Origin of the sequence: Priestia sp. HNGD-A6 (assembly GCF_045784335.1) — a bacterium.
Lineage (GTDB): Bacteria > Bacillota > Bacilli > Bacillales > Bacillaceae_H > Priestia > Priestia zanthoxyli.
Genome location: NZ_CP138621.1, coordinates 2757501 through 2988186, shown reverse-complemented (window position 1 = coordinate 2988186; position 230686 = coordinate 2757501). Strand labels below are relative to the sequence as shown.

Below are 230686 nucleotides of genomic sequence, written 5' to 3'. Positions count from 1 at the left end.
TCCACAAGTTAACACCCTTTCTTATAAATCTTCACGGTCTCCTTCTTCAATTACATCTGTTAGACGTGCAGAAAATTGTTCTGCTGCGTTAATACCCATACGCTTTAAGCGGAAGTTCATTGCTGCCACTTCAATGATAACAGCTAAGTTTCGTCCCGGACGTACTGGCAATGTAATTTTTGTAACGTCTGTATCAATAATTTTCATTTTATCTTCTTCTAAACCAAGGCGATCATAATGTTTCTGCTGATCCCATGTCTCTAACTGAATAACAAGTGAAATTCGCTTATAGCTTCGTACAGCTCCTGCGCCGAATAGCGTCATCACATTGATGATCCCTAGTCCTCGAATTTCAAGCAAATGCTCGATTAAACCAGGCGCATTTCCTACAAGCGTGTCTTGATCTTCTTGACGGATTTCCACACAGTCATCGGCTACTAGACGATGCCCCCTCTTAACAAGCTCTAGAGCTGTTTCACTTTTACCAACGCCGCTTTTTCCCATGATTAATACACCAATTCCGTATATATCAACTAATACGCCGTGCAGGGCAGTCGTAGGTGCTAGCCTGCTTTCAAGAAAATTCGTTAAATGGCTGGAAAGTCGCGTTGTTTTAAAGCTTGAACGCAGCACGGGAACTGATTCACGCTCTGAAGCTTCGATAAGTTCTTTCGGTACATCCATTTCGCGGGAAACAATGATAGCCGGCGTGATATCTGTACACATTTTTTCCATTCGAACTTTTTTTTGTTCCTCATCTAACTGTTTAAAAAATGATAGTTCTGTTTTACCTAACAGCTGGATACGTTCTGCTGGGTAGTATGTAAAATAACCTGCCATTTCAATACCTGGACGTGAAATATCACTCGTTGAAATAGGGCGGTCGATTCCTTCTTCTCCGCTAATAAGCTCTAATTTAAATTTCTCAATGATGTCTTTTGTACGTACTTTAACCACCGTGCATCCTCCTTTTATAAACAGTCATATACCTGTTCATGTCTACAGTATATCCAACTCTCGCTTTTATGTCGCGTTTGGTTCTACTAGCCACTTTATTTTATCATTAATACAGAAAGAAAAGAAAAAAAAGATGGCATAGGCTGCATCGCCTTACCATCTTTTTTAGAAAATTAAATATTGCAAGAAAGTTATCTTCTATTTTGAAGCGGTTCAACAATCACTCGTTGAATAAGCGCATTTAGAAGCGACATAATTACCGAGGCTAAAAGCGCTGTACCAAACCCGTCAATATTAAAAGAATCTCCCATAACACTTTGTGTAATCATCAGCGTAATGGCATTAATGACGAATAAGAATAGGCCAAGCGTAAGAAATGTCACCGGCAGGGTAAGTAAAATTAAAATCGGCTTAACAAACACATTCAAAATCGATAGAATTAAGCTCGCGATAATAGCTGCACTGACCGATTCCAAGTGAAAGGTGTCAATATAACCTGCGATTACGATTAATACGAGGGCATTGATTAAAATACTAATGATTCCACGCAATAACATTTTTAGAAATCTCCTTCTTCATTTGGAACTAAAAACACAAAAATCATATATAAAATGACCGGAGTACCTACTGTAAAAAATAAACTGATGATAAACAATACGCGGAGTAGTGAAGCATCTATTCCGATATACTGAGAAATACCGCCGATAACACCCGCAAGCTTGCGATTTGTTCGCGAACGATACAACTTTCGCACGTTAATCATCTCCTTTGTTTTTTTACTAAAACAAGCATTTTCTATTTTATAACAATTGAGCCTGTTTTGGATTCAGCTAACAATTTATAGCCTTTCGGCGAAGCGACATTTGCTTTGAAACGAAGTTGTTTCATCACCGTTTCTTTTTTCTCATCTACTATTTCCATCTCAGGAAGTGTACACGTAAAATTCCCAAAGTTAGATTTCAAATCTCCATCAACGGAGAGGTGGGACGGCGTATAGAGCGTAATGCTTCCTGTAGTCGTTTTGAAAAATGCTTTTTCAATGCGCTCTCCTTTTAAATACGTATCAATATCCCCGTTAAATGTCTGAACATCAATCTTTTTTGTATCTCCATCAAATTTAACCGTTCCATTGATTGTCTCAAGCTCACATTTCGAAGCGAGTATTCGAGAAAGTTCCATATGCCCGTTTGATGTCTCCATTTCAAGAGAATGGCTATTCACATCGTAAAAGCGGATGGTGCCATTAGCTGTTTTGGCTTTCAGGTCTCGTACGCTTAGTCTTTCCCCATCGATTGAACCATTAAACATACGGAGCTTGACGCGTTCATATTCCATTTCTGGAATATAAATAATCGCTTTCACCTTCATTTGCTTTTGCTGAATTGCAAAGCGCAGTTTGCCATTTTCGATGGAAAATGCGGTATGCTGCAAGAAAGTGCGGCGCGCTTCATCCGAATTCTCTACTTTGTAGATAGCAGCTTCACACTCTATTCGTACTTCTGTACTTCCCCAAGGTCGGAGTTGAACGCTTCCATTTGCTAAATCTACGTCAATCTCTTGAATATATGCTTCTGATTGCTGAAAGATGTGCTGAACGTCAATCGAAGGACCAAAGTTAAAATCTAAATCTCCTTCTTTTACTTTTTTTACCGTTTGATCTACAAATGTAAACAATTTTTCCTTTAAAGAGCTTTGAGATGACTTAGAAGCGTACGTTTTTTTCTGTTTTCCTCCTACATAAGGGGATAGCTCAGCTTTATCAGGCGTAGCATAGTAAGAGTCATTAGCTGAGTCTTTTTCCAGTGAATTCAGCAAGGTTAAAGCCTCATCTACGCTAAGTTTCCCTTCTTCTACCATCTGTAAAATTTGTTTGCGCTTTTCACTCATACCTTCCATCTCCTCTTTAAGTTTTAGTCATTTAACTTTTATCTGCTTAATATTTGTATCCCTTTTACAATATTCCATACAAACACAACAACATTAACTAAAGAAACAACAACTAAAGCTACAATTAAAAGAATAAATACCGTTCCACTAGAGCCAGTAAGAGCAGGAAGCAAGAAAAATAAGAACAAGATCGCTGTAGCGATAGGTAATAAATGTGACAAAAATGCAGTTTTTGCATGTTTCTTTACTTCTATGTTATGAACAACAAAATAAATAATAATAGGTAATAAAAATGGTGCAAAGAAAACGCTAAAATAATTTAAGGAAGATAGTATGCGATTTCCTTCCATAATAATCAGCTCCTTATATCATGTACTACGTTTTAATGAGTTAAAAAGTTTCATTCTTTATAAAAAAGACACCAATGCTGGTGTCTTTTAACGAGTTAATGCCTCTGCTTTTTCAACTTTTTTCTCCATACGCTTACGGTCACGTTCTAAAATTGGCTTCAAATAATGGCCCGTATAGGATTCTTTTACTTTCGCCACTTCTTCTGGCGTACCCGTAGCCACAATTTGTCCGCCTTTATCTCCACCTTCAGGCCCTAAATCAAGTAGATAATCAGCTGCTTTGATCACGTCTAAATTATGTTCGATCACTAGAACTGTATCTCCATTTTCAACTAAACGCTGAAGCACTTTTAATAAACGTGCGATATCATCGACATGAAGACCGGTAGTCGGTTCGTCTAAAATGTACAGCGTTCTTCCTGTTGAGCGACGGTGAAGCTCTGAAGCTAACTTTACACGCTGGGCCTCTCCACCCGATAAAGTAGTGGCCGGCTGTCCAAGCGTGATATAGCCAAGTCCTACATCGTAAATGGTCTGCAGCTTCCGCTTAATCTTTGGAATGTTTTCAAAGAAGTGAAGCGCGTCTTCAACTGTCATATCCAACACATCTGAAATGTTTTGATCTTTGTATTTTACTTCTAAAGTTTCCCGGTTATATCGTTTGCCGTGGCAGACTTCGCAAGGAACGTATACATCTGGAAGGAAATGCATTTCGATTTTAATAATACCGTCTCCTCGACAAGCTTCACAGCGGCCGCCTTTCACGTTAAAGCTAAAGCGGCCTTTTTTATATCCGCGCACTTTTGCTTCGTTTGTTTGGGCAAATACATCTCGAATGTCATCAAATACACCTGTATAGGTTGCAGGGTTTGAACGAGGCGTACGGCCTATGGGAGACTGATCAATATCAATGACTTTATCTAAATGTTCAATGCCTTTGATTTCTTTATGTTCTCCTGCTTTGCTTTTTGCTTTATGCAGCTTTTGCGCCAATGATTTGTGAAGGATATCATTTACAAGCGTACTCTTACCTGATCCAGATACACCTGTAACAGCTGTGAATACACCTAACGGAAGCTTTGCTTTTACATTTTTTAAATTGTTTTCTTTTGCTCCTATAATTTCAATCATCCGATCTTTATCTATTGAACGTCTTTCGGCTGGAAGTGGAATAAACTTCTCTCCTGATAGATATTGACCCGTTAAGGAATTTTCATCATCCATCACTTCCTGAGGCGTGCCTTGAGAAACAACGGCACCCCCGTGTACGCCGGCTCCTGGTCCGATATCAATTAAATAATCAGCTGCCATCATCGTATCTTCATCATGCTCTACAACAATCAACGTATTTCCAATATCGCGCATGTCTTGCATTGTGCGAATTAAGCGATCGTTGTCACGTTGATGAAGACCGATAGAAGGTTCATCTAAAATATAAAGAACCCCCGTCAAACGAGAACCGATTTGAGTAGCCAAGCGAATGCGCTGCGCTTCCCCTCCTGAAAGAGTTCCAGCAGAGCGGTTCAATGTTAAGTAATCAAGTCCCACGTTAATGAGAAAGCTTAGACGCTCACGAATTTCACGCAGTATCATATCCGCAATCTTCATGTCTTTTTCAGATAAACTGAGACTTTCAAAAAAGTCATATGCTTCTTTTACTGAAAAGCGTGTTGTATCTCCTATATGCTTTTCGTCAATAAGCACCGCTAAGCTTTCGCGTTTTAAACGATTTCCTTTACATTTTGGACAAGCTTGCTGAGCCATGTATTTTTCCATTTGCTCACGGATATAATCAGAACTTGTTTCATGATAACGGCGTTCTACGTTCCGAAGCACACCTTCAAATTCGATATGATTTTCTCTTACTTGGCCAAAATCATTTTCATAGCGAAAGTAAATTTTTTCTTTACCGCTGCCATATAATACTTTATCAAATAAATGTTCCGGGATATCTCGAACCGGCACATCCATGTCGATGCCGTAATGTGTACATACGGCTTCAAGCAGCTGCGGATAGTATTGAGAACTTGTTGGCTCCCAAGGTGCAATTGCGTGCTGATGAAGTGTTAAGTCATAGTTAGGAATCACTAAATCTTTATCCACTTCCAATTTCGTTCCTAACCCGTCACACGTTGGACACGCCCCGTACGGACTATTAAATGAAAACATGCGGGGCTCAAGTTCTCCAATGGAGAAGCCACATTTTGGACAAGCATGATGCTCGCTAAAAAGTAATTCTTCCTCACCTATTACATCAATAATTACTTTCCCATCTCCAAGGCGAAGAGCTGATTCCAAAGAGTCCGACAAACGAGCGGCTACACCTTCTTTGACAACAACGCGATCAATCACTACTTCAATGGAGTGCTTTTTGTTTTTTTCCAGTTCAATTTCTTCTGTTATTTCACGCATTTCTCCGTCTACTCGAATGCGAACGTACCCTTCCTTTTTAATATCTTCTAATACTTTTACATGGGTGCCTTTTCGGCCAGATACCACAGGGGCCAGTACTTGAAGTTTTGTACGTTCAGGGTACTCTAAAATTCTATCTACCATTTGCTCAATCGTTTGAGACGTAATTTCAATTCCATGATTAGGACAAATCGGCTTTCCTACACGAGCAAACAAAAGGCGCAAATAGTCATAGATTTCGGTCACAGTTCCGACGGTTGAACGAGGGTTTCGGCTCGTTGTTTTTTGATCGATTGAAATAGCAGGCGACAATCCTTCGATCGAATCTACATCTGGCTTATCCATTTGACCTAAAAACTGTCTTGCATACGCCGAAAGTGACTCGACATAACGTCTTTGTCCTTCAGCATAGATTGTATCGAAAGCTAAAGAAGATTTACCAGAACCTGACAACCCTGTTAATACCACTAATTTGTCTCGCGGGATTTCAATATCGATATTTTTCAAATTGTGGGCTCGTGCACCTTTTACCACGATTTTTTCCATCGCCATGTTTTATCACCCTTCCGCTTTTAATTCTAGAATCAAGTCACGAAGCTCAGCTGCGCGTTCAAAGTTAAGCGCTTTGGCTGCTTCTTTCATTTCTTGTTCCATTTCTTCTACGAGCTTTGCTTTTTCTTTTTTATTGAGTTTATCAAATGCCGGTGCTTCTTCATACGTTTCTGTATCTTCTGCTACTACTGTTGCACGAATTGAGCCTCGAACTTCTTTTTGAATCGTTGTCGGTGTAATACCATGCTCTTCGTTGTAAGCTTCTTGAATACTTCTACGACGCTTGGTCTCATTGATAGCAATGTCCATAGAGTTTGTGATGCGATCTGCATACATAATGACATGTCCATTAGCATTTCGCGCAGCACGTCCAATGGTTTGAATAAGCGATCGTTCTGAACGCAAGAATCCTTCTTTGTCCGCATCTAATATGGTTACTAACGAAACTTCTGGAATATCTAAACCTTCACGAAGTAAGTTAATCCCTATGAGCACATCATATTTTCCAAGCCGCAGCTCTCGGATAATTTCAATACGCTCGAGCGTCTTCACCTCAGAGTGAAGATATTGAACTTTAATGCCAATTTCTTTTAAGTAGTTCGTTAAATCCTCAGACATTTTCTTTGTTAACGTCGTGACGAGCACTCGTTCATTTCGCTTAATCCGGTCGTGAATTTCTCCAATTAAATCATCAATCTGCCCTTCAATTGGTCGAACTTCAATATTTGGATCTAATAATCCCGTTGGACGGATAATTTGTTCAATCACCTCAGGCGCCTTCTCAAGTTCGTAAGGACCTGGTGTTGCTGAAACATGGACGATTTGTTTAATATGCTGTTCAAATTCATCAAATTTAAGCGGACGGTTATCTAATGCAGACGGCAAGCGGAAACCATGGTCCACCAACACTTGTTTACGCGCTTGGTCTCCATTATACATTCCTCTAACTTGAGGAATGGTAACGTGGGATTCATCCACCACAAGAAGGAAATCTTCCGGGAAGAAATCCAGCAGTGTATAAGGTGTAGAACCAGCCGGACGAAGCGTTAAATGACGAGAGTAATTCTCGATTCCTGAACAAAATCCCATTTCTCTCATCATTTCTAGGTCGTAGCGAGTGCGCTGCTCCAAGCGCTGCGCTTCTAAAAGCTTTCCTGCTTCTTTTAACTTCTCTAGCTGTTCTTCTAGTTCTTTTTCAATGTTTTGAATGGCCACACGCATTTTTTCTTCCCTCGTGACGAAGTGAGATGCCGGGAAGATAGCCACGTGTTCACGATCTCCAATAATTTCTCCTGTTAAGGCGTCGACTTCGCGAATGCGGTCAATTTCATCCCCGAAAAATTCCACGCGAATACAGTGTTCATCTCGAGACACAGGAAAAATCTCAACAACATCACCGCGAACGCGGAACGTTCCGCGCTTGAAGTCAATATCGTTTCTTTCGTACTGTACATCCACTAGCGTACGAAGCAGCTGATTGCGTTCTTTTTCCATTCCTACTCGAAGAGATACGACCATTTCTTTGTATTCTTCCGGAGACCCTAATCCATAAATACAGGATACGCTGGCAATAATAATGACATCTTTTCGTTCAAAAAGAGCAGAAGTTGCTGAGTGACGAAGTTTATCAATCTCGTCATTAATGCTTGCATCTTTTTCAATAAATGTATCTGTTTGAGGTACATAAGCTTCAGGCTGATAGTAATCATAGTAACTGACAAAGTATTCGACTGCATTATTAGGAAAAAACTCTTTAAACTCACTGTACAATTGACCAGCAAGCGTTTTGTTATGAGCCATAATTAATGTCGGCTTATTTATTTCCTTAATAACATTAGACATAGTGAAGGTTTTTCCCGTTCCTGTAGCACCTAATAATACTTGATGCTGCTTACCTTCTTTAATTCCTTTCACAATCTTTTCAATTGCCTTTGGCTGATCACCTTGCGGTTGATATGGGGATACTAATTCAAACTGATCTTTCAAATGAAGGCCTCCGTTTCTATTTTCTTGTTTTATCTATTTTTATTACGATATGTAAAAACCGAAAACACGAACTGATATTCGTATTTTATCACTTTATACTCATAAATGAAACTAATGAGTATTAATCTTATATAGTGTTTGTTTGTTTTGATTTTTTACCCTGTTACTTTATTACCCACTAAATTCTTATACTACCCTTTTCGAGGGGAATACAACTCTTTAGATGAAAGCAATAAAAGAAAGTAAGCTGCCTAATTGTTTGAAAAAGATAGGCTTTTGCGCCAATTTCTAAATTATGATACAGTATAAAAAATATGTACTGAGAGGGGTTTAGTATGGCAAGCGTTGATCAAGTTCTTATAAATAACTCCTTTATAACAGTTGAAGAATCAACTTCTTTAGCTAAAGTGAAATCTGAACTTTCCAACTATGATTTCGTTGTAGTCACAGCAAGTACCTTTTATGTAATACAAAAAGATGAACGATACCTTTTAACAGGTCATGACGAGGCATCGTCCATTAAAAAAGTAATAGCGGACACAAATTGGCCTTCATCTTCTACTTCTACGTTAGCCAATTTACAAGCCAACACAAACTGGAATAGACCAGTCCTCATTCAAGCAGAAAACCAAGAAACCACAATAGGACTTGTAACACCTTCACAGTGGATTACACATTTGCATAGCCAAAATGAGATATTAGCTTCCTATTTTGATACATTGGCAGAAACCATTAATGATGCAGTGACAGCGGTCGATCATGAAGGAAATGTAATCTTGTGGAATACTGCTGCGGAACATACGTATAAGATTCAGAGAGATGATATTATTGGTAGAAAAATCGGAGAGCATTTTAAAGATGAATCCATCATTCTACATACGATTCTAAATGAAGGGCGTCCTGTGCGCGGAACGTATCATCGTCCTAATGAACAAACTCACGTGCTCATCAATGCATCTCCTATTATAAGAAACAACCGAGTCATAGGTGGAGTCGCAACCGAACATGACATTACCAATATTGTAAGACTAAATGAAGAAATTGATGTATCTCTTCTCATTCCGAAAGATAATCCATTTTCTTCTTTTGCGGGTATCAGTCCTGAAATTAAGCAAGCCGTTGACATTGCCAAAAAAGTGGCATCTACAGATATGCCTATTTTATTAACAGGAGAACCTGGTTCTGGGAAAGAAATGCTGGCTCAGGCCATCCACTACGGGGGATCCAAACATAAAGAACCTTTTTTATCTTTAAATTGCGCCACTATTCCATCTGGACTTCTGGAAATTGAACTCTTTGGTCATCAAAAAGACGTCTTTTCAGAAGATCCAACGACCATTGCAGGAAAACTGGAGCAGGCTCATAACGGGACGTTATTTATTGAAGAAATTGATAAAATGCCTCTTGAAATTCAAGTTAAGTTTCTCCGTTACTTGGAAGAACGAGCCTTTTATCACGTTGGAGGCACGGAAGAAATTCAAGTCCAAACCCGAATTGTAGCCTCTACTACGACGCCTTTGGAAGAGTTGCTAAAAGCCGGTGAATTCCATGAAAATCTTTACTATTTGCTGACCGTCATTAATATTATCATTCCGCCGCTTCGAGACCATAAAGAAGACATTGAAGCATTAACGCAGCAATTTGTACAGGAATTTAGTAAAAAGTATAAAAAGAAGGCTCCTTTCATCAGCTCTGAAGTTCTCGAAGCCTTTATGCAATACGATTGGCCAGGAAATATTCGCGAGCTGAGAAATACGATTGAACGAATGATTTTTCTTAGTGATCAGTCGTTGATTACCCTTACGCACCTTCCTGACAATCTGAAGGATGCCAGTTCTTTCACAGAAGTTCAAAAAGAAGAAGATTCTCTCCAAGAAGCTAGGCTAATAGAAGAGACTCTTCAAAAAACCTATGGAAACAAAAGTGCAGCAGCAGATCTGCTTGGCATTTCGCGCGGCACCCTTTATAACAAAATCAAAGAATACGGATTAAACTAATTAAAAAATTCGACACGAAGCTCAGGATACTTGTGTCGAATTTTTTATGTTTCTTGGACTGAACTTATTTGGAGAAATTTTTTAATACGAACCATACGTTGGCGGGGCGTTCGGCTAGGCGTCTCATGAAATACCCAAACCAATCAATTCCGTAAGGAACATAAACCCTGACTTTATATCCTTCTTTGACCAGACGATCCTGTAGCTCTACGCAAATTCCATAAAGCATTTGGAACTCAAACTGATCATTTGAAATGCCGTTTTCTCTTACTAATCGTTTTGTATACTGAATCATTTCCTCATCATGACTTGCTACAGCTGTATAGTGTCCATTTAATAAATGCATTTTAATGATTTTTTTATAGTTTTCATCTACGTCTTTCTTTTCCGGAAACGATACTTCTGGCGATTCTTTGTAAGCTCCTTTTACCAGACGTAAATTAGCTTGATATTGATGTAAGTCATTCATATCTTGTTCTGTACGATAAAGATACGCTTGAATCACAATTCCAATATTATCAAATTCTTTGCGTAATTCTTTATACATATCAAGGGAGATTTGGCAGTGCAAGTAGTCTTCCATATCAATTCGAACAAAAATATCATTCACTCTGGCTGTGTGTAGAATTCTGCGCATATTTTCCATACAAAGCTCTTTGCTAATATCCAATCCTAAAGAAGTCATCTTTAATGATAAATTTGATTGAACGCCCGATGCTGCAATGGCTTCTAGTGTCTGAATGCACATGGCCGTAGATAACCTAGCTTCCTCTTCTGTAAAAACAAATTCGCCTAAATGATCGAGTGTCACAACTTTCCCACCATTGTTAAGCTCCTTGGATGTTCGAATTGCTGATTCAATTGAGTCTCCAGCAACAAAACGAGCTGCCCCCATCCGCAATCCATACTTTTTAGCTAATTTATTCATTGAATGATTTTTGCCAAGCGACTGAAACATTGTTCTCATTAACACTTCCATCGATACTAAACCTCCTTCTATTTTTAAAAATCAAAATAAATATAATTTTCAGATTAATTTCTTTATTTTTCTATACCCCAACTACATATTTGTACACACATTTAAAATAATTTACACAAAATTGTTTAAGTTATTTTATTTACAAACATATTTGTATAATTAATTTAATTATACTCATTTATCGATGGAACCGTAACAACAGTGTTATGAGTTCTAACTCGTTTTTCGACATAAAAAAGCTCTCCACATTTCGTAGAGAGCTTTTGCGTACGTTTTGATAATAGGATGATTCACTTATCATCAAAGCAACAATCTTTATTTTCCAGCTGCTAGCATGCCTTTTGCATATATAAAACCAATGGCTGCTGAAAGTAAATCTATTAAAATAATAAGCGGATAATCTGCGTACCCTTTATATACAGAAACAGCTATCAACAAAAGCGTCAGCGCTGTGGCAACATATAGGTTATATGTTACTCTAGCAAACAGAACAAGCAATATGGCGGGTAGAAAAACTGCGGCAATCGTTTTGACTTCCACAAACATTTCTCCTTTTTATCCGTCTTTTAACCAGCTTGTGAATTACGTTTTGTATAATTGTGTACAAACAAAATACCTAGTTCATGATGTTCGTTGTCATACAATGCTCGCTGAGTAAAGCGAACTTCTCCATTTTCGTCAATAACTTCTAGCTTACAAAAAGCACGGTTATTCACTTGTAATGCTTCATAAAATTTATGGACTTCAGATATAGCGATTCCATTTACTTTAATAATCACTTCTCCTACTTTCAAACCCATTTTCTCTGCCGGAGAATGAGGGATGATTCCTAACACAACCAAACCTTGTGTACGCTTAGTAAATAGTGCGGGCGCTTTTTCATCGCTTCGACGCTGCTGCAAACGAATCCACTCTCTTCCTATGATCGCTAGAATAACAACAGCGACAGCGGCAGGAGGATAAAAAATAGCAGCAATTGTAATAATCGTTAATCCCACGCCTAATGCTAATACACGCTTACCGGTAAATTCAATAGATTTAAACGGAACCATACTTTGAATTCGCTGATAAAAACCGATAGCAAAAGGAACAAAAAACAGGCTAAATGATGTTCCGTCAATAGATAACACAGGCCACCATGGAAACACAGACGTAATGGCGCTGCCTGGAATTAAGACAAAAAGCGGAACAACCCATAATTTTTGAGAATAATGAGCCCCAATTTCCTGCCCTCTTTTACTTTTCACAATGGCTGGAGACGTACCTTTTGCTCCAAACTTCCAAATTAAATATCCTTCTGCTAATACAAGCAGCGACATTAAAATAGTAAGAGAAGGTAAATCTGCGTTATGAGCTTGCACAGACCACGTTTGAATAAATCCTTCACCGAAACCAGCTGCAGGAATAAGCAAGGTCGCAAGCACAGCCAGTCCTACGGTATAAGAAGGAGAAAGCCATTTAAACGTCCACGGGCCGCTTATGATAAAAGTTAAAACAGCTACAAGTACAATCGTTCCTATAGATACATAGACACCTAGCAACACGGTAACAACGGATAAAATCAAACCAATAATGATACCTGGAAAAAATAAATATTTTGCTTCTAAAATAAAATCAAACACGCGAACATGAAAATTCTGACGCTCTCTCTTGACGCGAGAAAGACCTACAAAAAACGAGACGAGCAGAAATAAATAAGTTAACGGGTGCAAAAATAAACGCCCGATACCTTTTAAAAGCTCTAATGCAAAATCCATTTTTTCACCACCTGTATTTTTCACATTTTTATTACAACATTTACGATTGATTGTTATGTATCATAGGCTTCTTTATTTTATCAAAATGCATCACTAACCGACAATGTTGTTTTTACTAAAAAAGTTCCGTGCTTTGGAAAAGCACGGAACTTTTTCTACTTCTTATTGACTAGCTAGCTTTAAAGCCGTTTGAAGCTGACGATCTTCATCTTTGGATTTAATTTTTTCTAATAGTTTTGTTTGTAAAAGCGCTGCTGTATCTTCATCAATTTCACCTGTAGCTTTTTGCTTATTGGCTTTTTGGAATGCAGTTACAGCTGTTTCTGTCTCTTTACTAAAATATCCGTCTGTACGTCCAGGTTCAAAGCCAAGGCCTTTTAGCATCACTTGAGCATTCTTCACTTGGTCACCTGTCATATCACGTGTTAATGGCTTTTTATCAACTTGAATTGGATTTGCATAATAGTAATCCGGCTGCTTGACTTCTACCGTTGGTTTTATACCTTTTTCGTTAATCCAGTTTCCATCAGGCGTTAGCCATTTATAGAACGTTAATTTTAAATTACTGCCGTCTTCCATTGGAACAGCTTGTTGAACCGTTCCTTTTCCATAGGATTTTTCACCGACTAGCTTGTATCCGCCTGCTTCTTTTAATGCCCCGGCAAGAATTTCAGAAGCAGATGCACTTCCTCCATCAATCAAGGCCACAATTGGATAATCCTTTTGCTTTTTCATTGAAGAAACCACTTTTTGACGTTCACCGTTACGATCTTCAATTTGAATGTATGGCTTTTTATTCGTTACTAATTTATCGAGCATTTTTTCAACACTCGTTAAATAGCCACCAGGATTTCCACGAACATCTAGAACTAAACCATCAATATGTTTATTTTCAAGTTTTTTCAACTGTTTCGTAAATTCGTCTCCCGTTGATTCAGAGAATGACGTAATTTCCATGTAACCAATTTTTTTATTGTTTACATTTTTAACAGAAGAATAGACGGTTTCAATTGGAATCTCATCTCTTACAACTTTTACTTTCATCGTTTCTTTCACGCCTGGTCTTTGAACATCTAATGTCACGGTAGAGCCTTTTTTACCGCGAATTTTTAATACCGCTTCATTCAATTCAAGACCCGCGATACTTTTACCATCGATCTTTAAAATCTGATCATTTGGTTTTAATCCTGCTTTTTCCGCAGGAGATTGTTTAAACGGAGCTACGATTGTTACTTTTCCATCTACCATGCTTACTTCAGCACCAATCCCCTCAAACGATGAATCAAGAGACTGCGTGAATTGCTGTGCCGTTTTCTTATCCATGTAAGATGAGTGAGGGTCTCCTAAGGTTTGTACCATTCCTTGGATTGCGCCATCTAATAATTTTTTGTCATCTACATCTTTGTAATATTTTGAAGATATCAGTTCGTAAGCCTGCTTGATTTTGTCTAGCTCTTCCTTTTCCACTTTACTATCATTTGAAGAAGTTGTAAGGGGGGTACTGACCGTTCCAGCATTTGCATACTGAATGCCAAAATATGTACCTGCTGCTCCAACAACTAAGGAGAGTGCCATTAATAGTGCAACGATTTTCCGATTCAAGTTCTTTCATCCTCCTCAACCTTAAGCCATCTCTTCTTATTATAATAGATACAACCAAAACTATGTAATAAAAAGGATGCATGTGTTATTTGTAGCAAAAGGCACCACACAAATCAAGTGCGATGCCTTTTTGTTAAACTATATGTTGAGCTTGTACCACGTATGCTAGGAACTTAAAATTTAATATAACGTTCAGGGTTTACAGCAGAGCTTTTGCCTTTCCAATCGCCCTTATGCAATTCAAAATGCAGGTGAGCACCAAACGAACGTCCTGTGTTCCCTATATAACCTAATTGTTGACCTTTATTGATAGATTGACCACTTGAGACGCTGTAGCTCTCTAAGTGAGCATAAACTGTAACCCACGTCTGACCTTCGACATTGTGACGAATAAATACGGCATTACCAAAAGAAGAAGAATGATATGCTCTAATTACTTTTCCGCTTGCTGCGGCTACAACTGGCACACTTTCTCCTCGCTTTCCAATATCAATACCGTAATGTCCTCTTCCAAACGTTTCTCGATATCCAAAATGAGATGTTACCGGGCCCTTTGCCGGCCTCATAAACGACCCGCTTGTAACAGGTGGTGCCTCCTCTGTTGCCCCGGCTTTTTCAATTTCTTGCTGTTGAGCTTGTGCTGCATTTTTTTGATCGGCTAAAATAGAAGCTTGCTCTTCTAATCCAACGGCTTCTTCATTAAATTCTTTTTCCTGATCTTTGAGCGTTTGCATGAGGTGATTCTTTTCATCCACTTGTTTTTGCAGCTGCGCACGAAGATTTTTAAGTTCTTCAAGCGCTTGATTTACTTCCGTTAGCTTGTTTTGAACTTTTGTTTCTTTCTCTTCTTTTGCCTTTTTATCAGCTTCATGCTGCATTAACAAATCGCGGTCAGCCCCTACAATTGTCGAAACCGCACTCACTCTGCTAATAAAGTCTCCGAAGCTTTCAGAGCCTAGCAGTACATCTATGTAATCCACAGACCCGCCGTTTTCTTGTAAAGCACGAGCACGCTTTTTTAATAGCTCATTTCGTTTTTCAATTCTTTTTTTTACAACGTCAATTTCATTTTTCAGCTTTTCGATGTCTTGCTTTGCTTTTTCTACTTCAGCTTCACGGCTGCGGATGTCTGCATTTGTCTGTCCGACTTCTGAATCCAAACGCGCAATCTCAGCTTCTTCGTTTTTTTGCTGTTCTTGAACTTCTTTTAATTTCTCTTTATTTTGATTAATATTTTGGTTCACATCGTTACTTTTTTTCTCTAAATCACTGAGTTTAGTAGTGCTGGCACTTTCTGCATAAGCAACTTTTTCATTACCTATCCAAGCTGTACCTAGTCCAACTAAAACTGCTGCTGTCATTACTAATGTCTTACGTGTCATTTGTTTCTCCCCATTTGCACATATTTCCCCGTATAAACGGGCATTAGCAAGACCCCCATTAGCACTTTTTTCTATTTTTATCTGTAATTACACAACAACCTCACATCTGATAAACATCAAATGTGAGGTTGTTATAATCTATTATGTTAAAAATCTATCTTTATTTTCGTAAGAATTTACGGATGGATAATGTACTTCCCCACATCCCAATTAGACCACCGATTACAAGTAGTAATAGCGATACTTGAAGCACGAATGGAAAAGCAGGTAAAAGTTCAAAGAATCCATCGAACTTAGGCTGAACTTCATTATATAAAACGCTGTACACACCGATAATAACAGCAATTGGCACAATAGAACCAAGCACTCCTAAAAACAGACCTTCAATAAAGAACGGCCAGCGAATAAAGGAGTTTGTGGCTCCAACTAAGCGCATAATTTCAATCTCTTCACGGCGAGCTACAATCGTAATTTTAATTGTATTTGAAATGAGGAACATCGCTGTAAATAGAAGCCCTAAAATCAGTACTACTCCGATATTACGAGCTACTTTCAGCACTTTAAATAACTTTTCAACTTGATCTTGTCCGTATTGAACTTTTGCTGCATACGGATATTTCTCAATTTGTTTAGCTACTTTTGCGACATCAGTCGGCTCTTTTGTTTTAACAACAAACACATCATTTAATGGGTTTTGCTGCTCAAACGGTTCAAAAGCTTGTCCTTCATCACCCATACTATTAATTAAATCTTTTAACTCTTTATCTTTAGAAGAAAACGTCACCGTATCAACTTGCTTAATTGCATCTAGCTTTTCTTTCATTGCTTTTCGATCATCCGCTGTCGCTGCAGCATCAACGTGAACGCGAATTTCCACATCATTTTCAATCAATTTAGCAATGTGGTTTAAATTCATCATCAACATAAAAAATACGCCTACAAGCAAGAGCGTCACGGTAACCGCGCTTGCAGATGCGAATGTCATCCAGCCGTTTCTTCCTAAACTTTTAGATCCTTCACGTAAGTGGCGACCGAATGTCCTAGCCTTCATATCCGTATTCACCTCTTACTTCATCACGCACAACATTTCCATTTTCAATCGCAATTACGCGCTTTCGAATTGTATTTACAATTTCACGGTTATGCGTTGCCATTAAAATAGTCGTACCGCGTTTATTAATCTCCTCAAAAATATCCATGATTTCCCACGAAGTCTCCGGATCAAGGTTCCCTGTCGGTTCGTCGGCGATGACAACCTTAGGACTATTCACAATTGAACGCGCAATAGACACACGCTGCTGCTCTCCTCCAGATAATTCATCAGGGAAAGAATCCATTTTACCCTTTAACTTAACAAGCTCTAGCACCTCTAGCACTCGCTTTTTAATTTCTTCGGGACTTTGCTCAATTACTTCTAGTGCAAAAGCAATGTTTTCATAGACCGTTAATTTTGGAAGCAGCTTGAAATCTTGAAAGACTACACCAATATGACGTCTAAAGATAGGAACTCTGCTATCTTTTATTTTTGCTACATTTGCACCGTTTACAATGATATTTCCTGAAGAAGGCTTTTCTTCACGATACATCATTTTAATAAAAGTGGATTTTCCTGCTCCACTTGGTCCTACGATATAAGCAAACTCACCTTGATTAATCTTGATGCTAATGCCATTGATTGCTTTTACACCGTTCGGATACGTTTTATATACATTTTGCATTTCAATCATAAGTAATCACCTAATCAAGTGTGTTATTTTAATACTATGTAAAACTTGTCAAAATACGACAAAACTCTACAATTCAAACCAAAAATTCGACTCTTCTCACGCGCTTTCTCATTATAACATCACTCTTCGTGAAAATAAGCCCCAAAAATATTACATTTTTATTTCAAATATGACATAAGTAGGATATTTTTAGCAGGGTATGAGAATTTATCCTTATTTTTAATTCTGTTGTTTTTTGCTGTTCATTTTTTTACGAATATCGTTAGACAAAGCACATTCATGTCTACTTTTTTACAAACAAGGTATGATAAATAAGAAAAACGATGAGGAGAGATAACATGATCACTATTTATGGAAGTTCACGGGAAAACGGAAATACGGAAGAATTGGCTAAAGCAGTCTTAAAAGATATCAATACTGAAGAAGTTTACTTACGTAGGCATACCATTAACCCCATTACTGATATGCGTCACGATGAACATGGATTTACCAATCAACAAGATGATTATTATGATATAGCGAAAAAGATGGCAGCGCACGATACTATTTTATTTGTTACGCCTCTTTACTGGTACGGTATGAGCGGATTGATGAAGAACTTTGTGGATCGTTGGTCTGAAAGCCTTAGAGATTCGACAATCAACTTTAAAGAACAAATGAAAAATAAGCGCGTCTATGTATTAGTAGTCGGGGGCACAGGCGCATCTGTAAAGGCCCTTCCTCTTATTATGCAATTTCAATACATTGTCGATTTTATTGGTTCTTCCTTTAGCGGATACATCATTGGAGAAGCCAATGCACCTGGAGACATAGCAAAAGATGTCAAAGCTCAACAGCAAGCTATTGTCTTAAATGAACAATTAAAGCAGCTTTAACACAAAAATAAGACGGATACCCGTCTTATTTTTTCTTTGCCAGCCAAGCCGCAACTTTTTTGGCATCTTCTTCATTAATCAGTCCTTTTGGCATACCGCCTTGACCATTGTTAATAATGTTTTCAATTTCAGCTTCTGAGTGCTTGCTGCCTACATGCTGCAAGCTTGGCCCATTTGCTCCTCCTAAATCTACACCGTGACAGCCTGTACAGTTTTTCTTCACAATATCTTCTGCACTCGCTGAAGATTCACCGGCAGATTCATTTTTGGAACTGCCTCCGCCGCACGCGGACAAAACAAGCGCTAGGCCAATTGTTAACGTTAATAATACTTTTTTCAAGCCTTCTCCCCCTTGCTGTAGAGTTTTCACTCTATTATAACCTACTCAAGAATGTTTAAAACACTCTGTTTACAAGGACTTTGTTTCAATTTCATGAATTCTCTCATCGTATTTATGTATGAGGTCAAGCAATTGATTCGTTTCCTAAACGTTTTTTGTATACTACGCGTGAAATTGTCACACTGAGCTCATATAAGAGCAGAAGCGGGACAATGACTAAAATATCCGAAATAAAATCAGGAGGAGTAATAAGCACAGATATCACAATTAAAGCAAAATAAGATAACTTCCTTGCTTTAGCTAACCTCACTGGATTTAGAACCCCTAAACGCGTTAAAAATAAGACAACTAAAGGCATTTCAAATAAAAAACCAAATGGTAAACACAGATTAAGCATAAAACGGAAATAATGCTCCGCCGTAAACATGAGTGAAAACTGATCATTCGACAAACCTGTTAAAAATGCTAAAACCATTGGAAATAAAACAAAATAACCAAACCCCAAGCCACTTACAAATAAGAGAAAAAAGAATGGAATGAAGGTAATCATAATCTTATACTCTTCCTTTTTTAATCCCGGTGAAACAAACCGAAATACTTGATAAGCAGCTACTGGAAGTGTAAAAGCAAGCGCAAAAACAAATGCAATCACCATATAAATCCATACAATTTCACTTGGTCCAAGTACAGCAAGCTTACCGTCCAAATCTTTCACTAGCCACTGATAAATATCTTGTACAAATACAAAACTGACAATAAGTAAAACTACAAATGCACAAAGTGTTTTAATAATACGAACACGCAATTCTTCAAGGTGCTCCATCAAGCTCATTTCTCCCATTGTCTATTTCTCCTTTCTGACAAGTAGAAATAGACGAGTTTCCTCGTCTATTTCCTTACTTACAATGTCGATTCATTCCTTTTTTGTTCAGAAACGGTTGCTGCCTGCTTTTCTTTAACACTTTCATCATCTGATACGAGCCCTTTTGCTGCTCCTTTAAATTCAGTTAATGTTCGCCCAAACGCCCGTCCAACTTCCGGCAGCTTAGACGGCCCAAAAATAATTAACGCAATGACCAAAATAATAACTAAACCAGGAATTCCAATATTAGAAAGCATACTTGACCTCCTTTCCCTTACTCAATTTACTGCTGTACTTTTTCTTTCTTTTTCAACTCTTGTTTTTCATGTGCTTTCCCGTGTGCCCGCATACGATCTTCCTCTACTTCCTTAGAAATCTTTAGCCCACGCGGCACGTTATTTACTTCAACTTCTGTCATACCTTTTCCATCTTTTTTATATTGAAAGGAAGCTCGAGTTGAAATTTCCGCACCAGGTTCTGTTACAAAAGGCACAACGCGATAATCAGCTTGCCATATATCAGGAGTGACCGTACACCTTACATATCCTCTGTAATCATTAAAGAATGTAAGATGTGGATTTTGACTTAAAATTTTATCCGTATCAGCTCGTTTATCTGCTCCGTTCCCTCCGGAAGTGATGGAGGTGCCAACGAACTCTGCACCAATAATTCTTGAATTAAGATTGGCAAAATCCGTGTGTAAATTAGAAGCCCAGTTAGCGTGCACATCTCCAGTTAGTACAATGACGTTGTCCAACTTTTTCTTTTCAATAAAATCAATAACACGCTGACGATTCGCCGTATACCCATCCCATGCATCCATGCTGTATGTAGGCTTAGCCGCCGTTCCAAATTTTCTGGGAGCAAAGAAAATTTGTTGAGCCAGTACGTTCCAATGACACGCTGATTTTTCAAGATTAGTAAAAAGCCATTTTTCTTGTTCAATCCCTAATAGTGTACGTTTAGGATCAAGAGATTCTGGCGTTTGCGGCTTTGTTCCGTCTCCGTTTGCTTGATCGTCTCTGTATTGACGCGTATCCAACACTTGAAAGGAAGCTAGTTTCCCATATGAAAAGTCACGATACAATCTCATATCCGTTCCGTGAGGCAAGGATGTTTGACGCAAAGGCATATGTTCGTAATAAGCTTGATAAGCTGCCGCGCGGCGTTGAATAAATGCTTCTACTGATTGTCCTTTTTCAGGAATTACATTTGCATAATTGTTTTCTACTTCATGATCATCCCACGTCACAATCCAAGGAAAAGCAGCATGAGCAGACTTCAAATTGGCATCTGACCTGTACTGAGCATGCCTGTTTCGATAGTCTTGAAGCGTTTGAATTTCTGCGCTGCTGTGAGTACGAACATTTCCGCTTGCAGCCACATACTCGTTTGGTCCATATTCATAGATGTAATCGCCCAAATGAACCACAAAATCCAATTGTTCTTTAACCATATGTTCATAAGCTGTAAAGTAACCATGTTCATACTGTTGACACGAAGCGAATGCAAACGTCATGCTGGCTACTTCTGCATTTGCTGAAGGAAGTGTTTTTGTTTTTCCAACCGGGCTTAACTCATGACCGCTTTTAAATCGATAATAATAAATACGGCCTGGCTTTAATCCTTTTACATCAACGTGAACAGAGTGAGCAAGTTCAGGTCTAGCTATTTCTGTTCCTCGTTTGACAATTCGATGAAAGTCTTCATCTTCGGCAAGCTCCCATTTTACTGGAACGGGTTGATTAGGCATTCCCCCGCCATTCAATGGGTCTGGTGCTAATCTTGTCCAAAGAACAATACTATCTGCTAAAGGATCTCCCGATGCGACGCCTAAAGTGAACGGATAACTTGAAAATTTAGGCGCTGCCGCTGAAACTTCTACTGCATTTAAACCGATAGACTGAGCAATTGTTAAGCCAAGTGATACTCCTGCTACTTTTCCAGCTCCTTGTAAAAAACGCCTTCTATCAAACCCTTTACTCGAAGAAAAACTGTTCTGTTTTACTTGCTCTATTAATTCGTGTAACGATTTATTTGCCACTGCACATGCCCCTTCCTCTTGATTTAACTCAAATTATAAAAGCTGTTTGTAAAAGAGGTATAAAGGATTGTAAAGAAGCATTTACCATAAAATAGGTATTTTAAACCATTTTATTTCATTGACAAAATAAGCGAACGGACGACAGTAACCTTTAAATTTCTGCATTTTCTTAATTTTCTATCTACAAATAGTTCTTTACGCTCGTTTTTCTTCATTCAAATTTTACAAAGTCCTAACAACTAAAAAAAGGCAGCATACCGAGGTATACTGCCTTTTGATTAAATATGAGAACGTAAATACGCATCAATAAACGGATCTAGATCTCCATCCATTACACTTTGCGTGTTTCCGACTTCCGTATTTGTGCGGTGATCTTTTACTAAAGAATACGGATGGAATACGTAAGAACGAATTTGACTTCCCCATCCAATATCTTTTTGTTCTCCGCGGATTTCAGCTAGCTGTTCTTGCTGCTTCTCAATTTCTAACTGATACAACTTAGATTTTAACATCTTCATTGCTTGCTCACGGTTTTTAATTTGTGAACGTTCCGTCTGACAAGATACGACTACATTAGTTGGGAGGTGAGTAATACGAACAGCTGAATCTGTTGTATTGATATGCTGACCTCCGGCACCGCTTGCACGGTACGTATCAACCTTCAAATCTTCCGTACGAATATCAATTGAAATTTCATCGTTAAATTCCGGCATTATGTCGCACGATACGAATGACGTATGGCGACGGCCTGATGAATCAAACGGAGAAATACGAACGAGACGATGAACGCCTTTTTCAGCTTTTAAATACCCGTACGCATTATGGCCTTTAATTAAAAGCGTTACACTTTTAATACCAGCTTCATCCCCAGGTAAGTAATCAAGTGTTTCTACTTTGAAACCTTTTTTCTCCGCCCAGCGCGTATACATACGTAGTAACATTGAACCCCAATCCTGTGATTCTGTTCCACCAGCACCTGGGTGCAATTCTAAAATGGCGTTATTTTTATCATACGGCTCGCTTAAAAGCAGCTGTAATTCAAAGTCGTTCATGCCTGAAATAAGCTCTTTTAGTTCACTAACTAGTTCTTCTGCTAAATCTTCATCGTATTCTTCTTTTACAAGTTCATGAGATATCTGTAAATTTTCGTATGTTTCATCTAAGTGGTTAAATTGATTTACTGCATCTTTTAAACCATTGGCTTCATTAATAACAGTCTGAGCTGCCTGCTGGTCATTCCAAAAATTTGGATCAGCCATAGTCTCATCTAATTCATCGATACGAGCTTGTTTTGTATCGAGGTCAAAGAGACCCCCTAAAGTCCGCTAATCGCTTAGCTGTTTTGTCAAGTTCTTGCTTAATTTCTACTAAATCCATGAGTTAAACACCTCTATTTTATTTTTGACGCACAGGAAGGAAATGAGAAGACTCATTTCCTTCCTGTACTAGTTCATTCTATACTAATTGACTCTTATTTTATGATTCTTTACCGCAGCAGTTTTTATACTTTTTGCCACTTCCACAGATACAAGGATCATTTCGGCCAACTTCTATCGCATTTACTTTTGGCTTCTTCTTAGCCGGCGCGTCTCCTTCTTTTGGATGAACAGCCGCCTGACCTTGCGCTACTTCTTGACGCTCAAGGTTGTTGTTAATTTCTGCTTTCATGATATACTTCGTCACTTCTTCTTCAATGGTTGCAATCATATTTTCAAACATCGCAAAACCTTCCATTTGGTATTCGCGAAGAGGATCTGTTTGGCCGTACGCACGAAGGTGGATACCTTGGCGAAGCTGATCCATCGTATCGATATGATCCATCCATTTAGAATCAACTGCTCTAAGAACAACTACTTTTTCGAATTCACGCATTTGTTCTTCAGGGAGCTGCTCTTCTTTTTCATTATAACGAGCTTTTGCATGATCTACCAGCAGTTCTACCATTTCTTCAGGCTCTTTACGGCGAAGATCTTCTTCTGTGACTTCGCCTTCCTCAAGAACATTAGCATTTACGTAATCAATAATCGCTTGTAAATTCCATTCTTCTTCTAATTCTTCACGCGGTGTATTTACCTCAACCACACGCTGTAGCGTTGATTCAATCATACGTTCTACAATCGCACGTAAGTTGTCTGAATCAAGCACTTCAAAGCGTTGTTTGTAAATAACTTCACGCTGCTGACGAAGAACATCATCATATTGAAGCAATTGTTTACGCGCATCAAAGTTATTACCTTCAACGCGTTTTTGAGCGGATTCAACAGCTCTTGTTACAATTTTACTTTGAATTGGCTGTGAATCATCCATACCAAGACGATCCATCATCGCCATCATATTATCAGAACCAAATCGGCGCATTAATTCATCTTCCATGGATAGATAGAATTGAGACACCCCTGGGTCCCCTTGACGTCCAGCACGTCCGCGGAGCTGATTATCAATACGGCGTGATTCATGACGCTCTGTACCAATTACAGCAAGACCTCCAGCTTCAACGACACCTTCACCTAGTTTAATATCCGTACCACGACCGGCCATATTCGTTGCGATTGTTACCGCACCTTTGTGACCCGCATTCTCGATAATATCCGCTTCACGCTCATGCTGTTTTGCATTTAAAACGTGATGGCGAATGCCTTTTTTCTTTAATAATGCTGATAAAACTTCAGATGTTTCAATCGCAACTGTACCAACAAGAACAGGCTGTCCTTTTGCGTGGCGCTCAGCAATATCTTCCACTACCGCATTAAACTTGCCTTCCATTGACTTGTAAATTAAATCCGCTTTATCATCACGTGAAATTGGCTTGTTTGTCGGAATAACGACAACGTGCATGTTGTAGATATTACGGAATTCTTCTTCTTCCGTTTTAGCTGTACCCGTCATACCTGATAATTTTTCATACATACGGAAGTAGTTTTGGAATGTAATTGTAGCTAACGTCATGCTTTCATTTTGAATCTCAACGTTCTCTTTAGCTTCGATAGCTTGATGCAAGCCGTCACTAAAACGTCTTCCTTTCATCAAACGACCAGTAAATTGGTCAACGATTACGACTTGATCTTCATCAATTACATAATCCACATCGTTTTGCATCGTTACATGTGCTTTAAGCGCTTGGTTGATGTGATGGTTTAGCGCTACGTGTGAAATATCAAATAAGTTTTCAATGCCAAATGCGCGCTCGGCTTTTGACATACCTTCTTCGGTTAGCTGAACGCTTTTTGTTTTGATATCAAAAGTAAAATCGGTTTCTTTATCAAGCGTGCGAACGAATGCATTAGCTTGAATATAAAGCGCAGTCGATTTCTGTGCGCTGCCGGATATAATAAGCGGCGTACGTGCTTCATCAATTAAGATAGAGTCAACTTCATCGATTACAGCAAAATGAAGCGGACGTTGAACCATTTGTTCTTTATAAAGCACCATGTTATCACGTAAATAGTCAAATCCTAGTTCATTATTTGTACTATACGTAATATCCGCTGCATATGCTTCTTGTTTTTCTTCACGCGTTAAATGGTTTAAGTTTAACCCTACTTTCAAGCCTAGGAATTCATATAAACGACCCATTTCACTAGCATCACGGCTCGCTAAGTATTCATTGACTGTTACTACATGTACACCTTTGCCTGTAATGGCGTTTAAGTATACAGGCATAGTAGCTGTCAGCGTTTTACCTTCACCCGTTTTCATTTCCGAGATATTCCCTTCATGCAGAGAAATACCCCCCATTAGCTGAACTTTGTACGGATACATGCCTAACACACGTTTCGCTGCTTCACGTACAACCGCAAAAGCTTCATCTAATAGGTTATCGAGCGATTCACCATTTTGGTAGCGTTGTTGAAATTCAGCTGTTTTTTCACGAAGCTGATCGTCCGTTAAAGACGCTATTTCAGGACCTAACGCATCAATTTGGTCCGCCATTTTTTCTAAACGGCCGATTTGGCGCTGATTGCCGTCAAACACTTTTTTAAATAATCCAAGCATATTAAAACGCTCCTCTATTTATAATCAGTACATTTTATACTATTTTCATTCATATCTGTATCTTTCATTATAAAACATTCTGAGTAAAATTGTAACATTGCAGCTAAACAAGTAGCAACTTGTACCCTTTTTCGTCTGTCTCTTTACTAGTACTACTCTATTAAGGAGTTATTTTCTATTGTGATTTTCCCTGCTTCACTCTTACAATAAAAAAGGGGAATGTAGAATGAACGTTCAAACGATTACGAAAGAACAAGCTTGGGAAGTCCGACATATCGTCATGTGGCCTCATAAAGATTTCAGTTATGTTCAGCTGAAAGAGGATCCATCAGGCATGCACTATGGACTGTTTGAAAAAGGAGAGTTAAAATCAGTTGTTTCCTTATTTATAACAGGTGATGAAGCTCAATTCCGGAAATTTGCTACGCTCAAAGAAGAACAAGGAAAAGGGTACGGCAGTCATTTGCTAAAAGAAGTTTTGTTCAAACTCAAGAATCTTGGGCTACGAAGGGTCTGGTGTAACGCACGAGAAAATAAAGTATCTTTTTATCAGGCATTCAAAATGAAAGAAACCACGCGTGTATTCACCAAATCTTCTACACGCTATGTAGTTATGGAGCTATTTTTTTAAACAGCTAAAAAAGCAGCGTGCGGAAGCACGCTGCTTTTATTTTACTGCTCTTATTTAAGAAAGACTGTAACCTTTAGTTTGGTTCAATCAATCCATATCGGCCATCTTTTCTTCGGTACACAACGTTTGTAATGTTTGTCTCAGCATTTGTAAATACAAAGAAACTATGTCCTAACATATTCATTTGTAAAATAGCCTCTTCGCTATCCATTGGTTTTAAATTAAATCGTTTTGTACGAACTAGCTCTAATTCATCCTCTTCAGTTGCAACAGCTACGTTCGCTTCACTTTCTAATGCTGCAAATAGATACTTCTCAGCACCTTTTTCACGCATTTTTCGATTCACTTTTGTTTTATGTTTACGAATTTGACGCTCTAATTTATCTAGGACAAGATCGACAGCTGCGTATAAATCACTGTGGGTCTCTTCAGCTCTCAATACGAGATCATTCATTGGGATTGTGACTTCTATTTTTTGATCGTTATTGTAGACTTTTAAGTTTACATTTACGTCAGCAGTTGGTGTCTCGTCGAAATAACGCTCTAACTTACCAAGCTTTTTCTCTACGTATTCCCTAATTGCTGGAGTCACCTCAATGTTTTCACCGCGAATGTTATACATCATGTTCGAACTCCTCCTTTAATCCATTGCTATACCTCTACAATTCTACAATACCCGACACAATCCCTTCCTAAACTATTAAAATTTTTAGAAAATTAAGTGAAAATTTTTGGAACCTGAGAAAAGTTTATGAAAAAACCAAAAAAATAGACCTTCTTCATAAGAAGAAGGGTTGTATTTTTTACGCAAAATTAATTTTTTTTATCGTAAAACATCCCATCAAACGATTTCATTTCGTAAGGGTTTACATAGCTGTTATTATGCTTTTTTTTCACTTTTAGCAAACGGAGATCTTCCATGATTCGATGCCGGATGAAGATCAGATTTTGATCAATCGTCTTATTCATTTCGACAATTTTCTTACCTATCCATTCATGATCTCTACTTTTTGGCGGCAGCTTCTCCATGAGGTCACGTCTTTTTAATAGAAGATACTCTAATTTCTGAATGTCCTCTTCTCGATTTTTGTCAGAAAATATTTGAGTAAGTCGGTAAATCTCGTCAGTTATCTGATACAGTTCGTTTATCATATTTATGCTTGGCCGCCGCTTCCATGGACTTGCTGGCGGTGAAGCTGCACAACTTGCTTCCACGTATCGCGGAACTCTGTTACATATTGTTCGGCTTCATCCAAGCTCTCTATGTCATTTTTTGTGTTCGCTTCAATTAGACACTGGTTGATATAGTCATACATAGTCATCATAGACTTAGCAACTTGCACGTTTGTATCAAGGGTAATCATTAATTCTTGAATAATATTTTGTGCTTTTAACAAATTCGTATTTTTTAGCTCAATATTTTTTTCCTGTATGCCTGTTCGTGCAAGTTTGATAAATTTCAAACACCCGTTATACAGCATAAGCGTTAACTCTCCTGGAGAGGCAGTCTGAACAGCTCCCTGCTGATACGCTTGATATGGATTATTTGCTGCCATAAAAACATTCACTCCTTCTTAACTAAAATATTGCGATAACTGCGCGCTTTGAGCATTTGCATTTTGAATGGCTTTCTCCATTGCTGTAAACTGACGATAATACCGGTCCTCTACTTGTGTGAGCCTGCTTTCAAAACTAGTAATTTGGCTGTTTACGCTTTTTAAATTCCGCCCAAGCAAAAATTGTTCACTTGTCCATGTTGAACGGCCAGCGCGCTGCTCAACTTTGGATACGGTTTGAGTAATCGTATCTCGTAAACGTCGTACAATCCCTTTTTCACTTGTTGTACTTCCACTTTTCATAAATAAATCCATAACAGACTGCGGGTCTTTTTCAATTGCTTCTTTTAATTTAGTCCCGTCACCTTCAATCACTAGCTTGCCTCGATCGCTATAGTTTGCGCTAGTTGAAATACCGATGTCCGTTAGCTGTGAAAATGCTCCGCTCACTCCTGATACAGAGGCATACCAGTTAGAACGCATTTGATTCAGCCCGCTTGATAAAATTGTGTCTCCTTTTAACAAACCGCTTTTTGCTTTATCATCCCACTGCTCAGCTTGTTTGTCCGTTAGCTTTTCTCTTTCTTGATCCGTCAAAGGCTGATAGTTTCGGTCTCTTTCTTCGGTAACCTTTCCATTAATTTTCTCAATCAGCTCATTATATTTAGTCACAAAATCTTTGATTGTATCAAATACTTTTTGCGTATCATTGCTTACGTTAACGCGCACATCTCCTGTGAAATTATTTTGAAGGGTATAGGTAACGCCTCCCGTTGTAAATGTATTAGACTTACGAGTTGTTTCTAGACCGTTTAGCGTAAATTTTGCGTCTGTTCCTTTCGCATTACCGGCAAGCTGTAGAAACCCCGTTGTCAAAAATGCTCCTGAAAAAACCATATTGGATCCATCTGGACTGTCAACAGAAGATAAATTCCCCGTATCTTTACGAGTCATGACAACTTTATTCGTTCCTTCATCAAAAAAAGCTGAAATGCCTACTTTTGAATTACTGATTTGTGTGAGAAGGGTGTTTAATGAGGTGGAACCATCAAATTCAAATGGCGTACTTCCCCCATCTTGAATATTTCCTGTTGCTTTGCCTGTACTATCATAAGTTGTCATAGAAAAGTTCAGCACATTTTGCTGATACGAGAACGCTTCAATTGTACTGCCGCTTGTTAATGTGGTACCAAACGTCATTTCACCTGTGTCTTCGTTAATAAATACTTCATTAGAATTTATAGTTCCCGCCGCTGTTCCTATTCTTACGGTATACGCTTTACTTGTACCATCCGTAGTAACGGATATAGAGTTTAAAGTGCCTGTGTTCTGATTTACAGCAGAAACAGCACCTTTAGCTAATTTCACTGTACTAGTATCCGCACTTAATGTTATGGCGGCTTGTTCCACTGTTTTCTCAGTCCAAACACTTGAATCCATCGACCCGCGTTGAGACCACAAGCTTTTCGTCGGATCCATACTAGAATCAATACTAGTGCTAATAGTCTGAGCAGCAGTCGCCATTGTCACGTTTGAAAGGGTATAAGACGCATTTCCTGCTGAGGAAGTAGCTGCTGCTTTTACTTTTGTTTCATCTGCTGAAGATACCGTTTTGGACGAATAAGAAGACTGCAAGGTCATATTAAAAGCAAGATTATTAAAGTCTGATAACAGCAAATTCATAGAGCGATAATCGTCGCGCTGCCACTCTAACGTTTGCTTTTGTTTTTTCATCTTATCAATAGGCATTCGTTCAGCCTTCATTAAATCACTGACGATTTGATCAATATCCATCCCACTTGCTAATCCACTTACTCTTACCACTTACCATCACCACCGTTTTTTTATTCATCTATCCATCAACTGCTAGCCATAAAATATAAGTATATTTTTTCGAATCTCCCTATTCGTTCATAGGTTCACCACTTCTCTATTTTGTATCGGTAAAACGAACATTTTTTTCATAGGTCAAAGGGTGCAAGATAGAAAAAGCTCACTTATTTTTTTACAATAAGTGAGCTTTTTATTATTGGCCAAACAAGTTCAGTTTCTGGGATAAATTCCTTTGAATATCCTTAGGAATAAGGTATGGTGCTAGATTTATAATATCTCGTAACGAATCAATGGTTACAGAGGCAGATAAATTTATATACTCATCCGTTGTATCCGCTTGTTCAAACGAAATGGAATCTGGCAAGTTATTGAGTAAAGTAATTTCATTCATTTCTTTATCGACCGTGACATCAGAAGACTCGTTAATATTTAAGCGATCCCATACAAGAGACCTCGGAATCGGCATTCTTCCTAAATGCACACTATTCACCTTCAAAACAAGCTTTCCATTCTCGGCATTTGGTGTTACATCAACTACAAACTGTGATTCCATAAAAGATACTACATGTTTATTAATATAAAATTTTATATGTTCCGGAAGCAACTCCGCTTCTGCTCCCTCAACCGTTTCATCATTTTCATAAAGGTAGCTGCGCAAATAATCGTTAACATCGCTCTCGCTCAATCGGTAGCCTAAAATAGGGGAGCCTCCGTTCAGTTCTAGCGACGTCGCACGAGCGGACTTTTCTTGTGCTAGTGAAGATAATGAAGCAGTCTGATCAAGCTTTTCAACATTTCTAACTGGACTAACGAAAAAATACAACCCAAATAAAAGGATAATAAATAGAAAAATAACAGCTATAAATTTTCTCAAACACACGCACCCTTTCAAACATTCTTCTTGGAACATAATACCGATTTATCTTTTATCATACAAGATAAATAAGATGTATGTCGAAAACTTGTATAAAATGTACGTATATACTCGACATCCCAAATGGCGAATAAGTCTATAGTGAATAAAACGAGTCTTTACCGACTTAAAATGCGTCGATTTTAGTAACTTAAAGTCGATTTTTATAGGAATTTGATAATTGGCACACTTCTTGCTTATTATAAAGGTAAGGGGAGGAATTTCTATTTATATTTTCAGAATTTACTTTATTTTCTAATAGTCTTTCGATAATTTTAAAGGAGTGAATACGATGGGAAACAAAACAGAATCACACGGAAAGTTAAAGCAACGTCACGTTTCCATGATTTCCATTGCAGGTATTATCGGGGCCGGCTTGTTTGTAGGAAGCGGATCCGTTATTAACGCAACAGGCCCAGCAGCAGTAGTTTCATATGCAGCAGCCGGACTGTTAGTCGTTCTATTAATGCGTATGCTCGGTGAAATGGCTATGGTAAATCCAGATAAAGGTTCATTCGCGACATATGCTCAGCAAGGAATTGGCCCGTGGGCAGGTTATGCTGTTGGATGGCTTTACTGGTTTTTCTGGCTAATTGTAATTGCAATCGAAGCCACTGCAGGAGGAGCAATTGTTCATGAATGGCTCCCTTCCGTACCAATTTGGCTTTTAAGCTTAATCTTAACCTTTGCATTAACCTTAACAAACTTATTCTCTGTCAAATCATTTGGAGAATTTGAATATTGGTTTGCAATGATTAAAATTGTGGCAATCGTTGCTTTTATGGGAATCGGTTTAGCTATTATTTTCGGATTAATCCCAGGTACATCTTCACCTGGTTTAGCTAATTTAACGGGGCACGGAGGCTTTATGCCAAAAGGTACGAACTCTATCTTTTTAGGAGTTATTACCGTTATTTTCTCTTATTTTGGAGCTGAAATTGCGGCTATTGCAGCTAGTGAATCAGAAAATCCAGCAAAAGCTATTACAACTGCTATTCGCAGTGTCGTATGGCGAATTTTAATTTTCTATATTGGTTCAGTTGCTATTTTAGTAACTCTTTTACCTTGGAACTCAGCTGATTTACTAAAAAGTCCGTACGTAACAATGTTAGAAATGGTCAACATTCCAGCAGCTGCACAAATTATGAATTTAGTCGTATTAGTATCCGTTTTGTCTTGCTTAAACTCTGCTTTATATACGAACTCGCGAATGATTTTATCATTAGCTCAAAAAGGACAAGCTCCTCGTGCTTTAGCAAAGGTAAGCAAATCAGGCGTGCCGGCAAGAGCCGTATGGATTAGCACAGCTGCCGCATATGTATGTGCTATCTTTAGCTTCGTTTCGCCGGATAAACTCTTTTTATTCTTAGTTAACGCATCAGGAGCCATTGCTCTTATTGTGTACTTAGCTATCGCTATTTCGCATTTACGCCTGCGTAAGAAAATGATTCAAGCCAACCAGCCAATTAAAGGAATGAAAATGTGGTTGTTCCCGTATTTAACATACGTAACAATTGCTGTTATTACCGTAATCTTCTTATCAATGGCATTTATTGATTCGATGCGCTCACAGTTTTTCTTAACTCTTGGATTAACCGCTGTTGTTCTTCTTTCATACTCGTTCATCAAAAAAACAAATAACAAGCGACCTGACGATCAATTTTCCAAGTCAGAAAATATTGCAAAATAAAAAAAGCCGCAGATGCGGCTTTTTTTATTTTGTTTTTGATTATTTCTCAACCGATATGTCACGATGAAGGTTTCGAAGCGGCTGAGGAGGGCAAATACGTCGCGTTGCGTAAGAAACAATAAAAATAGTTAACAACCCGCCTACCATCGCAAATGTACGAAATGGAAACATGACCACCCCGTCTTCTATCATCGGATACAGAAGCAGCGCTTTTAAATGAAGCAGCGGTTCCCCTCCACCGATTCGAAGAACAAGAGACACAATGAATCCAGCCAAAGATCCGTACCAGTTTGCTCCTTTAAAGAACAAAGCGCAAACCAATTGTGGAAAAAGAATACAATACACTAGGTCCCCTGATAAATACCATAAGGAGTAGACACTCTCAGAGTTTAAAGCAATTAAAGTTGCTCCAGTTCCAATGATAATGATAGAACGTTTAATAACTTTATCTAACTGCGCCTGTGTCGCATTTGGTTTTACAATCGGACGATACACGTTCCAAGCTGCCATTCCCGAAGCTGAAAGTAACGAAGCCGCTACTGCAGCCATGACGGCAGCAGCTAGTCCTCCAAGCGCAATCGCTCCTACTAAATCAGGCGTTAGATATTTAAATACGTATGTTAAAATCATAGACGCGCTCTCAGGGCTTGACGCTCCAAATGAAGACCAGTCCGCACTGTAACCAATCATTCCTATTAAAGTTGGAGGCAAGGCCGCTAGAGCGCAAAAAATGCCGGCTGTAATAGATAGCCACATTGCTGCTTTTTCATTTTTAGCAGATAACACGCGCTGAAAATAAATCTGCCATGGAATACCACCAAAAATAAGTAAAAATGTGCTATCCCACCATTGCCAATATGTATTTCCCCATTTTGGATCTTCCCAGCCTTTTAATGGAGGAAATAAATGAAGAGAACCAGTCATACCTTCTGAATAAGTAGAAAAAACGGCTCCCACCCCTCCCGTATTCGAAAATGCAAAAGGAAGCACCAGAAATAATCCTAAAAACATAATAGAAAGCTGTAAGATATCGGTATGTGCTACTGCCCACAAGCCGCCAATCACGGTGTATGCAATGGCAATAAGTGCGGAAAGAATGATGGAAATTGAAAAACTGAGGCCTAAAATCACACCGAATGTTGTTCCTAAAGCAGTTAAGATAGCTGCGCTCCAAAACAGCTCTCCTAATATAGCTGGAAAATAAAGAACCGTAGCCATTTTCTTACCGAAACGAGATTCTAGAGGATCGAGCATTGTCATAAACTCAAACCTTCTCATCTTTCTAGCAAAAAAGATACCGCCTAAAATTAAGCTGATTGAATAACACCATGGCGCTTGCGTCCAAGTCAGTCCTGAGGAATAAACAGTTTCGGCCGTTCCAGCAATATACCCTCCACCTACCCAAGTAGCGGTCATTGTGAACATTGAAATCCATAGCGGCATAGATCTTCCCGCAACAAGCATATCATCTGATTTTCCTTTTTTACTTGCAGCAGCTCGAGCACCAATAAAGTAAATAACACCATACATAATGAACATTAAAATGAGGCCTGGCCAATAGAGATCTGGATTATAGAGAGAATAGATAAATGCGACAACCATAAAGATGAAAAATCCTATAATAGTTGTCCATAAGGGGGTTAGTAGACGGTTGTTTCTGTTTGATTTCCCTGAAAAGTCAGAAGTCTCATTCGACTTTTCAGGCCTGGCTTGTTGTGTGTCTGAACGAAATGGCTTTTTAGCATTTTGCATCGTCTCACATCCTTTAAATTGATAAAGAAATCTAAAGACATAACTGTCCTCTATTCCTTTTTCCTACCAGCATACAATTAAACCTAAAAATAGATTTTTTTAGAATAAACTATAAATAGTTGGATTATAAATACCAATACGAAGGGGAGAAATTACGTTTATATAATTATATTAAAATAATTTAAATTGACTTATTTTATTATTCAGCTAAAAATTCATAATTATTTTCATCTTCTCTCTAAACTCCTTTCTTAATTTTCACATTCAAAATCCTTTGTTTCTCAAGGTTTGTATGCAAGCAGATATCGTACTATGGTTAATATATCTGAATGTTTAGGATATTGTCAAAAAAGTTTAAGGGTTTTCATATAAAAAAAGAATAATATTCTCATAGCTCATACATAAAAAAACCTTTTGTATCAAGGGACATAGCAATCAGTATTTTTTAATTACTTTTTGTTAAATTTTTTCTTAATATCCGAATAATCAGCTCTTAATAGAGAAGAAAATTAATTTAAATTCAGAACATTTAAAGTTTTTAGATTTGACTAAATTAAATGGCCGATGCTATAATTCAAATTGTTAAGAACGTTAAATATAAATTTAACAAATTCTATTATTTGGAGGTCGATGCTATTGGAACAAACACTTATGCTTGAGAAAATGCACATAAACGGCCAATGGGTTGAAGCACGCAGCGGCGAGAAAAGAGAAATTGTAAACCCCTTTAATCAAGAGGTTATCGCTGTCGTTACAGAAGGAAATCGTGCTGATGCCATAGAAGCCATTGAATCAGCTAGAAAAGCTTTTGATGCAGGTGAATGGTCTAAATTTACAGCGGCCGAAAGAGGTTCTTTGTTATTTAAAGTAGCGGAAGAAATTCGCAATGATCGCGAGGAACTAGCAAAGCTTGAAACCTTAAATACCGGAAAAACCCTCGTTGAAAGCCTAGCAGACATGGATGGAATTGCTGATGTCTTTCAATACTATGCTGGATTAGCAGATAAAGATGGCGGACAGATGATTGAGTCACCTAATCCCGATTCTGTTAGCCGCGTTGTCCGTGAGCCTGTAGGCGTGTGCAGCCAAATTACTCCTTGGAATTACCCGTTATTGCAAGCCTCTTGGAAATTGGCTCCCGCACTTGCTGCTGGGAACACAATTGTTATTAAACCAAGCGAAATCACCCCTTTAACAACTATTCATATGATGAAAATTTTTGAAAGAGTTGGCTTTCCAGCAGGCGTCATTAACATTGTGCTCGGTCCAGGTGCGACCGTTGGACAAGAAATGGCAGAGAGTCACTTAGTAGATTTAGTTTCCTTTACAGGTGGCGGAGTATCTGGACGTAAAGTCATGCAGGCTGCCGCAGGCAACTTTAAAAAAATTGCTCTTGAACTCGGAGGGAAAAATCCGAATATCGTCTTTGCTGACGCTGACTTTGACACTGCGGTTGACTATGCATTAAATGCGGTCTTCTTTCATGCTGGTCAAGTTTGTTCAGCTGGTGCGAGATTACTCGTTCAAGATGATATTCACGATAAATTTGTTTCAGCAGTTATTGAACAAGCCAAAAAAATTAAGCTAGGGGACGGCATGGACGAAGCCACTCAAATGGGACCCGTTATCTCAAAAGAACATCTAGCTAAAGTGGAACATTATATTGAGCTAGGGAAACAAGAAGGTGCTTCTCTTGTTTTAGGAGGCAAGCGTCCGACTCAGGATTCTTTACAAAAAGGCTTATTTATCGAACCAACTATTTTTACAAACTGTCATGGAGACATGAAAGTTGTCCAAGAAGAGTCATTTGGTCCGATTATGACAATTGAGCGCTTCAGTACTGAAGAAGAAGCAGTCGCACTTGCTAACGATACGATCTATGGATTAGCTGGAGCTGTTTGGACAAGTGATATGAACCGAGCTGAACGTGTAGTAAAAGCACTCCGTATGGGAACAACTTGGATTAACGATTATCATCCCTACTTCCCGCAGGCTCCTTGGGGAGGTTATAAGCAATCTGGGATTGGAAGAGAGCTTAGCCATATTGGTCTAGAAGAGTATACGGAAATTAAACATATTTATACCAATACAAATCCACAGCCAATGCGCTGGTTTCAATAAAAATTAAGGGGGAATTTAAAGATGTTTATGCGATTTGAAAGAATGGAACGTTTAAAAAGTTTTGAGATGCCAACGGTTGTAAAACATGGAATTGGTGCTGTAAAACATACTGGAGAGGAAGTAAAAAACCTAGGTGTGTCTAAAGTTTTATTAGTAACAGATCCTGGTGTAAAAAAAGTAGGTTTAGCAGATCCCGTAATCGCTAGTTTAAAAGAAGCGGACGTAGACGTTATTCTATTTGACCAAGTAGAAGCCAACCCTTCTATTCACGTAGTAGCAGACGGCACAAAAATGTACAAGGAAAATGGATGCAACGGACTAGTAGCTGTTGGAGGCGGAAGTTCAATGGATACAGCAAAAGCTATTGGTGTAGAAGTAGCTCATAATGCTCCCGTCTTAGATTATGAAGCAGCTGAAGGAAAAAAACCTTTAACAAAACGTATCCCTCCTTTAACAACAATCCCTACAACTGCGGGTACAGGAAGCGAAGTCACACAATGGGCCGTCATTACGGATCCTGTTCGTGAGTTTAAGTTTAATACAGGTGGACCTTTAATTGCTGCTCACTTAACAATTATTGATCCAGAACTGCACGTATCTATGCCTTCACATATTACGGCCGGTACAGGAATTGACGCATTAGCTCATGCAATTGAGTGTTATACATGCCACTTTGCGCAACCAATGACAGACTCTGTTGCTTTATTGGCTATTGAGTACGTTGGAAAATACTTACGACGTGCAGTTGCAAATGGACAGGATATCGAAGCACGCTATGGAATGGCGCATGCAGCTATGCTTGCTGGCCTTTCATATGGAAGTGAATCTGCAGGAGCAGCTCACGCGATGGCTCAAACATTAGGAGGCATTTATCCAATTGCCCATGGCCCTTGCGTAGCAGCAATGCTAGGTCCTGTAATGGAGTATAACTGGATGGGTGAGCCTGAGAAATTTGCGCGCATAGCTCAAGCTCTAGGGGTCAATACACATGAACTAACACTTGAAGAAGCAGCTCAAGCAGCTGTTCGTGAAGTATATCAATTAGTTAAAGATGTACAAATCCCTTCTTTAGAAGAACAAGGTGTTCCAAAAGAAGCGGTTTCTCGCTTAGCGCAAGAAGCATTTAATGATCCTCAAACAGTTGGGAATCCTCGTGATTTAACTGTAAAAAGTTACGAATGGATTTATAACCGCTGTTTTGAAGCTACACCATTAACCGTATAAAAATGATAAAAGGCTGTTGATTTTTCAACAGCCTTTTTTATGTTACTCTTTCGCTAATTCTTCATTTAAAATATCGATGATTCTTCGGTCGTCAAAAACTTTCACTACTTTTTTCAAGAAATGATAATAATGTTTGGACTCTATAATCTGCGCTAAATTACGCTTTGCTTTTACTGCGATTTCCTCAGGTACATCTTCATCATTTAAAAGAATCTGCAGCTTGTTTTCCGCTTCTTCGATTGCCTCTAAATTAACTGAAATTTCTCTTTGCCACTTCTTACAGAAAAATGAAAAAAAGGACTTAGAAAAATCTTTTTCTGCTTCATATAAGTCTTTTCGAACACCTTTTTTCCACACTTTGTGGACCATGTCAATATTTTGCAGTGAACGAATAGATGTACTCATCGTTGGTTTACTCATACCCAATTCTTCACTCATTTGATCTAATGTAACAGGTTCATCCATAAAATAAAGCATGCCATACAGCCTTCCTACTGAAGGTGTAACACCATATAAATCCATCGTATCAGCTAAAGCACTGACAACCACATCTTCGGCTTCTTTTAATAAATCATGATACTCTTGAACATCACTCATTTACTCTTCTCCTCTTTTGTTAAATTTATTTGAATTATACTTAATAAATTTAATGATACACGATAAAAAGGAAAAAAACAGAAATTCAGTTCAATTTTTTGATAAAAAAGAAGCCTTCTCTTAAAGAGAAAGGCTTAAGACATAGTGGGGAATACTATATGTTTATCTTTCCCGATTTAGATATTATTTATACGGTATATTTTTAATTATTTTCAACCTGATTGTTTTATTTCTTTTTCGGTAATTGTTTCAGCATATCAATAGCATGTAATGTAATTTGAGAAGCACTTTTATTTTCGTTACGTATTTCTTCATAAATCTCTTGTCTATGAATATCTACAGACTTTGGAGCTTGAATTCCTAACTTTACTTGATCACCATTAACTGCAAGGACGGTCACTTCAATTTCATCACCTATTTTGATTGTTTCATGTAACTTTCGTGTTAAAACAAGCATGGACTCACTCCTTATCTATTCCTCTTACTCAAATAACCTGTGCTTCGTTTCGTAAGCTGTATTCATTAAAATCACTTGCTTAGCAAGCTGTTGCTTTGTATTAATAATAACAGGAGCCTGCAAATTAGCCGTTATCTTTTCCACAGAATCTGACATCGTAAGCAATACGTAAACAGCTGCATCTTCCGCTTGTTGTAATTGAAGCTTTTCGATTTCCTGAGGTTCTAGTTGAAAATCATAATCTAAAAAAAACTGAAATGGATCCGTGACAATAAAAGCTAATTCTTTGGTTTGAATAGACTGCAGAACTTGGAAAGCTTCGGCTTCCGGAAGTGGTAAAATAACAAATTCAGTTTCTTCCAAAAATCCTGGAATCCCTTGATTAAATGTCAGTGTTTGCTGATTATCTATTTCTATATCTCCATGATAGCTTGTGGAAATTTTCATCTCATCACACCTTTGCTAATTAATTTTTTCTTGTTATCTTTTTTCATTATAAAAAAGCTCCTTCTGTGTAGAAGGAGCTTTTTAACGCAAGAAATCTAGCAGCGTAGGCTGAATAATTTGAGCCCCTACTCCCAAAGCAGCACGATGCACGCTTTCTTGTACGGTTAAATCCGTAATGACTTTTTCAATATCTGCATCTTCATTATTTGAAAGCATCTTAGTAGCCGTAATTTCCTGTGAATCAAGGCGGTTTTCGATCAGCTCAAGCCGATTGCTCCTTGCTCCCAATTCAGATCGCTCCGCTAATAGCGTGGACAGCTGCGTGTCTATCTGTGTAGAAAGATCTTTTAGTGAGTTTACATCGTTTTGTTCAAAAGCTGTTTGAACATTGTTCATTAAGTCGAATGCACCTTGTCCAAAGATGTTTTCAGGATGAATATTGACTCTCAGCTGGATACCTTTTGATACCTCAACTGAAAAAGGATCTAGGTTAATAGTTGACTTGATTGTACCACTTGCGTCCTCACTAACAGGTGGCGCTCCTACATTTACACCGTTAAAGATATAGTTTCCTGCCACCTGCGTATTGCCGACTTGCATATAATCCAGCTTTAACTGTTCAATTTCACGTGCAATCGCTTGTCGGTCATCACTTTCATTCGTACCGTTTAACCCTTGCACGACCAGCTCTTTAGTGCGCTGAAGAATGGAATTGACTTGTTCAAGTCCTGATTCTGAACTATCAAACCAAGACTGAGCTTCTGTTAAATTACGTTTATATTGATTTACTTCAGAAAGATTAGACCGATACGCCATTCCTTTCGTAGCGACTACCGGGTCATTGGAAGGACGAGTAATTTTCTTTCCCGTTGATAATTGGTTTTGAAGGGTTTCCAGCTTATTATAGCTATTGCTAATCTGTTTTAACGAATTAGCCGCTAACATTCCTTGTGTGACACGCATCTTTACCTTCCTCCAGTTCCAAGACCGTTTACAATTTTATCAAGCATTTCATCAATCATAGTCACCATACGGGCACTAGCGTTATATGCATGCTGAAACTGAATCATATTGGTCATCTCTTCATCCAATGAAACTGCACTGGTAGACTGGCGCCTTTGCTCCACAGCTCCTTGGAGAGTTTCTGAATTACTTTTTAAGCGGTTGGCTTGTTGGGCATCTACTGACATTTGGCCAATGACAGATTGATAAAATCCATCTAATGAAACAGCTCCGTTTCCGGAATTAATAAGCACCTTTTGACGAAATTGAGACAACAGCTGAGCATTTTGTCCATCTCCTTTGCGGCCAGTTCCATCATCTTCAGAAGAGGCCGAAGAAGCAGCAGCGATATTGTTTGTGTTTTGTTTGATTTTATCAGCAATAACAATTCCAGTTGCAGCTCCTTCTTTTTGAGAAATCTCATTAAAAAAGGACACACCATTCTCACCATCTAGCGTGACACCTTGTTCGTGCTTATCATTAAACCAGTTCACAAATTCATATGCCATTTCATCTAAATCATCAATCATTGAAGCGTAAACACCAGTTCTATTACCACTATTATCTATATATCCAGAAGCCTCAATTAACCCTTTAAGTTTTCCTTGAGGAAATGACTCAGGGTTCCGTATCTCATCCCCTATATGAATGCCCGTCACATAGGAATCTTGATTTGTTGTCAAACTGATGGCATTTATTTGATGAGTTTTCCCATCTAAAAGAGTAATAGGTCCTTGAGACGTTTGAAGCTGAACCGTTACCACTCCTTCTGACGTTGCAGAAGCGTTCCCGCTGCTTTTTGTATACTCTAAAGAAACCGGCATAAATTTAGAAATCTCATCTAGCAGCCGATCTCTTTCATCATACAAATCATTAGGTAAATAGCCATTTGGTTCTACGTTTTGTATTTGTTGGTTCACATTATTTATTTGCTCTAGCAACGAATTTACTTGTGTTACGGCTACGTCACGCTCGTTTTGTAAATCACCTTGAATCGTTTTTAAAGAAGTAGATAAATAAGAGAAAGTATCGCCTACTGCTTCAGCTCGTTCAATCATAACAGACCTGGCTCCTGCTTCTGAAGGGTGTGAAGCTACATCTTGAATGGCCTCAAAGAATTGATTAAAAACAGCTGAAAGTCCATCTTCAGTAGGTTCATTCATAATTTCCTCCATTTTTTCAAGAGCACCAGCGCGTGCATCCCAATACCCCACTTTAATGGTTTCATCTCGATACTGGGTATCTAAAAATGTATCACGTATTCGCTCTACCGTGCTGGCTTCTACTCCCATTCCTATTTGACCCGCAGTCCCAGTCTGATTCATCCCTGGGGCCGGATAAGCTGGGAACGTTTCTAAACTTACTCGCTGACGCGTATAGCCCGGCGTATTTGCATTAGATACGTTATGGCCAATCGTGTAAAGAGCCGCTTGTTGGGCATCCATTCCTCGTTTAGCCACCTGCAAACCATGAAATGTTGAACTCATTCTGCTTTCCTCCGTTCTTTATGCCTTCGAATTAAAAATAGAGTTGGACTGAAACGATCTATTATTTGTTTTTGTGTAATTGAACGAATCCTCTCGCTTCGATGGAACAAGAAGGTCTAGTTCGGTATGAATCAGCTGTAAAGACTGTGTGAGCAGCTGATTGTTTAAGTCATTTGCATACTTTATATCTTGAATGATATCTATTAGCTGTTTTTGAAAGGGTATCAAGATGGAGTATTCAGAGAATGAGCCTGCTATTTCTTCAATGGAGCGAGCAGTATGTCCGCTTTTTTCCATTGCTTCTATACGTTTTGTTTCCAGTGCAGAAATAGCAGCTATATGAGATTGCTCTTTTTGCAAAGAAGCCGTCAAGGCCTTTACATCTTGTTTAATAATAAAATTCGTTTTCTCTTTAACAATGACATACAAACTTTTATGAAGCGTTACTTGTTTTTCTAGTATCGTTTGAATTTCTTGCACGTTCAATCAATGTCAGTCCTTTTATTTTTTATAGAAATCTACAATACTTTTAGCAATTTCTTTTCCGTTAATTTCGTATGTTCCGCTGTTAATTTGCTGTTTGAGCTTCTCCAATTTTTCAAGTCTTTCTGGAGATGGTTCATTTCCCTGAAGTTTCTTCGCCTCAGATGAAATATGAATCTGATCTTGTGGATTTTTTTTAGAGACCTGTTCTGTTTTTTCTGATTGTTTTTTGTACGGATTTATTCCAAATAAGTTCGATGGGTTAATCTTCATCTCTCTCACCTCTTTTTATATTTGTATCCGTTATCTCTATTCATTATATCGGAATTTCCACCTAAACCTTTAGCATCCGCAAGGAAGTTGAGACCATTTTCACAGTCCACCTTAAACATAGGTCTATAGATAGAGAGTCTGCAAACATTCAGCACACTTTTACTCTTTTTTCCTTTCGTTAGAACGATAGGTGGGACGCGTGGGCTCTTCATTTGAACGAATCATCTCACGATTATGCTTTTCTAACCCATGTTTAATTTCTTGAGAGCATGAATGGCAAAGTTTCCCTTCCCGAATTTGAGCGTTGCATTGCATGCATGGATAGCTTATATTTGGAAAGTTAGCTAACACTAAGCGACCTTGTCGAATAAATTGATGAATTAACAAATCTGAAACGCCCGTTTCTTTCATCACTTCGTAAGTCGTTGCTGTACGATTTGCTCTTTTCTTCAAGAATGAAGAAACACGTTGAAACAGAGCTTCTTCTTTGTCAAAACATGATTTACATATACTTATTGATCCAATTTTCACAAATAAATGACCGCATTCCCTGCAATTGTCTAACGTTCCCATATTCGAAACTCCTCATTTGTTTTTTATTTTACTATCGGTCAAAGTTTTAAATTATACATCTTCATGCACGAATTAAAGTGAGCGAACGAACTGAACGTGCCCCAGCTTCCTGCAAACACTTTGCCGCTTGGCGCACGGTTGCTCCTGTTGTATAAATGTCATCAATCAAGAGAAATTCTTGATTCGTAACCATTGAGGAGTCGACTACTTTAAATTCCAGCCTTTCTGTCAGCCGACTTCGCCTATTTTTCTTTGATTGCTTTGTTCCTGAACAACGAACAAGAGGCATTTCTATGTTGTCACTGATCAGTTCAGCTAGTGCTAAAGATTGGTTAAACCCTCTTTCGTATAATCTCTCCTCCGTTAAAGGTACAGGAACTAGTATAGCTTTTGGATTACATTCTTTCTTATAGAACTTATACCACTGCTCCTTGAATGCTTGGATAATTTCATAGTCTCCTTGAAATTTAAAACGCTCTATTATGCTTTGCATAAAATCACTGTACGTATAAAGAGAACGGTTAAAAAAAGAAGCATCATTCCATTTCTGACAGTCCTTACATGTGTCTAGCTCATAATGAGAAGGAGCCAGGTCTGCAAGAGAGCGGCCGCATCCCCTGCAAACGCTACTGGTGATGATGGGACATCTCTGCAAGCAAACAGTGCAAATCCTATCCGTTGAAGAAGATTTTAACAATGACCTCCAATCGAAAGAAGAGACAAGAGGTTCAAAACAAATCAGACATATTGTCATCGATCAATCAGCCCTTCCTTATAAGCTAGAGCATTCATATGTTCAATATGTCCTTTTGCTTTTCGCATAGACAGAGATTGTCCATAATGAAAAAAGACCACGTCTCCCGTTGGAAATTGAGCACTCCTCCCCACCCTTCCTGAAATCTGCACAAGAGCACTTTCAGTAAAAATCGTTTCTTCTGCTCCCAATACTGCAACATCTATGTTGGGAACCGTTACGCCTCGCTCCAATATGGTTGTCGTTACTAAAATAACGAGCTGCCCTTCTCTAAATTTCATTACTTTTTCTTTTCGCTGGGAATCTTCAGCATGGACACCGTCTACCTTTTCGGTCAGCTTTCGAATCATGTCTGTGATCGGAGCAATCCACTTAATTTGCGGGACGAAGACAAAGCATTGTTTCCCTTCATCTATTCTTTTTTTTACCCATTTCTCAACATTAGCAGGCAAGGTATCTGTTTTTATTTTTTTCTTCCAATTGCCACACCATTCAAACCGAGGAACAGGAATAAGCATTCGGTGATAGCGGGCTGGAATTTTAACTACTTGTTTTTTTCCTTGCTCAACGTCTTTTTTTAATGATTCACTTGGAGTCGCTGTTAAATAAATCTTTGACGCAACGTGTTTAGCTGCTTTTGCAGCAGCATAGTGCAGCATAGGCTCTGTTGAATACGGGAATGCATCTACTTCGTCAATAATCAGCACATCGAATGCTTGATAATAATGCAAAAGTTGATGAGTGGTGGAAATAATAAGAGAGGATTCATGAAAACGGTCTTCGCTGCCTCCATACATAGCCAGCACAGATATATCCGGAAATGCCGATTGAATTCTTGGCTTTAACTCAATAACCACGTCTGTTCTTGGAGTAGCAATACAGACTTTCTTTCCGCTGTTCAACGCGGATTCAATACCTTTAAATAAAATTTCCGTTTTTCCTGCTCCGCAAACAGCCCAAATTAACAGCTCTCCATCCTTTTTTATAGCTTGAATGAGTTCATTTGAAGCACGTTCTTGATCTTTAGACAGCGTGCCTTTCCAATTCATCACGCTGCTTTTTGGCAGGACATTACTTGCTGGCCCTTCCCAGTTTATAAAGGGTGTGCATTCACTTACTTTGCCCATTACAATACATGCTCGGCAATAGTAGCAGTTCTGGTGACATCTACTGCATGGAAATGAAGCGAAATAAAAAGGGCTATCACTTCCACACCGGTTGCATCTATATCGATTTTCTTTTTGGGTTATTGCTTTTTGATAGGAAATATATCCGTTTAGGTAATGTTCATGAATGAGGGGTAAAGGATAGGGAGTCTGATTGAGTAGCAGCTGCTTTCCGCTTAAAGAGCGCTGAAGATCTAAAGAGTAAGGGTATGAAGGATTTAAAGGTGGAGTTCTCCACGTATCGATTTGAGAGAGAGGAAAAGCATCAGGACTAGGCACTTGAACGGGATCTAGCAGTTCTTGTTTAACAGTAAAAAGCATCTCTTCATTCCTTTCCATTTTTATCGTACACATCTATATACGCAAAAAAAGGTGTTTTTTCCTGCAAAAAAACCAAATCAAATGATTTGGTTTTCGATTACTTTTTATACCAGCCTATACCGATGGCACCTTCACCTAAATGCGTGCCAATGACAGCCCCAAAATAAGAAAGGCTCCATTCAATATGAGGATATTCTTGTTCTAAGTCTCGTTGAATTTCTTTTGCTTCATTTTCACGATTAGAATGAATAACTACAGCTTTCATAGGTACGTTTTCTTTTGCATCTTCATCAAGAAGCTCGATAATTCGTTTTAATGCTCGCTTACGCGTACGAATTTTTTCAAACGGAACGATTTTTTTAGATTCAAAATGGAGCACGGGCTTCACTTGAAGAAGACTGCCAATAATAGCCTGAGCAGCATTTAGGCGACCTCCGCGCTGTAAGTGAGATAAATCATCTACCATAAAATACGCACGCATTGATAGTTTCATCTCTTCGAAACGCGCAATGATTTCGTCAGGATGTTTATTTAATCGGACCATCTCGGCTCCTTCAATCGCATAAAAGCCCTGAACCATACAGCTGATTTCTGAATCAAATACGTGCACATCAAAGTCTTCTACCATGCTACCTGCCGTCAAAGCACCCTGATACGTTCCGCTAATTCCACTAGATAACGTAATAACGATAGCAGCATCGAACTGATCTCGTTTTAACTGTTCAAACAACTCTACAAATTCTCCAATAGCAGGCTGAGAAGTGGTTGGAAGATTTTTTGCTTCTTTAATTTTTTCAAAATATTGATTTGCAGTCATATCTACTTCTTCACGATATGTTTCTTCACCAAAAATAACGCTTAGCGGTACCATATGTATATGATAGTTTGATCGAATTTCCTCTGATATATAGGCGGTACTATCTGTAATAATTGCTGTTTTCATAAGATAGGGATCCATCCTTTGTTATATAAAATAATTTCACTCTATTCTACAACATTTAGGATTAAAATGCATGTAACGAGAGGCTTACCTATTAGTAAAAGCTCCTTCACGTATACATATTAATTAACAAACCTTGAATTTCCCCTACCTGCTTGAGTAAATTTAAACTGTCTTTTTCTTTTTGAAGGATATCATTTGTCAAGTCAACTAGTTTCGTATCCACTTCTTTCACTAGCTTATATACTTTAGTCGTTCCTCTGTGGTTAAATCCTCTTTCTTCATGCAGTTCAAAACCATTTTTAACGACTTCGTTCATAAACTGCTTCACAAGCGTCTTGTATTTCCGCAAAGAATCAATAGTTTGACTTTTTACTAACTGCTTTCCCTGTTCTTCAATTTTATTTATCACTTGAGTTAAATGTTCATAGGTCAGTTCTTTTTGTTTCTTTACCATTACTCCTGTAAATGAAGCCGAACTACTTACTTCTTTTTCTCTAATGAGATTCACGGAAGAAGAAAGACCGTTAATTCGCTGTAACTCCACTATGTATCTCTCCTTTCTCTGTTAGTATACACTTCATTCAGTTTAGACTTTTAGATGTGCTTGCTTGATTAGCTGAAAAGTTTCGAGAGGCATCTGATGCGTGGATATGATGATTATCCTTTAGCTAAGAGTAATACGTATGTGCTGTTCATAAGAAGACAGCTTGTTTTTGCGGGGCGAAGAGGTAACTTTAGGCGTCTCTTTTAACACTTCATTCCAAGCGTTATAAAGCATCTTCATCATTTGTTGAACTTCACATAAAATAAACGTATCTTTTTTTAAATTAGCCATAATTAATCTCTCAGACATATAGTTGTAAAGGGTATCTAACTGCTCTGCAATAATACCTGCTTGATATGTTAAGCCAATTCCTAGACGATATAAAATATCGTTGCACTGTTTAATTTTTTCATTCGCTGTAAAATAATCGCTGTGTTGAATTGCTCTAACAGCTTCATCACCTTCTTGCCTTCTTTAAATCCATTTTCTATGTGTTGCGCTATAACTCTTAAATTTTTAAAGTATACCAGTTGAGGTTTGAATAAATTCTTTTACGACCTCATATGTATCTGAATGTATTGAAGACCTTCCTTTACAAGAGCTTGCATCAAATGGATGGACATTGTTTTGAGGTATGGATGCTTTTGTCGAAAGTTGAAGGACGAGTAAATGCACAGAGGTATCACCCTTCGCCTTCCTAGAAGATATCTTCTTCCCTTAACTTATCGGTTGGTTTCCTCTCTCATTACACATGACTTTTTACCCACAATTTCAAAAAAAGTTATAAAAAGAAAAAAAAAGTCCGATATACCTAGTGGTATATCGGACTTTTGAACTTATCTTACTTCTACCCAACCGTTTTTGATTGCCACAACAACAGCTTGCGTGCGATCATTTACATTCATTTTTTGCAAAATATTACTCACATGGTTTTTAACGGTTTTTTCACTAATATATAATGCTTCTCCGATTCCTCGGTTACTTTTACCATCAGCCAACAATTGTAGCACTTCACACTCACGACGTGTTAACAAATGCAGTGGACGGCGAATCTCAATTGGTTCGTGCGGATAAGAAGACGACTGTCCTTGAGCTGCTAGTCGACGGTACTCTTTTACTAAACTATGTGTTACTTTAGGGTGTAAATATGAACCACCTTCTGCAACTACTTTCACCGCTTCAATTAACGCATCCGCATCCATTTCTTTTAGCAGATAGCCTCGTGCCCCTGTTTGCAAGGCATGAGTTACATATGTCTCATCATCATGAATAGATAAGATAATAACTTTAGCATCCGGATTTACTTCTACAAGCTTTTTCGTAGCTTCTACACCATTCACAGCCGGCATGTTAATATCCATGATTACAACATCAGGTTGATGTTCTTCTACAAGGTCAATAACTTCGCTACCGTCGTCACCTTCTGCAACTACTTCAAAATCTTTTTCGAAATCTAAAATTCTTTTTACTCCTTCACGGAATAATTGGTGATCGTCGATTATGATAATTCTTGTCTGCATGTTTGATTCCTCCCCAAATCGAACAACAAATGTTTTACTCTATATTGACCCCTATTTATATACATATCTCTGCCTTTTTAAGCGGCTATAATCGGTACTTTAATCATAACAAGCGTGCCTTGGTTAATTTTCGAATGAACAGAAATAGTCCCATCTAACAAATCAACACGCTCTTTCATTCCTATTAAGCCGAACGAATTCTCTTTTTTCTCTTCTTGATTAAAACCACAGCCGTCATCTTTGACCAGCAAAATAGCGTGCTCATTGTTGAACTCTATCTTCACCTGGATTTCCGTCGCGTCTGCGTGTTTTAATGCGTTCGTTACAGCTTCTTGCACTAGACGAAACAGTGCTACTTCTAATTTTGAAGCAGTTCGCTTCTCTTGTCCAATGGAAATAAACGTAATCCGAGGCTTGCCTTCGTTATAATCTTCGATTGTATCAAGATATTTACGCAGCGTCGGAATTAGACCTAAGTCGTCAAGTGCCATCGGTCTTAAATCATATATAATTCGACGTACTTCGTATAGGGCAGAACGAACCATTTTTCGTAAATCTCGAATTTCCTCCATTGCTTCTTTTGCACTACGTTCCCGGTAAATTCGGTCAATTAATTCTGATCTCATCATAACATTTGCAAGCATTTGAGCTGGGCCGTCATGAATCTCTCTTGACAAACGTTTCCGTTCCTCTTCCTGAGCTTCAATAATCCGAAAGCCAAAATACTCTTTTTGAATAGCATCTTCTACTATTTCCCCTACTTGTTTTAAGTCACTTGTTAAATAATTTAACACAACGGAAATTTGACCTACTAAGTGATCTGCACGTTTAATCGTTTCTTCCAATGTAAGCAAGCGTCTTTCTAGTTCATCTCGACGATTACGCAGCTGATATTCGCTTTGCTGATTCATCAGCAGCTTGGTTTGTAATTCGTGTGCTTTTTCATAAGCGTCTTTTACTTCAGGCTCTGAATAAATTTGAAAATGTCGGCTCACATCAGACAAACGCTTTCGAGCCAACCTTGCCTGAGTTTCCAATTTATCACCTTGCTCTATCGTCTCAAGAACTTTTCCTTTTAACACTTCTAACTCTTCTTTAATTTGCTGATATTCTTGTCTGGCATCTTCAGAAAGGCGATAGACTTCATTTTTACTATCTCCCACTGTGCCAATAATCTTCTCAAAAATTTCATCAAGTGCCTTGCTTGTTAATTTATGTTTCGACATTTACTCACCCCAAACTATACTCACATTCGGAGAAATGTCTATACGTTCATGCTATATATAGTATTCGTATGACCTATCTGAATTGTGAGGATAAGATCCATATTTTCTCCCTATCTGACTTTTTATATCCAAAAAGTAACGGTTGTTTTAGTACCCTCAAACTCGACATCAATCGACGCTTGACTCGCGTTATTTGAATAGATTACCATTTACGCTCACTCTTCAACAGTGACTAACTGCCTGTTTAAATCATTTCATTATTTAGCTATACAAGCCTGCACACTATTTTATTATAACGTATATTCTGTATGGCTTGTTTAAGTGATGTTGAATTTGATTAATTGATGTCTTTTCATAAACATTTTATACTAATAGCAAGTAAACAGTACGTAAATACCCGTTTTTCTTCTATTTATAACGCTAAGGAGGATTTTTTGATTGTTATCACAATATTATACCGTAAAACAAGAAGGTTCACATGAAATCACTATTCAAAAATCTAGATTCATTTGTCATATGAAACGTGTAACAACTGAGGAAGAAGCTCAGCAATTTATTCAAGACATTAAAAAACAGCACTGGAATGCTACTCATAACTGTTCAGCTTACCTAATTGGAGAACGAAATCAATTTCAAAAAGCAAACGATGATGGAGAACCAAGTGGAACAGCAGGCGTACCAATGTTAGAAGTGCTTAAAAAGAGAGGCTTAAAAGATACGGTAGTCGTCGTTACGCGCTATTTCGGAGGTATTAAATTGGGCGCAGGTGGATTGGTGCGCGCGTATGGAAAATCCGTTTCCGAAGCGTTAAATGAATTAGGTACAGTCAAACGAACTCTCATGGCGGTTATGCATACAACCGTCGACTATACATGGCTTGGAAAATTAGAAAATGAGCTTCGCAGTTCCGTTTATCTATTAAAAGAAATCCACTACGCAGACATGGTGGAGATTGAAACATTTGTAGAGGAAGCTCAAACAGAAGCATTTACTGAATGGATGACCGAGCTAACAAACGGCCAAGCAGATATTCGAACAGGTGAGACGACTTATTTAGAAGAAGATGTAGAATGAATTATTTACTCTTATTAAAAAACATTGTACAATTGATAAATAGCGCAACTATTCTGATGGTTGCGCTACTTGTCAATGATTAAAAACCTCGTAAAGACGCATAGCTTTGACGAGTTTGATTCATACATTCCAATTTATAACACATACTAAGTGTCACAATAAGTGTTCGAATATACGAATAAAAGGAGAAACCGTATGGCTCAATATAGACGTTTTCAAAAAAGAGTAAACAAACGGAAAAGAAAACGAAGGCTTTTTACATTTTTTCTGTTACCTATCCTTATTTTAGGGCTTTCTGCAACCGCTTATGGCTCTTATTTATTTGTTAAGGCTAAAACAGTAGCTTCTGATTCTTATGAAGGACTTGGAGATCGCGATAACTCTCCTATGCGTGATCGTAAAATCGATCCCAAAAAAGATGATATATCCATTTTATTTATGGGCGTAGATGACAGTGAAACCAGGAAGTTCGGAAAATCAGCCCGTACAGATGCTTTGATTTTGGCGACCTTTAACGAAACAAATAAAACCGTAAAGCTTGTAAGCATACCTCGAGATTCGCGGGTTTATATACCTGAAGTGAACAAAAAAGATAAAATTACGCATGCGCATGCGTACGGAGGTCCAAAAGCAACTGTAGAAACGGTAGAACAGCTGTTTAATGTCCCTGTTGATTACTATGTTAAAGTGAATTTTAAAGCTTTCACAGACATTGTAGACTCACTTGGGGGAATCGATTTTGATGTACCTTATGCGATGAGTGAAAAGGACTCAAAAGATCGTCATAATGCTATTGTCTTAAAACCAGGAAACCAACATTTAAATGGTGAAGAAGCGTTAGCTGTTGCTCGAACACGAAAACAAGACAACGATATTGAGCGAGGAAAAAGACAGCAGCAGTTGATCGAAGCCATGATTAAAAAAACTGCTTCCATTGGATCACTTAATAAATATGGCAATCTTATCGAAGCTGTTGGCGATAATATGAAAACGAATTTAATGTTCGGTGAAATGCTTTCGTTTTATGATTACGCTTCAAAAAAAGTAGACATCGAAACCATTAACTTAGACGGTAGCGATGAAAAAATTAACGGCGTTTACTACTTCAAACTAGACAATGATTCAGTGGAAAAAGTAAGTGAAAAGCTCCGCAAGCATTTAGGCATTGAATCAACTTCAGATACAACAGAATAATTAAAAAGACCTCTTGGATATCCAAGAGGTCTTTTTAATTAATTTTTTAAACGAAGCCCACGAACCATGTTAAGAATTGGCCTATATGTCTTATCAACTAATCCTATTTTTTCAACGATAATTTCAATCGCCACAAGGAGGATAGCTAGTACAAGAAAAGACCCCCACATTGTTTGTACCTTTGAAAAGATAACTGCCGCTAAGCCAAATATCGCACTCATTCCATAAATAATTAAAACCGTTTGTCTATGGCTGTACCCTAAGCGCAACAAGCAATGATGCAAATGAGATTTATCAGGAGCCGATAGCGGTTGATTTTTTACGATTCGGCGAATAATAGCAAAGAACGTATCTGAAATTGGTACCCCTAAAATAATAACTGGAACAATGAAGGAAATAACCGCTACATTTTTAAATCCTAACAGAGACAATACAGAAATCATATAGCCTAAAAATAGTGCTCCTGTATCGCCCATGAAAATCTTAGCGGGGTGAAAGTTGTAAAACAAAAATCCAAGCGTACTTCCCAATACGATGAAACCCATGCTTGTCACAAACACATTACCCATCATAATAGCCATACCAGAGATGGTAATCAATACAATAGAGGAAACGCCGGCAGCTAATCCATCCAATCCATCAATTAAATTAATAGCATTGGTAATTCCTACAATCCATAATACCGTAATTGGAATACTTAACATTCCGAATTCTAATTTTCCGCCAAACGGCAAGTTAATGAAGTCAATTTGGACTCCACCGTATACAACAACAATTAATGTCGCTACTAGCTGACCGCCTAATTTGATTTTAGCGGATAGCTCAATCATATCATCTAAGACACCGGTAATGATGATAATGATGCTTCCGATTAAAATCGGCAGCGCATATTTACTGTCAGGCTGTAAAACGAGGTATCCAATAAGAAAACTAAAAAATATCGCCAAACCTCCAAGGCGAGGCATAATTTTTTGATGAACTTTTCGTTGATTTGGTTTATCCGTTGCACCTATTTTAAACGCCAGCTTCTTAACCAGCGGAGTGATCAGAATAGATGTAATAAAACAAATAAACAAGGTCAAATATAGCATGGAGACCCTCCTCAGGTTTATGTTAACCAAAACCATAAAAAATGTATCCAACTTTATATAATTGGATAGTATTTCAAATTGCGTATAACAATAATTACTTACTTATTCCCAAAATGGATTATATCACAATGATTCTACTACTTAAATAGAAATTTATTCTCAAAAATTAGCACATTTACAAACTATTAATAGAAAAGAACTGTATTTTTTGGTGTATAAACAGCTGATTTACTTTATTCTTATGTGGTTATTTTATGTAGAACATTTTCTTTACTATATTTTATTAAAATATAAGCGAACTCCCCCCTTTTCGTCTAATTTATTCGTCATCTTTAACTCTTTTTCCTTTTTATTAAGCATATTTAAACCTTTATTTTTATTTCACATGGCCCCACTCATTATATGAACAAACTTTTGACCTATGCATGTCCACTACTTCAAACCACATTCGCTGAATCGTTGTCCTTATCTTATATCATTTAAAAGTTAAAATATAGTGAAATGGACAGAGATAAAATTAAACAAAAAAAGGAATTTTATCAAAAAAAATGAAACTTTTTTTGATACGGTTCGTAATACATAGTAGAAACAGTATCATTCATCTTACATAAAGGGGGTGTTGAATGAACTATGTTTGGTCTATCTGTTCAAACAGTGTATTTGTATGGATTAATTATCTGCGGAAGTCTCACCTTCTTATACATTTTATTTAGCGATTTGTTAGATGGATTATCTGAAGCGATACCTTTTTTTAACCCCACTCTTCTTTTTTCTTTTTTAACATTCTTTAGTGCCAGTGGATATTTGTTCACCTATACGTCATTGCAAAATTATTGGATTATTTCGATTTCCGCTCTTATTGCCCTTCTACTCGTTATTTTGCTCAACGTTTTCGTATTGATTCCTTTATCATCGGCTGAAGAGTCTCTTGCTTTTACTGAAGATTCGTTAAAAGGAAGACTTGGTACCATTATTACTTCTGTTCCTGCAGATGGTTATGGAGAAGTATTTATCGAAGGGGTTAGCGGCACGATCTCCAAACCCGCTGCCAGCTTTAAAAACACTGCTATACCTTTAGGCAGCAAAGTGCTTGTGGTAGATATACAAAGGGGCAACGCACTCGTTGTGATTTACGAAGAAGTTATGACCAATCACTCATTATAAATAGTATTAGGGGGAGTTTTATGTTTTCAACACCTATATTAGTTGTCGTTGGAATTGTTGTTTTTTTATTAATTGCGCTGATTGCCGTATTTATTACAAAATACCGTACAGCAGGTCCAGATGAAGCGTTAATTGTAACAGGGAGCTATCTCGGAAATAAAAACGTGCACGTCGATGAATCCGGAAACCGCATTAAAATTGTTCGCGGCGGCGGTACGTTTGTGCTGCCAGTTTTTCAGCAGGCTGAGCCTCTGAGCTTGCTGTCAAGCAAACTGGAAGTATCTACACCTGAAGTATATACAGAACAAGGTGTTCCTGTTATGGCTGATGGGGTATCAATCATCAAAATTGGAGGTTCTATTTCAGAAATCGCAACGGCCGCTGAGCAGTTTTTGGGCAAAGCAAAAGAAGATCGTGAAACCGAAGCTAGAGAAGTCTTAGAAGGTCACCTTCGTTCGATTCTTGGTTCTATGACGGTCGAAGAAATTTATAAAAACCGTGAAAAATTCTCTCAAGAAGTACAGCGCGTAGCTTCACAAGATCTAGCTAAAATGGGATTAATTATTGTATCGTTTACAATTAAAGACGTTCGGGATAAGAACGGCTATCTAGAATCGCTAGGGAAGCCTCGTATTGCTCAAGTTAAGCGAGATGCTGACATTGCAACAGCGGAAGCTGAAAAAGAAACAAGAATCAAGCGTGCCGAGGCTCATAAAGATGCCCAAAAAGCGGAGCTTGAGCGAAATACAGAAATCGCAGAAGCTGAAAAAATGAATCAATTAAAAACCGCTGAATATCGTCGCGAACAAGATATTGCCAAAGCTCGTGCTGACCAAGCGTATGATCTAGAAACAGCTCGCGCGAAACAAGATGTAACAGAACAAGAAATGCAAATCCGCATTATTGAACGTCAGAAACAAATTGAATTAGAAGAAAAAGAAATTCTTCGTCGTGAGCGTCAATACGATTCTGAAGTAAAAAAGAAAGCAGATGCAGATCGTTACTCTGTTGAGCAATCCGCAGAAGCTGAAAAAGCAAAACAGCTTGCGGAAGCTGACGCCAACAAATATCGAATTGAAGCAATGGCTAAAGCTGAAGCTGAACGCGTTCGAATTGATGGTTTAGCAAAAGCTGACGCTCAGCGTGCCCAAGGTGAATCTGAAGCTGAGATTATCCGCTTAAAAGGTTTAGCAGAAGCAGAGGCTAAACAAAAAGTTGCGGAAGCATTCGAGCAGTTTGGTCAAGCGGCTATTTTAGATATGATTATCAAAATGCTTCCTGAATATGCAAAACAAGTTGCAAGTCCTTTAGCAAATATCGATAAAATTACGGTTGTGGATACAGGAAGCAACGGTGAAAACAGCGGAGCTAATAAAGTGACTGGTTATGCAACAAACTTAATGTCTTCTCTTCAAGAATCGCTGAAAGCATCCTCAGGTATAGATGTAAAGGAATTGATTGAGAACTTTTCTGGAAAAGGAAATGTGCGCCAGAGCTTGCACGAACTAACGGATGAAATCAAGCAACAAAACAAAAAAGAAGATATCTAAAAATAAAAAGCATGCGGATATAATCCGCATGCTTTTTTAACCTCTTAACACTCGAAGAAGAAACCTAGGCAATTCTAACTGACGCTTCCATCTCCATGGTTCTTTTAATAGTCGATAAAGCCACTCTAAACCAAATTTTTGAAAAACAGCCGGTGCCCGGTTCAATCGTCCTGAAATAACATCAAACGAGCCGCCTACGCCTTGATAAACAGAAGGATTGAGTTTTTCTTTATGAGCAATAATCCAATTTTCTTGCGCTGGACTGCCTAAAGCGACAAACACAATTTCTGCTCCTGAATCATTAATCGTACGTTCAATGACTTCTTCATTTTTTTCATAGCCATTTAATGTTCCAACAATTAAAATCCCTGGAAACATCTCTTCCAATTTAGCTTTGGCTTCATCTGCAATGCCGGGCTTGGCTCCGTATAAAAAAATTCTTTTACCGTTATTAGTTGCTTCTTTGCACAGCTTCAGCATCATATCAATACCCGTTACACGCTCACGAATACGTCCCTTTTTGAGCTTTGAAGCTAAAATCACACCGATTCCATCTGGAATTTGATAAGTCGCTTGATTTAACAGTGACTTTAATTCCTGATCTTCTTGTGCTTTCATAATTTTTTCAGGATTGATTGCTACAATAAATGATTTTCGGCCTTTATCTATATCCTGAAGTAACTTTGCCGCTAGCTCATCGTACGTGTCGCTACAAACGTCTATTCCTAAGATGTTTTCCTTCATTAAATCACCCGTATGTTGATTTTTTAGTTTTTTACAAACGAAAGACAGGCTGTTCAGCCCGTCTTTTTATAAAGTAGAAACTTTTGAATCACCAAGTAACACTACGTCAAAGCCTGCTGCTTTCCATTGATCACGCTGAATGCAGTTTTTCGTATCAAAAATAATCTTTGTACGCATATGATTTTCAACAGCTGATGGAAGAAGCTCTTTGAACTCATTATGATCTGTTAAAATAAGAATCACATCTGCATGTGCAACAGCTTCATCCAAACTTTGCGTCTGACGTTCGATTTTATTCTCTTTGATATGAGGATCAAATGCTGTGTAATCAACACCTAGCTTTTCTAAGTGATGAAGCACATCCGTTGATGGACTTTCACGCATATCATCAATATTTCCTTTAAAAGCTAAACCTAAAACAGCTACACGTCCATGTTGAATGCCCTTTTCATCTAGTAGGCTTTTCGTTTTTAATGCTGTATATTCAGGCATTGAATCATTTGTCTGACGAGAAAGAGAAATAATTTTCGCAAGTTCTGGCTGAAGCTCCGTTAAGAACCAAGGGTCAACAGCAATACAGTGGCCGCCTACACCAGGACCTGGTAAATGGATGTTTACACGTGGATGATAGTTCGCTAACTTAATCGCTTCCCACGCATTCACACCAATTTTTTCACTGATTTTTGCCAGCTCATTTGCAAAGGCAATGTTCACATCACGATATGTGTTTTCAATTACTTTCACCATTTCAGCTGTTGTAGCATCCGTTACGTGAATATTTCCTTTTACAAATGTTTTATAAAGCTCAACAGTCAAGCGACTGGACTCTTCGTTAATACCACCGACAATACGGTCATTATTTACTAGTTCCTCAAATACTTTTCCTGGAATAACACGTTCAGGTGAGTGAGAAACAAATAACTCACTGCCTAATTCTAAACCAGTTTCTTTTAGCACAGGTAGCATAACGTCTTCTACTGTACGCGGAGGAACTGTGGATTCTAAAATAACTAAATTTCCTTTACGAACGTAAGGAACAATTGATTTTGTCGCTTCTCGAACATAGTTCAAGTTTGCCGTTTTATCTTCATTAATTGGTGATGGTACAGCAATAATAAAAATATCCGCCTCTTCAGCTGTTGTGCCTACCGTAAAGTGGCCGTTGTCAACTGCTGATTCTAAACGTTCTTGTAAGCCATTTTCTTCTATATGAAGTTGCTTATTTTTAATTAATTCTACTGCTTTTTCATTTACGTCAACACCATGTACATATAAGCCGTGATTGGCAAACATAACAGCTGTCGGTAAACCTATATATCCTAAACCAACTACACACAATTTCTTTGTCATTGCAGAAAATCTCCTTTATATGACATGCTTAATAAATAAAACCTATCTGATATTATATCGAAAAATGTCATTTCATGATAGCATTTATATAAAAACATGAAATAATTTCTTTTACTTATTATTATGTAACATTTTATGAGAATTCATCAATAAACGATATAACCATCTTTTGTACAACGGGCTCTAACCCAAAAGAACTATTGAAAATCTCCATGATTCCCAATAGTTCTCCTAGTAAATCTATTTTTACATATGCCCTTCTTTTTCGACAATTTCTCTAAAATAGCTCACTAACTCTTCTCGCAGCGGTTCTCTTTGTAAGGCTAAATCAATTGTTGCTTTAATGAATCCAAATTTATCTCCAACATCATAACGTTTTCCTTCGAAATAATAAGCAAGAACACGTTGAAATTCATTCAGACGTAAAATAGCATCTGTTAATTGAATTTCTCCTCCTGCACCAATCTCTTCTCTGCTTAAGATATCAAAAATTTCCGGTGTTAAAATATAGCGCCCCATAATTGCATAGCCTGAAGGGGCATCTTCTGGATTCGGTTTTTCAACGAGCGTTTCTACGTCTAATAATCCTTTTTCAAGAGGCTCTCCTTTAGGACCTACAATTCCGTACTTTGAGGTTTCTTTCCTAGGCACCTCCTGTACACCAACTACAGCGCATTCATATTTTTCGTATACGTCCATTAACTGTTTCAAACAAGGTGTTTCTGATTGAACTACATCATCCCCTAGCATAACAGCAAACGGTTCATCTCCGATAAAACTTCTTGCACAGTGAATGGCATGACCTAATCCTTTAGGTTCCTTTTGACGAATGTAGTGAACATTAGCCAAATTCGAAATCCCCTGCACTTCTTCAAGCATGTCCCACTTTTCCTTTGCCGCTAATGTTTCTTCTAGCTCATATGATTTATCAAAATGATCCTCGATTGCTCGTTTTCCGCGACCGCTTACAATTAAAATATCTTCAATACCTGATGCTACTGCTTCTTCCACAATGTATTGAATCGTTGGTTTATCTACAATTGGCAGCATTTCTTTAGGCTGTGCTTTTGTAGCCGGCAAAAAGCGTGTCCCTAATCCAGCTGCTGGAATAATAGCTTTACGAATTTTCACTTACTTTTCCTCCTGTCAATGTCAATCGTGCTTATTGGTTATAGTATAGTAAGTCTTCGATTGAGTATGTACACAAAGTCATGTTGAATCCATTTCTTTTTATAAAGAGTCATGTTGGATTCTGCTTTATCATAACAAAAGATTTTGTATAATTCTATTTTTATCATTTATAATGAAAAGAAAATTAATCACTTATAAATATAATTTTATGTTCCACTTATGTATAGAAAGGAATGGGATTATGAGTTCGTTTTCAGATCACTTACAGCACCAATTTATACATCATTTCCCGTACAGTGATGCACGCTATCGTACAAATGCCCAAGCAGGACTAGACCTTTACCGTACCCATTCATTCTTCATTTTGCACAATGATGAACAGATATTAAACGTTAAAATCGATTCGTTTTATGTTGAACTAAACAAACAGCTGCTCCCTGAAAGTACCTGTTCTTGTCAGCATAACGGATTTTGTGAACACTGCTTTGCAGCGTTTTTTTATATGTATTCATTAATAGAACCGCTTTCTCCCCTATTCAAAGAATGGCGAAACCATGAGAAAGAAGCTTTGACTATGCTATCTGCCAAACAAGTGTTAAAAAAACCCAAGGCAACTTTTCAAGAGTGGAGACAAACTTTTGAGGAGCAGTATACGCTTTTTATGCAGGGGCGGAACGAAAATGACCGGTCCATTTATCATGAATATTATCAGTACTATTACCGTTCTTTAGTGAAAAAAGCTCCTGAGCATCCATTGCTTTATGCTTTATTTTGTATCTATGGAGCGGTTCATACATTTTATAAACTATCAGCTCAATTACAGGCACATCAGCTTTCTACTAACATCGAGGAATCATTCGTATATAGTCACGTCTACAAAATAACAAATGAAATTTATGCTACCGCTGATTCATTAAAGCAAACGAAATACGATCGGGATGCATTATCTATTATAGAGGACAGCATCCCATACATCCGAGAATTATTGCATAATGATATACCTTTACAATATGAGCGTATTGAAATTTATCGCGTTATTTGGCAAAAAGTCTTCACGTTAGAAAGATGGCGAAAAAATGAGGAACGCGAATTAAAAGCCAAGCATGGTTCTTTTATAAATAATACAGCTCTTTCCTATCTTTTATTTCTTCAAGAAAAAGATAGAGAAGCAAAAGAACGTTTGAGCGATGGAACATTACAAATGATTCCCTATCTTATCCCTTGGTTAAATGATTTATTGCACGAAAAAGAAACTGACCGCTTTGCTCAGTGGGGCTCTTATATAATGACCTATATAGGAGATTACGTACGCACCGTTCCAACTACTTATCAAGGAAGCCGAAATATGGTCTCCATGATTGTAAATTTATTTCAGCACTATAAAGACTTAACGAACGAGCAAACTTTGTATACTGAAGCATTGCAAACATTACTTCCCTATAGTTTTATTGAATACAGTGATTTTCTATATGCTTCTAACCAATTAAAAAAATGGGTTGAATTACAGGTGCTTCTTCAATATGACAGCATCAAATATGACGAACAAACGATAGAGGCCTTAAAACAAAAAGATGAAAAGCTGGTTATTCCTCTTTATCATCAAATGATTTCAAAGCTGATTTATGAAAAAAAGAAAAGCAGTTATCAAGAAGCCTATATCTACTTACAAGAATTAAAAAGACTTTATCTACAAATGAATCGCTCTCTACTATGGGAACATTATATAGAAGAATTAGCGATAAAAACGAAGAAACAGCGCGCATTTCAACAACTATTAGAAAAAGGAGATTTACTGAATGTTTGATTTGTTTCATTTAACACTTGAAGTCGAACCTGTACACGATGACTTTTTTCTCTACTGTGTATCACCTAGCGGCCAAATTTTGCTCCCTGATACATGGAAAGATGCGCTGTTTCTGTGGCATGAACAGACCTATTACGGAAGTGAAGCTACACAGGTTGAGATTAATGGAAAAAAAGGAATTCTTCTTTCTGCATGGCAAATGTTCACTTTCATACAATCACCTATTCAACAGCATGTGTTGAAACCGGCTTTGTCCGCTTCAGCGGAAGATTATCAGCAAATTGCAGTCGATATGACAAAGAAGATTATCCAAGGGAAATTTCATTCTCTTCCTTTAAAAAAACAAATGACTGGATCGCTTTCACAAGCTGATGAGCAAGAGTGGCGAGCACAAATTAAAGAGAGCCTATTAAAAAAAGAAGGAAAAGACTTTTTAATAAACATAGGAGGCGAGAGCTATAATCCTCCCTTTGACCTTTCATTGCGTGTTGTAGAGCCGACGACCGATGGAGATGTATGGACGGCTGAAACATTTGTGATTCCCCACGATGAAGCCAAAGAACCTTTTATACTGGGAAGAACACTTCCTAAAGAGTGGAATCACTACGAATCATATATCGCTTACGAACACGAACGATGGAAAGCATTGGCTCCTACTTTATACCAAAAAGGAGCGTTTATTCAGTCTGTCCTAACAGATGAGGAAGTATGGGAATTTCTAACTCAAGATAGTGCAGCATTAATTGAACAAGGTGTCTCTATCCATTTGCCAAGCTGGTGGGAATCATTAAAAAAAGCCACCATAAAAGTATCTGGCGCTATAGAAAATACTTCATCTGCATTGTTTGGTAAACAAGCTATCAGCAGCTTCCGCTGGTCATTTTCTATTGGCGATCAAACTTTTTCAGAAGAAGAGTTTCGGAAATTAGTCGAACAAAAACGCCGATTATTATCTATTAACGGACAGTGGATTCAACTGGATTCTAGATTAATTAAACAAGCGCAGAAAATTGTTAAAGAAGCTAGTAAAAAAGGCGTCTCAATTCATGAAATTTTAAAAACGAAGCTAACCTACATGGCAGACAGTAAAACTGATGAAGAAGAGGTAAAAGTTGAATTCCAACTCCCCGCTTCCTTTCAATCATTTATTACATCCTTAACGGATTTAGAACGGCTGCCGGAAGTGCTGCCTCCCTCTGAATTTAAAGGGATATTAAGACCTTATCAGCAGCAAGGCTTGAATTGGCTCATGTTTTTGAGAAAGTTTAACTTAGGAGGATGTCTAGCAGATGACATGGGGCTAGGTAAAACCATTCAATTAATTAGTTATTTAACAAACATTCATCAGTTACATAGCTTTCCTTCTCTTATCGTTTGCCCAACTTCTTTAATTGGAAACTGGGAAAAAGAATTACAGAAATTTGCCCCTTCTCTTCGTGTTCATGTTCATTACGGGCCGAAAAGAACCGGCGGAGATGCATTTGAGAAGATATGTGAAAGTACTGACGTGGTGATTACGACTTATCAAGTTGCCCTTTTGGATGTCGAATTGTTGAAAGGGTTTATATGGAACAGCATTTCCTTAGACGAAGCGCAACATGTTAAAAACCCGCAGACTAAACAGGCGAGAGCCATTCGTCAGCTGCAAGGAAGACACAAAATTGCGCTTACTGGAACTCCAATTGAAAACCGTCTGCTGGAACTATGGTCATTATTTGAATTCATCAATCCCGGTTACTTAGGAACAATCAATTCATTTAAAAACCGATTTGTAGCCGGCATTGAAAAAGGCGAGAAACCTGAACGAACTGTTGAGCTTAAAGCACTCATTCAACCTTTCTTATTGAGAAGAACAAAACAAGATAAAAGCATCGCCCGCTCACTGCCTGATAAACAAGAACAAAAAGAATATATCCCGCTGACAGCGGAACAAGCTTCACTTTACCAGGAGCTAGTTCAAGAAATGCTTCAAGAAACAGAGGAAAAAACAGGATTTGAACGAAAAGGCATGATTTTGCAAACACTAAATAAGCTAAAATTATTATGCAATCATCCAGCTTTGTACTTAAAGGAAAGTGCAGCTAAACAAACGGTACGGCGATCTCATAAAAGTGAAAAAATTATTGAACTCGTAGAGAGCATTCGCACACAGCAAGAAAGCTGTTTAATCTTTACTCAGTATATTGAAACAGGACTCATGCTACAACGAACCTTAGAAAAAGAAATCAACGAGCCGGTTTTATTCCTTCACGGAAGTTTGTCAAAAGAGCAAAGAGATGAAATGGTTGCTCAATTTCAAGCAAGGAAAAAAGCCATCTTTATCCTTTCTCTTCGCGCAGGTGGAACTGGATTGAATTTAACAGCTGCAAATCACGTTATTCATTTTGACCGATGGTGGAACCCAGCCGTTGAAAACCAGGCAACCGATCGGGCCCATCGCATTGGTCAGAATAAATTTGTTCATGTTCATAAATTCATTACAAGAGGAACGATTGAAGAAAAAATTGATGAAGTGATCAATCAAAAACAACATCTCAACAATGAACTCATCCAAGGAGATCAATGGGTAACAGAACTTTCGAATAAAGAGCTACAAGAGCTTCTTGCTTACAGAAATGAATAAGAAAAATTATAAAATGTGTTACACCGTTACCAAAAAGAGGACTTTTTTACTTGTCCTCTTTTTTTATTAGATCATTCGACACAAAAAAATAAGTGTAAATCGTTCTTCAACTACTGATAAAGATACAAAAAACGCGATAAATATCGTTTTTTGAATAAAAAGGTATTTTTATAGCGAAAAAGACCCTTTACTTTCTCTTTAAATTCCAGCATATTTATACATATAATATTTTTGTAATTTAATAGACATATTGGAAAAATAAACACGAAACATTTACATAATTAGGGGGATTTATTAATGAAAAAAAGGCAGCTCGCTTTATCTCTAGGCGCCATTGTTGGCGGGACATTCTTATATCAAGCTTCAGCTGAAGCATCTGCTTCAACTGTTCAAGTGAAAGCTGGAGATACACTTTGGTCGTTATCTACTAAATATCATACAACGGTAGAAGCTTTAAAAAGCGTAAATAAGTTATCTTCAAATACAATTCACATAGGACAAACGTTATCGATTCCTTCTGCTTCAACCTCTCAACCATCTAATAAGGAAGAAAAGCCTTCAGCTCCTGCTACTGGTTCAACCTATAAAGTTCAAAGCGGCGATACCCTTTGGAAAGTGGCTACTCGTTTTAATATGAGCGTAGAAGAATTAAAACGTTTGAACACTCTTTCTTCCAACATCATTTATATTAACCAAACGTTAAAAGTAAATGGAAGCAACAGCGCATCGACTCCAACTACGAGTAAACCAGCAGAAACTCCTTCTAAGGATGCAAACGGAACTTACAAAGTTCAGCGTGGAGATAGCCTGTCTAAAATAGCTTCGGCATTTCACATGAGCGTCAGCGAATTAAAACAAATAAATGGATTAACGTCTAATACGATTTATGTAAATCAACAATTAAAGGTATCAAAAAGCGCCCAAACAACTACGCCAACAACAAAACCAAGTACATCAACACCTTCAACTTCTAGCGGAACATTAAATGTATCGCAAATGATTTCAGATGCAAAACGTTATATGGGTGTTCCTTACAAATGGGGTGGCACAACTCCTTCTGGTTTCGACTGCAGCGGATTCATTTATTACGTAATGAAACAACAAATTTCTACAACGCGCTATACGACGGCTGGTTATTGGAGTGTATCAACACCCGTAAGTAATCCACAGCCTGGTGACCTAGTGTTTTTTAATACATATTCTAGCGGCCCTACACATATGGGCATTTACCTTGGTAATCGTCAATTTATTCATGCTGGATCTTCTACCGGCGTAACCATTGCAAGCTTAGATAACAGCTACTGGAGCAAGCGCTACTTAGGTGCAAAAAGGTTTGCTAAATAACTGATAGAAGCTGAGACAAGAGTATGTTAGCTGAAGGAAGATCCGAATGAGTTTGATTCTTGATGGAGAATCAAACTCGTTCGGATCTTTTCATTAAAAAAACCGTTAAATAATTTAACGGCTGAAATAGAGGAATAATTCGGGGATAGCGAATACTTTAATTTTCTCTCTTGAGAATATAGAAAGAGCCTTGCTCTTAAGGAGGATCTATCTTCTATTATGATAGATAAGGGGAATTAAAACCTTAGCTGAACTAATCACCCCCTTTCATACTAGATCACTTTATTCTTCTTGTTGATTTGAACCAAATGAAGAAGAATCAGATGGCTTTCCACTTAAAAATTTAACCGCATCAGCCACAACGTCGGTCATATATACTCGTTGCTGAAGATTATTTTCAAATGTGCGCGTTTGTACACGCCCTACCACGCCTACAACCGCTCCTTTATCACAGTAAGCAGCTGTATTTTCTGCATTTTTTCTCCACAGAGTAATGTTGACAAAATCAGCATCATATTCACCTTCAACATTTCGAAACGTTCGATTAATTGCTAACGTAATAGTAGATACGGCAATCCCTTCATGGGTATATCGAAGCTCCGGCTTTTTTGTCAGTCTTCCTACAAGAACAATATGGTTAATCATAGTCTACCACTCCAACTGATTGAATAATGGGAATCTTTAAGCTCATTCATGTTATAATATGGATAACCTACTATTTACGTAAAGGAGGAAACATCAATGAAAACATTTAAACTTGTGTCATTTCAATTGGTTGATAATCAAGAAAAGCGTCAGTCTGTCTCACTAACTAATGGCCTTATTATTAATAAAGAAGACGGCGAAAATAACTGGATTTTAGAAGCAGTTATCGATAAGAAATGGTACGATGAATTTCATGTTTTGTTGAAAGATAAACAAAAAGTGACGGTAGAAGCTAAAATTACGAAAGAAACAAATGATCCAGCTACCTTTATAGCTACCGTGGCTTCCATTACTTCAATTGGTGAAAATCGTATTAGTTTGTTGATGAAAGGTGTTTTAAAAGAACGGAGACTTCATTATGCTGAAATGCTCTTAGAGGATTTAATTAACCAAGGGTTATCAGGTCAAGATTTACTTCAACAGTTCAAACTGCAGCTTCGAAACAGACCGGTAAAAAGTACATCTAAAAAATAAGTCAAGTCATCTCAAGGTGTCTGGATTTAAAAGAGAGGATTATTGTTTGAGGTCTTTTTCGTTGGTCCATGAGAAGGGTAAAGAAAAGAGAACTCACTGGAGAGGTACCTTTCTTTTTTTCCTAAAAATAAATGTGCATGACTAGAACGTTTGAAGCGATTATCTCTTATGCGAGCACCTTGCCTTTTCAAATAAAAATTTGTCATTTTTTCACTCCTTTTTCTTTGTAATTCGTATATTAATGCATTTTCCCCCGTTATTCAACCATTTTTTTCAATATACCGAACAAAAAATAGGATTTTTTTACTATAAAAACCTCTATTTTTGTTCTTTTTTTTATATCCATGCAGAAAAATGAATCTTTTTAGAGAAAAAAAAAAGAAATAAAAACAGGTTTTATTCCCTCTATTGCAGAAAGTAAAGTGTATATGTTTCATATTGTGCAAATTAAGCATGTTACAAAGAACATGAACTACATTCGAACAATAAGACATATACTTATCTTTACGAAATCAGGTGATGCATATGAAAGATTTTGGAGAAAGAATTAAACATTTCAGGCTAAAAGGAGGATTTTCACAAGAAGAATTAGCAAATCAGTTGAATGTTTCTCGTACAACTATTTCAAAATGGGAATGTTCGAAACAAACGCCTTCCATTTTTGATTTTCTATCTCTATGTAATTGTTTTCAAATTACGCTCGACCAACTTATTGAGCCTTCCTCTTATAAACAAGATTATTTACATGACTTCCAACTTCTTTACTTAACAAGAAAACGTGAATCGGATTCACAGGAAAATACCATTTTAACCCTCATAGATAAACAGCCCTTATTAAAACATGTGCTCTTACAATTTTCATCTCTGTCACCAACTCTTCAAAAAGAGTTGCTAACGGATATTATACCTTTATTAAAGAAACTTTTTTCTGCTTTGCAGCGCCAATAAAAAAAGCTGCATCAGCAGCTCTTATGTACTATTCTTTTTTATCGCCTAAAGCAAACATAATATCTGTTTCGCAGACTAACTCTCCATCTACAGTTGCGATACCTTTTCCTTTACCAATAGATCCACGCGCACGTACAATTTCAACCTCTAAACGCAGTTGATCACCAGGTCTTACTTGCTTTTTAAAACGGCAGTTGTCAATGCCTGCAAAAAATGCTAAACGTCCTTGATTTTCCTCTTTTTTTAGCATAGCTACTGCTCCTACCTGAGCCAAAGCTTCTACAATTAAAACCCCTGGCATCACAGGATAGTCAGGGAAATGCCCGTTAAAAAATTCTTCATTGGCAGATACGTTTTTTAAACCAACTGCTTTCTTTCCCTCTTCCACTTCTAAAATACGATCGACCAATAAAAATGGATATCGGTGTGGAATAATTTCTTTAATTTGTTCAATATCAAGCATAAATAAGTCTCCTTTCAAACCGCATGTAACATACGATACTATTATCAATATACAGAATGCTCAATTGAGAAGCAACTACTTGCTTAAGCTCTGATTCCATTCACCAAGCCCATCATTTGGTCTGCAATTGAAATAGAGCGGGAATTAAACTGATACGCACGTTGGGCAATGGACATATCAGTGAGTTCTTTGCTCAAATCTACATTTGACTGTTCCAATTTCCCTTGATCTACGCCTGCTGTTTCTCGAGCTTTTCCAGTCAGATCTGTAAACATATTCGGTTGGTTCATCCCACCTGGAAAGGCAAATAGATTTTCTCCTTTAGCTTCTAGCTCCTGCGGCTTTTGGACATTTGTTAATCCAAGGGTAAACTGGTCAACGCCCGTATTCGTAGTAACCGTTATCGTTCCACTTCCATCAATCTGTATATCTTTAAATGCGTTACTGAAAATAATAGCTTGACCATTTTCCCCCAGCACATCCTGGCCAGAACCGTTTACTAATTTAACATTGTTGGGGCCTTCAGGGCTAAGGTGAAATGAACCATCTCGCGTATATTGTACAGGCTGTTCGGAATCGTTTACGGCAACTTGAAAATAAACGTTTGGATTTGATGCAGCTACATCTAATGGTTTGTCTGTATTTTCAAAAGCACCTTGCGTCATATTTAAGCGTGTTTGGTCTAGATAAGCTCCTGAACCTTGTCGAATTCCAGACGGTGTAAGCCGCTTTTCTGTTCCATGGTCTACTTGATTATTTACTTGTTGATACAGCATATCGTTAAATGAAGCGTCTCTCGATTTATATCCTGTCGTATTTGTATTAGATAAATTGTGACTGATGACATCAAGCTGCTGCTGTAGCTGCCCCATTGTATTAGCCGCTGTTATCATTGTACGGTTCATTCTCCTCATCTCCCCTGTTGCTTTTAGCGCACACGTCCAATTTCATTTGCCGCTTTATCCATGCTTCTATCGTAAGCTTGCATTATTTTTTGATTTGCTTCAAAAGCTCTGTAAGCTGTTAGTAAATCCGTCATACTTTGAGCAGCATCTACATTGGAACGTTCAACAAATCCTTGCTTTAACTGATAAGAAATGCCTGGATTATTTCTTGCTGAAGGCAAGGGCTGATTGTTCAACGTTTCATATAATCCATTCCCTGCCTTTTTAATCGTTTGTAAATCACTAGAATAAGCAATACCGATTTGTGCAATCTGCTGATTATTTTCCGTTACGTTACCCTGTGAATCAACTGTAAAGTTTTCACTTTTCAGTTGAATTGGCTGATTATTTGTATTTAATACATAAGCTCCGGTAGACGTAGTTAAAAACCCTTCTTGATCTAATGTAAAATTATTGTTTCTTGTATATTGAGGCGTATTATTAGGGCTTTGTACCACAAAAAATAGGCCGCCCTCTTTTGTAGGCATATTTTGCTCCATCAATGCAATATCAGTTGATTGAGACGTTTGCTGAAGATCGCCTTGTGTAAAATTTGGAACTGTTTCTTGCATATACACACCCGTATTAATTGTACCTATGTCTTTTTTGTTCTGAACAGAGATGCTACGGTCAGTGGGTAATTCTTCAGATTCCATTCGCTGCAGTAACATATCAGGAAATGCCTTTAACGTACCTTGATCTGCTTTAAATCCTGGCGTATTAGCATTTGCTATGTTATTCGTTAATAAGTCAGTTTGACGCTGCTGAGACAGCATACCCGCTGCTGCCGTGTAAAACCCTTTAAACATACTTCATCCTCCTTACAAGTAAACGTTGTTCGTTATAGCCGGCTGACAGAGTATAATAAATAAAAGAAGAGACTCCTCTGTATGAAACGAGCCAATAGAGGAGTCTTCATTTATTTAAACAATATTGCGACGAGATAGTTTATCAATATTATCAAGCATAATACCTGTTCCAACAGCTACACAACCCATTGGATTTTCTGCAATTAGCACAGGCACCTTTAATTCTTCCGCTAACAGCTGATCCATACCGTGAAGCAATGCTCCACCGCCAGTTAAAATAACGCCTCTGTCTATAATATCGGCAGAAAGTTCGGGAGGTGTACGCTCTAATACACTTTTCGAAGCTTGTACAATGACGCTGACAGACTCTCTAAGTGCCTCCTCTACTTCCTCAGAATAAACAGTAACCGTACGAGGTAAGCCTGAAACCATGTCTCGCCCTCGAATGTCCAGCTCTTCGTTACGAGCTTTAGGAAACACTGTGCCAATTTTCACTTTAATTTCTTCTGCTGTACGCTCTCCAATTAAGAGCTTATATTTTTGCTTAATGTACTGCAAAATTTCGGCATCAAAACGATCACCAGCCATCTTAATAGAAGCTGCTGTTACAATATCGCCCATTGAAAGGACAGCCACATCGGTTGTACCTCCACCAATATCTACGACCATGTTTCCGCTCGGCTGAAAGATATCCATTCCAGCGCCAATAGCCGCGACTTTTGGTTCTTCTTCCAAATAAATGGTTTTTCCACCGCTTTTTTCAGCAGCTTCGCGAATTGCTTTTTGTTCAACAGAGGTAATATTTGTTGGACAACAAATTAAAATACGAGGCTTGGATAAAAAACCTTTTACATTTAATTTATTAATAAAGTGTTTGAGCATAGACTCGGTAATTTCGAAGTCAGCGATAACGCCATCTTTTAATGGACGAATGGCAATAATATTACTGGGCGTTCTTCCTACCATACGTCTCGCTTCTTCCCCTACTGCTAGCACTCTATTTGTATTTTTATCAATCGCCACAACAGACGGTTCATTTAACACAATTCCTTTGCCTTTAACGTGAATTAAGACGTTAGCTGTACCTAAATCGATACCAATGTCTTTTGCTAACATACCTTAAATCCTCCTTCTATTTACATATCTTTGCATGATAACCATTCTTTTTTCCTAATTTACTATTTTATCACAATTTGTATATGTATGTTGTTATTAGCAAAAATATTTATTATATACCTATTTTATCCAAAAATTAAAATGCCCTATACTACCTCTATAAAAAAGGCAATATCGGGCATTCTTTTACTTTACAGTTTCTTCTTCTTTTTTGTACTTTAATTTTGTTGCTTCTCCTCCACGCAAATGCCGAATAGATTTATGGTAATCAAGAATTTCTTTTACTTCATTTGCTAACTCAGGATTTATTTCTGGTAGACGCTCTGTTAAATCTTTATGGACAGTACTTTTCGAAACGCCAAATTCTTTCGCAATTACACGAACTGTTTTCTTTGTTTCTACAATATACTTTCCAATCTTGATAGTTCTCTCTTTGATGTAATCGTGCACACTACTCGCCCTCCCCAAATTGGATATGAGAAGTATCCAAGGGAATGTATATATTATCCCTTTTCTAACATTCTCTTTATAGGTTTGTAACAGTTTATTAGCTTGTGTGCAGATATATGCTAGAAAAGTCAGTAAGGACAAGTGATTTCTTATATTTTTTTGAAAATTTAGTGTTTTTTATTTACTTTTTTAACATAATGCATCTCATTTTAGAAAAATTCATAAAAAAAGAAGCTCGGTTTTATCCAGCTTCTTTTCGTATTTATGGTCTTGCTTTATGCATTTGGTTTAGACGTATCTGTTGAAGGTTGTTTTGAATCTTTATCTTCTTTACTCTTTTCATCAGATGATTTTTCGCTGTCCTTTGATTCTTCAGAAGAAGAGTCGTCTTTTGGTTCTGTCACTTCAGCTGCTTTGACTTCTTTGATAGAACTAACCGATTTTCCAAAATAACTGCTTGGATTAATTGCTACACCATCTTTACGAACTTCAAAGTGCACATGTGTTTTTGCTTCTTGATTATATAAGCTTTTTCCAGCTTTTGCGATCGTTTGGCCTTGTTTAACAATATCTCCTACTTCTACATCAGCTTTCTCAAGAGATTGATACTGTGTTACTAAACCATCTTTGTGATCAATTTCTACTACATAACCTAGTAAAGGATCTTTTGTTGCTTTTGTTACTGTACCGCTAGCTGCTGCTACAACATCAAATGATTTATCTCCCTTAACAGCTAAGTCAACACCTGTGTTTGGATGATACGTATTGTTGTAGAAAACTAGTGCTTCTTCTTGTTGTTTTTCAGATGCTTGATCGTCGTAGAAAGGCTTTTTCACGATAGCTGATGCTTCACTAGCAACTGGCATTTTTAAATTTTCAAGCGAAGCATTTACCTCTACAGCGTCGTCTCGATAAGCCGTACCGTCTTGGCTATAGCCGCTTTTGTCTTCTTTGCTAATATCATTTCCATTAGCTTGAAACCAAAGGACTGCTGTAAGAATAATTGCTGCACTCGCTAAATAGATAGCCGGGAACACCCAACGCTTTCTAACTAATTTTTGAACTTTCGATTTTGGAGAAGTACGTTTCTTTTCTTCCTCTCTCATATATCATCACCTCAGCAATCAGTCTGAACACAATTGAATGAATATATACACAGCGATAAAAAATTTTTTTCGATTATTTTTCAACAGATGAATCTAAAATATACATTTTATTTAAAAAAAGTGAAAAACATAAAAAAGACCCTGCTATAAGGGTCGTTGAATTAGCGTTTAGCTGTCAATTGTGCAACAAACTGATCGTTAGGAGTAATTGCAACACCTGTATAATAATGAGTAACAATATCTTTATACGTTTTTCCTTCCAGTGCCATACCATTTGCTCCGTACTGACTCATCCCAATACCATGTCCATATCCTTTTGTATTGATGATAATTTCATTCCCTTTTTTTGTCCAATGAAAGTCGGCTGACGATAAATCCAGTTTTTCCCGAACATCTTTTCCCGACAGTTCTTTACCGTTTATCTTTACGTAATCTACGCGCTGCCCCGGCGTTCTAGAGACGATTTCACCTACTGATCCACTGTTTGTTAATTTCACTCCAAGCCTCTGTTCAAAGCTAGCAACAGACATTACTTTCTGATTTGTAAATTCAGGAGACTTTTTATCCCATGGACTAGCTACACTTTTTAGATAAGGAATGGAATTCTTCCAATACGCTTCTGAATTTTCAGTGTAACCATTGCTGGTAGAAAAGAACGTAGCATTAATTGGCTTATTTTTATACGTAAGAATTTGACCTTGGGTGTCCTTCACTGCTTCTTGAATTTTTTTGATTTTCCAATCATAGTCTTTGTTCCATCGGCTTCTTAGCTCATCTTTATTTAAATATACTTGGTACTCTACGGTATCAGTCACATCCGCTCCTTGGGGAAGATGACTATTTCCATTCATCATAGTTTGCACAATATAGGTTCTGGCTGCCAAACTTTGAGCCTTAAGTGCTTCAAGTTCAAAAGTAGCAGGCATTTCAGCTGCTACTACCCCTACAAGATAGTCTTCGAGCGGCAGTTTTTCTACTTTTTTCGTTTCCGTACGATAAACACTGACATCAAGAGGAGACGCTGTCACTTTTTGTAGTTTTTCGGTTTTTGGGGTCTGTTTGACATTTTCATGTAGCTTTCCATCTGTCTTTTCAGTAAAAGGAACAACGAGAAGTGTTGGGATGAGTAACACAACGAAAAAAAAGATGACTCCTAGTACGACGATTGGCTTTGCTTGTTTCATGAACGCCTAGCCTCCATATCTATTATTTTGACAAGGAACACCTATATCCCTATATTCCATATGTATGGAGGTGGACAACCTTTTATGACAGCAAACCGGCCATAAGGGTCGTCCAACGACAAAAAAAGCATCTCGCTATGAGATGCTTTTTTATGACATATTTACTTGACGTCTGAAGCCTGTTGAGTTTGTTCTACCTGCTTTGTTTCGTCATTTACACGTTCAATATCAGCGCCTAAAGCGGCTAATTTATTGTGGAAATTTACATAACCACGATCAAGGTGTTTTAATTCCGTTACACGCGTATAACCGTCTGCTACAAGTCCTGCTAATGTTAACGCTGCTGCTGCACGAAGATCTGTTGCTGCTACTTCAGCGCCTTGTAGTTGAGAAGGTCCGTTAATAATAACAGAGCGTCCTTCAATTTTAATATCAGCGTTCATGCGGCGAAACTCTTCTACGTGCATAAAGCGGTTTTCAAAAACTGTTTCTGTAATCATACTTGTGCCTTCTGCTGCTAATAATAATGCCATCATTTGAGATTGCATATCCGTAGGGAACCCTGGATGAGGCATTGTTTTAATATCTACTGATTTTAGCTTTTCAGGTCCTACAACACGTAAGCCGTCGCCTTCTTCAGTAATTTCAACACCCATTTCTTCCATTTTAGCAACAAGTGAACTGATGTGCTCTGCTACTGCACCGCGTACAAGTACGTTTCCACCTGTAATAGCTGCTGCTACCATGAATGTTCCAGCTTCGATACGATCTGGAATAATTGCATGTTCTGCACCATATAATTTATTAACACCTTCAATACGGATCGTACCAGTTCCTGCACCGCGAACTTTAGCGCCCATTGCGTTTAAGAAGTTTGCTAAGTCGACAATTTCAGGTTCTTTTGCTACGTTTTCCATAATTGTAGTGCCTTCCGCTAATGCTGCTGCCATCATAATATTTTCTGTGGCACCTACACTTGGGAAGTCTAAATAAATTTTAGCACCTTTTAGTCTTCCTTCAACTTTTGCATCAATAAAACCATTTCCTACTTGAACTTTAGCACCCATTGCTTCAAAGCCTTTAAGGTGCTGATCAATCGGTCTTGATCCAATCGCACATCCACCAGGTAAAGCTACACGAGCCTCACCCATACGCGCCAATAAAGGACCCATTACAAGTACTGAAGCGCGCATTTTTCTTACATATTCAAAAGGTGCATCTGTTTTTAACTCTCTTGATGCATCTACAACTACACGATTTGTTTCAAAATCTACTTCTGCATTCAGATGTCTTAAAACTTCGCCAATCGTAAATACATCGGAGAGAGCTGGTACATCATTTAGAATTGTTTTTCCTTCACTAGCTAATAAGGTTGCAGTGATAATAGGTAAAACGGCGTTTTTTGCTCCTTCAACTTTAACTGTACCGCTTAATCTATTTCCACCGCGGACGATGATTTTTTCCAAGGTATTCCCCTCCGCGTCCATTTTCTCTATATTAATATTCAGACGTAATGATAGGTGTGCCAACAACTATGGTTGTTTGACCGCCCATTCTTGTCTTGCGTAATGCAATTTGTAAGTTCATTTCCTGCTTTTTCGTTTGAAGAGCTTCTTTCCACAGTCCAGTATATGCTGAAACAGAGGTAAATGACTCTTCCACTAGAGATTCCACTGGTTTAGCATTGAAAGCTCGTAATAGGTCTTGAATTTCAACAGACAAAACACTTTCCATCTTATCATTGATTTCCCCTGTTGCACAAGAGAAAATTATGGGTTCTGACAGGAAAATTTTTTCATAATTTGTCTGAAATACATTTTGAAAATGGGTCATATTTTTTTCTTTTAAACCTTGTCCCGTTACATGATACGATATGTACGCATTGCTGTGTTCATCGATCGCATAAGTTAACAGAATGACTTCGTTCACATCTTCACTTTTGCGTGTACCTATTGCTTTCCATAGGTCTCTTTCCCTCTTCACTTCCCATTTAAAACCTCTAAAATTACTTTTAATACTTTCAGCTTGCGAATAAAAGGTTTTTTGGTCAGTAACAGCTTTTACTTCTTCTCTTGCATACAACGATACTTCAGTTAACGAAACATGCTGCTTATTTAAGGTGTGAACAATCTTCTCAATAGTAGTTTCATTGTTTTGGGCATTGCTCACATAACTTCCATGATATACGAATAAGCCAGTAATGAAAATAGCCAAAAAGACACTAATTTTTTTAAACATTTTGCCACTCCCTCTCCGTACTCATCAGTCTTTCCAGAAGGCGATGATACATACATGAAAAGGGTCGTCATATTTAGACATAGCGACATACATTAGCGTATAAATTCGTATATCTTCAACGAATGAACGTCTATTTTATCATAGACTCATAGCCTGCCAATCATTGAAAAAATGAGGGAATGCGCTGTGACCAAAATAAATAATCCAAAAAGAAATTACTTACTGTTGATGAAATCGTAATGGTCAATAAAATAAGCATTAATTTTGCTTGAAACACATGATTAGGTTTCATCAGCTTTTCAATTTGAAAGCCTTGCAAAGCATACCAAGTAATCACAATAAAAATCAAATGTGAAATCATGGTTAGTAACGTTTGCTGCTCAATTCCTCCAAACAATAAAAGCACTCCTTTTAAACACCATATGAAAAGAAGAGACGATCATCGTCTCTTCTTTTCATATTAAAGCACACTTATGCAAATTCGTAAACGGTAACATGAAAAACATTTATTTTATTCCCTATTTTAAGATCCTTTTCCATTATTAAGAAAAATAAAGAAGACGGATACGCTTAGTTAAATAGAATATATAATCATAGACGAATGCTATTTGCTCTTCCTCTTTTATATAATAGAGCAAAAAAGCCCTCTCATTCGTTTGAGAGGGCTTTTTTTAGAACTTACGTTGACTAATATCTAAACGATTGACTGCCCGTTTTAAGGCAATTTCAGCACGCTTAACATCAACGTCGTCTTGTTTGCTATCAAGGCGCATTTCAGCGCGCTTTTTCGCTTCTTCTGCACGAGCTACGTCAATCGCTTCAGCTGTTTCAGCAGCCTGTGCAAGAATTGTTACTTTGTCAGGTCTTACTTCAAGAAATCCTCCGCTAACAGCCACAAGTTCTGTACTGCTTGCTTTCTTCAAGCGGACGGCTCCAATTTGTAAAGGAGCAACCATCGGAATATGGCCATGTAAAATACCAAGCTCACCGCTCTGTGCTCGGGTACTTACCATTTCCACTTCTGATTCGTAAACTGGGCCATCAGGAGTCACTACACTGACATGGATTGTCTTCATTTAAAAAACCTCCTATGTCCCTTAAATTAAACTTCTACTCCCATACGTTTCGCATTTTCAATAACTTCTTCAATGCGACCAACTAAACGGAACGCATCTTCAGGTAAATGATCGTATTTACCTTCCAAGATCTCTTTAAATCCTTTAACAGTTTCTTTTACAGGAACATAAGAACCTTTTTGACCTGTAAATTGTTCTGCTACGTGGAAGTTTTGAGACAAGAAGAATTGAACGCGACGAGCACGTTGTACAACGAGTTTATCTTCATCAGATAACTCATCCATACCTAGGATTGCAATGATATCTTGTAACTCTTTATAACGCTGTAACGTTTGTTGAACTTGACGCGCAATTGCATAGTGCTCTTCTCCAACAATTTCAGGAGATAAAGCGCGAGATGTAGATGCTAATGGATCTACCGCAGGGTAAATACCCATCTCTGATAATTTACGCTCTAAGTTTGTTGTTGCATCTAAGTGAGCAAATGTTGTCGCTGGAGCTGGATCCGTATAGTCATCGGCTGGTACGTAAATCGCTTGAATCGATGTTACAGAACCTACGCTTGTTGACGTGATACGCTCTTGAAGCTGACCCATTTCTGTCGCTAATGTTGGCTGATAACCTACTGCTGATGGCATACGGCCAAGTAATGCTGATACTTCTGAACCCGCTTGTGTGAAACGGAAGATATTATCGATAAAGAATAATACGTCTTGACCTTGTTCGTCACGGAAGTATTCTGCCATTGTTAATCCTGTTAATGCAACACGCTGACGTGCACCAGGCGGCTCATTCATTTGTCCAAATACCATAGCCGTCTTCTTAATAACACCAGAGTCTGTCATTTCATGGTATAAGTCATTACCTTCACGCGTACGCTCACCTACACCAGCGAATACCGAAATACCGCCGTGCTCTTGAGCAATGTTATTGATTAACTCTTGAATTAATACTGTTTTACCTACACCGGCACCACCGAATAGACCGATTTTTCCACCTTTAATGTAAGGAGCTAATAAGTCTACTACTTTAATACCTGTTTCAAGAATTTCAGCTTGTGTAGATAGATTTTCGAACTTTGGTGCTTGACGGTGGATCGGATCACGACGTGCACCTGCATCGATTGGGGCGTCTAAGTCGATTTTTTCACCTAATACGTTAAATACACGACCTAACGTAACGTCACCAACTGGTACTGAGATTGCTGCACCTGTATCTTCTACTTCTAATCCACGAACTAAGCCGTCAGTGGATGACATTGCTACTGTACGAACTGTGTTATCACCTAAGTGAATCGCAACTTCTAATGTTAATTCGATTGCAACTTCACTTGCACTGCTCGGTTTATGTGAAATTTTAAGGGCGTTATAAATTGCCGGAAGGTGTCCGTTGTCAAACTTTACGTCTACAACTGGACCCATGATTTGAGTAACGCGTCCTTTTGTCATCGTGTTCCCTCCTAACTTGCTTTTCCATTAAACTTTCTATTCTAACGCTGCCGCTCCGCCAACAATTTCCGTAATTTCCTGGGTAATTGCCGCTTGACGTGCACGGTTATATGACAATGTAAGATTATTGATAAGATCTTTTGCATTGTCTGTTGCACTTTTCATCGCTGTCATACGAGCAGCATGCTCACTTGCTTTTCCATCAAGCAGGCCGCCGTAAATTAAACTCTCTGCATACTGAGGAAGTAATACTTCTAAAATCTCTTCTTGTGATGGTTCAAATTCATAACCAACAAGTTTACCAGAAGGTTGAAGATCTGTTAGAGGCAATAGCTTCTTCTCCGTCACTTCTTGTGAAATCGTATTGATAAAGTGATTGTAGTATAAGTAAAGTTCATCAAACGTACCGTCCGCAAACATTTGAACTGTTTGTGAAGCAATTCCTTGAATGTCAGCAAAAGCTGGCTGATCTGCTAAGCCTGTGATTTCAAGCAAAACCGGAATACCGCGTTTTACGAAGAAATCTCTCCCTACTCGTCCAATTGCAATCACACCGTATTCATCAGGTGATTGATGGCGTTCTTCAATAGCTTGAGATACTTTTCGCAAAATATTACTGTTATATGCTCCTGCTAGACCGCGATCTGAAGTGATTACGATATAACCAGTCTTCTTCACGCTGCGCGCAGTTAACATTGGATGTGAAGCGCCTCTGCTGCCTAGGGCTACACTTGAGACTACCTCTTGAATTTTTTCCATATATGGAACAAACGATTTTGCATTTTGTTCCGCTCTATTCAGCTTTGCAGCTGAAACCATTTCCATTGCTTTCGTAATCTGGCTCGTTTTTTTCGTCGATGTGATTCGAGTTTGTATATCACGTAATGATGCCAAAGGTTTCACCACCTTGTTTTAGAAGATCACGTGGTATGAAAGGTGAACATTTGTTCACCTTCACCTTATTGAAAGATTGTCTTAACATACCATGCTGACAATATATTATTCAGATGCAATAAATGTTTTCTTGAATTCTTCAAGTGCTGATTCGAATACGCCAGCTTCAGGAAGGCCACCAGTTGTACGGATTGATTCAAGTACTTCTTTACGGTTTGATTCTAACCATGTTAAGTACTCGTCTTCAAAGCGTGTAATATCTGATACTGGAACATCATCTAAGAAGCCTTTTGTTAATGCGTAAAGCACAGCTACTTGTTTTTCTACGCGAAGCGGTTTGTGTAAACCTTGTTTTAAGATTTCAACTGTACGCGCTCCTCGATTTAATTTTGCTTGAGTTGCTTGGTCAAGATCAGAACCGAACTGAGCAAACGATTCAAGCTCACGATAAGATGCAAGGTCTAGACGCAGTGTACCTGCTACCTTTTTCATCGCTTTAATTTGTGCAGATCCCCCTACACGTGATACAGAAAGACCAGCATTAATCGCAGGACGTACGCCTGAGAAGAATAGATCTGACTGTAAGAAAATTTGTCCGTCTGTAATCGAAATTACGTTCGTTGGGATATAAGCAGATACGTCTCCTGCTTGCGTTTCAATAAATGGAAGAGCTGTTAATGAACCTCCACCTTTTGCGTCCGATAACTTTGCCGCACGCTCTAATAAACGAGAGTGCAGATAGAATACATCCCCTGGGTACGCTTCACGACCTGGAGGACGGCGTAATAGTAATGAAAGTTCACGATAAGCTGATGCTTGTTTTGTTAAGTCATCGTAAATAACAAGTACGTGCTTACCGTTATACATAAACTCTTCACCCATTGTTACTCCAGCGTATGGTGCTAAGAATAATAGTGGAGCTGGTTGTGAAGCTGATGCTGTTACAACGATTGTGTAATCTAGAGCACCGTGTTTACGTAATGTCTCTACTACGTTACGAACTGTTGATTCTTTTTGGCCAATCGCTACATAGATACATACCATATCTTGATCTTTTTGGTTTAAGATTGTATCGATTGCTACCGATGTTTTACCCGTTTGACGGTCACCGATAATTAACTCACGCTGTCCACGGCCGATCGGCACAAGTGCGTCAATCGCCTTGATACCTGTTTGAAGCGGCTCATGTACTGATTTACGATCCATAACGCCAGGTGCAGCACCTTCAATTGGACGTGTTTTTGTTGTTTCTACCGGGCCTAAGCCGTCTACTGGCTGACCTAATGAGTTAACAACACGACCGATTAACTGCTCTCCTACTGGAACTTCCATGATGCGTCCTGTACGGCGAACTTCGTCACCTTCACGAATTTCTGTATATGGTCCTAAAATAATGATACCTACATTGTTTTCTTCTAAGTTTTGTGCCATTCCCATGACACCATTTGAAAATTCAACCAGTTCTCCAGCCATGACATTGTCGAGGCCATGAGCACGTGCGATACCATCCCCAACTTGGATAACAGTACCTACATCACTCACTTTAATCTCAGACTGATAGTTTTCAATTTGCTGCTTGATCAGCGCACTAATTTCTTCAGCTTTGATGCTCATGAATTTCACCCCTATCTACGATCTGTGTGCAAGAAGTCCTCGGTGGATCGTTTCTAATTTGCTGCTAATGCTGCCATCATAGATACGATTACCAATGCGAAGCTTCACGCCGCCGATTAGGCTTTTATCTACTACATTTGAAATATTTAACGTATGTTTTCCAACTTTTGAAGCAAATGATTGCGAGATTGCTCGTTTCTCATCTGCGCTTAAAGGTTTGACAGAATAAACAGTTGCGTCTGCCACGCCACGTACTTCGTTCGCTAGGAAACGATACTCTTGCACCATTTGGCTAACAATTTGAATGCGGTGACGCTCTAATAATAGAAGAACCGTATGTTGAACAGTTGGTGAAAGTTCAGCAAATGCCTCACTTACAAACTGTTTTTTTCGCTCAATTGTAATTTTTGGATGAGTTAATACATCCATTAATTCAGGTGTTTTAGCAAACACCTCTTCAACGATTTGTAGCTGGTCTTGCATTTCATCGATCATCTGTTTTTCTGTTGCTAATTGAAAAAGAGCTAGTGCATAGCGCTTGGCTACAGCTGGTTGACTCATCGTACATCCCCTACTTCTTGGATATATTCATGAATTAACTTCTCTTGATCTTGTTCAGAAAGTTCTTTTTCAATAACTTTCGACGCAATTAAAACAGATAATGAAGCAACTTGCTCACGTAACGCAGCAACTGCTTGATCTTTTTGCTGTTCGATTTCTTGTTTTGCTGCAGCTTTTAGACGCTCAGACTCTTCGCGTGCTGCTGCAATGATTTCTTCTTTTTTATCTTCTGCAGACTTTCTAGCGTTTTCCATCATTACTTGCACTTCTTGACGAGATTGCTTTAAGATTTCACGCTGCTCTTCAACAAGCTTCTTCGCTTCCTCATTTTGCTTTTCTGCTTCATCAATCTCACCGGCAATATGCTCTTCACGTTTTTTCATGATTCCCATTACAGGACCAAACGCGAATTTTTGAAGTAACGCAAGTAGGATAAGGAACATCACTAATTGGAAAAGAATATCTCCACCATTAATGCCTGCTGCTCCTAACACAAACATGTTCGACACGGCCATGTTCACTCCCTTCAGAGACTCCACATATATAATTTACTTCTTAAAGACATAAAGTAATGGCGAAGGTTCTTTTGAATGATCTTCGCCACATGTAACACATTATTATTTACCTTGTACCATGAATGCAATAACTACGGCGATAATTGGAAGCGCCTCAACTAAGGCAACCCCAACGAACATCATTGAAGTTAATGTACCACGTGCTTCTGGTTGGCGAGCTGTGCCTTCAATCGTCTTAGAAACGATAAGACCGTTACCAATACCAGCACCTAGTGCCGCTAAACCAATCGCAATTGCAGATGCTATTAAACCCATTTTATAAAGTCCTCCCTTAATATATATGATTTTGTTTAACTAAGTTTTGTTTTGTCCAAATTGGGTATTACTTGAACAAAGCTTTATAAATTAATGGTCGCTACTCACTTTGTGAGATAAATAAACCATCGTTAACATTGTGAAAATGAAGGCCTGAATTGCGCCTACAAAAATACTGAATCCTTGCCATAAAAGCATTGGGATAGCAGCTCCAATTGTACCTAGGAAGCCTGTTGTTGCTAAACCAGCTAGCAAGCTTAACAAAATTTCCCCAGCATAAATATTACCGTAAAGACGAAGGCCAAGCGTTAACGTATTGGCAAACTCCTCGATAATCTTAAGCGGGAATAAAAATGCCATTGGCTTGAAGTAATCTTTCGTGTATGCAGAGAAACCTCGCATTTTAATACCATAATAATGTGATAGTACAACTACCATAACGGCTAACGTCAGCGTAATTGCTGGATCAGCGGTTGGCGATTTCCACCATAAGTTATGGTCAATCACGATGGCGAATGGAAGACCCAACATATTTGACACAAAAATGTACATAAGTAAAGTTACACCTAGCGTCAAAAAGCGGCCACCTGTTTTCCAATCCATATTGCTATTAACGAGTCCTTTGACAAAATCTAAGACCCATTCAATAAAGTTTTGTGCACCGCTTGGCTTCATAGCAAGAGTACGAGTACATAAAACTGCAATTAAGAATACAATAACAGAAGCTACGGTAACCATAAGCAAGTTACTTTGACTAAAAGTAAGGCCTAGAAACTCTATAGTTGGTGATTCATGACCCAACTGTGTTCACCTCTCTTTCTATCTTCTACGCATATTTTGAACAACTAAATCTATGATAATGACAACATAATACGTCATTAATCCCACAACTACACTAATAATATGAAAGGTTTTTGGATAAGAGATGGTAATCACAACTGCGAGAGCAGCTGTTGCAAATCTTACAACAGTCCCAATTGAACGGGGCTTTTTCCCCTCATCCAACGCCTGTCCAAACTGCTCAAACTTTCTTACTAAGTTCCACAAATTATACAAACTCAGGGCGGTTCCTAAAATTAAACCTGCAAAAACAGCCTTATAACTTGTAAATCCCCAGCCGAGAACGTATAATGCTAACAAATACAATATGTATGAACGAAGTCTTGGAAAAACGTGCTGCAAATCCTGCATGAATTATTAATCTCCTGAAAAAAAATGGTGGACTGTCCGCAGCATCATAAAAACACCTGCTGCTAGCCCTGAAAGAAGGCCTAAAATCAAAAATAGTGGTTCGGTGTCAAGCCATTGATCAGCCCATCTTCCAGAGAATAAGCCAATTAAGACTGAACCTGCTAACTGTGATAGAATGATTGACACTAATGCCATCGCTTGCAAAGGATGACGGTTGCGATCTTTCATAAGCTCATACCCCTTTTGCAAAATTTTCTTTTTTCCGAATTCTCTATCGTTTTCATAGCTCAATATATGATAGAAAGGCAAAAAAAATTGCTAAAAAAGGTAAAAACAGCTAATAAAATACGCAGAAATATCAACGGTTTTCACAGGTTGAAAACCTTATCATTTATATTCCCTGTAAGCATACAATAGCGTATATTTAATGTCAATGTGTTTAAGCTAAAAACTTCACAATCTCTTCTTATTGTTCACATTTCTGCCACACATAAAACCTCTTCAAATGAAAACATTTAAAGAGGTTCATTCAATCGTTATTGTACTGTGTACAACCTGCTCTTGTCTATGCTTTTTCACAAATGCAAATATTTGGTACACTCCTGGTACAAGCGATTCATCAATCGTTATTTTTCGTTTTCTCATGCCTCTTTCTACATCCACGTCAACATCTAAATACGATACAAACTGTAAAGACTGCTTATCAAAAAGAGCGACGCCTAACTGATCTGCTCCTTCAGGCAAAAACAGTTCATAGCTATACGTATTTTTCTCTTTTTCCGCTGCTACTTGCAATCCCATGACACGAGGATAATCTGGAATGCTAATCATGTACATATAGGGAAGCGAAAATGTTTCACGTGAATCATTTATTTCCAAATATCCGTCATATATACCTTTATTTTTAAAACGGGGCTGCACCGATAAAGTGACAGCTATCTCTTTTGTCTGACGGGGTGGCACCGTGACGGGTAATGGAACATCCCAGTTCACTCCTTCATCCCTTTTTGGAACGTTTAAGCGATACGTTTTTGCTTTATCAGACTGGTTATCAATTTTAAAAGATAAAACTTTCTTTGATGGACGCGTAAAAATACCAAAAGATAAAGAAGATGGATAAAACAAAGATTCTGCTGTGACGGCTTTTGCTATTTGAATTCTTCCCGCTCCTTGTTCATATACGCGATACGTTTGACCGTTTAGCTGCTGCATTACTTTACTGGTGTTCATCAATGAAGCTTTGACTTGTTCAGGAGACCAGTTCGGGTGAGCTTGTAAAATCAGCGCACACGCTCCAGCTACATGGGGCGCAGCCATACTTGTGCCATGCATGCGTTCATATCCTCCAGGAACTGTACTATTAATGAAGTAACCTGGTGCGACGACGTCTGGTTTGATTCCCCAAGTAGTCGTTACAGGCCCTCTTGAACTGAAAGATGTGAGCAAGTCTTGCACCACTTGCTGGCCAGTGCGTAAGTACGGTTGTTGAGACTGAATGTGTTGGGTAATGGTGTCACCGCTTTTTTTACTTACCCATATCACGGGAATATTTACTGACTCTTTTAGTTTACTGACTATGCTTTTTTCTGTCGGGCTATATAAAATAACCGCTTTTGCTCCCGCCTGTTCAGCTTGTTTAATCTTTTTTTGAACCGCATTTCCTTCTGCTTTTAGCAAAATGACGTTACCCGACGCATGCTTTTGCTCTTTGGAATCTTCTTCATTTATTACACGCAGCGTTTGATTAAACGTCCATGGACGAGACCCTTCTACTGGCGCCATCATAATTTTTTCTTTGTTAAATCCAATTGTTAGAAATTGAACTGTTGTCGGAGAAACAGAAGCGCCAACGGAAATAGCTTTTCCCGCTGTACCCGGAGAGCCCACCGTCCATAAACCTGGACCTGAATTGCCGCTAGATGTAACCGTTACAATTCCTTTTTCAACAGCTCGATCTAACGCTAAGCTTGTTGGTAAATCAGGGCCATTCACATCATTTCCTAATGATAAATTAATAATATCTACATCATCTTGAATTGCTTTTTCAATAGCTAGAATAACACTTTCAGACGTTCCAGCTCCTCCAGGTCCAAGAGCTCGGTATGCATAGATTTCCGCTTGGGGTGCTACGCCTGTAATATTCCCATTCGCTGCAATAATACCAGCTACATGAGTACCGTGCAGAGTCGGTTCTCCTTGCTCACGAGTGGTTTCCATCGGCTCATAATCTTCATCTATTACATCGTAACCCCCTCTGTAGGTTTGTTTTAAATCAGGATGAGAATAATCAACCCCCGTATCGATAACGCCTACTTTGATCCCTTTTCCTGTTAAGCGCTGATTGTGAGTATCAAACAAGCCTCTTACCTGTTCTGAGCCAATGAACGTTACGCTATTTTCTTCTGTAACCTGATAGTTTTTAATAGAATGTGAACTAATAATAGATGGATTCTGAGATAGTTTTTCCAAATCAGAGATGGAGCCGTTTAATGAAAGTCCTGTAAACACCGTGTGAAATTCGCTCTTAATCTTTATATTAGGATAATTTTTTTGTAGCTGACTTTTAAATTTCGTGAATTTTTCTTTTTTAATCATCACAATGATTGATTTTTCCTGATGATTCATTTCTTGTTTTATAGAAGGAAATGTCGGATTGAGCGACATTTGCCCTCCCCCACTCCCCAATATAAAGCTAATCATTAACCATTTAATCCACATAAAAAAACACCTCTCACACTATCGTGTCTCAAAGAGACGCTTTTCATGTGAAAGGTGTTTAGAAATCTTACGAAAGCGGATTAAAAGCTTCCGGTCTGTTTTCACGGCGGTTGAAATAGTAGCTAATAGCATCACAAATGCGTTTAGAAGCTAAGCCGTCTCCGTAAGGATTCGATGCTTGTGACATTTGCTTATATACGCCTTCATCTATTAACAGCTCTTTTGCTAGCGTATAAATCGTTTCTTCTTCCGTGCCTGCTAGTTTGAGCGTTCCTGCTTCAATTCCTTCCGGGCGCTCTGTTGTATCGCGAAGTACCAATACAGGTACGCCTAATGAAGGAGCTTCTTCTTGAACACCGCCCGAATCTGTCAAAATAATATGAGCGCGCTCAGCGAAGTTATGGAAGTCAATTACATCTAACGGTTCAATTAAATGAATGCGCGGGTCATTTCCTAAGATATCGTTTGCTGTTTCTCTAACTACTGGATTCAAATGAACAGGATACACAACTTGCACATCTTCATGTTCATCTACAATACGCTTAACAGCACGGAACATATTTTTCATTGGTTCGCCTAAATTTTCGCGGCGATGTGCCGTTAACAAAATAAGACGATCATCTCCCAATTTCGTTAACACTTCATGCTCATATGTCTCTTTTACTGTTGTTTTTAACGCATCGATAGCTGTATTTCCAGTCACAAAGATTCGCTCTTCTTTTTTGTTCTCTGCTTGCAAATTAGCTGCAGACTTATCTGTTGGAGCAAAGTGCAAATCAGCGAGAACACCTGTAAGCTGACGGTTCATTTCTTCCGGGTATGGAGAATATTTATTCCATGTGCGCAAACCTGCTTCAACATGCCCGACCTGAATCTGATTATAAAAAGCTGCTAGCCCAGCAATAAACGTCGTAGTTGTATCACCGTGTACAAGTACCATGTCCGGCTTTACTTTTTTCATTACGTCGTCCAAGCCTTGTAATCCTCTGGTCGTTACGTCCATAAGGGTTTGGCGATCCTTCATAATGTTCAGGTCATAGTCAGGCTGAATGTCAAAGATGCTCAATACTTGGTCTAACATTTCACGGTGCTGAGCCGTTACTGTAACAATTGCTTCGAACTCTTCTGGTCGCTTTTTAAGCTCTAATACTAGAGGAGCCATTTTAATTGCTTCTGGTCTTGTCCCGAATATCGTCATTACTTTAATTGGCTGCTTCATGTTCATCACCCAAATCTACAAATTATTTTGTACCGAATAAACGATCCCCTGCATCACCTAAACCTGGAACAATATATCCATGGTCATTTAATTTTTCATCTAATGCTGCAATGTAAATATCTACGTCAGGGTGTGCTTCTTTTACAATTTCCACGCCTTCAGGAGCAGCAATTAAACACATAAATTTAATGTTTTTAGCGCCTCTTTTTTTCAGAGAGTTGATTGCTTCTACAGCTGACCCTCCTGTTGCAAGCATAGGATCTACTACAATAAAGTCACGCTCTTCTACATCATTAGGTAGCTTTACATAATATTCAACAGGCTGTAATGTTTCTGGATCACGATATAAGCCAACGTGTCCAACTTTAGCAGCTGGCATTAGTTTTAAAAATCCATCTACCATGCCGATACCAGCACGAAGAATTGGAACGATACCAAGCTTTTTCCCTGCAATAACTTTTGACTTTGTTTTGCAAACCGGTGTTTCAATTTCAACATCTTCTAGCGGTAAATCACGTGTTGCTTCAAAAGCCATTAAGCTTGCCACTTCATCAACTAATTCACGAAACTCTTTCGTTCCCGTTTTTACATCGCGTATGTAAGTTAATTTGTGTTGAATAAGCGGGTGATCAAATACGTATACTTTGCCCATTGATATCTCTCCTTATATATAAAGATGTACACATTAAAATACCATTCAACGAATTGAATGGTACGTACTAGTAAAAACATATCTCTTGCTAATTAAATTTATACATTGCATTCATTTTACAGAAAAAAGTTTTTGAGTTCAAGCATTATTCAAAAAATGATTGGATTGCTACCACTTTCTCCATAAAAAAACAGGCACAAAGGCCTGTCTCTCTTAAAGTGATTTATACATTTCAAACTTGCTTGTTAAAGCTTCAACGCGTGTTTTAGCTTCAGCTAACTTTTCTTCATCTTCAATATTTTTAAGCGTTAATCCGATGATAGAAGCAATTTCATCCATCTCTTCTAAGCCAAATCCGCGAGTTGTAACCGCAGCTGTACCAATACGGATACCGCTTGTTACAAATGGGCTTTGCTCATCATAAGGAATTGTATTTTTGTTTGTTGTAATACCTACATCATCAAGCGCTTTTTCAGCTACTTTACCTGTCAAATTCATTGAGCTTACGTCGATTAACACAAGGTGATTGTCTGTTCCTTCAGATACAAGAGCAAATCCTTCTTTCTTTAATCCTTCTGCTAAACGATTAGCATTGTCGATGATATTTTGAGCATAGTGCTTAAACTCATCTTGTAATGCTTCACCAAATGCTACTGCTTTTGCAGCGATAACGTGCATCAATGGACCACCTTGAATACCAGGGAAGATCGACTTATCAATCTTTTTCGCAAATTCTTCTTTACATAAAATCATACCGCCGCGTGGCCCGCGTAGTGTTTTATGTGTTGTAGTTGTAACGAAATGAGCATGTGGCACAGGATTTTGATGAAGTCCTGCAGCTACTAGACCAGCAATATGAGCCATGTCTACCATTAAATAAGCGCCTACTTCATCAGCGATTTCACGGAAACGCTTGAAGTCGATTGCGCGTGGATATGCGCTTGCACCAGCCACAATTAATTTTGGTTTGTGTGTACGAGCTTTTTCTAATACGTCATCGTAGTTAATGCGATGTGTTTCGCGATCTACACCATATTCGATGAAATTGTACTGAACACCACTAAAGTTAACAGGACTTCCGTGCGTTAAGTGACCGCCGTGCGATAAATTCATACCAAGTACTGTGTCTCCAGCCTCTAAAACAGTGAAGTATACAGCCATGTTTGCTTGTGCACCTGAGTGAGGTTGAACGTTCACGTGCTCTGCTCCGAAAATTTCTTTTGCACGATCACGAGCTAAGTCTTCTACTACATCCACGTGTTCACAACCACCGTAGTAACGTTTAGCTGGATAGCCTTCAGCATATTTATTTGTTAAAACTGAACCTTGTGCTTCCATTACCGCTGTTGTTACAAAGTTTTCTGAAGCAATTAGCTCAATCTTAGTACGTTGTCTTTGTAATTCATCCTTGATCGCATTATAAACTGCTGGATCTTGTTGCATTAGTTGTTTCTCCATCAAAATCCTCTCCTCGTTTCGTATTCGCAATGTTCGTTATTTGTTAATTCAACTACATTGTAACATGATTTATTTAGAATAAAAAAGAAAAAATGTGTATTATTTTAATATATTTAATTACGAAAGTTCGTAAAACGCTCTCATTCCACCGATTAGTTTTGGACGCGTCTTTGCTAAAGTAACATGAGCGTGTCCAACTGCGTTCAACGTACAACGAACGGGTACTGCGACATGCTTTAAATGCATACCAATGAATGTATCTCCAATATCAATCCCAGCATCAGCTTTAATAAACTCTACTAAAACAGGATCTTTAAGCTGGCCATAGGCCTGTGTAGCCATCGCTCCACCTGCTTTATGAATAGGAACAACACTAACGATTTCTAAGCGTTCTTTACGAGCTAATTCTCTTTCTACTACCAGTGCTCGATTAAGATGTTCACAGCATTGAAATGCTAAGTGGACACCCGTTTTTTTTCGAAAATCTGCTAGTGTATCAAAGATCATTTCTGCAACTTCCATTGCGCCTGCGGTTCCTATTTTTTCACCAATTACCTCGCTTGTACTGCATCCAATGACAAGTGTATGTTCTGAAGATAACTGCACTTGTGCTGAAAAATCAGATAAAACTGTTTCCAACTGCTCTTTCCATTTCGTAAGTTCAGACACGTTTTTCTTCCTTTCTTCCATTGAATACGTTCACATTATGCCGTTACTGTTGCATCACTTTGCTGCTCATACTGTTTAATTTTATTCACGCGATTTTCATGTCGCCCGCCTTCAAATTCTGTCGTTAACCAAATTTTCGCAATTTCACGTGCAAGTCCCGGCCCAATGACGCGTTCACCCATTGCTAAAATGTTGCTATCATTATGTTCTCTTGTGGCTTTTGCACTAAACGTATCATGCACTAGAGCGCAGCGAACTCCCTTTACTTTATTAGCTGCTATGCTCATACCGATGCCTGTTCCGCAAATAAGAATGCCTCGACTTACTTCTTGGCTCGCCACTTTTTGAGCAACGGGAAGTGCATAATCCGGATAATCGACAGATGCTGAGCATTCACACCCTAAATCCACATATTCAATATTTAATTCTTCCATTAAAGAGATAATTTCCTGTCGTAAATTTATACCGCCGTGGTCAGATGCAATAGCTACTTTCATCTTTGTTTCCTCCTCATACATACCTTCATCTTCTATTAATTTTTGTTCAGTTTAAGTCTGCAAAAATTTATGGGACCTTTTATAATTTGTCGACTATTTTGTTAATCATACGCTCTAACTCTTCTAAAGTCTGTTCGTACGTCTGTAATGATCCGCCAAACGGATCAGATACTTCACCTTGCTCGCCGGCAAATTCTTTTAGCGTAAATAATTTATCACTTACGTATGGAGCTTGGTTCAAAATTAGCATTTTATGCTGCTCCGTCATCGTAAAAATATAAGTAGCCCACATCAATTGTTCTTCCGTTAATGCTGCCGAAGCATGAGAACAAGCTATGCCTTTCTGTTGAAGGGCAACTTGTGCATGAACAGAAGCTTCACTTCCATTTGAAGCGAATACACCTGCAGACTTCACGTTTATTCCATCTATTTTTTTAGCTTTCAGCAACGCTTCTGCCATAGGGCTGCGGCACGTGTTTCCTGTACATACAAATAAGATGTTTTTCAAGATACATCCTCCCTTGCTTTCACTATGTGCGACTATGTTGATATTCCACCCTATTGTATCTCTATTGCTTGCATAAATCCAGTTAGCTTTTTTGGGTGTTTTTTATCCATGATCTCTTTATTTATCTTGAAAAAAACACCTTCGCTTTCCTTTTTTTATTGCTGTAATTTAAAAGAAGCAAAAAAAGACCATAACCTGCATGGTCATGATCCTTTACCTATTTATATATAGTTAAAAAGGTAATAGCAATTTGATGCCAAAAGCTAATAAAATGCTCCCGCCCAGTGCCTCACTATATGAACCAAGCCAGCCTTGTACTCTTCTGCCAAGCAACAGTCCTAACCAAGTTAATAGCATACTCACTACGCCAAAAACAATAATGGTCAAAAACGTTCTTGCCCCAAAAATACCTAAGCTAAGTCCAACAGAAAAACTATCTAGACTCACGCTGAGCGCAAAAAATAATAGTCCAAAGCCAACTGGTTTGATAAACGGCGTATCGTCATGCTTAAAGGAGGAATAAATCATCTGCGCCCCAAGAATCAGCAATAAAATTCCACCGCCATAGGTAGCAAACATTCCAAGTTTATCAGACAAAAGTCGTCCAATAAACATGCCCAATAGCGGCATCCAAATATGAAATATACCGATAACAACACCAATGTAGAAAATTTGGCGAAAGCGTAAACGAATTAACCCCATTCCCAAACCAACTGAGAAAGCATCCATTCCTAAGGCAAACGCCATAATGACTAACGTGATCATTTCACTAATTAACTGAGATACATTCATCTTTACCCTCCTCGGACGTGCTCCTATTTCAAAATATGCACATTCGAAAAGGTTTAGAAGATGAATTTTATTGCTTAATCACGTGATGTCCTGCAGCTTTCATTAATCGATTCATAACGGCATGACCGACTCCTTCTTCAGAAAAACTTTCACTAACGATAATATCTACATCGCACTCATTAAATGAACGAAGAGACTCATATAAGTGGCTAGCAACCGTCTCTAAATTTGAGCGAGATCCACATGTAATGACGGCATCGGCTTTATACACATTTTCATGTTCAGATGTCGTTAATACCCCTACTCGCTTACCCTGATCTTGATAGTGATCAATAATAGATTGGAAAAAATCTGAACTGCCGTCAACAATGACAAGCGGTGCATCAGGTGCGTAATGCGTATATTTCATACCTGGAGATTTTGGCGCTTCTTTATCACTTATTAACGCTCGATCTACTTTTACGGGACCAATTACACTTTCTAACTCTTTCTGAGTAATGCCGCCTGGACGTAAAATAATAGGAATCTCTTCAGTACAATCAAGGACAGTCGACTCTACTCCTACCCCTGTCGCTCCTCCATCTACAACTCCGCTAATACGCCCTTCTAAATCATTCATCACGTGGTGAGCTAAAGTGGGGCTTGGCTTGCCGGAGAGGTTTGCACTAGGAGCTGCGATAGGCAAAGCCACTTTTTTCAATAATGCAAGAGCTACCGGATGTGATGGCATTCTCACTGCAATGCTGTTTAAACCAGCCGTAACCTTATCTGAAACTTGATCTTTTTTAGGTAATATCACGGTAAGAGGACCTGGCCAAAAAGCATCAATCACTTTCTCTGCTTTTGAAGGAATTGACTCTACAAATGTATGCAGCTGCTCTTTATCTCCAATATGAACAATAAGAGGGTTATCACTAGGACGTCCTTTCGCTGCAAAAATTTTATCCACAGCTTTATCCGATGTTGCATCTCCTCCTAATCCATACACCGTCTCTGTAGGAAAAGCAACCACTTCGTGGTTGCGCAGCAAATCTGCTGCTTCTTCTATCTGTGGATAAATATCTTTTTCGTTCATAAAATTATCCACAACCCATAACTTAGTTTCCATCTTCTTCAACTCCTTTTTCTTTCTATATCTAGGTTTTTTTTACTTTAAAAGTACAATATGTATCAAAAACAGTAAAATACATGTATTCATTATATCAGCAAACAAGCTTTATCCACAAAATGTGGATAAAGCTTAGGTTTTTGTGAATAACATTGTGGATACCCCATTAAAATGATTTATCCACATTTCCTTTTAACTAGCTGCATAAAACATCACGTAGACATCCTTAGGATTTGGTAACTGTTTTAAATACGAATGTTCTTTTAACAAATCAGGTAGAGCACTATAAGATGTTTGCTGAAAATTCATCATTTGAAAAAAATGCAGAGAGGATGCCTTATTTGTTAGTAAATATAGTTGCTTCACACCATGCTTTTGAGCCAGCTGAACGATACTTTTAAATAGCAGCAGAATATCAGATTGCATCAAAGAAGGTGACACGACAAGGGAGCGAAGAATTCCGTCCATGCCTTCTTTTTCAAACCCAACTGTTGCTAGCAGCTCGCCTTCTTCACTTTCCATGATGACAAATTGATGAATATGTTCTTCTACACCCGCTGTGCTAATACCCGCTTTTTGTAAAAACTTCTGAATTCGAATATAATCATTTTCACTGGCAATTTTTAATTGTTCTCTCATTTTAATCACCTCAACTTGTTTTCTAGTAACAAATCTATGAGATGGTTAAAAAAAGTAGAACTGAATTTTATTTTTAATGATTCTATTAATTAAATACGGACGATACCCATTCTACTACAAAAAACTTAACTTCTACAGAATCTTCTTTCGATTTAGCATCAGCTTTTTTCTTAGATGAAACAGACTTTTCAGCTTCCTTACTTTCCTTTTTCTCAGCCTTAGCGCTTGTTTCTTCTTTCGCTGTGTTGCTTGTATCCTTTGCAGCTGCTTCTTTAGAAGATGCCGTTGGTTGAGAAGGTTCCTCAGCTTTCTGCTTAATAGAATCCGATGTAATAGTTGCAGATTGAATTTCTGTCTTCACTGCGGGTTCTTTACTTTCAGCCGACGTATCATCTGTTTTGTCTGCAGATTTTAATTCAGAAGCTGCTGGTTTTTCTTTTTCTACCTTTGGTTCTTCTTCAGATGGCTCTGGCGCTTTTACCGCTTCACCGTTTGAAAAATCTAAGAAGCATAAAGGAGGAAATAGTACACACCACCAGTTTGCTCCTTCTCCTTTACCAAGAGTAATAAGCACGGCTTCATACTCACCTGCTGGATATAAAAACTGACCGTACAACTTAGTAGGAAACTCTACTTTTCCGAATTTAACGTGAACAGATTCATTTACGCCTTCTTCTTTTAGCACTTCTTTCGCAATTGTCTCAAGCGCTGGCAAATTTTCTTTAATTGTTTTTCGAGCTACAGTTACAGATGTTAAATCTTTTACCCATTCTGTAATTTGTTCGTTCACACGGTCACGAATCAGACGTTTTACGTACTGATCTTTTTCACCGTCGCTGTTTGCTAAAATACGCAGTCGAATTGCCTCGTCTGGAATGACTGCAGGCTGATCTGCCTGCACTTGGTTATGTGTATATATAAGTTGAGCATTTGCTCCAATAATTAATAAAATAAAATAAATGATAGCATATTTCTTCATTTCGGCCACCGCCCTTTCATAGGAACAGTATGGCCGAAAGCAAGATATCTTAAACTAGTAATTTAGTAAAAAAATGCATGATTTTCAAAAACCAAAGGGAAAATCATTCCCTCTGATTTTTTTAGTTATCACGAAGTTGTGCAAAAACCATTCGATCTTTTCCATTAATATCATATACACATTCTACAAAAGCTGTCGGAAACGTTTTTTGCAGCATCTCAGCTACATCTTTTGTCTGTCCGGCCCCGACCTCAAATCCAATAATACTGTTTGACTTCGTCACATATGGCAACTCTTCCATAAAACGTCGATAAAAATCCAGACCATCTTTTCCACCAAAAAGAGCTCGATTTGGCTCATGATCTTTTACCACTGTGGACAATTCATCATCTGCTGGAATATAAGGCGGATTAGACACAATTACATCAAATTTCTGATTTGATGATAGGAATGGTTGTAATAAATCTCCCTGTATAAACGTGACAGCAGCGTCCAGATTTTGAGCATTCTTCTTGGCTACATTTAAAGATTCTATAGCTATATCTGTTGCTGTAACATTGACGCTGTCAAGCTCCAACGCTAAAGTGATAGCAATCGCCCCACTTCCCGTTCCAATATCGACAAGCTCAATAGACTGGTGTTGAAATTCTTTTTTCATTCGAGAAATCATTCCATATACGAGCTCTTCTGTTTCCGGTCTTGGAATTAATACATGTTCGTTTACAATAAATGAACGTCCGTAAAATTCTTCTGTCCCGATGAGATATTGTACAGGCATCCCTGCTTTATGAGCATGGACATCTTGTTCAAATCTTTTTAGCGTTTCTTCTTCTAGTTCTTCCTGCAGAGCACCTAGCAAATGAGTTCTCGTCATCTGTAAGTGATGGCGAAGCAAGAGTTCTCCCGCGTTTTCATCTCGCTTTGCCTCTTTCAAAAAAGAAGAAGCCCACTTAAGGGCTTCAAATACTTTCATTAGTTCGAATCTTCCATTCGGCGCGCTTGGTCTTCCATTACTAATGCATCGATGATTTCATCAAGCTTGCCTTCTAAGATTTGATCTAGCTTTTGAATCGTCAGACCAATACGGTGGTCCGTTACGCGATTTTGCGGGAAATTATACGTACGGATACGCTCAGAGCGATCTCCTGATCCAACTGCTTGTTTGCGCGTTGCATCGTACTCTGCTTGTGCTTCTCGCTGGAATTTGTCGTACACGCGAGCACGCAATACTTTCATTGCTTTTTCTTTATTTTTAATTTGAGACTTTTCATCTTGACATGATACCACTGTATTTGTTGGTAAATGTGTTAAACGAACTGCCGACATCGTCGTATTAACACTTTGGCCACCAGGTCCACTTGAAGCAAATGTATCTACACGGATGTCTTTTTCATGAATATCCACTTCAACTTCTTCCGCTTCAGGAAGACATGCTACTGTTGCTGTAGATGTATGAATACGACCGCCTGATTCTGTTTCAGGAACTCGCTGAACACGGTGTGCACCGTTTTCAAATTTCATCTTTGAGTACGCACCTTTACCGTTAATCATAAAGATAATTTCTTTATAACCCCCTACTCCAGTAGTCGTTGCTTCCATTACTTCTGTTTTCCAGCCTTGTGATTCAGCAAAACGAGAATACATGCGGTACAAATTAGCTGCAAATAACGCTGCTTCATCTCCACCAGCCGCTCCACGAACCTCCATGATTACGTTTTTATCATCGTTTGGATCTTTTGGAATTAATAAAATACGTAGCTTTTCAACTAGCTCTTCTTGCTGCGTTTCTAACTCGGCAATTTCTTCTTTGACCATGTCGCGCATATCTGCATCAAGCTTATCTTCAAGCATCGTTTTCGCTTCTGATAACTGCTCTTTTACATCTTTGTATTCCTGATAAGCGGCTACCGTTTGTTGTATATCTGATTGTTCCTTCGAATATTCTCTCAACTTAGAGGGGTTGTTTACGATCTCAGGGTCACTCAGAAGTTCGTTTAACTTCTCATAGCGCGCCTCTACCGCTTCTAAACGATCAAACACGTCATTCACCTCATTCTTTATCCATAACATTGTAATTATAGTATAGCTTTAAAATAGAGTCAAAACCTTGTTAATACACGTATATGAACAAAAAAACAGAACTGCGCGTTCTGTTTTTATCATCATAAAATTCTTGCTTTATTTTTCGACCATTTCGCTTGAGTCCACAGACACAGCCTGTCCTTTGGACTTTTGCACAACGTGGCAATGACGACATCTTGGTTCGTACGATTCAGACGCACCGACTAAAATAATAGGGTCGTCATAAGAAGCAGGCTCACCGTTAATCAAACGCTGCGTACGGCTCGCAGGAGAGCCACATGAAGCGCATACGGCCTGTAGCTTTGTTACCGATTCTGCAATAGCCATTAACTGGGGCATTTGTCCAAAAGGTTCACCTTTGAAGTCTTGGTCTAACCCTGCTACAATCACACGAAAGCCTTGATCTGCTAAAGATTGAACAATTTCTAAAATATCTGTGTCAAAAAACTGTACTTCATCTATCGCTACTACGTCTGTCTCTTCATTTACTCGCTTTAAAATATCGCGCGATGCTGAGATTGAATAAGCCATAACAGATGTACCATTATGTGAAACGACAGCTTCTTCACTATATCGATTATCAATTGCAGGCTTGAACACTTGTGCTTTTTGTTTAGCAAACTGCGTACGGCGCACACGTCGAATCAACTCTTCTGATTTCCCTGAAAACATACTGCCACAAATTACTTCTATCCAACCGCTTTGTTTCATTACGTACACCACTGCGGGACTCTCCCTTCTTCTCGTTCCGTTTCTGAGCGAACCGCTACTAACTTAATCTACGTCTTCTATGTAGATCTTATTCCTATGATAAAGTACCCACTTTTTTATCAAGCAGACACTGTTTTTCTACTTTTTTAAGCAAAAAAACAGGCAAGAAGTTAAGCTACTTGCCTGTTTGTTTCGACAATGTGATTATTTAAGACCGTATTTTTTGTTGAAGCGATCAACACGGCCACCAGCTTCAGCGAATTTTTGACGACCAGTGTAGAATGGGTGACATTCAGAACAAGTCTCAACGCGGATCTCTTCTTTTACAGAACCACTTTCAAATTCGTTTCCGCAAGTACATTTAACCATAACTGTTTTATAGTTTGGATGAATTCCTGTTTTCATTCGTTTCATCTCCTTCCGCCCTGAATCATTCTGAAACAGAGTTTATTGATAAAGATAGTGATGAAATAATACCTATTTCACTGTGTACTTTATCAACACACATGATGAAATTATAACAAGGGTTGTATGCTTTTGCAACCACATGTTTTATAACTTATCGTTTATTTGCTAGAAGCGTTTTTTTCTCTTCCGTTAACATCGAAAAGAACTCTTCATTTGTCTTTGTTTGACGTAAACGTTTTAAGAATTTTTCTGCAAAATCAGGAGCATCTGCCATTGATTTGCGAATTGCCCATAAGTGGTCTAAATGCTCTTTTGGAATTAACAGCTCTTCTTTACGTGTGCCTGAACGACGAATGTCAATCGCAGGGAAGATACGTTTTTCAGCTAGTGAACGATCTAGATGCAGTTCCATGTTACCTGTACCTTTAAATTCTTCATAAATAACATCATCCATACGAGAGCCTGTATCAATTAAGGCTGTTGCTAGAATGGTTAAGCTGCCTCCATCTTCAATGTTACGCGCAGCTCCAAAGAATCGTTTTGGACGATGAAAAGCAGCTGGATCAATACCCCCTGATAGTGTACGACCGCTCGGTGGAATAACTAAGTTATAAGCACGAGCAAGTCTTGTAATGCTATCCATCAAAATGACAACATCTTTTTTGTGTTCGACAAGTCTCATCGCACGTTCAAGGACAAGTTCCGCTACTTTAATGTGATTTTCTGGCACTTCGTCAAATGTAGAACTGACAACATCACCGTCAACCGAACGCTCAATGTCCGTTACTTCTTCAGGACGCTCATCAATAAGAAGAACAATCAATTCCGCATCAGGATGATTGGTTGTAATGCTATTGGCAATTTCTTTTAACAGCATCGTTTTACCTGCCTTTGGCGGCGCAACAATTAGTCCCCTTTGCCCAAATCCAATTGGTGAAATCAAGTCAATAATACGCGTAGAGAAACTTCTTGGCTGAGTTTCCAGCAGCATTTGCTCATTTGGATAAATCGGGGTTAGTGCTGGAAAATGTACGCGTTCTTTTGACGTTTCTGGGTCTTCTCCGTTTACTGCTTCTACATGCAGTAACCCGTAGTAGCGCTCATTTTCTTTCGGAGGACGAACTTTCCCCGATACCTTGTCTCCATTACGCAGATCGAAGCGACGAATTTGTGAAGCTGAGATATAAATATCTTCTGAACTCGGTGAATAGTTAATTGGTCGTAAGAAACCGAATCCTTCTGACTGAATAATTTCAAGAACGCCTTCCATAAATAAAAGCCCATCTTGTTCAGCTTGAGCCTTTAAAATAGCAAAGACAAGTTCTTTTTTCGTTAATTTACTATAGTACGAAACTTTATACTCACGAGCATGTTCATATAGCTCTTTTAATTTCATATTTTCTAAACTGGATAATGTTAAGTTCATTAGGACACCACGCTTTATAATGAATAATTTTTAACCGTTCCTCCCATATTAAATTCAAATATAAAATTGAGAGATGATATGGATGGAATAAATCTGTGAAAATGGAGAATATAACCTTTGAAGTATAATAAGTAGAATCAATTGATTAACCATACACTTTTAGAAGAATAATTCCGACATAAAACCATTTATATTATCTTGATAAATTTAACGTAGCAATTTATATTCTAACCTTTTTCTATCTTTTTAATCAATCTTTTTTTACTTTAGAAGATGAATAAAAAAAAGGAAATTTAATAGCTTAAGAGAAGCAAGGAAAACCTTTTCATAATTTCACATTAAAGGAAATAAACTGGACGTTAAAATAAGAAGTGAAATTTATCTTTTAGCTTCCCCTTTTTATCTATTTACCCTATTCATAAATATATAAGCTACACAGACATAGAAGAACGTTCCTACACCTGTGTAGCTTATTTAACGGCTCATTTCTAGAATTTGCTTTCCTGACTGTTGTGCAATTTGCCTCTATGAATTTTGAAATTGTTCAATTTCTTCTTGAGTCATCTCTTCACGCCAAATCATTGCCCCTAAATCCGATAGCTTGTCTACTAAATGGCTGTAACCTCGGTCAATGTGCTCTAAACCCGTTACTTCTGTAATCCCTTTGGCCATTAAGCCTGCGGTTACAAGGGCTGCTCCTGCTCGTAAGTCCGACGCTTTCACACGTGCACCTTGTAAGTGAATGGGACCATTAATAATAGCTGAACGTCCTTCTACCTTAACAGATGCATTCATTCGTCTCAGCTCGTCAATATGCTTAAACCTTGCACCGTAAATTGTATCTGTCACAACGCTTGTACCTGATGCTCTTGTTAGAAGCGTCGTGAATGGCTGCTGTAAATCAGTTGGAAAACCTGGATATACTAACGTTTTAATATCTACGGGCTTCAACAGCTGACGAGTCGCTACGAGAATCTGATCTGAGCTTGTTTCGATATGAATACCCATTTCCCGCATTTTAGCCGTTAATGACTCTAGGTGCTGAGGGATAACGTTGTCAACAACAACTTCTTTTCCCATACTCGCTCCCATAATCATATACGTGCCTGCTTCAATTCGGTCTGGAATGATGGAATGACGGCATCCTTTTAATTGATCTACGCCATCAATTCGAATAACGTCCGTCCCTGCACCTTTAATACGGGCACCCATACTTGTCAGTAACGTAGCTACATCGATAATTTCAGGCTCTTTAGCAGCATTCTCGATAACGGTACGCCCTTTTGCTCTCACAGCAGCTAGCATGATATTGATTGTTGCTCCTACGCTCACAACGTCTAAATAAATTCGAGCACCAATCAGTTCATCAGCTCGAATGTAAATAGCTCCTTGCTCATTTGTTACTTTCGCACCAAGAGCTTCAAAGCCTTTAATGTGCTGATCGATTGGTCTTGGACCAAGGTAACAGCCTCCTGGAAGACCAACTACCGCTTTTTTAAAGCGTCCCAACATCGCCCCCATTAAATAATAAGAAGCGCGTAATTTTTTTACTTTTCCGTTCGGTAAAGGCATTGCAACCATTCCGGATGGATCTACTGTTAATTCGTCGTTATCAATGGTTACTTTCCCACCAATTTCTTCAACTAAATCCCCTAATAACTGCACGTCTGAAATATCAGGCAGACCTTCAATTGTAACAGGTGACTCGGCTAAAATTGTTGCTGGAATAAGCGCAACGGCACTATTTTTAGCACCACTGACGCGGACGGATCCACTTAAGGTAAAGCCACCTTGTATTTTTAACTTTTCCATTTATAGCTCCCTTCTAGTGAAAGAAAGTTTCTCACCTAGTAATTGAGGAAAATTTTGGTACAAAGAATACCTAAAAGAATGGTTATTTTTCCTATTACCTACTAGTGTACACGAAAATGAAAAAATCATGTATAGTTTCGACAAGATAAAAGAAAAATATGGCATTCACCTGTCAGGATGGTAAATGCCACACAAATTTATACATGTTTAGACATTTCGTTTTTCCCAATCTGCTAAAAATTGGTCAATTCCTGCATTTGTTAACGGATGTTTGAACAATTGCATTAAAACTTTGTAAGGAATTGTCGCAATATGTGCTCCATTTTTTGCAGCTTCTGTTACGTGCATCGGATGACGAATAGATGCTGCAATAATTTCGGATGGAATGTCATGAATTGCAAAAATATCTGCAATATCTGAGATTAAATCGAGGCCATTAAAACCAATATCGTCTAACCTTCCCAAGAAAGGCGATACGTAAGTAGCACCTGCTCTTGCTGCCATTAACGCTTGGTTAGCTGAGAAAATAAGCGTAACGTTTGTCTTAATACCTAAACTATTAAATTCTTTTACTGCTTTTAAGCCATCTGGAGTCATCGGTACCTTGATTGTAATATTCGGCGCAATCGCAGCAAGCTCTTTTCCTTCGCGAATCATGCCTTCTGCATCAAGCGCAATCACTTCTGCACTTACAGATCCTTCAACGAACTCTGTAATTTCACGAAGACGATCTTCAAACGTGATGTTCTCTTTAGCTACTAAACTAGGATTTGTTGTAACCCCCGCTAACAAACCTAATGAATGCGCTTCCTTAATCTCGTCTAAATTAGCCGTATCAATAAAAAACTTCATGAATGCCATCCCCCTGTGTTATGTATTCAGAATGATAAGAAAATTATAGTAAAAATAAAACCGCCTTACAATAAAAATAAGACGGTTTTATTTTTCAGACTCAACTAACTGCAAACAGGCCATCCGAAGATTTCAAATTATGCTTTGTTAGAAGAACCGAATTCACGCATTTTACCTTGAACCGTTTCTTTGATTGCTTCGCGAGCAGGTCCTAAGTATTTACGTGGATCATATTGTTCAGGTTGCGCAGCTAATACTTCACGAACAGCTTTAGCTGAAGCAATTTGGTTTTCAGTGTTTACGTTGATTTTAGCAGTACCTAAAGAAACTGATTTTTGGATATCTTTTGTTGGAATACCAGTTCCACCGTGTAGAACTAATGGTAAGCCTGTACGATCTCCGATTTCTTTCATTTCAGCAAAACCTAGGTTTGGTTCACCTTTGTATGGTCCGTGAACTGATCCTAATGCTGGAGCTAAGCAATCGATACCTGTACGGTTAACAAGTTCTTCACACTCGTTAGCATCTGCATAGATAACACCCTCAGCAATAACGTCGTCTTCTTGTCCACCAACAGTTCCTAGTTCTGCTTCTACAGATACTCCGTGGAAGTGAGCTAGTTCAACTACTTTAGAAGTAATTGCAATGTTTTCTTCAAATGGGTGGTGAGAAGCATCGATCATTACAGAAGTGAATCCAGCATGGATTGCTTTTGCACATGATTCAAAGCTTGAACCGTGGTCTAAGTGAATTGCAACTGGTACTTGAACGTCGTAATCTTCGATTAGAGCTTCAACCATTGCTACAACAGTTTTGAAACCGCCCATGTAGCGTGCTGCACCTTCAGATACACCAAGAATAACTGGAGAGTTTTCTTCTTTTGCTGCTTGAAGAATAGCTTGAGTAAACTCTAAGTTATTTAAGTTAAATTGACCTACTGCATAGCCTTGTTCTTTTGCTGTAATAAGCATTTCTTTCATTGATACTAAAGGCATATTGAAATCCTCCTTAAAATCAACCTTAGATTAGATGCTAACCAAAAGGCACACTCAAATAGTATGCTCTTGAATTGAGTGTTTCATGTAGAAACAACGCGCATCTTTACATAATAGATTGTCGAATTATGAATACAGTAATTAGGATACCAACTAACAATGAAAACAGCAACATTTTTAGGCTGATATTCAAAATTTGTTAGGATGAAAACCCTACCAAAACCTTAATTCGACTTTACTGGTATATATTCCCTAACAACTTTGCGGATTTCATCAATATCAAAAGGTTTTGCAAAGTGAGTTAACGCTCCTAGATCTTTTGCTTCTTGAATCATATCCAATTCACCATAAGCGGTCATAATGATGACTTTAATCGTTTCATCGTGCTGCTTTAACCTTTTTAAAATTTCGATTCCATCCATTCCTGGAATTTTCATATCTAATAAGACAAGATCCGGTGCTTGCTCTTTTGTAATATCAATCGCCTGGAAGCCGTTCGCCGCTTGAAATGTCGTATAGCCTTCTTTTTGCAGCACTTCCGTTAATAAAATACGTATACCATACTGATCATCAACAATTAAAATTTTCTCTGCCAATATAATCCCACCTTTTATATTCCTCTTCTACAGACAAAACTAACATATGTATTTCGCCTTTAAAACAAAAATCCCTGCTAATTAGAGAAATTGTTACAAAACATAGCTTTTTTTGTCATCCATCTAACTTCATTGCACTTTACTTTCATTGTAGCTCATTTCAAGATAGAATACAGATAGCTTTTTTCGTTATAATGTGTAGATAGACGGCTTTAGCCGCTTAAATCGAAGGGAGATTCTATGCTTAAAATTTTCACAACTCAACTTTCAGGTTTTTTTAAACGAATTGAAGAACAAGAAGAATTCCAATTTGAAGATGCCGCGCGTATTTTAGCACAGGCCTCTGTCGGAGAAGGATTTATCTATATTTATGGTGTAGAAGAAATGCATGCCGTTACACTAGAAGCACTAAGCAGTGCAGAACCTTTAAGTCAGGCAAAACCTTTGCCTTTACATGAATTGGATCAGCTGACTAGCGTCGATCGCGTACTGCTTGTCTCTCGATTTTCAACAGATCACAAAGCTGTGGAAATAGCTGAACGTTTAAAGAAACGCGATATTCCATTTGTCAGCATTGCTGCTGTCCCTAAAGAAATAACCGAACCTTCTTTAACAGCACTCGCAGATGCTCATATTGATACAAAATTGTTAAAGCCCCTTATTCCTGGAGAAGACGGCTCAAGATTTGGTTTTCCAGCAATGATGGTCGCTTTATACGCGTACTACGGTTTAATTTTTACATTAAAAGAAATCGTAGAAGAATATGAATAAAAAACACGCTGTCTAAAGACAGCGTGTTTTTATTTCACTTATTTGTTTTGGCCTGACTCCATTGATGCGCGAATAAATTCTTTGAACAATGGTTGCGGTCTTGTTGGACGAGACGTGAATTCTGGGTGGAATTGTGAAGCCAAGAACCATGGGTGGTCTTTAAGCTCTACAATTTCAACTAAACGGCCATCCGGGCTTGTACCAGAGAAGATAAAGCCTTTCTCTTCCATTTGCTGGCGATATTCGTTGTTAAATTCATAGCGGTGACGATGACGCTCATACACCACTTCATCTTGATATGCTTCATATGCAAGCGTATCTTCAGACAATTTACAAGGATATAATCCTAAGCGTAATGTACCGCCTAAGTCTTCTACGTCTTTTTGTTCCGGTAATAAGTCGATAATTGGATAATTTGTTTCAGGTGCAATTTCTGCTGAATGTGCGCCTTCTAATCCTAATACATTGCGTGCAAACTCAACTGATGCTAGCTGCATACCTAAACAAATACCTAAGAATGGAACTTTTTGCTCACGTGCATATTGTGTTGCCACAATTTTACCTTCGATTCCACGATCCCCAAATCCACCTGGAACTAAGATACCGTCTACATCACCAAGTAAATCTTGAACATTTTCTTTTGTTACAAATTCAGAATTTACCCACTTGATATTTACATCTGCATCGAATGCATATCCAGCATGTTTCATTGCTTCTACAACAGAAATATAAGCATCTTGAAGCTCTACATACTTACCAACTAATGCAATTTTTGTTGTGTTTGAAAGTCCTTTTACTTTCTCAACAAGTGCTTTCCACTCAGTCATTTCTGCCTCTTTGCAATCTAATTTCAAGTGATCGCATGTGATTTGATCTAAGTGCTGCTCTTGTAGAGATAGTGGAATTTCATATAATGTTTCAGCGTCTGCACACTCAATAACTGCTTTTGGATCAATGTCGCAGAATAAAGCTAGCTTATCTTTCATATCTTCAGAAATTGGCATTTCTGTACGAACAACAATCACGTTTGGCTGAATACCTAAGCTACGTAATTCTTTTACACTATGCTGTGTTGGTTTTGTTTTCATTTCACCAGCCGCTTTTAAATATGGCACAAGTGTACAGTGAATATACATAACGTTGTCACGGCCAATATCGCTTTTGATTTGACGAATAGCCTCTAGGAAAGGAAGTGATTCAATATCTCCTACCGTTCCGCCGATTTCAGTAATAACAACATCTGCGTTTGTTTCTTTGCCTGCACGGAAAACGCGTTCTTTAATTTCATTTGTGATGTGCGGAATAACCTGAACTGTTCCGCCTAAATAATCACCGCGACGCTCTTTTTTCAATACTGTTGAATATACTTTACCTGTTGTTACATTGCTGTAGCGATTTAAGTTGATATCGATAAAACGCTCATAGTGACCTAAGTCTAAGTCTGTTTCCGCGCCGTCATCTGTTACGAATACCTCACCGTGTTGGTATGGACTCATTGTTCCTGGGTCTACGTTAATGTATGGATCAAACTTTTGAATCGTTACGTTCAACCCACGGTTTTTTAATAAACGGCCTAAAGAAGCTGCTGTAATCCCTTTTCCTAGAGATGATACAACACCGCCTGTTACGAAAATATACTTTGTCATCTATACTTCCCCCTCTAAATAATTTGAACTGTACAATATTAAAAGTTTTCACATAAACAATCACAATTCATTCATTGTGCATGCGAAATTATAAGAAACCTTATGAATGTGAAACGTTCAAGAACCAAAAGAAAGTTTCTATCAAGGATTTATAAGAACATATCGGGGTGTAAAACATTGATAAATAAAATAAAAAAATTGCTCCCAATACCAAAACTGGATTGGGAGCAATAGTCTATTTTAAATAAAAACTTTTTAAATGCTTGTTTAAAGAGCCCAAAAAAGATTCTACCTACTTCGCTTGAAAAAGTCAAGAAGGATTATTTTTCTTTTTCGTCCTCATAATCGTCTTCTTCATCTTCCTCATCATCGTCTAGATCATCTTCTAAATCGTCAAAATCGTCTTCTGCAAGATCATCTTCATCTTCTTCTAGCTCGTCGATGTCTTCAAAATCTTCTTCTTCGTCTAGATCGTCAACATCTTCATAATCTAAATCTTCTTCTAGATCATCAAAGTCTTCAACTTCTTCAACAACAGCTTTTTTCGCTTTTTTCTTTTTAGGTTTTGCAACCGGAATAACTTCTTCTTCAGCCTGGTCAAAAGGATACCATCCACGAAGACCCCAATGGTTGTCCCCTACTGTTAAAAAGCGACCATCAATATTAATATCTGTATAAAACTGAGCTAATCTCGTTTTTAATTCTTGATCTGACATTTCCGCTGCTGCTTTAATTTCAGCAATAATTTCTTGGAATGACATTGCTTGACGATCTGTTTTTTCTTCTAGAAGCGCGTAAGCAATCTCAATCATCGACATTTCTTTTAAATCCGTTTTTGAGTACTGTGCTAAACTCAAATCTGGCACATCCTTTCTATGGCTATGTATATCGAAAATCTATTAAATCAATTCATCATATGTGTAAATGATGGAAACGAATAAATACATACCATTCATTATAAACAAATTCAATACATTTATGCTAGCCTCGTTTCTAAAATTCTCGAGAATTTCGCATAAAACAACGAAAAAATAGACATTTTATTACTATAATACATTCTACTTGATACACCAACAGTATCCTTTGACCAAAAGGAATTCACCATCAGTTATTCTGAGTCCGTTAGGGTTAAGTCTATAAAAGCCGCGATGACCAAAAATAGTCATCGCGGCTTTTAATATATCACTATATACTAACGATACATTATTACATATTTCGACGATATTGCCCACCGCATTCATATAAAGCTCGCGTAATTTCTCCTAAGCTGGCTACTTTAACAGTCTCCATTAACTCTTTGAAAATGTTCTCTCCTTCTGTTGCAGCTTTCTTTAACCTTTTCAGCGCGTCTTCTCTTTTTTCTTCATGCTGCTGTTGAAACTTCTGAAGCTGATTAATTTGATGATTTTTTTCTTCTTTTGATGCGCGGGCTAACTGCATGTCATCAACTGAGGAACTTTCCTCTTCATTTGGATTAATATACGTATTTACTCCTATAATAGGTAAAGCTCCCGTATGTTTTTGCATCTCGTATTCCATCGATTCATCTTGAATCTTACCTCGCTGATACTGCATTTCCATCGCACCTAAAACGCCGCCTCGATCATTTAAGCGTTGAAATTCAGCCAATACCGCTTCTTCTACCAAGTCTGTTAGTTCATCAATAATAAAAGAGCCCTGTAATGGATTTTCATTCTTAGTGAGTCCATGCTCTTTTGTAATGATTAGTTGAATGGCCATCGCTCTACGTACAGATTCCTCTGTCGGTGTTGTAATTGCTTCATCATACGCATTGGTATGAAGAGAGTTGCAGTTGTCATGAAGAGCCATTAAGGCTTGCAGCGTCGTACGTATATCATTAAAATTAATTTCCTGTGCATGAAGCGATCGGCCGGATGTTTGAATATGATACTTAAGCTTTTGACTGCGTTCATTTGCGCCGTATTTATCACGCATCACAATTGCCCATATTCTTCTTGCCACACGTCCAATAACCGTGTATTCAGGGTCAAGTCCATTACTAAAGAAAAACGATAAATTAGGAGCAAAATCATCAATATGCATCCCTCGGCTTAAGTAATATTCCACGTACGTAAAACCGTTGGCTAATGTAAACGCGAGCTGAGAAATTGGATTCGCCCCTGCTTCAGCAATATGATAGCCTGAAATAGACACAGAATAATAGTTGCGCACTTTCTCGTCAATAAAGTACTGCTGAATATCTCCCATCATTTTTAACGCAAATTCTGTGGAAAAAATACACGTATTTTGGCCTTGATCTTCTTTTAAAATATCCGCTTGAACGGTTCCTCTTACTTGTTTCAACGTACCCGATTTTACTTCCTCGTATTCCTGTTCCGTTAAAGGACGCTTTAATTCTTCTTCTTTCTTTTCTACCTGCTGGCTGATAGCTGTATTCATAAACATAGCTAATAATATCGGAGCCGGCCCATTAATCGTCATCGAAACGGAAGTCGAAGGATGGCAAAGATCAAATCCCTTATACAAAAGTTTCATATCATCAAGCGTACAGACATTTACGCCGCTTTCGCCAATTTTCCCGAAAATATCCGGCCTTGGATCCGGATTTTCTCCATAAAGCGTTACAGAATCAAACGCTGTACTTAAACGCTTGGCCTCATCATCTTTTGACAAATAGTGAAAGCGGCGATTGGTTCGTTCTGGTGTTCCTTCACCTGCGAATTGACGCTTAGGATCTTCACCTTTTCGTTTGAACGGAAAAACACCTGCTGTGTATGGAAATGCACCTGGCACGTTTTCTTTATAAAGAAAACGAAGAACTTCCCCGTATTCATCAACCTTTGGAAGGGCCACGCGCGGAATACGCAGTCCTGATAGCGTATCAACTTGCAAAGACGTTTTAATTTCTTTATTTCTTACCTTTGTAATAAGTTCTTCTTGCCGATACTGACTTTTTAATTTAGGCCAGTTTTCCAGCTTTTCAATCGATTCGGCCGTTAGCTGTTTTTGATATTTCTCCTTTAGCTGAGTGAGCTCTTGCTTGGCTGTTTCTGTTTCCACTTCTTCGAGAGCACCCTCTAGCTGATAAAATTTACGCGCTGTTTGCGCTTGAACGTCCGTATTGCGGTGATAAGAGCGAACGCTGTTTACAATCTCCTGTAAATATTGCTGTTGATCATTAGGAATGATGGTATATTTCTTTTCACTTACGCGCTCTGATGATTTTTCTACGTGCCAAGACGTACGGTATGTTTGATGCAGATGATTTACAAGATCTTCAAATAAAATATTTGTTCCCCCGTCGTTGAACTGACTCGCGATTGTTCCGTAAATTGGCATCGTAGAGAGACTATTTTCAAACAGCTGATGATTGCGCTGATATTGACGCTGCACTTGTTTTTTTGCGTCTTCGGAACCTTTTTTTTCAAATTTATTGATGACAATAAAGTCTGCGTAATCAATCATTTCAATCTTTTCTAACTGCGACGGCGCGCCAAATTCGCTTGTCATGACATAAAGAGAGACGTTTGCAATATCTTTAACTTGAGCATCAGCTTGCCCGATGCCGCTTGTTTCGACAATGATAATGTCGAAGCCCGCTTTTTTCACGACGGCAATTCCATCTCGAATGGCCGCCGATAGCTCATGTCCAGATGAACGCGTGGCCAAACTTCTCATATACACACGAGGAGACGCTGCGATGTTCATGCGAATTCGATCCCCAAGAAGCGCTCCTCCGGTCTTTTGTTTAGTTGGATCAACGGATAAAACAGCTACATGAATATCTGGAATATGTTCAATAAACCTTCTTACTAATTCATCCGTAAGCGAACTTTTCCCCGCTCCTCCTGTTCCTGTGATTCCAATAACCGGTATTTTTTGATCTGTCTCGCTGTCGATTACACTTTCTCGTATTTCTTCAAGAGCGGCTGCATGCTCTTTTGTGTATTCATAGGCTTCATTTTCAGCACATGTAATAAGCTGGGCAATTAAACGGTCATTAGCCGGCGTTAAGGTTCGATCATTCGGCAGTGCAGGGGGATTTGTGTAATAACAATCATCGATCATGAATTGAATCATGCCTTCTAACCCCATTTTTCGTCCATCTTCCGGAGAAAAGATTTTAGAGATGCCGTAATCATGAAGCTCTTGAATCTCACTCGGAATAATTACCCCGCCGCCGCCGCCATAAATTTTAATATGAGAAGCCTGTTGTTCTTGGAGTAAATCGTACATATACTTAAAATATTCTACATGGCCGCCTTGGTAAGAAGAAATGGCGATCCCCTGAACATCCTCTTGTATGGAAGCGTTAACAACTTCTTCGACAGATCGGTTATGCCCCAGATGAATGACTTCTACCCCCTTGGCTTGAAGAATCCGTCTCATAATATTAATAGACGCGTCGTGGCCGTCAAACAGGCTAGAAGCGGTTAAAAAACGAAGCGGTCTTTTGCTTGTATTCAAACTGTCTCCCCCTCACACAGTTGTTGAAATGAAAAATTTTTAAGTAAAAAATCCAACTGCATATTTGTATATTCTTCTAGTGAATAATGCTTTTGCAGCCACCATCTGCGAAATGCCCACATCTGACCTTGAACAAATAAATGATGAGCAAACAGCGAAATTTCTTTATCCGTAAGTGCAAATTGATTGTTTTCTACGCAGCCTTCGATAATAACCTTAAACATTTCAACCATATCCAGCTCTTTTTTTAATACATATGGAAGCGCATCTTTAGACAGCGATTTCGCTTCTTGGTACATGACTAATACTTCATCTTGAAGCTCATCTACAACTTTAAAATAGTGTTGAATCGCTTGTTGAAGCTCAGCGATTGTATAACGATCCACTACCATCTCTTCTAATCGCTCTCTCACTTCGTCGTAAATGTTGTCACATACAAGATATAAAACATCTTCTTTAGATTGAATATATTCGTAAAGTGTACCGATACTGAACCCAGCGGCTTTGGCAATTTCCCTTGTTGTTGTTCGGTGAAAACCTTTTTCCTTAAATAGCGTGACGGCCCCTTTAATCATTTGATTACGACGCTCTACAATCAGCTTTTCATCTTTAATGGATGTGAGAACTTCTCTCTTTTTCATTTTTTCACCTCTCCTACAACAAGTGTTTTATTTAGCAAGATACCTAGAAATGACGAGACGCTGAATTTCTTGTGTACCCTCATAAATTTGCGTGATTTTTGCATCTCTCATAAAACGTTCTACTGGATAATCTTTTGTATAACCGTACCCTCCAAATACTTGAACAGCTTCTGTCGTTACTTTCATTGCTGTATCCCCAGCATATAATTTTGACATGGCTGATTCTTTGCCGTATGGCAGCCCTTGAGACTCGAGCCAAGCAGCTTGATAGGTTAACAGTCTGGCAGCTTCTATACTCGTGGCCATGTCGGCTAACTTAAACGCAATTCCTTGCTGAGAAATAATGGGCTTTCCAAATTGCTGACGTTCCTTTGCATAAGCCACCGCCGCATCTAACGCTCCTTGAGCAATTCCTACCGCCTGCGCTGCAATACCATTTCGGCCGCCATCTAGCGTCATCATGGCAACTTTAAATCCTTCTCCTTCATTTCCTAGCAAATTTTCTTTTGGAACACGGCAATCCTCGAAAATAATTTCTGTGGTAGGTGAAGAGCGAATGCCCAGTTTCTTTTCTTTTTTACCAACTGAAAATCCCGGCATATCTTTTTCAATAATAAAAGCGCTCGTGCGTTTTTCATTAGGATCGATGCGAGCAAATACGACGTAAATATCCGCTTCGCCGCCGTTTGTAATAAAGATTTTAGAACCATTTAAAATATAATCTTCTCCGTCCTTTACAGCGAGCGTTCTCATTCCTCCTGCGTCTGATCCAGCACTCGGTTCCGTTAACCCATAAGCACCTATTTTCTCACCCGTTGCCATAGGTTTCAGGTATTTTTGTTTTTGTTCTTCTGTTCCGAATGTATAGATTGGCCAGCCGGCAAGAGAAGTATGAGCCGACAACGTAACGCCTGTTGATGCACATACTCTAGATAGTTCTTCAACGGCAATGCAATAAGCTAGATAGTCACTGCCGATTCCTCCGTATTGCTCTGGCCATGGAATACCTGTTAATCCTAGATCAGCCATTTGTGTAAAGATTCCTCTGTCAAAACGCTCTTCTTCATCTCGTTGTGCAGCTGTCGGAGCCACTTCGTTTTTGGCAAAGTCTCGCACCATTTTTCGAATCATTTCGTGCTCTTCTGAAAGTTTAAAAAACATGATTATTCCCCCTATAGTTGACTGCTAATGACAATGCGCTGAATTTCGCTTGTACCTTCGTAGATTTCGCACACTTTGGCGTCACGAAAATACCTCTCTACTGGATAATCTTTCATATAACCATAGCCTCCCAAAACTTGAATCGCATCGATTGCTACATTCATAGCCGTCTGGGAAGCAAACAATTTCGCCATTGAGGCTTCTTTTTTGCAAGGAAGTTTTTGATCATATAAAAAAGCGGCTCTGTACATTAAAAGCTTCGCTGATTCAACAGCCGTTTCCATATCAGCCAGCTTAAAGGCAATTCCCTGCTGAGATAAAATCGGCTTTCCAAATTGATATCGTTCATTTGCATAGTTTTTGGCTGCTGTTAACGCACCTTCAGCAATTCCTACCGCCTGAGCAGCAATACCAATTCTTCCAGCATTTAAATTAGCCATAGCAATTCGAAATCCTTCACCTTCTTCTCCGAGACGATTTTCTACAGGCACCTGCATATTTTCAAAGTGCAGTTGAACCGTTCGAGAACCGTGAAGACCCATCTTATGTTCATCTTTTCCTACTGAAAATCCCTCCATCGTCTTTTCAACGATAAAGGCGCTCATCCCTCTCGACCCGCGTTCGGGATTCGTTTTAGCAAATACAATATATGTATCCGCTTCTCCCCCGTTTGTAATGAAAAGCTTTGACCCATTTAAAAGATAGTGGTCTCCTTTTCGTTCTGCTTTTGTTTTTAGGCTTGCGGCATCAGACCCTGCACTAGGTTCTGTTAGGCAAAAAGCACCTAAATATTCACCTGTCGCAAGTTTTTTTACATACTTTTGTTTTTGATCTTCCGTCCCAAATACGACAATAGGATTCGTACCTACAGAAGTATGAACAGACAAAATGACGCCGAGGGCTGGACTTACTTTTGATATTTCGTGGATGGCAATCATGTATGACACAAAGTCCAGTCCACCTCCTCCGTATGTTTGAGGAACGGGAATGCCCATCAGGCCAAGATCAGCCATCTGCTTTAATAAACCTCGAGGAAATTCACCCTTTTCCATGTTTGGCACAGCCGCAGCGACTTCTTTTTCACTAAAATCAGCTACCATCTTTTTAATCATGTGTTGTTCAGACGTAAAAAAGATCATTTTGCCACTCCTTTATGTTTCGTACGTAAAAAATCCTTTTCCTGTTTTTCGACCAAGCCATCCTGCCTTTACATATTTCCTAAGCAATGGACAAGGACGATATTTGTCATCACCAAACCCTTTATGGAGCGTTTCCATAATAAACAAACATGTATCGAGGCCGATGAAATCTGCTAATGTCAAAGGTCCCATTGGATGGTTCATTCCTAGTTTCATCACTTGATCAATATCCTCTTCGTTTGCTACACCTTCATAGAGCGTAAACACAGCTTCGTTAATCATTGGCATTAAAATTCGATTTGAAACAAACCCTGGAAAATCATGAACTTCCACCGGGGTTTTATTTAATTTTTTTGTTGTTTCATAGACTGCTTGATACACTTCATCAGCAGTAGCCAGCCCTCTAATAATTTCAACGAGCTTCATCACGGGAACAGGATTCATAAAGTGCATGCCAATTACTTTTTCAGGTCGAGTGGTCACAGCTGCAATTTCAGTAATAGGAAGCGAAGACGTGTTGGTTGCTAAAATAGTATGACTCGGGGCTAACGAATCCAACTCCGCAAAAATGGCTTGCTTGACTTCCATCTTTTCCACAACCGCTTCGACGATTAAATCTGCTTTTTGTGCTGCTGTTATTTCATTTGCCAAGTGAAGGCGCTCCATAATCCCTTCATATTCCTTAGCTGAGAGAGAACCTTTTTCCACCTGTTTTTTCAGACGTTTATCAATACCTTCTATTCCTTTTTGTGTATTTTTTTGATCAACGTCATACAAAGAAACTTGATATCCGCTCGCAGCAAATACTTGCGCAATGCCTGCTCCCATCTGACCTGCTCCAATAACCATAACTGTTTCAATATTCAAGTTGATCTCCCCCTTTTACACTTCTACCATGATGGCATCACCTTGGCCGCCGCCGCTGCAAATAGACGCAATGCCTAGTCCGCCGCCTCGTCGTCTTAATTCATGAATGAGCGTTACAACAATACGGGCGCCGCTTGCTCCAATCGGATGTCCAAGTGCCACTGCCCCGCCGTTCACATTTACTCTTTCAGCAGGAAGCCCTGCAATCTCCATACTCATTAATGCTACTGCTGAAAAAGCTTCATTGATTTCAAACAGCGCAATATCATCTACTGTCTTCTTTGTTTTTTGCAGTAGCTTGTTAATAGCAAACCCAGGCGTTTTTGGAAATTCCCTTGGCTCCATCGCAAGAGAAGTATGGTTTATAATCGTAGCCAACGGCTCATAGCCATTTGCTTTCGCCACATCTTCATCCATTAGCATGAGCGCAGCTGCTCCGTCATTCACGCTAGGTGCATTTCCTGCTGTAATGGTTCCACTGTGGCCAAATACAGGCCGAAGAGACGAGAGTTTTTCTAACGACGTATCTTTTCTTGGTCCTTCATCTTTTTGAACCGTTATCGTTCCTTTTTTAGACGGAATATCAACTGAAATTCTTTCTGCATCCCATCTCCCTTTTTCTTCTGACTCTACCGCTAATTGATGACTGCGAAGCGCCCATTCATCCTGCTTTTCTCGGGAAATATTCATTTCAGAAGCTATTTGATTTCCATACGTACCCATTTGCACCCCTGTAAAGCTGCATGTCAAACCGTCATGAACCATCAAATCCGTCACCACGCTATCTCCCATCCGGAATCCCCATCTTGCTTTTGGAAGAAGATACGGCGCGTTACTCATCGATTCCATTCCACCTGCAATGATTGTTTTTGCTTCTCCTAATCGAATCAGCTGATCAGCAGTTGTAATACTGCGCATACCCGATGCACAAACTTTATTAATGGTTTCCGTCTCTACTTGCCACGGTAAACCTGCATAATGCATGGCTTGCCTAGAAGGTAGCTGTCCTTGGCCCCCTTGCAGCACGCACCCCATAATAACGGAATCAATTTCTGTACGTCCCTTTGATGCTGCTTGAATCGCTCTCCCCCCTAGTTCTGCCGCTTTTAGTCCGCTTACGCTGCCACCTAATTTTCCAAAAGGTGTTCGAACTGCACTCACAATAACTGTTTTCCCCACTATTGTTTCCTCCCCTTTTTCCTACTCTTTGTCCTTGCCGATTGAACGCTTGCTCAATTTCCTTTCTTTAAAAAGTAGAGATGAATACCATCTCTACTTCTCCTTTATGAAACCTGTTCTTGCACGTCACCATAAATTGACTTTTCAAGCAGTTCTGCTACGTCATACGTATGAACCTTTTCTTCTACTTCTTTTGCTTTTGTTCCGTCACTTAGCATCGTTAAGCAGTACGGACAACCTGAACTGATAATGCTTGGATTAACGGCTAAGGCTTGTTCCGTGCGCGCTACGTTAATTCGCTGGCCGGTCGTTTCTTCCGTCCACATTAACCCTCCTCCTGCTCCACAGCACATACCATTTTCACGGTTGCGATCCATTTCAATCAAACTAACACCTGGAATCGCTTTCAAAATTTCTCTTGGTGGACTGTATACTTCGTTATATCTTCCTAAATAACAAGAATCATGGAAGGTAATTTTTTCATTAACCGCATGTTTTGGTGTCAGCTTACCTTCTTTCACCAACATAGCTAATAATTCTGTGTGATGATACACTTCTCCTTCAAAACCGAAATCTGGATATTCATTTTTGAAGATATTGTAAGCATGTGGATCAATCGTAACAATTTTTTTGATTTCATTTTTTTCAAATTCAGCGATATTTTTAGAAGCTAACTCTTGGAATAAAAATTCATTGCCCAACCTGCGGGGCGTATCACCAGAATTTTTTTCTTTATTTCCTAAAATCGCAAATGAAACACCAGCTTCATTGAGAAGCTTAGCAAACGATAGAGCGATTTTTTGACTGCGGTTATCATAAGATCCCATCGAACCTACCCAGAACAAATACTCAAACGTTTCACCCGCTTTACTTACTTCTTTAACAGTCGGAATGTGAACATCTTCTCTTACATGTCGCCATTCTTCACGCTCTTTTCGGTTTAATCCCCAAGGGTTTCCTTGACGCTCAATATTCGTCATGGCACGCTGAGCATCCGTGTCCATCTTTCCTTCGGTTAATACTAAAAAACGTCGTAAATCTATGATCTTATCTACATGCTCGTTCATTACGGGACATTGATCTTCACAGTTTCGGCACGTTGTACATGCCCAAATTTCTTCTTCCGTAATGACATCTCCAATTAGGGCGGGATTATATTCCGCTGTTGCTGCGGCTTCTGCTCCGCCTTGGCTGGCCGCCATCATCGCCAGCTGATTTCCTTTTGTTTTAGAGAATGCATACGTAGGAACCCAAGGAGCCTTAGATGTCACAACCGCTCCTTTTTCTGTTAAGTGATCGCGCATCTTCAAAATTAAATCCATTGGAGACAAAATTTTCCCCGTACCCGTTGCCGGACACATATTCGTACATCGACCGCATTCTACACAGGCATATAAATCAATGAGCTGATGCTGCGTGAATTCTTCAATCTTACCAACCCCAAACGTCTCCTGCGTCTCATCTTCAAAATCAATCTTTTCAAGCTTACCTGGCTTAGAAACACGGTTAAAAAATACGTTAGCCGGTCCAGCCAGTAAATGAGCATGTTTTGATTGAGGAACATATACTAAAAACGTCAATAACACGGCTAAGTGAATCCACCATGAAACATAAAAAATGGAGATAGCGGCAGTATCATTGATTCCCTTAAACAAGATGGTAATAGATGACGCAATCGGTTCTGTCCATGCTGGTTCATGATTATGCCAGATGATTGACATGCCGTTTCCAACAAGCACTGACAGCATAAGTGCTCCAATAAAAATCAGTACTAAACCAGATTTAAATCCTCTTTTTAAACGCACAAGCTTTTCTACATAGCGACGGTGAAAAGCCCAGACAACTGCTACTAAAATCAAAAACGTCACAATTTCTTGGAAAAATGTAAAGCCGGGATATAAAGGTCCAAGCGGCAAATGTTTACCTGGAAGCAAACCTTTTATAATGAAGTCTAACGCGCCGAACTGAACTAAAATAAACCCATAAAAAAACATGACGTGCATAATTCCACTTTTTTTATCTTTTAACAGTTTCTTTTGTCCAAACACATTCACCCAAATTTTTTGCAGCCTTTCTTTTAACCGCTGATCAAATTCAACTTTTTTTCCTAATTGAATGTACTCAATGCGTGTGCGAATTAAATATACAAACAAAGAGATAGCGTAAGCGGTTACAATAATAAAAAAGAGAAAATTCACCCACAGCAACCCTGTCATCTCGTCCCCTCCTTGAATAATTTGTTACCTTTCTTTCCTCCTGACGACTAAATTTTCTGATAATATATCTGTTTTCATTGTATATAATGAATGAGCATTCAGTCAATATCTTTTCGTTCTTTTGTTCATATTCTATTTAAACAAGGTGACACTAAGAACAACATAAAATGTATTTACATCGGGAAAAGAGGTGACATGATGAGCGGCATGATTGTGATTTTACTTTTTATTATTTTTATTGCTTGGCTTGCAATTGACCTTGGTGTTGGAAAGAAAGTATTTTCCCAGGCTGAAAATACTTTTCCAAAACGCCGTGCTTCTCTCTTTTTGTTCGCAGACGGGAATGTCTTGTATAAAGATTTATTTCACGAAATAGAAAATGCCTCTTCATTTATCCATTTATCGTTTTACATTGTACAAAATGATGAAATTAGCCAAGAATTTTTAGATTTACTAGTCCAAAAAGCACAGCAAAATGTTGAAGTCAGATTATTGGTAGACCGTGTAGGAAGCTATAAAATCAAGAAAAACAAAATTGCATTCTTAAAGAAACAAGGTGTTCATTTTGCTTACAGTCGAACGCTACGGTGGCCTTATTTGTTTTATACACTCAACGCACGCAATCACCGTAAAATGGCCGTTATTGATGGGAAAGTTGGCTACATTGGCGGTTTTAATATTGGAAGAGAATATTTAGGACTCGACGCCAAGCTTGGGGTGTGGAAAGATTACCACCTGCGTATGGAAGGGGAAGGTATACAAGACCTTCAAATGCAACTATTGAGCGACTGGTATGCTGCTACCGGCTTAGACCTACGTAAAGTGGAAAGATACTTTCCACCAACCTCTGAAGGAGACTATGTTATTCAGCTAAAGTCGACTGAAGGTTTTTCACTTGAAGAAAGCTTTTTATCGATTATCAACCAAGCCAATAGGGAATTGTACATAGGTACTCCTTATTTTATTCCAAGTGAACCTTTGATGAATGCTTTACTCCAAGCTCGTGCACGGGGAGTAAAAGTTCATATTTTAATTCCAATGCGTGCAGATCAACCGCTTGTTCATCATGCTGCGTTTGCTTATCTTCCCACATTACTTCAAGCAGGTTGTATGATTTATCAATATTATTACGGTTTTTACCATGCCAAAGTATTAATTGCAGACAATGTTATCTGCGATGTAGGAACGGCTAATTTTGATAAAAGAAGCTTGTTCTTAAATGCTGAAATCAACTGTTTAATCTATGATGCAACGTATATTGAAGAAGTAAAGAACAGCTTTAAAGCTTGTATGGGGGAATGCCCAATTTTGTCTTTAGAAGATGTCAAAAACCGAAAATGGAGTGAAAAACTAAAGCAAGGATTTGCAACCTTTATTTCTCCATTACTTTAATGAACGAAAAGAGGAAGATTTATCATGAAAATTAGATTTGGCTATGTATCACATGCCCTGTCGCTTTGGGACTGCTCACCTGCTAAAACCCTCACGTTTACTAGATGGGGAAAAATGAAAAAAGATGAGAGGCTGGATAAGCTTCATCACGTCACAAAACAAAATTTGAATCATACTAAGCGCGCTTTGCATTTTAATATTGCCCACGAAATTATGCTGTATCGATTGTCATCTTCTCTTGTCCCTTTAGCTACTCATCCTGAAGTAGCTTGGAATTACATTGATGCGTTCCAAGAAGACTGGTCAGAGATAGGAGAATTGATTCGGAATCATCAGCTGCGCGTGAGTTTTCACCCCAATCAGTTCACATTATTTACAAGCGACAAAAAACACATTACAGAAAATGCGGTAAAAGATATGGATTATCACTATAGAATGCTTGAAGCGATGGGAGTAGCTGATCAAGCTCTTATTAATATTCATGTAGGAGGAGCTTATGGCAATAAAGAAAAAGCGATTGGTCGATTTCATGAAAACATTCAAACGCTGCCGCCTGCCATTAAAAAGCGCATGACTCTTGAAAACGATGATAAAACATACACAACTGAAGAAACATTAGCCGTATGCGAAAAAGAGAAAGTCCCTCTCCTCTTTGATTATCACCACCATAAAGCAAATGAAGGAGAAGAACCTCTTGACCTATTGCTCCCTCGTATCTTTGACACGTGGAAACATATCGGATTAAAACCAAAAGTACATATCTCTTCTCCTAAATCTGAAAAAGAATTTAGAAGTCACTCTGATTATGTCTCAACTGATTTCATCGCACCTTTTTTGCAAATAGCTAAAGATATGGGACAAGATTTTGACGTAATGATTGAAGCAAAGTTAAAAGATAAAGCGCTGCTAAAATTAGTGGAAGATTTAGCATCAATGAGAGGAGTAAAGCGTACGGGAGGCGCCACGCTTGTTTTTTAAATAAAAAAAGAGCCAAGAGGCTCTTTTTTTATTTACATTTTTTCAGGTGCTGAAACACCAATTAGTTTTAAGGAGTTTTGAAGCGTTACTTGAACAGCTTTCACTAGTTCAATACGCGCTTTACTTGTTTCTATATTATCGCTGTCTAATACTTTTTCTGCATTATAGAAGCTATGGAACGTAGAAGCAAGATCAAATACATAGTTCGTAATGCGGTGCGGAATACGTTTTGTTGCTGCTTCCGCTACGGCCTGAGGGAACTCTCCGATTTTCTTCAGCAGTTCCATTTCTTTTTCTGCACTAATTAATGAAAGGTCGGCGCCAGATGTTGATTGAATCCCCATCTCTTCACCTTGACGAAGAATACTGCAAATACGGGCATGAGCATATTGCGCGTAGTATACAGGATTTTCATTAGATTGAGAAACAGCTAAATCTAAATCAAAGTCTAAATGTGTATCCGCACTTCTCATCGCAAAGAAGTAGCGAGTTGCATCAAGGCCTACCTCTTCTACTAGGTCACGCATTGTTACTGCTTTACCTGTACGTTTGCTCATCTTCATTTTTTCGCCATTTTGATACAGTTGAACCATTTGAATAATTTCTACTTCCAGCGTATCTTTTTCATAACCAAGCGCTTGAATCGCCGCTTTCATACGAGGAATATATCCATGGTGGTCGGCTCCCCAAATATTAATTAGCTTATCAAATCCGCGTTGAATTTTGTCTTGGTGATACGCAATATCTGGCGTTAAGTACGTAAATGAACCGTCATTTTTAATTAACACACGGTCTTTATCATCACCAAATGTTGTAGAGCGGAACCACGTAGCACCTTCTTCTTCATATACGTGGCCTTGTTTTTTTAACGTTTCAAGTGCAACTGAAATTTTATCATTTTTATAAAGAGACGTTTCAGAATACCATACGTCAAATTTCACACGGAACTGTTCAAGATCACGCTTTAATTTAGCTAACTCATAATCTAATCCGTATTGACGGAAGAATTCAAAACGCTCTTCTTCAGAGGCGTTTACATACTTGTCTCCGTGCTCTTTTGCTAACTCTTTTCCGATGTTTATAATATCAGCACCATGATAGCCGTCTGCAGGCATTTCTTTCTCTAAACCAAGAGCCTGCATGTAGCGTGCTTCTACTGAATAAGCCAGGTTATTAATTTGGTTACCAGCATCATTGATATAGTATTCACGTGACACATCGTAACCTGCTTTTTCAAGAACATTACATAATGAGTCTCCAACTGCAGCACCGCGGGCATGTCCTAAATGTAAATCTCCTGTCGGATTAGCTGAAACAAACTCAACCTGTACTTTTTGTCCGTTCCCTACGTTTGTCTCACCGTATGCTTCGCCAGCTTTTATAATCGTTGGAATAAGCTCTGTTAAATAAGAGTTATTCATATAAAAGTTGATGAATCCAGGGCCTGCAATGTCAATTTTTTCGATAGATGCTTTTGATTTATCGAAGTTTGCTACAAGCTCTTCAGCGATAACACGCGGTGCTTTTTTGGCAATACGAGCTAGCTGCATAGCCATATTGGTAGAATAATCACCATGTGTTTTATCTTTTGGGGTTTCTAATAGAACTTCTGGAAGTTCTGCTTTTTCAGCAAGTCCTGCTTTGACCACAGCATCTTGAATTTCAGCTTTTAATTTTTGCTGCACTTGTTCGACGATGTTCATTTTTTCTCCTCCTTGAATGTAATGGTTAACGCATATTTCCCGGTAGGCTGACCCTGTACTTCTAGATCATACGTTAAAAATAACCGACCCTTTTGAGTCATTTGTTTATATTCAATGTTATGAGCGAATGTTAGTAAATCCATACGTCCATAAGGGCTTATATAAGTTCCTTCGATCTGTACCTTTTTACGAAACGATTGCTTCATTTGAACAGCACCAGTTCGGTTAATTGATACTTCGTCTTCGCTAATTTTTACCATTGTTCTAATATCTCCGATTTCCTCTTGGCGCTCTGTGTATGTAAGATAAATTTTCGATCCTTTTTCATAATACATACCTTTTGCATTTACCGATGTTGTCTCTTTTCGGTGACCATCACGGATATCCGTCACAATTTTAACTTCAATGGGTTTTTTGACTTCTGAAGCGTTACTCACAAAAGACACTTCCTTATTAAAATGAATACGTTATAACTTAAATAGTATAAACATTCTAAAGAAAGAATTCAATAATACTTCAAAGGAAATATGATAGATAAGCCGAGAATTCCTTTTTTCACTGTGTTTGACGTACTCACATATTTCAAACAAAAAAGGCGGCCGTAGGCGGCCGCCTTTTTACTTTATTTATTTCTTTTGAACCCAGCCTAAGATCATTTCGCGAATAAGCTTGCTTGCTGTATTAGCTGTTTGTTCAGACGGATCATAAATTGGAGCTACTTCGACTAAATCTCCTCCGACAATACGAAGATCTGATTTAGCAATTGCGTGAATAGAAGCTAAAAGCTCTTTTGATGTGATACCGCCTGCATCTACTGTTCCTGTACCAGGAGCGTGCGCTGGATCTAATACATCGATATCAATTGTTACATAAACAGGACGACCTGCAAGTGTTGGTAGAATCTCTTTTAACGGCTCTAGAACTTCAAATTTTGAAATATGCATACCGTTTTCTTTTGCCCATTGAAATTCTTCTTTCATTCCTGAACGAATACCAAATGAATAAACATTCTCCGGTCCGATTAGTTCAGCAACTTTACGAATTGGAGTGGAATGAGAAAGTGGTTCTCCTTCATACTCTTCACGAAGGTCTGTGTGAGCATCCATATGGATAATGGCTAAATCCGGGTATTTTTTATACATAGCTTTCATAACAGGCCAAGAAACCAAATGCTCTCCGCCCATGCCTAATGGGAACTTGTCCGCTGCTAAAAGCTGGTCGATATACTCTTCAATTATGTTCAAGCTGCGCTGAGGATTCCCAAATGGAAGTGGAATATCTCCTGCATCAAAATATTTCACTTCTTCTAGCTCCCGATCTAAATACGGGCTGTATTCTTCTAATCCAATTGATACTTCACGAATACGAGTTGGGCCAAATCGTGAACCTGGACGATAGCTAACTGTCCAGTCCATTGGCATTCCGTAAAGAACCGCTTCACTTTCTTCAAAAACAGGGTGACTGCCAATAAATACATTACCTGAATAAGCTTCATCAAAACGCATATTTTGTTCCTCCTTCATTACTCATAGAAAAGATGCCAGCCTTAAACCTCTGGCATCTCACTTGTATGTGATAACTTATTTAATAAGATCTTGCACAAATTTAGGTAAGGCAAATGCCGCTTTGTGCAATTCTTTTGTGTAATATTTTGTATCAATATCAAAGAAACGATCTTCGCTTACTTCCAATGGATCATGTTTCTTTGAGCCCATTGTAAATGTCCATAAACCGCTTGGGTATGTTGGAATATTTGCTACGTATAGACGTGTAATCGGGAAGATTTCTCTTACATCACGCTGAACATTTGAGATAAGCTCTGGTGTGAACCAAGGGTTGTCCGATTGAGCAACAAAGATACCATCTTCTTTAAGTGCTTTTGAGATACCTGCATAGAATCCTTTTGTAAATAAATTCACAGCTGGACCCACTGGCTCTGTTGAATCCACTAAAATGACATCGTATTCGTTCTCGCTTTTAGCGATGTGCATAAATCCGTCATCTACTTGTACATCAACACGAGGATCTTCTAATTTGCCCGCAATTGAAGGTAAGAATTTTTTTGAGTACTCAATAACTTTTCCATCGATATCAACTAACGTCGCTTTTTTTACGCTTGGGTGTTTTAAGATTTCACGGATTACGCCTCCGTCTCCTCCACCTACAACTAGTACATTTTCTGGATTTGGGTGCGTAAATAACGGTACATGCGCAACCATTTCATGATAAACGAACTCATCTTTTTCTGTTGTCATAACCATACCGTCAAGTAGGAGCATGTTACCAAACTCTTCTGTTTCAACCATGTCTAATTTTTGAAACTCCGTTTGCTCTGTATGTAAAGTGCGATTAATTTTAGCTGTAATACCAAAGTTCTTTGTTTGCTTTTCTGTGAACCATAATTCCATTCCAAACTCTTCCCTTCTATTTTGAGAATTAACCTATGCATAGATTACCCTAACATAATTTATACAAACATGAAAAAAGTATAGATGAATTCAGCAAAAAAGCAAGTAAAATTTTTAGCAATGGAGGTTTAAAACCACCTTTTCTATTTCATACTGATGATAGATACAAGCTTTAGAATCTACTTGCGCCGCTCTTTTAATAGAATTTTGTTGCGTTGAAAGCAACATGTACGGTGCATAGTGACACATATTGGTGGTGAATGGAAATGGAAACGGTATTAACCGAACATTTAAAAAAGGCAAGACGCATCTTCCGAATTCTTCTCGTCCTTGGTATATTAGCGGGGGCTTTATTGTTGTTTGCCTACATAAGCATCTTTCTCTACGCCAAAATCGCTGGCCCCCCTCCGCTAAACGTTTCTCAAACAGCTGTTTTCTACTCAGCAAACGGTAAAGTTCTTGATGAAGTTCACAATGGACAAAAGCGCTACTGGGTTTCACTTAATCAAATTTCACCTTACGTAAAAGATGCGACTTTAGCCGTTGAAGATAAGCGCTTCTATGAGCATCACGGCTTTGATATGCATCGAATCGCCGGAGCAATTGTAGCTGATATAAAAGCTATGGGAAAAGTACAAGGTGCGAGTACTATTACTCAGCAGTATGCACGAAACTTGTTTTTAGAGCACGACAAAACGTGGACTCGAAAGCTTCAAGAAGCTCTGTATACGATTCGGTTAGAAATGAATTATAGCAAAGACCAAATTCTAGAAGGCTACATGAATACGATTTACTACGGCCATGGAGCTTATGGAATTGAAGCGGCAGCTAGGCTGTACTTTGATAAGCACGCCAAAAATTTGACGTTAAGTGAAGCGAGTATGTTAGCCGGTATTCCAAAAGGCCCTAGCTACTACTCTCCTCTTATTCATCAGGAAAATGCAAAAAAACGACAAAATATCATTTTATCTCTCATGAAAGAGGATGGAATTATTACGTCGAAGCAAGCAACAAAAGCGCTGGTAACTCCCCTAGCATTTTCAAAGCCTGCTGAAAAAGATCCTAACAAAGAAGACGCTTCTTACTTTATGGATGCAGCGCTAGCAGAATTAAAGCAAGATTTAGGCATTGATGAAACCATGATTTATACAAATGGACTTCGCGTTTATACAACGCTGGATGAAAAGATGCAGCGAACGGCAGAAGAAAAAATGAAAGATGTTATCAGCAGCTCTTCAGACGTACAAAGTGCATTTGTTGCGATGAATCCTCAAAATGGACAAGTGAAAGCTCTTATTGGTGGAAGAGATTATGAAAAGAGCCCGTTTAACCGCGCTACTCAAGCAGTAAGACAGCCTGGCTCAACGATGAAGCCATTTTTATACTATGCGGCATTAAAAGATGGTTTTACTGAATCCACTCCAATGAAAAGTGAAGAAACGACGTTCAAATTAGAAGATGGTGTTTCGACATACACGCCTAGTAACTATCACAATTATTATGCAGATGCGCCTATTACAATGGCTCAAGCCATCGCACTTTCAGACAATATTTATGCGGTAAAAACGCATTTGTTCATTGGGGAAAATCGCTTGATCGAAACCGCTAAAACACTTGGTATATCATCACCTTTAAAGAAAGTTCCATCTTTAGCTCTTGGAACTTCACCTGTCAAAGTCATTGATATGGTTAATGCGTACGGCATCTTTGCTAATGGCGGAAAAGAAATTCGTCCAACATTTATTAAACGAATTGAAACCCATGACGGAGAAGTTGTTTATCAAGCTCCTTCTGAACGGAAACAAGTCATTGATAGACGCTATGCTTTTCTTACTACCCATTTAATGACAGGCATGTTTAATCAAAAGCTAAATGGCTATACAACCGTCACAGGAAAGCCTATTTCTAAATATGTATCTCGTCCTTACGCGGGAAAATCCGGCACAACCTCTACGGATAGCTGGATGATTGGCTACTCTCCTCAGCTCGTTTCAGGCGTTTGGGTTGGATATGATCAAGGAAGGACAATGGATGATGTAGCTGAAAAAGGATACGCAAAAAAAATGTGGGCGCTATTTATGGAAGATGCTTTAAAAGGGAAGAAAAAAGAAAAGTTTAAAGCACCAAACGGATTAATGAGCGTCAACATTAATCCTCAAAATGGAAAGTTAGCATCGAAATCATGTCCTGTTCAATATAAAGCTTATTATTTAACTGGAACACAGCCTAAAACATATTGTACTGATCACATCGATCATGCAGCAAAAACGAAGAAAAAAGAGCGTGAAACAGAAGGTAAAAAATTTCACTGGTTCCCAAAATGGTTTGATTAAAAAAAGCTTAAGGCCTTGGCCTTAAGCTTTTTTTAGCATTACGATGTTTGAAGCGCTTCTTTTAAGTCATCATTAGATAACGTCCAGATTTCTTCATTATGAGACTTCAAAAACTCACGAAGCAAAGCCTTAGACTTGTTATCCATTTCTTCTACCATAATGCGTCGTTTTAAGGATTTATCCATTTTGTTTACATGTTCAGGAAGTGACTTATAGCCGCGACGAATTTCACGATCAACGGTCATTTCACATGCTGTCATACCTGCGTAGTAAGGTCCTTCTTGCTTGCGATCAATCGTTACCCATACAAGCCAATATAACTTGCCGTTTGGCACCTCGTCTTTATTCGGTAAGAACTTAATTCCTTTTTCTACTACACTTCTGGCATGCATCGCACCAATATCGACAAATACTTCTTCATCGCTTGGGCAAACAAAAACCGGTGAAATGTTTTCTAAACTTAACGCTCCAACCCCGTAGCCGCCGTGGCCGTCGGTTGAATCGTCTTTTATGATATTAAATCCTATACTTTTCTTTTTTGGCTGAGTCATAGTAAGCCTCCTCTATTTAGTAAATCAGTGGTGCTAATATCTGCTGAAAGATATTCATCACAAACGTTGCTGCTCCGTTTAGAAGCGGCCAGATTACAATTCGATCCAGAGGTGTAATCACAAGAATCAAAAATACAAAAATACCCCAAGACTCATACTGCGTCATTTTGGCTCGCGTAGACGGCGGAACGAGATCTTCAATCACGCGGTAGCCGTCTAAAGGCGGAAAAGGCAACAAGTTAAATACACCTAGTGTTAGGTTTATTTGAATAAATAATGTAAAAAAACGATAAAGCGCATCGTTGTCCACTGCGGCATTGTTCATCAAATAGTAAATAAGCAAGCCGATAAATGCCAACAACAAGTTGCTAAACGGTCCCGCTATCGATACTAGAATACCAGCTAAACGAGGCTTTTTAAAGAAATAGCGATTAACAGGAACCGGCTTCGCCCACCCAAAACCTGCGATAATTAACAAAAGCGTTCCAAATGGATCTAAATGTGCCAGCGGAGAAAGCGTTAGCCTTCCTTGCTTTTTAGCCGTGTGGTCTCCAAATAAATAAGCTACATACGCATGTGCAAACTCATGCAGTGTGAATGCAACAATAAGGGTCATCACCACGTAAGGAAGGTCTTGCAATGAAAAAGCTAAAAAATGTTCCACTCTTTATCTCCTTTATTTTAAAATAATTTCTACACATCATATCTACTAAATAAACCGTTTGCTTACGAAGAAGGATACAAGACTTCTTGAATATGGCCTCAAAGGTCTCAAAAACCAGACATGGGCTCCCTATGGCCCCACCTGGTTTTTAGCATCGATGTTATGATAAAAAGTATACTACAGATTATGACCTGCATCACTACCTCATACTGTCATTTTATTCAGAAAACGGGTACACTAATCATATACTGACCAAAAAGGAGTGTACACATTATGCCAGTTGTAACTGTTAAGATGCTTGAGGGCCGTACAGATGATCAAAAAAGAGCTCTTGTTGAAAAAGTGACGGATGCTGTTGTAGAAACAACAGGTGCATCACCTGAAAAAGTATCCATTATCATCGAAGAAATGTCTAAAAACCATTACGCTGTAGCGGGCAAGCGCATGAGCGATCAATAACGCCTACATAAAAAAAATGCCATAGGAGTTGACCTATGGCATCTTTTTAATGTACAGACAGAGTTGCCTGAAGTTTTTCAATATATTCGTATGCTTCTGCAATGTCTTCTTCTGTATAGTTTTGCTTACGCTTTAACGTAAACACTTTTTCTTTTACTTCTTCTTTAGATAAGTTATCAAAATATAAAATCGTAGAGACGAGCTCCAAAAATTTAGAGCTTTGCTCGTTCATATCCTTCATACATTCCTGCAAGTGAGGAAGCTCTAAATCATAGTGACTTAAAAATCCTTCTCCCGCTTCTGTTAATACGTAACGATACTGCATATACCCGCCTTTTTTCTCTTTAATTTCACTTAAAAAGCCCAAGTTACACAGCTCCTCAATTCGAAGCGTTAATTCCTCAGAATAAGGTCCAAAAAAGTGAAAATTATACTTTTCATAAAAAGGAAACTTCAGTTTTTTTCCGATAAATATCATCTTTTGTAACTTTTTTCTGCCAACAACTTCTCCCGCCGCGGAAAATACTTTCACAATCTTTGCGTGATCGTTTAACACAGCCCCTTCAACTCCTATACTATTTAACTCTGATCTCCTTTTAGTAAGTTTATAATCTGATCTTTAACTTTTCGCTTAGACGACAATTGATCAATGAGATCTTGTGGAAAATATAATTTATGATCGGTTCTCTTTTTCCCTGAAATTGCTTCAACAATCTCCGACTGACGTGATAATTCACGCACTTCATTATTTGGCATCAACAGATGAATCGGCAAACGTTCTTCCTCTTCACCCGGTCGATAAAAATCGTATGGTAGGTCGCTTGAAGAATCGACGACTAAATAATAATCTGGGTTAATGCCCGCTTTTTTAAAAAGTGTTGTAAGCTCCATCCACATTTTCATTTGTGAATTTGGATTAAACTCAATGTACTTAAAAAGCTGACGATTCATAAATCTTCGGCATAGATCAGATAAAATTTCATCCTCTTCTTCTTCCCATGCTTGAAAATAAAATAAAATAACAGATTCATCTAATTTCAAATACTCTTTTAGCGATATTTCTTCTTCAAAAATCGAATAAAAATGAGTGGGCTCCTGCTTGAACTCATAGTAATGATGATGGAGCTCTTTCGCGCGATGTAAAATTTTTGTCAAAATAACTTCAGCACTTCTCGTAACAGGATGAAAATACACTTGCCAGTACATTTGGTAGCGGCTCATAATATAATCTTCAACCGCATGCATACCGCTGTGTTTAATCACGGCTTGGTCTTCCCGAGGACGCATAACACGAAGAATTCGTTCCATATCAAAGTGACCGTAGCTTACTCCTGTGTAATACGCATCACGCTGCAAATAATCCATGCGATCTGCATCAATTTGACTGGAAATTAAACTAACGACAAGCTTATTTTCATATGTTTTCGCGATTACTTCGGCCACTTTTTTAGGAAAATCCTTTCCCACTTTCGTCAACACTTGATTTACCTCCGTGTCACCTACGATAATGGCTTGTGTAAATTCTTCATGATCTAAGTGGAAAACCTTCTCAAATGAATGTGAAAACGGACCGTGACCTAAATCGTGCAGTAAAGCAGCACAAAGACAAAGAAGACGCTCATCTTCATTCCATTCAGGGCGTCCTTGAAAACCGTCGTCAATAATACGGCGCACAATTTCATAAACACCTAAGGAATGACTAAAACGGCTGTGTTCAGCCCCATGAAACGTTAAGTATGTCGTTCCTAGCTGTCTAATACGACGCAGCCTTTGAAATTCGGCTGTCCCAATTAGCTCCCAAATAACACGATCTCTTACATGGATATAGCGGTGAACAGGATCTTTAAATACTTTTTCTTCACTGAGTTTTTCATTAGGATATGTCATTTACATACCTCTCTATCTTCACTTTGTTGTTGCTATATTTTTTCGACACTCACTTCCTATTTTCCTATTCAGAATAAAAAATCACCTTGTCAAGCAACCAAGGTGATTTACCTAACAAACAAGGCGATTCTGTTTGTAAGAAGCTCGTTCGACAAATAAGTAGCAGAAAAGCAGCTATTTATTGTTTCACTATCTATTTTTTTACTTTTTTTTCAATCTTCTCGATTAATTCGTCCTCTGTTGGCGCTGCTACAGGACGGTTATTTACAAATGCAAATGACTTTTTACGTCCGGGTCCACAGTAAGACTGGCAACCGATTTGTACTTCAGCTTGTTCATCTATTTTTTTAAGTCGAGGTAACAACGTTTTGACGTTTGTTGCCTGACAATCATCACAAATTCTAAATTCATTTGCCATGTTGACACAATCCTTTCAAAATTGGTTCATCATTTTGTCTAAGGGGTATTTTACCCCTATTTGAAGTCCGATGCAAGTTAAAGAAGGAAGCAAAATCTATCATACTCCTAGAAGAAATGGTATAAAGTATGGATTTTTTGTACATGATGATACTACAAAACATGATTACTATGAGTCATGGAAAATAGAGGAGTGAACAAAGTGAAAGATAGACAAGATGCTTGGACAGAAGAAAACGACTTATTATTAGCTGAAACAGTATTGCGCCATGTCCGCGAAGGAAGTACGCAGTTGAATGCGTTTGAAGAAGTTGGAGATGAATTAAATCGAACTTCAGCAGCATGTGGATTCAGATGGAATGCTGTTGTACGCCATCAGTATGAAAAAGCACTGCAGCTAGCTAAAAAACAGCGAAAACAGCGTATGCGTGCACTTGGACAAGAGCAAGGCAAAAAGAAATTATTATATACGCCACCAGCATCTGTAGAGCATGTGGAACAAATGATGTCTGCGCCTACAGCAACATATAACTTACCTGAAACACACGTAGAAAGAAGCAGCAGTGAGGAGCTTTCAATGGCTGATGTTATTCGCTTCTTGCAAACAATGCCAAATCAAGCGAGCAATTTACAAGCATTGCAAAGCGAAAACAAACGCTTGATGCAAGAAAATGCAGAGTTAGCTAAGAAAAACACAGAGTTGGAAAAACAAATTAAACATCTCGAAGCTAATGCTACTACTATTCAAGAAGACTATGAAACATTAATGCAAATCATGAACCGTGCGCGAAAGTTAGCTCTATTTGATGAAGAAGAGCGTTCTTCTACTACGTTTAAAATGGATCGTAACGGAAATCTTGAGAAAATGGCTGAATAAGCTACACGAACGAAGAAAGAGGGATGTCCAACTTGGCTCTGCTTTCTTCTTTTTCTATTTTACAGACAATGACCTGACGCCTTTATGCTATAATATGTTCGTTTACTGTTTATAAAGGGGTTTGAGATATGCAGCAGAATAGTTTGAAACTTTTAGCACAGCCCGCTTGGCGTATTATTGATCAATCCAGTCTAGGTCCTCATTTTGATGCCCGTCATTCTTTTGCCATCGATGACACGCTTTGTACAACCGTTGGAAGAGGTGAATCTCCAGCTGTCATGCGCTCATGGGTGCATCACGATACGATTGTATTAGGCATTCAAGATACAAAGCTCCCTCACCTGGCTGAAGGTGCAGCTTATTTACATGAACAAGGGTATAAAACAATCGTCCGCAATTCAGGCGGCCTCGCTGTCGTACTTGATCAAGATGTTCTAAACATTTCTTTAATTTTTCCAGATGCAGAAAAAGGAATTGATATTGATCGTGGCTATGAAGCCATGTTTGATTTGATTAAGGCCATGTTTGCATCTTACGGTACCGCAATTGAAGCGAAGGAAATCGTAGGATCCTATTGTCCCGGCAGCTTTGATTTGAGCATTCGCAATCAAAAATTTGCAGGCATTTCACAGCGACGCGTTCGCGGCGGTGTGGCCGTACAAATTTACTTATGCGTTAACGGAAGCGGCTCTAAACGCGCTTCTCTCATTCAAGAGTTTTACAAAAAAGGGCTCCAAAACACAGAAACTAAATTTTCATACCCAAATATCGAGCCTCATACAATGGCTTCTCTATCTGAACTATTACAGATTGATTTAACCGTTTCTGATGTCATGCTGCTTTTATTGCAAACACTGAATAGCATGAGCTCTTCTCTTGTAAATATGCCTTTAAATGCTACCGAACAAATGCTGTTTGAGACGCAGCTGCAGCGCATGTATGACCGCAATGAAAAAGCGTTGGGTTCATTAGCCGAATAAAAAAACTCCGCCCTAGGACGGAGTTTTTTTATTAAAGTGCTTGAGCAGCTGTGATTAAAGCAAGCTTGTACACATCTTCTTCGTTACAACCGCGAGATAGATCGTTTACCGGTTTGTTTAGACCTTGTAAGATTGGACCTACTGCTTCGAAGTTTCCTAAGCGCTGTGCAATTTTGTAACCAATGTTACCTGCTTCAAGGCTTGGGAATACAAATACGTTTGCATCTCCTTTGATCACTGAACCTGGTGCTTTCTTTTCAGCTACAGAAGGAACAAATGCTGCGTCGAATTGGAATTCGCCGTCTAATGTTACGCTTGGTGCTAATTCTTTTGCAATTTCTACTGCGTTTGCTACCTTTTCTGTTTCCGGAGATTTTGCTGATCCTTTTGTTGAGAAGCTTAGCATAGCAACACGAGGATCGATATCGAACATTTCAGCTGTACGAGCACTTTCGATAGCAATTTCAGCTAAATCTTGGCTGTCAGGTGAAATATTGATTGCACAGTCAGCAAATACGTATTTTTGATCGCCGCGAACCATGATAAATACGCCAGATGTTTTCTTAACACCTTGTCTTGTTTTGATAATTTGTAGAGCAGGTCGCACTGTGTCTGCTGTAGAATGAGCAGCTCCGCTTACAAGACCGTCAGCTTTGTTCATATGAACAAGCATTGTGCCAAAATAATTTTCATCTAATAAAATTTTGCGAGCATCTTCTTCTGTTGCTTTGCCTTTACGACGCTCAACAAATGCTGCCACCATTTCATCAAATTCAGAGTAGCTTTGAGGATCTAAAACCTCAACACCGTCTAATTTTACGTTTAATTCTGCTGCTTTTGATGCTACCGCGTCTTTATTTCCAACAACGATAGGCTTTAAGATATTGTCGGCAGCTAAACGAGAAACAGCACCTAATACGCGCTCATCTAATCCCTCTGGGAATACGATTGATACATCGCTAGCTGATACTTTTTGTTTTAAACCTGTAAATAAATCACTCAAAGTAAATCCTCCTCGATATGTAAAAAACTTTTCTCATAATAGGATACTCCACTTTTTTTAAAAATCAAAGGCATGTCCTTCAAGAATCCATGATTACGAAAAAGTCTTTTAATTCTTAATTTTCCGCTAACACTCAAAATAAAACCTGTTTTTACTTTGCAACAATTGTTTAAAGTTTAGTCACAAAATCACAGGTTTTTCATTCCAGTTCTTCGGACAAACTATGATATAGTAGAATTGGAATTTATCATAATCGGACAATAGGAGTGAAACGAAATGGCAGAAGCAGCACAAACATTAGACGGTTGGTATGCACTTCATGATTTCCGTTCAATCGATTGGGGCGCTTGGAAGCAGTTATCAAGCGACGATCGCCAAGCGGCCATCCATGAATTTTTAGGTTTGATTGAGAAATGGAAAGGAACTGAAGCTGAAAAGCAAGGCAGTCATGCTTTATATACCATTGTCGGCCAAAAAGCAGATTTTATGCTAATGCTTGTTCGTCCTACTATGGAAGAACTAAATGAAATTGAAACAGAATTTAACAAAACCAAGCTTGCTGAGTTTACCATTCCTACTTATTCATATGTATCAGTAGTTGAATTAAGCAACTACTTACCTGCTGGGGAGGATCCTTATGAAAATCCTCAAATCCAAGCTAGACTATATCCAACTTTACCAAAAGCTAGTCATGTTTGCTTTTATCCAATGGATAAACGTCGTCAAGGAAATGACAATTGGTACATGCTTCCTATGGAAGAACGACGCAGCTTAATGCGCAGTCATGGAATGATTGGACGTCAATACGCTGGAAAAGTAAAGCAAATCATCACGGGTTCTGTTGGTTTTGATGATTACGAGTGGGGCGTTACTCTTTTTGCAGATGACGTACTTCAATTTAAAAAATTAGTATACGAAATGCGTTTTGACGAAGTAAGTGCTCGCTACGGGGAATTTGGCAGCTTCTTTGTCGGAAATTTATTAAAAGAAGAAGCTATTGCACGCTTTTTACACGTGTAAACTAAGCCGCAAAAGCGTTCATCTCTTTTGTAACGCCTAGAGCAATGAACATCAATGAGCTTCACCTGTAAAAAACCTGTTTCCAAGTGGAAACAGGTTTTTTATTTTCTAGCCATGGCATATTCGCACTTGCAGGACCATATATATACAACAGTGTCACAAGTAAGCGAGGTGGGATAATGGCAGTCGTTGCACACAACGAAGAAGATGTTAAGCTCCTAGCCAGACTCATTCGAGCTGAAGCTGAAAGTGAAGGAAAACAAGGGATGTTACTGGTAGGAAATGTAGGCGTGAACCGTGCTAAAGCTCCCTGTTTGGATTTTAGAAATATAAGAACCATTCGTCAGATGGTGTTTCAAAACCCAGGCGGATTTGAAGCAACTCAAAAAGGCTACTTTTACCAGCGTGCCCGCCAGTCTGAAATTACACTTGCACGACGTGTATTAAGAGGGGAACGTTTTAACCCCGCGGAAAACTCACTGTGGTTTTTCAAGCCCAGCGGCGACTGTCCTGCTCAATGGTATAACCAAAATAACACAGGACGATTTAAATCTCACTGTTTCTTTGCACCAACTCAAGCTGATTGTCCAGGAGTTTACTAATTTCTTTTTGTTTGAAGGAGGTTCCTATGAAAAAACCAAAGTCTAATCAACCGCAACAGCAATATATGCAAAATCCGTATATGAGTCCAAACTACCCTTATTATATGCCTCAGCCGCAGCAGCCAGGCGGACAGCAGGTTCAAGGGCAAAGCCAAGGAGGTCCGCCCCCTACCTCTTCTGGAGGCAGTGGTGCCCCGCAAGACCCAAATCAACTGCCCATTGAAGAATCATATATTGAAAATATTTTACGTTTAAATCGAGGAAAAATAGCGACTGTATATATGACGTTTGAAAATAATACGCAGTGGAACGCGAAGGTCTTTAGAGGAGAAATTGAAGCAGCCGGACGCGATCATATCATTTTAAGTGATCCGCAAACTGGCACCCGCTATTTACTGCTTATGGTTTATCTCGATTACATTACTTTTGAGGGTCCAATCAAATATAATTATCCGTTTAGCGGTGGAGGACAGCAGTTGAGCAATTATTCTCCGCGTTAAAAAAACCCCTTTTCAGGGGTTTTTTTATAGCCATTTTACAGCTGCAACAACAATTAAAATCCAAGCCACAATAAATGCAACTCCACCTAGCGGAGTAATCGCGCCAAGAACTTTAATGCCGGACGTACTTAATACATAGAGACTGCCTGAAAACAGCACAATCCCTGCAAACATAATCCAGCCCGAAGCTGTTAACAAAGAAGACTGAGGAAATTTGCTTAATAGAAACGCAATGACAAACAGTCCTATTGCATGGAACATCTGGTACTGCACTCCTGTTTTCCATACCTCTAAATACTTCTCTGAGATTTTCCCTTCTAACCCGTGTGCTCCAAAAGCACCAAGAGCAACCGCTAACATCGCATTGATTGCACCGATTATTAAAAATAGTTTCATTTTTTTCTCCTCACTTTAGAAATCAAACAAACTATCGCCGTTTGCATCATCTGATTTCAATTTCGTTCCTTCAAAATTAGGTTTGGATGACTGAATAATCTGTTGCTGCATAATCTCAGGCGATTGCATAATTTCCGGTGAAGACATGACAACAGGTTTTGAAACCGAGACAGGTTTCGATGCTGAAACCTCTTCATTTTGATCTAATGCAAGCTCACACAGTGCTTTGATAGCAACCAATTGATCTCGAACGTTCCCACTATTCGAATGGTGCTTCGCTTTTTGTACTTCTGCACTAATTTTATCAAGGAGCTGCGCCATTTTTATATCCATGTAGACACCTCATCTTACATTCAATATGACTTTATACAGCTATTTTATCAAAAGATGAAATAGGAGGCTATGTCTGAAGCTAATCTTCATGAAATGCTCACTTTTACACATCATCAATTTGCCAATCGATGGATTGACGTCCGTGTTGGAGCAAAAACTCATTTGCTCGTTGAAAATGATTATTGCCAAAAAAGCCTCGATTAGCTGAAAATGGGCTAGGATGCGGGCTTTCCAAAATTAAATGGTGTGAATGATGAATGAGCTCTTTTTTAGCTTGTGCATGTTTGCCCCACAGCAAAAACACGACCGGCTCCTCTTTTTGTGCCACTAATTCAATAATGCGGTCCGTCAGCTGTTCCCATCCTTTTCCTTTGTGAGAATTCGCTTCCCCTCTTCTAACCGTCAAAACAGTGTTAAGCAAAAGAACACCTTGTTCTGCCCATTTGACTAAATAACCGTTATTCGGAATGTGATAGTCCATTTCATTTTTCAGCTCTTTGTAAATATTCACTAAAGAAGGCGGTGTTTTGACTCCTGGTTGAACAGAGAAGCTCAGTCCATGCGCTTGATTTGGTCCATGATAAGGATCTTGTCCCAATATGACAACTTTTACATTTTTATAATCCGTATAGTGTAAAGCGTTAAAAATATCATATTTATCAGGATAAATGGTGTGGTGATTATATTCATCCACTAAAAATTCTCGAAGCTGTATGTAATAGTCTTTTTGAAATTCTTCTTCTAATAAAGGAGCCCAGTCATTTTTTAAAATACTCATTGCTTATCACCTCATAATAATCTTTTTTGTTATTTTATCGTAAACTCTGCCGCCTGCTCAAACGTTGCCTGCTTTAAATACGCTGAGAGCCTGGGCATATTTTAATATTGTCATGTTCAATGAAACTTTGTATACACTTATAAAGAGTGTATTTTTATATTAAAGGAGGGATTCCATATGATCATCAGCAATCCCCACCAAATAGACGTAACCTACAGCCTGGGTGTTACACCCGTTGAACCAATGATACCAAGAAAATACACCGTTTTCCCAGGTCAACACACTTCTGTTCCTTCCATTCAAATCGGCATTGAATTTGCCTACGATCATATGCAAAAAGAGCGGAACGAATATTTAGCATCCTTCGTCTTCGATAAAGGTTTTTATTCCCTTACTGTGTATTATTACATCGGTGCGCATACATCAACAGATGAAACCATTACACGCTACCTTCACTTTTTAGAACAACTCCCTGTTATTCTATCGTCTATCTATCACGCTGATGCTTCCTTTTTCGAAAAACATCCACTTTTAATGCACTGTCCTATTTTTATCATTGCCGATAGCCCTGAGCTGCCATTTTCAACAAAAAAATCTATCGGTTCCCTGTATCAATATAAATAAATGAGAAAAGCTACTGTTAAAATAACGGTAGCTTTTTCTCCGTATTCGAAACAAAATACTTTTAAACTTGTTAAAAACATGGAATAATAACTACAAATTGTTTTAATCTATTTGCGTTAACCCTTTAAAATCGTTACAATTTATTAGTAGTTCTATACATAAAGGAAAAGGTAAACAAGCAATCATTCGTTTGTTTATAAAGGCCGAGTTTAACGGGCAATGAATCCCCAGATTTCATTTAAGTGTTGTCTGTTAAAGCGGAAAAAAATTGAACGTAACTACGACAAAGTGAGGTCCTAGAAGTAATGACAAATGTACAACCAAAATCCATTATCGTAATTTTTGGCGCTACAGGTGATTTAGCAAAACGTAAGTTATTCCCCTCTATTTTCCGCTTATATAAAGCGAACAAACTATCGGAAGATTTCGCTGTTGTTGGTGTCGCAAGAAGACCTTGGACTAATGACGAATTACGCGAAAATGTAAAAAAATCAGTGAGCAGTTTCAAAAACAGTGACGCTGACATTGAAAAGTTTGCTTCACATTTTTATTACCAACCGTTTGACGTAACAGATGTCGCTTCTTATCAAGAATTAAAAAGCCTAACAGAAAGCCTTGATGAGCAATACAACGTGCCTGGAAATCGTATTTTCTATCTAGCAATGGCACCTGAATTTTTCGGAACGATTGCTTCGAATTTAAAAAATGAAGGTTTAACACAAACAGAAGGCTGGAGCCGCCTAGTCATTGAAAAGCCGTTTGGCCATGATTATCCTTCTGCTAAAGAATTAAATGAACAAATTCGCCATGCATTTAAGGAAGATCAAATTTATCGTATCGACCACTATCTCGGTAAAGAAATGGTGCAAAATATCGAAGTTATCCGTTTTGCAAATGCTCTATTTGAACCGATGTGGAACAACCAATACATTTCAAACATCCAAATTACGTCTAGTGAGACGCTTGGTGTAGAAGACCGTGGCCGTTACTATGAATCTTCAGGTGCCCTTCGAGATATGGTACAAAACCATATGCTTCAAATGGTGGCCCTACTTGCAATGGAACCGCCGATTAAATTAACACCGGAAGAAATTCGCAGTGAAAAAGTAAAAGTATTGCGTGCTCTTCGCTCTTTATCAGTGGATGAAGTAGATGATTATTTTGTACGAGGTCAATACGGCAAAGGTGTACTTGAAGGAGAAGAAGTTATCGGCTATCGCGAAGGAAACTCGGTTGATCCTGAGTCTAATACCGCTACATTTGTATCTGGTAAGCTTATGATTGATAACTTCAGATGGGCTGGCGTACCGATTTATATCCGTACAGGTAAACGCATGAAAGAAAAAGCAACGACAATTGTTGTACAGTTCAAAGACTTACCAATGAACCTGTACTTCAATAAAGATAAAGAAATTCATCCAAACTTGCTTGTCATTCATATCCAACCGGAAGAAGGCATTACGCTTCACTTGAACGCGCGTAAAACGCCAGGTGCCACATCATCCACACCGATTAACTTGAACTATTGCAATAACTGTGGAGATAAAATGAATACACCGGAAGCTTATGAACGCCTTATTTATGATTGCATGCTTGGAGATGCAACGAACTTTACTCACTGGGATGAAGTAGCCCTTTCTTGGAAATTTGTTGATACTATCTCAGAAGCATGGGAAAGCACAAAAGCACAAAACTTCCCGAACTACGAATCAGGTTCAATGGGACCAAAAGAATCAGACGCATTGCTTGCTGAAGACGGTTTCCACTGGTGGCCAGTCGGAGAAGACAACTTCTCACCTAAAGAGTAAACAAAAAAAGCAGCTGTAGTATACAGCTGCTTTTCTTGTTTTTTATTTTAACCACTCAGTATGGAATACGCCCTCTTTATCAACACGTTGATATGTGTGAGCTCCGAAGTAGTCACGTTGCGCTTGTAAAAGGTTCGCTGGTAGCGTTTCTGTACGGTAGCTGTCATAGTAAGCTAATGCACTTGAGAAACTTGGTACAGGAATACCTTGTTTAACCGCAATTGAAATAACTTCACGAAGAGCCGACTGATAGCCTTCTACGATATCCTTGAAGTATGGGTCTAACAATAAGTTTGTTAGATCTGCATCGCGATCGTAAGCTTCTTTAATTTTTTGTAAGAATTGTGCACGGATGATACAACCACCGCGGAAGATCATTGCAATATCACCGTACTGTAAATTCCAGTCATATTCTTCAGAAGCTGCTTTCATTTGAGCAAACCCTTGCGCATATGAACAAATTTTACTCATGTACAATGCTTTACGAATTGCTTCTACTAATTCGGTTTTATCGCCTTCAAATGCAGCTGCATTTGGACCGCTCAATACTTTGCTTGCTTTTACACGTTCTTCTTTCATAGCTGAAATAAAGCGTGCAAATACAGATTCCGTAATGATTGGTAGTGGTACACCTAAATCAAGCGCACTTTGGCTTGTCCATTTACCTGTACCTTTTTGACCTGCAGTATCTAAAATAACGTCTACAAGTGCTTTACCTGTTTCTTCATCTTTTTTCGTAAAGATATCAGCTGTGATTTCAATTAAGTAGCTATCTAGCTCGCCTTTATTCCATTCAGCAAATACTTTATGTAATTCATCTGTTTCTAAGCCTAATACGTTTTTCATGATGAAGTATGCTTCACAAATTAACTGCATATCGCCATACTCGATGCCGTTATGAACCATTTTTACGTAGTGACCTGCACCATTTGGTCCAATGTATGTGCAGCAATCATCGCCTTCAACTTTCGCTGAAATAGCTGTTAAGATTGGTTTTACAAGTTCATATGCTTCTTTTTGTCCGCCAGGCATGATTGAAGGTCCTTTTAATGCGCCTTCTTCTCCGCCGGATACGCCTGTACCGATGAAATGGATACCTAATTCTTCTAGCTCTTTGTTACGACGAATTGTATCCTGGAAGAATGTATTTCCGCCATCGATTAAAATGTCGCCTTTTTCTAAGTATGGTTTTAACGAATCAATTGTTGCATCTGTAGCAGCACCAGCTTTAACCATTAATAAAATTTTACGCGGTTTTTCAAGAGAATTAATAAACTCTTCCACACTGTATGTACCTGCAAAATTTTTACCTTCTGCTTCTGTTTTTAGGAACTCTTCTGTCTTTTCAGGAGAGCGGTTATAAACTGAAACAGAATAGCCTCTGCTCTCAATGTTTAGCGCCAAGTTTTTCCCCATAACCGCTAAACCGATAACACCGATTTGTTGTTTTGCCATGTTAAATTCTTCCCTTCATGTGTAATATGAATTGGTCAACCTAATCGTAACTGAACATATCATAAAGAAAGTTACAGATTCAAGTTTGATATAACCATAATCATACGTTTTATTATACACATTTGAAAAGAATCATGCTCACCGAACATTGATTATTTTGAAGAAAATTTCGATAAAATAAGTGAAATGAACGCAGTTACTAATCATCCGTACATTCTTAACTACCTTTAGACGCATTTTAACATTTTCTTAAACAATTACTTTTGTTAAAATATTAAGCAGTTAATCATTTCAATGAATTGATGATCAACACGGTTGTTACCGTTTTACTATATTTACTGCAGCTAAAAAAGCTGCACTAGTACTTATTTTGTTTTACGAAGAGGGATTTTATATATGACAAAACCAATCAAAGATCCGTTCAAAGAAAATTTTGATACGCTTGAAGAATTTGCTGATCGCATTAGCGAGGTATTGAACTGTCCTATTACGATTGAAGATGCTAATCATCGCTTACTAGCTTACAGCACCCATGATGAAAGAACGGACCAAGCGCGTATTGCTACGATTATTGGAAGAAGAGTTCCGGAAAAAGTCATTAACAACTTATGGAAAGAAGGCATTATTCCGAAACTGCTTGAGACAAATGAACCTGTGCGTGTGAAAAATATAAATGAAATCGGGCTTGGAGATCGTATAGCCATTTCTATCTGGAAAAATGAAGAAGTTCTAGGATTCATTTGGGCTGTGGAAATTGAGAAAGCCTTAGGCGATGAAGAGGTGGAGCTATTAAAAAAAGCTGCGAATGTATTAAAAAACAAATTGCTGCAGCTTCAAATTCGAAAATACAAACGAGAAGAGCGCTCACAGGAATTTTTCTGGAAATTATTAACTGGCCACATTAAGTCTCGTCAAGAAATTTCAGAAGCGTTTTATGAAGCTCAAATTACGGCTCCATCAGCGTTTTCCATTGCTATCTTCCGCTTCCAAGAAGATATTACGCCTGAAGCTGAACGCCAAATTTCGTATATGTTGAAAACAATGCACCGCTTAAAAATCGTTCTTTATACGATTGATTGCAATGATTTAATCTTACTGCTTTCTTTGGATGCGGTTGAAAATCCTCTTGATGAACAGCGAGATTTTGTAGACTATTTTAGAGGAAACATGCATGAACGCTTTGATGTTACTCAAATTAAAGCCAGCTGCAGCAGTATTTATTCATCGCACGATCATATCGAAAAAAGCTATAAAGAAGCTTTGAACGTATTAGATATGAAAAGTAAGTTTCCAGAAGAAACAAAAGAGATTATTAACTATCAAGAATTAGGTATTTATCAATTTCTAGATGTTATTTTAGACAAGCGCGTTCAAGATCAATTTGAAAACCATTCTTTAAAGAAGCTAACTGATTATGACCTTCGTCATAACAGTAACTTGGTGGAGACTCTTGAAGTATTTTTAAATAATGATAACAATATTAATGAAGCAGCCAAAGAATTAAATGTGCATATGAATACACTTAGCTATCGATTAAAGCGAATTTCAGAGATTGGTGATATCAACTTAAAGGATGTTAATCAAAAAATGACTCTTTATATTGATATTAAGTTAATGAAATATAAAAAATAACAGATAATGTTATATTTTTTAACAGAAAGCTATTTATTTATTTTACGATAAATAAATAGCTCTTTTTTTATGTTTTCTTCCCTTAACAATGTTAGATAACCTGACATAAAAATTAAAAATTCTGATAAGTAAGCGGTTACATTTGTGTGTTTAAACAAAAACCGCTTCTTCAATTCTTCTTTCTAGACAAAGAAATTTCACAAAACTTTCTTTATACTAAAGATATACAAACGACCAAGGGGGAAATTAATCATGATTATTGGCGTACCAAAAGAAATCAAAAACAACGAAAACCGAGTAGCGATTACACCAGCAGGCGTAGCATCATTTGTTGGTACAGGTCATCGTGTATTAATTGAAAATGAAGCGGGTATTGGAAGTAACTTCACAAACGAAGATTATGTAAAAGCCGGAGCTGAAATTGTTGAGACAGCAGCTGACGTGTGGGCACAAGCTGAAATGGTCATGAAAGTAAAAGAACCATTAGCAAGTGAATACGGCTATTTTAGACCAGGTCTTATCTTATTCACTTACCTTCACTTAGCAGCTGAACCAGCACTGGCAAAAGCATTAAAAGATAGCGGTGTAACGGCTATTGCTTATGAAACAGTGGCAGTCAATCGTACATTGCCTCTATTAACACCTATGAGCGAAGTAGCAGGACGTATGGCTGCTCAAATTGGTGCACAATTCCTTCAAAAATCAAACGGCGGAAAAGGAATTTTATTAGCGGGTGTTCCTGGAGTTAGCCGCGGAAAAGTAACGATTATTGGAGGCGGCGGTGTTGGTACAAATGCTGCAAAAATCGCAATCGGCCTCGGTGCTGATGTAACGATTATTGATTTAAGTCCTGAACGCCTACGTCAATTAGACGATATCTTTGGCAACCAAATCAATACGCTAGTGTCAAATCCTTATAACATTGCGGATGCAGTAGCAGAGTCAGATTTAGTGATTGGTGCAGTATTAATCCCAGGTGCAAAAGCTCCAAAACTCGTAACAGAAGAAATGGTGAAAACCATGAAGCCAGGTTCTGTTATTGTTGACGTAGCAATCGACCAAGGTGGTATCGTTGAAACAATTGACCACATTACAACACACGATCAGCCTACTTATGAAAAGCACGGTGTTGTACACTATGCAGTTGCGAACATGCCAGGAGCAGTTCCACGCACATCAACGATTGCTTTAACAAATGTAACGGTACCTTACGCACTTCAAATTGCTTCTAAAGGTGTTCACAAAGCAATCGCTCAAAACGAAGCGTTAAAATTAGGAGTGAACGTTGCAAACGGAGCTATTACGTATGAAGCAGTTGCACATGATTTAGGTTACGATTATGTATCAGTAGACGTAGCTCTTGAAAAAGAATTAGCTTCTATCTAATAAATAATAAAAAACGTCCTTAACCTTCTGTTAAGGGCGTTTTTATTTTGAATGAACAGCAATTAACTGTAAAAACCACGACTATTTAAAGTTTTGTGTATCTTTACTTTTCATTTGACGCATGCTTTACAGGCAGTCGTCATAATTCTAAATTCCACGTAGGATTCATACAGTTTTTAGAAATTGAATATCTACATTAAAAGCGATAAAATAGAAGGAAAAGTGAATGGAAGAAAGTTATCTAAAACACATTGGGCAGCTAAAGACCGACCGGTGGAAGTTTTACTCTATTTTCTCTATGAACTTAAAATACGGGAGGATTTTTTATGACAATGAATAAAGCATTAACCATTGCTGGTTCTGATAGCAGCGGCGGAGCTGGCATTCAAGCGGATTTAAAAACATTCCAAGAACTTGGTGTTTACGGAATGACAGCTTTAACAACAATTGTAACAATGGATCCCGATAACAGCTGGTCTCATAACGTATTTCCACAACAAGCTTCCACTGTTGAACAGCAGCTGAAAACAATTGTAAAAGGCGTAGGCGTACAAGCTCTAAAAACGGGTATGCTTGGCTCAGTGGAAATTATTGAACTAGCGGCAAAAACAATTGAAGAATACGATTTAAAAAATGTTGTAGTAGATCCTGTGATGGTATGTAAAGGAGAAGACGAAGCGCTTCATCCGGAAACAACTGTCAGCTTGCGTGATGTACTAGTTCCAAAAGCAACAGTCGTAACGCCTAACTTATTTGAAGCTAGTCAATTAAGCGGACTTGGCCCTATCAAAACGGTTGATCAAATGAAAGAAGCAGCCGTGAAAATTTCTGAACTTGGTGCCAAATATGTATTGATTAAAGGTGGAAGTAAATTAGCACACGAAAAAGCAATCGATTTGCTTTATGATGGAAAGACATTTGAGATCTTAGAGTCTGAACGTATTGAAACGACATTTACACATGGTGCTGGATGCACATACTCAGCTGCGATTGCTGCTGAATTGGCAAAAGGCAGTGACGTCAAACAAGCTATTTATACAGCAAAAGAGTTTATTACAGAAGCAATTCGCCATTCATTTGCTTTAAATCAATATGTCGGACCAACAAATCACGGTGCATACCGTCGTAACAAAGAAAAAGTAACAAACTAAAAGCATGCCTAAAGGCATGCTTTTCTATTTTGCTTATTGTTTGACTGTTTCAAGCGCATTTAAGATAGCTTGAGCTACGCCGTGCTCGTCATTTGTTCCTGTTACGATATGGGCAAACTCTTTAATTTCTTGAGGGGCATTTCCCATCGCTACGGCACGTCCAACTCGCTGAAACATCGATACGTCGTTATAATTGTCTCCAATAGCCATCGTTTCTTCTAAAGAAATATGGCGTTCTTGAACAAATGATGTAACCGCAATTCCTTTTTGAGCATTTTCATCATTTATTTCAATATTTTCTTTACCAGATGCACTGACTGCAATAGAATCTAACTTCACAAGTTCTACTTTTGCCTGTTCTAACTTTTCTTCATCAAAAGAGAAAGCAAGCAGCTTATAAATGTCCTTGTTTGGATCTTGAAACAGCGCTTCATACTCTTCAATAAGCTTTACTCTGCCGCTATTGAAACGCTCTTTTGCCGCTTCTAACGATTTTTCATAATTATCTTTTAAGCTAGCACTTAAATAAATATCCATTAATACGGACAAAGCTTTTTCATAGTCATTTGAATACGTACCTTCACTTGTATAGACTTCAAAGTACAGCTGAAACTTCTTAAAAATATCTTCTACTTCACGAATAGCTTCCATCGTCATGCCTACTGAATATTGTTTTTCCCCTTGTGGATTGCGAAGCTCTGCTCCGTTTGCACAAATTAAATATGTATGAAGTCCTACTTCTTCTAAAACATAACGCGCTTCTTCATAAGAACGTCCCGTAGCAACAACAACTTCCACCCCTGCCTTTTGAGCTGTCTTAATCGCTTGGGCATTTTCTTTACTTACAACTTGTTCACTATTTACTAGCGTTCCATCCATATCGATCGCAATACATTTAATCATGATGTACCCCTTCCTATGTATCTTTGCTCTCTTATTTTATTCTAGCATATGTTTTTTAGCGCTTTGCTACTTGCATGTAAAAGATTTACTAATTTTTTGTATACGCGCTGTTATAATCTGTTCCTTTTCTTGCTTTTTCGAAAACCTCTTTGATCGTCTTTACATGCAAATCAGCTGTTGAATATACGCGAAAATTCACATCCTCTTCCCTCAGATGCTTACCAACGCCGATAGAAACCATATCTGTTTGATTAATAGCTTTTATACCTGCCTCTCCATCTTCTATTGCCACACATGCATCGGGTTTTACTTTTAATTGATCGGCAGCTGTCAAAAATATTTCTGGATCTGGTTTTCCCTTCTTGATTTTCCTCACATCCACAATACAATCAAAAAAAGAGCGTATTCCTAGCGCATCTATTACAGTATTTGCATTCGAACTAGAAGAAGCAATTCCCATTTTAATGCCTTGTTTTTTACAATCTTCTAACAACATTTTAATGCCTGGAAGTAAATGATCTTCTGTCATTTCTCTTATTAAAGCCTGATAATGCTTATTCTTTTCATAAGCAAGCTCTTCTTTTTGTTCCACTGTCAGGTGTACATTGCCTTGCGCAGCAATGAGCTCTACAGTTCTCATCCGGCTGATTCCCTGCAGCTGTTGATTTAGTTCTTCAGAAAACGAAACGTTAAGTTGATCTGCTACTTTTTTATTTGCTCTATAATATAAATGTATTGTATCTGCAATAACACCGTCTAAATCAAAAATAATCGCTTGTAGCTCTTCTTTTTTCATATTATCCTCCTCTGTACCTATCTTTATGCCATTACTTAAATGCTTTTATTACATCCCACCATGTTAAAATACCGTTGATATTGTTCACTTTATCATAAAAATTTTTTCATCATTTATAATTTATGAATAAATTTTTCAAAAAAAGAGAAATTACAGTATTGCATTATGAAAGCCCTTTTATTACAATAGGTTTATGCAAACGGTTGCACTGTCTTAAAAATATAGTTTATCAAAAAATAAAATGAAAACCCATACATAGGGGAAGGGGAAAAACTATGAAGAAGTTCTTTTCATTTGATTTTTGGCAGAAGTTTGGTAAGGCTTTATTAGTAGTAGTAGCGGTTATGCCCGCAGCTGGTATTATGATTTCACTTGGAAAACTAGTTGCAATGACTGGGGGAGACATCACTGCTGTACAAACAATTGCACGAGTGATGGAAGATATAGGATGGGGTATCATTACAAATCTTCACATCTTGTTCGCTGTTGCCATCGGGGGATCTTGGGCAAAGGAACGTGCTGGCGGTGCATTTGCTGCACTCATTGCATTCATTCTTATTAATCGAATTACAGGAGCCATTTTTGGAGTTAAAGCAGAAATGCTCTCAGATTCAAAAGCAACGGTTCAATCACTGTTTGGACAAGAATTAGTTGTAAAAGACTACTTCACATCTATTTTAGGATCTCCCGCTCTTAACATGGGAGTATTCGTAGGAATTATCGCTGGTTTCTTAGGCGCAAATTTATTCAACAAATATTACAATTATGATAAATTGCCTGAAGCCCTTTCGTTTTTTAACGGCAAGCGCTTCGTACCGTTTGTAGTCATCGGTGGTTCAGTTGTAACGGCACTGCTTTTATCCATTGTGTGGCCGTTCATCCAAGGTTCGCTAAACAGCTTCGGACAGTGGATTGCAACATCTAGAGATACAGCTCCTATTCTGGCACCATTTATTTTCGGAGCATTAGAGCGTCTCCTTCTTCCGTTTGGTCTTCATCATATGCTGACAGTTCCTATGAACTATACGGAGCTAGGCGGTACGTACAAAATTTTAACGGGTTCTGGAGCAGGTTCCACTGTTGCCGGTCAAGATCCTTTGTGGCTTGCTTGGATTGCAGACTTAAATAACTTCCGTGCTGCAGGAGATATGGACAGCTACAAGCAGCTCTTACATGACGTTACACCTGCACGATTTAAAGTAGGACAGATGATTTTATCTTGTGCGTCATTAATTGGAATTGCTTTAGCAATGTATCGCAACGTAGATCCTGACAAACGTTCGAAATATCGTTCAATGTTCTTTTCAGCTGGACTAGCTGTTTTCTTAACAGGCGTAACAGAGCCGATTGAATTTATGTTCATGTTCGCGGCGCCTCTTCTATACGTCGTATACGCCATTATGACAGGACTGGCTTTTGCCATTGTTGATATTGTTCATGTTCGCGTACACTCATTTGGCGTAATTGAACTATTAACACGTACACCAATGATTATCAAAGCCGGACTATGGGCTGACTTAATGAACTTTGTCATCGCCTGCCTTGTATTTTTCGGCTTAAATTTTGGAGTGGCAAACTTCTTAATTAAACGTTTTAACTTCCCAACACCGGGACGTAACGGAAACTATATCGATGAAGAAACAACTGCAACAAGCAGCAAGCAGGTGAAAAATGATTCGCTTGCCCCAGTCATTATTGGACTGCTTGGCGGAGAAAACAATATTGAAGACGTGGATGCTTGTATGACTCGCTTACGTGTAACGGTAAAAGATATACATGCCGTTGCAGGAGAAAGTGAATGGAAACAAAACGGAGCCCTTGGTTTAATCTTGAAAGATAAAGGGGTACAAGCTATTTATGGACCTAAAGCGGATGTTTTGAAATCCGACATTCAAGATTTGTTAGGAGCTTAACATAATGAAGCTATTAACGTTAAATTGCCACTCTTGGCAAGAGGAAAATCAGCTAGACAAGTTATCTTGTCTAGCTGAAGTAATTAAAAAAGAAAAATATGATGTCATTGCTTTACAGGAAGTAAGCCAAAAAATAGACGCGCCTTATGTATATGACTACATTCGCAGCGATAATTACGCTTGGCTTTTAGCAAAAGAACTGGGTAAGCAAGGTGAAGACTATCAATTGGTATGGGATTTATCTCATATAGGCTATGAAGTGTATGAAGAAGGAATTGCCATTTTAACGAAACACCCGATTATTGAAGAGCATTCATTTTTTGTTTCACAAACGTCAAATATTGACTATTGGAAAACGAGAAGAATTGTTGGAGCAACAATCGAATATGAAAAAGAACTCCTTACTTTTTATTCTTGTCATCTTGGCTGGTGGGATGACGAGGAAGAGCCATTCAAGCAGCAAGTTGATACGCTGCTAGCTCATGTACACAAAGATAACCCATTTTTCTTACTTGGAGACTTTAATAATGACGCTCATAGACGACATGAAGGTTACGACTACCTGTTGAGCCAAGGCCTCTATGATACGTATACTCTATCGAACAAAAAAGATAGCGGTATTACAGTTCAAGGGAACATTGCTGGATGGGATGATAATGAACGGGCGCTGCGCCTTGATCTCATTCTATCGAGTCATGCGCAGGATATTCAATCATCGACTGTAGTTTTTAACGGCATACATTATCCCGTTGTTTCTGACCATTTTGGGGTAAGCGTTGAAGTGAAATAAGTGACATAAAGCGAACGAATAGCGTTCGCTTTTTTCTTGTGATTATGATTATGTAAAAATCATCTTCTTTACTGCTTTATCTATCGTTTTAGAAGTGTCCGATAAACTTTCGCATTTTAAAAAGTAGGTGTGCTATAATATTGTGATGTTGACGATATGCAACCCATTTTTGCATGTTTATCAATGAAATCGCTCAACTTAATAGTAAGATGATACATGTAAGCTCTATTTAAATGAACACCCGTTGTCATTATCATAAACTAATAAAGAAAAATAGGTGTGAAACAATCATGAAAATTTTGTTGATTTCAAATATGTATCCTTCTGAACAATTCCCGAGCTATGGTGTATTTGTTCAAAACACTGAAAAAATTTTAGTTCAACATGGTATTCAAGTTGATAAAATTGTCATGCAAAAAAAGACAAGCAAATTAAGCAAGCTTTTTAGCTATGCTTCTCATTATGCTAATGTCATTGTGACGGGCTTAACAAAAAATTACGACTATCTTTACGTACATTATGCATCTCATAATGCTCTTCCGCTGCTGATTCTCAAAAAGCTAAAGAAGAATGTGAAGATTGTGACAAACGTGCATGGTTCAGATGTTGTACCTGAAGTAGCTTCACAGGAAAAATATCAGCCTAGAGTAAATGACTTATTGCACCATTCCACTAAAATTATTACTCCTTCTCCCTACTATAAAGGGCTCGTTGAAGAGAAATATAAGGTTCATAATCCAATCTATATTTTTCCAAGCGGAGGAGTGAATAAAGATCTGTTTCATCCTTATGCAGATAAAAGCAAAGCTTATCAAGAACTAAACTTGGACCCTACTATCCGTTATATTGGATGTGTAAGCCGCATTGATGTGGGTAAAGGATGGGAATACTACCTTCAAGCAATTGCAAAAGCTGAACAACAAACGCCCACTTCTTACAAATACTTATACGTTGGAAGCGGAAAAGACGAAGCTGCATTTAAGGAAATGATCAAGACTCTGGGCCTAGAGGGAAAAGTCATCCATTTTCCTCTGCTTCCTCAGTCGTCTCTTGCTTACGTATATAATGCGATTGAAGCATTCGTGTTTCCGACCGTAAGAAAAGGAGAAAGTTTGGGCTTAGTCGGCCTCGAAGCTATGGCTTGCGGAGCACCCGTGATTGGGAGTCAGATTGGTGGTCTAAAAGATTACATTATAGACGGAAAGAATGGTCTATTCTTTGAGCCTAAAAATGTAGATGAACTAGCTTCACAGCTACAGGCTTTTATTAATCTTCCTGAAGATGTGAAACAGCAAATGTCTCAACAGGCGTTACAAACAGCAAACCGCTACACAGTAGATGTAATTGCTGAACAACTCCCAACAATTTTTTTTGATGAGGTGGAAAAATGAAAGTCGCAGTTTTAATTCCTTGTTATAACGAGGAAGTAACAATTGGAAAAGTAATTGACGATTTCAAACGCGAACTGCCTAGTGCAGATATTTATGTATACGACAACAATTCAAAAGATCGTACAAGTAAAATTGCACTTGAACACGGCGCAATCGTCAAAAAAGAATTTAAGCAAGGAAAAGGAAACGTTGTACGTTCAATGTTTCAAGAAATTGATGCAGATTGTTATGTCATGGTAGATGGGGATGATACGTATCCTGCAGAATTTGTTCATCAATTAATTGAGCCTATTAGAAATCGAGAAGCTAACATGGTCATTGGAGATCGTTTATCAAACGGAACGTATCTCGAAGAAAACAAACGTGCTTTCCATAATTTTGGTAACAACTTAGTACGTTCTTTAATTAACGGCCTGTACAAAAGTAACATTAAAGATATCATGACAGGTTATCGTGCGTACGATAAATTATTTGTAAAATCAATTCCTGTGATGAGCCCAGGATTTGAGATTGAAACAGAAATGAGTCTTCACGCGTTAGATAAACGATTCCGCCTAAAAGAAATCGCGATCGATTATCGCGATCGACCTGAAGGCAGCGAATCGAAACTTAATACGTTCTCTGATGGATTTAAAGTGTTACGAATGATTTTTACGTTATTTAAAGAGTACAAGCCGCTTCAGTTCTTCTCCATTTGGACAGTGTTGTTTATTGTCGCAGGATTAGCTGTTGGTGCTCCGGTACTTTATGAATTTTTTGATACAGGCTTTATTACCAAAGTACCTTCATCTATCTTAGCAACTGGATTGATGGTGTTAGGTGTTTTATCTTTCGTCTGTGGATTAATTCTAGATACAATCGCTTCATTGAATCGCAAGCAATATGAATTAGAACTAAATAAAAAAATTGAACAGATTGAACAAGTAGGAGAATAACAATGATGAAGAATAAAAAAAGTATTTTACTGCTTACAGTAACAGCTTTAATTATTCTTATCGGTTTAAGTATTGGTAATCCAGACGGTGTTCACTATCTTTCCCTTTTTGCTGCACTTGTATTTACCATCATAAGCTCTATTTTTATTTATAAAAATAGAGCTTATGCTTCATTTAAACCGCTAGAATGGCTATTGCTGATTGTTTTTTCGTTTATCGTACAGTTTTCACTTTTAGATAACTTACATATGACGAGCTCAACTATTTTTTCACTCGTTTTGTATGCCATCAGCCGTACTTTATTGGCAATGCTGCTGACGGCCGCTGTACTCAGCGCTATCAAACAGATAAACGATTTTCACTATACATTTGCACACCCAAAGCGTTATCTAGGAATTGTTACGATTCTTATTTTAGCTGTTAGTCTATATTACTGGTTCGCCTTTTTCCCAGCGGCCATGACTCCTGATTCATTAGCACAGTGGAGACAGGCACATAACGGAGAATTTAACGATTGGCACCCTATTATGATTACGTGGCTCATTATGCTGCTGACAAAAATATGGGATAACCCAGGAATTGTAGCGTTCACGCAAATTGTTGTTGTAGTGAGCATATACGCCTATACATTTGACTTTTTCATTAAACGCAAAGCACATCCTGTTATGATTGGACTTTTAACAGCTATTATTGTCATTATTCCAAGCTTCTTAATCTTTTCAATTATTATTTGGAAAGACATTTTATACAGTGCTTTTCTGCTGTTTTTTACGGTTAACATTGCAAAAATTTATCTGTCAAAAGGTGCTTGGGTTAAAAGTAAAGCGAGCTTTTTCTTACTTTTACTTTCCGCATTTGGAGTAGCTTTCTTTAGACATAATGGTTTTCCTGTATTTGTTTTGACTTTCCTTTTAATGATTGTTTTATTCAGAAAAAATTGGAAACCTCTTGTCACGATTTTCTTAGTCGTCTTTATTTTACAAAAGATTGTTACAGGCCCTGTGTTCACGTGGCTTGATGTAAAACCTTCAGATCCAAATGAAGCTTTGTCTATTCCAACTCAACAAATTGCAAACATCATTTCAAATGATGGAGAGATGTCAAAAGAAGAGCGCGAATATTTTAATAAAGTGCTCCCTATTGAATTGTGGAAAGAAAAGTATAATCCATACAAAAGCGATCCAATTAAATTCACGTGGAAATACTACGACCGCGAGTTTATTTTTAATGATTTAGGCCTTTACTTTAAGAACTATGCTAGCATTGTCATCAAAAATCCTTATCTAGCAACGGAAGGCTTTCTCAAACAAACAGCTTTAGTATGGCAAATCAATCCTTTTAAAGATGGCTACACGGATACGTACGTAACCAACATTTATTACGGCAATGATTTAGGTCTTAAAAATAAAGTAATCGAGCCGTTTATTACACATACTGCCAATGCTTACTTAGCTATTTTTAAGCACCCTGTTTTTACATTCTTATGGAAACCAGCTTTTTATCACTGTGTCATTTTATTATTTTCATTAATGCTAGTGATTCGAAGAGGAATTACGTCCCTTATTATTGTCATTCCTTGGGCACTTAACACGCTTTCTGTTCTTGCGGCACTGCCGGCTCAAGATTTTCGATATTTATTAGCAAGCGTATTTGTGTCTTTCTTCTTTATTGGTCTTCCTTTTATCCGATTTGATCAGAAAGAAAAGGATGTGACCTCCTGATGGAGAGCAATTATAACAAAAAGCTAGGAATCACACTCATTATCGTGGCTTCCCTGTTTACAGCTGTTGGACAACTTTTTTGGAAGTTGTCCGAAGCTTCATTTAACTTAAATTTAATTATTGGTTTTTTCCTTTATGGATTAGGAGCGGTGTTTATGATTGCCGCTTTTAAATTTGAAAGAGTTTCCTTGCTTCATCCATTTTTAAGCCTAGGATATGTCATCAGCATCGCTCTTGGTTTCTTTCTATTAAATGAAACCATTAGCCCTATGAAGCTGGTCGGTACTCTTATTATTATCGTAGGTGTAATTTTAGTAGGTGGCCAAGATGAATAGTATCCCACTTTTAATTATTATGACTCTTTTAGGTTCAGTTGGCGCTGTATTTTTCAAGTATATTTCTACGTATTTAAATGAAAAAAAGATAAAGCTAGCGCTTATTTGTTTTGTGGGTGGCGGCCTTTTTTACGGGGCGGCAGCTCTGCTTAATGTGTATGTTTTAACGCTGTTACCTTATTCTATTGTATTTCCGCTCACGTCTATTACGTATATTTGGACATTAACATTCGGTTACTTTTTAATTAAAGAAAAAGTTACAACAAAACAAGTTATCGGCTGTATTCTTCTAATTGTCGGATGCTTCTTTATTGCTAATAGTTGATGAGATAACTTGAAAAGGTAGGAGTTTCGCATGAAAAACTTAAAATTCGCGAGCATTTTACTGCTCATATCAACATTATTTTTGAAATTTTCTAGTATGATTCGTGATTTAGTTATTGCTAACTATTTCGGTACAAGTTATATTGTCGATTCATACAACGCAGCAATGATTATTCCAAATGCTTTTATTTTATTTATGTTAACGGGGATGAAGGATGCGTTTATTCCTAGTTATTTACGTTATGAAAAAGAAAATAAAGGAAAGGTTCATTTGACTAATATTGTTAAATCAACCTTTCTTATTTGTTTCATTATTTCGGTTCTCGGATCAATTGCGGCTTTCTTTTACTTTCCCGCTTCGTATTCTAATTTTTCTAAAGCAGCAATTGAACTAGGAATTTATACGGGCGTTATGTACTTCTTATCTCTTTCACTAGTTGGAGTGAATGCCGTATACGAAGGTGTATTTGATGCACGAAGTCAATATTCTTTCTCTGTGTTTTCTCAAACAGTTGTTGTATTATTTACAATTTTAAGTACAATCCTATTACATTCAATTATGGGCGGCTATGCAATTGCTCTTGGCTATTTTATAGGAACTATTGCTTCTTTCTTAATTAAAGTTGTCTATTTTAAACCGCAGCATCTGCTGTTATGGAAGCAAAAAATTGACCGTGATGAAGTGGTGGCTTTTTATAAAGTATTCATCCCTGTTGGTGTAACCATTATGGTCGGTCAAATTAATTTAACTGTCAACTTCTTCTTTGCCGGTTCCTTTGGTGAAGGCGTTATTTCATACTTGAATTATGCTTTCAGACTTGTAAGTATTCCCCAGGCAATATTCGGGGTTACGGTCGCAACCATTATTTATCCGCTGATTGCAAGAGCCATTTCTGAAAAAGATGAAGAGCGCTTTAAATCAGGAATTGAAAAAGGGATTACGTTTATGCTGATGCTGCTGATTCCGACGATTGTTATCATGATCTTTTATATGAAAGACATTGTAATGATTGCTTACCAGCGCGGTGCATTTGACGCACATTCGACGTTAAAAACAACAGATGTATCTTATTATTACCTAGGTTCGGTGTTTTTCTATTCCCTGCAAGCTGTTCTTGCAAAAGGATTTTATTCTCTTCAAAAAGGTTATCTTATTATGAGAGCAGGCTTATTATCCATTGTGTTAAATATCATCTTTAACATGATTTTCACTAAATTTATGGGATACCAAGGATTAGCACTTTCCATGTCAGTAGTTGCCTTTTTCTATACGGCTATCGTATTCGTTATGCTGGCAAAACAAATCAATCACTTCCATTACGGATATCTAGTGAAAGAAACAGGAAAAATTCTTTTAGCTTCCGTACCTGTTGCGATTGTCATGTTCTTCTTAAAGGACATCGCATTTTTGAATTCATTACATGTTATCTTACGATTTGGTATTGTCTGTATTGCAGGTGGTTTAGTATACTTAATGTCGACGCTATTATGCAGAGTAGAAGGTGTTATGCTTTTAGTTAAAAGAAAACGTTAATTCACGTAAAACAGGAGAGTACTATATGAAGAACACATACTGGTTATTTTTTCTGTTCGTTGGTTTTATTTCAATTCAGCCGATTATTGATATGCTAACGACGTACATGGTTTTGAACATGGATAGTGGTCTCTCAATTGGGGTTGTTATTCGCTTTCTATATATGATTTTTGCAGGTGTCCTACTTTTAGTGTTTGCCAAACAATCAAAATGGGCTAGATATTCGATTATCTACCTTATTGTTTTTGCACTCTTTCTTGGACTCAACATCTACTTAAATCATCAATGGAAAGATCCTTATTATATTGGGCAAGAAATTAAATTTTTCAATAAAGTTGTTTATATGAACGTTACGCTGCTTGGAATGATTGTGATGTTTTCACATTATCGATCATCTGTGGATGTAAAAAGAATACTGAGCAAAAACTTATTAACTGCTTCACTCATCATCAGTATTGTTTTTATCGGTACAATGCTAACGGGTACAGCACTAGAGAGTTATCAGTATAATAAAATTGGGTTTAAAGGCTGGTTTTATGCAGCGAATGAGCTAGGCGCAACCATTGCTATTTTGCTTCCTCTCACACTGCTTTTAGCTTTAGATAAAGTACGTTCGTTTTCAAAAGCTTATTACTGGATTCCTTTTATCTTGTTAGCCGTTTCGTCCATCATGCTTGGAACGAAAGTAGGCTTAGGTGCCGTTATTCTTTCTTTAGTTGTAGCAACAGTTGTCTTATTTGCTAAATTATTTACGAATAAACGCAGCTTAATTAAAGCCAACTTAGTAATCTCAATTCTGCTTTTAATTGTAACCGGAGCAACTACTCCGATTTCTCCAGCTTATAAAAACACATATACGCACATCGATATGTTAGAGGCTAAAAAAGAGAAAACAAAGCAAGAAAAGCCGGAAAAGAAAGAAAAAGAAAAGCCGGCTAAAAAGAAAAAACAAAAGGAATCAAATTTAGATGATAAAGATATTCAAAATCTGATTCTAAGCAGCCGTGAGCAATTCTTAGCTCATCATAAGGAAGAGTATGCAAAAGCACCTCTTGCACGAAAAATGATAGGTATGGGCTTTTCTGGTGACTATACAAAACAGCTTCCGCCAAAGATGATTGAAATGGATTTTTATGATTTGTTTTTCTCTTTAGGTATCATCGGATTTTTACTATGGGTTCTTCCACTTCTAGTAGTTGGTTTAACCGTATTGGTTCGATTATTTAAAGAGCCATCACAGCTTCTTGATGAAAGCTTTATGATGTATAGTACAGCAATTGTATTAGCTCTTGGAATTGCTTTTGTAGCTGGGCATGTCTTTACAGCACCAGCCGTTACCATCTATTTTGCAGCAGCTGCTGCTTATCTGTTCGTCATTCATTTTAAACAAAGACAAGCATAAAAAAACAGGCCATGAAAGGCCTGTTTTTTTATCTTTTTAATGGCTGAAGGCTTAACACCGTATCGCCCGCATTGACGTTTATTTCTTGATCATGAGCAAAAAAACTCAATGCCTTTCCTTGCGTACTCACTGCTAGTAAAAGAGAATCATCGCTTTTCTCCTCAAGATATGTTTCATACGTATATTCATCCGTAATTTTTGTATTGTAAATCGTATATCCGTGCTCCATTTTATGATGCAGAAACTCCCACGTAATTCCTTTCTTAAAGAGCATACGTCCTCTTACTGTGTGCATAATTTCATCGACATCTTCTCTTGAATCTTCTTGGTCACGAATGCTCAATTGAAAAACATTGTTCCGCCCCATATCTTGAAGAAAAGCAGTACAAACAAGCGCATTATATGCATCTAACTCAGTTGCAGCAATCACATATTCATAAGGAGTTAAGTCTAGATGATATTCCGTTTGCTCAGCTAGTACTTCTCCGTGATAAACATTTACCTCCGCTCTGCGCGCAACTCTTAACCGCTCCCACGAAGAATCAGCAACTAATACTGGATAGCCTAGCTGTTTTAACTTCGTTGCAAAGGCAACCGTAAAATCATTGCTTCCTACAAGCAAAATACCAGGTTCTTCTCCAATTGATAAATCAAGCTTCTTAGCTAGCCATGAAAGAGAAAAACCGTGTGCACAAACCGTAGCAAACACTAAAGCAAATGTCAGCGTTGTTAGGATGGAAGCATCTTTAAATCCTTCATCAATTAGTACTTTCGCAAAGTAGCTCGAGACCGTTAACGCCACAATTCCGCGCGGGGCAATCCAGCCAATCAGTATTTTTTCTTTTATAGATAAATCTGTGCCTACCGTTGATAAAAAGATGGAGACAGGTCTGACAATAAACAGCATAAGTAAAACAAACAAAATAATATTCCAATGAAAAATTTCAGTAATGGTCTTCATCGTCAGTCCAGCCGTTAACATGATAAAAATAGTAGAAGTTAATAGAACCGAAATATTCTCTTTAAAGTGTCGCATATCACTAATAGACGAAATATGCATATTAGCAAGGGTAATCCCCATCGCTGTTACTGCTAGAAGACCTGTTTCATGCTTAATTTCATCAGCTACTGTAAAGCAGGCAATAACGACAATAAATACGACCGGAGATTTTAAATACTCTGGAATATGCCCCTTTTGAAACATCCATCCTATTCCGCGGCCAAGAATCCATCCTATTAAAACGGCAATAATAGAGGCTACGAAGAAAAAGAGAATTGTTTTTCCACTCACTTCTCTCAGCACTAAAAATTGAACAATTTCAAACGAAAAAACGGCCAACAGTGCACCAAATGGATCGACAATAATACCTTCCCATTTTAAAATCGCTGCTGGTTTTGGTTTTAATTTAGCTTGTCGTAAAAGAGGTAAAATTACGGTTGGACCCGTCACAATAAAAAGCCCTCCGATAACAATTGCCACCGCCCAGGATAAATCCGCTATATAATGAGCAGCTAAAGAGCCTAACATCCAAGCTAGCATGGCTCCCAGTGTCACAATGCGAAACACGGGCTTTTCGATTCCTCTTACCTCTCTCATGTCTAAGTTCAAGCTGCCTTCAAATAAAATAACAGCTACAGCAATCGATACAAAAGGATCAAAAAGCTGAGCAAACTGTGCTTTAGGATCAATTAAACCTAAAATAGGGCCTGTTAGCAGTCCGATAATCGACATCACGACAATTGCTGGTAGCTTAAATCTCCAAGCCAGCCACTGAGATAGAACTCCTAGTCCCACTACAAGTGTGATATGTACAAGCATAGGTTCCATTGTATCTTCCTTCTCTCGTTCGCATAATGTGTATATATTTTCCCTAAAATAAACCGATGTTATACAGGAAGAAACAAACACTACCTTGTTTTACCACTTTTTCAAAAATGCTAAACGCCTCTCCCCTCTTTGAATCCAAGCTACTTTCCTTCGTTCGACACATATCTTACTCATGTTTGTCGAATTTCATTTTAGTATAAAATAGTAAAAAGCCTTTAGCTGCTGCTAAAGGCTTTTTGCCGGATGATCCAATTCATATAGCTTTTGATAGTGACTGTTCGTAGCAAGTAATTCCTCATGCGTTCCGCGAATGGCTATCTTTCCATCTTGTAGGAATAAGATTTCATCCATCTTTTCCATCCCAACTAAATTATGTGTAACCCAAATTAAAGTTTTGTCGTGAAGAGTTTCAAAGATAGTGGATAACAAACGCTTTTCAGTCACGGTATCCAACCCTGCAGTTGGCTCATCCAGCATAACAATTGGCGTACGCTGAAGTAGAACACGTGCTAACGCAATCCGCTGACGTTCTCCTCCTGAAAAGCGCTGACCTGTTTCGAGCATGGACGTTTGATATCCTTGATGCAAACCTTCCACAAGGGAGTGCATATTGACTTGCTTCATTGCCTCAATTACCTCTTCTTTTGTAGCCTCTTCATTAGCTAGTAATAAATTGTTTGCTACGCTTGTATTAAATAAATAAGGATTTTGATTTAATACAGAGATGAGTTTTGGTACATCTTCACGAACTTCAGCAACAGACTGACCGTTTAGTTGAACTGTACCTTCTGTAGGCAATAAGGAGCCTTGCAGCAGCTTTAACAGAGTCGACTTTCCAGCTCCGCTCTTGCCAAGAATCGCAATTTTTTTCCCTTGCTCGACTTGAAATGAAAGATCATGAATGACTGACTCTTCCTCATTGCTATAGCGAAAGCTTACATGCTCGACTTTTAAGCTAACCGAGTCCCATGAACCTTTGTAAAGTAGGGAAAGAGTATGTTTTTTCTTTTCATTCACAGATTCCCAGTTCTTTTCCATTTCCTGCACTCTATTTAATGACTCTTCAAATTGAGGAATTTTTTCTACTGCATTAGATACCGGCAGCAGTGCTTCAGATAAAGGAAATACTACTAAAATAAAAGCAGCAATAAAAACACCTGCAAGCTCTTTGTCTGAAAAAAGAGAAGCCCCAAACCAAATCATTGTGACAATTAAACCTGCTACAATAACTTGGCCAATCAATTCTCGGTAATACGTCCATAGTTTAAGCTTACGATCCATGCGGTCTAGCTCATCTTCTGTTTTGTTATACGAATGAAAAAATGACTGCTGCTGACCGCTTAACACCCAATCAGCAACTCCTAAAAACCCGTCTGTGACCTTAGCATATAACTGTGCTTTGCTTGATTTATATCGCTGATTGGCCGCTTTCATATGCCAAAGGGAAAAAAGCGGCATCACTACTACTAATAAAAATAAATAGATGGCAATCAAACATGCAAACTTTAGGCTAAAGAATCCTAAAGCTACAATCGAAATAACGTATAAAATAACAGCTGAGATTGTTGGAAGAATGGTACGCAAGAACAAGTCTTGTAAACTTTCAATATCTTCAGCGAGAACCGCTAAAACATCTCCCGTTCGATAGCGGGATGTAGCAACTAACGGTTCAATCAAATGATAAAGACGTGTACGCATTTTAGCTAAAATGCGAAGAATAAAATCGTGACTAACAAGACGCTCCGCATAACGAAAGGCTGCTCGACTTAAACCAAATGTACGCACAAGCACAATGGGAACGTACACCAGTAAGATTGTTTCTGGCCGTAAGGAAGAAGCTGAAATCAAGTAACCTGATGTGAACATTAGCGCACAAGCAGAACCAATCGTTAACAAGCTTAGTAATAAGATAGAAAAGATACGATATTTATACGTTTTAAAGTAGGGCCATATCCAACTTTTATATTTCATCATATCTCCTCCTCTTCATGTAAAAATTGATAGTAAGCTCCTTTTTTTCGAATCAGTTCTTGATGATTGCCGACTTCTGCAACCTTTCCGTTCTCTATTACAACAATGAGGTCCATATCTTTCATCCAATGCAGACGGTGCGTAGCTAAAATAAATAACTTGTCTTGAAACATCGTTAAGATATCTTGCTTTAATTCATATTCCGTTTCAATATCTACTTGCGCCGTTGGTTCATCAAGCATAATAATAGGGCGATCGCTCAGAAACGCCCTAGCTAGGGCAATCCTTTGAGCTTGGCCGCCGCTAAGCTGCCGTCCTCCATCTCCTATCACTTCATTTTCCTTCTTAGGCATCTGTTGAATCGTAGATAAAAGTCCTGCTTTCGTTAAAGCATCTTCATAATCATAAGAACCGCCTCTATCCTGATAAAATTCAATATTTTCTTTCACTGTTCCATTAAAAATAAATGGGTGCTGAGGGATATACGTAATCTGCTTTTGCCAAGCATCTGAGCGTAAATCAACCGGCACGCCGTTTACTTCAGCAGACCCTTCTGTAAATTGTACAAAGCCGCTCAGTATATCAATAAGCGTCGATTTTCCAGCTCCGCTTTTTCCTATAATCCCAATTTTTTTACTTCCTTTAACATGAAGTGACACATCTTCAAGAGAAGGCGGCTGCTCTTCGTCATATTTTACGGTGATATGACGCAATTGAATTTCACTGTTTTCCGTCCAATCAGGGACATCTTCTTCTTTAGCCGACGGTTTTTCAGCCTGCTTTACAATCTTAATTAATGCATCTCCGGATTCTTTTCCGTCTAATGTTGCATGATAATCGTTTCCGACTTCCCGTATCGGCAGGAAGTATTCAGGCGCCAGCAATAAAATCATAAGTGCAGGCTCTAACGTCATCGAACCGTTCACTAGCCGCAAACCGAGCATAACAGCCACGATGGCTACAGATAACATCGTAAAGAAATCTAAAGCAAACGTAGATAAAAAAGCAATTCGGAGCGTTCCCATTGTCGCTTTTCGATAGCGGTCACTGACTCTTACAATCGTTTCAGCATGCTCCTTACTTTTCCCGAGAAATGTTAACGTTTCTAATCCTCGAAGCGAATCTACAAAGTGATTGGACAGCACATGATACGTCTCCCATTGGCTATCTATTTTTTTCTGGGCAGCCAGTCCAAGTAAAATCATAAATAAAATTAAAATGGGCATAGTTACAAGCAAAATAATGCCTGAAAGCTGATCTTGATACCAAACGAAAGCGAGCACTAGCCAAGGTGTAACGCTGATGGCGGCCAGTTTAGGCAAAAACAGCTCAAGATAAGCGCGAAGCTTCTGTAGGCCTGTGGTGATGAGCGTCACCAAGTTTCCTGTCCCTTCATTTTTGGTAAAGCGCGGTCCGAGTGCAAAAATGCTTTTCATGACCGTCAAACGAAGTTCCTGAGTCGTTTTGACTCCAAATTGATATGCTGTTTTTTTCACTATAAAACTTACGATCTGACGAACCATAAAGGCAGACAAAAACAATCCGATTGCTTTTGTCTGCGAAGTTAAACTTTCACCATGAAAAAGAGCAGTAATTACTTCGGCAAGCCACTTAGCTTGAAAAATAATGGCTACACTTTGAATAGTAATAAGCCCTATTAACACGGCAAGAACCATTTTTATTCCGTTGTAAACCATTAAATTTCTACCCATTAGTACTCCATATGCTCCTTATGATCTACACGTTTTCTAAAAACGTAGTAGCTCCAAATTTGATAACCTAACACAAAAGGCAGTAACGCAATAGCAGCGTAAGACATAATTTTCAAGGAATAATTCCCTGATGCTGCATTATGAATCGTTAAACTATAGCTTTCATTGACTGAACTAACCAAAACGGTTGGAAACAATCCTGCAAATATAGAGGAAATTGATAAAATTAAAATTAAGCCAGACATAGCAAAGGCCCATCCGTCTTTTTTCCGTGTAAGGAAAAATCCTGCTAGTAAATACACGAAAATACCGATAAAAAATGTGTATAGCATCAAGCGGCTATGATTGCTGAATAAATTTGTTTCAAAAAACGTCATGCCTGAAAAAATAAGAAGCAGCAAGGCATTAACAGGCAAAAGCTTCATGGCAACTTTTCGTGAACGATCTCTAATGTCATCCATCGTACGGATCGTCGCAAAAATAAGTCCGTGCCATAAGCAAAGCATCGTTAGCGTCACGCCGCCCGTTATGGTATATAGATTCACAATATCCGAAAAGCCGGCATTCATTTGCATGTTGCGCTCAACAGGCAATCCTTTCATTAGTGCTGAAAATAAGATGCCGAAAATGAGCGGTGGAAAAAGACTTCCAAAGAAGATAACCCAATCCCACGCATTTTTCCACGCTTGTTTTTCAACTTTTCCTCGAAATTCAAATGCTACACCGCGTCCGATAAGCGAAAGCAACAGAAGAACAAAAAGAACATATGACCCGCTTAATAGCGTTGCATACCAGTTTGGAAAAGCGGCAAACATAGCACCGATTGCTGAAATTAACCAAACTTCATTTGCATCCCAAAAAGGACCGATTGTATTAATAAAAGCTCGTCGCTCTAAGTCGTTTCTTCCTAAAAAGCGAGACACCATTCCAATCCCAAAATCAAAGCCTTCTAAAAAGATAAAACCAACAAACAGAATGGATACTAGCAAATACCAGAATTCATTAAGAGAAAACATTGTATCCCTCCTTTGTAAACGGATCAGTTGATGTTACTTTTGTATGTGCTTCTTGATCGTGATCTGGACCTTTTTTAATTTCTTTAACGAACAAGAACACCATAATCACAGCTAAAATTAAGTAAAAGAACGAAAACGAGATAATAGAAAATAGCAATTCGCCTGCTGTTACACCAGGAGACACGGCATCTTCGGTTTTCATATAACCAAATACAACCCAAGGCTGACGGCCAATCTCTGTCATAATCCAACCTGCTGAGCTTCCAAGGAACGGAAAGGCGATGGCAATCGACATAATACGTAAAAATAGTTTGCTTTCTTGAAGTTTTTTACGAGAAAGCAAGTACGTACCCCAAATGCCTAATGCACATAATACGCCACCTAGACCAGCCATAATGCGGAAACTCCAAAACGTTGTTCGAACGGGTGGAATATAATTTCCTTCTCCATATTTCGCCGTATACTGCTGCTGCAGCTCATTCATTCCAGGAACGGAGCCTGAAAACTTACCGTATGATAAGAAGCTTAATAAGTAAGGTATTTTGATTTCACTCGTATTTTTCTTTTCATCAGGGTGAATATTTGCTGTTACTGTCCAAGCACCTGGACTTCCGCTGTTTTCCCATAATCCTTCACTTGCGGCCATTTTCATCGGCTGTGTTTTAACTAAATATCCGGCCTGTTCATGCCCAGATAGTGCAATTCCTACACCTGAAACTAGCCCTACAAGGATAGCAACTTGAAATGATTTTTTAGCAAAAGCCACATGTTTTTTCTTCAAGAGCATAACAGCGCTGACACCCGTGATAAAAAAGGCGCCTGTTGCAAACGAACCTAAAATTGTATGAGGGAATTCGACCCACAGCTGACCGTTCGTTAATAATTTAAAGAAGTCATTCATTTCCAAACGGCCATTATTTAGCTCCATTCCGACCGGATGCTGCATAAAAGAATTAGCCGTTAAAATAAAGAACGCTGAAAAGATAGTACCTAGACTAACAAGCCAAATACATAGACAGTGCAGCCATTTAGGCAAACGATCCCACCCGAAAATCCACAGCCCGAGGAACGTGGACTCCATAAAAAACGCTAGCAGTGCTTCAATAGCAAGCGGCGCACCAAATACATCTCCTACAAATCTTGAGTACTCTGACCAGTTCATGCCAAACTGAAATTCTTGTAAAATACCTGTTACGACTCCGACAGCAAAGTTAATCAGGAATAAGTGCCCCCAAAACTTTGCCATCTTTTTATACTGTTCATCTTTTTTTACTACGTACATCGTTTCCATGATCGCTACTAAAAAGACAAGGCCGATAGACAGCGGTACAAAGATAAAATGAAACAGCGTCGTTGATGCAAATTGAATACGTGATAGTATGACTGTATCCATCTTCTTTCTCCTTTCATATATAAGAACATTCATCATTTCCATAGATACTTTGCTCATTCCTGAGCATCTTTTACTTATATTGTGAAACATTGAGCATAACAATTCGAGAAATATGCTCAACATTTCACAAACATATGTAATGTCTCTCTTTCTATTTACATAGTATAGTCTATTTTTTTAGCTGTGCACGTACATTTTTTGAACGTTTTTAGACTAAAACGTGACTTTCTTGTGACAAAAAAGGGCAGGATCTCTTTATTTTTTCATAAAAAAAGCACGCTCTGATTTGAGCTTGCTTCTCTACGGTCGATATTTTGCTTTCGCATTTAATTTAGATTGACGAATGATTTGGTTAATGACTTCAGAAAATACAATACCAATGGCAATTGAACCTGAAATCATAAAGGCTTTTGCTGCAAGACTAATCGCTTCATTATAATTATTTTCTACAAAGTTACGCATGGCATCGTATGCTGTTCCCCCTGGAACGAGCGGAATAATACCTGCTACCGTGAAAATAATGATCGGCGTACGATAAATTTTTGCGTAAATTTGACTAATAATAGCAATAAAAAAGGCCGATGCTACAGTGCTTGGAATTTCATCTACACCATAGAACGTTAGCAAATAGTAAATGAGCCAGCCAATCATTCCGACAAAGCCACTTTTTAATAATGATTCACGTGGAACATTAAAAATAATCCCAAACGCTGCTGAAGCAATAAAACTTGTAATTATCTGCTCTACGATATGCATATGATGCCTCCCTTCTATAGAAGCGTAAATACAATGGCAATACCTGCACCAATAGCAAATGCCGTCAGAAACGCTTCTGCTCCTTTTGATAATCCAGACAGTAAATGTCCCGCCATTAAATCTCGCACTGCATTGGTAATCGATAACCCAGGAACGAGAGGCATAACGGATCCAATAATAATTTTATCAATTTGCGTTCCTAGTCCTGAAGCGACTAAAAGAGCTGATAAAAGTCCAATAACTAACGAAGCGGTAAACTCAGCAAAAAAGCGAATCGGAATAAGACGGTGGAAATACACCACGGTTAAAAATCCGAGACCTCCTGAAAACATCGCTGGAATAAAGTCCGTCCATAAACCTTGAAACATGATTAAAAAGCATCCGCTAGAAATGGATGCAGCTGCAAGTTGAACCCATAGTGGAAAAGCTACGTTCGTTGCTTCAATTTCTTGTAGCATTTCATACGCTTCCTCCAAGGAGATGTTTCCTTGACTGATGGTTCTTGAGACGCTATTTACCATAGTTACTTTTTTTAAATCGGTCGTTCGTTCGGAAATACGAATTAACTTCGTTTTCGTCGGTTCTTTCGTTTCAAGTGAAAACATAATCCCTGTTGGCGTCACATAGCTGTGGGATTTTTTTATACCGTAAGACGCTGCAATCCGCATCATTGTGTCTTCTACTCGATACGTTTCTGCTCCGCTTTCTAACATAATTTTACCTGCTAGTAAGCTAACGTCCATAATTTCATATTTATCTAATTTTTGTTGTGTCATCAAATCGCTCCAAACATATTAAAGCTTGGTTTTTTCCCCTACAGCATACAGTGTATAAGAAAGAGGGAAGTGGACGCAATGGTTAATGCAAAAAAGTGTGGACTTTTTGTCTCACACTTTCAGGAATAGTATATACATTCCTTATCAATTCATACGTTTTGTGGTCTCACGCTCTACTAATACAGGTGCCATTTTATACTGTACCTGATCTATTTCTTGCTGATCCTGAATTTGCTGAAGTAAGAGGTTTACTGCTTTTTCAGCCATTTTTTCCATCGGTTGACGGATGGTTGTTAGCGGAGGTTGCGCTTCACTAGCTTCTGTAATATCATCAAACCCTATAACAGACAAATCCGCTGGAACGTGAAGTCCGTTTTGCCACGCACAGTGTATCACTTTCAGAGCAATGTAATCCGTAGCACAAATAAGCGCAGTTGGGGGCTCTGGATGATGAGCTAGCTCATTTATAAACTGATATAGTTCATCTGAGTTATTCATATCTTCTTTCACAAACTTTGCGTTTGCTGACGGTACATATTGATAAAAAAGAGACAGACGGTGCTCCACTCCGCTTACAGCTTTTCCAACGAACCCGATATTATTATGGCCAAGGTCCGTTAAGTGAGCAACAGCTAATTGCATTCCCACCGCATCATCTACATGTACAATTGGCCAAAGTGCAGAAGAGCCGTCTCCTGTAAGAGAAACGTAAGGCGTTTGATATTGTTTTAATACGTCTACAAACGGATGCGGAGCGGCTACATAATCTAATAAAATGACTCCATCAAACCAATGATTCATCATCACATTTAATTGACGCTCAGCCGTTGTTTCTTGGTAATCCGTATGGCCAATAAGAACGTCCATCCCTCGACTTTGAACTTGCTGCTGTACCTTTTTTAACAGCTCGATTAAAAATGGGTCTTTTAAATCTCTAATTAATATCCCGATAATCCCTGTTTTTTGGGCCCGCAGAGCTGCCGCAAATGGATTTGTCTGATACCCTAAATGAGCTGCTGCTTTTAGTACTTTTTGTTTTGTTTTTTCACTGATTTTAATTTTACCGTCTTTATTATTGAAGATTCTTGATACCGTAGCTAATGAAACACCCGCTTCTTTTGCTACTTCTGTAATCGTGACTTTTTTTCTCCCCATTCGTACCGACTCCTATTTCCTTTTAGTCTATCGACCAAGTAAACATTTTTCTTTATTATACTACTAGAAGTCGGAACCACCCAAAACTACCTTCCCTACTTTTCACTAAACAGCCACTTTAACACATCTTGAATTTTTTGATCCCAATATGCCCAGTCGTGACTTCCTTTTCCTTCTTCATATGTAAAACAAATAGGCTCTTGCTTACATCGCTCGGAAAAACGTTTATTTTCCTGATATAAAAAATCTTCCGTTCCACAGCATTGATAAATACGCGGAGTCACTTCTCCATAGCGCCGGCGATTTTCAAGCAGCCAGAAAAGATCATCCTCAGGTCTAATAACAGGCGGCATGCCAAAAATCAAAGGATAATCTAGGAACTGAACTTCCCCTCGCTCTCCCAGCCCTTCAATGTCCATCACTCCTGATAAACTGGCAGCTGCAGAAAATTGATGTGGTTTGCGAAACGCCCATTTTAAAGCGCCGTACCCTCCCATAGAAAGACCAGCCACAAAATTATCTTCTCTTTTTTCCGATAACGGAAAGAATGACCTAGCCAATTGAGGAAGTTCTTCTGTTACAAACGTCCAATACTTCTTTCCATAAGCCATATCTCTATAAAAGCTACGATCTACATTTGGCATTACAACTGCAAGTCCTAATTCTGATGCGTAGCGTTCAATCGAAGTTCTTCTCATCCATATCGTATGATCATCAGAAAGACCGTGTAATAAATAGAGCGTAGGGTGTTTCTCACTTCTTGTATTAGTTTGTAAACCAATCTGAGATTTTGTTTGCTGCGGTATCAAAACGTTCATTGAAGTACTTATTTGCAATACTTCTGAAAAAAAATCACATTGAATAAACGCCATATTTCTCTTCCCCCTTACTTTTTCTTCCCTATTGATTGATAACAAAACGTACATAATTCATATAAAAGTTAAAAAATAGTTTGATTATTTACAATTTTTAGTTTAACATAAAAACATCTTTTATGAAAACGTTTTACGTATAACGTTTTTTTAAATTAAAATAGTGAACGCGATTCAAAGGAGGAATTTATATGGGGATAGTAAAAGTAACTTCTGACGAGTATAAAGAGCAAAAAGGAAATCTATTTTTTGTTATTTTCATTTCATGTGCAGCTGCTTTTGGAGGGTTACTTTACGGCTATGACACAGCCGTCATTTCAGGGGCTATTGGATTGATGGAAGTGCATTTTAATCTCAGTCCAACGATGGTAGGTTTTGTTGTATCCAGTTTGCTGCTCGGGGGTGCCGTTGGGGTACTTTCTTCAGGAAAACTGAGTGATCGATTCGGTAGAAAAGGTATCTTGCTTTTAGCAGCTTCTTTATTTATCGTATCCGCAATTATGCAAGCGCTATCTTCAACCATCTCTTTTGTGATTATTTCTCGAATTATTGGAGGGCTAGGCATTGGTATGGCCTCCGTTCTTTCTATTACCTATATTTCTGAAATAGCCCCTCCGCACATGCGCGGCCGCTTAGGCTCTCTTTATCAATTTGCTGTTGCCGTTGGGATTGTTTCTGTCTATTTTGTAAATGACTACATTTTATCTATTGGGGAAGACGCATGGCAGAATTCCACAGGATGGCGCTACATTATCGGTGCTTCTGGGATTCCAGCTCTTTTATTTCTTCTTATCCTTTCTCCTGTTCCTGAAAGTCCGAGGTGGCTAGTAAAAGCAAACCGCACTGTAGAAGCTATGGACATTTTAATTAAAATCAATGGTACACACATTGCACGCCAAGAGCTGTATCATATTGAGCAATCGTTAAAAGAAAATCAACCGGCTTCTCTTTCGCTTTTTAAAGAGGCAGGCCTTCGAAAAGCGTTGCTTATTGGTATTCTACTTGCAGCCTTTCAACAGCTTGTCGGAATCAATGCCATTATTTATTACGCCCCGCAAGTTTTTGAAGCAGCTGGAGCTAGAGGAGATTTATCGCTCCTTGTTACGTCTATGATTGGTGTAGCTGCCTTTTTAGGCGTTCTTTGTTCCATGTGGCTTATCGACCGGATTGGCCGCAAAGCTTTATTACTTATTGGCACAGCCGGTATGGCCGTTACGCAGCTTCTCGTTTCTTTTGGATTTCATTCACAGGGTACTGAAGGCTTGACTACTAGTTTACTTATTGTTTTTTATTTATTTCTTTTTAATATTTCTATGGGGCCTGTTGTATGGGTTGTGATTTCTGAAATTTTTCCTAATCATGCGAGAGGCTATGCAATGTCTATTTCTACCTTTTTCTTGTGGATAGCTAATTGGTTTGTGTCTCAGTTTTTTCCTATTCTTTGGAACAAAGCTGGAGGATCTTTTACCTTTTTATCTTTTATGATTATGTGTATCGCTTCATTTTTGTTTATATGGAAGTGGGTTCCAGAAACAAAAGGAAAGTCACTTGAAGAAATTGAACATATATGGAAGTAAGGGAAGAGGTTGGGGTATATCTAAATGAATCCAATCTAAAGAAAAACAAATGGGATACATGAGCTAAACGGCTTATGACACCGTAGTTGATTTCCGTGCAAGACTTCGCTTTCCGCGGGAGTCTTCATCTCGCCCTCCAATCAACTACTAGAAGAATTTAAACAGATGAAAACTATGTTCACCCTAACAAAAAAACCGAACCACTAATCAAAAATTTTGATCAATGGTTCGGTTTTACTTTGTCTAAAATACTTTCGTCCCAGCCTCTTCTTTTTATCGAATTTGTCCATCTCCGTAAATAATATATTTTAATGTTGTTAATTCCTTTAATCCCATTGGTCCACGCGCATGAAGCTTTTGTGTACTAATTCCGATTTCTGCCCCGAAACCAAACTCTTCTCCGTCCGTAAACCTCGTCGAAGCATTCACATAAACAGCAGCTGAATTAACGCGCTGTAAAAAACGCTGAGCATGAGCATAATTTGTTGTTACAATCGCTTCAGAATGATGTGAACTATGAACATTAATATGGGAAATCGCTTCATCGATATCATCTACGATTTTAACTGCCATGATGAAATCCAAATATTCTTTCTTCCAATCCTCATCCCCTGCTGGAACAAGATCTGGAACGATTGTGAGCGCACGTTCATCACCGCGTACTTCTACATCTTTCTCTCGTAGCGCTTGAACAATAATCGGCAAAAATTCATGAGCCGCCCGTTCATGAATAATCAGCTTTTCGGCTGAGTTGCACACCGCTGGACGAGATGTTTTTGCATTAATGACAATACTGGCTGCCATGTCACGGTCATATTCTTCATCAACATAAATGTGGCAGTTCCCGGTTCCTGTCTCAATAACAGGAACCGTTGCATTTTTTACCACCGCTTCAATTAAACCAGCACCGCCTCGAGGAATTAATACATCGATATATTCATTTAGCTTCATTAACTCCAGTGCTGTTTCTCTCGACGTATCTTCAATAAGCTGTACGCTATGCTCAGGAAATCCTGCACTTGCCGCAGCTTGGGATAATACAGAAACAATCGCTTGATTCGAATGAAATGCCTCACTGCCTCCGCGCAAAATAACCGCATTTCCTGCTTTTAAGCATAAGCCTGCTGCATCACATGTAACGTTTGGACGCGCTTCATAAATAATTCCTATGACACCAATAGGTACACGCTGCTGCCCAATTTGTAAGCCATTTGGTCGTTTAGCCATAGACAGCACTTCTCCTACCGGATCTGCAAGCGCAGCTACTTGGCGCAGGCCGTCTGCCATTCCATGAATCCGCCCTTCATTTAAAGATAGGCGATCCAACATCGCTTTTGACGTGCCTTTTTGAACGGCTTTTTCTACGTCTAATTCATTTGCTTTTAAAATTGTCTCTTGTTGATCCAATAGAGCAGCCGCCATTTTATAAAGTGCCTGCTGTTTTTGTTCGCTCGTTACATTTCCTAAGAAATAAGAGGCTTCTTTTGCCTGCTTTCCTTTAAGCTGCAATTCACTCATTTCATTACTCCTTCAGCTTGTTTTAAGAATAACGTTCCAATTTCTTGGCCTTCAATAATATCTCGCAAAATACTTGGTTCTTTCCCATTTGCTAGGATTAAGCTCACGCCTGCACTTGTAGCTGTTTTAGCAGCGGTCAGTTTTGTGACCATTCCGCCTGTTCCAACGTCAGTTCCACTATCTCCAGCAAAATTCTCAAGCTCCGGCGTGATGCCATCTATTACTTTCATTAATTTAGAGTTAGGGTTTTTTGTGGGATCTGAATCAAAGAAACCGTCAATATCAGATAAAATAACAAGTAAATCTGCGTGAATCAAAACTGAAACAATGGCGGATAAATTATCGTTATCTCCAAAACGCACGATGTTTTCAATCTCATCGATGGCAACTGTATCGTTTTCATTCACAATAGGAATCACTTTGTCTTCAATTAATTTTTCAAACGTGTTCACAACGTTATTGCGCACATGTTCATCTTCGATTACATCTTTTGTTAACAGTACTTGACCAACAATGTGACTATACTCACCAAAGAATTTACTATAGATATGCATAAGCTCACACTGCCCGACAGAGGCTGCTGCTTGTTTTTCTCGAATAGAAGTTGGTTTTTCTTTTAACTTTAGTTTTTTTACTCCCACTTGAACGGCACCTGATGTAACAAGCACAACTTCTTTTCCTGCATTCATTAAATCAGATAAAACACGCGCTAGTTTTTCAATGCGTGCTAAGTTAATATCTCCGTTATCATAGGTCAACGTAGATGTCCCTACTTTGACTACGATACGCTTGCTATTTTGTAACTCTTGACGATGCTTCACTCATTTCATCTCCCTAACTAAAAACACCTAAATGCGTACTAATTTTTTTAAAAATTATAGCAGAGATTATGTGAAAAGTCTTATAGTTTTTCAAAGGGAATTTGAACTTTCTAATTTTTTAAATAATTAAGGGAAAAACTGGTGATAAAAGCGCTTTCTTCTTTTATAATGAAAGTTGTAAGGGGAACACACAATTACATAACGTTGTGTAGTAGTACAAACATCAGACAACTAAGGGATAGGGGGATTTGTAATGAATGCGGTTACGATTGTTATTGGATCTATCTGTATTTTAATGATTGCGTATCGGCTTTATGGAACATTCATGGCTGTTAAGGTCTTGAAACTAAACGATGCGCAAAAAACGCCGGCACATGAGCTTGAAGATGGAAAAGATTACGTGCCAACCAATCGATGGGTAACATTTGGTCATCACTTTGCAGCTATTGCAGCTGCGGGTCCGCTTGTTGGACCTATTTTAGCAGCTCAGTTTGGCTATTTGCCCGGACTGCTCTGGCTTTTAATCGGAGCTGTAATCGGAGGAGCCGTTCACGATGCAGTTGTGTTATTTGCATCTATGCGCCAAAAAGGCCAGTCGCTTTCAGAAGTGGCTAAAAAAGAGCTAGGACCCGTCGCTGGTTTTTGTACAGGTTTAGCTATGCTTTTTATCATTACCATTACAATGGCCGGTTTATCTATGGTCGTGTTACACGCCCTTGAGAAAAATCCTTGGGGTACATTCGCTGTTGGAATTACCATTCCGATCGCAATGGGGGTAGGTATTTACCACAAAAAAACAGGTAATTTAAAAGCGGCTTCTACCGTCGGCTTCATTTTAATTTTAATTGCCGTATTTAGCGGTCCTTATATTCAAGGAACAGCTTTAGGAGATTTTTTAACGCTAGATATTAAAACACTTTCAATTATTCTTCCCGTTTATGCATTTTTTGCAGCGGCCTTGCCCGTTTGGCTGCTTTTAGCACCTCGAGATTACTTAAGCAGCTTTATGAAAATTGGTGTCTTTATCGCGCTGATTGTAGGCGTGTTTTTCGTAAATCCATCAATTCCATTTCCTGCAGTTACTGAATTTATTCACGGAGGCGGCCCTATTTTAGCAGGACCTGTGTGGCCGTTTATTTCCATTACGATCGCCTGCGGTGCTATTTCTGGCTTCCATGCATTTGTTGGTTCAGGAACAACCCCTAAGATGCTCGATCGTTGGAGTGACATTAAAGTTGTAGGCTTCGGCGCGATGTTAGTCGAATGCTTAGTAGGAATTATGGCATTAATTGCCGCAACTGCTTTACATCCTGGAGACTATTTTGCAATCAACTCTACACCTGAAGTATTCAAAACGCTTGGCATGAACGTAACGGCTCTTCCTCAGCTTAGCCAAGAAATTGGCCTAAACTTAGAAGGCCGTACAGGCGGCGCTGTTACACTGGCTGTAGGAATGACGTATATTTTCACGGAAATTCCTTGGTTCAGCCACCTGTCTTCTTACTTTTTTCAATTCGTTATTATGTTTGAAGCAGTGTTTATTTTGACTGCTATCGACGCGGGTACACGCGTTTCCCGCTATTTAATTCAAGACTTTTTCGGTGAATTTTATAAGCCATTGAAGCGAGTAGACTGGCTTCCTGGGTCCATTTTTGCAAGTGCCCTAGCCTGTTTTATGTGGGGATACTTATTGTTCTCAGGAGATATTGGCTCAGTTTGGGCGCTGTTCGGCGTATCGAATCAGTTAATGGCATCCATTGGTTTAATTATTGGTGCAACCGTTATTCTTAGAATTGCAGATAAGCGCTCCTATATGCTTACTTGTCTTATTCCACTAGCCTACCTTTACGTAACGGTTAACTACGCGGGTTATTGGATGGTTAAGAATGTGTATTTAAATGAAGCTGCGGCAGGTTACAGCATATTAAATGCGACTCTTTCAATCATCATGCTTATACTCGGTCTCATTATTATGATTGCCGCGATTCAAAAATGGACGCAGCTTTGGCGCACGCCTCAGGCTGAACTAGCGGCGAAAGCAAACTTATCACAAAATATATAAAACGAACACGCTTGCTTATATAAGCAAGCGTGTTTTTGATATGGTAATAGCCTGTCAAAATAATTGCACACCAGGCATTTTTATTATTAAACTAAATATACTATACAGAAAATTTTTAAAATAGTTCGTACACTTCACATGCTTATAACCCCCACTGACTACATCTCAAAATTAACACTTTAAATTATAATAATTATAATTTAGTATTGATTTTTTATTTAAAAATGTTATTATTATTTCTAACATAATAAAATTCAAATAAGAGGTGGTTCTAAGATGACAACAAACAAGAATAACTTAACGACTAGTTGGGGATCTCCGGTTGGAGATAATCAAAATTCGATGACCGCTGGTTCACGCGGACCTACTTTAATTCAAGATGTTCACCTTTTAGAGAAATTAGCCCATTTTAACCGAGAGCGTGTTCCTGAACGCGTCGTACACGCAAAAGGCGCCGGTGCCCACGGTTATTTTGAAGTGACAAACAATGTTTCAGCCTATACAAAAGCAGCTTTCCTTTCTGAAGTAGGAAAACGAACACCTCTATTTGTTCGCTTTTCAACAGTAGCTGGTGAAAACGGCTCAGCAGATACCGTTCGCGACCCTCGCGGATTTGCTGTTAAATTTTATACAGAAGAAGGCAACTACGACTTAGTCGGAAATAATACACCTGTATTTTTCATCCGAGATGCGATTAAATTTCCCGATTTTATTCATACACAAAAACGCGATCCACGCACGCATTTGAAAAACCCGACGGCCGTGTGGGATTTCTGGTCTTTATCTCCTGAATCTTTGCATCAAGTTTCTATTTTAATGTCTGATCGCGGTATCCCGGCAACGTTACGCCATATGCATGGATTTGGCAGCCATACATTTAAATGGGTTAATGCCGAAGGAGATGGCGTTTGGGTAAAATATCACTTTAAAACAGAGCAAGGCGTGAAAAATCTGTCTCCAGACGTAGCCGCAAAGCTAGCTGGTGAAAATCCAGATTATCATACTGAAGATCTATTTAATGCCATTGAAAAAGGCGATTTCCCTTCATGGAAGCTGTACGTTCAAATTATGCCATTAGAAGACGCTGATACGTATCGCTTTGATCCGTTTGACGTAACAAAGGTTTGGTCACAAAAAGACTATCCGTTAATTGAAGTAGGTCGCATGGTCTTGGACCGAAATCCAGAAAATTATTTTGCCGAAGTGGAGCAAGCTACATTCTCACCTGGAACGCTTGTACCGGGAATTGACGTATCACCTGATAAAATGCTGCAAGGTCGACTATTCGCATACAGCGATGCACATCGCTACCGCGTGGGTGCTAACCATCAAGCGCTACCTATTAACCGTCCGCGCAATGAAGTAAATAACTATCAGCGTGATGGTCAAATGCGCTTTGACGATAACGGCGGCCGTTCTGTTTACTATGAGCCAAACAGCTTTGGCGGTCCGACAGAATCTCATGAAAACAAACAAGCGGCATACCCTGTTTCAGGCGTTGCCGATAGTGTTTCATATGATCATAACGACCATTACACGCAAGCAGGTGACTTATACCGCCTTCTAAGCGAAGACGAGCGTACACGACTAGTTGCAAACATCGTTGAAGCTATGAAGCCTGTAGAAAAAGAAGAGATTAAACTGCGTCAAATTCAGCACTTCTACAAAGCGGATCCAGAGTATGGAACACGCGTTGCAGACGGTTTAGGATTGTCTGTTCCGCAGCAAGTAAAATAAAGATATCAGTTTTCCTAATGAGAAAATAAAGGTGTTTTTCTCATTTTAGATTTTCGTTTATTCTCAATTAGTTTAACATTTTATCACTAAATAAGTATCCATATTTTATGGATACTTATTTAAATTCTTGTAAAAAGAGGAAGGGATGAAGAAATGATTGGACAAGAAATAAGATGTAATCAGTGTCATAGAGAAATAAAAGTACTAAAGCACAGTACACTTTGCGGTTGCGGAATAAAATTACGAACGCTAAAAAAAGAGAAGCAACCAGCATAATGAGGTTGCTTCTCTTTTTTACTAGATATGCTGTTTATATTCACTCACATTAAAGAGTAATCGTTACTTTAAATAAATCTCCGTCAATTTCAATATTCAATTCTCCTCCGTGCAAATCAATAATTGACTTAGCAATAGCTAAACCAAGTCCAGAGCCATCGGTTTGTCTTGAGGCGTCCCCTCTTTTAAATCGTTCAAACAGCTCGTCTGCCTGCTCATTTAACTCATATTTACTTACATTTTTAAACGTTAGTTTCACTTGTTCGTTTATTTCTTGAACAGAAATATAGACACGCGTTTGTTCAAGTGAATATTTCAATATGTTCTCTATCAAATTGTCAAATACTCTCCATAATTTTTGACCATCTACAGTAGCAAATATCGGCTTTTGGATAGATTGAATACGAAATTGCAGAGTTGAATCTTTAATTGCTTCATCATATTCAGCTAAAGCCTGATGAAGAAGCTGATTAATATCAATTGTGTCTTTATGCAATTCTACATTTCCACTTGCCATTTTTGATACTTCAAACAAATCATCAATAAGTGTCTGTAAACGTTTTGATTTACGGTCAATAATTTCAACGTAAGCATGTTGTTCGTCCCAAGTAAGATCTTGGGACTTTAGCAACGCTGTATATGTCATAATAGAAGTCAATGGTGTTCTTAAATCGTGACTGACGTTGGTAATTAACTCTGTTTTCAAGCGTTCACTTTTAACTTGAACATGCTGAGATTTTTGAATTTGCTGCTGAATATGATTTATATCTATCGCTGCTTGAGTTAAAGCTGATTTTCCTTTGATAGGTAACGGCCTTTTCCACTCAGCTGTGGCGATTTGATTAATGGAAATAATAATTTTATTTAAATAATTAATTCGTAGCATAAGCAGTATCAAAGTAACCACTCCTATAACACTGCCGACAGCTAAGTATAGTATAGACACTTGTTCTACAAACATAGATCCACTGGTCAATAAAGCTGCAACAGCAAATACCGCAAAAACTAAAAGCAGTACTACAACCATTATATACATGCCAATATGTCTGATAATAAAAATAGATTGAAGAAAATAAATGACTTGATAAACACACGTTCTGTGATATTCTTCTTTTATATCATCTAGTGTGCGCATACGCTGAAACAGTAAAAATACTTGAAGTACCCACAGGCAAATAGCTATGGATATAACTATCATATAAAAGAAAAATATAGCAACATGCTTATATGATTCTAATAAAGAAGTTGGATAGCCGTTCAGAACTAGACTTGATGTGAAAAATGAGTACAAAAGAAAAACAATTATACACATATCTAAAGGTACTTTTTTATAAATCCTCTGTACGGCATTTTGTCTTGTTATTTCTTTTAAACGTCCGGTTATTGTTCTTTTATAAATAAAGTAAACTATTAACAGAGCTATTATTCCTGACAATGCATACACGAGAAATACTACATTTTGGTGATGGTAATAGTTATATTCATCAAATAAAGAACTACTGAAAGCTTCTTTTTCAGGAACAGCAATTATACCCGTAAACTTCTGCTTTAAATACCGGTTTGGAATCTCTGAGTCTGTCTCACTGCTTAACAATGAATTTTTATATTCATCTAGTTGAAACACAAGGGGTGATTGAGCTGAATAGGTATGTTTATACAACATATTTTTTTGTTTTACTAATTGATTAACGTTTTCCTTGCTTGCATTTTGGATGTTCGTATATATTTTTTGTGTGTTTCTATCTTTCAAATAATACATGATGTCTTTTTTATATTGAGATAATGGTTTTTGCCGATCAAAAGCTTCATCATAAATTCTCGTTATTTCGAATTCTTTATTTTTTGCTATTTTTTCTCGAACAAATTGATCATCTTGAAACTTTTTTTGAATGTTTTTAACTTCTAGATCCCGCTGCTTTACATAGGCATCTTCAACTTTTTTACTCTTTGCTTGCTTAGCGTCTTCTATTTTTTCTTCATATTTATCGTGTACGTTTTGTATTTGTTCCGTTAAGTTTCCTTCTGCATATCGATACGACTCAATTTCTTCTTCTGTTATCGTATTTGCGTTAACGGTATTTTTATTCTTGGATGTCAATTCTAAGAGGTAAAGATCATTTGTAAAACGATCTATTTCTTTTTGGAAGTCTTCTGATTTTACATAGGTACTTTTTTGTAAGTAGTTTGCTTTTACTAGGTTATGCATGCTGCCAATAGAAGAAATGGTTGCTCCTAAACCAAATAAAAACAAGATAATACCTATAGCTGAAATAACGCTATTTTTCCATTTTATATCCAAGTCCCCACACAACCTTTACATATCTCGGATTTTTTGGTTCAATCTCAATTTTTTCTCTTATTTTTCTAATGTGCACTGCTACCGTATTTTCTGCGTTGTAGCCGGGTTCATTCCATACGCGCTCATAAATATCATGTATGGAAAAAACTCTTCCTGCATTTTTCATTAATAATTCTACAATTTTATACTCAATGGGAGTGAGCTTAATGAATTCCCCATCAAGAGTGACGGACTTAGCCTCAATATCAAGTACAAGACCTCGGATATTAATCGTCTTTGTTTCTTCATAGGTACCTAATGTCACATATCTTCTTAACTGTGATTTAACTCTTGCTATCAGTTCTAATGGATTAAAAGGTTTTGTCACATAATCGTCTGCTCCTACCTGCAGACCAAGCACTTTATCGGCATCTTCGCTTTTAGCACTCAGCATAATAATCGGGATATTTTTTTGTTCTCGAATTTTAAACGTTGTTGAAATGCCGTCTTGCCTTGGCATCATAATATCCAGAATAATCAAGTGAACTTTTTCTTTATTTAGTATCTCTATGGCTTCGATTCCATCTTTGGCCGTAAAGACTTTAATACCTTCATTTTTTAAATAAATAGCAATACCATTGCGGATTTCTTGCTCATCATCTACAACTAAAACCACATATTCGTTCATTGATTTCTCACACTCCTTTCAAAAGTATATCATGGGTCATTTCGTCTATGGGTTTTATTGTAAACTGCATTTCTTAAGAAAAAAGAAGGGGGAATCTTAAGATTTTCTTAAGCATCATATATTGAAAAAGGTTTAAGGAATAGGGATAACAGGAACGTTAAAAGAAAAAATATAATCAATTCCTCATTTGATTCTAAAGAACTATCCGTGAGCGATTATATCTTTTTATTTAAAAGGAGGATGATTTAACTTGGAACGGAATCATACAATTATGCAATTTTTCGAATGGCATGTGCCAGCTGATGGCGAGCATTGGAAACGCCTCAAAGAGCTCGCTCCTCAACTAAAAGAACAAGGAATTGATTCCGTGTGGATTCCCCCGGTTACAAAAGGTGTTTCATCAGAGGATAATGGCTACGGCGTTTACGACTTATATGATCTTGGCGAGTTTGATCAAAAAGGAACCGTTCGTACAAAGTATGGAACCAAGCAAGAGCTGCATGAAGCAATTGATGCCTGTCATAATCACGGAATTAATGTCTATGTTGATATTGTGATGAATCATAAAGCTGCAGCGGATGAAAAAGAAACCTTCCACGTCATTGAAGTAGACCCCATGAACCGAACAGAAGAGATTTCTGAACCCTTTGAAATTGAAGGGTGGACAAAGTTTACATTTGAAGGGCGCGGCGATCAATATTCTTCTTTCAAATGGAACTTTAATCATTTTAATGGCACTGATTACGATGATAAAAATGGAAAAGAAGGTGTGTTTCGTATTGCCGGGGAAAACAAAAGCTGGAACGAAAATGTTGATCAAGAGTTTGGCAACTACGATTATTTAATGTTTGCGAATATTGATTACGACCACCCTGAAGTTCGAGAAGAAATGATCAAATGGGGAAAATGGTTAGCAGACACCCTGCAGTGCGACGGTTACCGATTAGACGCCATTAAACATATTAACCATGATTTTATTAAAGAGTTTGCTCACGAATTGTCCTCTTCTCAAGAAAAGCCATTTTATTTTGTGGGAGAGTTTTGGAATCCAGAATTAACAACCTGTCAGGAATTTTTAGACGTTATTGATTATCAAATTGATTTGTTTGACGTATCGCTGCATTACAAACTGCATGAAGCCTCTCAGCAAGGAAGAGATTTTGATTTAACCACAATTTTTGATGATACATTGGTTAAGACTCATCCGTTGAATGTTGTCACATTTGTAGATAACCATGACTCTCAGCCAAATGAATCTTTAGAATCTTGGGTAGAAGATTGGTTCAAACAAAGTGCTTACGCTCTAATTTTACTTCGTGAAGACGGCTATCCTTGTGTATTTTACGGAGACTATTTTGGGATAGGTGGAGAGCATCCAATTGAGGGAAAAGAAAAAGATATTTCTGCTCTCTTGCACGTACGCTATGACAAAGCATACGGACAGCAAGACGATTATTTTGATCACCCGAATACCATTGGATGGGTAAGGCATGGTGTAGAGGAATTTGAGAAGTCTGGATGCGCTGTGGTGATGTCAAACGGCGAAGACGGAGAAAAGAGAATGTTCGTCGGCGAACACCGAAGCGGACAAACGTGGATCGACTTCACAAAGAACCGAGAAGACCAAGTTGTGATTGAAGAAGACGGCTACGGACACTTCCCTGTAAATGGCGGCTCTGTATCCGTTTGGGCTGAAGCATAAAAAAACAGTGGCCTGCGCCACTGTTTTTTTACCATAGACCTAGCAGTTTCCACCACAAGCCGCCAATTCCAATCCAAATGATAATATGAATAATTGAAATTAAAAAGCCGAGCGACCACCATTTTTGCTGCGTTACATATCCACTACCGAAGAACACCGGTGCCGGTCCACTGCCGTAGTGAGTTAAACAGCCAAATAAATTGCTAAAGAACGCTAAAATTAATGCTGACAGTAACGGAGGCGCACCAGCGGCCACGATGACAGATAAAAATGCTGCGTACATAGCGCTGACGTGAGCCGTGTTACTCGCAAAAAAGTAGTGAGAATAAAAATATGCAATAGCTAGTACAATCAACGCCGTCATCCAAGACATATGACTAACAGTGCCTTTCATCAGATCACTGAACCAAGGAATCATGCCTAGATCATTTAAGAAAGTTGCCATCATAACCAAAACAGCAAACCAGACTAATGTATCCCATGCTCCCTGTTCTTTTTTGATGTCCGACCAGCTTAACACTTGCGTTAAAAGCAGCGCACATAGACCAATAAAAGCAGTTGTTGTTGCATTAATATTTAAATTAGCGCCAAAAATCCACAGCACAAGAAGAAGTAAAAATACGCCAATCATGTACCATTCTTCTTTCTTTAGCGGACCCATTTCATTTAGTTTTTTTGCTGCAATTTCAGATGCTTCCGGCGTTTCTTTTAATTCTGGCGGATACAGCTTATAAATAACGAGCGGAATAACAATTAAACTAATAATTCCAGGCACGATTGCAGCCGCTGCCCATCCAACCCATGAAATAGTCTTTCCTGTAATTTGTTCTGTCATTTTAACAGCAAGAGGATTGGCCGCCATTGCCGTTACGAACATAGCCGATGTAATCATATCTCCTTGAAACGATACTTTTGTTAAAAAAGCACCGACTCTGCGCTCCGTACCGTCTCCAGTTCTCGATCCGTATGTTTCAGATAAAGAACGAATGATTGGAAGAATAATTCCTCCAGCTCGTGCTGTATTAGACGGCATTGCAGGTGATAAAATTAAATCACTTACGATAAGAGAATACGATAGTCCCAACGTCTTTTTACCGAACAAACGGACAAAGATATAGGCAACCCTTGTTCCTAGACCAGTCTTAATAAAACCTCTAGAAATAAAGAATGCAATAACGATCAACCAAATCGTTGTATTTTGAAAACCGCTGAGCGATTGTTCAAGTGTTAATGTATTAGTTAATACAATAATGGTTAAAGATAAAATAGCTACACTGCCTAATGGCAATGGTTTAATGATAAGACCTACGATAGTAGCCACAAAAATAGCGAATAAGTGCCAAGCCTTCACATCAAGTCCGGACGGAGGTGTAATAAACCATAAAATAAGTCCGATTGCCAGACAAATTAATAAAGGAATAAACTTCACTTCGCCGGCAGGCTTTTTAGTTGTTTCAGCCATAATCTTTCTCCTTTCATGTTTTTAAATAATAATAGTAGTATGCTCTTTCCCCTTCGTACCCAATACTTGTCCCATTTAAAATAAAATAATTGTAAAAATACGTTTCATAAGGATGATATTGTAAATTTGTGAAGTGTTGAGCATAATTCCTTTATTATTTTATCATACATATTGACAATTTTTATCTTTCACCTTCCTTTTATTCCCTTCAAAATAGCTTGTAAGCGTTATTTCATCAAAATAAATAAGCTGCATGAGTTCATCATGCAGCCTTGCATTTAACGATTTACTTTTTGAATAAACACGACTTTGAGATAATCACCTGACTTAAATTCTTTTATTGTTTTAAAATCAGCTGGAAGAGAGAACTGCTCCATCATTTTGTAGCGTTCCCCTTTTTCATTAAAAGCTTTTTCAATAAACGAATGAAATCTTTTCATATCAAAATTACTTGCATTCGTCGAAGCTACAATGACACCATTTGGCTTTGTAAGAGCAATGGCTTCTTTTAATAAATCTTTGTAGTCTTTTGCCGCGCTGAACGTATGCTTTTTCGATTTAGCAAAGCTCGGCGGATCTAGCACCACAAGATCGAACGTCATATTCTTCTTAACTGCATATTTAAAATACTTAAAAACATCTTCCACAATAATGTCCTGTGCTTCGTGATCAATTCCATTTACACTAAATTGCTCAATTGTTTTTGCCAGGCTGCGATTGGCCAAGTCGACACTTGTTGTTTTCGCAGCTCCTCCAAGAGCGGCCGCCACTGAAAATGCGCCTGTATACGAAAACATGTTTAGAACGGTCTTTCCTTTTGCATATTTATCTCGAATCGTTTTACGGACGTCTCGCTGATCTAAAAAGACCCCAACCATCGCTCCGTCATTTAAATAAACGGCAAAACGAATACCATTTTCTCTTACAATTAAAGGGAATTCACCTTTATTTCCTGTGACAAAATCATCTTCTTCAATATACTGCCCTTTTACGTTGAAACGTTTTTTCTGGTACAGCCCTTTAAAGTTAGGCGCAGATTTTAAAGCTTCAATAACGTATTCTTTAAATTGATAAATTCCTTCACTATACCAACTCGTGACGTAATATCCGTCATAATAATCAATGATTAAGCCGCCAATTCCGTCACCTTCACTATTAAATACACGAAAAGCAGTTGTATCTTCAGACGCATAAAAATCGTGACGAGAGGTAATAGCTCGCTGAATTTTTCGTACAAAAAACGCCGCGTCAATTTGTTCACTTTTCTTCTTCGTCAGAATCCATCCGTAGCCTTTGTTTTGTTTTCCATAATAGCCTTTGGCTAAGAATTGATTCTTTGGAGTGACTAAGTTAATAATAACGCCTTCTTCTTGCAGTTTATGACCATCAACAAGCGCATCTTTTTCAATGAGTGGATAACCTTTATTCACTTTTTTAATAAAAGCTTCTTTGGCTATAACTTGTACTTCTTTTCTCATGTGTACACCCTATCTATTTAATTTAGTTCATTCTAGTTTTATCCATTTTACGAGAATAATCTACATTTATCTTAACATAGATAACCGGTAATGTTTCCAGTTACAAAATAGAAAAGCAGAGGATGCCTTGAAGCACCCCCTGCTTGATATGAATGAAAAATGAAATGTATGTTTTATGTTTTAAGATAAAAAATTATGAGCACTCTTGTCCAGTATATGCATCGAACTTAAGCGTCTGCTGCTTGCTTCCGCTCACTAAAGTCACCACGTATACAGTTATTGAGTTTTCTGTTATAAGCTCAATATGATCTACTTTTCCTTCTTGATGTTTTAAAGCAAGAACTTTCACAGCGGTCTCCGTTAACGGCTGAAGCTTATCATGTCTTACATGTGTGATTTCACCCGAAACCGCATCGATTGTAACGGTGTATTCCGTATTATCTTTGATTATTTTTACTGTGAAAATCGCTGCGTTTTGATCATATTCTACCATTTTCACCTTACCTGCATATGTAGCCAATGCAAGATCTTTTGCATCTTGTCTCGTTAATAGCTTCACTGCTTGCTGAGAAGTATTAACTACTTTTCCTGTGAAAGCATCTAACGTTACCGTATATTGAGTGCTATCTTTAAGAATCACTGCGACATACTGACTAGCGGATTCTTTAAACTCTAGACTATATACGTAACCACTATATTGTTTAACAATTGTTTCTTTTATTTTTTGCTCTGATATTAGCTGCAGCTCTTTTTTATTCTCATGAATGACTTTCCCCGTTAGACCATCCACGGTTAGCGTATATTCTACTTTGCCATCTACTACAGTTAACGTATATTCATGCGTTTCTTTGTTAAATGTAATAGATTGAATCGCTCCTGTATACTGCTTAGAAATGGATTCTTTCACTTGATTTTGTGTCCATAACTTCACTTCTTGCTTCTTCACTACTTTTCCAGTGCTTGCGCTTACTTCTACGATTCTTTGCTCAAGGTTATTCGTTACAATTGTAATCACATACACACTTGATTCTTGCTTAAATTCCGTAGATGTGACCGTCCCTTTGCAATCTTGCAGAGCAATACCATTTGCTTGAGCTTGCGAGATACTCACATGTTCAGTTGTCTCTGCTTTCGCTGTCTTCATTTCTGCAGCGTGACTCGTTGTAATAGAGCTAAATGCAACTGCAGCTCCTAAAGCAGATGTAGACAATACTTTTACCCATTTAATCATCTTTACATTTCCTCCTCTTTCACCATTAGACTTTCCGTCTATGGCGTTTTATCTAGTACGCCGTTCATTATGCAAAAGATTTCTGAGAATAAGACGAATAGAAGCTTAAAGTTAGCTGAAGATATAAGAATAGCTACTATTTTTCAGCTTGCTTTCAGCTATTATTCAGGGCTGTTTCAGATAAAAAAGCATAATAGAAAGTAGAGGAGCAAAGGAGTTTTCACCATGATGGATCAACTAAAAGGAATTAAAGTCTTACTTATAGATGACGAACCAACTATTTTACAGTTTTTATCTTTAGGGTTAACGAATGAAGGATTTGATATCAAAGCTGCCCAAGACGGAATGGAAGGCATTAATATAGCCAAAGAATTCAAGCCTCATATCGCTATTGTAGATGTTATGCTTCCGGGAATGGATGGATTTGAAGTATGCCGTTTGTTAAAGAAAATGGGGAATATAGCTGTCATCATGCTAACAGCAAAAGATCAAGTGGACGATCGAGTAAAGGGGCTGACTATTGGAGCAGATGATTATATGGTCAAACCCTTCAGTTTTGAAGAACTTCTTGCGCGCATTCAAGCTAGAATCCGCAATCAATTTCCCAACTTATTAGACGAAGTATCCATCGGTCCATTTAAAATTGATGACCGCCGCAAAGAAATTAAATACCTTAATCACATACTTGATTTATCCCCTACTGAATATGCACTCTTAAAATTCTTAGTTATTAATCACGGTCTCGTACTAAGTAAATCCACCATTTTAGATCGAGTGTGGGGATATGATTTTGGAGGAGAAGAAAACATTGTTGAAGTATACATTCGATCACTGAGAGAAAAATTACAGGACCATAGCCGAACCGTTATTCGAACGCTTCGCGGTGTAGGGTACCGGATTGATATTTCATGAAGCACAAACGTTTCTTTCATTTGAACTCTCTTCGCCTTCAGCTTTTATCTAGAAGTTTACTCGTTATTTTGAGTTTACTGATGCTGATAGGCGTTTTTCAATACGTATTTATGAAGCAATTTATTTACACAAATAAAATTAGAAGCATCGAAGACCAAATTCACTTGATTCCCGATGATGTCTGGAAGCACGATATTGAAACGAGCCAGAATGTAAAACAATCATCAAGACCAATGGTTTATTTCCCGGGCGTTAATATTACCTTTATCAATCAAAAAAGCACCTTTTTACGGCTGGCTAAGGATCCACATCATTCTTACTTCCCTAAGCTTTCTGCATCTGCATACAAACAAGTAATGAAAAACAGCAACCAGCCGGACAACACGACGAGCCTTATAAAAAAAATGGATGGTCATCAAGAGCAAGTCATTGTTTTAAAACCCATTATCTTTGATGGAGAAATACAGGGAGTTATTCAAATTAATACTCCCACAGAATCATTAAGAGACCTCTTAATCAGACAAATGCTCATCTTTTTAATGCTTTCACTTACCGCAATGACCATTGCTTTTTTTGTTTTTTCTTCTGTTTTAAAACAGACGTTAGTCCCTTTGTTTACTACTACTAAAAAAGTGGAGCATATTAATGCCGGAAGCTTACATGACCGCTTGCCTGTTAATCAAGGACAAATCGAAATGGATCGCCTTTCTCTTTCTATTAATGAAATGCTTGAACGTCTTGAAAAAGCATTTAAAGCAGAAACAGAAGCCAAAGAACAAATGCGGCGTTTTGTTGCGGATGCTTCGCATGAACTGCGAACGCCGCTTACATCTATTCACGGCTTTTTAGAAGTTTTATTAAGAGGGGCTAGCAGTAATCCAGAACAATTAAACGACGCATTAAAAAGCATGTATGGAGAGTCCAAAAGGCTACACAAACTTATTCAGGATCTTCTGCTTCTTGCTCAGCTTGATCAACTTCCACCGTTTCAAAAAGAATACTGTTTTGTAGATGAGTTGATTTTAGATATGAAACCTCAACTCATACTATTGGCGGGGAACAGAAAGGTTTTATTCGACTTTCCAAGCCGTTTACCATCAGACATTAACAAAGATCAATTTAAACAAGTTGTTTTAAACTTATTTTCCAACGCCGTACAGCATACAAATCCAACTACAGGAGTTATTCAAGTGATAGGAAAAATAAATGAGAAAGAACTTTCGTTAATAATACAAGATAACGGTCATGGTATTCCTCAAGAACACCTTCCTCATTTATTTGAGCGATTTTACAAAGCTGATGCTTCACGCTCTCGGGCATATGGAGGAGCGGGCTTAGGCTTGGCCATTAGCGCATCTATTATAGAGCTGCACGGGGGAAAAATACATGTAGAAAGCAAATTGAATGCAGGAACTGCTTTTGAAATCCTATTGCCCTTGACATAAAAAAGACGATTGCCTTGAAGCAATCGTCTTTTTTATCAAATCAGCATACTTTTCCTGTTTGAGGGCTGATTTTTACAGTATGTTTTATATTGTCTGTTCCTTTGATCACAAACGTGTACGCTTGTTCACTGAATGAAACAGATTGAACCGTTCCTTTGTGCTGTTGAAGAGCAGCTTGTTTAGCTTGTTCTTGCGTAAACTTTACCGCTTCGACTTTGATTACTTTTCCTGTTTCAGCGTTTATTTTCACATGGTGATCTTTGTTATCTTTTCCGTGAATTAAAAATGTGTATACATCATTTACATATGAACTCGATTGAATCGTTCCACTGCAATTTTTTAATGCAATTGATTGAACCTGTGCTTTTGTAAATGCAGGGCTTTGAATTTGAATCACTTTTCCACTTTGTGCATTGACTCTTACGTGGTGGTCACGGCTATCGTTTCCATGAATTAAGAACGTATACACTCCATCGTTGAAGCCTGCCGACTTAACCGTTCCTCCACAGTTTTTCACCGCTACTGCTTGTGCCTCACTTTGAGAAAAAGATAGTTTTTCAACCTTTACCACTTTTCCGCTGTGTGCATTTACTTTCACATGATGGTCTTGATTATCTTTTCCGTGAATTAAAAACGTATAGGCGTTATTTTCAAAAGAAACCGATTGAACCGTTCCTCCGCAGTTCTTTAAGGCAATTGTTTTTGCTTGAGCTTGTGTATATGTGGCCGCTTCGGTATGAGCCGACGCTTTTGTTGAAGTAATGTGCTGGCCGTCTGAAGCGAATGCACTTGTCATTGAACCAAGAGCGATAGCTGTTCCAATTGTGGCACCTCCCACGGCTTTTGCTACTACTGCTTTTCCTGCTAATACTTTTCCAATCATGATTATACCTCCGCGTAATTTCCAATGTATTTACAGCACAAGCTAAAGGTTTTAGCAGCGGTCATTTATCAAAATAGCGCCATTGGAGTAACGTTTTTTTCTGCTAAAATACCTTTCACTTTTGCTGTACGAGCCAAAGCGCTTCTTGTCCTCTTTAGCTATGTGTTTATTTTAAGAGCGGAACATGAATTCACTATGAAGCCCAGCTGAATGCTATCTGAACAAATTCTGAAAGATAGCTGAATAACTTCTAGTTAAACTTGTCATCTAAATGTTCAACGTTCTTAACAACAGCTCAACAAATCCAATGCTTCTCTTCATATTTCCTCAACAATCAAATGATTTAATAAATGTATGAATACGATTTGGAGGTTATCAACCATGAAAAAACGAGTATCTCTTGGACTATCTCTCACTCTCTTAGCTTCTAGCGCCGCTTCTGCTTTTGCAGCAGAGCATCATCCAGTTCAACATCCAAAACAAATCAAAAGCGTCGAGTTTCAGCCAATGAAAGCACCTACTACGATTGAGAATATGATTAAAACGTATACAGAGGCCTCTGTAAAAGTAACGTATAAAGATGGAAGTGTGGAAAAAACGCCGCTTAACTATAACCAACTCTTTCTTTCAAAAGATAAAATTGTCGATAATAAAGGAGAATTAATCGCCGCAGGTACACCAATCGATGCAAACGGGGATCCAATTATTGACCGAAGCGTTCCTGATCAGCCATCACCGTACGTATCAGACGCGCCGGATTCAAACAGCTTTATTACCATTAACGGTAAGTCTTATATTATTTCACATTATGAATACGAATCTGTTAATAATGCTGGAAAAGAGATTTCCGGTCTTCCTGCTTCCATGACGCTTACACAAGTTGATCGAGATGATAAAACAGGAAAACTAACCGTCAACCATGCTAAAAAAATTGATTTTTCTAATGTAAATGGTTTGTGGACGCCGTGTAATGGCTCTACAACGGATTGGGGTACTCACCTCGGTTCAGAAGAATACGAGCCTGATGCACGCGCTTTTGAAGACCCTGCATCTAGCTCTTATAAAGACGTTACGAACTTCGCTAAGCTTTATTTCGGTGACACGTCAAAAGCAAACCCTTACTACTACGGCTGGATTCCAGAAATTTCAGTGGATGAAAGCGGCGATGCGTCTGTCGTAAAACATTACAGCACAGGCCGTTTTTCACATGAAATGATGCAGGTACTTCCAGATAATAAAACCGCTCTTTTTGGAGACGATGGTTCTAATACCATGATGTTTATGTATGTAGCAGATAAGGAAAAAGACTTCTCAGCAGGAACTCTTTATGCCGCAAAGTTTAAACAAACGAGCACAAAAAATGGAGGGAAAGGCGACCTTCAGTGGATTAAGCTTGGCCATGCAACAGACAATGAAGTGAAAACAATAATCGACAAAGGCACAAAATTTAGTGATATTTTTGAAACAGCCGACCAGCCTACAAAAGGATTTAAAGCAGTCAAAACCGCCGCAAGTAAAAAAGTTGAATATTTAAAAGTAAAGCCTGGCATGGAAAAAGCAGCTGCCTTTTTAGAATCACGCAGATACGGTGCGATTCTAGGTGCCACGTCTGAATTCAACAAGATGGAAGGACTAACGGTTAATAAAAAAGACAAAAAAGCGTATATGGCTATTTCTTACCAAAATAGTGCCATGCTAAAAGAGCCTGGTGCTGTACAAGATGATATTCAGCTTCCAAAATTAGAGTCTGGTGTGACCTACCAGCTGAACTTAGGCTCGCATCAAAAAGACCAAGCAAAAGGCAAGATTAACAGCCGCTACGTTCCTGCAAGTATGGAAGGGCTATTGATTGGACAAGACCTAGAAAAAGCAGATGCATACGGCAATACAGCGGATCCAAATAAAATTGCCAACCCTGATAACCTTACGTATTCAAATGACTTAAATACACTGTTTATCGGAGAAGACAGCTCACTGCACACAAACAACTTTGTATGGGCCTATAATGTAAAAACCAAAAAACTATCACGCATCCTTTCGGTTCCAGTGGGAGCAGAAGCAACGGGACTTCGTGCAGTAGAAAACATTAAAAACTCTCGCTACGTACTAAGCAACTATCAGCACCCGGGCGAGGACATCAGCGACAAAAATATTACCGCTGTTGATAAAGAAGAGTTAGCTAATGCAATGAAAGAAAGCATTGGCATTCAAGAAACTGGTGGTGTCGGATACATTTCTGGACTGCCTTCTAAGGACGGCGCTCCTTACAAAAAGCATTAATACGTAATGAAACCACGTCTGTTGTGAGTGACAGACGTGGTTTTTATATAGTAGAAGTTATTTATAAAACCGCTTATCGCAACCACAATTATGGTGAATACTTTATAATATCCTTAAAGAAAGTGCCTAGCCCCAAACGCGTTAGCATATTTATTGGTAAGTATCCGGTATATCCCTTCAGGCTCCCTTATGCCCCACTAATGCTAGATATAAAATTCGTTTCAATAAGTATTTCCAGCTAAACAAAATGTCTCGTTCCCTTGCACTTTTCGTTCCATACCATTAAAGTATATATTGGTTGAAGTTTATACTAGCATTCAACCTTATAAAAGAAATTACACTTTTTAATTTTGGGAAGATGTTTTCCCTAAAAGAAAGGGTTTAGATATAAGATGAAAGATAATTTTTGGCATGAGTTGCCGCGTCCGTTTTTTATTTTGGCACCGATGGAAGCTGTGACGGATGTCGTTTTTCGCCATGTTGTGACTGAAGCAGCACGACCTGACGTATTTTTTACAGAGTTTACGAATACGGAAAGCTATTGCCATCCGAAAGGAAAAGATAGCGTAAAAGGACGTTTGACGTTTACAGATGATGAACAGCCAATCGTTGCGCACATTTGGGGAGACAAGCCTGAATACTTCCGTCAAATGAGTATCGGCATGGCCGAAATGGGCTTTCGCGGCATTGATATTAATATGGGCTGTCCTGTGCAGAACGTTGCAGGAAACGGAAAAGGTTCTGGTTTGATTCGTCGTCCAGATACTGCGGCTGAGATTATCCAGGCAGCCAAAGCTGGAGGGCTTCCAGTAAGCGTAAAGACTCGTCTTGGCTATACGCAAGTTGATGAGTGGTACGACTGGCTGAAGCACATTCTAGAACAAGATATCGTGAACCTTTCTATTCACCTTCGTACGAAAAAAGAAATGAGCGATGTTGACGCGCACTGGGAGTTAATTCCGGAGATTAAGAAGCTTCGTGACGAAATCGCGCCTCATACGCTACTAACAATTAACGGTGATATTCCTGACCGCCAGAAAGGTCTTGAACTTGCGGAGAAGTACGGCGTTGATGGAATTATGATTGGACGCGGAATTTTCCATAATCCGTTTGCGTTTGAAAAAGAAAAGAAAGAGCACACAAGCGAAGAGCTATTAGAACTTCTTCGCCTGCAGCTAGACCTTCATGACAAATATTCTGAAGAGCTAGAGCCGCGCCCTTTCAAACCGCTTCGACGCTTTTTCAAAATTTACGTTCGTGGATTCCGCGGTGCAAGTGAATTAAGAAATCTACTCATGAGCACGGAAACGACTGATGAAGTGCGTGCATTGCTTGATGAGTTTAAAGACAGAGCTGGAGTGAAAGAAGACGAAGGTTTTTCTGTTTCTTAAATAAGAGCTCGTTTGCTTAAACTCAATTGTTCTATTTTATAGACGTTTGCTATTTATCCACATATGATAAAAGCTGAGGCAGAAGGTTCTACATTTCCTTCTGCCTCAGCTTTTGATGAAAAAATATCCACACATTCTATTTATGATAAGGTTCATTTCGAATAATACGAAAAGCTCGGTAAATCTGTTCTACTAATACTAGGCGCATAAGCTGATGAGGAAAGGTCATTTTTGAAAAAGAAAGAGCTGCGTTTGAACGTTTCATTACTTCGCTGCTTAAGCCAAGCGATCCGCCAATGACAAACGCTACTTTACTTTTTCCGTAAGTAGCTAATGAATCGATTTCTTTTGCCAGTTCCTCGGAAGATTTTTGTTTTCCGTTGATAGCTAATGCGATCACGTGAGTATCATCTGAGATTTTCGCTAAGATACGCTCTCCTTCTTTTTGTTTCACCTGTTCCATTTCAGATTCACTTAAGTTTTCGGGCGCTTTTTCATCTGCAAGCTCAATAATTTCTACTTTTGCATAGCTTGATAAACGCTTTAAATATTCTTCAATGCCTTGTTTTAAGTATTTTTCTTTTAACTTCCCAATGGTTATAATAGAGATATTCACAGGCTATTCTCCTCTCCTTTATCCCTTATCCACAGATATTATCCACATATCCACATGTCATATCCACATTTTGTATAAGAATATTAGTTCCCTACTACATATACAGCTTCATTGTCACAATATTCGCAGCTTTTTTTGTCAGTTGAATTTTCTATTTTTTCAAAAACAGGTGCTAGCTCAATCTCATCTACCATTACATCCAGCGCTAGTTCCGTGTGTTCTAAACAGCAATATATCTTCATGTATTTATCTTCCTTTCTCTATTCTTTTCATTAAAAAACCACAGGAGTTTATCCCCTGTGGATAACTTTTCTTTTACTTCATTTGACGCGTTAATTTTACTTCTGTGGATTTCTTTTTGCCATCACGATAGAACGTTACATTCATTTTATCGCCAATTTCTTTTTCAATGTAGAGGTGTTTGCGAAGTGTCGCAATATCTCTTACTTTGCTGTGATCTAGCTCGACAATCACATCATATTCCTTCAACCCAGCTTTAGCGGCTGGCGAACCTGGCTCGACTTTTAGAACAGCGACTCCGTTTACTACATCATGCGGTAACTTAAGGGTTTCTTTTAAATGATACCCTGATACCTCACTTAATGATAGTGTACTAACTCCAAGATACGGACGTCTAACTTCACCATATCGTTCTAAGTCATTAATAATGGGCCTAGCCATGTTAATTGGTATTGCAAGACCAATGCCTTCTACTGCTTCTTGGGCAATTTTCATGGAATTAATGCCTATTAATTCACCATCAATATTAACAAGAGCACCCCCGCTATTGCCAGGGTTAATTGCGGCATCTGTTTGAATGACTTCTGATTGCCAATCAGGATTTCCATCGCCATTCAAATCTTGAGGAATGACACGGTTAACTCCTGAGACAACTCCTTGTGTAACGGATCCAGAAAATTGAAGGCCTAGCGGGTTTCCGATAGCAATCACTGGTTCACCAGCTTTAAGCTTATCAGAATTTCCGAAGGTAGCCACTTTTGTCACGTGACCTGCATCAATTTCAAGAACTGCTAAGTCCATTAAATCATCGCTGCCAAGAATTTTAGCTGATACCCTTGTACCGTTACTGAAGCTCACTTCAATTTCGTTAGCACCTTTAATGACATGATAGTTTGTCACAATATAAGCTTTATTGCTTTGCTTTTTGTAAATAACACCTGAGCCCGTCCCGGCATCAGTTCGTTCATCATTCCAAAAGCTTTCAGAGTTCTGAATGTTTACAACTCCTACAACTGCTGCATTGACTTCGGAAACAGCTTTTGTGACGGCCGTAGTGACGTCAAGAGATACTGACTTTTGTATCGTAGACCCTGTTTGTTCATCTCCGTTTTCATCATTCATCCATCCGTATGGCAAAATCCCGTTCCTCACCAAGGCTGGCATAAGAAGCAGTACAATAAGTGCACCTATAATAGCTCCAATCAGAGCAGAAGCGAAATATCCTCTGCGGCGTTTAGGCGGCCGACTATTCGGCTCTTGGCCTTCATCATAATGTTCCACACTATCACCGAACCCTTCATTTATCATCGTGAATGTCTGCATTCACGTACTAAATGAAGTTATTTTTCGCTTCCTTTCTAGAGACTATACATAAACAATATCAGTTGGTCTTTTTGGATCAGTATCACATAGAAGAATATTGTCCTCTACATTGATGTCTTTTTGTTGTAACACTTGTGCAACCGACATGCGGGCAATTTCCTTCATGTTATTGTCTTGACTCAAATGCGCCAAATAAATGCGTTTGGTTTGATCTCCAATCACATCTGCCATTGCAAGCGCCGCGTCTTCATTCGATACATGTCCCACGTCGCTTAGAATTCGTCTTTTAATGCTCCAAGGGTAGCGCCCCATTCTCAGCATTTCAACATCATGATTGCTTTCAAATACGTACATATCGCTATTTTTAATCGTACCTTTCATGCGGTCACTTACATAGCCGGTATCCGTAATAAGGGTTAATTTTTTAGACCCTTGATGAAAGACATAAAACATAGGCTCTGCGGCATCATGCGAAACGCCAAAAGACTCCACTTCCAATTGACCAAACGATTTCGTTTGGCCAATTTCAAAGTGAAACTTCTGTTCCGTATCAATATTGCCGATCAAGCCATCCATTGCGTTCCACGTTTTTTCATTTGCGAAAATAGGGAGCTTATATTTACGTGCCAGAACACCTAGTCCTTTAATATGGTCACTGTGTTCGTGAGTCACTAAAATTCCTGATAAATCCGGGATATTGCGATTTACTTGTTGAAAGAGAGCTTCCATTTGCTTTCCGCTCAGCCCTGCATCAACTAGTAAGGAATGTTCTCCATCACTTACTAAAATCGCATTTCCTGTGCTCCCACTCGCTAGCACGCTGAAATGCAGGCTCATTTATCTCACTCCAAATACTTATTTATTTCCTTTTTTAATGATCTGTCCTTCAAAGGCATTTACAAAATAACTTGTATCTCCATTTACAACAATGTGCCAAGTTGGCGCTAAAACTTGAGAATTTAATAACGGCAGATCAAACGTATAGTATCCAAACTCTACGTTTGTTACAGAATCTTTCTTTTTCAATTCATCCTTCAAAAACAAATTTTCCAATGCTTTTAAAGGAGACAAAACATCCTGCTCATCATCCAACGTTTTCACGGAACCTAGCATCGTTTGTTCATATGAAACAATTTCACCTTTATCATTTAAATGAGCAATGATCATGCCATTTTCATTGTCATAGATTTTGTGCTTCTTATATTGTTGAAAGAATGTAACTGTTTTTTTCTCTTTATTAACGTTCCATAGCTCATAATCTTCACCGGAGAGCACATATCGTTTCAAAAATTGACTTAGCTTTGCTTTTGTATTTTTTTCAGGCACTGAAAAAGGTTTGTCCAATACGCTTCGAATTGTTTTTTCCTCAAGCAGCGCTGCTTTTTGCTCTTTCAGCTTTTTTAAGTCTTCTTCTTTAAACAGCTTACTTTTAGCATTTAACGAAGAAGCTTCTTTCACATCTACAGGTAAATGTTTATATTCAATGCCTTCACTCGTTAATTGTTCTTCCACGCTCGACTCCACAAATAGAGAGTACTGATCTTCTTGATGAGTTTTAAAAATCTGATAGCCTAAGTAAATATTAAGAATCAAGAAAGTGAAAATAAAGATGGTTTTTGTTCTATTCCAATCCATCGTTATCGCCTCCTTCGGTCGGCGGTGCAATTCGATACCATTTGCTATTATAATAATAGAACCAAGAAGGAACGAGTTTGACAGAATTAGAATTAAACTCAACCGTCTTTTCGCCGGTTTTCGGCTGCTGTGACACTTCTTCTAGCTGATAGCCTATTGAAATATCTTTTAACAGATTCGGGTCAAAGTTTTGATGTTTTTCAATTAATTGAATCACCTTTTGAGATGACTGCAGCTTTTCTACACTCGAGTCCTGTACTCTTACAAAACGATAAAGAGGACGACGGTAATTTAAAATCTCCGCATTTCCCCATCTCTGATATATTTCAGTCATTCCCTGATTGCTGTACACTGGATAGTTATCTTTATAATAACGATAGCTAATTTCTTTTGTAATGCGATTCCAGCTGTTGAACCTGTAATTAGATTCTGTCCAGCCGCCGTGGTCATTAACGAAGCTAAAGCTGCGATTTATTAAATTATAATCTTCCATTACCTCGGTCGTGGAATTTACAAGATTCACATATTCCATCACATCTGTCTTCGTATTGACATTGATTACTTTTGTACCTTCAGTGTAGACATCTCGGTTTGTAGACGTTTCTTTCCGTGCATAGTCTGGGTTGTTAAAAAGCGCTTCTTTATATTTTTCAATATCTAAATGCCTCATGCTCGTATAGTAGACTTCACTATTCATCGTAATATTATTTTCCGGAAGGAAAATATACCGATTTTTGTTTTCTTTATATACAAGGCTCGGGGCATACGTACGCTTCATTTTATCTTCTAATTCTTTGATATCATCTTTGGCCAAATTCTTGACTGTAACCGAATAAATCTTTTTTTGCTCATAATTCACAAGATACACGCTCACGAAAAAGGAAGGTGTACGCTTAATTTTAATGAGTACACGGTCAAATGTTTGATTAGGCAAAGACGTTTGAGAAAATGAAAAAAGCTGTTGAAATGTTTTCAAAGGTAGTGCGTCTGGATACAGCACTTCAATAGAATTACTTCCATGTACATAATTTAAAAATCCATCAGGAGAAATAGCATCCGAAACGTCCGTCACATTCGAAAATTTCCACTTTTTCATTTCATTTACCCATTTGTTTACATCATCTTCATCGTGAGACATGTAGTGATTATCGTTTCGATGATATAGAACTTCTGTTGGAAGAATATGATCTTCTATTTTACTTTTTGAACTAACTTCAACTTCTTGCAAATGTTGATTTTTTGAAATGACCTTATAAGAAGGCTGATACGTCCATATATGATACGTCATAATTAAACTGGAAGCGACGAGAACAACTAAGATGGCCGTTTTGATATGTTCATATCTCATTCCCATTCGTCATCATTCTCACTTTCAATCGGAAGAGTAAAGTAAATCGTTGTTCCTTTTCCTTCCTGACTATCTGCCCAAATGCGTCCATCATGTGCTTCAATAATTTCCTTGGCAATAGCAAGCCCTAATCCTGTTCCGCCTAATTTACGAGTTCGTGCTTTATCTACACGATAGAAGCGTTCGAAAATTTTAGCTAAATTTGATTTTGGAATTCCCATACCTTGGTCTTTAATGCTCACAACAATTTCATGCGTATGCTGAGCAATTGAAAATGTAATGGTTCCGCCTTCAGGTGAATATTTTATTGCATTGGAAATAATGTTATCTAATACTTGTGTAATTTTATCTTGATCGATAGCGACATAGATTGCTTCATTTGGCAAGTCGCGCACGAACGAAATACCTTGTTCAATTGTCATTTCAAAGCGATCAATGATGTAATGATAAAACTTTACAAAATTGATTGGGTCACGACTAAATCGGTAGTCTTGGCTATCTAGCTTAGATAATTGAAGCAAGTCGTTAACGAGACGAATCATTCGCTCTGTCTCCGTTTGCGTTACATTTAAAAATGTTGGAGCTAAGTCCTTATCTTGCCAAGCACCATCTGCAAGCGCATCTAAATAACTGCGCATCGTTGTTAACGGCGTACGCAATTCATGTGAAACATTCGCTACAAATTCTCGGCGATCTTGATCAATTTTTTCCTGCTCTGTAATGTCATGCAAGACAATGATAATCCCATTGATAAAACCGGTCTCTTTTTGAATAGCGGAAATGGTAGCTCGTAAAATAAAGGGATCCGATTTTGTACTAAAGTCCAAAATTAATGACTCTTGATTGGCAAGCAAGCTTTCAAACGTATGCGTTTCTTCAAGATCTAATAGGGAAACAACTGGATCAGACAAAACCGTTTCACGTGAAACATTTAGCATAGCTGCGGCTGGATCATTAATTAAAATTACTCTTCCCTTTCGATCCGTCGCAATAACGCCGTCCGTCATATGAGCTAATACCGAACTAAGCTTACGGCGCTCCCCTTCTGTCGTTGCCTGTGCTTCTTGAAGCTTTCTTGTTAAGTTGTTGAATGTGAGAGCTAGCTGACCAATTTCATCATACCCGTAAACCTTAGCTTTTCTCGTAAAATTACCTTTGGCCATCTCAAGTGCTTGTTTTCTCATTTCAGACATTGGACGAGTAATGGTCTGAGCTAAAAACACGCCTAAAATAGCTGTGATAAAAAGAGCAATCACCGTACCTGCCTTAAAGATCTGATTGATATTACTCATTTGATCGTAAACAGGCTCCATGGAAGCTGTTAAGTAAATAGCGCCTAAGATTTCTTCGCTAGACTGAACTTTTCCATTTTTATTAGTTGAACTTGATTGACTGGCACCTACTTTATCCTGTAAACGGATAGGCTGTATCATAACTCTGATTCGCTGCCCGCTTTGATCAACAAATACATTATCAGAGTTCGTTCCTGCTAACAACGCATTTGTAATCGCTAAATCATTAGTCTTTTTACCTATGATCTGTTGAGGATTTGAGTTCGATGTAGCAATGATTCTTCTATTTTGGTCAATGACTCTTACTTCAGAGATGTCATTCATATCATTTGAAGCTAAATTGGGTCTTGAAGCAAAATCTCGTAAAATAGTCTTTAAGTCTTCCTCAAGAGTCGGTGAATCATCATCACGATTTTTCACCATTTCTTGTCCAATGTTATACGTCAGCAAGTCTGTCCGCTCTTGAAGAGACGTTCGAAAGTTGTTAACTAATTCTTTTTCTAATTGTCGAGCAAAATAGACCCCAATAATTTGCATCGCAATTAAAATAAGCAGCACATAAATCAATACAAACTTTAAATGAATAGATTGCAGGAGCCTTACTTTCTTCATCTAAAATTACTCCTGCTCTGGGCTGCGTAAATAATAGCCTACTCCACGTCTTGTTACAATCCACATTGGATGGCTTGGATTATCTTCAATTTTTTCACGTAATCTTCGAACTGTTACATCTACCGTACGCACATCACCAAAATAGTCATAACCCCATACAGTTTGAAGCAAGTGTTCACGCGTCATGACTTGTCCAATGTGCTTCGCTAAATAATGCAGCAGCTCAAATTCACGATGAGTCAGTTCAATCGTTTCTCCGCGCTTAGACACAATATAAGCATCTGGATGAATAACAAGTGCTCCAATCGTAATTTCATTCGTTTCACTTTCTTCTGTTGGAACAGCTACCTGCTGATGTCTACGTAAATTAGCTTTTACACGTGCTAATAATTCACGCGTACTGAACGGCTTAGTTACATAATCATCTGCACCTAATTCTAGACCTAAAACCTTGTCAATTTCAGAGTCTTTTGCTGTTAACATGATAATGGGCATATCATATTTTTTGCGCACTTCTCGGCAAACTTCCATTCCATCTTTCTGAGGAAGCATAATATCTAATAAAATCATTTCAGGCTGTACTTCTTCCACTTTTTCAAGTGCTTCTACGCCATCATAAGCACAAAATACTTCGTAACCTTCTTTTTGCAAATTAAACTTTAAAATATCTGCAATCGGCTTTTCGTCATCTACGACTAAAATACGTTTATCCATGATCATCGTTCTCCTTTATTAGTTGAAGCAAAATATAAAAGATAGTATTCATACTGTTTGAATACCGTAGTTTTATTATACTTGATAACCCTTGAAACGTCACAAGTTCATCCTCTACTATACATGAAGATATATGATTTTCAACCATCTCTAAATACAAAAGTAATATATTACCATAAAAGAGATGCAAAGCAAATAACGTTTTCTTTTAAATGTAAATAAAAGAAAAAAGCATGACTTTAAATAAAGTCATGCTTTTTGATGGCTCGGGACGGAATCGAACCGCCGACACAAGGATTTTCAGTCCTTTGCTCTACCAACTGAGCTACCGAGCCAAAATGGCGGTCCCGACGGGAATCGAACCCGCGATCTCCTGCGTGACAGGCAGGCATGTTAACCGCTACACCACGGGACCTCAGTCTATATGCTATGTATTAAAAATATTAAAAATGACCCGTACGGGATTCGAACCCGTGTTACCGCCGTGAAAGGGCGGTGTCTTAACCGCTTGACCAACGGGCCACGTTGTAACAAAAGTGAGCCATGAAGGACTCGAACCTTCGACCCTCTGATTAAAAGTCAGATGCTCTACCAACTGAGCTAATGGCTCATGTTATATCTCTTAGCGACGCTTATTATAATAACATGATATTTCATATAAATGCAATAGTTTTTTTAAAACTTTCTTTTTATTATTGAGCTTTTTTTAAAAGTCTTGTTAAAAAGCACCAATTATAAATAAAAAAGGTTAGCTCACGAAGAGCTAACTCTTTTTATTTAGCTATATACACCACGTAATACATTTGTTTGTGTACGATCTGGACCTACAGAGAAAATAGATAAAGGAATACCTGTTAATTGAGACACGCGCTCTAAGTAGTGGCGAGCGTTATCAGGTAACTCATCTAATGTTTTCACACCCGTGATATCTTCTGTCCAACCTGGAAGCTCTTCATATACAGGTTCGCATTCTGCAAGTGTTTTTAAGCTAGCAGGGAATTCTTCCATAACTTCCCCTTTATAACGGTAAGCTACACAAATCTTTAATGTCTCAATTCCCGTTAATACATCAATTGAGTTTAAAGATAAGTCTGTGATTCCGCTAACGCGGCGAGCATGACGTACAACTACACTGTCAAACCAACCTACACGGCGAGGACGACCAGTTGTTGTACCATATTCACGTCCTACTTCACGGATTTGATCACCGATTTCGTTTGTTAATTCAGTTGGGAAAGGACCGTCACCAACACGAGTTGTATAGGCTTTTGATACACCTACAACGTGTTTGATTTTAGATGGACCTACACCAGAACCAATTGTTACTCCACCCGCTACTGGGTTTGAAGATGTAACAAATGGATATGTTCCTTGGTCGATATCTAACATAACACCTTGTGCGCCTTCAAATAGTACACGACGTCCTTCGTCTAACGCATCATTTAATACTACTGATGTATCAACAACATATTTTGCAACTTGTTGACCATACTCATAGTACTCATCTAAAATTTCTTCTAATGTAAAGCCTTCTACTTCATACATTTTTTCAAGAAGGCGATTCTTTTCAGCTAAGTTTTGTGTTAATTTTGCTTCAAATACTTCACGGTCTAGTAAATCGGCAATTCGAATACCAACACGTGCTGCTTTATCCATATAAGCTGGTCCAATACCTTTTTTCGTTGTACCAATCTTATTTTCACCTTTACGTTCTTCTTCAACTTCATCTAATTTTAAATGATATGGAAGAATCACATGAGCTCGGTTACTAATACGTAAGTTTTCTGTTGTTACACCGCGATCATGTAAGTATTTTAATTCTTGAACAAGTGCTTTTGGATCAACAACCATACCGTTTCCAATTACACACGTTTTGTCATTATAAAAAATACCTGAAGGAATTAAATGTAACTTATAAGTTTCACCATTAAACTTAATTGTGTGACCTGCATTGTTCCCACCTTGGTAACGTGCAATCACTTCTGCATTTTCTGATAGGAAGTCTGTAATCTTCCCTTTTCCTTCATCTCCCCATTGTGTTCCTACTACAACGACTGAAGACATATCTTAAGCACCTCCGCTTAGTAAGCAACAGCTCACTACGACATAATTTAACCATGGATAAGTGTATCAATTTATCACACTAAAGTCAATTAAATCCGAACGATTTAACAAAAGTTATTACAAATATATCGTATTTTGCGGAACGAATGCGATAACAATAAAATAAAACCTCTCATATTGAGAGGTTTTATGCACCAGGCGGCACTCCTGCGTCATCAAAGCGCCGCTCGAGATTAACGAATTTATTGTATTCTTTTACAAAGGCAAGCTGTACGGTTCCAACTGGACCGTTACGCTGCTTGGCTATAATAATCTCGATAATATTTTGATTTTCTGTGTCTTTTTCATAATAGTCTTCACGATATAAGAAAGCTACGATATCGGCATCCTGCTCAATACTTCCGGATTCACGGATATCAGACATCATCGGTCGCTTATCTTGTCTCTGCTCTACGCCACGGGAAAGCTGTGATAAGGCGATAACAGGAACTTCTAATTCACGGGCTAAAGCTTTTAACGCACGCGAAATTTCAGATACTTCCTGTTGTCGGTTTTCTCCGCTTCGTCCATTACCTTGAATAAGCTGTAAGTAGTCAATTAAAATCATCCCAAGTCCGCCTTCTTGTTTCAAGCGACGACACTTAGAACGAATTTCACCTACTCGAATACCCGGTGTATCATCAATATAAATCCCTGCATTGGACAAAGATCCCATTGCCATCGTGAGCTTTCCCCAGTCATCGGCTGTAAGCGAGCCTGTACGCAGCCTTTGTGCATCAATATTTCCTTCGGCACACAGCATCCTCATAACAAGCTGCTGAGCACCCATCTCTAAACTGAATATTGCTACGTTCTCATCCGTTTTCGTTGCAACGTTTTGCGCAATATTTAAGGCAAAAGCCGTTTTACCTACCGATGGACGCGCCGCTACAATGATTAAATCATTTCGCTGGAACCCTGCTGTCATTCTATCTAAATCACTAAACCCAGTTGGGATACCTGTAATGTCACCTTTTCGATTGTGAAGAACTTCGATATCATCGTACGTTTGTACAAGTACATCTTTGATATTTTGAAACACACCGCTGTTTTTACGCTGTGCTACTTCTAAAATGTTTTTTTCCGCTTCATTTAATAAAACTTCCACTTCGTCTTCCCTTGCATATCCTTCTGAAGCAATATGCGTTGCAGTACGAATTAGACGGCGTAAAATCGACTTTTCTTCTACGATTTTACCGTAATACTCTACGTTTGCAGCCGTTGGAACAGAGTTAGCTAAATCACTTAAATACGATACGCCGCCAACTTCTTCTAGGATTTTTTGGTCAGCTAATTCAGACGTTACCGTTACCAAATCAACCGGTTCACCTTGGTCAGAAAGTTTCAGCATACATGTAAAGATTTTCTGGTGCGATGCCCGATAAAAATCTTCAGGTATCAGCAGTTCAGATGCTAAGGTTAAAGAAGAAGGCTCTAAGAAAATGGCCCCTAATAGCGCTTGCTCTGCTTCAATATTCTGAGGCGGAAGACGATCAGCAAAAAGATCACTCATATTTCTATGCCCCTCTTATATTCTTTCAGTATTTTCTTTCATCATAAATGTTGGCGCGAACAAATACAAGTCCGCGCCAACCCTTTATATTATTTACTTATTTCTCAATCGTACGTTTATTTTTGTTCAGTCACGTGTACCTTTACAGTAGCCGTTACTTCCGGATGTAATTTAACCGGTACATTTGTGTAGCCTAATGCGCGAATGGCATCATTTAATTCAATTTTACGCTTATCTACTTTAATTTTGTGTTTTTTCTTTAATTCTTCAGCAATTTGTTTGCTTGTGATAGAACCGAATAAACGGCCACCTTCACCAGATTTTGCTGTTAATTCAACTGTTAGTTCTTCAAGAGTTGCTTTTAACTCTTTGTTTGCTTGAAGTTCTGCAGCTGCATCTTTTTGCTCTCTATTTTTTTGTGCTTCTAATACCTTCACATTACCGCCTGTAGCTTCAACAGCATAACCATTCTTTAATAAGAAGTTATGTGCATAACCGTCTGAAACATTTTTCACTTCACCTTTTTTGCCTTTTCCTTTTACATCTTTTAAGAAAATTACTTTCATGATTTTTTACCTCCATCTAAGTACTCATCAATTGCTTGTTTAAGCCTTTCTTCAGCTTCATCCAAACTAATGTCTTGAAGCTGAGTAGCAGCATTCGTTAAGTGGCCTCCGCCTTGGAGACTTTCCATAATAACTTGTACATTGATATCTCCAAGCGATCTAGCACTAATGCCAATTAGATTATCCCGTCGCTTAGAAATAACAAACGAAGCAACCACTCCGCTGATTGAAAGCAGCGTATCTGCAGCTTGCGCGATTAACACTTGATCATACATTTTGTTCGGTTCAGCGCGTGAAATGGCAATACCTGCTGTATAAATCTCTGCATGTTCAATAAAGCGTGCTCGCTGTACATATTGCGTAATATCTTCTTTTAAAAACTTTTGAACAAGAACCGTATCTGCGCCTTGAGAACGTAAAAAGGACGCTGCATCAAACGTACGAGATCCCGTGCGTAATGTAAAGCTTTTTGTATCGACAATAATACCGGCTAAAAGTGCTGTTGCTTCTAGCATATCAATTTTAAATCGTTTTGGCTGGTATTCAAGAAGCTCAGTAACGAGTTCTGCTGTCGAGGAAGCATATGGCTCCATATAGACAAGAAGAGGGTCTTCGATAAAGTCTTCTCCTCGTCTATGATGATCAATGACCACGACATTTTCAATACGATTTAATAACCTTTCTTCAATAACGAGCGACGGCTTATGCGTATCTACTACTACTAAAAGAGTATCATCACTCACAAGATTTAAGGCTTCTTCAGGCGTAATAAATCGTTCCCACAGGCCTTCTTTCTTTTTAATCTCTTCTAGCATTCGCTGAACACCTGTATCAATATGATCAGGATCTAATACGATAAAACCGTCTTTCTGATTTACTTGCGCTACTTTTAATATCCCAATAGCAGCTCCTACAGCATCCATATCCGGATACTTATGACCCATGATAATCACTTTTCCACTCTCTGTAATGAGCTCTTTTAACGCGTGAGAAATAACTCTGGCACGCACGCGCGTCCGTTTTTCCATTGGATTAGTCTTGCCGCCAAAGAATTTCACTTTTCCATTCGGCTGTTTAATCGCTACTTGATCTCCACCTCGGCCTAAGGCCAAATCCAAGCTAGATTGAGCTAAAGCACCCAGCTCAGGTAAATCAGCAGCACCAGCTCCGATACCAATGCTCAATGTAAGCGGTATATTTTGTTTAGACGTCTCTTCTCGAACTTGGTCTAAGATAGAAAATTTGCTTCGCTCTAAATGAATTAAGATTTGTTCATTCATAATCGCAATAAATTTCTCAGAAGACGTACGTTTAATAAAAATACCGTATTCTTGAGCCCAACTATTTAACATAGAAGTTACTTGGCTATTCAAGTTACTTTTAACTTGATCATCCATTCCTTGCGTTAGTTCATCATAATTATCTAAAAAGATAATGCCTAAACTTGTTCGTTCTTCCTCATACAATTTTTCGATTTCTATTTGCTCTGTAATATCAAAGAAGTACAGTAAGCGCTCGTCTCGTTTAATCACCACTTTGAATTTCCGATCATGCAACGTGACAACTTCTGTTTCCACTTCTTGTTTGATCAGTGGAATAATACTCTCTGCCACATCGTATAATGATCTTCCCACCAGTGTGTCTTCACCCAGACAAGATGCTAGAAAAGGATTGGTCCATTCAATTTGATATTCATCATTAAATAGCATAATCCCAATCGGCATTTCCATTAATGCCTCTTCGCCTACTTTTTTCAACCGATGAGACAGCATTGAAATATAGGTTTCAAACTCATCGGACAGCATTCGCTCCATTCTCATGTATAGAAAAAGACAGGCTAATAGTAATATAAAGCCTATCATTCCTATGATCCAATTATGATAGGTCACGATACCTACTAAAATCAGGGCTATACTATACAATGAGTAAAATGGATAGCGAATGACGTTCTTTTTTGTAAAGACAGGCATCCATTTCAGCTCCTACTTTTTTAAGTTCCACAATATCTACTTTTTTGTGTCTAATTGTTTTCTTAAATTAAATCCTAAATCAATTATACCTAAGATGCGCACAATTTGAAGGATAATTGGAATAATTAATGCTAAAATTGTTACAACAATTGGAATTGCTTTGGCATACCCTTTTTGATGTGAGAAATAGAAAATAAAAGAGATCCCTTGTAACACGACTAGCATTTGCAGTCCCATCACGATGTTGATAATAGCTACGTACATAAATGTACCTTGTTCAATATTAAAAGATGGGAAGGATAAGATTAATGCAATCAAATAATACCATAGAATACTTTTAGGAAGTTTAAATTCACGAAAAGGCGGGAATGCTTGCACCTCATAACCTGTTCTTTTAAGAATAGGCGTAGCAATAAGCTGAGAGAAAAAGGCTAGAATAACTCCACCCATAACAATTAATAGAGGCAGCAGATTTTTAAACATATCAAATGCATCTCTCATTTGGTCAATTTGAGATTCCTTAACGTCTTGTCCTAAACTTTTCATCATTTCAATACTTTGATTAATCGATTGATCTAAAGCATTATTTATTTGCTCCATTAAATTAACATTAAAAATGACATTTGCTCCTACGAACAATAAAAGTAAACCTAAACTAAATGCAACCGTGCCGCCTAGTAAAATGGTATACCTTTTTTGTTTTTGTCGGTAAAGCATTCCTATTGCTAATCCACCAATACCAAATACAAGTGTAAAAGGAAGAGTCAATACATTTCCAAATAACAAAGTCAATAACAACCCTACTACTAAAAATAATATTGCCTTTTTCCACCCATGACGAACGGTATACACAATAAATGGAACAGCTAGCGCTAGTTGAAAAATGGTTCCCACAACAGGTATGTATAGTGAAAAAAGCAACAGCGCCACAAACAGCGCTAAAAGAGCTGCTCCTTCTGTAATATATCGAATTCCTTTCACAACTTCACCTCGTTGATATAGACTATTATTTATTTTATCGATTCAGTTCATAAGAAGCAACTATTTGACAAAAGAGCACCTATGTAATGTAAAAAGAGGCAGTAAGGGAATCCTTACTGCCTCTTTTTATACCGTTCATTATTCACCAGAAACATATGGTAATAATGCCATTTGACGAGCGCGTTTGATAGCGATCGTTAATTTACGTTGGTATTTAGCGCTTGTTCCAGTTACACGACGAGGTAAAATTTTACCACGCTCTGAAACGAATTTTTTAAGCATATCTACATCTTTGTAATCGATATGAGTGATGCCGTTTGCTGTGAAGAAACAAACTTTACGACGTCTGTTGCGTCCACCTTTACGTCCACCTGCCATTTTGATACGCCTCCTTCCGCTTAAAAGTTTCTATAAAATTTTATACTCCGGATAATCTACTGCGAATTAAAACGGTAAATCGTCATCAGAAATGTCAATTGTTTCGCCATTATTTGCAAATGGATCATCATCAACGCGAGTATAACCTTGATTACCTGAGTTACGGTTCTGATTATCTCCAAATGGAGAGCCTTGTCCAGATCCTCCAGTGTTAGCAAAGTTACTGCGTTGCGTATCCCCACCGCCACTTTTCGGCTCTAAAAATTGCACACTTTCCGCTACAACTTCCGTTACGTATACACGACGACCGTCTTGTCCTTCGTAACTGCGAGATTGTAGTCGACCATCAACACCAGCTAAACTTCCTTTTTTAAGGAAATTGGCTGCATTTTCAGCCTGACGACGCCATACAACACAGTTGATGAAGTCAGCTTCACGTTCACCTTGCTGATTTGTAAATGTGCGGTTTACCGCTAAAGTGAATGTTGCAACCGCTGCTCCACTCGGGGTATAACGTAATTCAGGATCTTTGGTTAAGCGTCCTACGAGAATTACGCGATTCATCATCAGAACCACTCCTTAAGGAAATAAAACCCATTTATTTAAACGTTTAATTATGCTTCTTGTTTAACAACGATATGACGGATAATGTCTTCGTTGATTTTCGCAAGACGATCAAATTCAGAAACTGCTTCTGAAGTAGCCGCCACGTCAAGAATCATGTAGTAACCGTCACGGAAATCATTGATTTCGTATGCTAAACGACGTTTACCCCATTCTTTAACATTTGCGATTTCAGCACCATTATCAGTTAATACGCCGTTGAAGCGCTCAACTAATGCTTTCTTTGCTTCGTCATCAATGCTTGGACGGATGATGTACATTACTTCATACTTTCTCATCACTGTCACCTCCTTTTGGTCTAACGGCCCGAAACGGGCAAGGAGCAATAAAATATTACTCACGAATTAAAATTATAGCACACTACCCTAGGCAAAGCAATATGCATTGCGGGCTGTTTCGTAAATATACGCTAATATTTTCGCCAATGATAAAAGCCGAAAGAAGATATCTTCTTTCGGCTTTTAATCTTATACGTTAAAGCGGAAATGCATAACGTCTCCGTCTTTTACGATGTATTCTTTTCCTTCTAAACGTACTTTTCCAGCTTCACGAGCTGCTCCCATTGTTTTGGCAGCTAATAAATCCTCGTATGACACCGTTTCTGCACGAATAAATCCACGTTCAAAATCTGTATGAATAATACCTGCACACTCAGGAGCTTTCATACCTTGTGTAAACGTCCACGCGCGTACTTCTTGCTCACCAGCTGTAAAGTACGTAGCTAATCCAAGTAAATCGTACGCTGCACGTACAAGCTGATCTAGACCTGACTGTTCAATGCCTAGTTCTTCAAGGAACATTGCTTTTTCTTCTCCTTCAAGTTCAGCAATTTCAGATTCAATGCGTGCGCAAACAACAATTACTTCTGCACCTTCGCTTGCCGCATACTCACGCACTTTTGCTACATATTCGTTAGCAGATGCATCGGCTACTTCATCTTCAGCAACGTTTGCTACATAAAGAATAGGCTTAATCGTTAGCAAGTGAAATTGTTTTACTAATTTCATTTGTTCTTCTGTAAATGATACAGCACGAGCTGGCTGATCACTTTCAAATGCATTCTTTAGTTTCTCTAGAATTTCGTATTCATACATTGCTTCTTTGTCTTTTTGTTTAGCCATTTTTTGAACACGGCCAATACGTTTCTCTACCGTTTCTAAATCTGCTAAAATCAACTCTAAATTAATTGTTTCAATATCTGAGATAGGATCTACTTTTCCTGAAACGTGCGTGATATTTTCATCTTCAAAACAACGCACAACGTGACAAATCGCATCTACTTCTCGAATATGAGATAAGAATTTATTTCCCAATCCTTCACCTTTACTAGCACCCTTTACGATTCCAGCGATATCTGTGAATTCAAATGCTGTTGGGATTGTTTTTTTAGGTTTTACAAGCTCTGTAAGTTTTTGAAGACGATGATCAGGTACTTCTACGATACCTACGTTAGGATCAATCGTACAGAAAGGATAGTTCGCAGATTCTGCGCCCGCTTGTGTAATTGCATTAAATAATGTTGATTTTCCGACGTTAGGAAGACCAACAATTCCAGCTGTTAAAGCCATATATTTATTCACTCCTCTTTATATATCCGAAACAAGTTAACCTGTCACAATTATAGTGAGTCAACTTTTGAAATACAAGTTTGATAAAGAACCTTTAACCGCATGGGGTTAAGGTGCCTCATTTTGTCCCACCTTACAGTATAAGGCATAAACATAGAAAATGCATGAGGTTATTCCTCATGCTTTACAAGAATTTTTTTCATTTTACGTGCAAAATCACGTCTTGGAATCATTACGCTATGGCCGCAGCCTTCACATTTAATACGGATATCCATTCCCATTCGAATGATTTTCCATTCATTTGTACCGCAAGGATGAGGTTTTTTCATTTCCACAACGTCATTTAAACCAAATTCTTTTTCCGTCATCAGCTCTCTCCTCCTTATGTCCCTTTCAACGTCGACGAATGCCGTGCTTCTTCTGTACGATTATACATAACCATACGTGGAAATGGAACTTCAATTCCATGTTCATTTAGCCTTGTACGCACTTCTTTACGAATCATACGAGAAATATGGAAATGTCTCATTGGTTTTACTTCGCTTGTAATCCTCATTGTGACTTCAGTTGCATGGATATTTTGAACCCCCAGCAGTTCAGGCGTTTTCACCATATCTTCATAGCGACTTGGCAATTCTTCTAACAGGTCTAAAATCACTTGTTCTGCTTTTTGTATGTTTTCTTCATAAGAAATGCTTACATCAACGAAAGCTACGCTGTTATGTAACGAAAAATTAGTGACCTCTACAATACTGCCATTGGGTAAAATATTAATTTCGCCTGTCCAACTCTTAATCTTCGTTGTGCGCAACCCAATTTCTTCCACAGTCCCCTCAAATGTTCCTACTCGAACATAATCGCCAACGGAGAACTGATCTTCAAAGATAATAAAAAACCCCGTGATGATGTCTTTCACTAAGTTTTGAGCACCAAACCCTACCGCGAGCCCTACGATTCCAGCCCCCGCTAGCAATCCACGGACATCTACCGATAACGTTTCTAAAATCATAACTCCCGCAACGAAATAAATGGCATAAGAAAAAATATTTTGAAGCAAACGGACCATCGTAGCTTCTCGTCGCTCAGAAATACGCAGAGGGCTATTTGTGCGAACCTCTACGAATTTATTTAACGCTTTCTTTCCAATTCGAATTAAAAACATGGAAATAAGTAGAATCAACAGAATTTTTATAAATCCCTCTCCAATATGTGCCCACGTTTCTTCTTGAAAAAATGGCTCAAACACGTTCTTAAAAACCGACTTCAACGAATTCATACTACATGTAGCTCCTAACGTAACATAATCTGCATATGAGAAAGTTTTAACCTATTGTAGCAAGTTTCTACGAACTTTTGTAGCGATTTCGAAATGGATACAACAGAACGGCTGTTACTAGAAATAAATTGACGATTCCATACATTGGATACAAAACGGCAATCAAAGTAGAAAACCCTACCTTTGTAAAGGGAATCATTAAAAGTAGCCAGCAGGCTGCCAGTTTCCAAAGAGATTGCACCTTTTCAGTATGAAAACGCGCGGTCAATCCTAAAATTCCCGAAACGGCTGTCGTATAAATTGCGATAAGCAAAACAATGCTCATTAAAAACGTCATCATATAAGGAAAATCTTTAAGAATAGCGAATAATGGAATTTCATAAGAGGAAAGAAGCCCTGAAACTTGAATAAGTGATTCATTATAAATAAAGGAGAGACCTCCTAATAAAAAACCACTGCCAACACTTGCAATATAAATCTCTTTTTTGCTTTTAATTTCCTTTCCAATTGTAGATAATACCGCGACGAGAGGAAGAATATTCAAAGCCGTAAAGGTAAAAGCAGCAGGCCAATTATGCTGAAGATGCCAATTAGTTACTCCAGGATGACGTAAAACAAATGTAAGAAGTACGCCAGCTAGTCCAATCATTAAGATTGGCATAACGAAAGAATTGATAGAAAGCAGTCCACTTAATCCTCTTGAAAAAACAAAGACAATCAACGCACTAAGAGCACCAATTCCCCACCAGTAAGGAACATGCCACATTTCCAATGTCGCCCCGCCGCCTGCGATCATAATCACCGTCGTCGTAAACAAATAAAAAACGATTAAAACGTCGTAGGCTGCAGCCCATTTCTTTCCTATTAATTCAATTAGTACTGGGTAAAATTGATTGGTTCGATAGCGATAGCTGATTTGCATAATCACATTGCAAGAAATCGCAAAAATAATAGAAAATAGAAAAATAGCAAGTCCGCTTTCTTCGCCAAAAAACTGCCATAGCTCTCTCCCTGAAGCATATCCAGCGCCTATCATGGTTCCCATAATTAAGAATATCCATTTACATCCTGCTCTCCACATCGATTTTCCCCCAATCTATGAAATATATGTATAGAATCTTCAAAATCTTCGTATACTGTTACTATTATGTATAAGGAGTGGACCCTATGAATTTAAAATCTCCCTTCTTTGAGAAGACACAACATTCAACCCGCGTATTTCATGATGAAGAATCTGCTATAAAGAAGCTGAGTACACAGTTACTATCTTTACTTCCAGCACAGAAAGACAGACCAATTGTTTTTGTATGTATTGGAACGGATCGTTCAACTGGGGACTCATTAGGTCCATTAGTCGGAACGAAACTGAATGAAAAAAAGGTTTCATCTTTTCATATTTTTGGAACGTTAGAAGAGCCTGTTCATGCTGTTAATTTGAAAGAAACGTTAAAACATATTCAAAAGCTTTTCCCGAATCCTTTTATTATTGGAATTGATGCTTGTTTAGGTCGTATGAAAAGCGTAGGCTCTGCATCACTTGGAATAGGACCCGTTAAACCAGGAGCAGGGGTTAATAAAGAATTGCCGCCAGTCGGGGATATTCATATAACAGGGGTTGTCAACGTGAGCGGATTTATGGAGTTTTTCGTCTTGCAAAATACGAGGCTTCATCTTGTTATGTGCATTGCCGATTTAATTGCGAAAAGCATTGAGACTGTACACAACGAACGAGAGAAAGAGTTTAATGCTTCTCCGGTTTACCAAACTGTAAGACACTATAAACAATAAAAAAGGTTGTCCTAAAACTAGGACAACCTTTTTTATACAGAAGATTTATTGGTCTGAGAAAGATCATTAAATAATTCAAGAAGACGGTTTAAATCTTCTTTAGAGAAAAATTCGATTTCAATTTTTCCTTTTTTCTTGCTTTGTGTAATATGAACGGAGGTACCAAAGCGCTCACGGAGCTGTGTTTCACTTTGTTTTATGAATAAATCTTTATCTTTTTTGGTTTTTGATGTTTCACGTGGAACGGCTTTATTTAAGTGAGCAATATAAGCCTCTAGCTGTCTGACATTTAATTGTTCCTTGCGTATTTTTTCAACTACTTTAGGTAGAAGAGCTTTATTTTTTAAACCGACTAGCGTACGCCCGTGTCCCATAGACAATTCATTAGTAGAAATAAGGGTTTGAATTTCCTCAGGCAGTTGCAAGAGGCGAACATAGTTAGCAATATGAGGTCGGCTTTTTCCTAGTCGTGTAGCAAGTTGCTCCTGTGTCATATCGAGCTTATCCATAAGCAATTGATAAGCGGTTGCTTCTTCAATTGGCGTCAAATCTTCACGCTGTAAATTCTCCAACAAAGCTAGTTCCATCATTTGCTTTTCTGAAAAGTCTTTTATAATGACAGGAACAGTAGCAAGGTCAGCTTCTTTAGCAGCTCTAAATCGTCTTTCACCCGCTAAGATTTCATAGCCTTTAATGCTTTTGCGAGCTACAATAGGCTGTAAGATGCCATGATGTAAAATGGATTGCTTTAACTCATTAATTGCTTCTTTATTAAACGTTTTACGTGGTTGATAGGGGTTGGGTCTAAGTTCGTGAATAGCAACTTCCTGAATTGAATCATCAGCCTGTGCATCTAAGCCTGAAAATAAGGCATTAATTCCTTTCCCTAATCCTTTCGCCATTATAAATCACTTCCTTTGCAAGTTCCGTATAAACTGCGGCCCCTCTAGATCTTGCATCATATAAGATAATTGGTTCACCATGACTAGGTGCTTCGCTCAAACGAACATTTCGAGGAATAATCGTTTGATAAACCCGATCCTGAAAGTACTTCTTCACTTCTGCTGTTACCTGGAGTCCCAAATTTGTGCGTGCGTCAAGCATAGTAAGCAATACACCTTCGATACGCAGTTGATTATTCAAATGTTTTTGGACTAATCTAACGGTATTTAGCAATTGACTTAATCCTTCAAGCGCATAATATTCACACTGTACAGGTATTAAAACAGAATCAGCTGCAGTTAACGCATTTAATGTCAGTAAACCAAGAGAAGGGGGACAATCAATAATAACATAATCAAAGTGATCTTTCACCGTTTCCAAAGCTCTCTTAAGTCGAACTTCACGTGAAATAGTCGACACTAATTCAATTTCTGCACCAGCTAATTGAATGGTCGCGGGAATGATTGATAAATTTTCGACGGCTGTTGAACGCACAACGTTTTTGGCTTCCATATCTTCCACTACTACATTGTAAATACATTCATCTACATCTGCTTTATCTATGCCAACTCCACTCGTAGCGTTACCCTGTGGATCTCCGTCTACAAGTAGAACCTTTTTTCCTTGTTCAGCTAAACAAGCGCCTAAATTAACAGCGGTTGTTGTTTTTCCAACCCCGCCTTTTTGATTCGCAACTGCCACAATTTTCCCCATGTTGTCACCTACTTTCATTTCCATCCCATTTGTCCAGACAGTTTTATTGTTCATTGAATTTTCTGACGAAAAACTTTGATAAAAAAGCCTCATCAAAAAAAGATGAGGGCTATTTCTTTATTTTTTCGGAATCTTAATAGTAAACTGAAAATATTCATCAAACTCTTCTTCTTCTGTGTTTAATGAAATACCGCTGTCACTAACCATTGTCAACGATTGACGGATTGTATTCATTGCAATACGCGTATCTTTACTAAACGCTTTTCTTTTTGCTTTTGGCTTTTTAACCTGCGTTTCTAACAATTTAACTACTCGATCTTCCGTTTGTTTTACATTTAATTGTTTTTCAATAATCTCAGCTAATACTTGAAGTTGTTTTTCTTGATTTTTGAGGGGAATGAGCGCTCTCGCATGTCGCTCTGTAATCAATTTTTGTTTGATTGCTTCTTGTATTTCAACAGGAAGCTTTAACAAACGAAGCTTGTTTGCAATTGTGGATTGGCCTTTTCCTAAACGTTGAGCTAATGCCTCTTGGGTAAGATTATGTAACTCAATTAACTTTGCGTAGGCTAGTGCTTCTTCGACAGCCGTTAGCTCTTCACGTTGTAAGTTTTCTATTAAAGCCACAGAGGCCGTTTCTGTATCGTTAAAATGTTTCACAATTGCAGGAACCGTATCCCATCCTAAGCTTTGTACAGCTCTCCACCGGCGTTCTCCAGCAATTAATTCGTATTCTTCGCCCTCAGTCGGTCGAACCACAATAGGTTGAATAATACCGTGTGTATGAATAGTAAGAGCTAGCTCTTCAATTTTTGCTTCATTAAACACAGTACGCGGCTGATAACGATTCGGAATAATACTTGAAACCCTAATTTGTTTTACTTCATCTCTTAAAACTTTTTCGACATTTTCATCTTGGACAGTTTCAATCTCTACATGAATATCCTCATCTTTTTCTTTTAAATTAAAAAAACGTGAAAAAGCAGATTTCATAGTCCCACACCACCTTCAGGAAAATCCCGCCTTAAACTAATTCGATGTTTTTTAATCATATCCTGCTTTCTAAACAGAAAATATAGAGAAGAAAATGTTTCATATGAAACATTTTCTTCTCTATCTATTCACCGCCTACTCTAATGGAAGCTTAACTGGGGTACCAGGTTTTCTAGGATATTTTTTAGGCGTTTTCTTTATTTTATCTATTAAAATAATGTAACGTTCACTTTGCTCCAAAGGCAATTGGAAATGTTCAATCGACTTCACTTTTCCACCTAATACTTGAAATGATTTTTCCCCATTTTTTAATTCCTCAGGGGCAGAAGCACCTTTCATTGCTAAAAAGCGTCCTTGTTCTTTAACAAGCGGTAAGCAAAATTCATTAAGAACCGAGATACGTGCCACGGCTCTTGCTGTTACAAGATCGAATGACTCGCGAATCGTTTCTTTTTTACCAAATGTTTCAGCTCGATCATGACATAGTGTGACATTGTCTAGTTCAAGCTCATTTACAAGATGCGTCAAAAACGTAATACGCTTTTGTAACGAATCAACAATGGTTACATGCAAATGCGGGAAACAAATTTTGATCGGAATACTTGGAAATCCTGCTCCTGCCCCTACATCACACATGGATTCAATTTCTGTAAAGTCTTGAAAAAAAGCAGCTGAAATAGAATCGTAAAAATGCTTTTCATACACTTCACCGTGATCAGTGATAGCAGTTAAATTCATTTTTTCGTTCCATTCCACTAAAACTTGATAATACTTTTCAAATTGATTCAGCTGTTTAGAAGAAAGAGAAATTCCCTTTTCTTCTAATAGCTGTTGAAACTGTTGAATATTCATTGAGTTTCCCTTTCTTCGCGCCTAAGAGTTTTAATCATTTGATACTTTAGCGATGCGCCCTTGTTCAATATAAACAAGCAAGATTGAAATATCAGCTGGGTTGACTCCAGAAATACGTGAAGCTTGCGCTACCGTTAGTGGACGCACTTGGTTTAATTTTTGACGGGCTTCTGTAGCTAAACCGTTAATTGCATCATAATCGATATAATCAGGAATCTTTTTGTTTTCTAACTTCTTCAAGCGTTCAACTTGTTGAAGTGATTTCTGAATATATCCTTCGTATTTCACCTGAATTTCTACTTGTTCAGCTACTTCAGGATCTACCGTCTCATCCGCTGGTGCTAATTGATGAATATGAGTATACGTCATTTCAGGGCGGCGAAGTAAATCTGTCGCACGAATGCCATCTTTTAATTCGCTGCCGCCAGCTTCTTTAATCAGTTGTTGAACAGCTTCATTCGGCTTAATAATAAAAGAGAAAAGACGTTTCTTCTCTTGCTCGATTTCCGCTTTCTTTTGTTCAAATTTAGCATAGCGCTCATCGCTGATTAATCCTAGTTCACGACCAATTTCAGTGAGGCGTAAATCAGCGTTGTCGTGACGAAGCAATAAACGATATTCTGCACGCGATGTTAGCAGACGATACGGTTCATTTGTTCCTTTTGTTACTAAATCATCCACCAATACGCCGATGTAAGCATCAGAACGTCCTAAGATGACTTCTTCTTGTTCCAGCGCTCTTCTTCCCGCGTTAATTCCGGCAAGAAGACCTTGGCCTGCAGCTTCTTCATAACCAGACGTTCCGTTAATTTGTCCAGCCGTATAAAGATTTTTAATTTTCTTCGTTTCCAGCGTTGGCCATAACTGAGTCGGAACAATTGCATCATATTCAATAGCATAGCCCGCACGCATCATTTGGACTTTTTCAAGACCAGGAATTGTTGCAAGCATTTGACGCTGTACGTGCTCAGGAAGGCTTGTTGATAATCCTTGAACATATACTTCTTGCGTATTTCGTCCTTCTGGCTCTAAGAAAATTTGGTGACGCGGTTTATCATTAAAGCGCACAACCTTATCTTCAATAGATGGACAGTAGCGTGGTCCAGTACCTTTGATCATCCCAGAATACATAGGGGATAAGTGGAGGTTGTCATCAATAATTTGATGCGTTTGTTCACTTGTATATGTTAACCAGCAAGGCAATTGATCTGTAATGTACTGTGTTGTTTCATATGAGAAAGCACGAGGCACATCATCCCCAGGCTGAATCTCCGTTTTGCTGTAATCGATAGTTGAGCTATTAACACGAGGTGGAGTTCCTGTTTTAAAACGGACCATGTCCAGTCCTAACTCCTCTAAGTGTTCAGAAAGCTTAATAGCCGGTTGTTGATTGTTAGGACCGCTTGAGTATTTTAGTTCACCTAAAATAATCTCCCCGCGTAAGAATGTTCCTGTCGTAATAACAACTGTTTTAGCTTTATACACAGCTCCCGTTTGAGTGACAACACCTGTACATACACCGTCTTCTACGATTAACTGTTCTACCATGCCTTGCATAAGGGTTAGGTTTTCTTCATTTTCTAACGTTTTTTTCATTTCATGCTGATAAGCAAATTTATCTGCTTGAGCTCTAAGTGCTCGAACAGCCGGACCTTTTCCTGTGTTTAACATTCTCATTTGAATATGAGTTTTATCGATATTTCTACCCATTTCTCCGCCAAGAGCATCAATTTCACGTACGACAATACCTTTTGCAGGACCACCTACAGAAGGATTGCAGGGCATAAACGCCACCATGTCTAAGTTGATGGTCAACGTTAACGTTTTAGCACCCATACGCGCAGAAGCAAGCGCCGCTTCACATCCTGCATGACCTGCTCCAATGACAATAACATCATATTGTCCACCTTCATATTGCATAATAGTAGCCTCCTTTAATAATCTATTTTCCTAAACAGAATTGAGAGAACAACTGATCAATTAAGCTTTCGTGAACAGCATCACCAATAATTTCACCTAATAGTTCCCACGTTCTTGTTAAATCAATTTGGACAATATCGATTGGAACACCACTTTCAATACCTGTGATGGCCTCATCGATAGCTCCTCTTGCTTGCGTTAAAAGCGCAATATGTCTCGTATTAGATAAATATGTTAAATCTTGAGATTCAATTGTTCCTTCAAAGAAAAGAGCTGCGATTGCTTCTTCAAGCTGATCCACTCCTTGTTCTTGAAGAAGCGAAGTCGTCACTACTGGATGATCACCAGCAAATTGCTGCACTTCCTCTAGATTAATTTTTTGCTCAAGATCTGTTTTATTCACAATGACAATAACGTCCATGCCTTCTACAGCTTCAAATAGCTTTTTATCTTCGTCCGTTAATTCTTCATTGAAATTCAACACAAGCAAAATTAAATCTGCTTCTTTCAAATACTGACGGGAGCGTTCCACACCAATTCGTTCTACAATATCTTCTGTTTCACGAATTCCAGCTGTATCAACTAATCGTAGAGGAACTCCTCGCACATTAACGTACTCTTCGATCACATCTCGCGTCGTTCCAGGAATGTCTGTGACAATAGCCTTTGCATCTTGCACTAAACTATTTAGAAGAGAAGATTTCCCTACATTAGGACGTCCAATAATAACCGTAGCTAATCCTTCTCTTAAAATTTTCCCTTGATGAGAGGTTTGAAGAAGCTTATCAATTTCTTGGCGTACATTTGAAGCTTTTTCGATCAACACTTGGTGAGTCATTTCCTCTACATCGTCATATTCTGGATAGTCAATGTTCACCTCTACATGGGCAAGTGTTTCGAGAATTTCCTGGCGTAAATGACGTACTAGCTTGGACAAACGCCCTTCCATTTGGCCAATTGCCATATTCATCGCTTTATCTGTTTTGGCACGAATTAAATCCATTACAGCTTCTGCTTGTGATAAGTCTACTCGACCATTTAAAAATGCTCGTTTTGTAAACTCACCTGGCTCGGCTAAACGGGCACCATTTGCAATAACTAACTGCAGCACACGATTAACGGATACAATTCCTCCGTGACAGTTAATTTCAATAATGTCTTCTCTAGTAAATGTCTTGGGACCTTTCATAATGGAAAGCATCACTTCTTCAACGACTTGCTCCGTCTTGGGATCTACGATATGACCGTAGTGAATAGTATGAGAAGCTACGTCTGTTAATCGTTTATTCGAAACGCTTTTAAAGATACGATCTGCAATCGTAATTGCTTCTTCACCACTCAGGCGGACGATGGCAATAGCTCCTTCTCCCATTGGTGTAGAAATGGCCGCAATTGTATCAAAATCTAGCACCAACTTCACCTCATTTCATTTTATAAACCTTTTATTTTAAACGATGTTATATACTATCATCGTTAACAATTTTCTACGAACAAAAACATCTATTTTAAGGCCCGTGATTTGTATGAACCAAATAAATAGAATACCACAATTCACCGATTTGGAACATCTCTAACGTTCTTCTGTTATGCACAGCAAGAAAAACAGGCAGTATGTACTATTTTAACTTATCCACATGTGAATAACAACGTATGCATCTTGATTTTTTTGAACGCTGGATCGATAAAAATAAGCATATAAAAAAGCACTAGCTTATTTTGCTAGTGCTTTTTGGCAACTGGCTGAACCAAAATACTTCTTTTGGGTTCTTTGCCAACGGATTGTGTCTCAACTAAAGAATTTTTAGCTAACGCTTGGTGAATCATTTTTCTTTCATGGGAAGGCATTGGTTCTAGTTGAACAGATCGATTCGTTTTAATCGCCTGATTAGCTATTTTTAATGCCAGTTTTTCGACCATTTCTTTTCGTTTTTCCCGGTAGCCTTCTGGATTTAAGACAACATTTAAAAATTGCTGACTGTATCGATTAGCTACCAATTGTGTGAGAAGCTGGAGCGCATTGAGGGTTTGTCCATGTTTTCCAATCAACATTCCCGCTGAATCGCTACTAATCTCAATTATGCAGTTTCTGGAGGTTTTTTTGACGTTCGTATGAATCGAAATCCCCATTTCACGGCTAACATTTGTAATAAAATGAACCGCTTCCTCTACAGGGTCAACTATTTTTGTAACTTTTACAACTGCCGGTTTTCCCTTAAAGATTCCTAAAAATCCTTTTTTACCTGGTTCAATTATTTCTACATTTGTTTGATTTCGCTCTACTTCTAAAGCATTTAATGCTTCTTGAACAGCAGCTTCAATCGTCTGGGCCGTAATTGTGATTTCGTTCATTTTTTAACCCCTTCAATATTCGCTTGTTTTAAGTCTGGCCCTTTAATGAAGTAGGTTTGAATAATCATAAATAGATTTCCCACTACCCAATAAAGAGATAAGGCGGCTGGAAAATTGATTGCAAAAACCACAATCATGATCGGCATAATCCAAAGCATCATAGCCATTTGAGGATTTTGATTTGCATTTCCGGCCATCATCATCTTTTGCTGAATAAACGTTGTGATTCCTGCGACAATTGGTAAGATAAATAGCGGATCACGCGCACCTAAATCAAACCATAAAAAGCTGTTGTTTGCGATTTCCGAAGTTCGTGTAATCGCGTGGAAAATCCCAATAAGAATGGGCATTTGAATTAGAATTGGGAAGCACCCAGCTAAAGGATTTACTCCGTAAGTTTGGAATAATGCCATCGTTTCTTTCTGCAATTGCTGCTGCGTCTGGGCATCTTTTGAACTGTACTTCTCCTTTAACTTCTGCATTTCGGGCTGAAGCATCTGCATTGCTTTCGTGTTTCTCATCTGTTTGATCATAAGCGGTAGAATAAGTAAGCGAATCAGGATCGTGACAACGATGATCGCAACTCCATAGCTTTTAAATACCTCCGCCAGATACGTAATGACTAATGACAGCGGATACACAACATACTCATTCCAAAAACCTTTACTATCATCTGTAATAGGTTGGTTCATTTCCGTACAACCCGCTAAAACAGTTAATAGAAAGATAAGCGTTATCCCTAAAAACAACTTCTTCTTCACCTGTTTTTCCTCCTTCTACATGTTCACCTTTCAATTCTGAAAGTGCGTCAAAATCCATTATATAAGGATGCGGTAGAAAAACAACAGCTATTAAAGGCTTTTCTTCTATTGTTTATTAATCGTTTTGTCTATGTGTAAGTAATTTGCCACGCTTAAAGACATGCTGCAAACTGCTTTTAATTTCTTCATAGCTCATTGTTGCAGCAGGCTGCCTTGCAATTACAATATAATCTTTGTCTTGCTTTAAATACGGTGTGAATTCAAACATAATTTGTTTAGCAAGGCGCTTAACTCGATTACGAGTCACGGCATTTCCAATCTTTTTGCCCACGGAGAATCCTACGCGGAAATGTTCTTGATCCGGTTTGTCTAGAACATACAAGACAAATTGGCGATTCGCTACGGACTTGCCCTTTTTAAAAACGGTTTGAAATTCATCATTCTTTTTTATACGATATCTTTTTTTCATTTTTAACAACTCCTGCCCTTTTTCAGGTCATGCTTTTATGTAGTCCCTACAGGAACAGAGGTGATTTTAGCCTTAGAAAGCGAAAAAAGACCACTGGCGTCAGTGGTCTATTATGCTGATAATACTTTTCTTCCTTTACGACGACGACGAGCTAAAACTTTACGTCCATTCGCTGAGCTCATACGAGCGCGGAAACCGTGTACTTTACTGTGCTTACGTTTGTTTGGTTGGTAAGTTCTTTTCATCTATAAACACCTCCTCGAGGAATAACTGAAAAAGACAGTCCTTGCAATTATAATGAAAAGACTAAGAAGATGTCAATGTTATTTAAAAAATAAAATTTTCAATCTCTTGGTTTCATTATCTGTTTTACTCAATCTTCTTCATTCTAATATCTTTATAACCCAATTGTCTATACCTAATCAACAAAATTCATTGATTTATTAAAGAAAAAATTTTTCCTTTTCATCTCTTTTTCTTTCTCTACCAGCTGCAATCGCATCGTTACTGAACAAAACTACAACAATAAATGTTATAAAAAGCCTCTTTTTTATTCAAATTCTTCTCTTAAACCTTTGTGGATAAGTTTTTTCGACATTTTTCTACTTTTCCATTTCTTATCGACAACTCATGCACACTATCTTGTGTTGTGGAAAACTTTTCTCCACAAGGTGTAGTGATTGTGGATAAGTTTCGAAAATTCATTGCATCATGCCGAATTCTTTGATATTATATTTTTGTTTTCACTCTTAATTACTTTTCCACAGTTGGTTTTTATCCACAAACTGTGGACAACTTGTGGACATCATTTCCACTATCGCTGTATAAAGTTATCCACACCATGTGGAATCTGTCGAATAGTCGGCTTTCTTCTATAATATATATTTACCCACATAATAGCAATTGTATAAATATAAATTTTTTATGCATAAGGTTTTGTACAGGTTGTACAAGAGTTGTACAAAGCGCATGAAAACTAGAAAAAGGAGGGGTTACTCGTTGGAAAACATTCATGATTTATGGAACAGAGCTTTAGATCAAATTGAAAAAAAATTAAGCAAACCTAGTTTTGAAACCTGGCTCAAATCGACAAAAGCTCATGCTTTGCAAGGAGACACGCTCATTATTACTGCGCCTAATGATTTTGCACGGGACTGGTTAGAATCTAGGTATTCTAATTTAATTGCTGAAACACTTTACGACCTTACGGGGGAAGAGTTAGATGTGAAATTTATTATTCCTCCTAACCAGGCCGAGGAAGAATTCGATATTCAAACTCCTAAAAAGAAAGTCAATAAAGACGAAGGAGCAGAATTCCCTCAAAGTATGCTAAATTCGAAGTATACCTTTGATACATTTGTTATCGGATCTGGGAATCGTTTTGCCCATGCAGCTTCTTTAGCAGTAGCAGAGGCGCCGGCTAAAGCGTATAATCCGCTTTTTATTTACGGGGGAGTAGGATTAGGTAAAACACACTTAATGCACGCAATAGGCCACTATGTGTTAGATCATAATCCTGCCGCTAAAGTCGTGTACTTATCATCAGAAAAATTCACAAATGAGTTTATTAACTCTATTCGTGACAATAAAGCAGTAGAATTCCGCAACAAATACCGCAATGTAGATGTTTTACTGATTGATGATATTCAATTCTTAGCGGGTAAAGAGCAGACACAAGAAGAATTTTTCCATACGTTTAATACGCTTCATGAAGAAAGCAAGCAGATTGTCATCTCAAGTGATCGACCCCCGAAAGAAATTCCTACACTTGAAGATCGACTTCGTTCTCGCTTTGAATGGGGCCTTATTACAGACATCACACCACCAGATTTGGAAACACGAATTGCTATTTTGCGTAAAAAAGCAAAAGCGGACGGCTTAGTTATTCCAAATGAAGTTATGCTTTATATCGCCAATCAGATTGATTCAAATATCAGAGAATTAGAAGGAGCACTTATTCGCGTAGTAGCTTATTCTTCACTAATTAATAAAGATATAAACGCTGATTTAGCAGCAGAAGCATTAAAAGATATCATTCCTAGTTCAAAACCTAGGGTTATTACGATTCAAGATATTCAACAGATTGTTGGACAAGAATTTAATATAAAATTAGATGATTTCAAAGCGAAGAAACGTACAAAGTCAGTAGCGTTTCCTCGACAAATTGCCATGTACCTTTCTCGCGAACTAACGGATTTTTCGCTTCCTAAAATTGGAGAAGAGTTTGGCGGGCGAGACCATACTACGGTCATCCATGCTCATGAAAAAATCTCAAAACTTGTTCAAACAGATACTGACCTACAAAAACAAATTAAAGAAATAAGTGAATCACTAAAAATATAGGCTTTTTTTACTTGTATTTTGTGTATAAGTGAGTTAGGATTGTACACAGTCTGTCCACATGTGGATAGGCTGTGTTCTCACGTTTTTAGGGGTTATCCACATTTCCACAGCCCCTATTACTACTACTATCTTAAAATATAATAAATAATAAGCTTTTAAACCTACTTTTAAGGAGGATTAATTATTATGAAATTTATCATACAGAAAGACTACCTAGTTCAAAGCGTTCAAGACGTTATGAAAGCTGTATCTTCTAGAACAACAATTCCAATTTTAACAGGGATTAAAATTGTAGCGACTGAAGAAGGTGTTACTTTAACCGGAAGTGATTCTGATATCTCTATTGAATCGTTTATTCCAAACGAGGAAGAAGGAAAAGAGATTGTTGATATCCAAAAACCAGGAAGCGTTGTTCTCCCAGCTCGTTTCTTTAGTGAAATCGTCAAAAAGCTTCCTAAAGACATCGTAGAATTGGACGTCCAAAGTCACTTTTTAACAATCATTCGTTCAGGAAAAGCTGAATTTAACTTAAATGGTTTAGATGCAGAAGAGTATCCTCATTTGCCACAGATCGAAGAAAACAACATGTTTAGATTACCGACAGACTTATTAAAAAACATGATTCGACAAACTGTCTTTGCAGTGTCCACCTCAGAAACACGACCTATCTTGACAGGTGTAAACTGGAAAGTCGACGGCAAAGAATTAACGTGTATTGCCACTGACAGTCATCGTCTAGCTTTGCGAAAAGCGACCATTGAAACTGGAAATGAAGCAACGTATAATGTGGTTATTCCAGGTAAAAGTTTAAGTGAATTCAGTAAGATCCTTGATGATTCTCATGAATTAGTAGACATCGTTATCACGGAAAATCAAGTATTATTCAAAACAAAACACTTACTATTTTTCTCAAGATTACTGGACGGAAATTATCCTGACACTTCAAGATTGATCCCAGCCGATAGTAAAACGGATGTTATATTGAACGTAAAAGAATTTTTACAATCGATTGACCGTGCTTCTTTATTAGCTCGTGAAGGAAGAAACAACGTAGTAAAACTATCTACGCTAGATGAAGGAATTGTTGAAATTTCTTCTAACTCTCCTGAAATCGGAAAAGTCATTGAAGAGGTACAAAGTCAGTCTATCTCAGGAGAAGAATTAAAAATTTCTTTTAGCGCAAAATATATGTTAGACGCATTAAAAGCGCTCGAAGGAACAGATATCAAAATTAACTTCACTGGTGCGATGCGTCCATTTGTCATTCGAACATTAGAGGATGATTCAATGCTGCAGCTGATTTTACCAGTGCGAACATATTAAATCTCAGAAAGCTACTAGCATGCCGTACTAGTAGCTTTCTTTTCTCAAGAAGAATTATTTAGTAAAATAGAGATACATCATTAGAAAGTGAGAGAGTCGCATGAAAACAGAGGTTAAAATTTCAACTGAATACATTACGCTTGGCCAGTTTTTAAAACTAGCAGACGTCATTCAAACAGGTGGAATGGTAAAATGGTTTTTAAGTGAGCACGAAGTATATGTGAACGGGGAGCTAGAAGAGCGCCGCGGACGTAAATTATATGCAAATGACGAAGTAGATATACCGGCTGCAGGATCATTTGTTGTTATTACTTAAAGTTGGTGAAACGTTTGTATATTAAAGAAATTACTTTAACAAATTACCGAAACTATACGAAGACAACGATTCCCTTTGAAAATAAAGTAAACGTCATTTTGGGTGAAAACGCACAGGGTAAAACAAATGTGATGGAATCGATCTTCGTATTATCTATGGCTAAATCTCATCGTACGTCCAACGATAAAGAATTAATTAAATGGGACTGTGAGTATGCAAAGCTATCGGGCATTGTAGAAAAGCATAGAGGGCCCGTTACACTGGATTTAGTCATCTCAACAAAAGGGAAAAAAGCAAAATATAATCACATTGAGCAGAAAAAACTCAGTCAATATATAGGGTCAATTAACACTGTCATGTTTGCTCCGGAGGATTTGAACCTAGTTAAAGGGAGTCCGCAAGTAAGGCGCAAATTTATCGATATGGAAATTGGTCAAGTTTCGCCTGTTTACATGCATGATCTAAGCAGGTATCAAAAGATTTTGCAGCAAAGAAATCAATATTTGAAGCAGCTGCAGACAAAAAAACAAACGGATCTTTCACTTTTAGACGTACTTACGTTACAGTTAAGTGAAATGGCAGCGAAAATCTTAAAAAAACGTTTTGAGTTTTTACAGTTACTCCAACAGTGGGCAGAGCCTATTCATAAAGGGATCAGTCGAGACTTAGAAACATTAAAAATTGAGTATAAGAATTCAATTGATGTATCAGAAGATGCAGATTTGTCGAAAATGTTAGAAGCATATCATCAAAAGTTTGATAAAATAAAAAGTAGAGAAATTGATAGAGGTGTCACCTTAGCAGGACCACACCGTGATGATCTTCTTTTCTACGTTAATGAAAAAGACGTTCAAACATTTGGTTCACAAGGGCAACAACGGACGACTGCTTTATCGTTAAAGCTTGCTGAAATTGAGTTAATTCATCAAGAAGTAGGTGAATATCCAATTTTGCTTTTAGATGACGTATTGTCTGAATTAGATGATTTTCGTCAATCACACTTGCTCAATACCATCCAAGGAAAAGTTCAGACGTTTGTAACGACAACGAGCATTGAAGGAATTCATCACGAGACCTTAGAAAAAGCCGCTACATATCATGTAGAAGCTGGCCAAATTCAAAAGGTCAAATAGCAATTGATCTGTCTAAAAACTTTTCACAAGGCAATCTAACTGAAATATGATATCATTATAGTTTTAAGTCTATATATTTCAACTCGTACCCTCGATTATGAAAATTTTGTGCATAAGTAAACAAATGGCAAATACATTAAAGGCTCCGTATTATTTCCACATAATATTCGAAAAACATAATACAAAATGATAAATACAGCAGTTTGCTGTTAAAAAAAAGTGTAGGTGATACATTTGACGATGGAACAAAAAGAAGTACAAGCATATGAAGCTGATCAGATACAAGTATTAGAAGGATTAGAAGCTGTTCGTAAACGTCCGGGGATGTATATTGGATCGACGAGCGCAAAGGGTTTACATCATCTTGTATGGGAAATTGTAGATAATAGTATTGATGAAGCGCTGGCCGGCTATTGCGATGAAATTAATGTTATTATCGAAAAGGATAATAGTATTACAGTCAAAGATAACGGTCGTGGAATTCCAGTTGGTATTCAAGAAAAAATGGGCAGACCTGCTGTTGAAGTTATCTTAACGGTTCTTCATGCCGGAGGTAAATTTGGCGGCGGCGGCTATAAAGTATCTGGTGGATTACACGGTGTAGGTGCCTCAGTTGTTAACGCACTTTCTACATCTTTGGAAGTACACGTACATCGTGACGGTAAAGTTCATTATCAAAAATATGAACGAGGTGTACCGGCTGCTGACTTAAAAGTAGTTGGAGAAACAGATAAAACAGGTACTGTTATTCAATTCCATCCAGACGGTGAAATTTTTACAGAAACGCTTGAATACGATTTTGATACGTTAGCTAATCGTCTGCGTGAGTTAGCTTTCTTAAACCGCGGCATTAAAATTACGATTGAAGACAAACGTGAAGAAGATAAAAGACGTGAATACCATTACGAAGGCGGAATTAAGTCTTACGTTGAACACTTAAACCGTTCGAAAGAAGTGATTCACGAAGAGCCGATCTATATTGAAGGTAATCGAGACAACATTTCTGTAGAAATTGCTATTCAATATAACGATAGCTACACAAGTAATTTATATTCTTTCGCAAACAACATTCACACATATGAAGGTGGAACGCACGAAGCAGGATTTAAAACAGCGTTAACGCGTGTAATTAACGACTATGCACGTAAAAACAGCGTATTTAAAGATAGTGACGCCAATTTAACAGGTGAAGATGTTCGTGAAGGAATTACAGCTATTATCTCTATTAAGCACCCAGATCCGCAGTTTGAAGGACAAACAAAAACAAAGCTGGGAAATAGTGAAGCAAGAACAATTACTGACTCTGTGTTTGCAGAACACTTAGAAACTTACTTGCTAGAGAACCCTATTGTGGCGAAAAAGGTAATTGAAAAAGGTTTAATGGCTGCAAGAGCAAGAATGGCAGCTAAAAAAGCTCGTGAGCTTACAAGACGTAAAAGCGCGCTTGAAATTTCAAACTTACCGGGTAAATTAGCAGATTGTTCATCAAAAGATCCTTCTATTAGCGAACTCTATGTAGTAGAGGGTGACTCTGCCGGAGGTTCAGCTAAGCAGGGAAGAAGCCGCCATTTCCAAGCTATTTTGCCTTTGCGCGGTAAAATTATCAACGTAGAGAAAGCGCGTTTAGATAAAATTTTATCTAATAACGAAATTCGTACAATCATTACCGCTCTAGGAACGGGTATTGGTGACGATTTTGATATTTCGAAAGCCCGCTACCATAAAATTGTGATTATGACAGATGCAGACGTAGATGGTGCGCATATTCGTACGCTTCTTCTAACGTTCTTCTATCGCTATATGAGACAGATTATTGAGCACGGATATGTGTACATTGCCCAGCCGCCGCTTTACAAAGTTTCACAAGGTAAAAAAGTAGAGTACGCGTACAACGATCGTCAATTAGAAGAGGTATTAGCTTCTTTCCCTGAAGGCGCAAAACCAAACCTTCAGCGTTACAAAGGTTTAGGAGAGATGAATCCTGAACAATTATGGGAAACAACAATGGATCCAGAATTCCGTACCCTTCTTCAGGTGAACTTGCAAGATGCAATTGAAGCTGATGAGACATTTGAAATTTTAATGGGCGACAAAGTAGAACCGCGCCGTAATTTCATTGAAGAAAATGCTCAGTACGTAAAAAATCTCGATATTTAAATGAACGGTAATACCCTTTATATTTTTTATAAAGGGTATATAAACGTCAGGATAGAGATAGGTTCTATCCTGCGTTTACATATATATGAATTACTATACTGAACTTCGCGAAGGAGGTTCTTATCGATGTCAGATAAACCAAACTCTCAAATAAGAGAAGTAAATATTAGTCAAGAAATGCGCGCATCCTTTTTAGATTATGCAATGAGCGTAATTGTATCGCGTGCTTTACCAGATGTAAGAGACGGACTTAAGCCCGTGCACCGTCGTATTTTATATGCAATGAATGATTTAGGTATGGGATCGGATAAGCCATATAAAAAATCAGCTCGTATCGTAGGAGAAGTAATTGGTAAGTATCACCCACACGGTGACTCAGCTGTATATGAAACAATGGTTCGTATGGCACAAGATTTTAGCTATCGTTATATGCTAATTGACGGTCATGGAAACTTTGGATCTGTTGATGGAGATGCAGCAGCAGCTATGCGTTATACAGAAGCAAGAATGTCAAAAGTTTCGATGGAACTGTTACGTGACATCAATAAAGATACAATTGATTATCAAGATAACTATGACGGTTCTGAACGTGAACCAATTGTATTACCTGCTAGATTTCCAAATTTACTTGTAAACGGTTCAGCCGGAATTGCGGTAGGTATGGCGACAAATATTCCTCCGCATCAGTTAGGGGAAGTCATTGACGGCGTTTTAGCTGTAAGTCAAGACCCTGATATCACAATTGCAGAGTTAATGGAGATTATTCCAGGACCGGATTTCCCAACTGCAGGACAAATTCTTGGCCGCAGCGGGATTCGTAAAGCTTATGAAACTGGGAAAGGTTCTATTATTGTTCGCGCAAAAGTAGAAATTGAAGAACAAAACAATGGTAAACAAACTATTATTGTTCATGAACTTCCATACCAAGTAAATAAAGCAAAGCTAATTGAAAAAATTGCCGAGCTAGCTCGTGATAAGAAGATTGATGGAATTACGGACTTACGAGATGAGTCTGACCGTTCGGGTATGCGTATTGTTATTGAAGTAAGACGTGATGCAAATGCAAATGTTTTATTAAATAACTTATATAAGCAGACATCTCTTCAAACAAGTTTTGGTATTAATACTCTTGCATTAGTAGATGGACAGCCAAAAGTATTGAACTTAAAGCAATGTCTACAGTACTATTTAGACCATCAGGTAGTGGTGATTCGTCGTCGTACTGAATTTGAACTTCGAAAAGCCGAAGCACGTGCGCATATTTTAGAAGGTTTAAAGATTGCTCTTGATAATTTAGATGCTGTTATTGCTTTAATTAGAGGTTCTCAAACAACAGATATTGCACGTGAAGGATTAATGACGCAGTTTTCGTTATCTGAAAAACAAGCGCAAGCTATTTTGGATATGCGCCTGCAGCGTTTAACAGGATTAGAGCGAGAGAAGATTGAAGCGGAATATCAATCTTTATTAGCGCTAATTGCTGAATTAAAAGCTATTTTAGCAGATGAAGAAAAAGTATTAGAAATTATTAGAGAAGAACTAATAGAAGTAAAAGAAAGATTCAATGACGGTCGTCGAACAGAAATCGTAAGCGGAGGAGCTGAAATTATCGAAGACGAGGATCTGATTCCTCGCCAAGATATTGTTATTAGCTTAACGCACAACGGCTATATTAAACGTTTGCCTGTTTCTACGTATAAGAGTCAGCGAAGAGGCGGAAGAGGTATTCAAGGAATGAATACAAACGAAGATGATTTCGTTGAACATCTTCTAACAACGTCTACTCATGATACGATTCTCTTCTTTACAAATAAGGGAAAAGTTTACCGTACGAAAGGATACGAAATTCCAGAGTATGGAAGAACAGCTAAAGGGATACCTATTATTAACTTATTAGAAGTAGACAAAGGTGAATGGGTAAATGCCATCATTCGCGTCGATGAATTTGTAGACGATTGGTATCTATTCTTTACTACAAAACAAGGAATTTCTAAGCGTACACCTTTATCTTCTTTTGAGAACATTCGAAATAGCGGACTTATCGCCTTGAATTTAAGAGAAGAAGATGAATTGATTTCTGTTAAATTGACAGATGGTAAGCGCGATATGGTTATTGGAACGAAGAAGGGTATGTTAATTCGTTTTAATGAAAATGATGTTCGTTCAATGGGACGTACAGCTACTGGAGTTAAAGGGATTACTCTCGATTCAGAAGATGAAGTAATCGGTATGGAGATTCTCGAAGAACAATCAGATATCTTGATCATTACGAAAAATGGTTACGGAAAACGTACGCCGATTGAGGAATATCGTGTACAAACAAGAGGCGGTAAAGGTTTAAGAACATGTAATATCACTGATAAAAATGGTGATGTTGTCGCACTGAAATGCGTATCTCAAGAAGAAGATATTATGCTTATCACAGTAAGCGGCGTTCTTATCCGTGTTTCTGTTTCAGATATTTCACAAATGGGCCGTAACACACAAGGTGTCAAAGTCATCCGTTTAGGAGACGAAGAGTTTGTTTCAACGGTTGCAAAAGTACAAACTTCAGAAGATGAAGACGAAGTATTAGATGAATTAGATGAACATGAAGAGACAGATATAATAATTGAAGCTGAAGAAACGGAAGAATAAAAAAAGCCCCTGAAAAAGCAGGGGCTTTTTTTTATGTAAAAAACCTTGCCATAGGCTTTTTATTTTGGTAATATATAAAAAGTCAGCAAAACACATATAAGTTT

At 38.2% G+C, this 230686-nt stretch carries 213 protein-coding genes and 4 tRNA genes (1 of these 217 running past the window's edge); 54 read left to right on the top strand and 163 right to left on the bottom strand.

Going from position 1 to position 230686, the window contains the following annotated elements:
- The 8 genes from lgt to uvrB all read right to left on the bottom strand — a co-directional run.
- Positions 1–5, bottom strand: partial view of a prolipoprotein diacylglyceryl transferase gene (lgt, locus tag SCI76_RS15125; protein ID WP_407544034.1) — the start only. It extends 829 nt beyond the left edge of the window; only the first 5 of its 834 coding nucleotides appear in the window; the start codon lies at positions 3–5; its stop codon lies off the left edge, out of view.
- Positions 6–21: 16 nt separating this feature from the next.
- Positions 22–957, bottom strand: a complete 936-nt coding sequence (gene hprK, locus SCI76_RS15120) for an HPr(Ser) kinase/phosphatase (RefSeq protein WP_028412040.1) — start codon at positions 955–957, stop codon at positions 22–24.
- A 191-nt stretch (positions 958–1148) separates the two neighbouring features.
- Complete coding sequence (locus SCI76_RS15115) at positions 1149–1514, bottom strand: phage holin family protein (protein WP_013059727.1); 366 nt, start codon at positions 1512–1514, stop codon at positions 1149–1151.
- Between the two features lie 2 nt (positions 1515–1516).
- Entirely contained in the window at positions 1517–1711 is a 195-nt protein-coding gene (locus SCI76_RS15110; protein WP_013059728.1) for a PspC domain-containing protein, read from the bottom strand.
- A 41-nt stretch (positions 1712–1752) separates the two neighbouring features.
- On the bottom strand, positions 1753–2844 hold the full coding sequence (locus tag SCI76_RS15105) for a DUF4097 domain-containing protein (RefSeq protein WP_028412039.1): 1092 nt from the start codon (positions 2842–2844) through the stop codon (positions 1753–1755).
- Positions 2845–2882: 38 nt separating this feature from the next.
- Positions 2883–3194 carry a hypothetical protein gene (locus tag SCI76_RS15100; RefSeq protein WP_013059730.1) on the bottom strand — a complete coding sequence of 104 codons (312 nt, stop codon included), beginning with the start codon at positions 3192–3194 and terminating at the stop codon, positions 2883–2885.
- Between the two features lie 87 nt (positions 3195–3281).
- On the bottom strand, positions 3282–6158 hold the full coding sequence (gene uvrA, locus SCI76_RS15095; RefSeq protein ID WP_028412038.1) for an excinuclease ABC subunit UvrA: 2877 nt from the start codon (positions 6156–6158) through the stop codon (positions 3282–3284).
- A gap of 6 nt (positions 6159–6164) precedes the next feature.
- Positions 6165–8144: an excinuclease ABC subunit UvrB gene (uvrB, locus tag SCI76_RS15090; RefSeq protein WP_033580416.1), complete on the bottom strand. Its 1980-nt coding sequence runs from the start codon at positions 8142–8144 to the stop codon at positions 6165–6167.
- 335 nt (positions 8145–8479) lie between these two features.
- Here uvrB and SCI76_RS15085 point away from each other — a divergent pair, with 335 nt between their 5' ends.
- Complete coding sequence (locus SCI76_RS15085; RefSeq protein WP_047749599.1) at positions 8480–10141, top strand: sigma-54-dependent Fis family transcriptional regulator; 1662 nt, start codon at positions 8480–8482, stop codon at positions 10139–10141.
- A gap of 64 nt (positions 10142–10205) precedes the next feature.
- Here SCI76_RS15085 and SCI76_RS15080 read toward each other — a convergent pair whose 3' ends face one another.
- From SCI76_RS15080 to ftsE, 7 genes are all read right to left on the bottom strand, one after another.
- Entirely contained in the window at positions 10206–11120 is a 915-nt protein-coding gene (locus tag SCI76_RS15080; RefSeq protein ID WP_063248407.1) for a proline dehydrogenase family protein, read from the bottom strand.
- Between the two features lie 315 nt (positions 11121–11435).
- The gene (locus SCI76_RS15075) at positions 11436–11666 is read right to left on the bottom strand and encodes a DUF2198 family protein (RefSeq protein WP_205689522.1); all 231 of its coding nucleotides are present in this window, start codon (positions 11664–11666) and stop codon (positions 11436–11438) included.
- A gap of 20 nt (positions 11667–11686) precedes the next feature.
- Positions 11687–12877, bottom strand: a complete 1191-nt coding sequence (locus SCI76_RS15070) for a PDZ domain-containing protein (protein ID WP_028412033.1) — start codon at positions 12875–12877, stop codon at positions 11687–11689.
- Between the two features lie 162 nt (positions 12878–13039).
- Positions 13040–14479 (bottom strand): S41 family peptidase, encoded by a 1440-nt coding sequence (locus SCI76_RS15065; protein ID WP_028412032.1) that lies wholly within the window; start codon positions 14477–14479, stop codon positions 13040–13042.
- Positions 14480–14652: 173 nt separating this feature from the next.
- The gene (locus SCI76_RS15060) at positions 14653–15861 is read right to left on the bottom strand and encodes a murein hydrolase activator EnvC (protein ID WP_033580413.1); all 1209 of its coding nucleotides are present in this window, start codon (positions 15859–15861) and stop codon (positions 14653–14655) included.
- A gap of 160 nt (positions 15862–16021) precedes the next feature.
- Positions 16022–16912, bottom strand: coding sequence for a permease-like cell division protein FtsX (gene ftsX, locus SCI76_RS15055; protein WP_014457813.1), 891 nt, complete (start codon positions 16910–16912; stop codon positions 16022–16024).
- A complete protein-coding gene (ftsE, locus tag SCI76_RS15050) occupies positions 16902–17588 on the bottom strand; it encodes a cell division ATP-binding protein FtsE (protein WP_013085414.1) in 687 nt (228 codons plus the stop codon). The genes ftsX and ftsE overlap by 11 nt, the downstream gene beginning before the upstream one ends.
- Positions 17589–17926: 338 nt before the next feature.
- Between ftsE and SCI76_RS15045 the strand changes: the two genes are divergently transcribed.
- Positions 17927–18463 carry a flavodoxin family protein gene (locus tag SCI76_RS15045; RefSeq protein ID WP_028412030.1) on the top strand — a complete coding sequence of 179 codons (537 nt, stop codon included), beginning with the start codon at positions 17927–17929 and terminating at the stop codon, positions 18461–18463.
- Positions 18464–18488: 25 nt separating this feature from the next.
- On the opposite strand, the gene cccB is transcribed toward SCI76_RS15045, so the two are convergent.
- From cccB to secA, 6 genes are all read right to left on the bottom strand, one after another.
- Positions 18489–18803, bottom strand: coding sequence for a cytochrome c551 (gene cccB, locus SCI76_RS15040; RefSeq protein ID WP_013059743.1), 315 nt, complete (start codon positions 18801–18803; stop codon positions 18489–18491).
- Between the two features lie 124 nt (positions 18804–18927).
- Positions 18928–19644: a twin-arginine translocase subunit TatC gene (gene tatC / locus SCI76_RS15035; protein ID WP_028412029.1), complete on the bottom strand. Its 717-nt coding sequence runs from the start codon at positions 19642–19644 to the stop codon at positions 18928–18930.
- A 59-nt stretch (positions 19645–19703) separates the two neighbouring features.
- Complete coding sequence (locus SCI76_RS15030; RefSeq protein WP_028412028.1) at positions 19704–19922, bottom strand: twin-arginine translocase TatA/TatE family subunit; 219 nt, start codon at positions 19920–19922, stop codon at positions 19704–19706.
- Between the two features lie 26 nt (positions 19923–19948).
- Entirely contained in the window at positions 19949–21682 is a 1734-nt protein-coding gene (locus SCI76_RS15025; RefSeq protein WP_371129336.1) for an alkaline phosphatase, read from the bottom strand.
- A 305-nt stretch (positions 21683–21987) separates the two neighbouring features.
- A protein-coding gene (gene prfB, locus SCI76_RS15020; RefSeq protein ID WP_114896991.1) for a peptide chain release factor 2 occupies positions 21988–23086 on the bottom strand; the annotation gives its coding sequence in 2 pieces (ribosomal slippage) (positions 21988–23022 and positions 23024–23086; 1098 coding nt in all).
- 99 nt (positions 23087–23185) lie between these two features.
- Complete coding sequence (secA, locus tag SCI76_RS15015) at positions 23186–25702, bottom strand: preprotein translocase subunit SecA (protein WP_013059748.1); 2517 nt, start codon at positions 25700–25702, stop codon at positions 23186–23188.
- Positions 25703–25928: 226 nt separating this feature from the next.
- Here secA and SCI76_RS15010 point away from each other — a divergent pair, with 226 nt between their 5' ends.
- Positions 25929–26333, top strand: coding sequence for a GNAT family N-acetyltransferase (locus SCI76_RS15010; RefSeq protein WP_048021769.1), 405 nt, complete (start codon positions 25929–25931; stop codon positions 26331–26333).
- Positions 26334–26406: 73 nt separating this feature from the next.
- On the opposite strand, the gene hpf is transcribed toward SCI76_RS15010, so the two are convergent.
- From hpf to SCI76_RS14985, 5 genes are all read right to left on the bottom strand, one after another.
- On the bottom strand, positions 26407–26958 hold the full coding sequence (hpf, locus tag SCI76_RS15005; protein WP_013059750.1) for a ribosome hibernation-promoting factor, HPF/YfiA family: 552 nt from the start codon (positions 26956–26958) through the stop codon (positions 26407–26409).
- Positions 26959–27146: 188 nt separating this feature from the next.
- Positions 27147–27362 carry a hypothetical protein gene (locus SCI76_RS15000; protein WP_260505797.1) on the bottom strand — a complete coding sequence of 72 codons (216 nt, stop codon included), beginning with the start codon at positions 27360–27362 and terminating at the stop codon, positions 27147–27149.
- A gap of 125 nt (positions 27363–27487) precedes the next feature.
- Entirely contained in the window at positions 27488–27889 is a 402-nt protein-coding gene (gene fliS / locus SCI76_RS14995; RefSeq protein ID WP_028412023.1) for a flagellar export chaperone FliS, read from the bottom strand.
- Positions 27890–27907: 18 nt separating this feature from the next.
- Positions 27908–29713, bottom strand: a complete 1806-nt coding sequence (fliD, locus tag SCI76_RS14990; RefSeq protein ID WP_328174687.1) for a flagellar filament capping protein FliD — start codon at positions 29711–29713, stop codon at positions 27908–27910.
- A gap of 202 nt (positions 29714–29915) precedes the next feature.
- Positions 29916–30602 carry a YpmS family protein gene (locus SCI76_RS14985; RefSeq protein ID WP_224980629.1) on the bottom strand — a complete coding sequence of 229 codons (687 nt, stop codon included), beginning with the start codon at positions 30600–30602 and terminating at the stop codon, positions 29916–29918.
- Between the two features lie 325 nt (positions 30603–30927).
- Here SCI76_RS14985 and SCI76_RS14980 point away from each other — a divergent pair, with 325 nt between their 5' ends.
- Positions 30928–32325: an amino acid permease gene (locus SCI76_RS14980; RefSeq protein WP_048021762.1), complete on the top strand. Its 1398-nt coding sequence runs from the start codon at positions 30928–30930 to the stop codon at positions 32323–32325.
- A 39-nt stretch (positions 32326–32364) separates the two neighbouring features.
- Here SCI76_RS14980 and SCI76_RS14975 read toward each other — a convergent pair whose 3' ends face one another.
- Positions 32365–34077, bottom strand: coding sequence for a sodium:solute symporter family protein (locus SCI76_RS14975; protein ID WP_407544033.1), 1713 nt, complete (start codon positions 34075–34077; stop codon positions 32365–32367).
- Positions 34078–34707: 630 nt separating this feature from the next.
- Between SCI76_RS14975 and betB the strand changes: the two genes are divergently transcribed.
- The gene (gene betB, locus SCI76_RS14970) at positions 34708–36198 is read left to right on the top strand and encodes a betaine-aldehyde dehydrogenase (RefSeq protein ID WP_176521382.1); all 1491 of its coding nucleotides are present in this window, start codon (positions 34708–34710) and stop codon (positions 36196–36198) included.
- Positions 36199–36219: 21 nt separating this feature from the next.
- Positions 36220–37422, top strand: coding sequence for an iron-containing alcohol dehydrogenase (locus SCI76_RS14965; RefSeq protein WP_016765895.1), 1203 nt, complete (start codon positions 36220–36222; stop codon positions 37420–37422).
- Between the two features lie 42 nt (positions 37423–37464).
- Here SCI76_RS14965 and cudC read toward each other — a convergent pair whose 3' ends face one another.
- The 15 genes from cudC to SCI76_RS14890 all read right to left on the bottom strand — a co-directional run bounded on the left by cudC (position 37465) and on the right by SCI76_RS14890 (position 49215).
- Complete coding sequence (cudC, locus tag SCI76_RS14960; RefSeq protein ID WP_028409671.1) at positions 37465–38019, bottom strand: choline uptake/conversion transcriptional regulator CudC; 555 nt, start codon at positions 38017–38019, stop codon at positions 37465–37467.
- Between the two features lie 226 nt (positions 38020–38245).
- Complete coding sequence (gene csrA, locus SCI76_RS14955) at positions 38246–38476, bottom strand: carbon storage regulator CsrA (RefSeq protein ID WP_029714345.1); 231 nt, start codon at positions 38474–38476, stop codon at positions 38246–38248.
- A 24-nt stretch (positions 38477–38500) separates the two neighbouring features.
- Positions 38501–38923, bottom strand: a complete 423-nt coding sequence (fliW, locus tag SCI76_RS14950) for a flagellar assembly protein FliW (protein ID WP_407544032.1) — start codon at positions 38921–38923, stop codon at positions 38501–38503.
- 81 nt (positions 38924–39004) lie between these two features.
- Positions 39005–39886, bottom strand: a complete 882-nt coding sequence (gene flgL / locus SCI76_RS14945; protein ID WP_407544031.1) for a flagellar hook-associated protein FlgL — start codon at positions 39884–39886, stop codon at positions 39005–39007.
- 2 nt (positions 39887–39888) lie between these two features.
- Positions 39889–41412, bottom strand: coding sequence for a flagellar hook-associated protein FlgK (gene flgK, locus SCI76_RS14940; RefSeq protein ID WP_028412014.1), 1524 nt, complete (start codon positions 41410–41412; stop codon positions 39889–39891).
- Between the two features lie 18 nt (positions 41413–41430).
- Positions 41431–41892 carry a flagellar protein FlgN gene (locus tag SCI76_RS14935; RefSeq protein WP_223546706.1) on the bottom strand — a complete coding sequence of 154 codons (462 nt, stop codon included), beginning with the start codon at positions 41890–41892 and terminating at the stop codon, positions 41431–41433.
- 21 nt (positions 41893–41913) lie between these two features.
- A complete protein-coding gene (flgM, locus tag SCI76_RS14930) occupies positions 41914–42168 on the bottom strand; it encodes a flagellar biosynthesis anti-sigma factor FlgM (protein ID WP_014457790.1) in 255 nt (84 codons plus the stop codon).
- Between the two features lie 159 nt (positions 42169–42327).
- Positions 42328–42741: a TIGR03826 family flagellar region protein gene (locus SCI76_RS14925; protein WP_028412012.1), complete on the bottom strand. Its 414-nt coding sequence runs from the start codon at positions 42739–42741 to the stop codon at positions 42328–42330.
- A 61-nt stretch (positions 42742–42802) separates the two neighbouring features.
- Positions 42803–43438, bottom strand: coding sequence for a ComF family protein (locus SCI76_RS14920; protein ID WP_260505796.1), 636 nt, complete (start codon positions 43436–43438; stop codon positions 42803–42805).
- Between the two features lie 53 nt (positions 43439–43491).
- Positions 43492–44982 carry a DEAD/DEAH box helicase gene (locus SCI76_RS14915; protein ID WP_407544030.1) on the bottom strand — a complete coding sequence of 497 codons (1491 nt, stop codon included), beginning with the start codon at positions 44980–44982 and terminating at the stop codon, positions 43492–43494.
- 97 nt (positions 44983–45079) lie between these two features.
- Positions 45080–45925 (bottom strand): DegV family protein, encoded by an 846-nt coding sequence (locus SCI76_RS14910; protein WP_048021751.1) that lies wholly within the window; start codon positions 45923–45925, stop codon positions 45080–45082.
- Positions 45926–46031: 106 nt separating this feature from the next.
- The gene (locus SCI76_RS14905; RefSeq protein ID WP_033580405.1) at positions 46032–46469 is read right to left on the bottom strand and encodes a YaaR family protein; all 438 of its coding nucleotides are present in this window, start codon (positions 46467–46469) and stop codon (positions 46032–46034) included.
- A gap of 120 nt (positions 46470–46589) precedes the next feature.
- On the bottom strand, positions 46590–46874 hold the full coding sequence (fliS, locus tag SCI76_RS14900; protein ID WP_407545245.1) for a flagellar export chaperone FliS: 285 nt from the start codon (positions 46872–46874) through the stop codon (positions 46590–46592).
- A 431-nt stretch (positions 46875–47305) separates the two neighbouring features.
- Positions 47306–47989: a response regulator transcription factor gene (locus tag SCI76_RS14895; RefSeq protein ID WP_013059772.1), complete on the bottom strand. Its 684-nt coding sequence runs from the start codon at positions 47987–47989 to the stop codon at positions 47306–47308.
- Positions 47990–48066: 77 nt separating this feature from the next.
- On the bottom strand, positions 48067–49215 hold the full coding sequence (locus SCI76_RS14890) for a sensor histidine kinase (RefSeq protein WP_013059773.1): 1149 nt from the start codon (positions 49213–49215) through the stop codon (positions 48067–48069).
- A gap of 438 nt (positions 49216–49653) precedes the next feature.
- Between SCI76_RS14890 and SCI76_RS14885 the strand changes: the two genes are divergently transcribed.
- A complete protein-coding gene (locus tag SCI76_RS14885) occupies positions 49654–50289 on the top strand; it encodes a YigZ family protein (protein ID WP_048021747.1) in 636 nt (211 codons plus the stop codon).
- A gap of 195 nt (positions 50290–50484) precedes the next feature.
- Positions 50485–51483 (top strand): LCP family protein, encoded by a 999-nt coding sequence (locus tag SCI76_RS14880; protein ID WP_048021740.1) that lies wholly within the window; start codon positions 50485–50487, stop codon positions 51481–51483.
- A gap of 38 nt (positions 51484–51521) precedes the next feature.
- Here SCI76_RS14880 and SCI76_RS14875 read toward each other — a convergent pair whose 3' ends face one another.
- Positions 51522–52574, bottom strand: coding sequence for a glycosyltransferase family 4 protein (locus SCI76_RS14875; protein ID WP_013059776.1), 1053 nt, complete (start codon positions 52572–52574; stop codon positions 51522–51524).
- A 630-nt stretch (positions 52575–53204) separates the two neighbouring features.
- Here SCI76_RS14875 and SCI76_RS14870 point away from each other — a divergent pair.
- Both SCI76_RS14870 and SCI76_RS14865 read left to right on the top strand, forming a co-directional pair.
- A complete protein-coding gene (locus tag SCI76_RS14870; protein WP_013059777.1) occupies positions 53205–53738 on the top strand; it encodes an NfeD family protein in 534 nt (177 codons plus the stop codon).
- A gap of 20 nt (positions 53739–53758) precedes the next feature.
- The gene (locus tag SCI76_RS14865) at positions 53759–55288 is read left to right on the top strand and encodes a flotillin family protein (protein WP_028412004.1); all 1530 of its coding nucleotides are present in this window, start codon (positions 53759–53761) and stop codon (positions 55286–55288) included.
- A gap of 36 nt (positions 55289–55324) precedes the next feature.
- Here SCI76_RS14865 and SCI76_RS14860 read toward each other — a convergent pair whose 3' ends face one another.
- The 3 genes from SCI76_RS14860 to galU all read right to left on the bottom strand — a co-directional run bounded on the left by SCI76_RS14860 (position 55325) and on the right by galU (position 58513).
- A complete protein-coding gene (locus tag SCI76_RS14860; RefSeq protein ID WP_028412003.1) occupies positions 55325–56032 on the bottom strand; it encodes a WecB/TagA/CpsF family glycosyltransferase in 708 nt (235 codons plus the stop codon).
- 66 nt (positions 56033–56098) lie between these two features.
- On the bottom strand, positions 56099–57382 hold the full coding sequence (locus tag SCI76_RS14855) for a nucleotide sugar dehydrogenase (protein WP_028412002.1): 1284 nt from the start codon (positions 57380–57382) through the stop codon (positions 56099–56101).
- A 246-nt stretch (positions 57383–57628) separates the two neighbouring features.
- Complete coding sequence (galU, locus tag SCI76_RS14850) at positions 57629–58513, bottom strand: UTP--glucose-1-phosphate uridylyltransferase GalU (RefSeq protein ID WP_028412001.1); 885 nt, start codon at positions 58511–58513, stop codon at positions 57629–57631.
- Positions 58514–58754: 241 nt separating this feature from the next.
- Between galU and SCI76_RS14845 the strand changes: the two genes are divergently transcribed.
- From SCI76_RS14845 to SCI76_RS14835, 3 genes are all read left to right on the top strand, one after another.
- Complete coding sequence (locus tag SCI76_RS14845; RefSeq protein WP_048021738.1) at positions 58755–60317, top strand: hypothetical protein; 1563 nt, start codon at positions 58755–58757, stop codon at positions 60315–60317.
- Positions 60310–62940, top strand: coding sequence for a DEAD/DEAH box helicase (locus SCI76_RS14840; RefSeq protein ID WP_221833738.1), 2631 nt, complete (start codon positions 60310–60312; stop codon positions 62938–62940). Before SCI76_RS14845 ends, SCI76_RS14840 begins: the two co-directional genes overlap by 8 nt.
- A gap of 297 nt (positions 62941–63237) precedes the next feature.
- Positions 63238–64284, top strand: coding sequence for a LysM peptidoglycan-binding domain-containing protein (locus SCI76_RS14835; protein ID WP_047749581.1), 1047 nt, complete (start codon positions 63238–63240; stop codon positions 64282–64284).
- 282 nt (positions 64285–64566) lie between these two features.
- Here SCI76_RS14835 and ssb (SCI76_RS14830) read toward each other — a convergent pair whose 3' ends face one another.
- Positions 64567–64929, bottom strand: coding sequence for a single-stranded DNA-binding protein (ssb, locus tag SCI76_RS14830; RefSeq protein WP_028411997.1), 363 nt, complete (start codon positions 64927–64929; stop codon positions 64567–64569).
- 96 nt (positions 64930–65025) lie between these two features.
- Between ssb (SCI76_RS14830) and SCI76_RS14825 the strand changes: the two genes are divergently transcribed.
- Positions 65026–65463 (top strand): YwpF-like family protein, encoded by a 438-nt coding sequence (locus tag SCI76_RS14825; protein WP_048021732.1) that lies wholly within the window; start codon positions 65026–65028, stop codon positions 65461–65463.
- A 525-nt stretch (positions 65464–65988) separates the two neighbouring features.
- The gene (locus SCI76_RS14820) at positions 65989–66411 is read left to right on the top strand and encodes a helix-turn-helix domain-containing protein (protein WP_028411995.1); all 423 of its coding nucleotides are present in this window, start codon (positions 65989–65991) and stop codon (positions 66409–66411) included.
- 28 nt (positions 66412–66439) lie between these two features.
- Here the strand turns inward: SCI76_RS14820 and fabZ are convergent, their stop codons facing one another.
- The 40 genes from fabZ to SCI76_RS14620 all read right to left on the bottom strand — a co-directional run bounded on the left by fabZ (position 66440) and on the right by SCI76_RS14620 (position 102459).
- The gene (fabZ, locus tag SCI76_RS14815; RefSeq protein WP_013059788.1) at positions 66440–66874 is read right to left on the bottom strand and encodes a 3-hydroxyacyl-ACP dehydratase FabZ; all 435 of its coding nucleotides are present in this window, start codon (positions 66872–66874) and stop codon (positions 66440–66442) included.
- Positions 66875–66957: 83 nt separating this feature from the next.
- Entirely contained in the window at positions 66958–67779 is an 822-nt protein-coding gene (locus SCI76_RS14810) for a flagellar hook-basal body protein (protein WP_168761651.1), read from the bottom strand.
- A gap of 23 nt (positions 67780–67802) precedes the next feature.
- A complete protein-coding gene (locus SCI76_RS14805) occupies positions 67803–68627 on the bottom strand; it encodes a flagellar hook-basal body protein (protein WP_328179817.1) in 825 nt (274 codons plus the stop codon).
- 114 nt (positions 68628–68741) lie between these two features.
- A complete protein-coding gene (locus tag SCI76_RS14800) occupies positions 68742–69743 on the bottom strand; it encodes a rod shape-determining protein (RefSeq protein WP_013059791.1) in 1002 nt (333 codons plus the stop codon).
- Between the two features lie 186 nt (positions 69744–69929).
- Positions 69930–70193 (bottom strand): sporulation transcriptional regulator SpoIIID, encoded by a 264-nt coding sequence (spoIIID, locus tag SCI76_RS14795; RefSeq protein WP_013059792.1) that lies wholly within the window; start codon positions 70191–70193, stop codon positions 69930–69932.
- Positions 70194–70468: 275 nt separating this feature from the next.
- Positions 70469–71299, bottom strand: coding sequence for a M23 family metallopeptidase (locus SCI76_RS14790; RefSeq protein WP_328179818.1), 831 nt, complete (start codon positions 71297–71299; stop codon positions 70469–70471).
- A 161-nt stretch (positions 71300–71460) separates the two neighbouring features.
- A complete protein-coding gene (gene spoIID, locus SCI76_RS14785) occupies positions 71461–72483 on the bottom strand; it encodes a stage II sporulation protein D (RefSeq protein WP_028411991.1) in 1023 nt (340 codons plus the stop codon).
- Between the two features lie 161 nt (positions 72484–72644).
- A complete protein-coding gene (gene murA, locus SCI76_RS14780; RefSeq protein ID WP_028411990.1) occupies positions 72645–73949 on the bottom strand; it encodes a UDP-N-acetylglucosamine 1-carboxyvinyltransferase in 1305 nt (434 codons plus the stop codon).
- Positions 73950–73980: 31 nt separating this feature from the next.
- Positions 73981–74721 (bottom strand): YwmB family TATA-box binding protein, encoded by a 741-nt coding sequence (locus tag SCI76_RS14775; protein ID WP_028411989.1) that lies wholly within the window; start codon positions 74719–74721, stop codon positions 73981–73983.
- Positions 74722–74881: 160 nt separating this feature from the next.
- Positions 74882–75118: a DUF1146 family protein gene (locus tag SCI76_RS14770; protein ID WP_013059797.1), complete on the bottom strand. Its 237-nt coding sequence runs from the start codon at positions 75116–75118 to the stop codon at positions 74882–74884.
- Between the two features lie 274 nt (positions 75119–75392).
- Positions 75393–75797 carry a F0F1 ATP synthase subunit epsilon gene (locus SCI76_RS14765; RefSeq protein WP_028411988.1) on the bottom strand — a complete coding sequence of 135 codons (405 nt, stop codon included), beginning with the start codon at positions 75795–75797 and terminating at the stop codon, positions 75393–75395.
- Between the two features lie 26 nt (positions 75798–75823).
- Positions 75824–77245: a F0F1 ATP synthase subunit beta gene (atpD, locus tag SCI76_RS14760; protein ID WP_013059799.1), complete on the bottom strand. Its 1422-nt coding sequence runs from the start codon at positions 77243–77245 to the stop codon at positions 75824–75826.
- Positions 77246–77281: 36 nt separating this feature from the next.
- Entirely contained in the window at positions 77282–78139 is an 858-nt protein-coding gene (locus tag SCI76_RS14755; RefSeq protein WP_013059800.1) for a F0F1 ATP synthase subunit gamma, read from the bottom strand.
- A 105-nt stretch (positions 78140–78244) separates the two neighbouring features.
- A complete protein-coding gene (gene atpA, locus SCI76_RS14750; RefSeq protein ID WP_013085461.1) occupies positions 78245–79753 on the bottom strand; it encodes a F0F1 ATP synthase subunit alpha in 1509 nt (502 codons plus the stop codon).
- Positions 79754–79768: 15 nt separating this feature from the next.
- Entirely contained in the window at positions 79769–80314 is a 546-nt protein-coding gene (locus SCI76_RS14745) for a F0F1 ATP synthase subunit delta (protein WP_028411987.1), read from the bottom strand.
- Complete coding sequence (locus tag SCI76_RS14740) at positions 80311–80829, bottom strand: F0F1 ATP synthase subunit B (RefSeq protein WP_013085463.1); 519 nt, start codon at positions 80827–80829, stop codon at positions 80311–80313. Before SCI76_RS14740 ends, SCI76_RS14745 begins: the two co-directional genes overlap by 4 nt.
- 102 nt (positions 80830–80931) lie before the next feature.
- Entirely contained in the window at positions 80932–81144 is a 213-nt protein-coding gene (gene atpE, locus SCI76_RS14735; protein ID WP_013059804.1) for a F0F1 ATP synthase subunit C, read from the bottom strand.
- Positions 81145–81234: 90 nt separating this feature from the next.
- Positions 81235–81945 (bottom strand): F0F1 ATP synthase subunit A, encoded by a 711-nt coding sequence (gene atpB / locus SCI76_RS14730; RefSeq protein WP_013059805.1) that lies wholly within the window; start codon positions 81943–81945, stop codon positions 81235–81237.
- Positions 81946–81963: 18 nt separating this feature from the next.
- Entirely contained in the window at positions 81964–82335 is a 372-nt protein-coding gene (locus SCI76_RS14725) for an ATP synthase subunit I (RefSeq protein ID WP_013059806.1), read from the bottom strand.
- Positions 82336–82341: 6 nt separating this feature from the next.
- Positions 82342–82563: an AtpZ/AtpI family protein gene (locus tag SCI76_RS14720; RefSeq protein ID WP_013085464.1), complete on the bottom strand. Its 222-nt coding sequence runs from the start codon at positions 82561–82563 to the stop codon at positions 82342–82344.
- A gap of 297 nt (positions 82564–82860) precedes the next feature.
- Entirely contained in the window at positions 82861–85053 is a 2193-nt protein-coding gene (locus tag SCI76_RS14715) for a S8 family serine peptidase (RefSeq protein ID WP_028411984.1), read from the bottom strand.
- A gap of 67 nt (positions 85054–85120) precedes the next feature.
- Positions 85121–86272: a non-hydrolyzing UDP-N-acetylglucosamine 2-epimerase gene (gene wecB / locus SCI76_RS14710; protein WP_063248427.1), complete on the bottom strand. Its 1152-nt coding sequence runs from the start codon at positions 86270–86272 to the stop codon at positions 85121–85123.
- Positions 86273–86294: 22 nt separating this feature from the next.
- The gene (gene upp / locus SCI76_RS14705; protein ID WP_013059810.1) at positions 86295–86924 is read right to left on the bottom strand and encodes a uracil phosphoribosyltransferase; all 630 of its coding nucleotides are present in this window, start codon (positions 86922–86924) and stop codon (positions 86295–86297) included.
- Between the two features lie 213 nt (positions 86925–87137).
- Positions 87138–88382, bottom strand: a complete 1245-nt coding sequence (glyA, locus tag SCI76_RS14700) for a serine hydroxymethyltransferase (RefSeq protein WP_013059811.1) — start codon at positions 88380–88382, stop codon at positions 87138–87140.
- A gap of 117 nt (positions 88383–88499) precedes the next feature.
- Positions 88500–89051, bottom strand: coding sequence for a TIGR01440 family protein (locus tag SCI76_RS14695; RefSeq protein WP_028411982.1), 552 nt, complete (start codon positions 89049–89051; stop codon positions 88500–88502).
- Positions 89052–89086: 35 nt separating this feature from the next.
- Positions 89087–89548 (bottom strand): ribose 5-phosphate isomerase B, encoded by a 462-nt coding sequence (gene rpiB, locus SCI76_RS14690; RefSeq protein WP_063248428.1) that lies wholly within the window; start codon positions 89546–89548, stop codon positions 89087–89089.
- A 79-nt stretch (positions 89549–89627) separates the two neighbouring features.
- A complete protein-coding gene (locus SCI76_RS14685) occupies positions 89628–90056 on the bottom strand; it encodes a low molecular weight protein arginine phosphatase (protein WP_028411980.1) in 429 nt (142 codons plus the stop codon).
- A gap of 231 nt (positions 90057–90287) precedes the next feature.
- The gene (locus SCI76_RS14680) at positions 90288–90848 is read right to left on the bottom strand and encodes a manganese efflux pump MntP family protein (RefSeq protein ID WP_028411979.1); all 561 of its coding nucleotides are present in this window, start codon (positions 90846–90848) and stop codon (positions 90288–90290) included.
- A gap of 67 nt (positions 90849–90915) precedes the next feature.
- Positions 90916–91956 carry an L-threonylcarbamoyladenylate synthase gene (locus tag SCI76_RS14675; RefSeq protein WP_028411978.1) on the bottom strand — a complete coding sequence of 347 codons (1041 nt, stop codon included), beginning with the start codon at positions 91954–91956 and terminating at the stop codon, positions 90916–90918.
- A gap of 192 nt (positions 91957–92148) precedes the next feature.
- Positions 92149–92595: a GNAT family N-acetyltransferase gene (locus SCI76_RS14670; protein WP_033580397.1), complete on the bottom strand. Its 447-nt coding sequence runs from the start codon at positions 92593–92595 to the stop codon at positions 92149–92151.
- 85 nt (positions 92596–92680) lie between these two features.
- A complete protein-coding gene (gene spoIIR, locus SCI76_RS14665) occupies positions 92681–93574 on the bottom strand; it encodes a stage II sporulation protein R (RefSeq protein ID WP_048021722.1) in 894 nt (297 codons plus the stop codon).
- 121 nt (positions 93575–93695) lie between these two features.
- Positions 93696–94547 carry a peptide chain release factor N(5)-glutamine methyltransferase gene (gene prmC / locus SCI76_RS14660; RefSeq protein ID WP_048021720.1) on the bottom strand — a complete coding sequence of 284 codons (852 nt, stop codon included), beginning with the start codon at positions 94545–94547 and terminating at the stop codon, positions 93696–93698.
- The gene (gene prfA / locus SCI76_RS14655) at positions 94547–95614 is read right to left on the bottom strand and encodes a peptide chain release factor 1 (protein ID WP_013059820.1); all 1068 of its coding nucleotides are present in this window, start codon (positions 95612–95614) and stop codon (positions 94547–94549) included. The genes prmC and prfA overlap by 1 nt, the downstream gene beginning before the upstream one ends.
- A 138-nt stretch (positions 95615–95752) precedes the next feature.
- Positions 95753–96367 carry a thymidine kinase gene (locus tag SCI76_RS14650; RefSeq protein ID WP_153252841.1) on the bottom strand — a complete coding sequence of 205 codons (615 nt, stop codon included), beginning with the start codon at positions 96365–96367 and terminating at the stop codon, positions 95753–95755.
- 204 nt (positions 96368–96571) lie between these two features.
- The gene (gene rpmE / locus SCI76_RS14645; RefSeq protein WP_013085477.1) at positions 96572–96772 is read right to left on the bottom strand and encodes a 50S ribosomal protein L31; all 201 of its coding nucleotides are present in this window, start codon (positions 96770–96772) and stop codon (positions 96572–96574) included.
- Positions 96773–96926: 154 nt separating this feature from the next.
- Positions 96927–98201, bottom strand: a complete 1275-nt coding sequence (rho, locus tag SCI76_RS14640; protein WP_014457752.1) for a transcription termination factor Rho — start codon at positions 98199–98201, stop codon at positions 96927–96929.
- A gap of 525 nt (positions 98202–98726) precedes the next feature.
- Entirely contained in the window at positions 98727–100013 is a 1287-nt protein-coding gene (locus tag SCI76_RS14635) for a UDP-N-acetylglucosamine 1-carboxyvinyltransferase (RefSeq protein ID WP_028411974.1), read from the bottom strand.
- Between the two features lie 207 nt (positions 100014–100220).
- Positions 100221–100865: a fructose-6-phosphate aldolase gene (fsa, locus tag SCI76_RS14630; RefSeq protein WP_063248430.1), complete on the bottom strand. Its 645-nt coding sequence runs from the start codon at positions 100863–100865 to the stop codon at positions 100221–100223.
- A 137-nt stretch (positions 100866–101002) separates the two neighbouring features.
- On the bottom strand, positions 101003–101860 hold the full coding sequence (locus SCI76_RS14625; protein WP_013059826.1) for a class II fructose-bisphosphate aldolase: 858 nt from the start codon (positions 101858–101860) through the stop codon (positions 101003–101005).
- Between the two features lie 224 nt (positions 101861–102084).
- Positions 102085–102459, bottom strand: a complete 375-nt coding sequence (locus SCI76_RS14620; protein ID WP_087944205.1) for a response regulator — start codon at positions 102457–102459, stop codon at positions 102085–102087.
- A 237-nt stretch (positions 102460–102696) separates the two neighbouring features.
- On the opposite strand from SCI76_RS14620, the gene SCI76_RS14615 reads away from it, so the two are divergent.
- A complete protein-coding gene (locus tag SCI76_RS14615; protein WP_033580394.1) occupies positions 102697–103227 on the top strand; it encodes a DUF2529 family protein in 531 nt (176 codons plus the stop codon).
- 38 nt (positions 103228–103265) lie between these two features.
- On the opposite strand, the gene SCI76_RS14610 is transcribed toward SCI76_RS14615, so the two are convergent.
- From SCI76_RS14610 to SCI76_RS14570, 9 genes are all read right to left on the bottom strand, one after another.
- The gene (locus SCI76_RS14610; protein ID WP_033580393.1) at positions 103266–104873 is read right to left on the bottom strand and encodes a CTP synthase; all 1608 of its coding nucleotides are present in this window, start codon (positions 104871–104873) and stop codon (positions 103266–103268) included.
- 320 nt (positions 104874–105193) lie between these two features.
- Positions 105194–105730, bottom strand: coding sequence for a DNA-directed RNA polymerase subunit delta (rpoE, locus tag SCI76_RS14605; RefSeq protein ID WP_033580392.1), 537 nt, complete (start codon positions 105728–105730; stop codon positions 105194–105196).
- Between the two features lie 349 nt (positions 105731–106079).
- Positions 106080–109322, bottom strand: a complete 3243-nt coding sequence (gene icmF, locus SCI76_RS14600; RefSeq protein ID WP_034263990.1) for a fused isobutyryl-CoA mutase/GTPase IcmF — start codon at positions 109320–109322, stop codon at positions 106080–106082.
- Complete coding sequence (locus SCI76_RS14595; RefSeq protein WP_014457745.1) at positions 109319–109963, bottom strand: TetR/AcrR family transcriptional regulator; 645 nt, start codon at positions 109961–109963, stop codon at positions 109319–109321. Before SCI76_RS14595 ends, icmF begins: the two co-directional genes overlap by 4 nt.
- Positions 109964–109990: 27 nt before the next feature.
- On the bottom strand, positions 109991–111124 hold the full coding sequence (locus tag SCI76_RS14590; protein WP_013059833.1) for an acyl-CoA dehydrogenase: 1134 nt from the start codon (positions 111122–111124) through the stop codon (positions 109991–109993).
- A gap of 11 nt (positions 111125–111135) precedes the next feature.
- On the bottom strand, positions 111136–112263 hold the full coding sequence (locus SCI76_RS14585; protein ID WP_028411970.1) for an acyl-CoA dehydrogenase: 1128 nt from the start codon (positions 112261–112263) through the stop codon (positions 111136–111138).
- Positions 112264–112275: 12 nt separating this feature from the next.
- Positions 112276–113130 (bottom strand): 3-hydroxybutyryl-CoA dehydrogenase, encoded by an 855-nt coding sequence (locus tag SCI76_RS14580; RefSeq protein WP_033580390.1) that lies wholly within the window; start codon positions 113128–113130, stop codon positions 112276–112278.
- Positions 113131–113145: 15 nt separating this feature from the next.
- A complete protein-coding gene (locus SCI76_RS14575; protein WP_028411968.1) occupies positions 113146–114309 on the bottom strand; it encodes an acetyl-CoA C-acetyltransferase in 1164 nt (387 codons plus the stop codon).
- Positions 114310–114413: 104 nt separating this feature from the next.
- Positions 114414–116525: a (Fe-S)-binding protein gene (locus SCI76_RS14570; RefSeq protein WP_328179823.1), complete on the bottom strand. Its 2112-nt coding sequence runs from the start codon at positions 116523–116525 to the stop codon at positions 114414–114416.
- Between the two features lie 198 nt (positions 116526–116723).
- On the opposite strand from SCI76_RS14570, the gene cls reads away from it, so the two are divergent.
- Together cls and uvsE are read left to right on the top strand one after the other, a co-directional pair.
- Complete coding sequence (cls, locus tag SCI76_RS14565) at positions 116724–117917, top strand: cardiolipin synthase (protein WP_051137078.1); 1194 nt, start codon at positions 116724–116726, stop codon at positions 117915–117917.
- Positions 117918–117941: 24 nt separating this feature from the next.
- Positions 117942–118895 (top strand): UV DNA damage repair endonuclease UvsE, encoded by a 954-nt coding sequence (gene uvsE, locus SCI76_RS14560; RefSeq protein ID WP_034263994.1) that lies wholly within the window; start codon positions 117942–117944, stop codon positions 118893–118895.
- A 32-nt stretch (positions 118896–118927) separates the two neighbouring features.
- On the opposite strand, the gene argS is transcribed toward uvsE, so the two are convergent.
- From argS to speE, 4 genes are all read right to left on the bottom strand, one after another.
- Positions 118928–120598 carry an arginine--tRNA ligase gene (gene argS, locus SCI76_RS14555; protein WP_033580387.1) on the bottom strand — a complete coding sequence of 557 codons (1671 nt, stop codon included), beginning with the start codon at positions 120596–120598 and terminating at the stop codon, positions 118928–118930.
- Positions 120595–121035 (bottom strand): DUF1934 domain-containing protein, encoded by a 441-nt coding sequence (locus SCI76_RS14550; RefSeq protein ID WP_014457736.1) that lies wholly within the window; start codon positions 121033–121035, stop codon positions 120595–120597. The genes argS and SCI76_RS14550 overlap by 4 nt, the downstream gene beginning before the upstream one ends.
- Before the next feature lie 189 nt (positions 121036–121224).
- Complete coding sequence (gene speB / locus SCI76_RS14545) at positions 121225–122103, bottom strand: agmatinase (RefSeq protein WP_028411962.1); 879 nt, start codon at positions 122101–122103, stop codon at positions 121225–121227.
- A gap of 75 nt (positions 122104–122178) precedes the next feature.
- Positions 122179–123006, bottom strand: coding sequence for a spermidine synthase (speE, locus tag SCI76_RS14540; protein ID WP_013059843.1), 828 nt, complete (start codon positions 123004–123006; stop codon positions 122179–122181).
- A gap of 266 nt (positions 123007–123272) precedes the next feature.
- Between speE and SCI76_RS14535 the strand changes: the two genes are divergently transcribed.
- Positions 123273–125339 (top strand): transglycosylase domain-containing protein, encoded by a 2067-nt coding sequence (locus SCI76_RS14535; RefSeq protein ID WP_243495279.1) that lies wholly within the window; start codon positions 123273–123275, stop codon positions 125337–125339.
- Positions 125340–125377: 38 nt separating this feature from the next.
- On the opposite strand, the gene SCI76_RS14530 is transcribed toward SCI76_RS14535, so the two are convergent.
- Both SCI76_RS14530 and SCI76_RS14525 read right to left on the bottom strand, forming a co-directional pair.
- Positions 125378–125890: a YwhD family protein gene (locus tag SCI76_RS14530; protein WP_013085495.1), complete on the bottom strand. Its 513-nt coding sequence runs from the start codon at positions 125888–125890 to the stop codon at positions 125378–125380.
- A gap of 16 nt (positions 125891–125906) precedes the next feature.
- Positions 125907–126554, bottom strand: a complete 648-nt coding sequence (locus tag SCI76_RS14525; RefSeq protein WP_028411960.1) for a site-2 protease family protein — start codon at positions 126552–126554, stop codon at positions 125907–125909.
- 273 nt (positions 126555–126827) lie between these two features.
- Here SCI76_RS14525 and SCI76_RS14520 point away from each other — a divergent pair, with 273 nt between their 5' ends.
- Entirely contained in the window at positions 126828–127013 is a 186-nt protein-coding gene (locus SCI76_RS14520) for a 2-hydroxymuconate tautomerase (RefSeq protein ID WP_013085497.1), read from the top strand.
- 46 nt (positions 127014–127059) lie between these two features.
- Here SCI76_RS14520 and SCI76_RS14515 read toward each other — a convergent pair whose 3' ends face one another.
- The 3 genes from SCI76_RS14515 to SCI76_RS14505 form a co-directional block, all read right to left on the bottom strand.
- Positions 127060–127569 (bottom strand): YwgA family protein, encoded by a 510-nt coding sequence (locus tag SCI76_RS14515; protein WP_033580386.1) that lies wholly within the window; start codon positions 127567–127569, stop codon positions 127060–127062.
- 23 nt (positions 127570–127592) lie between these two features.
- The gene (locus SCI76_RS14510; protein WP_013059849.1) at positions 127593–128900 is read right to left on the bottom strand and encodes an HD domain-containing protein; all 1308 of its coding nucleotides are present in this window, start codon (positions 128898–128900) and stop codon (positions 127593–127595) included.
- 193 nt (positions 128901–129093) lie between these two features.
- Complete coding sequence (locus SCI76_RS14505; protein ID WP_013059850.1) at positions 129094–129318, bottom strand: DUF1450 domain-containing protein; 225 nt, start codon at positions 129316–129318, stop codon at positions 129094–129096.
- A gap of 201 nt (positions 129319–129519) precedes the next feature.
- On the opposite strand from SCI76_RS14505, the gene SCI76_RS14500 reads away from it, so the two are divergent.
- Positions 129520–130194, top strand: a complete 675-nt coding sequence (locus tag SCI76_RS14500) for an RsfA family transcriptional regulator (RefSeq protein ID WP_048021705.1) — start codon at positions 129520–129522, stop codon at positions 130192–130194.
- 128 nt (positions 130195–130322) lie between these two features.
- Positions 130323–131174 carry a biotin/lipoate A/B protein ligase family protein gene (locus SCI76_RS14495; RefSeq protein WP_048021703.1) on the top strand — a complete coding sequence of 284 codons (852 nt, stop codon included), beginning with the start codon at positions 130323–130325 and terminating at the stop codon, positions 131172–131174.
- A gap of 31 nt (positions 131175–131205) precedes the next feature.
- Here SCI76_RS14495 and pta read toward each other — a convergent pair whose 3' ends face one another.
- The gene (pta, locus tag SCI76_RS14490; protein WP_013059853.1) at positions 131206–132177 is read right to left on the bottom strand and encodes a phosphate acetyltransferase; all 972 of its coding nucleotides are present in this window, start codon (positions 132175–132177) and stop codon (positions 131206–131208) included.
- A 276-nt stretch (positions 132178–132453) separates the two neighbouring features.
- Here pta and hemQ point away from each other — a divergent pair, with 276 nt between their 5' ends.
- The 3 genes from hemQ to gerQ all read left to right on the top strand — a co-directional run bounded on the left by hemQ (position 132454) and on the right by gerQ (position 134299).
- Complete coding sequence (gene hemQ / locus SCI76_RS14485) at positions 132454–133197, top strand: hydrogen peroxide-dependent heme synthase (protein ID WP_013059854.1); 744 nt, start codon at positions 132454–132456, stop codon at positions 133195–133197.
- A gap of 179 nt (positions 133198–133376) precedes the next feature.
- Positions 133377–133799, top strand: a complete 423-nt coding sequence (locus SCI76_RS14480; RefSeq protein WP_016765947.1) for a cell wall hydrolase — start codon at positions 133377–133379, stop codon at positions 133797–133799.
- Between the two features lie 26 nt (positions 133800–133825).
- The gene (gerQ, locus tag SCI76_RS14475) at positions 133826–134299 is read left to right on the top strand and encodes a spore coat protein GerQ (protein WP_168761637.1); all 474 of its coding nucleotides are present in this window, start codon (positions 133826–133828) and stop codon (positions 134297–134299) included.
- A 24-nt stretch (positions 134300–134323) separates the two neighbouring features.
- Here gerQ and SCI76_RS14470 read toward each other — a convergent pair whose 3' ends face one another.
- The 3 genes from SCI76_RS14470 to SCI76_RS14460 all read right to left on the bottom strand — a co-directional run bounded on the left by SCI76_RS14470 (position 134324) and on the right by SCI76_RS14460 (position 135806).
- The gene (locus SCI76_RS14470; RefSeq protein WP_034264472.1) at positions 134324–134695 is read right to left on the bottom strand and encodes a DUF423 domain-containing protein; all 372 of its coding nucleotides are present in this window, start codon (positions 134693–134695) and stop codon (positions 134324–134326) included.
- 15 nt (positions 134696–134710) lie between these two features.
- Positions 134711–135028, bottom strand: coding sequence for a YwdI family protein (locus tag SCI76_RS14465; protein WP_028411956.1), 318 nt, complete (start codon positions 135026–135028; stop codon positions 134711–134713).
- Between the two features lie 103 nt (positions 135029–135131).
- Positions 135132–135806: a uracil-DNA glycosylase gene (locus SCI76_RS14460; RefSeq protein WP_028411955.1), complete on the bottom strand. Its 675-nt coding sequence runs from the start codon at positions 135804–135806 to the stop codon at positions 135132–135134.
- Positions 135807–135983: 177 nt separating this feature from the next.
- On the opposite strand from SCI76_RS14460, the gene SCI76_RS14455 reads away from it, so the two are divergent.
- Both SCI76_RS14455 and zwf read left to right on the top strand, forming a co-directional pair.
- Complete coding sequence (locus SCI76_RS14455; RefSeq protein WP_013085507.1) at positions 135984–136430, top strand: staygreen family protein; 447 nt, start codon at positions 135984–135986, stop codon at positions 136428–136430.
- Between the two features lie 305 nt (positions 136431–136735).
- Positions 136736–138238: a glucose-6-phosphate dehydrogenase gene (gene zwf / locus SCI76_RS14450; protein WP_013085508.1), complete on the top strand. Its 1503-nt coding sequence runs from the start codon at positions 136736–136738 to the stop codon at positions 138236–138238.
- Positions 138239–138280: 42 nt separating this feature from the next.
- Here zwf and gndA read toward each other — a convergent pair whose 3' ends face one another.
- The gene (gene gndA / locus SCI76_RS14445) at positions 138281–139693 is read right to left on the bottom strand and encodes an NADP-dependent phosphogluconate dehydrogenase (RefSeq protein WP_310884137.1); all 1413 of its coding nucleotides are present in this window, start codon (positions 139691–139693) and stop codon (positions 138281–138283) included.
- 396 nt (positions 139694–140089) lie between these two features.
- Between gndA and SCI76_RS14440 the strand changes: the two genes are divergently transcribed.
- From SCI76_RS14440 to pdxK, 3 genes are all read left to right on the top strand, one after another.
- Positions 140090–141325 (top strand): CdaR family transcriptional regulator, encoded by a 1236-nt coding sequence (locus SCI76_RS14440; protein ID WP_028411954.1) that lies wholly within the window; start codon positions 140090–140092, stop codon positions 141323–141325.
- Between the two features lie 252 nt (positions 141326–141577).
- Positions 141578–142711 carry an alanine dehydrogenase gene (gene ald, locus SCI76_RS14435; protein ID WP_013059863.1) on the top strand — a complete coding sequence of 378 codons (1134 nt, stop codon included), beginning with the start codon at positions 141578–141580 and terminating at the stop codon, positions 142709–142711.
- A gap of 326 nt (positions 142712–143037) precedes the next feature.
- Positions 143038–143862, top strand: a complete 825-nt coding sequence (gene pdxK, locus SCI76_RS14430) for a pyridoxine/pyridoxal/pyridoxamine kinase (protein WP_047749570.1) — start codon at positions 143038–143040, stop codon at positions 143860–143862.
- A gap of 33 nt (positions 143863–143895) precedes the next feature.
- Here pdxK and SCI76_RS14425 read toward each other — a convergent pair whose 3' ends face one another.
- On the bottom strand, positions 143896–144765 hold the full coding sequence (locus tag SCI76_RS14425; protein ID WP_407544029.1) for a Cof-type HAD-IIB family hydrolase: 870 nt from the start codon (positions 144763–144765) through the stop codon (positions 143896–143898).
- Positions 144766–144853: 88 nt separating this feature from the next.
- Positions 144854–145561, bottom strand: a complete 708-nt coding sequence (pgmB, locus tag SCI76_RS14420) for a beta-phosphoglucomutase (protein ID WP_028411951.1) — start codon at positions 145559–145561, stop codon at positions 144854–144856.
- 275 nt (positions 145562–145836) lie between these two features.
- On the opposite strand from pgmB, the gene SCI76_RS14415 reads away from it, so the two are divergent.
- The 9 genes from SCI76_RS14415 to SCI76_RS14375 all read left to right on the top strand — a co-directional run bounded on the left by SCI76_RS14415 (position 145837) and on the right by SCI76_RS14375 (position 155906).
- Positions 145837–147474, top strand: a complete 1638-nt coding sequence (locus SCI76_RS14415; RefSeq protein WP_025752447.1) for a PTS transporter subunit IIBC — start codon at positions 145837–145839, stop codon at positions 147472–147474.
- Between the two features lie 4 nt (positions 147475–147478).
- On the top strand, positions 147479–148264 hold the full coding sequence (locus SCI76_RS14410; RefSeq protein ID WP_028411950.1) for an endonuclease/exonuclease/phosphatase family protein: 786 nt from the start codon (positions 147479–147481) through the stop codon (positions 148262–148264).
- A 290-nt stretch (positions 148265–148554) separates the two neighbouring features.
- Positions 148555–149655: a glycosyltransferase family 4 protein gene (locus tag SCI76_RS14405; RefSeq protein ID WP_028411949.1), complete on the top strand. Its 1101-nt coding sequence runs from the start codon at positions 148555–148557 to the stop codon at positions 149653–149655.
- A complete protein-coding gene (locus tag SCI76_RS14400; RefSeq protein WP_407544028.1) occupies positions 149652–150590 on the top strand; it encodes a glycosyltransferase family 2 protein in 939 nt (312 codons plus the stop codon). The genes SCI76_RS14405 and SCI76_RS14400 overlap by 4 nt, the downstream gene beginning before the upstream one ends.
- A 2-nt stretch (positions 150591–150592) precedes the next feature.
- The gene (locus tag SCI76_RS14395; RefSeq protein WP_116739825.1) at positions 150593–152311 is read left to right on the top strand and encodes a DUF6020 family protein; all 1719 of its coding nucleotides are present in this window, start codon (positions 150593–150595) and stop codon (positions 152309–152311) included.
- Positions 152311–152646, top strand: a complete 336-nt coding sequence (locus tag SCI76_RS14390) for an EamA family transporter (protein WP_013059873.1) — start codon at positions 152311–152313, stop codon at positions 152644–152646. Before SCI76_RS14395 ends, SCI76_RS14390 begins: the two co-directional genes overlap by 1 nt.
- The gene (locus tag SCI76_RS14385) at positions 152639–152971 is read left to right on the top strand and encodes an EamA family transporter (protein ID WP_014457712.1); all 333 of its coding nucleotides are present in this window, start codon (positions 152639–152641) and stop codon (positions 152969–152971) included. Before SCI76_RS14390 ends, SCI76_RS14385 begins: the two co-directional genes overlap by 8 nt.
- A 30-nt stretch (positions 152972–153001) precedes the next feature.
- On the top strand, positions 153002–154504 hold the full coding sequence (gene murJ / locus SCI76_RS14380; protein ID WP_013059875.1) for a murein biosynthesis integral membrane protein MurJ: 1503 nt from the start codon (positions 153002–153004) through the stop codon (positions 154502–154504).
- A gap of 25 nt (positions 154505–154529) precedes the next feature.
- The gene (locus SCI76_RS14375; RefSeq protein ID WP_221833733.1) at positions 154530–155906 is read left to right on the top strand and encodes an O-antigen ligase family protein; all 1377 of its coding nucleotides are present in this window, start codon (positions 154530–154532) and stop codon (positions 155904–155906) included.
- Positions 155907–155934: 28 nt separating this feature from the next.
- Here the strand turns inward: SCI76_RS14375 and SCI76_RS14370 are convergent, their stop codons facing one another.
- The 9 genes from SCI76_RS14370 to SCI76_RS14330 all read right to left on the bottom strand — a co-directional run bounded on the left by SCI76_RS14370 (position 155935) and on the right by SCI76_RS14330 (position 167385).
- The gene (locus SCI76_RS14370) at positions 155935–157734 is read right to left on the bottom strand and encodes a sodium:proton antiporter (protein ID WP_168761670.1); all 1800 of its coding nucleotides are present in this window, start codon (positions 157732–157734) and stop codon (positions 155935–155937) included.
- A gap of 225 nt (positions 157735–157959) precedes the next feature.
- Entirely contained in the window at positions 157960–159705 is a 1746-nt protein-coding gene (gene cydC / locus SCI76_RS14365; protein WP_260505794.1) for a thiol reductant ABC exporter subunit CydC, read from the bottom strand.
- Complete coding sequence (gene cydD / locus SCI76_RS14360) at positions 159705–161417, bottom strand: thiol reductant ABC exporter subunit CydD (protein ID WP_221833731.1); 1713 nt, start codon at positions 161415–161417, stop codon at positions 159705–159707. The genes cydC and cydD overlap by 1 nt, the downstream gene beginning before the upstream one ends.
- Positions 161417–162433, bottom strand: coding sequence for a cytochrome d ubiquinol oxidase subunit II (cydB, locus tag SCI76_RS14355; protein ID WP_028411941.1), 1017 nt, complete (start codon positions 162431–162433; stop codon positions 161417–161419). Before cydB ends, cydD begins: the two co-directional genes overlap by 1 nt.
- Complete coding sequence (locus SCI76_RS14350) at positions 162420–163826, bottom strand: cytochrome ubiquinol oxidase subunit I (RefSeq protein WP_221833729.1); 1407 nt, start codon at positions 163824–163826, stop codon at positions 162420–162422. Before SCI76_RS14350 ends, cydB begins: the two co-directional genes overlap by 14 nt.
- 300 nt (positions 163827–164126) lie before the next feature.
- Entirely contained in the window at positions 164127–164582 is a 456-nt protein-coding gene (locus SCI76_RS14345) for a threonine/serine exporter family protein (RefSeq protein ID WP_013059882.1), read from the bottom strand.
- A 14-nt stretch (positions 164583–164596) separates the two neighbouring features.
- The gene (locus SCI76_RS14340; protein ID WP_013085528.1) at positions 164597–165358 is read right to left on the bottom strand and encodes a threonine/serine exporter family protein; all 762 of its coding nucleotides are present in this window, start codon (positions 165356–165358) and stop codon (positions 164597–164599) included.
- 144 nt (positions 165359–165502) lie between these two features.
- Entirely contained in the window at positions 165503–166513 is a 1011-nt protein-coding gene (locus tag SCI76_RS14335) for a LacI family DNA-binding transcriptional regulator (RefSeq protein WP_048021676.1), read from the bottom strand.
- 95 nt (positions 166514–166608) lie between these two features.
- Positions 166609–167385, bottom strand: coding sequence for an alpha/beta hydrolase family protein (locus SCI76_RS14330; protein ID WP_047749562.1), 777 nt, complete (start codon positions 167383–167385; stop codon positions 166609–166611).
- A gap of 191 nt (positions 167386–167576) precedes the next feature.
- Here SCI76_RS14330 and SCI76_RS14325 point away from each other — a divergent pair, with 191 nt between their 5' ends.
- Positions 167577–168962 (top strand): sugar porter family MFS transporter, encoded by a 1386-nt coding sequence (locus SCI76_RS14325; protein WP_048021674.1) that lies wholly within the window; start codon positions 167577–167579, stop codon positions 168960–168962.
- A 273-nt stretch (positions 168963–169235) separates the two neighbouring features.
- Here the strand turns inward: SCI76_RS14325 and SCI76_RS14320 are convergent, their stop codons facing one another.
- Entirely contained in the window at positions 169236–170480 is a 1245-nt protein-coding gene (locus SCI76_RS14320; protein WP_034263707.1) for a glutamate-5-semialdehyde dehydrogenase, read from the bottom strand.
- Positions 170477–171301 (bottom strand): glutamate 5-kinase, encoded by an 825-nt coding sequence (proB, locus tag SCI76_RS14315; protein ID WP_048021671.1) that lies wholly within the window; start codon positions 171299–171301, stop codon positions 170477–170479. Before proB ends, SCI76_RS14320 begins: the two co-directional genes overlap by 4 nt.
- 253 nt (positions 171302–171554) lie before the next feature.
- Here proB and cstA point away from each other — a divergent pair, with 253 nt between their 5' ends.
- Positions 171555–173363 (top strand): carbon starvation protein CstA, encoded by a 1809-nt coding sequence (gene cstA, locus SCI76_RS14310; protein WP_048021669.1) that lies wholly within the window; start codon positions 171555–171557, stop codon positions 173361–173363.
- 276 nt (positions 173364–173639) lie between these two features.
- On the top strand, positions 173640–175100 hold the full coding sequence (gene katA, locus SCI76_RS14305; protein WP_063248443.1) for a catalase KatA: 1461 nt from the start codon (positions 173640–173642) through the stop codon (positions 175098–175100).
- A gap of 325 nt (positions 175101–175425) precedes the next feature.
- Here katA and SCI76_RS14300 read toward each other — a convergent pair whose 3' ends face one another.
- Together SCI76_RS14300 and SCI76_RS14295 are read right to left on the bottom strand one after the other, a co-directional pair.
- Positions 175426–177675, bottom strand: coding sequence for a histidine kinase dimerization/phospho-acceptor domain-containing protein (locus SCI76_RS14300; RefSeq protein WP_048021667.1), 2250 nt, complete (start codon positions 177673–177675; stop codon positions 175426–175428).
- On the bottom strand, positions 177653–178342 hold the full coding sequence (locus tag SCI76_RS14295; protein ID WP_028411932.1) for a response regulator transcription factor: 690 nt from the start codon (positions 178340–178342) through the stop codon (positions 177653–177655). Before SCI76_RS14295 ends, SCI76_RS14300 begins: the two co-directional genes overlap by 23 nt.
- Before the next feature lie 250 nt (positions 178343–178592).
- On the opposite strand from SCI76_RS14295, the gene SCI76_RS14290 reads away from it, so the two are divergent.
- Complete coding sequence (locus SCI76_RS14290; RefSeq protein WP_048021665.1) at positions 178593–180044, top strand: alpha-amylase; 1452 nt, start codon at positions 178593–178595, stop codon at positions 180042–180044.
- A gap of 28 nt (positions 180045–180072) precedes the next feature.
- Here SCI76_RS14290 and SCI76_RS14285 read toward each other — a convergent pair whose 3' ends face one another.
- From SCI76_RS14285 to SCI76_RS14275, 3 genes are all read right to left on the bottom strand, one after another.
- Positions 180073–181506 carry an anion permease gene (locus SCI76_RS14285; protein WP_243495290.1) on the bottom strand — a complete coding sequence of 478 codons (1434 nt, stop codon included), beginning with the start codon at positions 181504–181506 and terminating at the stop codon, positions 180073–180075.
- Between the two features lie 278 nt (positions 181507–181784).
- Positions 181785–182984 (bottom strand): class I SAM-dependent rRNA methyltransferase, encoded by a 1200-nt coding sequence (locus tag SCI76_RS14280; protein ID WP_028411929.1) that lies wholly within the window; start codon positions 182982–182984, stop codon positions 181785–181787.
- Between the two features lie 193 nt (positions 182985–183177).
- A complete protein-coding gene (locus SCI76_RS14275) occupies positions 183178–184215 on the bottom strand; it encodes a PepSY domain-containing protein (RefSeq protein ID WP_048021662.1) in 1038 nt (345 codons plus the stop codon).
- A gap of 228 nt (positions 184216–184443) precedes the next feature.
- Between SCI76_RS14275 and SCI76_RS14270 the strand changes: the two genes are divergently transcribed.
- A complete protein-coding gene (locus SCI76_RS14270; RefSeq protein WP_028409748.1) occupies positions 184444–185127 on the top strand; it encodes a response regulator transcription factor in 684 nt (227 codons plus the stop codon).
- A complete protein-coding gene (locus SCI76_RS14265) occupies positions 185124–186572 on the top strand; it encodes a cell wall metabolism sensor histidine kinase WalK (protein WP_048021660.1) in 1449 nt (482 codons plus the stop codon). The genes SCI76_RS14270 and SCI76_RS14265 overlap by 4 nt, the downstream gene beginning before the upstream one ends.
- A gap of 40 nt (positions 186573–186612) precedes the next feature.
- Here the strand turns inward: SCI76_RS14265 and SCI76_RS14260 are convergent, their stop codons facing one another.
- Entirely contained in the window at positions 186613–187455 is an 843-nt protein-coding gene (locus SCI76_RS14260) for a PepSY domain-containing protein (protein WP_048021658.1), read from the bottom strand.
- A 381-nt stretch (positions 187456–187836) separates the two neighbouring features.
- On the opposite strand from SCI76_RS14260, the gene SCI76_RS14255 reads away from it, so the two are divergent.
- Entirely contained in the window at positions 187837–189735 is a 1899-nt protein-coding gene (locus tag SCI76_RS14255; protein ID WP_048021655.1) for a PhoX family phosphatase, read from the top strand.
- Positions 189736–190127: 392 nt separating this feature from the next.
- Positions 190128–191126 (top strand): tRNA-dihydrouridine synthase, encoded by a 999-nt coding sequence (locus SCI76_RS14250; RefSeq protein ID WP_014457691.1) that lies wholly within the window; start codon positions 190128–190130, stop codon positions 191124–191126.
- A 136-nt stretch (positions 191127–191262) separates the two neighbouring features.
- Here SCI76_RS14250 and rlmH read toward each other — a convergent pair whose 3' ends face one another.
- The 24 genes from rlmH to SCI76_RS14130 form a co-directional block, all read right to left on the bottom strand.
- Positions 191263–191742 (bottom strand): 23S rRNA (pseudouridine(1915)-N(3))-methyltransferase RlmH, encoded by a 480-nt coding sequence (rlmH, locus tag SCI76_RS14245; protein ID WP_028411923.1) that lies wholly within the window; start codon positions 191740–191742, stop codon positions 191263–191265.
- An 83-nt stretch (positions 191743–191825) separates the two neighbouring features.
- Entirely contained in the window at positions 191826–191984 is a 159-nt protein-coding gene (locus tag SCI76_RS14240) for a CxxH/CxxC protein (RefSeq protein WP_013059901.1), read from the bottom strand.
- 73 nt (positions 191985–192057) lie between these two features.
- On the bottom strand, positions 192058–193290 hold the full coding sequence (locus SCI76_RS14235; RefSeq protein WP_407544027.1) for a S1C family serine protease: 1233 nt from the start codon (positions 193288–193290) through the stop codon (positions 192058–192060).
- A 57-nt stretch (positions 193291–193347) separates the two neighbouring features.
- Positions 193348–194142, bottom strand: coding sequence for an MBL fold metallo-hydrolase (locus SCI76_RS14230; RefSeq protein WP_014457688.1), 795 nt, complete (start codon positions 194140–194142; stop codon positions 193348–193350).
- An 18-nt stretch (positions 194143–194160) separates the two neighbouring features.
- Positions 194161–194940, bottom strand: a complete 780-nt coding sequence (locus tag SCI76_RS14225; RefSeq protein ID WP_034263964.1) for a two-component system regulatory protein YycI — start codon at positions 194938–194940, stop codon at positions 194161–194163.
- Positions 194927–196294, bottom strand: coding sequence for a YycH family regulatory protein (locus SCI76_RS14220; protein WP_028411920.1), 1368 nt, complete (start codon positions 196292–196294; stop codon positions 194927–194929). Before SCI76_RS14220 ends, SCI76_RS14225 begins: the two co-directional genes overlap by 14 nt.
- On the bottom strand, positions 196285–198192 hold the full coding sequence (walK, locus tag SCI76_RS14215) for a cell wall metabolism sensor histidine kinase WalK (RefSeq protein ID WP_033580358.1): 1908 nt from the start codon (positions 198190–198192) through the stop codon (positions 196285–196287). The genes SCI76_RS14220 and walK overlap by 10 nt, the downstream gene beginning before the upstream one ends.
- Before the next feature lie 6 nt (positions 198193–198198).
- Positions 198199–198906, bottom strand: coding sequence for a response regulator YycF (gene yycF, locus SCI76_RS14210; protein ID WP_013085552.1), 708 nt, complete (start codon positions 198904–198906; stop codon positions 198199–198201).
- A gap of 262 nt (positions 198907–199168) precedes the next feature.
- A tRNA-Phe gene (locus tag SCI76_RS14205) sits at positions 199169–199241 on the bottom strand.
- Between the two features lie 4 nt (positions 199242–199245).
- A tRNA-Asp gene (locus tag SCI76_RS14200) sits at positions 199246–199321 on the bottom strand.
- Between the two features lie 35 nt (positions 199322–199356).
- A tRNA-Glu gene (locus SCI76_RS14195) sits at positions 199357–199428 on the bottom strand.
- A gap of 15 nt (positions 199429–199443) precedes the next feature.
- Positions 199444–199516: transfer RNA gene (locus SCI76_RS14190), tRNA-Lys, on the bottom strand.
- 167 nt (positions 199517–199683) lie between these two features.
- Complete coding sequence (locus tag SCI76_RS14185; RefSeq protein WP_013085553.1) at positions 199684–200970, bottom strand: adenylosuccinate synthase; 1287 nt, start codon at positions 200968–200970, stop codon at positions 199684–199686.
- Between the two features lie 187 nt (positions 200971–201157).
- Positions 201158–202522 carry a replicative DNA helicase gene (gene dnaB, locus SCI76_RS14180; RefSeq protein ID WP_013059909.1) on the bottom strand — a complete coding sequence of 455 codons (1365 nt, stop codon included), beginning with the start codon at positions 202520–202522 and terminating at the stop codon, positions 201158–201160.
- A gap of 116 nt (positions 202523–202638) precedes the next feature.
- Positions 202639–203088, bottom strand: coding sequence for a 50S ribosomal protein L9 (gene rplI / locus SCI76_RS14175; RefSeq protein ID WP_013059910.1), 450 nt, complete (start codon positions 203086–203088; stop codon positions 202639–202641).
- On the bottom strand, positions 203085–205058 hold the full coding sequence (locus SCI76_RS14170; RefSeq protein WP_025752414.1) for a DHH family phosphoesterase: 1974 nt from the start codon (positions 205056–205058) through the stop codon (positions 203085–203087). The genes rplI and SCI76_RS14170 overlap by 4 nt, the downstream gene beginning before the upstream one ends.
- 36 nt (positions 205059–205094) lie before the next feature.
- Entirely contained in the window at positions 205095–206039 is a 945-nt protein-coding gene (locus SCI76_RS14165; protein WP_033580875.1) for a YybS family protein, read from the bottom strand.
- Positions 206040–206177: 138 nt separating this feature from the next.
- Positions 206178–206417, bottom strand: coding sequence for a 30S ribosomal protein S18 (gene rpsR / locus SCI76_RS14160; protein ID WP_013059913.1), 240 nt, complete (start codon positions 206415–206417; stop codon positions 206178–206180).
- 66 nt (positions 206418–206483) lie between these two features.
- Positions 206484–206984, bottom strand: coding sequence for a single-stranded DNA-binding protein (ssb, locus tag SCI76_RS14155; RefSeq protein ID WP_013059914.1), 501 nt, complete (start codon positions 206982–206984; stop codon positions 206484–206486).
- 47 nt (positions 206985–207031) lie between these two features.
- Entirely contained in the window at positions 207032–207319 is a 288-nt protein-coding gene (gene rpsF, locus SCI76_RS14150) for a 30S ribosomal protein S6 (RefSeq protein WP_013059915.1), read from the bottom strand.
- Between the two features lie 189 nt (positions 207320–207508).
- Positions 207509–208609 carry a redox-regulated ATPase YchF gene (gene ychF / locus SCI76_RS14145; protein ID WP_028411917.1) on the bottom strand — a complete coding sequence of 367 codons (1101 nt, stop codon included), beginning with the start codon at positions 208607–208609 and terminating at the stop codon, positions 207509–207511.
- 170 nt (positions 208610–208779) lie between these two features.
- Positions 208780–208977: a DUF951 domain-containing protein gene (locus SCI76_RS14140; protein ID WP_013059917.1), complete on the bottom strand. Its 198-nt coding sequence runs from the start codon at positions 208975–208977 to the stop codon at positions 208780–208782.
- A gap of 14 nt (positions 208978–208991) precedes the next feature.
- Positions 208992–209885, bottom strand: a complete 894-nt coding sequence (locus SCI76_RS14135; protein ID WP_033580876.1) for a mechanosensitive ion channel family protein — start codon at positions 209883–209885, stop codon at positions 208992–208994.
- Positions 209886–209952: 67 nt separating this feature from the next.
- Positions 209953–210966, bottom strand: a complete 1014-nt coding sequence (locus SCI76_RS14130) for a membrane protein (RefSeq protein ID WP_028411916.1) — start codon at positions 210964–210966, stop codon at positions 209953–209955.
- A gap of 86 nt (positions 210967–211052) precedes the next feature.
- On the opposite strand from SCI76_RS14130, the gene yyaC reads away from it, so the two are divergent.
- Entirely contained in the window at positions 211053–211673 is a 621-nt protein-coding gene (gene yyaC / locus SCI76_RS14125; protein ID WP_028411915.1) for a spore protease YyaC, read from the top strand.
- A gap of 32 nt (positions 211674–211705) precedes the next feature.
- Here yyaC and SCI76_RS14120 read toward each other — a convergent pair whose 3' ends face one another.
- From SCI76_RS14120 to rpmH, 10 genes are all read right to left on the bottom strand, one after another.
- Positions 211706–212575, bottom strand: a complete 870-nt coding sequence (locus SCI76_RS14120; RefSeq protein ID WP_013059921.1) for a ParB/RepB/Spo0J family partition protein — start codon at positions 212573–212575, stop codon at positions 211706–211708.
- The gene (locus SCI76_RS14115; protein WP_013059922.1) at positions 212547–213329 is read right to left on the bottom strand and encodes a ParA family protein; all 783 of its coding nucleotides are present in this window, start codon (positions 213327–213329) and stop codon (positions 212547–212549) included. Before SCI76_RS14115 ends, SCI76_RS14120 begins: the two co-directional genes overlap by 29 nt.
- Before the next feature lie 117 nt (positions 213330–213446).
- Positions 213447–214322, bottom strand: a complete 876-nt coding sequence (noc, locus tag SCI76_RS14110; protein ID WP_013059923.1) for a nucleoid occlusion protein — start codon at positions 214320–214322, stop codon at positions 213447–213449.
- 135 nt (positions 214323–214457) lie between these two features.
- The gene (rsmG, locus tag SCI76_RS14105) at positions 214458–215174 is read right to left on the bottom strand and encodes a 16S rRNA (guanine(527)-N(7))-methyltransferase RsmG (RefSeq protein WP_013085565.1); all 717 of its coding nucleotides are present in this window, start codon (positions 215172–215174) and stop codon (positions 214458–214460) included.
- A gap of 30 nt (positions 215175–215204) precedes the next feature.
- Positions 215205–217094 (bottom strand): tRNA uridine-5-carboxymethylaminomethyl(34) synthesis enzyme MnmG, encoded by a 1890-nt coding sequence (gene mnmG / locus SCI76_RS14100; protein WP_013059925.1) that lies wholly within the window; start codon positions 217092–217094, stop codon positions 215205–215207.
- A gap of 22 nt (positions 217095–217116) precedes the next feature.
- Positions 217117–218505 carry a tRNA uridine-5-carboxymethylaminomethyl(34) synthesis GTPase MnmE gene (gene mnmE, locus SCI76_RS14095; protein ID WP_028411914.1) on the bottom strand — a complete coding sequence of 463 codons (1389 nt, stop codon included), beginning with the start codon at positions 218503–218505 and terminating at the stop codon, positions 217117–217119.
- 308 nt (positions 218506–218813) lie between these two features.
- Entirely contained in the window at positions 218814–219443 is a 630-nt protein-coding gene (gene jag, locus SCI76_RS14090) for an RNA-binding cell elongation regulator Jag/EloR (protein ID WP_028411913.1), read from the bottom strand.
- On the bottom strand, positions 219440–220204 hold the full coding sequence (gene spoIIIJ / locus SCI76_RS14085; protein WP_028411912.1) for a YidC family membrane integrase SpoIIIJ: 765 nt from the start codon (positions 220202–220204) through the stop codon (positions 219440–219442). The genes jag and spoIIIJ overlap by 4 nt, the downstream gene beginning before the upstream one ends.
- Before the next feature lie 115 nt (positions 220205–220319).
- Entirely contained in the window at positions 220320–220673 is a 354-nt protein-coding gene (rnpA, locus tag SCI76_RS14080) for a ribonuclease P protein component (RefSeq protein ID WP_013059929.1), read from the bottom strand.
- Between the two features lie 110 nt (positions 220674–220783).
- On the bottom strand, positions 220784–220918 hold the full coding sequence (rpmH, locus tag SCI76_RS14075; protein ID WP_013059930.1) for a 50S ribosomal protein L34: 135 nt from the start codon (positions 220916–220918) through the stop codon (positions 220784–220786).
- A gap of 754 nt (positions 220919–221672) precedes the next feature.
- Here rpmH and dnaA point away from each other — a divergent pair.
- The 6 genes from dnaA (at position 221673) to gyrA (ending at position 230582) form a co-directional block, all read left to right on the top strand.
- Positions 221673–223016 carry a chromosomal replication initiator protein DnaA gene (dnaA, locus tag SCI76_RS14070; RefSeq protein ID WP_028411911.1) on the top strand — a complete coding sequence of 448 codons (1344 nt, stop codon included), beginning with the start codon at positions 221673–221675 and terminating at the stop codon, positions 223014–223016.
- Positions 223017–223202: 186 nt separating this feature from the next.
- Positions 223203–224339, top strand: coding sequence for a DNA polymerase III subunit beta (dnaN, locus tag SCI76_RS14065; RefSeq protein ID WP_013054821.1), 1137 nt, complete (start codon positions 223203–223205; stop codon positions 224337–224339).
- A 100-nt stretch (positions 224340–224439) separates the two neighbouring features.
- Complete coding sequence (gene yaaA / locus SCI76_RS14060; protein ID WP_013054822.1) at positions 224440–224655, top strand: S4 domain-containing protein YaaA; 216 nt, start codon at positions 224440–224442, stop codon at positions 224653–224655.
- A gap of 14 nt (positions 224656–224669) precedes the next feature.
- On the top strand, positions 224670–225788 hold the full coding sequence (recF, locus tag SCI76_RS14055; RefSeq protein WP_013054823.1) for a DNA replication/repair protein RecF: 1119 nt from the start codon (positions 224670–224672) through the stop codon (positions 225786–225788).
- A gap of 240 nt (positions 225789–226028) precedes the next feature.
- Positions 226029–227945, top strand: coding sequence for a DNA topoisomerase (ATP-hydrolyzing) subunit B (gene gyrB / locus SCI76_RS14050; RefSeq protein ID WP_028411910.1), 1917 nt, complete (start codon positions 226029–226031; stop codon positions 227943–227945).
- Between the two features lie 126 nt (positions 227946–228071).
- Complete coding sequence (gene gyrA / locus SCI76_RS14045; RefSeq protein WP_028411909.1) at positions 228072–230582, top strand: DNA gyrase subunit A; 2511 nt, start codon at positions 228072–228074, stop codon at positions 230580–230582.
- The last annotated feature ends 104 nt before the right edge of the window (positions 230583–230686 follow it).

Bases quoted from the DNA above. Each gene is read 5' to 3' on its own strand.
- SCI76_RS15115 (WP_013059727.1), bottom strand. From the start codon at position 1,514: ATGTTATTGCGTGGAATCATTAGTATTTTAATCAATGCCCTCGTATTA.
- SCI76_RS15105 (WP_028412039.1), bottom strand. From the start codon at position 2,844: ATGAGTGAAAAGCGCAAACAAATTTTACAGATGGTAGAAGAAGGGAAA.
- SCI76_RS15100 (WP_013059730.1), bottom strand. From the start codon at position 3,194: ATGGAAGGAAATCGCATACTATCTTCCTTAAATTATTTTAGCGTTTTC.
- uvrA (WP_028412038.1), bottom strand. From the start codon at position 6,158: ATGGCGATGGAAAAAATCGTGGTAAAAGGTGCACGAGCCCACAATTTG.
- SCI76_RS15085 (WP_047749599.1), top strand. From the start codon at position 8,480: ATGGCAAGCGTTGATCAAGTTCTTATAAATAACTCCTTTATAACAGTT.
- SCI76_RS15080 (WP_063248407.1), bottom strand. From the start codon at position 11,120: ATGGAAGTGTTAATGAGAACAATGTTTCAGTCGCTTGGCAAAAATCAT.
- SCI76_RS15075 (WP_205689522.1), bottom strand. From the start codon at position 11,666: ATGTTTGTGGAAGTCAAAACGATTGCCGCAGTTTTTCTACCCGCCATA.
- SCI76_RS15070 (WP_028412033.1), bottom strand. From the start codon at position 12,877: ATGGATTTTGCATTAGAGCTTTTAAAAGGTATCGGGCGTTTATTTTTG.
- SCI76_RS15060 (WP_033580413.1), bottom strand. From the start codon at position 15,861: ATGACACGTAAGACATTAGTAATGACAGCAGCAGTTTTAGTTGGACTA.
- ftsX (WP_014457813.1), bottom strand. From the start codon at position 16,912: ATGAAGGCTAGGACATTCGGTCGCCACTTACGTGAAGGATCTAAAAGT.
- ftsE (WP_013085414.1), bottom strand. From the start codon at position 17,588: ATGATTGAAATGCAAAATGTATATAAAACGTATCCGAACGGTGTAAAA.
- SCI76_RS15045 (WP_028412030.1), top strand. From the start codon at position 17,927: ATGATCACTATTTATGGAAGTTCACGGGAAAACGGAAATACGGAAGAA.
- tatC (WP_028412029.1), bottom strand. From the start codon at position 19,644: ATGGGAGAAATGAGCTTGATGGAGCACCTTGAAGAATTGCGTGTTCGT.
- SCI76_RS15030 (WP_028412028.1), bottom strand. From the start codon at position 19,922: ATGCTTTCTAATATTGGAATTCCTGGTTTAGTTATTATTTTGGTCATT.
- secA (WP_013059748.1), bottom strand. From the start codon at position 25,702: ATGCTTGGATTATTTAAAAAAGTGTTTGACGGCAATCAGCGCCAAATC.
- SCI76_RS15010 (WP_048021769.1), top strand. From the start codon at position 25,929: ATGAACGTTCAAACGATTACGAAAGAACAAGCTTGGGAAGTCCGACAT.
- hpf (WP_013059750.1), bottom strand. From the start codon at position 26,958: ATGATGTATAACATTCGCGGTGAAAACATTGAGGTGACTCCAGCAATT.
- SCI76_RS15000 (WP_260505797.1), bottom strand. From the start codon at position 27,362: ATGGAGAAGCTGCCGCCAAAAAGTAGAGATCATGAATGGATAGGTAAG.
- fliS (WP_028412023.1), bottom strand. From the start codon at position 27,889: ATGGCAGCAAATAATCCATATCAAGCGTATCAGCAGGGAGCTGTTCAG.
- SCI76_RS14980 (WP_048021762.1), top strand. From the start codon at position 30,928: ATGGGAAACAAAACAGAATCACACGGAAAGTTAAAGCAACGTCACGTT.
- SCI76_RS14975 (WP_407544033.1), bottom strand. From the start codon at position 34,077: ATGCAAAATGCTAAAAAGCCATTTCGTTCAGACACACAACAAGCCAGG.
- betB (WP_176521382.1), top strand. From the start codon at position 34,708: ATGCTATTGGAACAAACACTTATGCTTGAGAAAATGCACATAAACGGC.
- SCI76_RS14965 (WP_016765895.1), top strand. From the start codon at position 36,220: ATGTTTATGCGATTTGAAAGAATGGAACGTTTAAAAAGTTTTGAGATG.
- cudC (WP_028409671.1), bottom strand. From the start codon at position 38,019: ATGAGTGATGTTCAAGAGTATCATGATTTATTAAAAGAAGCCGAAGAT.
- csrA (WP_029714345.1), bottom strand. From the start codon at position 38,476: ATGCTTGTTTTAACACGAAAGTTACATGAAACAATCAAAATAGGTGAT.
- fliW (WP_407544032.1), bottom strand. From the start codon at position 38,923: ATGAAAATTTCCACAAGCTATCATGGAGATATAGAAATAGATAATCAG.
- flgL (WP_407544031.1), bottom strand. From the start codon at position 39,886: ATGCGTGTCACACAAGGAATGTTAGCGGCTAATTCGTTAAAACAGATT.
- flgK (WP_028412014.1), bottom strand. From the start codon at position 41,412: ATGAGTTCAACATTTCATGGTTTGCAGGTGGCTAAACGAGGAATGGAT.
- flgM (WP_014457790.1), bottom strand. From the start codon at position 42,168: ATGAAGATTAACCCATCGAACTTATTTGGAATAAATCCGTACAAAAAA.
- SCI76_RS14925 (WP_028412012.1), bottom strand. From the start codon at position 42,741: ATGGGAACGTTAGACAATTGCAGGGAATGCGGTCATTTATTTGTGAAA.
- SCI76_RS14915 (WP_407544030.1), bottom strand. From the start codon at position 44,982: ATGCTTTTTACTGTTAAACAAGAACTGCTAGATCCCGTTCAAGTGCCT.
- SCI76_RS14910 (WP_048021751.1), bottom strand. From the start codon at position 45,925: ATGAAAACAGCAATTATTACAGATAGTACCGCCTATATATCAGAGGAA.
- SCI76_RS14895 (WP_013059772.1), bottom strand. From the start codon at position 47,989: ATGCAGACAAGAATTATCATAATCGACGATCACCAATTATTCCGTGAA.
- SCI76_RS14890 (WP_013059773.1), bottom strand. From the start codon at position 49,215: ATGTCGAAACATAAATTAACAAGCAAGGCACTTGATGAAATTTTTGAG.
- SCI76_RS14880 (WP_048021740.1), top strand. From the start codon at position 50,485: ATGGCTCAATATAGACGTTTTCAAAAAAGAGTAAACAAACGGAAAAGA.
- SCI76_RS14875 (WP_013059776.1), bottom strand. From the start codon at position 52,574: ATGCTATATTTGACCTTGTTTATTTGTTTTATTACATCTATTCTGATC.
- SCI76_RS14870 (WP_013059777.1), top strand. From the start codon at position 53,205: ATGTTTGGTCTATCTGTTCAAACAGTGTATTTGTATGGATTAATTATC.
- SCI76_RS14865 (WP_028412004.1), top strand. From the start codon at position 53,759: ATGTTTTCAACACCTATATTAGTTGTCGTTGGAATTGTTGTTTTTTTA.
- SCI76_RS14860 (WP_028412003.1), bottom strand. From the start codon at position 56,032: ATGAAGGAAAACATCTTAGGAATAGACGTTTGTAGCGACACGTACGAT.
- SCI76_RS14855 (WP_028412002.1), bottom strand. From the start codon at position 57,382: ATGACAAAGAAATTGTGTGTAGTTGGTTTAGGATATATAGGTTTACCG.
- SCI76_RS14845 (WP_048021738.1), top strand. From the start codon at position 58,755: ATGAGTTCGTTTTCAGATCACTTACAGCACCAATTTATACATCATTTC.
- SCI76_RS14840 (WP_221833738.1), top strand. From the start codon at position 60,310: ATGTTTGATTTGTTTCATTTAACACTTGAAGTCGAACCTGTACACGAT.
- SCI76_RS14835 (WP_047749581.1), top strand. From the start codon at position 63,238: ATGAAAAAAAGGCAGCTCGCTTTATCTCTAGGCGCCATTGTTGGCGGG.
- ssb (WP_028411997.1), bottom strand. From the start codon at position 64,929: ATGATTAACCATATTGTTCTTGTAGGAAGACTGACAAAAAAGCCGGAG.
- SCI76_RS14825 (WP_048021732.1), top strand. From the start codon at position 65,026: ATGAAAACATTTAAACTTGTGTCATTTCAATTGGTTGATAATCAAGAA.
- SCI76_RS14820 (WP_028411995.1), top strand. From the start codon at position 65,989: ATGAAAGATTTTGGAGAAAGAATTAAACATTTCAGGCTAAAAGGAGGA.
- fabZ (WP_013059788.1), bottom strand. From the start codon at position 66,874: ATGCTTGATATTGAACAAATTAAAGAAATTATTCCACACCGATATCCA.
- SCI76_RS14810 (WP_168761651.1), bottom strand. From the start codon at position 67,779: ATGAACCGTACAATGATAACAGCGGCTAATACAATGGGGCAGCTACAG.
- SCI76_RS14805 (WP_328179817.1), bottom strand. From the start codon at position 68,627: ATGTTTAAAGGGTTTTACACGGCAGCAGCGGGTATGCTGTCTCAGCAG.
- SCI76_RS14800 (WP_013059791.1), bottom strand. From the start codon at position 69,743: ATGTTAGCAAAAGACATTGGTATCGATTTAGGTACAGCTAACGTCTTA.
- SCI76_RS14790 (WP_328179818.1), bottom strand. From the start codon at position 71,299: ATGAGAGAGGAAGAAAAGAAACGTACTTCTCCAAAATCGAAAGTTCAA.
- spoIID (WP_028411991.1), bottom strand. From the start codon at position 72,483: ATGAAACAAGCAAAGCCAATCGTCGTACTAGGAGTCATCTTTTTTTTC.
- SCI76_RS14775 (WP_028411989.1), bottom strand. From the start codon at position 74,721: ATGTTTAAAAAAATTAGTGTCTTTTTGGCTATTTTCATTACTGGCTTA.
- SCI76_RS14765 (WP_028411988.1), bottom strand. From the start codon at position 75,797: ATGAAGACAATCCATGTCAGTGTAGTGACTCCTGATGGCCCAGTTTAC.
- atpD (WP_013059799.1), bottom strand. From the start codon at position 77,245: ATGACAAAAGGACGCGTTACTCAAATCATGGGTCCAGTTGTAGACGTA.
- atpA (WP_013085461.1), bottom strand. From the start codon at position 79,753: ATGAGCATCAAAGCTGAAGAAATTAGTGCGCTGATCAAGCAGCAAATT.
- SCI76_RS14745 (WP_028411987.1), bottom strand. From the start codon at position 80,314: ATGAGTCAACCAGCTGTAGCCAAGCGCTATGCACTAGCTCTTTTTCAA.
- SCI76_RS14740 (WP_013085463.1), bottom strand. From the start codon at position 80,829: ATGGCCGTGTCGAACATGTTTGTGTTAGGAGCAGCAGGCATTAATGGT.
- atpE (WP_013059804.1), bottom strand. From the start codon at position 81,144: ATGGGTTTAATAGCATCTGCAATTGCGATTGGTTTAGCGGCACTAGGT.
- SCI76_RS14725 (WP_013059806.1), bottom strand. From the start codon at position 82,335: ATGCAGGATTTGCAGCACGTTTTTCCAAGACTTCGTTCATACATATTG.
- SCI76_RS14720 (WP_013085464.1), bottom strand. From the start codon at position 82,563: ATGAAAGATCGCAACCGTCATCCTTTGCAAGCGATGGCATTAGTGTCA.
- SCI76_RS14715 (WP_028411984.1), bottom strand. From the start codon at position 85,053: ATGTGGATTAAATGGTTAATGATTAGCTTTATATTGGGGAGTGGGGGA.
- wecB (WP_063248427.1), bottom strand. From the start codon at position 86,272: ATGAAGCAGCCAATTAAAGTAATGACGATATTCGGGACAAGACCAGAA.
- upp (WP_013059810.1), bottom strand. From the start codon at position 86,924: ATGGGCAAAGTATACGTATTTGATCACCCGCTTATTCAACACAAATTA.
- glyA (WP_013059811.1), bottom strand. From the start codon at position 88,382: ATGGAGAAACAACTAATGCAACAAGATCCAGCAGTTTATAATGCGATC.
- rpiB (WP_063248428.1), bottom strand. From the start codon at position 89,548: ATGAAAGTAGCTATTGCATCTGACCACGGCGGTATAAATTTACGACAG.
- SCI76_RS14680 (WP_028411979.1), bottom strand. From the start codon at position 90,848: ATGAATGTATCTCAGTTAATTAGTGAAATGATCACGTTAGTCATTATG.
- SCI76_RS14675 (WP_028411978.1), bottom strand. From the start codon at position 91,956: ATGGAAACTAAGTTATGGGTTGTGGATAATTTTATGAACGAAAAAGAT.
- SCI76_RS14670 (WP_033580397.1), bottom strand. From the start codon at position 92,595: ATGAGAGAACAATTAAAAATTGCCAGTGAAAATGATTATATTCGAATT.
- spoIIR (WP_048021722.1), bottom strand. From the start codon at position 93,574: ATGAAGAAATATGCTATCATTTATTTTATTTTATTAATTATTGGAGCA.
- prmC (WP_048021720.1), bottom strand. From the start codon at position 94,547: ATGAAAGTATTTGAAGCCCTTAAGTGGGCTTCTTCTTTTTTGAAAGAG.
- SCI76_RS14650 (WP_153252841.1), bottom strand. From the start codon at position 96,367: ATGAAACAAAGCGGTTGGATAGAAGTAATTTGTGGCAGTATGTTTTCA.
- rpmE (WP_013085477.1), bottom strand. From the start codon at position 96,772: ATGAAAACAGGAATTCATCCAAACTATAAAACAGTTATGGTTAAATGT.
- rho (WP_014457752.1), bottom strand. From the start codon at position 98,201: ATGAACTTAACATTATCCAGTTTAGAAAATATGAAATTAAAAGAGCTA.
- SCI76_RS14635 (WP_028411974.1), bottom strand. From the start codon at position 100,013: ATGGAAAAGTTAAAAATACAAGGTGGCTTTACCTTAAGTGGATCCGTC.
- fsa (WP_063248430.1), bottom strand. From the start codon at position 100,865: ATGAAGTTTTTTATTGATACGGCTAATTTAGACGAGATTAAGGAAGCG.
- SCI76_RS14625 (WP_013059826.1), bottom strand. From the start codon at position 101,860: ATGCCTTTAGTATCAATGAAAGAAATGCTTATTACAGCAAAAGAACAA.
- SCI76_RS14615 (WP_033580394.1), top strand. From the start codon at position 102,697: ATGCTTAAAATTTTCACAACTCAACTTTCAGGTTTTTTTAAACGAATT.
- SCI76_RS14610 (WP_033580393.1), bottom strand. From the start codon at position 104,873: ATGACAAAGTATATTTTCGTAACAGGCGGTGTTGTATCATCTCTAGGA.
- SCI76_RS14595 (WP_014457745.1), bottom strand. From the start codon at position 109,963: ATGAAAAAGAGAGAAGTTCTCACATCCATTAAAGATGAAAAGCTGATT.
- SCI76_RS14590 (WP_013059833.1), bottom strand. From the start codon at position 111,124: ATGTTTTTTAAACTTTCAGAAGAGCACGAAATGATTCGAAAAATGGTG.
- SCI76_RS14585 (WP_028411970.1), bottom strand. From the start codon at position 112,263: ATGATCTTTTTTACGTCTGAACAACACATGATTAAAAAGATGGTAGCT.
- SCI76_RS14570 (WP_328179823.1), bottom strand. From the start codon at position 116,525: ATGACAGGGTTGCTGTGGGTGAATTTTCTCTTTTTTATTATTGTAACC.
- cls (WP_051137078.1), top strand. From the start codon at position 116,724: ATGAGCGGCATGATTGTGATTTTACTTTTTATTATTTTTATTGCTTGG.
- uvsE (WP_034263994.1), top strand. From the start codon at position 117,942: ATGAAAATTAGATTTGGCTATGTATCACATGCCCTGTCGCTTTGGGAC.
- argS (WP_033580387.1), bottom strand. From the start codon at position 120,598: ATGAACATCGTCGAACAAGTGCAGCAAAAATTAAAAGCTGAAATTCAA.
- speB (WP_028411962.1), bottom strand. From the start codon at position 122,103: ATGCGTTTTGATGAAGCTTATTCAGGTAATGTATTTATTGGCAGTCAC.
- speE (WP_013059843.1), bottom strand. From the start codon at position 123,006: ATGGAATTATGGTTCACAGAAAAGCAAACAAAGAACTTTGGTATTACA.
- SCI76_RS14535 (WP_243495279.1), top strand. From the start codon at position 123,273: ATGGAAACGGTATTAACCGAACATTTAAAAAAGGCAAGACGCATCTTC.
- SCI76_RS14530 (WP_013085495.1), bottom strand. From the start codon at position 125,890: ATGACTCAGCCAAAAAAGAAAAGTATAGGATTTAATATCATAAAAGAC.
- SCI76_RS14520 (WP_013085497.1), top strand. From the start codon at position 126,828: ATGCCAGTTGTAACTGTTAAGATGCTTGAGGGCCGTACAGATGATCAA.
- SCI76_RS14510 (WP_013059849.1), bottom strand. From the start codon at position 128,900: ATGACATATCCTAATGAAAAACTCAGTGAAGAAAAAGTATTTAAAGAT.
- SCI76_RS14505 (WP_013059850.1), bottom strand. From the start codon at position 129,318: ATGGCAAATGAATTTAGAATTTGTGATGATTGTCAGGCAACAAACGTC.
- SCI76_RS14495 (WP_048021703.1), top strand. From the start codon at position 130,323: ATGCAGCAGAATAGTTTGAAACTTTTAGCACAGCCCGCTTGGCGTATT.
- hemQ (WP_013059854.1), top strand. From the start codon at position 132,454: ATGGCAGAAGCAGCACAAACATTAGACGGTTGGTATGCACTTCATGAT.
- SCI76_RS14480 (WP_016765947.1), top strand. From the start codon at position 133,377: ATGGCAGTCGTTGCACACAACGAAGAAGATGTTAAGCTCCTAGCCAGA.
- gerQ (WP_168761637.1), top strand. From the start codon at position 133,826: ATGAAAAAACCAAAGTCTAATCAACCGCAACAGCAATATATGCAAAAT.
- SCI76_RS14470 (WP_034264472.1), bottom strand. From the start codon at position 134,695: ATGAAACTATTTTTAATAATCGGTGCAATCAATGCGATGTTAGCGGTT.
- SCI76_RS14465 (WP_028411956.1), bottom strand. From the start codon at position 135,028: ATGGATATAAAAATGGCGCAGCTCCTTGATAAAATTAGTGCAGAAGTA.
- SCI76_RS14460 (WP_028411955.1), bottom strand. From the start codon at position 135,806: ATGAGTATTTTAAAAAATGACTGGGCTCCTTTATTAGAAGAAGAATTT.
- SCI76_RS14455 (WP_013085507.1), top strand. From the start codon at position 135,984: ATGATCATCAGCAATCCCCACCAAATAGACGTAACCTACAGCCTGGGT.
- zwf (WP_013085508.1), top strand. From the start codon at position 136,736: ATGACAAATGTACAACCAAAATCCATTATCGTAATTTTTGGCGCTACA.
- gndA (WP_310884137.1), bottom strand. From the start codon at position 139,693: ATGGCAAAACAACAAATCGGTGTTATCGGTTTAGCGGTTATGGGGAAA.
- SCI76_RS14440 (WP_028411954.1), top strand. From the start codon at position 140,090: ATGACAAAACCAATCAAAGATCCGTTCAAAGAAAATTTTGATACGCTT.
- ald (WP_013059863.1), top strand. From the start codon at position 141,578: ATGATTATTGGCGTACCAAAAGAAATCAAAAACAACGAAAACCGAGTA.
- pdxK (WP_047749570.1), top strand. From the start codon at position 143,038: ATGACAATGAATAAAGCATTAACCATTGCTGGTTCTGATAGCAGCGGC.
- SCI76_RS14425 (WP_407544029.1), bottom strand. From the start codon at position 144,765: ATGATTAAATGTATTGCGATCGATATGGATGGAACGCTAGTAAATAGT.
- pgmB (WP_028411951.1), bottom strand. From the start codon at position 145,561: ATGAAAAAAGAAGAGCTACAAGCGATTATTTTTGATTTAGACGGTGTT.
- SCI76_RS14415 (WP_025752447.1), top strand. From the start codon at position 145,837: ATGAAGAAGTTCTTTTCATTTGATTTTTGGCAGAAGTTTGGTAAGGCT.
- SCI76_RS14410 (WP_028411950.1), top strand. From the start codon at position 147,479: ATGAAGCTATTAACGTTAAATTGCCACTCTTGGCAAGAGGAAAATCAG.
- SCI76_RS14405 (WP_028411949.1), top strand. From the start codon at position 148,555: ATGAAAATTTTGTTGATTTCAAATATGTATCCTTCTGAACAATTCCCG.
- SCI76_RS14400 (WP_407544028.1), top strand. From the start codon at position 149,652: ATGAAAGTCGCAGTTTTAATTCCTTGTTATAACGAGGAAGTAACAATT.
- SCI76_RS14395 (WP_116739825.1), top strand. From the start codon at position 150,593: ATGATGAAGAATAAAAAAAGTATTTTACTGCTTACAGTAACAGCTTTA.
- SCI76_RS14390 (WP_013059873.1), top strand. From the start codon at position 152,311: ATGGAGAGCAATTATAACAAAAAGCTAGGAATCACACTCATTATCGTG.
- SCI76_RS14385 (WP_014457712.1), top strand. From the start codon at position 152,639: ATGAATAGTATCCCACTTTTAATTATTATGACTCTTTTAGGTTCAGTT.
- murJ (WP_013059875.1), top strand. From the start codon at position 153,002: ATGAAAAACTTAAAATTCGCGAGCATTTTACTGCTCATATCAACATTA.
- SCI76_RS14375 (WP_221833733.1), top strand. From the start codon at position 154,530: ATGAAGAACACATACTGGTTATTTTTTCTGTTCGTTGGTTTTATTTCA.
- SCI76_RS14370 (WP_168761670.1), bottom strand. From the start codon at position 157,734: ATGGAACCTATGCTTGTACATATCACACTTGTAGTGGGACTAGGAGTT.
- cydC (WP_260505794.1), bottom strand. From the start codon at position 159,705: ATGAAATATAAAAGTTGGATATGGCCCTACTTTAAAACGTATAAATAT.
- cydD (WP_221833731.1), bottom strand. From the start codon at position 161,417: ATGGGTAGAAATTTAATGGTTTACAACGGAATAAAAATGGTTCTTGCC.
- cydB (WP_028411941.1), bottom strand. From the start codon at position 162,433: ATGTTTTCTCTTAATGAATTCTGGTATTTGCTAGTATCCATTCTGTTT.
- SCI76_RS14350 (WP_221833729.1), bottom strand. From the start codon at position 163,826: ATGGATACAGTCATACTATCACGTATTCAATTTGCATCAACGACGCTG.
- SCI76_RS14345 (WP_013059882.1), bottom strand. From the start codon at position 164,582: ATGCATATCGTAGAGCAGATAATTACAAGTTTTATTGCTTCAGCAGCG.
- SCI76_RS14340 (WP_013085528.1), bottom strand. From the start codon at position 165,358: ATGACACAACAAAAATTAGATAAATATGAAATTATGGACGTTAGCTTA.
- SCI76_RS14335 (WP_048021676.1), bottom strand. From the start codon at position 166,513: ATGGGGAGAAAAAAAGTCACGATTACAGAAGTAGCAAAAGAAGCGGGT.
- SCI76_RS14330 (WP_047749562.1), bottom strand. From the start codon at position 167,385: ATGGCGTTTATTCAATGTGATTTTTTTTCAGAAGTATTGCAAATAAGT.
- SCI76_RS14325 (WP_048021674.1), top strand. From the start codon at position 167,577: ATGGGGATAGTAAAAGTAACTTCTGACGAGTATAAAGAGCAAAAAGGA.
- SCI76_RS14320 (WP_034263707.1), bottom strand. From the start codon at position 170,480: ATGAGTGAATTGCAGCTTAAAGGAAAGCAGGCAAAAGAAGCCTCTTAT.
- cstA (WP_048021669.1), top strand. From the start codon at position 171,555: ATGAATGCGGTTACGATTGTTATTGGATCTATCTGTATTTTAATGATT.
- katA (WP_063248443.1), top strand. From the start codon at position 173,640: ATGACAACAAACAAGAATAACTTAACGACTAGTTGGGGATCTCCGGTT.
- SCI76_RS14295 (WP_028411932.1), bottom strand. From the start codon at position 178,342: ATGAACGAATATGTGGTTTTAGTTGTAGATGATGAGCAAGAAATCCGC.
- SCI76_RS14285 (WP_243495290.1), bottom strand. From the start codon at position 181,506: ATGGCTGAAACAACTAAAAAGCCTGCCGGCGAAGTGAAGTTTATTCCT.
- SCI76_RS14280 (WP_028411929.1), bottom strand. From the start codon at position 182,984: ATGAGAAAAGAAGTACAAGTTATAGCCAAAGAAGCTTTTATTAAAAAA.
- SCI76_RS14275 (WP_048021662.1), bottom strand. From the start codon at position 184,215: ATGATTAAATGGGTAAAAGTATTGTCTACATCTGCTTTAGGAGCTGCA.
- SCI76_RS14270 (WP_028409748.1), top strand. From the start codon at position 184,444: ATGGATCAACTAAAAGGAATTAAAGTCTTACTTATAGATGACGAACCA.
- SCI76_RS14265 (WP_048021660.1), top strand. From the start codon at position 185,124: ATGAAGCACAAACGTTTCTTTCATTTGAACTCTCTTCGCCTTCAGCTT.
- SCI76_RS14260 (WP_048021658.1), bottom strand. From the start codon at position 187,455: ATGATTGGAAAAGTATTAGCAGGAAAAGCAGTAGTAGCAAAAGCCGTG.
- SCI76_RS14255 (WP_048021655.1), top strand. From the start codon at position 187,837: ATGAAAAAACGAGTATCTCTTGGACTATCTCTCACTCTCTTAGCTTCT.
- SCI76_RS14250 (WP_014457691.1), top strand. From the start codon at position 190,128: ATGAAAGATAATTTTTGGCATGAGTTGCCGCGTCCGTTTTTTATTTTG.
- SCI76_RS14240 (WP_013059901.1), bottom strand. From the start codon at position 191,984: ATGAAGATATATTGCTGTTTAGAACACACGGAACTAGCGCTGGATGTA.
- SCI76_RS14235 (WP_407544027.1), bottom strand. From the start codon at position 193,290: ATGATAAATGAAGGGTTCGGTGATAGTGTGGAACATTATGATGAAGGC.
- SCI76_RS14230 (WP_014457688.1), bottom strand. From the start codon at position 194,142: ATGAGCCTGCATTTCAGCGTGCTAGCGAGTGGGAGCACAGGAAATGCG.
- SCI76_RS14225 (WP_034263964.1), bottom strand. From the start codon at position 194,940: ATGGATTGGAATAGAACAAAAACCATCTTTATTTTCACTTTCTTGATT.
- SCI76_RS14220 (WP_028411920.1), bottom strand. From the start codon at position 196,294: ATGGGAATGAGATATGAACATATCAAAACGGCCATCTTAGTTGTTCTC.
- walK (WP_033580358.1), bottom strand. From the start codon at position 198,192: ATGAAGAAAGTAAGGCTCCTGCAATCTATTCATTTAAAGTTTGTATTG.
- yycF (WP_013085552.1), bottom strand. From the start codon at position 198,906: ATGGATAAACGTATTTTAGTCGTAGATGACGAAAAGCCGATTGCAGAT.
- SCI76_RS14185 (WP_013085553.1), bottom strand. From the start codon at position 200,970: ATGTCTTCAGTCGTTGTAGTAGGAACACAATGGGGAGATGAAGGAAAA.
- dnaB (WP_013059909.1), bottom strand. From the start codon at position 202,522: ATGAGTGATCTTTTTGCTGATCGTCTTCCGCCTCAGAATATTGAAGCA.
- rplI (WP_013059910.1), bottom strand. From the start codon at position 203,088: ATGAAAGTAATTTTCTTAAAAGATGTAAAAGGAAAAGGCAAAAAAGGT.
- SCI76_RS14170 (WP_025752414.1), bottom strand. From the start codon at position 205,058: ATGCCTGTCTTTACAAAAAAGAACGTCATTCGCTATCCATTTTACTCA.
- rpsR (WP_013059913.1), bottom strand. From the start codon at position 206,417: ATGGCAGGTGGACGTAAAGGTGGACGCAACAGACGTCGTAAAGTTTGT.
- ssb (WP_013059914.1), bottom strand. From the start codon at position 206,984: ATGATGAATCGCGTAATTCTCGTAGGACGCTTAACCAAAGATCCTGAA.
- rpsF (WP_013059915.1), bottom strand. From the start codon at position 207,319: ATGAGAAAGTATGAAGTAATGTACATCATCCGTCCAAGCATTGATGAC.
- ychF (WP_028411917.1), bottom strand. From the start codon at position 208,609: ATGGCTTTAACAGCTGGAATTGTTGGTCTTCCTAACGTCGGAAAATCA.
- SCI76_RS14140 (WP_013059917.1), bottom strand. From the start codon at position 208,977: ATGACGGAAAAAGAATTTGGTTTAAATGACGTTGTGGAAATGAAAAAA.
- SCI76_RS14135 (WP_033580876.1), bottom strand. From the start codon at position 209,885: ATGAATTCGTTGAAGTCGGTTTTTAAGAACGTGTTTGAGCCATTTTTT.
- SCI76_RS14130 (WP_028411916.1), bottom strand. From the start codon at position 210,966: ATGTGGAGAGCAGGATGTAAATGGATATTCTTAATTATGGGAACCATG.
- yyaC (WP_028411915.1), top strand. From the start codon at position 211,053: ATGAATTTAAAATCTCCCTTCTTTGAGAAGACACAACATTCAACCCGC.
- SCI76_RS14120 (WP_013059921.1), bottom strand. From the start codon at position 212,575: ATGGCGAAAGGATTAGGGAAAGGAATTAATGCCTTATTTTCAGGCTTA.
- SCI76_RS14115 (WP_013059922.1), bottom strand. From the start codon at position 213,329: ATGGGGAAAATTGTGGCAGTTGCGAATCAAAAAGGCGGGGTTGGAAAA.
- noc (WP_013059923.1), bottom strand. From the start codon at position 214,322: ATGAAATCTGCTTTTTCACGTTTTTTTAATTTAAAAGAAAAAGATGAG.
- rsmG (WP_013085565.1), bottom strand. From the start codon at position 215,174: ATGAATATTCAACAGTTTCAACAGCTATTAGAAGAAAAGGGAATTTCT.
- mnmG (WP_013059925.1), bottom strand. From the start codon at position 217,094: ATGCAATATGAAGGTGGACAATATGATGTTATTGTCATTGGAGCAGGT.
- jag (WP_028411913.1), bottom strand. From the start codon at position 219,443: ATGAACGAAATCACAATTACGGCCCAGACGATTGAAGCTGCTGTTCAA.
- rnpA (WP_013059929.1), bottom strand. From the start codon at position 220,673: ATGAAAAAAAGATATCGTATAAAAAAGAATGATGAATTTCAAACCGTT.
- rpmH (WP_013059930.1), bottom strand. From the start codon at position 220,918: ATGAAAAGAACTTACCAACCAAACAAACGTAAGCACAGTAAAGTACAC.
- dnaN (WP_013054821.1), top strand. From the start codon at position 223,203: ATGAAATTTATCATACAGAAAGACTACCTAGTTCAAAGCGTTCAAGAC.
- yaaA (WP_013054822.1), top strand. From the start codon at position 224,440: ATGAAAACAGAGGTTAAAATTTCAACTGAATACATTACGCTTGGCCAG.
- gyrB (WP_028411910.1), top strand. From the start codon at position 226,029: ATGGAACAAAAAGAAGTACAAGCATATGAAGCTGATCAGATACAAGTA.
- gyrA (WP_028411909.1), top strand. From the start codon at position 228,072: ATGTCAGATAAACCAAACTCTCAAATAAGAGAAGTAAATATTAGTCAA.